The 230,686-nt window shown below is 46.0% G+C and carries 190 protein-coding genes and 2 riboswitches (1 of these 192 cut by a window edge); of the genes, 89 read left to right on the forward strand and 101 right to left on the reverse strand.

The window, feature by feature from the left end:
- Positions 1-515: 515 nt before the first annotated feature.
- Positions 516-1,652, reverse strand: coding sequence for a molecular chaperone DnaJ (dnaJ, locus tag L5M37_RS07465; RefSeq protein WP_263199971.1), 1,137 nt, complete (start codon positions 1,650-1,652; stop codon positions 516-518).
- A gap of 110 nt (positions 1,653-1,762) precedes the next feature.
- Positions 1,763-3,682: a molecular chaperone DnaK gene (gene dnaK / locus L5M37_RS07470; RefSeq protein ID WP_105251655.1), complete on the reverse strand. Its 1,920-nt coding sequence runs from the start codon at positions 3,680-3,682 to the stop codon at positions 1,763-1,765.
- A 288-nt stretch (positions 3,683-3,970) separates the two neighbouring features.
- Here dnaK and L5M37_RS07475 point away from each other — a divergent pair, with 288 nt between their 5' ends.
- The 3 genes from L5M37_RS07475 to L5M37_RS07485 all read left to right on the forward strand — a co-directional run bounded on the left by L5M37_RS07475 (position 3,971) and on the right by L5M37_RS07485 (position 6,009).
- Positions 3,971-4,891, forward strand: coding sequence for a DMT family transporter (locus L5M37_RS07475; RefSeq protein ID WP_263199972.1), 921 nt, complete (start codon positions 3,971-3,973; stop codon positions 4,889-4,891).
- A gap of 119 nt (positions 4,892-5,010) precedes the next feature.
- Complete coding sequence (gene ybaK / locus L5M37_RS07480; protein WP_028759489.1) at positions 5,011-5,487, forward strand: Cys-tRNA(Pro) deacylase; 477 nt, start codon at positions 5,011-5,013, stop codon at positions 5,485-5,487.
- Positions 5,488-5,700: 213 nt separating this feature from the next.
- Positions 5,701-6,009 carry a hypothetical protein gene (locus L5M37_RS07485; protein WP_263199974.1) on the forward strand — a complete coding sequence of 103 codons (309 nt, stop codon included), beginning with the start codon at positions 5,701-5,703 and terminating at the stop codon, positions 6,007-6,009.
- A 104-nt stretch (positions 6,010-6,113) separates the two neighbouring features.
- On the opposite strand, the gene L5M37_RS07490 is transcribed toward L5M37_RS07485, so the two are convergent.
- The 5 genes from L5M37_RS07490 to L5M37_RS07510 all read right to left on the reverse strand — a co-directional run bounded on the left by L5M37_RS07490 (position 6,114) and on the right by L5M37_RS07510 (position 10,946).
- The gene (locus L5M37_RS07490) at positions 6,114-7,391 is read right to left on the reverse strand and encodes a glutamate-5-semialdehyde dehydrogenase (RefSeq protein ID WP_263199976.1); all 1,278 of its coding nucleotides are present in this window, start codon (positions 7,389-7,391) and stop codon (positions 6,114-6,116) included.
- Between the two features lie 12 nt (positions 7,392-7,403).
- The gene (gene proB / locus L5M37_RS07495; RefSeq protein WP_105251651.1) at positions 7,404-8,522 is read right to left on the reverse strand and encodes a glutamate 5-kinase; all 1,119 of its coding nucleotides are present in this window, start codon (positions 8,520-8,522) and stop codon (positions 7,404-7,406) included.
- Positions 8,523-8,724: 202 nt separating this feature from the next.
- Complete coding sequence (locus L5M37_RS07500; protein ID WP_263199978.1) at positions 8,725-10,014, reverse strand: NCS2 family permease; 1,290 nt, start codon at positions 10,012-10,014, stop codon at positions 8,725-8,727.
- Between the two features lie 241 nt (positions 10,015-10,255).
- Positions 10,256-10,594, reverse strand: a complete 339-nt coding sequence (locus L5M37_RS07505) for a carbon starvation protein CstA (protein WP_198571788.1) — start codon at positions 10,592-10,594, stop codon at positions 10,256-10,258.
- 25 nt (positions 10,595-10,619) lie between these two features.
- Positions 10,620-10,946 carry a winged helix-turn-helix domain-containing protein gene (locus L5M37_RS07510; protein ID WP_113941178.1) on the reverse strand — a complete coding sequence of 109 codons (327 nt, stop codon included), beginning with the start codon at positions 10,944-10,946 and terminating at the stop codon, positions 10,620-10,622.
- Between the two features lie 207 nt (positions 10,947-11,153).
- Between L5M37_RS07510 and L5M37_RS07515 the strand changes: the two genes are divergently transcribed.
- Complete coding sequence (locus tag L5M37_RS07515; protein WP_198571790.1) at positions 11,154-11,705, forward strand: DUF924 family protein; 552 nt, start codon at positions 11,154-11,156, stop codon at positions 11,703-11,705.
- A gap of 151 nt (positions 11,706-11,856) precedes the next feature.
- Positions 11,857-12,714, forward strand: coding sequence for a substrate-binding periplasmic protein (locus L5M37_RS07520; protein ID WP_263199980.1), 858 nt, complete (start codon positions 11,857-11,859; stop codon positions 12,712-12,714).
- Positions 12,715-12,729: 15 nt separating this feature from the next.
- On the opposite strand, the gene L5M37_RS07525 is transcribed toward L5M37_RS07520, so the two are convergent.
- The 3 genes from L5M37_RS07525 to L5M37_RS07535 form a co-directional block, all read right to left on the reverse strand.
- Entirely contained in the window at positions 12,730-13,167 is a 438-nt protein-coding gene (locus tag L5M37_RS07525; protein WP_263199981.1) for a universal stress protein, read from the reverse strand.
- Between the two features lie 171 nt (positions 13,168-13,338).
- Positions 13,339-13,770, reverse strand: coding sequence for a universal stress protein (locus L5M37_RS07530; protein ID WP_028761700.1), 432 nt, complete (start codon positions 13,768-13,770; stop codon positions 13,339-13,341).
- Between the two features lie 108 nt (positions 13,771-13,878).
- Positions 13,879-14,262: an STAS/SEC14 domain-containing protein gene (locus L5M37_RS07535; RefSeq protein WP_028761699.1), complete on the reverse strand. Its 384-nt coding sequence runs from the start codon at positions 14,260-14,262 to the stop codon at positions 13,879-13,881.
- 226 nt (positions 14,263-14,488) lie between these two features.
- On the opposite strand from L5M37_RS07535, the gene L5M37_RS07540 reads away from it, so the two are divergent.
- Together L5M37_RS07540 and L5M37_RS07545 are read left to right on the forward strand one after the other, a co-directional pair.
- Entirely contained in the window at positions 14,489-15,913 is a 1,425-nt protein-coding gene (locus L5M37_RS07540) for a coniferyl aldehyde dehydrogenase (protein WP_263199982.1), read from the forward strand.
- A 17-nt stretch (positions 15,914-15,930) separates the two neighbouring features.
- A complete protein-coding gene (locus L5M37_RS07545) occupies positions 15,931-16,536 on the forward strand; it encodes a TetR/AcrR family transcriptional regulator (RefSeq protein WP_263199983.1) in 606 nt (201 codons plus the stop codon).
- Between the two features lie 147 nt (positions 16,537-16,683).
- Here L5M37_RS07545 and L5M37_RS07550 read toward each other — a convergent pair whose 3' ends face one another.
- The 10 genes from L5M37_RS07550 to L5M37_RS07595 form a co-directional block, all read right to left on the reverse strand.
- A complete protein-coding gene (locus tag L5M37_RS07550) occupies positions 16,684-17,490 on the reverse strand; it encodes a CsgG/HfaB family protein (RefSeq protein WP_105251644.1) in 807 nt (268 codons plus the stop codon).
- Positions 17,490-17,885 carry a curli assembly protein CsgF gene (locus L5M37_RS07555; protein ID WP_106649655.1) on the reverse strand — a complete coding sequence of 132 codons (396 nt, stop codon included), beginning with the start codon at positions 17,883-17,885 and terminating at the stop codon, positions 17,490-17,492. The genes L5M37_RS07550 and L5M37_RS07555 overlap by 1 nt, the downstream gene beginning before the upstream one ends.
- A gap of 10 nt (positions 17,886-17,895) precedes the next feature.
- Positions 17,896-18,306, reverse strand: a complete 411-nt coding sequence (locus tag L5M37_RS07560; protein WP_131523186.1) for a curli production assembly/transport protein CsgE — start codon at positions 18,304-18,306, stop codon at positions 17,896-17,898.
- 298 nt (positions 18,307-18,604) lie between these two features.
- Positions 18,605-20,293, reverse strand: a complete 1,689-nt coding sequence (locus L5M37_RS07565; protein ID WP_263199985.1) for a sensor histidine kinase — start codon at positions 20,291-20,293, stop codon at positions 18,605-18,607.
- A 71-nt stretch (positions 20,294-20,364) separates the two neighbouring features.
- Positions 20,365-21,843, reverse strand: a complete 1,479-nt coding sequence (locus tag L5M37_RS07570; RefSeq protein ID WP_263199986.1) for a sigma-54-dependent transcriptional regulator — start codon at positions 21,841-21,843, stop codon at positions 20,365-20,367.
- 123 nt (positions 21,844-21,966) lie between these two features.
- The gene (locus tag L5M37_RS07575; RefSeq protein WP_263199987.1) at positions 21,967-23,166 is read right to left on the reverse strand and encodes an FtsX-like permease family protein; all 1,200 of its coding nucleotides are present in this window, start codon (positions 23,164-23,166) and stop codon (positions 21,967-21,969) included.
- 10 nt (positions 23,167-23,176) lie between these two features.
- The gene (locus L5M37_RS07580; RefSeq protein ID WP_105251638.1) at positions 23,177-24,487 is read right to left on the reverse strand and encodes an ABC transporter permease; all 1,311 of its coding nucleotides are present in this window, start codon (positions 24,485-24,487) and stop codon (positions 23,177-23,179) included.
- A gap of 11 nt (positions 24,488-24,498) precedes the next feature.
- Positions 24,499-25,248 carry an ABC transporter ATP-binding protein gene (locus tag L5M37_RS07585; RefSeq protein ID WP_028761691.1) on the reverse strand — a complete coding sequence of 250 codons (750 nt, stop codon included), beginning with the start codon at positions 25,246-25,248 and terminating at the stop codon, positions 24,499-24,501.
- A 99-nt stretch (positions 25,249-25,347) separates the two neighbouring features.
- Positions 25,348-25,611, reverse strand: coding sequence for a hypothetical protein (locus L5M37_RS07590; protein ID WP_263199989.1), 264 nt, complete (start codon positions 25,609-25,611; stop codon positions 25,348-25,350).
- A 122-nt stretch (positions 25,612-25,733) separates the two neighbouring features.
- A complete protein-coding gene (locus L5M37_RS07595) occupies positions 25,734-26,996 on the reverse strand; it encodes an efflux RND transporter periplasmic adaptor subunit (protein ID WP_263200136.1) in 1,263 nt (420 codons plus the stop codon).
- A gap of 375 nt (positions 26,997-27,371) precedes the next feature.
- On the opposite strand from L5M37_RS07595, the gene pyrC reads away from it, so the two are divergent.
- The 5 genes from pyrC (at position 27,372) to L5M37_RS07620 (ending at position 34,522) form a co-directional block, all read left to right on the forward strand.
- Entirely contained in the window at positions 27,372-28,403 is a 1,032-nt protein-coding gene (gene pyrC, locus L5M37_RS07600) for a dihydroorotase (RefSeq protein ID WP_219251151.1), read from the forward strand.
- A 131-nt stretch (positions 28,404-28,534) separates the two neighbouring features.
- A complete protein-coding gene (locus L5M37_RS07605) occupies positions 28,535-29,581 on the forward strand; it encodes a hypothetical protein (protein WP_263199991.1) in 1,047 nt (348 codons plus the stop codon).
- Between the two features lie 300 nt (positions 29,582-29,881).
- Entirely contained in the window at positions 29,882-30,631 is a 750-nt protein-coding gene (locus tag L5M37_RS07610) for a toxin-antitoxin system YwqK family antitoxin (protein ID WP_263199993.1), read from the forward strand.
- A gap of 782 nt (positions 30,632-31,413) precedes the next feature.
- Positions 31,414-32,226, forward strand: coding sequence for a glutamate racemase (murI, locus tag L5M37_RS07615; RefSeq protein ID WP_263199995.1), 813 nt, complete (start codon positions 31,414-31,416; stop codon positions 32,224-32,226).
- Between the two features lie 241 nt (positions 32,227-32,467).
- Positions 32,468-34,522 (forward strand): toxin-antitoxin system YwqK family antitoxin, encoded by a 2,055-nt coding sequence (locus tag L5M37_RS07620; RefSeq protein ID WP_263199996.1) that lies wholly within the window; start codon positions 32,468-32,470, stop codon positions 34,520-34,522.
- Between the two features lie 203 nt (positions 34,523-34,725).
- Here the strand turns inward: L5M37_RS07620 and L5M37_RS07625 are convergent, their stop codons facing one another.
- The gene (locus L5M37_RS07625; RefSeq protein WP_263139952.1) at positions 34,726-35,868 is read right to left on the reverse strand and encodes a glucosaminidase domain-containing protein; all 1,143 of its coding nucleotides are present in this window, start codon (positions 35,866-35,868) and stop codon (positions 34,726-34,728) included.
- A gap of 263 nt (positions 35,869-36,131) precedes the next feature.
- Complete coding sequence (locus L5M37_RS07630; RefSeq protein WP_263139951.1) at positions 36,132-37,046, reverse strand: LysR family transcriptional regulator; 915 nt, start codon at positions 37,044-37,046, stop codon at positions 36,132-36,134.
- Positions 37,047-37,142: 96 nt separating this feature from the next.
- Between L5M37_RS07630 and L5M37_RS07635 the strand changes: the two genes are divergently transcribed.
- On the forward strand, positions 37,143-38,210 hold the full coding sequence (locus L5M37_RS07635) for a tartrate dehydrogenase (protein ID WP_219251145.1): 1,068 nt from the start codon (positions 37,143-37,145) through the stop codon (positions 38,208-38,210).
- A 128-nt stretch (positions 38,211-38,338) separates the two neighbouring features.
- Here the strand turns inward: L5M37_RS07635 and L5M37_RS07640 are convergent, their stop codons facing one another.
- Complete coding sequence (locus tag L5M37_RS07640) at positions 38,339-38,797, reverse strand: GNAT family N-acetyltransferase (protein WP_219251144.1); 459 nt, start codon at positions 38,795-38,797, stop codon at positions 38,339-38,341.
- 117 nt (positions 38,798-38,914) lie between these two features.
- Between L5M37_RS07640 and L5M37_RS07645 the strand changes: the two genes are divergently transcribed.
- Complete coding sequence (locus tag L5M37_RS07645) at positions 38,915-40,378, forward strand: PLP-dependent aminotransferase family protein (protein WP_263186617.1); 1,464 nt, start codon at positions 38,915-38,917, stop codon at positions 40,376-40,378.
- A gap of 9 nt (positions 40,379-40,387) precedes the next feature.
- Here L5M37_RS07645 and L5M37_RS07650 read toward each other — a convergent pair whose 3' ends face one another.
- The 3 genes from L5M37_RS07650 to L5M37_RS07660 form a co-directional block, all read right to left on the reverse strand.
- Positions 40,388-40,771, reverse strand: a complete 384-nt coding sequence (locus tag L5M37_RS07650) for an MAPEG family protein (RefSeq protein WP_105251622.1) — start codon at positions 40,769-40,771, stop codon at positions 40,388-40,390.
- 92 nt (positions 40,772-40,863) lie between these two features.
- On the reverse strand, positions 40,864-41,259 hold the full coding sequence (locus L5M37_RS07655) for a GNAT family N-acetyltransferase (protein ID WP_263186616.1): 396 nt from the start codon (positions 41,257-41,259) through the stop codon (positions 40,864-40,866).
- Between the two features lie 29 nt (positions 41,260-41,288).
- Positions 41,289-41,804 carry an AAA family ATPase gene (locus L5M37_RS07660; protein WP_105251620.1) on the reverse strand — a complete coding sequence of 172 codons (516 nt, stop codon included), beginning with the start codon at positions 41,802-41,804 and terminating at the stop codon, positions 41,289-41,291.
- A gap of 471 nt (positions 41,805-42,275) precedes the next feature.
- Between L5M37_RS07660 and L5M37_RS07665 the strand changes: the two genes are divergently transcribed.
- The gene (locus L5M37_RS07665; RefSeq protein ID WP_263199998.1) at positions 42,276-43,394 is read left to right on the forward strand and encodes a glycerol dehydrogenase; all 1,119 of its coding nucleotides are present in this window, start codon (positions 42,276-42,278) and stop codon (positions 43,392-43,394) included.
- A gap of 217 nt (positions 43,395-43,611) precedes the next feature.
- Positions 43,612-45,003 carry an NAD-dependent succinate-semialdehyde dehydrogenase gene (locus L5M37_RS07670; RefSeq protein WP_263182831.1) on the forward strand — a complete coding sequence of 464 codons (1,392 nt, stop codon included), beginning with the start codon at positions 43,612-43,614 and terminating at the stop codon, positions 45,001-45,003.
- Positions 45,004-45,065: 62 nt separating this feature from the next.
- Here L5M37_RS07670 and L5M37_RS07675 read toward each other — a convergent pair whose 3' ends face one another.
- The 10 genes from L5M37_RS07675 to L5M37_RS07720 all read right to left on the reverse strand — a co-directional run bounded on the left by L5M37_RS07675 (position 45,066) and on the right by L5M37_RS07720 (position 55,685).
- Positions 45,066-45,893: a cobalamin-binding protein gene (locus L5M37_RS07675; protein ID WP_173243092.1), complete on the reverse strand. Its 828-nt coding sequence runs from the start codon at positions 45,891-45,893 to the stop codon at positions 45,066-45,068.
- 76 nt (positions 45,894-45,969) lie between these two features.
- Positions 45,970-47,004 (reverse strand): DUF2235 domain-containing protein, encoded by a 1,035-nt coding sequence (locus L5M37_RS07680; protein ID WP_168822678.1) that lies wholly within the window; start codon positions 47,002-47,004, stop codon positions 45,970-45,972.
- A 214-nt stretch (positions 47,005-47,218) separates the two neighbouring features.
- On the reverse strand, positions 47,219-47,842 hold the full coding sequence (gene cobO, locus L5M37_RS07685; RefSeq protein ID WP_113941149.1) for a cob(I)yrinic acid a,c-diamide adenosyltransferase: 624 nt from the start codon (positions 47,840-47,842) through the stop codon (positions 47,219-47,221).
- Between the two features lie 59 nt (positions 47,843-47,901).
- Positions 47,902-49,521, reverse strand: coding sequence for a cobyric acid synthase (locus tag L5M37_RS07690; RefSeq protein WP_263200000.1), 1,620 nt, complete (start codon positions 49,519-49,521; stop codon positions 47,902-47,904).
- Positions 49,522-49,626: 105 nt separating this feature from the next.
- Positions 49,627-50,253: a bifunctional adenosylcobinamide kinase/adenosylcobinamide-phosphate guanylyltransferase gene (gene cobU / locus L5M37_RS07695; protein ID WP_173496806.1), complete on the reverse strand. Its 627-nt coding sequence runs from the start codon at positions 50,251-50,253 to the stop codon at positions 49,627-49,629.
- Entirely contained in the window at positions 50,250-51,038 is a 789-nt protein-coding gene (locus L5M37_RS07700; protein ID WP_028759425.1) for an adenosylcobinamide-GDP ribazoletransferase, read from the reverse strand. The genes cobU and L5M37_RS07700 overlap by 4 nt, the downstream gene beginning before the upstream one ends.
- Before the next feature lie 106 nt (positions 51,039-51,144).
- Entirely contained in the window at positions 51,145-52,227 is a 1,083-nt protein-coding gene (cobT, locus tag L5M37_RS07705; RefSeq protein ID WP_263200002.1) for a nicotinate-nucleotide--dimethylbenzimidazole phosphoribosyltransferase, read from the reverse strand.
- 208 nt (positions 52,228-52,435) lie between these two features.
- On the reverse strand, positions 52,436-53,566 hold the full coding sequence (locus L5M37_RS07710) for a FecCD family ABC transporter permease (protein WP_219251136.1): 1,131 nt from the start codon (positions 53,564-53,566) through the stop codon (positions 52,436-52,438).
- Positions 53,563-54,438, reverse strand: coding sequence for an ABC transporter ATP-binding protein (locus L5M37_RS07715; RefSeq protein ID WP_263200005.1), 876 nt, complete (start codon positions 54,436-54,438; stop codon positions 53,563-53,565). The genes L5M37_RS07710 and L5M37_RS07715 overlap by 4 nt, the downstream gene beginning before the upstream one ends.
- 99 nt (positions 54,439-54,537) lie before the next feature.
- Positions 54,538-54,738: riboswitch (cobalamin riboswitch) on the reverse strand.
- Positions 54,739-54,959: 221 nt separating this feature from the next.
- Positions 54,960-55,685 (reverse strand): histidine phosphatase family protein, encoded by a 726-nt coding sequence (locus L5M37_RS07720; RefSeq protein ID WP_263200006.1) that lies wholly within the window; start codon positions 55,683-55,685, stop codon positions 54,960-54,962.
- A 269-nt stretch (positions 55,686-55,954) separates the two neighbouring features.
- Between L5M37_RS07720 and metH the strand changes: the two genes are divergently transcribed.
- The gene (gene metH, locus L5M37_RS07725; RefSeq protein WP_263200007.1) at positions 55,955-59,689 is read left to right on the forward strand and encodes a methionine synthase; all 3,735 of its coding nucleotides are present in this window, start codon (positions 55,955-55,957) and stop codon (positions 59,687-59,689) included.
- A gap of 404 nt (positions 59,690-60,093) precedes the next feature.
- On the opposite strand, the gene L5M37_RS07730 is transcribed toward metH, so the two are convergent.
- Both L5M37_RS07730 and L5M37_RS07735 read right to left on the reverse strand, forming a co-directional pair.
- Complete coding sequence (locus L5M37_RS07730; RefSeq protein ID WP_263200009.1) at positions 60,094-61,038, reverse strand: retron St85 family RNA-directed DNA polymerase; 945 nt, start codon at positions 61,036-61,038, stop codon at positions 60,094-60,096.
- Complete coding sequence (locus tag L5M37_RS07735; protein WP_263200011.1) at positions 61,035-62,012, reverse strand: retron St85 family effector protein; 978 nt, start codon at positions 62,010-62,012, stop codon at positions 61,035-61,037. Before L5M37_RS07735 ends, L5M37_RS07730 begins: the two co-directional genes overlap by 4 nt.
- Positions 62,013-63,476: 1,464 nt before the next feature.
- Here L5M37_RS07735 and L5M37_RS07740 point away from each other — a divergent pair.
- Genes L5M37_RS07740 through L5M37_RS07750 form a run of 3 tightly spaced genes read left to right on the forward strand, consistent with a single transcriptional unit; the run spans position 63,477 to position 68,193 of the window.
- Complete coding sequence (locus tag L5M37_RS07740; RefSeq protein WP_263200012.1) at positions 63,477-66,374, forward strand: xanthine dehydrogenase family protein molybdopterin-binding subunit; 2,898 nt, start codon at positions 63,477-63,479, stop codon at positions 66,372-66,374.
- Positions 66,371-66,904 (forward strand): (2Fe-2S)-binding protein, encoded by a 534-nt coding sequence (locus tag L5M37_RS07745; RefSeq protein ID WP_006082848.1) that lies wholly within the window; start codon positions 66,371-66,373, stop codon positions 66,902-66,904. The genes L5M37_RS07740 and L5M37_RS07745 overlap by 4 nt, the downstream gene beginning before the upstream one ends.
- Positions 66,904-68,193 (forward strand): cytochrome c, encoded by a 1,290-nt coding sequence (locus L5M37_RS07750; RefSeq protein WP_263200013.1) that lies wholly within the window; start codon positions 66,904-66,906, stop codon positions 68,191-68,193. The genes L5M37_RS07745 and L5M37_RS07750 overlap by 1 nt, the downstream gene beginning before the upstream one ends.
- Positions 68,194-68,383: 190 nt before the next feature.
- Here the strand turns inward: L5M37_RS07750 and L5M37_RS07755 are convergent, their stop codons facing one another.
- A complete protein-coding gene (locus L5M37_RS07755) occupies positions 68,384-69,364 on the reverse strand; it encodes a dienelactone hydrolase family protein (RefSeq protein ID WP_263200015.1) in 981 nt (326 codons plus the stop codon).
- Between the two features lie 225 nt (positions 69,365-69,589).
- Here L5M37_RS07755 and L5M37_RS07760 point away from each other — a divergent pair, with 225 nt between their 5' ends.
- The 6 genes from L5M37_RS07760 (at position 69,590) to L5M37_RS07785 (ending at position 80,021) form a co-directional block, all read left to right on the forward strand.
- Positions 69,590-70,537 (forward strand): LysR family transcriptional regulator, encoded by a 948-nt coding sequence (locus tag L5M37_RS07760; protein WP_263200016.1) that lies wholly within the window; start codon positions 69,590-69,592, stop codon positions 70,535-70,537.
- 279 nt (positions 70,538-70,816) lie between these two features.
- Entirely contained in the window at positions 70,817-72,025 is a 1,209-nt protein-coding gene (locus tag L5M37_RS07765) for a NupC/NupG family nucleoside CNT transporter (RefSeq protein ID WP_263200017.1), read from the forward strand.
- A 217-nt stretch (positions 72,026-72,242) separates the two neighbouring features.
- Complete coding sequence (locus tag L5M37_RS07770; RefSeq protein WP_263200018.1) at positions 72,243-74,540, forward strand: hypothetical protein; 2,298 nt, start codon at positions 72,243-72,245, stop codon at positions 74,538-74,540.
- A gap of 9 nt (positions 74,541-74,549) precedes the next feature.
- Complete coding sequence (locus L5M37_RS07775; protein ID WP_263200019.1) at positions 74,550-76,280, forward strand: toxin-antitoxin system YwqK family antitoxin; 1,731 nt, start codon at positions 74,550-74,552, stop codon at positions 76,278-76,280.
- A gap of 187 nt (positions 76,281-76,467) precedes the next feature.
- Positions 76,468-78,780 carry a toxin-antitoxin system YwqK family antitoxin gene (locus L5M37_RS07780; RefSeq protein WP_263200020.1) on the forward strand — a complete coding sequence of 771 codons (2,313 nt, stop codon included), beginning with the start codon at positions 76,468-76,470 and terminating at the stop codon, positions 78,778-78,780.
- A 143-nt stretch (positions 78,781-78,923) separates the two neighbouring features.
- Entirely contained in the window at positions 78,924-80,021 is a 1,098-nt protein-coding gene (locus L5M37_RS07785; RefSeq protein WP_025008445.1) for a calcium:proton antiporter, read from the forward strand.
- 29 nt (positions 80,022-80,050) lie between these two features.
- Here the strand turns inward: L5M37_RS07785 and L5M37_RS07790 are convergent, their stop codons facing one another.
- From L5M37_RS07790 to L5M37_RS07810, 5 genes are all read right to left on the reverse strand, one after another.
- Positions 80,051-80,956 (reverse strand): hypothetical protein, encoded by a 906-nt coding sequence (locus L5M37_RS07790; RefSeq protein WP_263200021.1) that lies wholly within the window; start codon positions 80,954-80,956, stop codon positions 80,051-80,053.
- A gap of 165 nt (positions 80,957-81,121) precedes the next feature.
- Entirely contained in the window at positions 81,122-82,090 is a 969-nt protein-coding gene (gene pbpG / locus L5M37_RS07795) for a D-alanyl-D-alanine endopeptidase (protein ID WP_105251600.1), read from the reverse strand.
- A 396-nt stretch (positions 82,091-82,486) separates the two neighbouring features.
- A complete protein-coding gene (locus L5M37_RS07800) occupies positions 82,487-82,978 on the reverse strand; it encodes a GNAT family N-acetyltransferase (protein ID WP_198571830.1) in 492 nt (163 codons plus the stop codon).
- A gap of 175 nt (positions 82,979-83,153) precedes the next feature.
- Positions 83,154-83,873, reverse strand: coding sequence for an LrgB family protein (locus L5M37_RS07805; RefSeq protein ID WP_263142698.1), 720 nt, complete (start codon positions 83,871-83,873; stop codon positions 83,154-83,156).
- Positions 83,874-83,875: 2 nt separating this feature from the next.
- Complete coding sequence (locus L5M37_RS07810) at positions 83,876-84,310, reverse strand: CidA/LrgA family protein (RefSeq protein ID WP_028761649.1); 435 nt, start codon at positions 84,308-84,310, stop codon at positions 83,876-83,878.
- Between the two features lie 122 nt (positions 84,311-84,432).
- Between L5M37_RS07810 and L5M37_RS07815 the strand changes: the two genes are divergently transcribed.
- Positions 84,433-85,323 (forward strand): LysR family transcriptional regulator, encoded by an 891-nt coding sequence (locus L5M37_RS07815; protein ID WP_113938996.1) that lies wholly within the window; start codon positions 84,433-84,435, stop codon positions 85,321-85,323.
- 8 nt (positions 85,324-85,331) lie between these two features.
- Here L5M37_RS07815 and L5M37_RS07820 read toward each other — a convergent pair whose 3' ends face one another.
- A complete protein-coding gene (locus L5M37_RS07820; RefSeq protein WP_263192298.1) occupies positions 85,332-86,150 on the reverse strand; it encodes a hypothetical protein in 819 nt (272 codons plus the stop codon).
- Positions 86,151-86,583: 433 nt separating this feature from the next.
- On the opposite strand from L5M37_RS07820, the gene L5M37_RS07825 reads away from it, so the two are divergent.
- The 3 genes from L5M37_RS07825 to L5M37_RS07835 are packed head-to-tail and all read left to right on the forward strand — an operon-like array spanning position 86,584 to position 88,724.
- Entirely contained in the window at positions 86,584-87,318 is a 735-nt protein-coding gene (locus L5M37_RS07825; protein WP_011847627.1) for a basic amino acid ABC transporter substrate-binding protein, read from the forward strand.
- A gap of 7 nt (positions 87,319-87,325) precedes the next feature.
- On the forward strand, positions 87,326-88,006 hold the full coding sequence (locus tag L5M37_RS07830; protein ID WP_263146404.1) for an amino acid ABC transporter permease: 681 nt from the start codon (positions 87,326-87,328) through the stop codon (positions 88,004-88,006).
- Positions 87,999-88,724, forward strand: coding sequence for an amino acid ABC transporter ATP-binding protein (locus L5M37_RS07835; protein WP_106649618.1), 726 nt, complete (start codon positions 87,999-88,001; stop codon positions 88,722-88,724). Before L5M37_RS07830 ends, L5M37_RS07835 begins: the two co-directional genes overlap by 8 nt.
- 479 nt (positions 88,725-89,203) lie before the next feature.
- Here the strand turns inward: L5M37_RS07835 and L5M37_RS07840 are convergent, their stop codons facing one another.
- From L5M37_RS07840 to L5M37_RS07850, 3 genes are all read right to left on the reverse strand, one after another.
- Positions 89,204-89,941 carry a hypothetical protein gene (locus L5M37_RS07840; protein WP_168822632.1) on the reverse strand — a complete coding sequence of 246 codons (738 nt, stop codon included), beginning with the start codon at positions 89,939-89,941 and terminating at the stop codon, positions 89,204-89,206.
- 614 nt (positions 89,942-90,555) lie between these two features.
- Entirely contained in the window at positions 90,556-90,912 is a 357-nt protein-coding gene (locus tag L5M37_RS07845; RefSeq protein ID WP_014611206.1) for a DUF6547 family protein, read from the reverse strand.
- 77 nt (positions 90,913-90,989) lie between these two features.
- Positions 90,990-91,355 carry a VOC family protein gene (locus L5M37_RS07850; protein ID WP_263200022.1) on the reverse strand — a complete coding sequence of 122 codons (366 nt, stop codon included), beginning with the start codon at positions 91,353-91,355 and terminating at the stop codon, positions 90,990-90,992.
- A 162-nt stretch (positions 91,356-91,517) separates the two neighbouring features.
- Here L5M37_RS07850 and L5M37_RS07855 point away from each other — a divergent pair, with 162 nt between their 5' ends.
- The 3 genes from L5M37_RS07855 to L5M37_RS07865 all read left to right on the forward strand — a co-directional run bounded on the left by L5M37_RS07855 (position 91,518) and on the right by L5M37_RS07865 (position 94,217).
- The gene (locus L5M37_RS07855; RefSeq protein WP_028761757.1) at positions 91,518-92,171 is read left to right on the forward strand and encodes an oxygen-insensitive NAD(P)H-dependent nitroreductase NfsB; all 654 of its coding nucleotides are present in this window, start codon (positions 91,518-91,520) and stop codon (positions 92,169-92,171) included.
- A gap of 333 nt (positions 92,172-92,504) precedes the next feature.
- Positions 92,505-93,149 carry a DNA-J related domain-containing protein gene (locus L5M37_RS07860; protein WP_006082872.1) on the forward strand — a complete coding sequence of 215 codons (645 nt, stop codon included), beginning with the start codon at positions 92,505-92,507 and terminating at the stop codon, positions 93,147-93,149.
- Between the two features lie 312 nt (positions 93,150-93,461).
- Positions 93,462-94,217, forward strand: a complete 756-nt coding sequence (locus L5M37_RS07865) for a DsbA family protein (protein ID WP_105251591.1) — start codon at positions 93,462-93,464, stop codon at positions 94,215-94,217.
- A gap of 106 nt (positions 94,218-94,323) precedes the next feature.
- On the opposite strand, the gene L5M37_RS07870 is transcribed toward L5M37_RS07865, so the two are convergent.
- Positions 94,324-94,851, reverse strand: a complete 528-nt coding sequence (locus tag L5M37_RS07870; protein WP_263200138.1) for a cytochrome b/b6 domain-containing protein — start codon at positions 94,849-94,851, stop codon at positions 94,324-94,326.
- A 107-nt stretch (positions 94,852-94,958) separates the two neighbouring features.
- Positions 94,959-95,480, reverse strand: a complete 522-nt coding sequence (hemG, locus tag L5M37_RS07875) for a menaquinone-dependent protoporphyrinogen IX dehydrogenase (protein WP_263142638.1) — start codon at positions 95,478-95,480, stop codon at positions 94,959-94,961.
- A gap of 476 nt (positions 95,481-95,956) precedes the next feature.
- Between hemG and L5M37_RS07880 the strand changes: the two genes are divergently transcribed.
- On the forward strand, positions 95,957-97,165 hold the full coding sequence (locus tag L5M37_RS07880) for an MFS transporter (protein ID WP_263200023.1): 1,209 nt from the start codon (positions 95,957-95,959) through the stop codon (positions 97,163-97,165).
- 144 nt (positions 97,166-97,309) lie between these two features.
- The gene (locus L5M37_RS07885; protein WP_028761753.1) at positions 97,310-98,149 is read left to right on the forward strand and encodes a TIGR03899 family protein; all 840 of its coding nucleotides are present in this window, start codon (positions 97,310-97,312) and stop codon (positions 98,147-98,149) included.
- A 105-nt stretch (positions 98,150-98,254) separates the two neighbouring features.
- Here L5M37_RS07885 and cysC read toward each other — a convergent pair whose 3' ends face one another.
- The 5 genes from cysC to cobA form a co-directional block, all read right to left on the reverse strand.
- Positions 98,255-98,872 carry an adenylyl-sulfate kinase gene (cysC, locus tag L5M37_RS07890; protein ID WP_105251589.1) on the reverse strand — a complete coding sequence of 206 codons (618 nt, stop codon included), beginning with the start codon at positions 98,870-98,872 and terminating at the stop codon, positions 98,255-98,257.
- A gap of 64 nt (positions 98,873-98,936) precedes the next feature.
- Entirely contained in the window at positions 98,937-100,661 is a 1,725-nt protein-coding gene (locus L5M37_RS07895) for an SLC13 family permease (protein WP_263200024.1), read from the reverse strand.
- A gap of 3 nt (positions 100,662-100,664) precedes the next feature.
- Entirely contained in the window at positions 100,665-102,107 is a 1,443-nt protein-coding gene (gene cysN, locus L5M37_RS07900) for a sulfate adenylyltransferase subunit CysN (protein WP_219233805.1), read from the reverse strand.
- Positions 102,108-102,190: 83 nt separating this feature from the next.
- On the reverse strand, positions 102,191-103,099 hold the full coding sequence (gene cysD / locus L5M37_RS07905) for a sulfate adenylyltransferase subunit CysD (protein WP_105251586.1): 909 nt from the start codon (positions 103,097-103,099) through the stop codon (positions 102,191-102,193).
- 91 nt (positions 103,100-103,190) lie between these two features.
- Positions 103,191-104,036: a uroporphyrinogen-III C-methyltransferase gene (cobA, locus tag L5M37_RS07910; RefSeq protein ID WP_263142643.1), complete on the reverse strand. Its 846-nt coding sequence runs from the start codon at positions 104,034-104,036 to the stop codon at positions 103,191-103,193.
- 442 nt (positions 104,037-104,478) lie between these two features.
- Between cobA and L5M37_RS07915 the strand changes: the two genes are divergently transcribed.
- Positions 104,479-105,363 (forward strand): phospholipase A, encoded by an 885-nt coding sequence (locus L5M37_RS07915; RefSeq protein WP_113939007.1) that lies wholly within the window; start codon positions 104,479-104,481, stop codon positions 105,361-105,363.
- A gap of 233 nt (positions 105,364-105,596) precedes the next feature.
- Positions 105,597-107,153 carry a S41 family peptidase gene (locus tag L5M37_RS07920; protein WP_263200025.1) on the forward strand — a complete coding sequence of 519 codons (1,557 nt, stop codon included), beginning with the start codon at positions 105,597-105,599 and terminating at the stop codon, positions 107,151-107,153.
- A gap of 61 nt (positions 107,154-107,214) precedes the next feature.
- On the opposite strand, the gene L5M37_RS07925 is transcribed toward L5M37_RS07920, so the two are convergent.
- The 5 genes from L5M37_RS07925 to L5M37_RS07945 form a co-directional block, all read right to left on the reverse strand.
- On the reverse strand, positions 107,215-108,951 hold the full coding sequence (locus L5M37_RS07925) for a hypothetical protein (RefSeq protein ID WP_173496778.1): 1,737 nt from the start codon (positions 108,949-108,951) through the stop codon (positions 107,215-107,217).
- Between the two features lie 402 nt (positions 108,952-109,353).
- Positions 109,354-110,139 carry a monofunctional biosynthetic peptidoglycan transglycosylase gene (gene mtgA / locus L5M37_RS07930; RefSeq protein WP_105251581.1) on the reverse strand — a complete coding sequence of 262 codons (786 nt, stop codon included), beginning with the start codon at positions 110,137-110,139 and terminating at the stop codon, positions 109,354-109,356.
- Positions 110,140-110,896: 757 nt separating this feature from the next.
- Positions 110,897-111,679, reverse strand: a complete 783-nt coding sequence (locus L5M37_RS07935; RefSeq protein WP_263185870.1) for a phosphoadenylyl-sulfate reductase — start codon at positions 111,677-111,679, stop codon at positions 110,897-110,899.
- Positions 111,672-113,369, reverse strand: a complete 1,698-nt coding sequence (gene cysI, locus L5M37_RS07940; RefSeq protein WP_263185869.1) for an assimilatory sulfite reductase (NADPH) hemoprotein subunit — start codon at positions 113,367-113,369, stop codon at positions 111,672-111,674. The genes L5M37_RS07935 and cysI overlap by 8 nt, the downstream gene beginning before the upstream one ends.
- A 99-nt stretch (positions 113,370-113,468) precedes the next feature.
- Positions 113,469-115,268 (reverse strand): assimilatory sulfite reductase (NADPH) flavoprotein subunit, encoded by a 1,800-nt coding sequence (locus L5M37_RS07945; protein ID WP_263146439.1) that lies wholly within the window; start codon positions 115,266-115,268, stop codon positions 113,469-113,471.
- Between the two features lie 419 nt (positions 115,269-115,687).
- Here L5M37_RS07945 and L5M37_RS07950 point away from each other — a divergent pair, with 419 nt between their 5' ends.
- From L5M37_RS07950 to L5M37_RS07960, 3 genes are all read left to right on the forward strand, one after another.
- The gene (locus L5M37_RS07950) at positions 115,688-117,214 is read left to right on the forward strand and encodes a Re/Si-specific NAD(P)(+) transhydrogenase subunit alpha (protein WP_105251577.1); all 1,527 of its coding nucleotides are present in this window, start codon (positions 115,688-115,690) and stop codon (positions 117,212-117,214) included.
- A gap of 11 nt (positions 117,215-117,225) precedes the next feature.
- Positions 117,226-118,710 (forward strand): Re/Si-specific NAD(P)(+) transhydrogenase subunit beta, encoded by a 1,485-nt coding sequence (gene pntB, locus L5M37_RS07955; protein ID WP_105251576.1) that lies wholly within the window; start codon positions 117,226-117,228, stop codon positions 118,708-118,710.
- Positions 118,711-118,931: 221 nt separating this feature from the next.
- Positions 118,932-119,312 carry a hypothetical protein gene (locus tag L5M37_RS07960; protein WP_105251574.1) on the forward strand — a complete coding sequence of 127 codons (381 nt, stop codon included), beginning with the start codon at positions 118,932-118,934 and terminating at the stop codon, positions 119,310-119,312.
- A gap of 196 nt (positions 119,313-119,508) precedes the next feature.
- Here L5M37_RS07960 and L5M37_RS07965 read toward each other — a convergent pair whose 3' ends face one another.
- The 4 genes from L5M37_RS07965 to hldE all read right to left on the reverse strand — a co-directional run bounded on the left by L5M37_RS07965 (position 119,509) and on the right by hldE (position 123,147).
- Positions 119,509-120,093, reverse strand: coding sequence for a hypothetical protein (locus L5M37_RS07965; RefSeq protein ID WP_263200026.1), 585 nt, complete (start codon positions 120,091-120,093; stop codon positions 119,509-119,511).
- A gap of 168 nt (positions 120,094-120,261) precedes the next feature.
- Entirely contained in the window at positions 120,262-120,741 is a 480-nt protein-coding gene (locus tag L5M37_RS07970; RefSeq protein WP_006082899.1) for a TetR family transcriptional regulator, read from the reverse strand.
- Positions 120,742-120,892: 151 nt separating this feature from the next.
- Positions 120,893-121,720 carry a hypothetical protein gene (locus L5M37_RS07975; RefSeq protein ID WP_219251968.1) on the reverse strand — a complete coding sequence of 276 codons (828 nt, stop codon included), beginning with the start codon at positions 121,718-121,720 and terminating at the stop codon, positions 120,893-120,895.
- On the reverse strand, positions 121,717-123,147 hold the full coding sequence (gene hldE, locus L5M37_RS07980; RefSeq protein ID WP_028761811.1) for a bifunctional D-glycero-beta-D-manno-heptose-7-phosphate kinase/D-glycero-beta-D-manno-heptose 1-phosphate adenylyltransferase HldE: 1,431 nt from the start codon (positions 123,145-123,147) through the stop codon (positions 121,717-121,719). The genes L5M37_RS07975 and hldE overlap by 4 nt, the downstream gene beginning before the upstream one ends.
- Positions 123,148-123,250: 103 nt before the next feature.
- Here hldE and L5M37_RS07985 point away from each other — a divergent pair, with 103 nt between their 5' ends.
- Positions 123,251-124,177: an LpxL/LpxP family Kdo(2)-lipid IV(A) lauroyl/palmitoleoyl acyltransferase gene (locus tag L5M37_RS07985; protein ID WP_168822581.1), complete on the forward strand. Its 927-nt coding sequence runs from the start codon at positions 123,251-123,253 to the stop codon at positions 124,175-124,177.
- Positions 124,178-124,268: 91 nt separating this feature from the next.
- Here the strand turns inward: L5M37_RS07985 and L5M37_RS07990 are convergent, their stop codons facing one another.
- Positions 124,269-125,999, reverse strand: coding sequence for a potassium/proton antiporter (locus tag L5M37_RS07990; protein WP_105251569.1), 1,731 nt, complete (start codon positions 125,997-125,999; stop codon positions 124,269-124,271).
- Positions 126,000-126,884: 885 nt separating this feature from the next.
- Here L5M37_RS07990 and L5M37_RS07995 point away from each other — a divergent pair.
- Positions 126,885-127,799 carry a L,D-transpeptidase family protein gene (locus tag L5M37_RS07995; protein ID WP_105251568.1) on the forward strand — a complete coding sequence of 305 codons (915 nt, stop codon included), beginning with the start codon at positions 126,885-126,887 and terminating at the stop codon, positions 127,797-127,799.
- Between the two features lie 92 nt (positions 127,800-127,891).
- Here L5M37_RS07995 and L5M37_RS08000 read toward each other — a convergent pair whose 3' ends face one another.
- Positions 127,892-128,719 (reverse strand): M14 family metallocarboxypeptidase, encoded by an 828-nt coding sequence (locus L5M37_RS08000; protein ID WP_105251567.1) that lies wholly within the window; start codon positions 128,717-128,719, stop codon positions 127,892-127,894.
- Positions 128,720-128,935: 216 nt separating this feature from the next.
- On the opposite strand from L5M37_RS08000, the gene L5M37_RS08005 reads away from it, so the two are divergent.
- Positions 128,936-130,354 (forward strand): M16 family metallopeptidase, encoded by a 1,419-nt coding sequence (locus L5M37_RS08005; RefSeq protein WP_263200027.1) that lies wholly within the window; start codon positions 128,936-128,938, stop codon positions 130,352-130,354.
- Positions 130,351-131,916, forward strand: coding sequence for a M16 family metallopeptidase (locus L5M37_RS08010; protein ID WP_263200029.1), 1,566 nt, complete (start codon positions 130,351-130,353; stop codon positions 131,914-131,916). The genes L5M37_RS08005 and L5M37_RS08010 overlap by 4 nt, the downstream gene beginning before the upstream one ends.
- A gap of 44 nt (positions 131,917-131,960) precedes the next feature.
- On the opposite strand, the gene L5M37_RS08015 is transcribed toward L5M37_RS08010, so the two are convergent.
- Positions 131,961-132,758 (reverse strand): polymer-forming cytoskeletal protein, encoded by a 798-nt coding sequence (locus tag L5M37_RS08015; protein WP_263200031.1) that lies wholly within the window; start codon positions 132,756-132,758, stop codon positions 131,961-131,963.
- A gap of 281 nt (positions 132,759-133,039) precedes the next feature.
- Between L5M37_RS08015 and zapE the strand changes: the two genes are divergently transcribed.
- Together zapE and L5M37_RS08025 are read left to right on the forward strand one after the other, a co-directional pair.
- The gene (gene zapE / locus L5M37_RS08020; protein WP_263200033.1) at positions 133,040-134,326 is read left to right on the forward strand and encodes a cell division protein ZapE; all 1,287 of its coding nucleotides are present in this window, start codon (positions 133,040-133,042) and stop codon (positions 134,324-134,326) included.
- 581 nt (positions 134,327-134,907) lie between these two features.
- Positions 134,908-136,533: a methyl-accepting chemotaxis protein gene (locus L5M37_RS08025; protein WP_263200035.1), complete on the forward strand. Its 1,626-nt coding sequence runs from the start codon at positions 134,908-134,910 to the stop codon at positions 136,531-136,533.
- A gap of 123 nt (positions 136,534-136,656) precedes the next feature.
- Here the strand turns inward: L5M37_RS08025 and L5M37_RS08030 are convergent, their stop codons facing one another.
- Positions 136,657-137,655 (reverse strand): LysR family transcriptional regulator, encoded by a 999-nt coding sequence (locus L5M37_RS08030; RefSeq protein ID WP_173242949.1) that lies wholly within the window; start codon positions 137,653-137,655, stop codon positions 136,657-136,659.
- 138 nt (positions 137,656-137,793) lie between these two features.
- Here L5M37_RS08030 and L5M37_RS08035 point away from each other — a divergent pair, with 138 nt between their 5' ends.
- Positions 137,794-138,753, forward strand: a complete 960-nt coding sequence (locus L5M37_RS08035) for a sodium-dependent bicarbonate transport family permease (protein WP_263200037.1) — start codon at positions 137,794-137,796, stop codon at positions 138,751-138,753.
- 77 nt (positions 138,754-138,830) lie between these two features.
- Here L5M37_RS08035 and L5M37_RS08040 read toward each other — a convergent pair whose 3' ends face one another.
- On the reverse strand, positions 138,831-139,802 hold the full coding sequence (locus tag L5M37_RS08040) for a sensor domain-containing diguanylate cyclase (RefSeq protein ID WP_263200039.1): 972 nt from the start codon (positions 139,800-139,802) through the stop codon (positions 138,831-138,833).
- 104 nt (positions 139,803-139,906) lie between these two features.
- The gene (gene glnE, locus L5M37_RS08045; protein WP_263200040.1) at positions 139,907-142,762 is read right to left on the reverse strand and encodes a bifunctional [glutamate--ammonia ligase]-adenylyl-L-tyrosine phosphorylase/[glutamate--ammonia-ligase] adenylyltransferase; all 2,856 of its coding nucleotides are present in this window, start codon (positions 142,760-142,762) and stop codon (positions 139,907-139,909) included.
- Between the two features lie 238 nt (positions 142,763-143,000).
- Between glnE and L5M37_RS08050 the strand changes: the two genes are divergently transcribed.
- The 8 genes from L5M37_RS08050 to L5M37_RS08085 all read left to right on the forward strand — a co-directional run bounded on the left by L5M37_RS08050 (position 143,001) and on the right by L5M37_RS08085 (position 150,035).
- Positions 143,001-143,972 carry a hypothetical protein gene (locus L5M37_RS08050; RefSeq protein ID WP_105251557.1) on the forward strand — a complete coding sequence of 324 codons (972 nt, stop codon included), beginning with the start codon at positions 143,001-143,003 and terminating at the stop codon, positions 143,970-143,972.
- 13 nt (positions 143,973-143,985) lie between these two features.
- The gene (locus L5M37_RS08055; protein ID WP_113939026.1) at positions 143,986-144,885 is read left to right on the forward strand and encodes a DUF350 domain-containing protein; all 900 of its coding nucleotides are present in this window, start codon (positions 143,986-143,988) and stop codon (positions 144,883-144,885) included.
- 4 nt (positions 144,886-144,889) lie between these two features.
- Entirely contained in the window at positions 144,890-146,614 is a 1,725-nt protein-coding gene (locus L5M37_RS08060) for a polyamine aminopropyltransferase (protein WP_263200041.1), read from the forward strand.
- A 78-nt stretch (positions 146,615-146,692) separates the two neighbouring features.
- Entirely contained in the window at positions 146,693-147,106 is a 414-nt protein-coding gene (locus L5M37_RS08065) for a YjfI family protein (RefSeq protein ID WP_105251554.1), read from the forward strand.
- Positions 147,107-147,117: 11 nt separating this feature from the next.
- On the forward strand, positions 147,118-147,807 hold the full coding sequence (locus tag L5M37_RS08070; protein ID WP_028761835.1) for a PspA/IM30 family protein: 690 nt from the start codon (positions 147,118-147,120) through the stop codon (positions 147,805-147,807).
- A gap of 163 nt (positions 147,808-147,970) precedes the next feature.
- On the forward strand, positions 147,971-148,624 hold the full coding sequence (locus L5M37_RS08075; protein WP_028761836.1) for a hypothetical protein: 654 nt from the start codon (positions 147,971-147,973) through the stop codon (positions 148,622-148,624).
- A gap of 101 nt (positions 148,625-148,725) precedes the next feature.
- Complete coding sequence (locus L5M37_RS08080; RefSeq protein ID WP_028761837.1) at positions 148,726-149,055, forward strand: hypothetical protein; 330 nt, start codon at positions 148,726-148,728, stop codon at positions 149,053-149,055.
- A 155-nt stretch (positions 149,056-149,210) separates the two neighbouring features.
- The gene (locus L5M37_RS08085) at positions 149,211-150,035 is read left to right on the forward strand and encodes an ion transporter (protein WP_105253058.1); all 825 of its coding nucleotides are present in this window, start codon (positions 149,211-149,213) and stop codon (positions 150,033-150,035) included.
- An 83-nt stretch (positions 150,036-150,118) separates the two neighbouring features.
- On the opposite strand, the gene L5M37_RS08090 is transcribed toward L5M37_RS08085, so the two are convergent.
- A complete protein-coding gene (locus L5M37_RS08090) occupies positions 150,119-151,615 on the reverse strand; it encodes an inorganic triphosphatase (RefSeq protein ID WP_263200042.1) in 1,497 nt (498 codons plus the stop codon).
- A gap of 231 nt (positions 151,616-151,846) precedes the next feature.
- Between L5M37_RS08090 and L5M37_RS08095 the strand changes: the two genes are divergently transcribed.
- From L5M37_RS08095 to putA, 4 genes are all read left to right on the forward strand, one after another.
- A complete protein-coding gene (locus tag L5M37_RS08095) occupies positions 151,847-152,527 on the forward strand; it encodes a TIGR00153 family protein (protein WP_105251552.1) in 681 nt (226 codons plus the stop codon).
- Positions 152,528-152,553: 26 nt separating this feature from the next.
- Positions 152,554-153,843, forward strand: a complete 1,290-nt coding sequence (locus L5M37_RS08100; protein ID WP_113939029.1) for an inorganic phosphate transporter — start codon at positions 152,554-152,556, stop codon at positions 153,841-153,843.
- Positions 153,844-154,067: 224 nt separating this feature from the next.
- Complete coding sequence (locus L5M37_RS08105) at positions 154,068-154,619, forward strand: TIGR04211 family SH3 domain-containing protein (RefSeq protein WP_105251551.1); 552 nt, start codon at positions 154,068-154,070, stop codon at positions 154,617-154,619.
- Between the two features lie 257 nt (positions 154,620-154,876).
- Entirely contained in the window at positions 154,877-158,071 is a 3,195-nt protein-coding gene (putA, locus tag L5M37_RS08110) for a bifunctional proline dehydrogenase/L-glutamate gamma-semialdehyde dehydrogenase PutA (RefSeq protein WP_263200043.1), read from the forward strand.
- Between the two features lie 144 nt (positions 158,072-158,215).
- On the opposite strand, the gene L5M37_RS08115 is transcribed toward putA, so the two are convergent.
- The 3 genes from L5M37_RS08115 to L5M37_RS08125 are packed head-to-tail and all read right to left on the reverse strand — an operon-like array spanning position 158,216 to position 162,253.
- Entirely contained in the window at positions 158,216-159,070 is an 855-nt protein-coding gene (locus tag L5M37_RS08115; RefSeq protein ID WP_263200044.1) for a hypothetical protein, read from the reverse strand.
- Positions 159,067-160,677: a hypothetical protein gene (locus L5M37_RS08120; protein ID WP_168822546.1), complete on the reverse strand. Its 1,611-nt coding sequence runs from the start codon at positions 160,675-160,677 to the stop codon at positions 159,067-159,069. Before L5M37_RS08120 ends, L5M37_RS08115 begins: the two co-directional genes overlap by 4 nt.
- 22 nt (positions 160,678-160,699) lie before the next feature.
- Complete coding sequence (locus L5M37_RS08125) at positions 160,700-162,253, reverse strand: OmpA family protein (RefSeq protein WP_168822544.1); 1,554 nt, start codon at positions 162,251-162,253, stop codon at positions 160,700-160,702.
- Positions 162,254-162,601: 348 nt separating this feature from the next.
- Between L5M37_RS08125 and L5M37_RS08130 the strand changes: the two genes are divergently transcribed.
- Positions 162,602-163,345 carry a DUF599 domain-containing protein gene (locus tag L5M37_RS08130; protein ID WP_131524297.1) on the forward strand — a complete coding sequence of 248 codons (744 nt, stop codon included), beginning with the start codon at positions 162,602-162,604 and terminating at the stop codon, positions 163,343-163,345.
- A gap of 93 nt (positions 163,346-163,438) precedes the next feature.
- Positions 163,439-163,615: a helix-turn-helix domain-containing protein gene (locus L5M37_RS08135; RefSeq protein WP_006082937.1), complete on the forward strand. Its 177-nt coding sequence runs from the start codon at positions 163,439-163,441 to the stop codon at positions 163,613-163,615.
- Between the two features lie 318 nt (positions 163,616-163,933).
- Here the strand turns inward: L5M37_RS08135 and cyaB are convergent, their stop codons facing one another.
- The 3 genes from cyaB to cydD all read right to left on the reverse strand — a co-directional run bounded on the left by cyaB (position 163,934) and on the right by cydD (position 168,310).
- Entirely contained in the window at positions 163,934-164,521 is a 588-nt protein-coding gene (cyaB, locus tag L5M37_RS08140; protein ID WP_263200045.1) for a class IV adenylate cyclase, read from the reverse strand.
- Between the two features lie 91 nt (positions 164,522-164,612).
- On the reverse strand, positions 164,613-166,364 hold the full coding sequence (cydC, locus tag L5M37_RS08145) for a heme ABC transporter ATP-binding protein/permease CydC (RefSeq protein WP_263200047.1): 1,752 nt from the start codon (positions 166,362-166,364) through the stop codon (positions 164,613-164,615).
- Positions 166,361-168,310, reverse strand: a complete 1,950-nt coding sequence (gene cydD, locus L5M37_RS08150) for a heme ABC transporter permease/ATP-binding protein CydD (RefSeq protein ID WP_263200049.1) — start codon at positions 168,308-168,310, stop codon at positions 166,361-166,363. The genes cydC and cydD overlap by 4 nt, the downstream gene beginning before the upstream one ends.
- 279 nt (positions 168,311-168,589) lie before the next feature.
- Here cydD and L5M37_RS08155 point away from each other — a divergent pair, with 279 nt between their 5' ends.
- The gene (locus L5M37_RS08155; RefSeq protein WP_173496759.1) at positions 168,590-169,108 is read left to right on the forward strand and encodes a type II secretion system protein; all 519 of its coding nucleotides are present in this window, start codon (positions 168,590-168,592) and stop codon (positions 169,106-169,108) included.
- Between the two features lie 135 nt (positions 169,109-169,243).
- On the opposite strand, the gene L5M37_RS08160 is transcribed toward L5M37_RS08155, so the two are convergent.
- Complete coding sequence (locus L5M37_RS08160) at positions 169,244-170,290, reverse strand: DUF3626 domain-containing protein (protein WP_173496758.1); 1,047 nt, start codon at positions 170,288-170,290, stop codon at positions 169,244-169,246.
- Between the two features lie 653 nt (positions 170,291-170,943).
- On the opposite strand from L5M37_RS08160, the gene L5M37_RS08165 reads away from it, so the two are divergent.
- Complete coding sequence (locus tag L5M37_RS08165; protein ID WP_168822533.1) at positions 170,944-172,488, forward strand: DEAD/DEAH box helicase; 1,545 nt, start codon at positions 170,944-170,946, stop codon at positions 172,486-172,488.
- A 216-nt stretch (positions 172,489-172,704) separates the two neighbouring features.
- On the opposite strand, the gene L5M37_RS08170 is transcribed toward L5M37_RS08165, so the two are convergent.
- The 3 genes from L5M37_RS08170 to L5M37_RS08180 form a co-directional block, all read right to left on the reverse strand.
- Positions 172,705-173,802 (reverse strand): hypothetical protein, encoded by a 1,098-nt coding sequence (locus L5M37_RS08170; RefSeq protein ID WP_263200051.1) that lies wholly within the window; start codon positions 173,800-173,802, stop codon positions 172,705-172,707.
- Positions 173,803-174,108: 306 nt separating this feature from the next.
- Positions 174,109-175,485: an ATP-dependent RNA helicase DbpA gene (gene dbpA, locus L5M37_RS08175; RefSeq protein ID WP_263200140.1), complete on the reverse strand. Its 1,377-nt coding sequence runs from the start codon at positions 175,483-175,485 to the stop codon at positions 174,109-174,111.
- A gap of 337 nt (positions 175,486-175,822) precedes the next feature.
- Positions 175,823-176,680 carry a pirin family protein gene (locus L5M37_RS08180; protein WP_263200053.1) on the reverse strand — a complete coding sequence of 286 codons (858 nt, stop codon included), beginning with the start codon at positions 176,678-176,680 and terminating at the stop codon, positions 175,823-175,825.
- 651 nt (positions 176,681-177,331) lie between these two features.
- On the opposite strand from L5M37_RS08180, the gene L5M37_RS08185 reads away from it, so the two are divergent.
- The gene (locus L5M37_RS08185; protein ID WP_173242900.1) at positions 177,332-177,883 is read left to right on the forward strand and encodes an outer membrane beta-barrel protein; all 552 of its coding nucleotides are present in this window, start codon (positions 177,332-177,334) and stop codon (positions 177,881-177,883) included.
- Between the two features lie 361 nt (positions 177,884-178,244).
- On the opposite strand, the gene prmC is transcribed toward L5M37_RS08185, so the two are convergent.
- The 3 genes from prmC to hemA are packed head-to-tail and all read right to left on the reverse strand — an operon-like array spanning position 178,245 to position 181,452.
- The gene (gene prmC, locus L5M37_RS08190; protein ID WP_113939044.1) at positions 178,245-179,093 is read right to left on the reverse strand and encodes a peptide chain release factor N(5)-glutamine methyltransferase; all 849 of its coding nucleotides are present in this window, start codon (positions 179,091-179,093) and stop codon (positions 178,245-178,247) included.
- A gap of 2 nt (positions 179,094-179,095) precedes the next feature.
- Positions 179,096-180,187, reverse strand: a complete 1,092-nt coding sequence (prfA, locus tag L5M37_RS08195; RefSeq protein WP_131523734.1) for a peptide chain release factor 1 — start codon at positions 180,185-180,187, stop codon at positions 179,096-179,098.
- 14 nt (positions 180,188-180,201) lie between these two features.
- Positions 180,202-181,452, reverse strand: coding sequence for a glutamyl-tRNA reductase (hemA, locus tag L5M37_RS08200; RefSeq protein ID WP_012090153.1), 1,251 nt, complete (start codon positions 181,450-181,452; stop codon positions 180,202-180,204).
- A gap of 253 nt (positions 181,453-181,705) precedes the next feature.
- Here hemA and lolB point away from each other — a divergent pair, with 253 nt between their 5' ends.
- The 3 genes from lolB (at position 181,706) to L5M37_RS08215 (ending at position 184,266) form a co-directional block, all read left to right on the forward strand.
- Positions 181,706-182,350 carry a lipoprotein insertase outer membrane protein LolB gene (gene lolB / locus L5M37_RS08205; RefSeq protein WP_263200055.1) on the forward strand — a complete coding sequence of 215 codons (645 nt, stop codon included), beginning with the start codon at positions 181,706-181,708 and terminating at the stop codon, positions 182,348-182,350.
- A gap of 1 nt (position 182,351) precedes the next feature.
- Positions 182,352-183,206, forward strand: a complete 855-nt coding sequence (gene ispE, locus L5M37_RS08210; protein ID WP_198571871.1) for a 4-(cytidine 5'-diphospho)-2-C-methyl-D-erythritol kinase — start codon at positions 182,352-182,354, stop codon at positions 183,204-183,206.
- Between the two features lie 112 nt (positions 183,207-183,318).
- Entirely contained in the window at positions 183,319-184,266 is a 948-nt protein-coding gene (locus L5M37_RS08215) for a ribose-phosphate pyrophosphokinase (protein ID WP_006080255.1), read from the forward strand.
- A gap of 198 nt (positions 184,267-184,464) precedes the next feature.
- Here the strand turns inward: L5M37_RS08215 and L5M37_RS08220 are convergent, their stop codons facing one another.
- The gene (locus L5M37_RS08220; RefSeq protein ID WP_263161504.1) at positions 184,465-186,327 is read right to left on the reverse strand and encodes a methyl-accepting chemotaxis protein; all 1,863 of its coding nucleotides are present in this window, start codon (positions 186,325-186,327) and stop codon (positions 184,465-184,467) included.
- A 439-nt stretch (positions 186,328-186,766) separates the two neighbouring features.
- On the opposite strand from L5M37_RS08220, the gene L5M37_RS08225 reads away from it, so the two are divergent.
- The 3 genes from L5M37_RS08225 to L5M37_RS08235 are packed head-to-tail and all read left to right on the forward strand — an operon-like array spanning position 186,767 to position 188,837.
- On the forward strand, positions 186,767-187,300 hold the full coding sequence (locus L5M37_RS08225; RefSeq protein WP_219253939.1) for an RNA polymerase sigma factor: 534 nt from the start codon (positions 186,767-186,769) through the stop codon (positions 187,298-187,300).
- Positions 187,300-187,884: an anti-sigma factor gene (locus tag L5M37_RS08230; protein ID WP_219250392.1), complete on the forward strand. Its 585-nt coding sequence runs from the start codon at positions 187,300-187,302 to the stop codon at positions 187,882-187,884. Before L5M37_RS08225 ends, L5M37_RS08230 begins: the two co-directional genes overlap by 1 nt.
- Positions 187,881-188,837, forward strand: a complete 957-nt coding sequence (locus tag L5M37_RS08235) for a DUF4097 family beta strand repeat-containing protein (protein ID WP_263139596.1) — start codon at positions 187,881-187,883, stop codon at positions 188,835-188,837. Before L5M37_RS08230 ends, L5M37_RS08235 begins: the two co-directional genes overlap by 4 nt.
- Positions 188,838-188,911: 74 nt before the next feature.
- Here the strand turns inward: L5M37_RS08235 and rsuA are convergent, their stop codons facing one another.
- Positions 188,912-189,664, reverse strand: coding sequence for a 16S rRNA pseudouridine(516) synthase RsuA (rsuA, locus tag L5M37_RS08240; protein WP_263200057.1), 753 nt, complete (start codon positions 189,662-189,664; stop codon positions 188,912-188,914).
- Between the two features lie 77 nt (positions 189,665-189,741).
- Between rsuA and L5M37_RS08245 the strand changes: the two genes are divergently transcribed.
- The 5 genes from L5M37_RS08245 to L5M37_RS08265 all read left to right on the forward strand — a co-directional run bounded on the left by L5M37_RS08245 (position 189,742) and on the right by L5M37_RS08265 (position 194,745).
- On the forward strand, positions 189,742-190,296 hold the full coding sequence (locus tag L5M37_RS08245) for a sugar O-acetyltransferase (protein WP_263200059.1): 555 nt from the start codon (positions 189,742-189,744) through the stop codon (positions 190,294-190,296).
- Between the two features lie 261 nt (positions 190,297-190,557).
- On the forward strand, positions 190,558-192,642 hold the full coding sequence (locus L5M37_RS08250) for a M13 family metallopeptidase (protein ID WP_263200060.1): 2,085 nt from the start codon (positions 190,558-190,560) through the stop codon (positions 192,640-192,642).
- A 205-nt stretch (positions 192,643-192,847) separates the two neighbouring features.
- Entirely contained in the window at positions 192,848-193,633 is a 786-nt protein-coding gene (locus L5M37_RS08255; protein WP_131523742.1) for a RelA/SpoT domain-containing protein, read from the forward strand.
- Between the two features lie 173 nt (positions 193,634-193,806).
- On the forward strand, positions 193,807-194,214 hold the full coding sequence (locus L5M37_RS08260) for an SMI1/KNR4 family protein (protein WP_113939053.1): 408 nt from the start codon (positions 193,807-193,809) through the stop codon (positions 194,212-194,214).
- Positions 194,215-194,244: 30 nt separating this feature from the next.
- A complete protein-coding gene (locus tag L5M37_RS08265; RefSeq protein WP_198571879.1) occupies positions 194,245-194,745 on the forward strand; it encodes a DUF4447 family protein in 501 nt (166 codons plus the stop codon).
- A gap of 127 nt (positions 194,746-194,872) precedes the next feature.
- On the opposite strand, the gene L5M37_RS08270 is transcribed toward L5M37_RS08265, so the two are convergent.
- The gene (locus tag L5M37_RS08270; RefSeq protein WP_113939055.1) at positions 194,873-197,458 is read right to left on the reverse strand and encodes a TonB-dependent receptor; all 2,586 of its coding nucleotides are present in this window, start codon (positions 197,456-197,458) and stop codon (positions 194,873-194,875) included.
- 242 nt (positions 197,459-197,700) lie between these two features.
- Here L5M37_RS08270 and L5M37_RS08275 point away from each other — a divergent pair, with 242 nt between their 5' ends.
- The 4 genes from L5M37_RS08275 to L5M37_RS08290 all read left to right on the forward strand — a co-directional run bounded on the left by L5M37_RS08275 (position 197,701) and on the right by L5M37_RS08290 (position 202,230).
- Positions 197,701-198,240 (forward strand): PH domain-containing protein, encoded by a 540-nt coding sequence (locus tag L5M37_RS08275; protein WP_263200062.1) that lies wholly within the window; start codon positions 197,701-197,703, stop codon positions 198,238-198,240.
- 151 nt (positions 198,241-198,391) lie between these two features.
- Positions 198,392-199,666 (forward strand): Nramp family divalent metal transporter, encoded by a 1,275-nt coding sequence (locus tag L5M37_RS08280; protein ID WP_263200064.1) that lies wholly within the window; start codon positions 198,392-198,394, stop codon positions 199,664-199,666.
- Between the two features lie 141 nt (positions 199,667-199,807).
- Positions 199,808-200,272 carry a DUF1456 family protein gene (locus L5M37_RS08285; RefSeq protein ID WP_168824742.1) on the forward strand — a complete coding sequence of 155 codons (465 nt, stop codon included), beginning with the start codon at positions 199,808-199,810 and terminating at the stop codon, positions 200,270-200,272.
- 269 nt (positions 200,273-200,541) lie between these two features.
- Entirely contained in the window at positions 200,542-202,230 is a 1,689-nt protein-coding gene (locus L5M37_RS08290; RefSeq protein ID WP_105250164.1) for an NAD-dependent malic enzyme, read from the forward strand.
- 131 nt (positions 202,231-202,361) lie between these two features.
- On the opposite strand, the gene L5M37_RS08295 is transcribed toward L5M37_RS08290, so the two are convergent.
- Both L5M37_RS08295 and L5M37_RS08300 read right to left on the reverse strand, forming a co-directional pair.
- The gene (locus L5M37_RS08295) at positions 202,362-202,796 is read right to left on the reverse strand and encodes a DUF3069 domain-containing protein (RefSeq protein ID WP_263200065.1); all 435 of its coding nucleotides are present in this window, start codon (positions 202,794-202,796) and stop codon (positions 202,362-202,364) included.
- A gap of 31 nt (positions 202,797-202,827) precedes the next feature.
- On the reverse strand, positions 202,828-203,352 hold the full coding sequence (locus L5M37_RS08300; RefSeq protein ID WP_113939058.1) for a phosphatase PAP2 family protein: 525 nt from the start codon (positions 203,350-203,352) through the stop codon (positions 202,828-202,830).
- A gap of 220 nt (positions 203,353-203,572) precedes the next feature.
- On the opposite strand from L5M37_RS08300, the gene L5M37_RS08305 reads away from it, so the two are divergent.
- Positions 203,573-205,429: a diguanylate cyclase gene (locus tag L5M37_RS08305; RefSeq protein WP_411569066.1), complete on the forward strand. Its 1,857-nt coding sequence runs from the start codon at positions 203,573-203,575 to the stop codon at positions 205,427-205,429.
- Here L5M37_RS08305 and L5M37_RS08310 read toward each other — a convergent pair.
- Positions 205,426-206,223, reverse strand: coding sequence for a substrate-binding periplasmic protein (locus L5M37_RS08310; RefSeq protein ID WP_028761670.1), 798 nt, complete (start codon positions 206,221-206,223; stop codon positions 205,426-205,428). The genes L5M37_RS08305 and L5M37_RS08310 overlap by 4 nt on opposite strands.
- A 174-nt stretch (positions 206,224-206,397) precedes the next feature.
- On the opposite strand from L5M37_RS08310, the gene queG reads away from it, so the two are divergent.
- Positions 206,398-207,600, forward strand: a complete 1,203-nt coding sequence (gene queG / locus L5M37_RS08315) for a tRNA epoxyqueuosine(34) reductase QueG (protein WP_263200069.1) — start codon at positions 206,398-206,400, stop codon at positions 207,598-207,600.
- A 96-nt stretch (positions 207,601-207,696) separates the two neighbouring features.
- Here the strand turns inward: queG and metE are convergent, their stop codons facing one another.
- Positions 207,697-209,967 (reverse strand): 5-methyltetrahydropteroyltriglutamate--homocysteine S-methyltransferase, encoded by a 2,271-nt coding sequence (gene metE, locus L5M37_RS08320; protein WP_263200071.1) that lies wholly within the window; start codon positions 209,965-209,967, stop codon positions 207,697-207,699.
- A gap of 199 nt (positions 209,968-210,166) precedes the next feature.
- Here metE and L5M37_RS08325 point away from each other — a divergent pair, with 199 nt between their 5' ends.
- Positions 210,167-211,072, forward strand: a complete 906-nt coding sequence (locus L5M37_RS08325) for a LysR family transcriptional regulator (protein ID WP_028761667.1) — start codon at positions 210,167-210,169, stop codon at positions 211,070-211,072.
- A gap of 79 nt (positions 211,073-211,151) precedes the next feature.
- Here L5M37_RS08325 and L5M37_RS08330 read toward each other — a convergent pair whose 3' ends face one another.
- From L5M37_RS08330 to L5M37_RS08340, 3 genes are all read right to left on the reverse strand, one after another.
- The gene (locus tag L5M37_RS08330; RefSeq protein ID WP_105250172.1) at positions 211,152-211,880 is read right to left on the reverse strand and encodes an HDOD domain-containing protein; all 729 of its coding nucleotides are present in this window, start codon (positions 211,878-211,880) and stop codon (positions 211,152-211,154) included.
- A gap of 279 nt (positions 211,881-212,159) precedes the next feature.
- Positions 212,160-214,121, reverse strand: a complete 1,962-nt coding sequence (locus L5M37_RS08335) for a TonB-dependent receptor (RefSeq protein WP_263200073.1) — start codon at positions 214,119-214,121, stop codon at positions 212,160-212,162.
- A gap of 108 nt (positions 214,122-214,229) precedes the next feature.
- Positions 214,230-214,464, reverse strand: a riboswitch (cobalamin riboswitch).
- 134 nt (positions 214,465-214,598) lie between these two features.
- Positions 214,599-216,041 (reverse strand): hypothetical protein, encoded by a 1,443-nt coding sequence (locus tag L5M37_RS08340; RefSeq protein ID WP_263200075.1) that lies wholly within the window; start codon positions 216,039-216,041, stop codon positions 214,599-214,601.
- 234 nt (positions 216,042-216,275) lie between these two features.
- Here L5M37_RS08340 and rihA point away from each other — a divergent pair, with 234 nt between their 5' ends.
- The 3 genes from rihA (at position 216,276) to azu (ending at position 218,933) form a co-directional block, all read left to right on the forward strand.
- Positions 216,276-217,232, forward strand: a complete 957-nt coding sequence (gene rihA / locus L5M37_RS08345; protein ID WP_263200077.1) for a pyrimidine-specific ribonucleoside hydrolase RihA — start codon at positions 216,276-216,278, stop codon at positions 217,230-217,232.
- A 19-nt stretch (positions 217,233-217,251) separates the two neighbouring features.
- Positions 217,252-218,163 (forward strand): ribokinase, encoded by a 912-nt coding sequence (gene rbsK, locus L5M37_RS08350; protein WP_263200078.1) that lies wholly within the window; start codon positions 217,252-217,254, stop codon positions 218,161-218,163.
- A gap of 293 nt (positions 218,164-218,456) precedes the next feature.
- A complete protein-coding gene (gene azu, locus L5M37_RS08355; protein WP_006080224.1) occupies positions 218,457-218,933 on the forward strand; it encodes an azurin in 477 nt (158 codons plus the stop codon).
- A 99-nt stretch (positions 218,934-219,032) separates the two neighbouring features.
- On the opposite strand, the gene L5M37_RS08360 is transcribed toward azu, so the two are convergent.
- Positions 219,033-220,217, reverse strand: coding sequence for a DUF3103 domain-containing protein (locus L5M37_RS08360; protein WP_263200080.1), 1,185 nt, complete (start codon positions 220,215-220,217; stop codon positions 219,033-219,035).
- 380 nt (positions 220,218-220,597) lie between these two features.
- A complete protein-coding gene (locus L5M37_RS08365; RefSeq protein WP_105250177.1) occupies positions 220,598-220,900 on the reverse strand; it encodes a DUF3622 domain-containing protein in 303 nt (100 codons plus the stop codon).
- 370 nt (positions 220,901-221,270) lie between these two features.
- On the opposite strand from L5M37_RS08365, the gene L5M37_RS08370 reads away from it, so the two are divergent.
- Entirely contained in the window at positions 221,271-222,548 is a 1,278-nt protein-coding gene (locus tag L5M37_RS08370; protein ID WP_263200083.1) for a glycerophosphodiester phosphodiesterase family protein, read from the forward strand.
- A gap of 88 nt (positions 222,549-222,636) precedes the next feature.
- Here the strand turns inward: L5M37_RS08370 and L5M37_RS08375 are convergent, their stop codons facing one another.
- On the reverse strand, positions 222,637-223,203 hold the full coding sequence (locus L5M37_RS08375) for a phosphoribosyltransferase (protein ID WP_028759331.1): 567 nt from the start codon (positions 223,201-223,203) through the stop codon (positions 222,637-222,639).
- 290 nt (positions 223,204-223,493) lie between these two features.
- Positions 223,494-225,260: an alkaline phosphatase D family protein gene (locus tag L5M37_RS08380; protein WP_263200084.1), complete on the reverse strand. Its 1,767-nt coding sequence runs from the start codon at positions 225,258-225,260 to the stop codon at positions 223,494-223,496.
- 255 nt (positions 225,261-225,515) lie between these two features.
- On the opposite strand from L5M37_RS08380, the gene L5M37_RS08385 reads away from it, so the two are divergent.
- A complete protein-coding gene (locus L5M37_RS08385) occupies positions 225,516-225,941 on the forward strand; it encodes an HPP family protein (RefSeq protein ID WP_263161466.1) in 426 nt (141 codons plus the stop codon).
- Positions 225,942-226,040: 99 nt separating this feature from the next.
- A complete protein-coding gene (locus L5M37_RS08390; RefSeq protein ID WP_263200085.1) occupies positions 226,041-226,646 on the forward strand; it encodes a DUF4274 domain-containing protein in 606 nt (201 codons plus the stop codon).
- Between the two features lie 27 nt (positions 226,647-226,673).
- On the opposite strand, the gene L5M37_RS08395 is transcribed toward L5M37_RS08390, so the two are convergent.
- Positions 226,674-228,035, reverse strand: coding sequence for an MATE family efflux transporter (locus tag L5M37_RS08395; RefSeq protein ID WP_263200086.1), 1,362 nt, complete (start codon positions 228,033-228,035; stop codon positions 226,674-226,676).
- Positions 228,036-228,447: 412 nt separating this feature from the next.
- On the opposite strand from L5M37_RS08395, the gene L5M37_RS08400 reads away from it, so the two are divergent.
- Positions 228,448-229,365: an alpha/beta hydrolase gene (locus L5M37_RS08400; RefSeq protein WP_263200087.1), complete on the forward strand. Its 918-nt coding sequence runs from the start codon at positions 228,448-228,450 to the stop codon at positions 229,363-229,365.
- A gap of 79 nt (positions 229,366-229,444) precedes the next feature.
- Here L5M37_RS08400 and lgt read toward each other — a convergent pair whose 3' ends face one another.
- Together lgt and L5M37_RS08410 are read right to left on the reverse strand one after the other, a co-directional pair.
- Complete coding sequence (lgt, locus tag L5M37_RS08405; protein ID WP_131523760.1) at positions 229,445-230,224, reverse strand: prolipoprotein diacylglyceryl transferase; 780 nt, start codon at positions 230,222-230,224, stop codon at positions 229,445-229,447.
- A gap of 216 nt (positions 230,225-230,440) precedes the next feature.
- Positions 230,441-230,686: the 3' portion of a cupin domain-containing protein gene (locus tag L5M37_RS08410; protein ID WP_173242850.1), read on the reverse strand. Its footprint extends 225 nt past the window's final position; only the last 246 of its 471 coding nucleotides appear in the window; its start codon lies beyond the right edge, outside the window — the gene reads right to left on this strand; it ends in the stop codon at positions 230,441-230,443.

Genomic DNA, 230,686 nt, shown 5'->3' on the forward strand with positions numbered 1-230,686 from the left:
TGCTATGACAATTGATTTGATGATGAGACAGTCAGACTGATCTACTGAAAACCTTAGCTCGCCATAGGCTCATAATGAAGCCGCAAGGATGATAAGGACAGTAGAAGCAGATATCCATCAGGGCCAGAGGCATACCTCAATAACAGGCCGAATATATGGGTGCAATGAACTCTTCTCATAATCGCTATCGAATGTCTTGCAAACCGGATGGGTCCATATATGGCGAGCTAGCTTTCGCAGGTGCAGGGATGCATCCTTCGGAAGCGATAGCAAATTTGACAATGAGCACAAGGGGCTTTCAACTCCGTTAGGGGCGTCATGGAGCATCCAAGGAGGATAGGACGAGCAGTCCTCCTTGGTCGGGTGTGGGGTGAAGCCCCACGACTTTGACTTTTCTTTTAAAAAGAATCGAAATCTCAAACTAAATTTGTGACATAAAAAAGCCCTGCAAGGTTAACCATTGCAGGGCTTTATTCATCTAGCGCGCTACTAATATCATTAGCAGCGAAACCAAGTTAGCTATTCAGATCTTGAAAGAACTTCTTCACGCCATCGAAAAAGCCCTCAGCCTTTGGGCTGTGCTTCTTTGACTCACCGGTTAAGGTAGCTTCAAATTCGCGTAACAGTTCTTTTTGACGATCGTTTAAGTTAACTGGGGTTTCCATAACCACTTTGCAGAGCAAGTCGCCTACCGCATGGCTGCGAACCGACTTGACGCCTTTGCCACGTAAACGGAACATACGGCCCGTTTGCGTTTCGGCTGGGATCTTCAGGCTGACTTTACCATCCAGTGTTGGCACTTCAATCTCACCGCCTAGGGCCGCTTTACTGAAGGATATCGGCACTTCGCAGTAAAGGTTGTTGCCATCACGGACGAAAATCGCATGCTCACGCACGCTGACCTGAACGTATAAATCCCCTGGAGGCGCGCCAAACTCACCCGCTTCGCCTTCACCCGCTAAACGAATACGGTCGCCCGTATCGACGCCTGCTGGGATTTTAACCGATAAGGTTTTACTCTTTTCAACACGGCCATCGCCATGACACTTAGTGCAAGGATCTTTGATGATCTTGCCGCGGCCATGACAGGTTGGACAAGGCTGCTGCACCGCAAAGAAACCTTGGCGCATTTGGACTTGGCCTTGACCATGACAGGTGCCACAAGTGGTTGCAGAGGTGCCTTTTTTAGCGCCGCTGCCTTCACATAGATCGCAAGTCGCCAGTGTTGGGATACGCAGTTCTTTGGTTAAACCTTTAACGGCTTCTTCCAGTGATAACTCTAGGTTGTAACGTAAATCTGAGCCGCGGGCCGCTTGGCGTTGACCACCACCACGACGTCCAGCGCCGAAAATATCGCCAAAGACATCACCGAAAATATCACCGAAATCGCCTTGACCACCACCGTAACCACCGCCACCGCGATTAGGATCCACACCCGCATGACCAAATTGGTCATAGGCCGCTTTTTTGTCGGCGTCGGTTAGGATCTCGTAGGCTTCTTTAATTTCTTTAAAGTTAGCTTCTGCGGTTTTGTCGCCTGGGTTGCGATCTGGGTGAAATTTCATGGCCAGACGTTTGTAGGCCTTTTTAATTTCACGTTCGCTGGTGTCACGACTGACACCTAATACTTCGTAATAATCTCGCTTTGACATAATCTCATGCTTCTCAGCTGGTGTTGAACAAACGGGCGTTAGGGTTGCCCCGTAACGCCCGCCTAGAAATTAACGCTTTGAAATCAATCTATTTGATTGAAAACAAGTCATTATTTCTTGTCGTCTTTCACTTCTTCGAATTCAGCATCGACAACGTCATCGGCAGCAGCGTTAGCCTGTTTGCCCGCGTCGGCATTGTCGCCGCCTTGAGCTTGAGACTTAGCTTGAGCGATTTCCATCAGCTTAGCAGATGCTTCGATCAAGTTTTGAGTTGCCTTTTCAATGGCTTCTTTGTCATTGCCTTTGCTGGCAGTGTCAACAGCGGCCATAGCAGCTTGGATTTTCTCTTTATCTTCGCTTGGCAATGCATCACCCGCTTCTTCCACTTGTTTCTTAGTCGCGTGGACTAAGCCATCAGCTTGGTTGCGTGCTTGCACTAACTCTTCAAACTTCTTGTCTTCATCTGCGTGAGCTTCGGCATCACGTACCATTTGTGCCACTTCTTCTTCGCTTAAGCCAGAAGAGGCTTTAATGGTGATGTTTTGTTTCTTGCCGGTTTTCTTGTCTGTCGCAGACACATGCAGAATACCGTCGGCATCGATGTCGAACATCACTTCAATTTGTGGCTGGCCACGTGGAGCTGGCTCAATACCGTCTAAGTTGAACTGGCCTAATGACTTGTTCGCGCTCGCTTGCTTACGCTCACCTTGCAGTACGTGAATCGTCACTGCGTTTTGGTTGTCATCGGCTGTTGAGAACACTTGCTGCGCCTTAGTAGGAATAGTAGTGTTCTTTTCAATCAACTTAGTCATCACGCTGCCCATGGTTTCGATACCCAGAGACAGTGGTGTTACGTCTAACAGTAATACGTCTTTCACGTCGCCTGACAGTACGCCTGCTTGAATAGCAGCACCTACGGCTACCGCTTCGTCTGGGTTCACGTCTTTACGAGGTTCTTTGCCGAAGAAGTTTGTCACTGCTTCTTGAACCTTAGGCATACGTGTTTGACCACCCACTAGAATCACTTCGTTGATGTCTGTTACAGATAAATCTGCATCAGCCAAGGCAACTTTTAGTGGCTCTAATGTACGGATAATCAAGTCTTCAACCAGTGATTCCAATTTTGCACGAGTGATTTTAATCACTAAATGCTTAGGACCTGTTGCGTCTGCCGTGATGTATGGCAGGTTCACTTCAGTGTGGTTGGTGCTTGAAAGTTCAATTTTCGCTTTTTCTGCTGCTTCTTTCAGACGTTGCATTGCTAATGGATCTTTACGCAGATCTAAGCCTTGCTCTTTCTTGAATTCGTCAGCTAAGTAGTTGATCAAACGGTTGTCAAAGTCTTCACCACCTAAGTGGGTGTCACCGTTGGTTGCCAACACTTCAAATGTTTGGTCGCCATCGTTGCTGTCGATTTCGATGATAGAGATATCGAATGTACCACCACCTAAATCGTATACTGCAACAATGTTGTCGCCTTGTTTCTTATCGATACCGTAGGCTAATGCTGCAGCCGTTGGTTCGTTGATAATACGTTTAACATCAAGACCTGCGATACGACCCGCATCTTTAGTCGCTTGACGTTGTGAATCGTTAAAGTAAGCAGGAACAGTAATAACCGCTTCTGTTACTTCTTCACCTAAAAAGTCTTCTGCGGTTTTCTTCATCTTTTTCAAGATTTCTGCAGAAACTTGTGGTGGAGCCATCTTGTTGCCACGCGATTCAACCCATGCATCACCGTTGTCGGCTGCAATGATTTTGAATGGCATGATATTCACGTCACGTTGGACTTCGTCATCTTTAAAGCGACGACCAATCAAACGCTTAATCGCGAAGAATGTGTTAGTCGGGTTAGTCACAGCTTGACGTTTTGCTGGCGAACCGACAATGGTTTCATCATCTGTATAAGCGATGATTGACGGGGTTGTGCGATCGCCTTCAGCGTTTTCTAACACACGTGCTTTGCCACCATCGAGGACAGCTACACAAGAGTTTGTTGTGCCTAAGTCGATACCAATAATTTTACCCATGAGGTCCTCCGAAAAATTTCATTCAATCTAAATTTGTTTAGTTGGTTTTGATATGGGGCTAGACGGTTTAAATATCAAGTCCATCGTTGGCCACCTTCTCTGCCTTGATACCTATATTGGGACAGGGAATTTAATTACAAGGGCGAACAAAAAAATTTTCTGATTTATCTTTCTCGCATCTACAGCGGGATAAAATATCCAATCACATAAAATAGTCTTGCTTATCAACCAAAGCTGTTATTCAATCTGCCCACATTTGGCGGATGTTTATCCTAGTAAGGTAGCAGAGTGAAGTCTTCGAATTTAGCGTACGTGTATGGCATGGCGGCGGTCTTTCTCTGGTCGACAGTGGCCACGGCCTTTAAGATTGCCTTGAGTTACTACACACCGCTGCAACTGGTGTTTGTTGCCGTGCTCACGTCGATTGTTGCCCTTGGCGGTATCCTGGCTTGGCAAAAAAAGCTTTCCTTACTCAAGCAACAGTTTTTACGCCGCCCCATGTTTTATCTGGTGACTGGACTCATCAATCCCTTCCTTTACTATGTCGTGCTATTTAAAGCGTATTCCTTACTGCCAGCGCAGCAAGCGTTGTCACTTAATTACACTTGGGCGGTATTACTGCCGTTACTGGCCGCGCCTTTGTTAAAGCAACATTTGCGTAAGAGCGACATTGCTGCCGCGCTGATTGCCTACACTGGTGTGTTTATCATTGCCACCGGCGGCGATATCAGCGGCTTTAGTTTTGATAGCCCACTCGGTATCGGTCTTGCTCTCACCAGCACCTTACTCTGGTGCCTATATTGGATCGTCAACACTAAAGATCAAGGCGATCCTGTGGTTAGTTTATTATTGAGTTTTCTTATCGGCTTACCTTTTATTGCCATCACCTTAGTGCTGACAGATACCCTGCCTAGTTTTAGTCTTAAGGCGATATTTGCAGGTATGTATGTGGGCTTGTTTGAGATGGGCATTACCTTTGTGCTCTGGTTAATGGCGCTGAAAACCGCCACTCGCACTGCGAACATTAGCACTATGGTGTTTTTATCCCCTGTGATGTCGATTGGTTTTATCGCGTGGATTTTGCAAGAAACGATTGCGATGGCAACCTATCTCGGCCTAGCCTTTATTTTATCAGGGATGATGTTGCAGCAACTTCTGCCCCGTTATTTAGAGCGTAAAAACAAGATAAGCACAAAGCTAGCGGAATAATCGTTGAGTAGCAGCCTTAAATAATGTTAGCTCACGGCAATGAGCCAATTAAAAGAGCTGGCTAACATTTTAAGCCAAGATTAAGCGCTAATATCCCCCGTTTTGTGAAGGAGTATAAAATGACCCCGGCCGTCCGATTGGCTAAAAAAGCCAAGATCGCGTTTGATATCTTAGAGTACAGCCACGATCCACACTGCGCCGCCTACGGCGAAGAAGCCGCTAACACCTTAGGGCTCGAACCCGCACAAGTGTTTAAAACCCTTTTAGTTGCCATCGACAAAGCCCATGCGCCGATTGCCGTCGCGCTAGTGCCCGTCGATCATCAGCTTAATCTAAAAGCCGTAGCTAAATGCTTAAGACAAAAGAAACTACAAATGGCCGATGCCGACCTAGCACAAAAATCCTCAGGCTATCTGGTTGGCGGTATTAGTCCCTTAGCGCAGAAGAAACAATTGCCAACCTTGATTGATGCCAGCGCTCAAGGCTTCGACAGGATTTATGTCAGCGCGGGCAGACGCGGTTTAGAGATAAGCTTAGCGGCCACAGACTTAGCCCTGCTTTGCAAAGGCGAATTTGCCGATATAAAGACGCTTTAAGCTATCCAGGCCACATTAAGCACAAGTCATTCAACGTTAAGTAAACAATTCACTCCACTTTAAGTCGTACACACTCATGTTGGATAAATGGTGAACAAGGCTCAAACGACAACAAACTGCCAGCGTACTGAGTCTAAAGTGGAAAGCGTTTGATAAAGCCGAGATATCCGTCTATAAATTGTACTGAGGTACAAATCGACTAAGGATAGTCAGATGGAAAAATCAACCCAATGGAATCCAGAAAATAGCATCAGCCCTATCAGTTGGTGCGCCATGCTACTCTGCATCGCCTTATTTATTTATGAGCATTTCTGGGGAAACAGTTTTACCACTATGGTAGTCATGCTCTATTGCAGTTTTATGCTGCCTTCGGTTTTACTCACTCGCAGAGTACAAGAAAAGTACTTTATTTATACCTTGGAATACATCAAGGCCTTTCGTAAATTCACTGTCGTTATGTCAACGATATTTTTATGTATCTGGTTACTTGCCACTTATACCCCGCTCGCCATAAGCAGCTAAACTTGTTAGCCAAACACATTGATGTCGCTATTCAGTTGGATACCGCAAACAAAAAAGCCGTCAACGTAGTAAGTTAACGGCTTTGGGTTTATCGGTATTTACCGCTAAACACGACTAGTGTAATCACCCCAAGCTAACCACTTATATGTGGTTAATGCCTCAAGCCCCATTGGACCGCGGGCGTGCAGTTTTTGCGTGCTCACCGCCACTTCAGCGCCAAGACCAAACTGACCGCCATCGGTAAAACGAGTACTGGCATTCACATACACGGCGGCTGAGTTCACTTCATTCATAAAGTGTGCCGCTGCATTAATATCATCGGTCAAAATGGCCTCCGAATGGCCGCTAGAATACTGGCGAATATGGCTAACGGCGGCATCGATATCGCTCACGACTTTGATACCTAAGGTTAACGACAGCCATTCAATGCCAAAATCCTCAGACTTAGCAAGCGTCACATCGAACCCTAAACCATCCAGTAGACTAAAACTTGTATCACAAACTGAAAAGCGCACGCCTAGACGATGCAGATACTCGGCAATTTGCGGTACAAAGGTACTCGCCACGCGCTCATCCACCAGCAAGGTATCAAGCGCATTGCACACAGTTGGACGCTGCACTTTGGCATTAGCGATTACGCCTAATGCACGCTCAAGGTCGGCATTTTTATCGACATACAAGTGGCAAATACCAATGCCGCCTAAAATCACTGGAATCGTCGCTTGCTCGGCACATAAGCGCTGCAATGCTTGACCGCCGCGCGGCACTATCATGTCGACATATTGATCGAGCTTAAGTAAACCTGTCACTAGGGCTCTGTCTGAAGAATCAATAAATTGCACCACATCTATGGGCAAACCTTGGGCGACAATCGCGCCGCGGATCACTTCGCTGATAAGCTTATTCGATTCAAGGGTTTCTTTACCGCCACGGAGGATCACCGCATTACCCGTTTTAAGGGCAAGTACCGCGATATCGACAGTCACATTCGGGCGCGCCTCGTAGATAACCCCAATCACGCCCAGCGGTACGCGGCGACGAGTCAACCTTAAACCGTTATCTAATAACTTGCTGCCAAACTCTTCGCCCACGGGATCAGCAAGGCGGATCACATCGCTGATATCACCGATAATGCCCGCTAAACGCGCATCATCGAGCAACAGTCTGTCGATCATCGCCTCCGTTAATCCATCGTTCTTAGCGGCGGCAACGTCTTTAGCATTAGCCGCTAAAATGGCGGCGGAGTTTGCCGTCAGCGCATCGGCAATAGCTTCGAGTAAGTCAGCCTTTTGGCTCGCCGTTAAATTGGCTAAAGCATAACTGGCCTGTTTGGCATTTTGGCCAAGTTGCTGTAAATACTGATCTTGATTCATTTGACTCAAAACAGACCTCGCTTATAAGACAACCATGTCGTTGCGGTGCACTATTGCGTCACCATAATCGTAACCGAGTACAGACTCGATCTCGTCGGAATGCTTACCCGCAATCAAACTCAGGGCTTGGCCACAGTATCGTGTCATCCCTTTAGCAATCACTTTACCTTGTTGATCAACTAATTGTAGCGTCGCACCACGTTCAAACTGACCTTTAACGCCTACGATACCTTTAGACAATAGACTGCGGCCTTTGTCAGTCACGGCTTTGACCGCACCCGCATCAAGCACTAAAGAACCTTGAGTCGCAGGTCCCGCTAGAATCCACTGTTTGCGGCTTTCGAGCGGGTTTTCGATGGCACTAAAGTGAGTACCGACGGACTCTTTGGCGACCACTTTTTTGATCACATCAGGGTGATGGCCAGAGGCGATAACCACTTCGATGCCAGCACGGCGAGCAATATCCGCCGCTTCCAATTTAGTCGACATACCACCCGTGCCTAAACCCGATACAGAACCGCCCGCCAGCATACGCAGACTATCGTCAATCTTCACCACCTGTGAAATTAACTTAGCGTTCGGGTTAGTGCGTGGATCCGCATCGAATAAGCCCTTTTGATCCGTCAGTAAAATCAATAAGTCAGCATCGCATAAGAGTGCTGCGCGCGCCGATAAATTGTCGTTATCGCCCACTTTGATCTCATTGGTGGCAACGGCATCGTTTTCATTGATGATCGGCACAATATTATTGGCCAACAATGCATTGAGCGTGTCGCGGGCGTTAAGGTAACGCTCCCTATCCTGCAAATCGGCACGGGTCAGCAGCAATTGGCCCACATGCAGCCCATAAATACTAAAGAGTTGTGCCCAAGCGAGGATCAACTGACTTTGCCCGACAGCGGCTAACAATTGCTTATTGGCCATAGTGTCGGGCAGCGTCGGGTATTGGAGATGTTCACGCCCAGCGGCAATTGCCCCTGAGGTGCATAATACGACTTCGACCCCTGACTTCATCAGTGCGGCCATTTGACGAGCAAGCTCAACCATGTGGGCTTTATCTAGCTGTTTACTGCCAGAGGTCAGCACACTCGTCCCTAACTTCACTACCACGCGGCGATACGCAATCTCACTTAAGTTCATTATTCATTTGTAACAAAATAACCGAACAATCCTTATACCTAATCCGCTGAGTAATTGGTAGCAAGGAGTTATTAACTCGAGATAAATTTTCGTTTTTGCTTAGAATCGCGCATTAAAAAGGGCCATCGATTAGATGGCCCTCAAAAAATGTAAACAATCTACGCTGCGAGTTTTTACTGTGCAGGTGAATTAATCGACAGCATCAACCATAGACAAACTTAGCTACAAACAATGCGGCTAATACTAAAATGCCCACATTAAGATCGCTAAAGCGACCTGTGAGTAATTTGATTGCTGCATATGAGATTATCCCAAAGGCAATGCCCGTCGCGATAGAAAACGTTAGCGGCATTAATATACACACAACCACCACAGGCGCGGCTTCAGTCAAATCTTCCCATTCGACATGCACCAGTCCCGACATCATCAAAATCGCTACATAAAACAGTGTACCCGCAGTCGCATAAGCCGGGATCATCACCGCCAATGGCGATAAAAATAACGCAGCAATGAAGAGTAATCCCACCACAACGGCCGTTAAACCAGTACGACCACCTGCGCTCACACCCGCGGTGCTTTCGATATAACTTGTCGTGGTGGAAGTGCCAAAAGCCGCCCCCGCAATCGTTGCTAAACTGTCAGCGGTTAAGGCACGATTCAGACGTGGTAAACGGCCTTTATCATCGAGAAAACCACCGCGCTGTGCAACCGCCACTAAGGTGCCAGAGGTATCGAAGAGATCCACAAATAAGAAGGCAAAAACGACTGATAGCATAGTTACTTCAAATACTTGGGATAAATCCATCTTCATAAATGTAGGTGCGATTGAAGGGGGCATTGATACAATGCCCTGATACTGCACATCACCAAACACTAATCCTAGGCCAGTGATAATCAGAATGCTGGCAATCACCGCCGACTTCATTCCCCGCTGCACCATAGCAATAATGAGGAAAAAGCCCAGCACAGCCATAACCGCCGGAAATGCCGTGATATCGCCAAGTGTCACTAGCGTAGCAGGACTTGCCACCACAATACCGGCGCTCTTAAGGCCAATCAGTGCAAGGAACAAACCAATACCTGCAGCAATACCGATACGTAACGACATGGGAATACTATTTACAATCCATTCTCGAATACGCACTAAGGACAAGATTAAAAAGCAAATTCCCGACAGGAACACTGCGCCTAACGCAGTCTCCCAGCTGTAACCCATTTCACCCACGACTGTGTAGGTAAAAAAGGCATTAAGTCCCATACCTGGAGCAAGCGCAATGGGATAATTCGCCATCAGACCCATAACCAAACAGCCGACAGCCGCCGCCAAACAGGTCGCCACAAATACAGCACCATGGTCCATGCCCGCATCGGCTAACATCATTGGGTTCACAAAAATGATGTAGGCCATAGTCATAAATGTTGTCAAACCTGCGACCGCTTCCTGCTTGAGGCTCGTTTGATTTTGTTTCAGTTTGAACAGTTTTTCTAACATGGAACAAGGTTCCTTTTTATTTTAAGTATGTAGGGTATTTAGATGTGAACACTATGTAACGTGATGACATTTGCAGCCGATTATAGGGAGTTTAGGCTGGTCAGGCCAGAAAATTGGCAAAGGAGTAACGAAGAGAAAATGCTCAAATATCTATGCAAACGAATGCAATATCCTCGGGTGAGACTCGCGTTGAAGGTTAAGCATAAAAAATGAACATATTATGAACAAGATGATTCACTCGTTAGCGACCAATGCTGATTTGTAGCCATAAACAGCCCACATAAAGAGTAACAAGGATATATACAGCAGAAATAACTAAATTCAATTTCCACAGACTCAACCAAAAACTCCCTTTAAAATAGGTACGTAGCCTTACTTCTGATTTGCATAATGTTAAAGAAGAAGGTACCAACATTAACGCAGAACAGCCAAAGGTTGGTAATACCATAAAAATCATGCCTAAACCCGCAGCCCCAGCAGAAGCTTCAGATGTTTGACCGTCAATAGATGCTAGCGTTATATATCCCAAAATGACGCCTGCAATGGCAAGAATAAAACCTAATAGTTGAAGAGTTCTCAAATTCGTCCTTGGTAACAAACAGCGTTTAAATTGACTTATCGTAAAATCCTATCAGCTCAGCGATTTCGCTTAGATGGGTATCGACCCAAGCGCTGCTGATTGGCCCCCAGGTGACTATGCGGTAATAACCTGAATTGTTACGGCTGCCTTCCTGCACAAACTCGACTCGAATACCTATATCCTCAAAAGCTGCGATAGCATCCTGTAAAGTTCGGCGAGGCATTCCGGTTAACTTATTGAGTGATAATAGATTATGGCGGTCATCATCCATTAAATGCGCCAAATATAACTTACGCAGAAACGCCTTATTTTGCTTTGAAACCTGTTGGGATGCTGGCATTGAAAGTGACATAGGATGACCTGTCTAGAAACAAAAGTAATTATCATCAAAACTACTTTATATTCAGTCAATAAGGCAATAGCCAATACTAAATACTTACGGTTCGCGACAAGATCATCAGATAACAAATCTGCACTTAAATCAAACGAAACGACTTGTCATCCTCCCCCAACAACTGTTATTTCTAATATCACTCAACACCTATGAAGAAAGGCTAAAATGAGCCAGACAATCACAGCAGACCAAATACTGACATTTTGGTTTGAAGACATTGACCCAAAGCTCTGGTGGATTAAAGATGTTGAATTTGATACCCAGATCAAACAGCGCTTCGAAGGTGTACTACTTCAAGCTAAACGGGGAGAGCTTTCACATTGGCGAATCACGCCTCAAGGTCGATTAGCTGAGATCATAGTGCTCGATCAATTCTCCCGTAATATTTACCGCGATACGCCTGCCGCATTCGAAGCCGATGCGATAGCCCTAGTGCTCGCCCAAGAGGCCGTTGCCCAACGGGTCGATACAGCACTAAAATCCAAACAAGTCCCTTTTCTATTTATGCCCTATATGCACAGCGAATCGGCAACCATTCACCAAGTAGCAGTAAAACTGTTTAATCGCGAAGCTGCGATAACAAACCTAACGTTTGAACTGCGCCATAAAGCGATTATCGACAGGTTTGGCCGCTATCCACATAGAAATATTATCTTAGGCAGGGAGTCTACGGCGGAAGAAATTGCTTTTCTCACTGAACCGGGCTCATCCTTTTGAGCTTGTCATAGGTTAAAGCGTTAATGTGTATTTGATAAATAAAGCCGTGCTGAGTTCACAGACACACTACACTTACTCAAGAAAGTCATGGAATGACTTGGCGAGTATCAAACACAGTTGCAAGTGTATACCGCGGAGGTGTTGGTAACTTATGGCGCATAAACTCAATAAGCCAAATAGCTCAGTGGCTCGTCGTAACCGCTATAAATTGATGGGGTTACTCATCCTATGCGGCGCTCAGCTCGGCCAAGCGGCTGAAATTAAGATAGGCGTCAGCCTGTCTATCCCGCCCTATGTCATCCAAGCAACAAATAGCGGGATCGAACTAGAATTACTTAACCAAGCCCTCGCCGTTAAAGGCCATACAGCTTCTATCCACTACTTACCACTGGCGCGCACTTTCCATGAACTCAGGGAGGGTAAACTCGATGGCATCATCAACATCAAAGAAGGAATGATTAACAACGTTTTTTATTCCAACGTTGCGATAACCTACCAAAACTGCGCCATCAGCCTCGAAAGTAATCATTTTAACATCAATAGCATAAACGATTTAAACAACAAACAAGTCGTCGCCTTTCAACGTGCATCATCGTTACTGGGGGAAGAGTTTGCCAACATGGTTAAGACCAATAGCGGCTACCAAGAACAAGCGAGGCAAGTGCAGCAGGTTTATATGCTGATGAAGCGCAGGGCCGATGTCGTTGTGATGGATAAAAATATTTTCAAATACTACTTAAAGCAGGCCTATCTTGAGGGCAAACTCACTGAGAAAGACTTAAAACAACAGGCGATTTGCCACCAAATATTCCCACCTACAGAATACAAGTTCGCGTTTCTCAGTGAACAAATTCGGGATGATTTTAATGCGGGACTCAAACAAATTACCCAAGATGGTAGCTTAGTGGCTCTGCAGGAAAAGTATCGACGCCTGATGTCATTTGACAATGAAGCCGAGGCGTCGACTAAGTTAACAGAACCTAAAATGATCAAAAATGATTCCTACTAAACTTATCCCATAGTGTTATTTCACCACCAACACAGGGCACTTAGCATACTTAACAATATCCTGTGTAACGTGGGGTTTTAAAAAGTCAGCTAAACCGCTGCTACCATGACTAGCGATAACCACCATGCCCACATCAACGGCTTCCGCTAAAATCTCATCAATAGCATCACCATGGCGCACGACTAACTTAATATTGAGCCCTTCGGTAAGGTTCTGCTGCATTTCCTGCTGCAAACTGTGCATTTTTGCATCAACGAAAGCTTTAAGTTCATTTTCCAATGTAGCGGGAATATCGACCGCAATACCATAACAATGGGCGCCACGGGCAGGGCTAGTCACATGTAACAACCGAATATCGACGTGATAAACATTTGCCATTTCGACCGCATATTTTAACGCATGGGCCGCTGTGGATGAAAAATCCGTAGGGCATAACACTTCTTGAGTACGCATAAGCTTATCCATCATTTGAGTTTTTAATTAAGCTAATTATTAAGGCCAAAATACCACTATTTTATAGCAGTTTGCTATGCTTCTTGCGTACCCATTTCAATTAATTATTCTTTATCAATCAAAAAGAAAGGACGCTATAAGCGCCCTTTGGATTTATAGAGTCAAAGCCAGTTACTTAACCACAAGCACAGGACAAGCTGCACCATTCGCCACCGCTTCTGAGACATTGGTGTGTAAAAAATGCGAAATCCCAGTTCGGCCATGGCTAGCAATTACTACCATGCCAATGTCTTTACTGTTGGCCTCTTCTAAAATTTGATAGACAGGATCGCCACGGCGGATCAAGGTAGTGATAGGAAGCTCAGTATTCAATCCATCCAATAGTGCTCGCATTTTAGTTGCCGCCGCTTCCTCCATGCTTTTAGCAAGCTCTTCAGGGGTAATAGATAGAATCATAAAGTTTTCATCACCGATCGGCTGTTCAACCACATGTAAGATTTTTAGCCCTACATGGTATAGATTAGCCATTTCAATGGCATAACTCAGTGCATGGGCCGCAGTTTCCGAAAAATCTGTGGGCCAGAGTATTTGACCTGTACGCATAATTTGTACTCCTTCTATGGCGCGAATGGATTGCTGGGTGAATCTTTACGGTGCTGCTATAACGCCCAATTTAGCGCATTGGCAGACCACAAACTTCATCTCACAACCTTAGTCTCTCAGCCAAGCAACAGCATCGCCATTATCAACAAAAAACCTTACCTCAGCAGGCGTAAACCAATTTGCCAATTTAGCCAACACTTCCTGCAAAGTCGTCTTACCGACGATGGCTATTTTCTCGAAATGACGAATATGCTTCACCCCAAGTTTGAGATCGTCCCAAGCGGCCTGTAGTTCCAAGCCTTCCAACTCGGTGACATCTACCAAGGCGAAGATATCAGGATCTTTCACCCCAGCTAATGCAGACTCCAACACAGGCACCATCATTTCGTAGTCTTGATGAGTTAAGGTACCGATAGCTTTAAAGGTAACGAAAAAATCATCATCACCATAACGCTCAATACCAATCGAAATTCCGTGCTTTAACAATGCCATACATACTCCTTATGTAACAACCCTTGATTTAGTGTAAAAGCTAACGCCACAACAAGCCGTGATCTTGCTCAAAAATACACCAGATACCTTGCACCATCTCACTAAGCAAGCTAGGATAAACCGACTAATCAGTCGGTACTGATTTAATAAAAGGCTCAATCTAGACGATTACTTAAATAAAGTACCGAATAAGACTCAGCCTACCATTTCCCTTGGAGCAACCACTATGAATATGGCCACCGAACACCTTAATACTTCGCCACTGACTCAGTTGCTCCAACGCCAACGCAGCAGCTATTTAGCGGCACCGAATCCTAATTACGCTACGCGAGTGGAGCAATTAACTCGACTGAAGGCGGCCATACTGCAATTTCAAACACCCTTAGTCGAAGCCTTAAGCCAAGACTACGGTCATAGATCGATTGATGACAGCCTGATCTCAGACATTATGCCTGTCATCAACAATATCAATTACAGCTTGAAAAACCTGAAAAAATGGCTCAAGCCCAGCGCTCGCCATGCGGGCATTTTACTCGCACCCGCCAAAGTCACAGTGCATTATCAACCTTTGGGGGTGATCGGCATTATCGTGCCGTGGAATTTCCCCGTCATGCTGTCAATTGGCCCGCTAGTGACTGCCATTGCCGCAGGTAATCATGCCATGCTCAAAATGTCTGAATTTACCCCAGCGACCAACCAAGTGATCAAACAGTTATTGGCACAAGTCTTCGATGAATCCCACGTGGCGGTTGTTGAAGGTGAGGCGGATATTGCTGCCCAATTTTCTGCCCTGCCCTTCGATCATTTACTCTTTACAGGCTCGACCACAGTCGGCCGCCATGTGATGCGCGCCGCAGCGAATAACCTCACCCCTGTAACACTCGAATTGGGTGGTAAATCGCCTGTGATTATCGCCCCCGATATGCCGCTTGAGATAGCAGTAGAACGAATGATTTATGGTAAGTGTTTGAATGCAGGGCAAATCTGCGTCGCCCCTGATTATGTGCTTTGCCCTAAAGCCAAGGTGGATGACTTTATCGCCGCCTACCAAGCTAAGTTTAAATCCATGTACGGTGCAATTAATCACAATAAGGACTATGGCAGCATCATTAATACACGTCAGTTTGACCGCTTGATGACAGTGCTCGAAGACGCCAAAGCAAAAGGTGCCCGTGTTATTTCAGCAACTGACGAAGCCATAGATAGCCAACATCGTAAACTCGCAACTCAGTTGATAACTCACACCAGTGAAGACATGCTATTGATGCAAGAGGAAATTTTTGGCCCATTACTGCCGATCATTGGCTACGACTCCTTAGATGAAGCGATTCAGTACATCAACCACAGAGCCAGACCCTTAGCGCTTTATGTGATGAGTTTCGATGAGCCAACTCAGCAAAAGATCCTCCAGCAGACCCATTCTGGCGGTGTTTGTATCAATGAAACCGTGTTTCATGTCGCCGCCGACGATGCGCCCTTTGGCGGAATAGGCCCGTCGGGCATGGGGCATTACCATGGCAAGGAAGGCTTTTTGACCTTCAGCCACGCTAAAACGGTACTCAGCCGTGGCCGATTCAACACAGGCAAATTTGTTCACCCGCCCTACGGCACTTTTATCCAGCGCATCTTAATGAAGCTATTTTTGCGCTAGTCATTGGGGGATAAATCTTGAATAAACCATCAACAACACAACCCATTAAAACCATGACAGATAAACGCCAAGCTATTCTCGATACTGCCTTAGCGCTCTTTGTCAGCCAAGGATTTCATGGCACGTCTACCGCCTCGATTGCGAAACAAGCAGGTGTAGCAACGGGCACCTTGTTCCATCACTTCCCTTCTAAGGAAGCCTTGATGGAATCTTTGTTTCTTAACATAAAACAAGAATTTGCCGATGCCTTACTGTTAAACACCCATAAGGGCAGCGATCTTAAACACAATGCCCTACAACTATGGCAAAGTGCGATAGATTGGTCGCTGGATAACCCTGTCAAACAACTGTTTTTTCAGCAATATTCAATGTCGCCCATGATTGCTGCTAAGGTGCGCGATCAAGCGATGAATAGCATCTTAGGCTTTATTAGCGAACTCATTAAGCAGGGACAAATGATGGGGCTAATCGCCCATTATCCAGTGGAATTGATGCTAGAAAACTGCCACGGCCAATATCTAGCAGCAACGCGTTTCTTTATCGATAATCCGCACTTGGGGACAGATAGAACATACCGCGATGCCAGTTTTGAACTGTTTTGGAAGGCCATGCAAGCGGACTAAAATAGCCTAATATCAACTGACTGCTGCAATAACTGCAATAAAAAACCGAGTCAGCTTAACTGGCTCGGTTTTCTTTTACGCTATCGCGACTAAGTGCTAAAGCAGAAGCCTGCTTTGCTCTAGCATCTAATACCGGCTTTCAGACACCTAGCCCTGACTCAACTCCTGGGCTTTTTCTGCTGGCTGCGCCACTTGAGTTGGGCTCCAGTAACCTTGTTTGATACCCTTATCAATCAGCTCAGCGACCGCCAATTCAATGGCTTGTAACACGCAAAATTGCACTGGCTCATTGGTTGTAAAACCGACTTCAGCCTCAGCGAGTCGATTTAAACTCGTGTAACGGAACAAGCCCGCACGCATTTCTTGGGACAAGACTCGTTTGCTGGTTGAGACCGACATCATGACCTTACCTGTGTGTACATCCACGGCGCGTAGATAAATGGTCACCAGATCTTCACGGTACATTTCAGAGGCGCCAATGCCGTAGTATTCGACCCCGCTACCGCCTGTGCTAGTGTTGGTCTCATAACTAATCACCCCACCTTCGAGTAACAATCTGGCGGTGGATAATACGGGCACTTCATCGCCCTTAGTACCGCTCTGTTTGTTACTGATCTTACGCTCGGTAAGCAAATTTTGTAGCCCTTCACGCTCAACGGGTGTAAACCATTTAGAGTCGAGCAAAGTCTGCATCAACATCGATGTTGCGCCCTGAGTCACCGCGGTCGAAAACGAACTCACGTTAGCCTGCGGCTTATATTGGCCAGTTTGATCGCGAAAGGAATACACGGCCACAGGGATAGGAAACTTAGGTCCAGGCTGAGTTTGCAACCCACGCATCACCTCACTCAAGGGGTTAACCTCGGCAGCCGTGATATTTAAATCAGGTTTGGAGATCAGGCTACAGGCCGACACACTTAGCAGTAATAAACTCACTAACACTAGACGGGCCATTAGTTGACTCCTCCGAATGTCGGCATTTCAATCACAGTGACTTCACCGGTTTCAGTATTAGTAATAGTTAGCATCACGCCATTTCCCGTAGAAGCCACTTCAATCCGAAAATCACCGGTATCGTAAACACCATCGGTAATTTCACCATCAGCAACACCGCGGGTGATTGAGTTAATGATATTACGCTCTAGGGATTCTTTAAAACGGGTGACAAAGTCCTTCTCGGTCGAGGTAGATTTATTGTCATTCTGGGCTTGAGCTTTATTTAATAAGAAAGCCCCATTTTGTGGATTGCCGCCAAAGCTGGGATTCACTGGCGTATAAATCAATTCAGTGGCTTGGCCACTGCTTGCCACACATAGCGTGACAAGAGCAAGTAACGTCCTGTATGTCATTATTATTATCCTAAAAGTCGTCCGATGTTCCTGAAAAATCACCTGTTATTGCATTGGCTCTGACTTGCGCTAAATAATCAATCGTAAGCAAAATCGCCTGCTCTGCGCTCTCTTTAATCGGATTTGCACGACGACCAAAATGAGTGGTGTAAATCCGAGTCCCGTTTACCTCTAAGGTTAAAACGGTTCCAGCCTGTGGAAACACTGTCTCATATAGAGTGACGTTAAAGCCTTGAGTAAAGGGCAGTTCGCGCCAATAGCTTGAGTAGTAAAAGCCAAAGTCCTTACCAAACCGAGTCAAGGTTCTATCTATTACTAAGCCACTAATTTCAATGTCGTTATCGGCAATAGTGATAGGGGAAGCCAGCAGCAGGAATGGACATAAAACGTAAGTAAGCAGACGCTGTTTTAACTGTTTCACTTATCCCTCCTTAACCTTTTTAATCGAACCTTAAAAACCGCGCTAACCTCTGTTAGAACAAGGTGAGTTTTAACGCAAATTTTCGGTAAAACAGGTTAACAGGGTTAAAGATCTCCCGTCATTACGCTGGGGGGCAAATTAGCCCGAAGAGCTAAGGTAAAAAGGCAAAAATAGCCCATTTGGCTAATACGCCAAGAGGCAGTTGAGGATAGGAGTTATGCTTTAAACAAGCGGATAAGATAAGCAATAAAAATGCGACTTAAGAGTCGCATTACGGTGTTTATTCAAAACGCTAGCATTATTGTGGCAACCATAGTCGAACCAACAGGCCACCGTCACTGCGATTATGCATGCTAATACTGCCATCGTGGGCTTCGATAATTTCACGGCACAAAGGTAAACCTAAGCCTGTACCCGATTGTTTTGTTGAGTAAAACGGCAGTAGCGCCTGTTCTAATACTTCACCAGACATACCTGCGCCGCGATCCTCAATCACAATACTAAAACCTCCACCATCCACTAAGGTTTGATACCGAATCGATAGAGTGACATCCTCGGGGTTTGAGCCAGATTCATGGGCGTTTTTAAGTAAATTGAGGAGCACTTGCTCCATCTGTCCTTGATCGAAAAAACCATCAACCTCAGGTAACTCATGAATGAGTTTAAAGGGATAATGCTGAGTCAACTGGGCAGTAAATTGCGTCCAATTCACCTGACGCCGTTGCGGGAGCGGCAACTTAGCAAAACGGGCATAGTTAAAGATAAACTGGCTTAGATGACTGGTGCGATTCTCGATAGTATCGAAAATCAGCTTAAGTTTTGGATTATCCAGATCTTTAGTCAGTAACCGCCCCGAGTTCACCATAGAGGCGATGGGCGCCACTGAGTTATTGAGTTCATGGCTAATAATGCGGATCACTTTCTTCCACACTGCCACCTCTTGACGATTGAGCTCGCGGGTCATCTGCTTGAGCAAAATCAAGTTATGCTGTTGGTTATTCAATAAAAATTGGCCGCGACTTAAATACCAAGTTTCCACATCATCTTCACCCATGGCGAAGAGTCCGTTCTTTTCATGTTTAAGCGCCAAGGCCAATACTTCGGGCAAATCCACCAGCAATTCATCTAGGCTCAAGCCTTCCATTCTGCCCTTTTTATGGAATAGGTGACGCGCCGCATCATTGGCGTAAATGAGCCGCTGATGATCATCCAGTAACAACATCACATTGGGAGAACTTTGAATCACCTTATCCAGTAATAACTCCCGCTGGTAAATGTACTGCCTTTCTTGGCGTAATTTAGCAGCGCTATGGTTAAATAACTGCGCTAAGGTTTTGAGCTGACCTTCGCCATGTTCAGGAATACTCACACTAAAGTCATTATCACTAAAATTTAGCAAGCCGACTTCAAGGGAATCTAAACTGCGGCCGAGATGTCGAGTCAACCAAGCAATACCTAAACCACAGACAACACAAGCGAGAAATAACACGATCAAACCTTCACCTAAGGTCAAACGAGAGACACGCTCTCCCTTCGCTATCTCAGCGGATACCGCAGGAGATACAGGTGCTTTGGGCGGTAAAATGGATAGCGGTTCTACACGTAAAGGCTCAACCACATAAGGAATAGAATTAAACAGCCCTTCTTTAAGTTGTTCTAACTTGAAGAGTTTTATTTGTAACTGCTCTTGTTTAAGTTGTTCAAGCTTTTGCAGCTCGGCCTTAATCTGCTCGGCCCTCTGGTGCGCTTGCATCGCCGCAGCCTCCTGCAATTGCTCACTATTGTTAAGGGCGAGTTCGATGGAAGCGACCGTTTTCTCAAGCTCCGCAAAATCGAGTTGCACATTCACATCAGGGATTTCAATCGTGTTAGACGTAGCAACAGACGAAGCATAGGGCGAGATATACTTCACCAAGGCAAAACTCAGCAAGACGCCAAAGGCGCAGCAAGCCATTGAAAAAATGATAATTTTAGTTCGAATTAACACTCAGATTCCTTAATCAATAGCCTTTCTCTCGCCTAGAAGCTGGGACTTGGGACCTAGCATCTGCGCTTGGCCTATGACTTATCTAAACCAAACTTGTCCATCCGCCGATACAACGCTTGGCGACTGAGTCCAAGCGCTTTTGCCACCCGAGCAATTACGCCATGATGCTGTTTTAGCGCCGCTTCGATATCTTCTCGGCTCACATCTATCGCCTCATTGGCATCCGACACTTGGGCACGAACAGACTCATGATAAAACGCGGTATTTACGGGGATGGAAGCGGGCGAATAAACAGGCAGAGGATCAGACTGTCTCAAGCCAGATAGCCGCGACTCAGATACAGCCGAAACACTGGAAGCAGATTTTATAACACTCGCAACAGTCGCCAAACCAAAGTCAGCTTCAGTCAACACATGGCTTTGCGCCAACAATACGGCCCGCTTACAGGCGTTTTCAAGCTCGCGCACATTTCCCGGCCAGCGGTGCTGTAATAACGCCTGCAACGCAGGTTTACTCAAGCTAAAATCGCTGCCAATAAAATGCTGCACTAAAGGTAAAATATCGTCGATGCGTTGATTCAGCGGTGGCAATGCCAGTTCAATCACGTTTAAGCGGTAAAACAAATCCTCACGGAATCGCCCTTCGGCGATATCTTGGGCCAGATCCGCATTGGTCGCACTGATCACCCGCACTTTTACTTTCTGGGTTTTATGGCTTCCTAAGCGTTCAAATTCGCCGGTTTGTAGCACCCGCAATAATTTCACTTGGCCAGACAAAGGTAAATTGCCAATTTCATCTAAAAACAGCGTGCCGCCGTCGGCCGCTTCGAAACGGCCCATACGTGCTTTAGTCGCGCCAGTAAAAGCGCCCGCCTCGGCACCAAACAGCTCGGCCTCTAATAAATCCATCGGCAAGGCGCCGACATTAACCTTAATAAAAGGTTTGTTTTTTAAGGGAGAATTGGCATGGAGAATATCGGCAAGCTTGTCTTTTCCCGCGCCATTGGGGCCAGTGATCAAGACCGACACATCGGAGCGTGCCAGTTGCAAGGCTAAGTCAATACAACGCTGCATAGCACCGCTACCAAAGACAATACCGCAGAGATCCGCATCGGCGATCGCCACTTGGCGTTGATGATTCACCCGCTCCAAGCGGTGGTTAGCACGGGAGAGTTTATAAAGCGCAATCAGATTAGTGATGCTATTGAGTAGCTTAGCGTCATCCCAAGGTTTGCCCATATAATCGGCAGCGCCCGCTTTGACTAATTCAACTGCCGTTTCGAGCTGGGTCCACGCCGTCATCAAAATAATCGGCAAATCCCCTTGGCGTTCGCGCAGGGCGTAAAACAGCTGCCGACCTTCCTCACCCGAGGTGGTATCTCGGGTAAAGTTCATATCTTGGATCACTAAATCCACATCTTGAGTCGTCAATAACCCAAGGGCGTCCTCTGGGCTGTGGCAAATCAGCACCCGATAATCATTGAGTTCTAGCATCAAACCTAGGGCTTGGCAGATGGCATGATTGTCATCGACGATAAGGATAGTATCCATAAGTGAGAGTGTTGTCCTAAGTAAAACTGTTAACCGTAAAGTAACAAAAAGTGCAATAACATCCTATTGTTATCGCACTTTTGTCGAGCTTTTATCGTACCTTGAGTGACATCAAATATTCCGCTATACGCTGCGAGTTGCGGTTGCTGGCGAAATATTTGCCGCCTTACGCGCTGGCAAGTAAACCGCTAATGTGGTGACAATAAACAAACCTGCCACAGTAATGAGTGGGTAGCTTAAGTCCAACATAGGCAAGCTATAGATTTTCATTAACTGTTGGCCTAACTGTATCGCTAACAAGCCGCCCAGCACGCCTCCCGCTAAGCAAATCAAATAGTTCTCCACGAGGAAGTAACTGATAATATCGCGCTTTTTAGCACCCAATGCGCGGCGGGTACCTATCTGCTTAGTGCGGCGCTGGATATTAAACATCACCATGCCCGTTAAACCGAGCGAGGTGATAAGCAATAACAACACCACCATCATAGTTAACACAGTAATCATCAATTTATGATCTCGGTATGAACTATCTTTTAAGGCCTCGATTGACTTAAAGCCATCGAGTACTCGGTTTGGATTCTCCGCCAGCAGCGCTTTTTTTATCGCGTCTTTAAGCTCGGCGTGAAACTCATGCTTGGCCCGTACCATGTAAGAACTGCTGCCATAATCCACATTTTGAATCACGCTGTTTTCAAGGCTAGAACTGTCAATCCACGCGCCTTGTAGTTTTTCGACTACGCCAATCACAGTGATCTGTGCATCCTTACCCTCGTACAACACTTTGCCAAGTGCGGATTCATCAGGCCAAATGGCTTTGGCTAACACACTGGAGATGATCGCTAATCGGCTAGGGCTATCGAGGTTATCCTTAAGTTCATGGGGGTAAAAGTTACGCCCCTCAATCAGCTTAATTCCTAAGGTCTCAATGGTGTGATCTGTCCCTAAATACATGGCAAATTGCGGTGTCGATTTAGCGCTATCTGGGTCGGGGCCCAGATTTAACGTGCTCGACCAGCCGCCACCGCTTAACGGCAACATATTGGTTGAGGTCGCATCAATCACATTGGGTAGCCCCCGCAAAATTTGCTGATCAATTTTGTTTTGCGCGGTTTTATCAATCAATGGATCGAAGTTGAACAAGCTAAAGGTCAAGACTTCTGACTCTTTAATCCCTGAATCACGCTGCATCAGGGCTAAACGCTCTTGAATAATAAAGCTCGCGTTCGCCACAATTGCCACAGACAAGATAATCTGAATAAGCAGTAAGACTGGACCGCTTTTACTGCGCAATAAACTGCTGAGAATAGGTTTAATATGCAACATAATGAGTCCCTTACTGGCTTTTCAGATAAACACTAGGTTTAGTGCGACACACCACCCATGCGGGATACAAGCCAGCCAACAAGGCTGTGCCTACCGCAATACTTGGGGTGATAATCCACATACTCGCCGATAAATGGGTTAAATCCTTCGCGACCTCAAACTGGGCCGATAACCCATAAAGCGAAGCGTAGGCCCAAGCCAGTCCAAGCAAACCACCGAATAAGCCAATCATGCCCACTTCCACCATATATTGAGCGAAGATTTGACCACGGCTAGCACCAATAGCGCGGCGCACTCCTACCTCGGGAGCTCGCTTGAGGAACTTTGTCAGCATTAAACCTAATATATTGACTAAACAAACACTTAAAAACAGCGCACTCAAGCCAACCAAGATTTTATTGTCTTCGGGTACCACATGATTGTATTCAAGCCAAGTTGCCACATCGGATACTTTGACTGAGTCAGCGGCAGATTTATTATCCGTAAAACGGCCCAGGGCTTTTTGCTCCGCCACATAATTGCTGAGCCAAGAACGGTAACTGGCTACTGCGTCTTTATTTGGTAACTCAACCCAATACAGCAGCCACACTTTTTCAGAGTTAAGGCGATCACTGTAACTATTCATCGTCTCAAACTTCCAACCCGACGTGTTACCCCATACATCAAACTCTTCGATAGGTGTCAGCGAAAACGGTACAAAAATTTGTTCCGTGTCGTTAAAGGCACCGTTAGTGGGATCATAATATTTAGGCTTAGGATCCCAAGCATCAATCACCCCAACCACTTGATAAGGTTTACGATTAAGATAGATAACTTTGCCAACACTGTTTTGACCCGCAAATAACTTTTGATTGAGTTTATCGTTAATCACCACTTGATAAGCAGGTTCAGTGTCGACGGATTTATCCCACGCATTACCGTACAAAAATGGCACGTCAAACAGCTTAAAAAAGTCACTGTCCGTCACCCGAATGCTTTCTAAAATAGGCGCAAAATTGGCATCCTCCGTCTGCACTGCCATCCCAGTGCGAAACATCGCAGCTTGGCGTTTAGGTAAGGTATTGTTGCGCAGATTCATCGCGTCTTGGTAAGTCACTAACGAGTTTAACTCATCCCAAGAATCAGGGCCTTGGCTCCAAAGCTGTACCGCATTTAACTCATCAGAGCGTTCACCCGCAGGATTAAATGACATCATCTTGTACACGTTTAACGTAGTAATCGTGATACCAATACCAATCGAAATCGCCAACACCATCAACAGCGACAGCACTGGGGTTTTCTTAATGCTGCGCCAAGCTAAATCAACATAATAAAAGAACATAATGCATATCCTTAACGGTCGGCGTTGGCGACAAGTTTGTCGATATCAGTCGCAGCAGTGATGTCACTGACATGTCGATGACCTTGATGATACATAGTAAAGTCACACACTTGACCATCAACAATTTGAATGTTGCGTTGGGCGCGGCGAGCGAGTTCAGGATCGTGCGTCACCATGATAATGGTCGTGCCCGCTTGATTGATATTTTCGAGTAATTCCATAACTTGACGTGCCATTAGGCTGTCGAGGTTTCCCGTAGGTTCGTCGGCGAGTAGGAAGCGTGGCTCCCCCGCCAAAGCACGAGCAATCGCCACCCTTTGTTGTTGTCCACCCGACAACTGAGTAGGTAAATGTTTAAGCCGTGAAGCTAAGCCCACTTGCTCTAATGCCTCTTGTACACGACGTTGACGCTCCTTGGCATTAAAACCACGATAGCGCAGCGGCACTTCGATATTCTCTGCTAAGTTAAGATCGGGAATTAAGTTAAAACCTTGGAAAATAAAGCCAATTTTCTCATTTCGGATAGTGGCGCTCTTGTTATCGCTCAAGTTAGACACGTTAATCCCATCGAGAAAATAGTCGCCGTGGGTAAAACCTTCGAGTAAACCTGCAATATTTAAAAAGGTAGTTTTACCCGAGCCAGAAGGACCTGTGACTGCGACAAATTCGCCTTCGTTCACCTCGAGGTTAAAATCGCGCAGGGCGTGGGTTTCTACTAAATCCGTTTTAAAAACCTTGCTCACATTCTTCATTGATAACATGTTAATTTCCTTTAAATAATCAAATCTATTTTTGCGCCTAGACTCTGCGTCTACACCTTAGGCATCGACTCATGTACGACCGTAATCAGCACACCTTTATCAGCCAAAGAATGGCTCAACGACACACTCTAAAAACCACATAAAAGCGCCCAGCATAAGGTTGGCAGTTTCGGTTGAAACCTCACCCACTTGGCGAAACTCATCCAAAGGATTGCTCCATTCCAACAAATTGAGTCCGAGGAAAAACCAGCTATTGGCCTCACCGACACTTAGTTCCACCGCAACCACCAGTAATAATAAGGCTAGTACTCCAAACATTTTGGATGACATCAACACGCTGATATCAAATTGTTTATCACGCATATCCGGCTCCTATTCTTGCCTATGCCACCGAGTTTCTTGTTACTACAGCGAGTCCCTACCGTTAGCCACTGCGCTGTTAAATTCATCAGATTGGTTGTTTAATAATTTACGAATATCGGTCATCAATGAATTCTGACCTGTTCGGCGTGATTAAAGGGGTCGACACTTGAAATAACCCACTCATCTCCGGCTTTGCCACCATCAAGCACTTCGACTTGGCTCAGGCTAGTACTGCCGAGCTTAACCTCACGACGACTGGCTAAATCGCCCTCGATTTGATAAGCCACATTACCCCCACCGCTGGTCATAAAGGCGCCGCGTTTTACCATAAGAACATTGGGTCTGTGCTCTAATAACACTCGGGCCGAGATACGTTGGTTCTGGCGCAGTGTTAGGCTGTCGCTTTGCTCAAATTGCACCCTAGCGGTCACTTCACGGTTACGCACTTCAGGGGAAATCGACGATAACTTGCCCATTAACTTAATACTGCCAAAACTCAACTCGACTTCCATGCCTAAACCCAGATCGTCCGCATAGGATTCAGGTACGGCTAACTCAGCCTCATAGGCGCTTAAATCCACGACGGTTAAAATCGGTTGGTTAGCGCTAAGACGGGTTTTCTGCTCGGTAATCCAGTTACCGATAATACCGTTAACAGGTGCGACAATATTCAAGGCATCGACTTGGCGTTCTAATTCACGCACCGCGAGAGTTTGACGCTCAACTTCTAGGGCTTTATTTTTAATTTCAAAGGTTAACGTATCTTTCGTTAACGCCACTTCTTGCTCTGCATGCTTAAACTTCAGCTTGGCTTTGTGTAAATCATCTTTGCCCTTTTCATAATCAATCTGGCCAATAAGCTGACTTTGAATCAGCTCCTCTCCGCGTCGGCTTTCCCTATCCGCCGCTTCAAGATCGACCGTTGCGATATCTAAGGTTTGATAAGCTTGTAATTGATCGCGTCTTGCATCCAACTTAGCGCGCTCTAATGCACTCTCCATGCCCGCTAATAGGGACTTGGCTTGCTCTAGCTGATTAGTGAGTCTTGGACTATCGAGTTTGGCGACCACATCGCCCTTATTAACAGTATCGCCAGGATTGCTGAGCAGAGTCACTGTGCCTTCCTCTGTGCTATACAAAATAGGCGCATTGGCCGCCACGATTTTACCTGTGGTCGCCACATCGCGGGTTAACGTTCCAACGAAGAGTTTTGCGGTAGTGATGTCGCTGCGGCTAAGGGATTTGCTAACACTATCAGAGCCTAAACTTGCCCACACTAAGGCGCTGACTAATAAGGCGCAACCGCCAATGATCAGCGGTAACTTAAGACGTTTAGAGGTCGATGGCACAAGTACTGTATCTTGGCCGCTAGTATCTTTAATCATGGCTTTACTCGCTTCCCTGTTGTAATCATCAGTGCCGGAACGCATCAACGGACACTATTGGAAATCTCTACCCTAGAGTTAGCAAAGCCTATGCCAAACAAGTAAAATCATTTACTTTCATAACTTTAATAAAAAATCGCAGATAAAAGTGTCCGCGGACACTGGAGTTTAAATCGAAAAGTGTCCGCAGCAGATTAATCAAAAGTGTCCGATGCTAAAAACAGTGACATAGTACGGGCCATGCGGCTAAGCGCTTCAATTACATGTCCTAACAGATTTATTGGCCGAAACAGCCGAGTTTCCCTTTACAGTAAAATCCTTGCCACATAAGATCCCGCCACCCTCGCAGCAAAAACGATCAAAAGACCAAACCCTATGACTACAATAACAATCACTCGCCCAGACGACTGGCATATTCATTTAAGAGACGGCGCCCAGCTGAAAGATACAGTGCGCGACATCAGCCGCTATATGGGCCGCGCCATCGTGATGCCAAACTTAGTGCCCCCCGCTATCGATACTGAAACCGCACTGGCCTATTACGATCGCATTAAAGCGCAAGTACCCGCGGGCTCACAATTCGAACCTTTGATGGTGTTGTATTTAACCGACAAAACCAGCCCAGATGAAATCCGCAAGGCTAAAGCTTCGGGTAAAATTGTTGCCGCTAAACTCTACCCAGCGGGCGCGACGACTAACTCTGATTCCGGCGTAACCGATGTTAAAAACATCTATCCTGTACTCCAAGCCATGCAAGAAGTCGGTATGCTGTTTTTAGTCCACGGTGAAGTCACAGATTCAGCTATTGATATTTTCGACCGCGAGCGTGTCTTTATTGAAAATATCCTCAGTAAAATTGTCGCCGATTTCCCTGCACTTAAAATCGTGCTTGAACATATCACCACCAAAGATGCAGTCGATTTTGTCACTCAAGCCTCAGACAATGTGGCCGCGACTATCACAGCCCATCATTTACTGTATAACCGTAATCACATGCTGGCAGGCGGTATTCGTCCACATTTTTACTGCCTGCCAATTTTAAAACGCAACACCCACCAGCAGGCGTTGTTAGGTGCAGCGGCAAGCGGCAGCAAGAAGTTTTTCCTCGGTACAGATTCAGCGCCACACGCCAAGGATAAGAAAGAAGCGGCCTGTGGCTGCGCGGGTTCCTACACTGCTCATGCCGCCATTGAGCTGTATGCCGAAGCCTTCGAGTCGGTCAATGCGCTGGATAAACTCGAAGCGTTCGCAAGCTTTAACGGCCCAGACTTTTACCATCTACCACGTAATACCGATACCATCACGCTGGTCAAAAAGTCATGGGATGTCCCCGCCACTTACCCGCTTGGCGATACTAACGTAGTGCCTATTCGTGCTGGAGAAGCCATTGATTGGCAAGTTGAGTAAGCCTTAAGTCTTTAACATCAAGTCGCCTACGGGCGACTTTTTTATCAGATTTTGATTTTTAATCCACAATCGGTCAGTATCCTGCGCTTAGAATACGGCCCTTACTTATCGCCTTTTAAGAGAAAATCAGTATGCCTACAAGGATGTTATTCTCCGTTTTATCTTCAAGCCTGTTGCTGACCGCCACGATCTCTTTGCCGACCTTTGCGGCCAATGAACTCACAGGGATCTGGCAGGGACAGTTAGGTAAAAGCAAGGTCAGAATTTGTTTTAATCAATATGGAACAGGCAGTTATTACTATCAACGCTACTTAACGCCGATAAGACTCGAGCAGCAAGATGAACTGTGGAAAGAAGAAGGCAATACCGGAAATTGGCTGTTTGATAGTGTCACACCACAAAAACTGAGCGGCCATTGGTTTAAAGATACCGCGAGTAAATCGTTACCAGTGCAACTTGAGCGAGAAATCAGCCCAGATAAGGTCGAGGATTGTGGTGCCGATGCTTACAATCTACCGCTAGAAACCACGCCAAAACTCAGCCGAGGTAAATGGCAAAGCTACGAAAATATTGAGTATCGCCCGCTGACGTTTGGCACAGATGTGGGTATCGAATTTAAAGGCCCACAAACGGGTATCTTGGCAATTAATCAATGGCTTGAACATAAGCTCACCGATGAAGTCCAACTAGCACAAACCTTTGACACTCGCCGCAGAATGCTGGCACAAATGGGCAGTTTTGTAACTGACGAAACCTTTGCCGAACCGATTTTTATTAATCAGCATTGGCTCAGTGTGCGCCTATATCGCTGGGCGGCAGGTTATGGCGCCAATGGTATCAACCAAGAATTTGTGAGTTTCTCCCTTACCGACGGAAAACCTTTCCACCCGTGGCAATGGTTTCTCGCCGATACTCAACCACAAAGCATGCTAGAGGGTATGAGTCATCCTTTACCCCCAGCATTAAGGGACAAATTGTTTGCTGGCAAAGCACCGGACGCAGAATGCCCCACATCAGACGGCTCAGGATATTACCAGCTCACCCTTGAGCCAAAGGGCATCAAATTCTGGGAAACGCCCCGCGGCGATGGCTGTGAAAATGAGTTTATCCTCAGCCCGCAAGAAGCCATGCCCTATGCCACCCAATGGGGACAAACACAGCTTAAGCTATTGGAATAGTGTACTTAACTGAGAAAATATTAGAGGGAAAGAAAGCAGTCATGGCGATGATAGTAGTGCGATGATAGTAGCGCGACGACAAGCACTCTTTCCCTCCCGACACAGCAATCCATTTCGAGCTAATTCATTTCAGTAAGGAATCATCTTTGAGCAATTTAACCGCAAAAATAGCGACACCCGAGGCCTTAGTGCAAGCTCAGCTTGAAGCATAATATTTGAGCAAGGAGTGCCTACTACCTTGAAAAACACCGATGGTAGGTGTGAGAGCATTGAAAATTATAGATAAAAAAGGAGTTATCGATGAAGGAAATAGATTTTAATCAATTGCAAAATATAAATGGGATCTATTATGAAATAGATACACAAATACCTTTTACTGGGAAAAGTAAAAGGTATTATGAAAGTGATGATTGTGACGGATATAGGGAAATAACTTATAGAAATGGTCTAGAAGACGGTCCTTTTAAAACATATGATGAAGATGGTTTGCTATTGTTCGAAGGATCTTATAAAAATGGGTTGGAAGAAGGCCCTTACAAGATATTTTATAAAAATGGCGCTGTAAGGCTTGTAGGGAATTATAATAATGGATTAGAAGATGGTCCTTATAATAGATATTATGAAAGTGGGAGGATATTGAGAAAAGGAACTAAGAAAAATGGACTTCCAGAAGGAATTTGTGAATCATATTATGAAAATGGTCAATTGTGGAGAGTGGTTTTCTGTAAGGATGGTAAGCAGGAAGGTCTTTCTAGATATTATTATGAAAGTGGTCAGTTGTGGTGGGAGATGACGTATAAAAGTGGTTTGGAAAATGGCCACTCTATACATTATTATGAAAATGGAAAGGTCAATTGTGATGCAATTATTGAAAATAATCTAAAAGAAGGTCCATATAAGCGATATTATGAAAGTGGTCAATTGATGGAGGAAGGGACTTATAAAAATGACTTATTAGAAGGAGTCCTTAAAAGCTATTGTGACGATGGGCAATTAGCATCTGAAGAGATTTATAAAGATGGTCAATTAATCATGGTAAAAAATAAATAAAATTTAAATCTGCAATTCACTGAACCAGACTTATCTCGTCTGGTTCCCAGGGTAATCGCGTGAATGTTCATATTTCGTCCGCCTTGGCAAGCCCAGCCATTAATATCTTTTCAAGAAATGCGGTTTTCATCCAAGCTCGATTTCTTTTGGTCACTAGACTCGACTTGCTCGGCTAGGCATTGAGCATATAAGCGAAAGTCAGGACTCCCATAACTCTTTTTCTGCTTTATTATCAATATTATCAAGACATCCATTGTTCATAGCCTGTACCGGCAGTAAAAAAAGCGGACAGCCATGAATTTTTTAAGAATCAACCATCTGACATACACAGGGATTAACCCAAATTAAGCACCATCATGGAAGTGACCATCCGTGGCATGGTCGCTTATTCACATACATGTGATCGCGAGATTAGTATGTCCTATATAGCAGATGCCACGTTCGAGCATCCAGGGACGGGCTTGCTGCGTGTCACTGGAATGATAGTGCTTAATGGATATGGGAATTAAAGCTCCACCAATATTTACAAACGCACGAAGGATTAAGTTGGCATCCAAACTAAACTGCGGACAAAACTGAGTATTCATGATCTCACGCTGCGGTAGATTGCATTAACTCACTAAAAGATTTTTTGTTTACGAAAAAGTCTTAACCAAACATATCCTCATTGATCAAAATAAGCTGAAAGAGCAAAATGCGCCTCTGAAGCCGTATGCCAATTAGACTAACGCTCCTGTGTCTATGGCAAAATTAAATGTGTTGATTATGTGAAGGTAGGTGCAATGGATAGCTCAATATTAGTTTTTGATTCAGGTTCAGGTGGACTGACTGTCGCGGCCGAAATAAAAAAGAGAATCCCCAACATACGGCTGAGTTACGTCTCTGACGCTGGCTTTTTCCCTTACGGAAAAAAGCCGCACGATATACTAAAAAAGCGAATTTTAGACGTTATATCCAAAGCAAGCTCACTGACTCAACCCGATATCATCGTTATCGCCTGCAATACTGCGAGTACCATTGCGCTAGACTTACTTCGTGCTGAACTCAATATACCTATTGTCGGCGTTGTCCCTGCGATAAAACCTGCCGCTTCGTTATCAAAATCAAAGGTAGTGATGGTACTTGGCACTTACACCACGGTGAACTCAGCTTATGTGAAGATGCTGATCACGAATTTCGCCACAGAATGTAAGGTTTTAGTAGAAGACTCTGAAGTGCTGGTTCTCGCCTCAGAGCAAAAACTTCTCGGCAATGGGTTTGATCCCGACATTGTAACCCAGGAAATTCAGCGTATTTTTAGCAAACCCGATGCGTTTAATACCGATGTATTAGTGCTGGCTTGTACTCACTTTCCACTTATCAATGCAGAAATCAAAAATGCCCTTCCCCACCACGTTACCGTCATTGATTCTGGATTTGCCATTGCTAATCGAACGCACTTATTATTAAAAATCGAACACCAAACATGTAGCCCGATACTCGATCCAGAAATAACGTTTTACACCACTGGGAATGTAGATTCAGAACAAGCGAAACAAAGCAAAATTGAAGCACTGCTTCAGTGCTCCATTAAATTTAAGCAGCTGTTATTGTAATATTTTTAGCTCATTTTCTTTTAAAACCCGTTTTCAAAGAAATCTAAATGATTACCCTAAAAGACACCCGCGAAATAAATGCTATATCGCACCGCTGATTGTTAAATATTGGATCTTAACAGGCCGCTATTGCGGCCTTTTTTGTATCAGCTACTTCCTGAAGTGCTTGTCTTCGCATAAAATTCGGCCCGTTTACTGGTGCGCATGAGGCGCAAGTTATCGGTGTAAAAGGTGTAGTTAAATGGAACTTTCGATTCGCAGTTTATTCACTGCAGCGGGCATGGTGTTGTTATCCTCTTTAACGGTTATTCCTGCGGCAAACGCTGCGGTCAAAACAGTCCATCCCACTGTCGATTTACCGAATGGCCAATGGCTTAATTTTCACCAAAAAGACAATCAAGTGTGGAGCGAAATGTCCGACGGCGATGCGCCCGGCGTACATCTTGATGATTATGGTGCGGCTGAAATTGTGGCAGTTTTTTACTATGACTTTGATAAGGGTGGCGACAAAGAAGTCGTGGTCATGCTTAAAGATGCTGATGGTCAGCATTTACGGGGTTATGGTTTTGAGGATTCAAAGCTCACTAAGCTACCACGCCTTCAAGTTGTGCTGGATGAAGTCGCCCCGACGTTATCGTCATTTACCGTCAGCGACACCCGCAAAGTGTTAAACCAAATTCCGCCGCAGCAATATCGCATGACCTATGATGTTGAGGCGATAGAAGATCCCGCCATTAAAGCGATTATCGATGGCTCAACCAAGCTCAAACCAACCTTAATCGGCTATCGCAATGCTAAAGGTTTACCCGCCGATGTGAAAACCGCGCACGAATATAAATTACGTTATCCCCTCACCCGCAAAGATAAAGATGCCCAAGGCCGCGAGCATCAATACAGTTTAGTGACCCACTTTTATCGCAATGATTATCGCGAACAACAGGGCAGTTTTGTGTTGGTGAGCGTTGTCTTTGAAGCCGATGATGTGGACTGGCTAAACAGCGGTGAGGATGAGATCCCAAAAACGGGCCCAGCTTATGATTATATGAATCTCGGTGGTTCTTGGGCTGGACTTGCGCTTGAAAGTCATTATGCCCAAGGTGTGCTCGATGGCCCCTATATCGCCTACGATAACCGTAATGCCAATATCATGTTGAATGGTCAGTACAAACAAGGCAAAAAAGTCGGTAAATGGATGGAGGCTGACGGCCAAGCAAGCTATTGGGAAGGTGAATATCTTGACGGTAAAAAGCAAGGTAAATGGATTGCACAGTCCATGTTCGATGAGGCAGATAACTACGGTTTTGCCCATTACAATCAAGGAGTGCTCGATGGCCCCTATGAAATCTATGAGCCCGAATATGGCGGAGACACAGGAGATAAGCGATTGTCTGAAAAAGGCATTTATCGCAACGGCGTCAAAGACGGTGAATGGCTTGAGAGCAATGGCAATAAAGGTCACTATCAAAACGGCATTAAACAAGGCCCTTGGGTAGATAAAGTCTCGCTTGGCGAATACCGCAACTATGTGGGTAACGGGGCTTACCTTGATGGCAAGCGCACTGGCCCTTGGGTATTTAAAACTGACAAGAAATCACGGATCGAAGTGACTTATCTCAATGGATTACGCGAAGGTGAAGAAAAACTAATCAGCGATGAAAATGTGCTCTTTGCCAATAAGCATTATAAGCAGGGCCTGCTCGATGGTCAGAGTATTTGGTACTCAGCACAGGATGTAGTTAGCGGCATTAGGCACTATCGCAAAGGTGAGTACCATGGCATGCAGGCTATTTTTGATCCTAACCACAATCATAGGCTTATGGAGTTAAGTCATTATGAATATGACGAAACCCTGCCAGTCAAACCCTCTCAGGACGAGTGCATTATGCGAGAAAACCCCTATAGCAATGACTGTAAGGATATAGTGAATTCCTCCTATAGAAATACGCCATCAATTAAGCATGGGGAACAATATTATTATGATAGTAAAGGAAAATTATACAAATTTTCTGACTACCATCATGGCAACCTCATCAAAGAATATGAATTCGATGAAGAGGGACATGTCCAAAAGCTGCAAAATAATGAACAGGGGCAAGACAGTCAAATCAGCATCCGCTACAAGAAGGATGGCGGTTATTCACTGTCCAATTACAGCGACAATGAGCAACGTGGCTGGACATATGAAATCGATAACAAGGATCGATTACTGTCCCTGAAGTATTACCATGATGGTGACAAAAAGGGGTTTATCATCCGCTATAACACAGATGGAAGTTATGCGATTACAGAAAGGTAAACATTAATATCGAACATCAGGCACTGCTTATCCTTTTATCCTAATGGTTAACTCAAGACCTTGAAGACAATTACCAGCAAAAAGGCAAAGTTTAAAGTTGGGATATAGGGTAATGCGGATGCCCTTGATTAAATTGACCTATATAAGCCTAATTAAAGTGCGCTTTATTCAGGCTAAGTGAAAATGCTTATTTTACCAATCACTTAGTTTGTTCTTGTTAATAGATGTAATGGCGCGTCATCACTTAAATAAATATCATCCACCAGATATAGCTTATTGGTACGGATCATCTGACGAATCGCCTCAACATAGGCGTGCCCACGCTCCGAATATCGGTCTAACGTCCCTGCAAGTGCAGAGCCTGTCACGGCTTGATTAGCTTGTCTTGATTGGGCACGAAAATCTCGCATCTTCTGATAAGCATTGTGGGTATTCAAATTCAACAAATACCCTTCCACCGAAGCAAATGGTGTATCGAATCGTGCTAAACCATAATTGCCTAAACCTTGGCGCTTCTGCCTAGGTTCCATACCATTACCCTTGAAATCCCACTGCCCAAATAATGCATTACCTTCACGGGCAAATCGCGATGTGCCCCAACCGCTTTCTTTTGCCGCTTGAGCTAACACTAACGATGGTGGCAGGATATCCACCCTTTCAAGTAGCATTTGTCTTTGGGCTTCTAACAGCGGTTTATCTTCACTGCTTATTACTTTGTACTTTACCCCTAAGGCTAATAACGCAATATCATCAAGGGGGGCAGACATAATGACCTGTCTTTCTTGTAAAATTTTCTCATTCGCCAATAAGACTAAAGGGGCAATCATTCTAAGAAACACCATTTTCTTTTGCTTCACCGGGAGTTGGCTTGACACTGAACTCCAGCCCTCACCCACGGCATCAAAGGTCAATCTAGGGACCGATTTATTACCATCACGAAAGCTTTCTGGCGTGTAATTAAGCGAGTCAAACAAGCCCATGAGTTCATCGAGAGAACTGATATTCAGACTCAGTTGTTTAGACTCTGGATTGTCTAAGGATGACTGCTCAAGCATTTTTGGGGATGAGAAATGTTCAGCAACCGTTGGGTTTGCAACAGCACCTTGATTCGCTTGCACCAGGGAAGTCGTCATCAGTTTTGGCAAACTCTGCATATGATGTAGAGCACTCTGACTGGCAACTAAAGGATTGGAAGCCGTCAGTGACTGAAAACCAAGAGCATCAACTGGCAGCCTATTCGAAATCAGCTTAGTCGCTAGCGTTTCTTGCACATACACCGAAGAGCATAAAACAGACAAAGCAATGAGTGCGAGCATAGCAACGGGAAGCTTAAACTTTATAAACATGGTATCTCTTTAACTGAGGTAAAACGGTAGCAATGGGATTAGCCAATACATCGGGGGCGTAAGGTAACAGTAAAAACCTGACAGTTTGCTTAATAGATATACAAAATGACCTATTACGATCATTTTTTAAGGAGAATAGGACGAGCGCCTTCTTGGCCGCCTCTTGACCCAATGTCAGCAATTAAATCCAACACCTTGATTTATTTAAACTCAATATGAAAATAGCGAGCGTTCACTCGCCAATAGAGATTGGCGAAATAAAATCAACTTATTCCAGTGCCAGCAAAACGAGGTAATGCCTCTTCAAGATAGGCGACGCAGGTGCGAAGTTTGGCAGACGTTTCTAATCGTGATGCATAAATTACATGAATTTCAGCGGATTGATGATACTCGGGGAGTACTCTGACTAATCTGCCACTTAAGAAATCTTGCTGTAAATCCCAGATGGAGCGCAACATAATACCGTGGCCTTTAAGGCACCACTGCTTAGCGACTGTGCCATTATTGGTCATCAAGGAAGCCGCTAAATCAACCGAGGCTATGCCAGCCGCACTTTCCAATCGCCACACTCTATGGTTTTGATCGCGCTCGCGGATCCCTATGCACTTATGCTCGGCTAATGCCGCGAGATTGTTTGGCATGCCATGCGTGTCGATATAGGTCGGCGATGCAGCCAATACCCGATAATTACTCGCAAGACGCTTAGCAATCATTTGCGGTGGCAATTCGCCACCGACACGGACCTCTAGATCAAAACCTTCAGAGACCAGATCGACCGGGCGGTCGAGCAACTCTAAATCAACTTCTAATTCGGGATAGTGGAACACGAGGTCTGAAATAATCGGCGCAATACAGTGGCTGCCAAATCCTGTGCTAGTTGCGATACGTAATCGCCCCCGTGGCACTTGCTGCTCTAAGCTAATTTCAAGGCTCATTTGCTCCATGGTATCGAGCAAACGTTCGGACCATTCCAAGGCAATCTTGCCCTCTAAGGTGAGGCTGACACTTCTGGCAGAGCGCAGAAACAAGCGCACTCCGAGCGCTTTTTCTAATAGGCCAATGCGTTTACTCACATACGCTGGAGAAAAAGATAATTGCTCCGCAGCGGCTGTAAATCCCCCGCTTGTTGCGGCGATAACAAAGACCCGTAAATCTTCAAGTGGCGGCAGTTGACTCACGATTCGTAATCCTTAACAAAACATTTAGCCTATTCATACACGATACGAATATGGAATAACATACTAAAAACGCAGAATCCCCTATTGGAGTCAAAGATGTCTAAGGTAAAAATCGCCGTAATTGCCGGAGATGGCATAGGTACAGAAGTGATCCCCGAAGGGATACGCACACTCGAAGCCGCAGGAAAAATCTTAGGTGTGGCGTTTGAGTGGACCTACTTCGACTGGTCCTGTGAAACCTACCATAAAACCGGTCGCATGATGCCAGAGGATGGACTTAAGCAACTAAAATCCTTTGATGCCATCTACTTAGGCGCTGTTGGATTTCCAGGAGTTCCCGACCATATTTCACTCTGGGGATTGCTACTACCGATCCGCAGAGCCTTTGAGCAATACGTGAACCTTAGGCCTATTCGGTTATTTGAAGGCGTGCCCTGCCCACTCTCGGGTAAAAAGCCCGGCGATATCGATTTTTATGTAGTACGTGAAAACGTGGAAGGCGAATATTCCGCCGTCGGCGGCATTCAATATGAAGGCACTGAACATGAGATTGTCTCCCAGCAGAGCATTTTTACCCGTCGTGGCACAGATCGCATCTTAAAATATGCCTTCGATTTAGCCCAAAGCCGCGAGGCAAAGCACTTAACCTCGGCGACCAAATCCAATGGCATATTTCACTCTATGCCCTATTGGGATAGTCGCGTCGGGGAAATGGCAAAACAATATCCCAATGTTAAGGTCGACCAATATCATATCGATATTCTGACGGCAAATTTCGTGCTAAAACCCGAGCATTTTGACGTGGTTGTTGGCTCAAATTTGTTTGGCGATATCCTGTCTGATCTTGGCCCTGCGTGCACTGGCACTATCGCCATTGCCCCTTCGGCGAACATCAATCCAAGCAAGGAATTTCCGTCGATGTTTGAGCCGGTACATGGTTCGGCGCCGGATATTGCAGGCCAAGGTATTGCCAATCCTTTAGGCACAATTTGGGCGGGCGCTATGATGATGCAACATTTAGGTTATGGCGCAATGCACGACCTGATACTCAGCGCGATAGAAAACGTATTGAAAGATAAGCAGTCTTTAACCCGCGATATGGGCGGAACGGCGAATACTCGGGAGCTGACCGATGCGGTTATCGCTGCGATTAGTCGCAATTAAAACGTGCATTAAAACCTAATGCTAAAAGCCCTTTAGCATTAGGATTGAAAGAATTTGAAACTATCAAGAAACTGATAATAAACGCATTAATAAGCTAGCCAATTAATGCGTTAATTAAAGGCCCCTCCTTACAGCGGCATTCTGTACTCAATGACTCCCGGTTTTTCACCAATCCAGTTATAGAGTTTTTGCGCGGTTAAATTTGTTTCCTGTGTATGCCAGTACAGGCGCGCACACTTGTGTTCAATGGCCGCTTGCTTTACAAACTCAATCAATTGTTTTCCAACATGTTGACCCCTTGCCGTTGGGGCAACAAACAAGTCTTCAAGATAACAATAATCCGTTTCGGCCCAAGTAGAACGATGAAAAACATAGTGCACAAAACCGAGTAAGTTTTGGCCCTCTCTTGCAACTGCGCAATAAATGGGTTCTTGGTCATCGAAGAATCGGCGCCACGTGGCTTGGGTGGTCGCTTCTGATAACGCCACTTTGTAAAAAGTCTGATAATCACGCCAGTGTGGTAACCAGAGTAAATAGTCCGTTTCTTTAACCATATCAATGGTCACTGTTAGTGATTGGCTGGACATTAGCGCACTCCTTGAAATTAAGTAAATGGTCTCAGTTTTACTGAAGCAAGATTCTAGATTCAATTGTGGTACCGCATAAGGTACACTTTTTGTATTTTTTACAGTACCAGTTAGCAAATGAAAAAACCTCAATCCAATTTCCCTCACTTGCAACTCAAAGATGGCATCCTCAAAGATCAGCTTTATCATGCGTTTAGAGAGGCCATTCTTGATGGACGTTTACATCCTAGAATGAAGCTCCCATCCAGCAGAGCCTTGTCGGAAACCATGCAGATTTCACGTAACTCAGTACTGCAAGGGTTTGAGCGCCTGATTGATGAAGGCTATCTGCTGACTAAACCGGGCTCGGGTACTTATGTTTCAGATACCATTCCCGATGAACTGATCGATATACCAAACCGTGCCAGAGAAAGCGCTCAAGTTTTTGATTCCAAATTAGAAATTAATCCACAGTTAATAGAAATGACGCGACTGAAAGCGAAGGCGAATACGGACCACAGCCATAGCATGTTTAATATTGGCGTCGGATGCGTCGATCTTTTCCCGCACCAACTTTGGGGGCGGCTGTTAGGCCGAGTTTGGCGGCAATCGCGTAAAACCTTAGGTAAATCAAACCATAGCGCTGGGTATTTGCCGCTGCGTGAGGCGATAAGTGATTATGCGCGTTCGACACGCGGCCTCAATTGCACACCTGAGCAGATCATCATAGTCAATGGAACTCAGCAGGCCATTAACCTCACAGCGCAGGTACTACTCCAACAGGGAGATGAAGTCTGGCTTGATGAACCTGGATATGACGGGGCTTTAGGCGCTTTTCTCTCGCAAAATATGCGGGTTCGTCCTGTAAGTGTTGATGATGAGGGCACAAATATTGCCGATGCGATCCAGCGGTGGCCCTCAGTGAAACTGGCTTTTACCGCGCCCTCACACCAATTTCCCCTCGGCGGTATGCTAAGTCTGCCACGACGATTGGCCTTACTCGATTGGGCCGCTGAGCAGAGTAAATGGATTTTAGAAGATGACTATAATAGCGAGTTTCGTTATAGCGCCCGTCCGATACAGGCATTACAGGGGCTCGATAAACATCAAAGGGTGATCTACGCTGGCACCTTTTCCAAGATGCTGCTACCCGAATTACGACTCGGCTTTTTGGTGGTGCCCCCTAAACTGATACAGGCTTTCCAGTTGGCAAAATATTATGCCGATACGCACACGGCTCACCTAGAGCAAGCAACATTAGCGTTGTTTATCGCCGAAGGACATTACGCGCGGCATGTTCGCCGAGTGAGAAAAGCCTGCTTAGCACGCCAAACGGCGTTAATCGCGGCAATTGAGCAGTATCTGCCCGACAAATTGTCCGTTCAAACCTCTGACTCAGGTATTCACCTCGTATGTTGGCTAAAAGGCAACTTAACCGAAGAGGAAGTGATCAATAAATGCCGCCAACTCAGTTTAGGTGCACAGCCTTTGTCTCGATATTGCCAAGCGCCCTATCCAAGGCAAGCAATCTTACTGGGCTATGCCGCTCATACGCCTGATGAGCTGCGGGAAAGTATCAAAAAACTGGCGCAGATCCTTTAATATCCAAGCTTAAAAAGCCTGAAAGAAAATCCCGAAAGCACTGAAGATAGCAACAAACCATGTGAGGGATCTTAAGGTGCCTTTGTTGGCAAGATAGAGGATGTGATACACAAAGCGGGCGCCGACATGGACGATGGCGAGCCACTCAGTGGTGGGATTCACTTTGCCCGTGGCGATAACCACTAATACGGCTAGGCCAAACACCAGCAATGATTCAAAGGCATTTTGATGTCCTGCTAAAGCGCGAGCGCCAAAACCGGTTAGCTGTGCTTGCTGAGCACGGGGATGATTATTATCGTAACCACCCGTCTTTGCCATAGCCCAAGCCACTGGACCTTTCGCAAGATATGGCAATAACATGGCGACAAATAAGCAAATAAGTAAGGTATTCATGGGGTAATCTTCCTTTGATTGTTGTTTTGAGCTCTACTGTTTGAGTTCTACTGCTATAAGTGCCTAAGTTACAAGTGTATTGGTTAGCGCCGTTATTTCACCATATACATGCCTTCACTTGCGGGACGACTAAATTTAAAGCCAAACTTTTCATAAAGTTCAGGCACATCCGCCATCAGGGTAATATACGCGCCCTCAAAAGCCTCACGATCTAAATAAGCCATGATGTACTGCATAATAAGCCGCCCTAATCCCTTACCTTGATGCTCAGGATCCACTGCGATATCGACAATTTCGAAGTTGAGTGCGCCGTCACCAACCACACGCCCCATACCCACAGTCTGTTCGGCGAGCTTTATTTGCACGCCATATAAACTCCTTGGCAAGGCCTTGATGGCCCCCTCCAATGGTCTAGGGCTTAAGCCAGAAATCTGTCGTAGACGAACAAAATCATTGGCAGAAACAACGCCTTCAAGCACTTGGTACATGATATTTCCTATTGTTTTTATTCACGAACTTATCTTTCTATCACCTCAAGCTCAAAGCCTTCATCCAGAGTCGGCGGCTGAAAATAACCGCTCACATGCCAGAACATCGCCTCAGTATCGAACATGGCGCGCTCAGGGTGGCTTTGTCTGCGTTTATCGAGTTGACTCAAACAAAGCGCATCGCTGTGATTAAGATAAATAAGTTTATGGGCGGCGCAATCAGTAAAAATGCTTCGAAACCACAGGCGCTGATTGATAGTATTCGCGGGAAAATCCATGACCACAGAAACACCCGAACAGAGCAGTTCCTGCACATGCTTTTTAAGCAAAGGCTTAAGGCGAGCGGAATAGCTCAAGTAAGTATCAAAATCTTTAATTTCATCGGGGTATAGCGCCGCCAGCCATGCGTCTTCCGAGATTAAAATACAGTTTTCGGCCTCAGAAAGTTGTCGCGATAAGGTTGATTTACCTGAGCCCATTTTGCCACAAAAGAATATTAACGTACCTTTACTGACCAATTGTCCTAACGCATTCTGCTGTGTCATCTTCACTCCTTGATTACTGGTCTTTTATCTCAGCCGACGATTTCACTCGCTATGACACCAATGAACGACTGTACAGAGCATCACATAAAGCATGAACACCGAGCAAGACTTGGGACGAGTTTAAGGTAATAAAATTCCATTACATTAATGACTATGCAGTGTTTAGACAGCAGACGTTTACCGCTATTTACGCATTCCACCGTTAGCTTTTTTTGAGATATTACATCTCTTCGCCCGCTTAGATCGCCTCGCTCTCTCAGCCCTATCCTTGCCTTAAATCAGGGAGAAACCAAAGCATTTAACTCGAAGAATAAAACAATAAACCACATTATTAATCTAACAATTAAGCACTAAAGTAGTAATTTACGCTTAGCAATAAAAACATTGCCACCATTCATGCTATGACATTAATTTAGGCGTATGCTAGGGTAAGAATGAAAGGATAACCGTCATAAGTGCAAAGGAGGCTCTATGAGCACTGTCGTTCCACGTACCGTCACTTCCCCTAAAAAATTCATTATCGGCAAGGGCCTATTAGCTCAAATGCATGATTATATTAAGGACTTTGGTGACAATGCTTTTATCATCTGCGATGAATTTATCCTCAGCCGCGTGAAGAATGAAGCGGTCGCTGGGCTAGATCAAAATGGGATCAGCAGCCACCTCGAAAAATTCAACTATGAGTGCAGCGAAGCCGAGATAAAGCGCTTAGGCGCGCTAGCAGAACAGCATCATACCAACGTTATTGTTGGAGTTGGCGGTGGAAAAACCTTAGATGCCGCCAAAGCCGTCGCTTTCTATCAAAAACGGCCTGTCATCTTGTACCCCACAATTGCTTCAACCGATGCGCCTTGTACTGCACTTGCAGTGATCTACTCCGAAACAGGTGAGTTTGAACGCTATCTGTTTCTGCCACAGAACCCAGATGCTGTCGTTGCCGACACTGCTATTATCGCCGCGGCTCCGGCCCGATTTTTTGCGGCAGGCATAGGCGATGCACTGGCAACCTATTTTGAAGCTCGTGCCTGCTATCAATCAGATGGCGTCAACCTAGTCCTGAAAAAGCCTTCCCGCACAGGGCTGGGATTGGCCCAACTTTGTTATCAGTTACTAACTGAAAATGTTGAAGCTGCTATGGACGCCGTTAAAAACAAAATAGTCACACCTGCGCTAGAGCAAACCATTGAAGCCACCATCTATCTCAGTGGTGTTGGTGCAGAAGCGGGCGGGTTAGCCGCCGCCCATGCCGTAAACAATGGTATGTCAGCGGTGGCTGAGTTACATAAAGCTCAGCACGGCGAGAAAGTCGTCTTTGGGCTGCTAACTCAGCTCGTGCTCGAAAATGCCCCAAAAGCCGAAATCGATAACGTTATCCGCATCATCAAAACGGCAGGACTGCCGCTCACACTCGCAGATTTAGGGCTGAAAACCTTTATCGAGGCCGAGTGGCGCAAAGTGGCTGAGATAGCCTGTGCTGAGGGCGATACTATGGGCAATATGCCGATGAAATTAACCGCAGATGATGTCTATCAAGCCATGATAGCCGCCAATGCCATGGCTGAACGCTATAAAACAGCAGAAGCTTGTTAACCGTAACAATATGACGTGTACTCAGTAGGTATCAACTATCTGATTTTATTGATTAATACTACTGAAATAGTTCCTGCTACCACACGAGTTTACCGTTCATCCTAGGCTTCCTTGCCACATAATCAATGGCAAGGGAGTCCACAACAAACAAGACATTTCCACCCTCGATGCCAAAGCTGGCATTTACGCTCTATTTGTTAAACGCTTGGAGGCACATATGGCTTATGCAACAACCAATCCCTTTACGGGAAAGCTCATTAAAGAATTTCCAAATGCAACAGATACCGAAGTCACACAGGCGATAGAATCCGCCCATCAGGCATTTTTAAGCTGGCGAACCACTCCCTTTGCCGACAAGGCCGCAATACTGTCTAAGGCAGCGAAGATCCTCAGAGACAACAAGTCGAAATACGCCAATCTACTGACCTTAGAAATGGGCAAGGTCACAGCAGAAGCCGAAGCTGAAGTCGAACTATCGGCGCAAATTTTCGAATACTACGCCGAACATGCCGAGCGACTGCTGGCACCGCAAAAACTGCCGGTTGCCGATCCCGCCGAAGGTGAAGCAATACTGGTTAACGAACCGCTGGGCGTATTATTGGCTATCGAACCTTGGAACTTTCCCTACTACCAAATTGCGCGCATCTTAGCGCCGCAGCTTGCCGCCGGAAATACCTTACTACTCAAACATGCATCCAACGTGCCCCAGTGCGCTGCGGCATTTGAAGGCTTAATGCGCGATGCCGGACTGCCCTCTGGTGCATTCCAAAATCTGTATGCCACCCGAGAGCAGATAGAAAAGATCATCAATTCGCCCAAAGTGCATGGTGTTGCGCTCACGGGATCAGAAGATGCGGGATCGATCATTGCCGCTCTGGCGGGTAAGGCACTGAAAAAGTCCACCCTAGAACTGGGTGGCGCAGATGCCTTTATCGTACTTGAAGATGCCGATCTGCCTAAGACTATCGACTGGGCTGTGTTTGGCCGTCACTGGAACGCAGGACAGGTCTGTACATCATCTAAGCGGATGATCTTAGTTGAAGCCATTTACGATGAATTTATGAAGGGTTATATCAAGGGGATCGAAGCGCTAAAAGCAGGCGATCCTATGGACTCGGCCACTACGCTGGCACCGCTGTCTTCCCAAGGTGCAGCCGATGAGTTGAAGCAGAAGATCCGTGATGCCGTAAAACACGGCGCAACTGCGACCGAAGTGGGGCCAAAAGTGCCGCAGCAAGGCGCCTTTGTGCAGCCAACAATACTGACAAACCTGACGCCAGATAACCCAGCCTACTATTGGGAATTCTTTGGCCCAGTGTCCAGCATCCACAGAGTGAAGGATGAGCAAGCAGCGATTGCCATCGCCAATGACTCGCCCTTTGGATTGGGTGGCTCAGTGTTTACCGCCGACACCCAACGCGGGCTGGCGGTCGCTAAGCAGGTTTCCACAGGCATGATGTTTGTCAATCATCCAACTATGGTCAAGGCCGACTTACCCTTTGGTGGCGTGCGCCGCTCAGGTTATGGCCGCGAGTTGATTGATTTAGGATTGAAAGAGTTTGTAAACCACAAACTGATTAATGTGGTCGACATCAACGCGCCTTTCTAAACGCTTAGAAAATAGCAACATCTGACTAAACGCCTGACGGAATAATCTGTCAGGCGTTTTATTTAACGTGCTTTATCCAAGGCATCACATAAGGCTTGAACGCCAAGTAAAGCTCTGGGCGTCGCGCGATGTAATAAATCGGCATTGAGTTGATAAATATGCTGTTTCTTCACAGCAGGAATTTCTGGCCATTGGCGCCAATCAACCCCTTTCACATTACCTTCTTCTTCACTTTGCAAAATCACCTCGGGCAAGGTCAGCAAGACGTTTTCTAAACTGACTTGCGGATAATCACTGGCGGCATCGTAAAACACATTTTGGCCATGGCACACACTGATGATCTGTTGGATCCAACTGTTTTTAGAGACTGTCATCAAAGGTGTCGACCAGAGTTGATAAAACACTTTAGGCTCTGATTTTTTAGCATTTTCAACCCGCAATCGGATAAGCTCAGCGCGATAAGCGGCCGCAGCCTTGCTTGCTTCTTCAACATGCCCCGTAAGTTGGCCTAACTCTTCAAGCTCCTTGGCGACGCCTTCTAAGGTTTTAGGATCGCTACCATAAAGGTTAAATCCTAACGTCCTAAGCTGGTTGATATCTTCGGCTTTATTACCCGAATCCCACACCACAATCAGATCGGGATTAAGCTCCATCACCCGCTCCATTTGAATGCCGTAGTAACCCCCAATACGCGGGATATTTTTTGCCGCCTCGGGATAATCCGCATAATCGGTTGCGGCCACAATCGTATCGCCCGCACCTATGGCGTAAAGCATTTCCACCGCATGGGGCGAGAGCGCAATAATGCGTTTAGCGGGCTGCGCCAATACGCTATGAGGGAGAAACAGACTGAGCCCAAAAACGAGTCCAGCTAAGTGTCGCTTAATCATGATATGCCTTAGTATTTATCCCCAAACCGCCTGAAGATGCAGGCGTAGTAGCTTCAGGTCACTTGGGGTTATAGAGTTAAACTAGCTGCTCTGGCCAGCCATAGTGTTCGATATAAGTTTGTAGATTCTTCGGGCGATACTGAGGATCTTGATCCCAGCGGGTCTTCACCGAATGATGCAAAAGTACTGGGACTTGCTCAGGGTCGAGTGGTCGCAAATATTCCTGTTTTATCCGATAAAAACTGCGTCTCGAGTCATGTAAGGTCGCGAGCGGATTTGGATGCACACTCGCGGCTAAGTGTGGCTCTAGACTTAAATTAAATTTCTGCGCCTCGGATATCATCCACAACAGTGCAATATCCGACAACAATGAACCGTCTTTATCGGGTTTATAACTGCCGCCAATATTGCTATGGGCACCCGCAAACCACACTTGCTGCATGTCCATATTGTCGCGTAGTTGCCAAATGGTCGGCTCAAAATCACTACGGTGTTCATCTATGGCTAAGGCATGACGAGCAACGCGCACATTGCGGCCAATTTTAGTGTCGTAAAACTCGTCTTTATCTTCGAACAAGCCTAAAAACGAGATAGGGATCCCCATAGCACCCACGGTATCCCACACGCCAACAAACTTGATTTCCCGAGATTCATGACTGTATCTCGCTCTAAATTCGAGGGATTTTTCACCATCAGGCGCAAAGGGTGCACTGCTTTTTTTATAGTGGTCGAAAGCTTGTTGAATCAACGCCGCATCGGGACGTTTAAGTATGCCGCAGTTATTAATCAAGCCACACAAGCAACGCACAGTGTAAGCACCGCGGCTAAAGCCAAAGAGATAAATCTCATCGCCAGGGGAATAGTTTTGCACTATATAGCGATACCCATCCATGATGTTTTTATGTAAACCGCGCCCTGTCGCACCGCCAATGGCTTGATCGTAATAGGAACCCACGCCCCAATCATAAAATACCTGCTGGGGTTTACCATCAGCCGCTATCGGGCTGATAGCACGCGCGAGGCGCAGCACATTGGTTGGGAAATCGACCTTAAGATCTTTCTCGGGCCGATTCCAAGTCCCATCGGCACAAATCACGATACGCTTATTCATAGGATCATCCTTGAGAACGCTTTGAACACTGAACGGCTAGAGGCTAACCCATAGTCGCTAACAACAAATTGTCGCTAGTTGCTAGTCACTAATAGGCAGTTACTCGTCCTCAAACTTAGCGCATTTTATGCCTGTGCTAAAGCCATTCGCGCGTCTTACTTAACATTGCAACCAACAATGCTGCGTCACTTATGCGCCGACATTTAAGGTTCGATTAGTAATCAAAACCTTGCTGTGCCTTGATACCCGCTTCGAATGCGTGTTTAATCGGCTGCACTTCGCTGACCGTATCTGCAAGCTCGATGATGGCACGGTGGCAAGCGCGGCCCGTGATGATCACATGCTGCATGGGTGGACGATTTTTAAGTGCGCTGAGCACGCGTTCCACATCTAAATAGTGATAGCTCACCATATAGGTGAGTTCATCGAGCATCACGCAATCTATGCTCTCATCTTGCAGCAGCTTTTCGGCGGCTTCCCAAGCGAGTACAGCGGCGGCGGTATCTTTTTCTTTATCTTGGGTTTCCCAGGTAAAACCTGTGCCCATTACATGAAACTCAACCCCTGCACCTTCGAGTAAATTGCGCTCACCGCACTCCCAGGTGCCTTTGATAAATTGCACTACCGCGGCTTTTTTACCGTGACCGACGGCGCGGGCAACAGTGCCAAAACCTGAGGTCGATTTGCCTTTGCCGTTACCGGTTAATACCAGCAGAATACCCTTTTCTTCTTGGGCGGCGGCAATTTTAGCATCCACACCGGCTTTCACTTTCTGTTGGCGAGCCTTGTGGCGTTCGGCCTTGATTTGCGCTTGTTCGTTGTCGTTCTGTGCTGTCATGGTCTTCTCTTCACTCTGCTGCTAAAAATGTCTGCTTTTAAAACTTATGTTTCTAAAACTTATGCTTCTAAAATTGGCTGTAATTTTTGCATGTCTAAATGCTCGGCTAACACATCGGCTAAACGATCGAGTTGCTGCTCACGTATTTGATTGATATCTATCGCCTTAGCATCGTTTAATCCCGCCCAGCGCAAAATCAACTGACACGCATCTGGACTATCAAACAGCCCATGTAAATAAGTACCAAGGATTTGCCCGTCATCACTTTGCAGGCCATCGGCAAAGCTCACAGATGTGGATTCAGGGATTAACTGCAAGGGCGTATTCGTTTGTTCAAGCCTAGGGATAAGATAGCTTGATTCACCGCAGTGGATTTCATAGCCCTTCACAGCAACCTTTTGCCCAAGTAACGTTAGCTCACCGCTCACTCGTCGTAACTGTTTTTCGGCTTTGAGTTCTGTGCTCAGCGGCAGGTAGCCAAGTCCAGCGGTATCACCCGCACTGTCTTCAATGCCTAAGGGATCGGCAATGCTTTGGCCTAACATTTGATAGCCGCCGCAAATGCCGAGCACTTTGCCGCCGTAACGCAGGTGAGTGGCAATATCTTTATCCCAACCTTGCTGGCGTAAAAAGGCCAAATCGGCGCGCACATTCTTACTGCCGGGTAAGATCAATACATCGGCAGCGGGCAAATGAGTGGCGTGACTCGCGGCTTGAGTTTGTAATGATACATAGTCAAAATCGATATCGGGATTTAGCCGCAGCGGATCAAAATCCGTGTGATTACTGATCCTTGGGTACACTAATACCCGCACTTTTAAGCGGCTGTTAGCACCTTTAGTCGGCGAGCTTATCAGCGCATCTTCGGCATCGAGATGTAAATCATGCAGATAAGGCAACACGCCTAAAACAGGTTTTTGAGTATAAGCTTCAAGCCAATCGAGCCCTGATTGCAACAGGCTAATATCACCACGGAAACGGTTGATCACAAAGCCCTTTACCCGCGCCTGTTCGGATTCTGATAACAAGGCCAAGGTCCCGACCAAATGGGCAAATACGCCACCTTTATCGATATCGGCAATGATAATCACAGGGCAATCCACAGCTTCGGCAAATCCCATGTTGGCAATATCACCTTCACGCAGATTGATCTCCGCTGGACTACCCGCGCCTTCCACCACTATGGTTTGATACTGGGCCGTCAATCGCTCGAAGGATTCCAGCACAGCGCCAAGCGCCATTGCCTTATAATCCTTAGATTTAGGCCCAAAAAAGGCCGAGGCTTCGAGTGTTGTCAGGGCTTTGCCATGAACGATAATTTGCGCGCCCGTGTCCGAGCTTGGTTTAAGCAGTATGGGATTAAAATCGGTATGGGGCTCAAGATAACAGGCCACGGCTTGCAAGGCCTGTGCGCGGCCAATCTCGCCGCCATCAATAGTGACAGCGCTATTGAGCGCCATATTTTGCGGCTTAAAGGGCGCAACCTTAATCCCCTGACGAGCGAGCAAACGACAAATGCCTGCGACTAAGGTGCTCTTGCCCGCATCCGATGTAGTGCCCTGCACCATCAAGACTGCCGCGCGCCGAGGTGAATTAACCGCAAGCGTATTAACTACAGGTGTGTCAGCGGTATCGAGTGCATTAGCACAGGCTGTGTTGTCTGTGTTTGGAGAGGACATAGGTTTAAAAGGCTTATTCTAGTTTGCAGTCATTAACATAACAGCTCAGTCTAAAAATCACTTAAGTATGCAACTTAAGCTTAAAACGTGGACTGAGCCCAAAGTCTAAAGTGGTTTCAATGCTAAGGGTAAACCGGCGACCACTAAGGTGACATTGTCCGCTAAGGTCGCCACGGCTTGATTTAACCAGCCTGCTTCATCGACAAATTGTCGGCTCAACTCACCTAAGGGCACTATGCCAGAACCGACTTCGTTACTGATCAAAATCACCACTCCCTCAAGCTCGACAAGGGAATCCACAAAAGCGGTTTTCTCGGCCTGCCAACTCGCATAAGCTTTATCGTCAGAGGTTGAATTGCCAAAGGTGGAAACGGCAAAGTCAGTCGCATTCCACTCAGTCGGCGCGGGTTCATCATCGATGTTAACGTTCGATGCAAGTAATTGATTCGTTAGCCAAAGGGTTAAACAGTCTACTAAAATCACTCGCCCAGGTTTTGCTAACCGTTTTAGCAGTGCAGTGAGGGCGAGCGACTCTTCAAACAATTGCCATTCGATACCATCGTCCGATCGTCCCGCTTGATGCTTGGCGATACGTGTCGCCATTTCATCATCTAGCGCCTGCGCCGTCGCCACATAGCAGGCATCGAAGCCGAGCGCAGTGTACTGACGCACTAAGGCTTCGCCGTAGCGGCTCTTACCGCTACGGGCGCCGCCTAGGACGAGGTGGATCACAGTATGTTACCCACAACGAGCAATACAAAATAACACACGATTTCAGATATTTGCTGCGCCGCGCCTAAGGTATCACCCGTGTAACCGCCAATCTGGCGTCTAAAAATCACTATGATCAAACGGCGCAGTCCTATCATCACCAATAGCAATGACAATGCCGCTAACCCCTTGAGGAATAACAGCACTAATACGCCGCTGGCGATCAGGATAAGCAGCTCATTAATGCCTTGATGTTGCGATAGCGGCTTAGACTTACTGGTCTCGTCATCGCGGACATATTTTTCACTAAAGATGATACTGGCTGATACCACACGGCTCACAGTATGCGCGACGATAAGTGCTGAACCCGCCACGACAGGATCGTACAGGGCCAACTCGACTAGCAACTGCCATTTCAGCAGCAAGGCCAACATCAGCGCCAGTGCGCCATAACTGCCAAGGCGCGAGTCTTTCATGATCCGCAGCTTGTCTTCAGCCGTCCAACCCCCGCCAAAACCGTCGAAGGTATCGGCGAGGCCATCCTCATGGAATCCGCCCGTGAGCAAGACACCAACCAACATAGCTAAAAGAACAGAAACGCCGGCGGGGAGCCAGTTCTGCGTCAGCCAAAACACTATGGCGCTTAACAAGCCGACCAGAAGACCGACGAGACCGAAATAACGGCTGGCCTTATTCAACTTATCGCTATCGACTTCGACCCACTTAGGCATAGGAATGCGGGTAAAATAGCCCATGGCAACTAAAAATAAATCTATCTCTTTGTGCCAGCTTTCGCGTTCTGACATAAAGCATCCTTAGTGAATTCACACTTGCTGCAAGGTTTAAAATTAAAACGGTTGGCTAAAAAGCTATTATTTTAAATAAGTAAAATAAGCGACTTAGCAGAGCACATCATACAACAGCCTCAATCCCCGCATCACTAAAACTCGCCATTTGATTGTAAAAATTTACTGAGGCTTGAATAAGCGGCAATGCCAACGCCGCACCCGTACCTTCGCCTAATCTCAGCCCTAGGGATAATAAAGGTTTAGCCTGCAAAAATTCTAACATTCGCAGATGACCTTGCTCATCGGATTGATGGGCAAAAATCAAATAATCACGCACATTGGGGGCGATTTGCACCGCGACTAATGCCGCCGCTGTCGCGATAAAACCGTCCACGACCACCAGCATTTTACGTTCAGCGGCAGCTAACATAGCCCCCGTCATCTGCACAATTTCAAAGCCTCCTAGGCAAGCTAACACTGACTTAGGCCCAGTTAAGGCGCTTTGATGCAGCAATAACGCGAGCTCAATCAGCATCAATTTACGTTCTAAGGTTTCGCTATTAATGCCCGTACCACGGCCGACACAATCAATCACATCCAGCTGCATAATCGCCGCCATAATGGCCGCAGCAGAGGAGGTATTGCCTATGCCCATTTCGCCAAAGGCGACTAAGTTACAACCCGCTTGATGGTGACGTTCAATCAAATCGCGCGCCATAGCAAAGCCTTTATCGACGGTTTCAAGCGCCATTGCTGGCTCTAAATGGATTGCACCCGTTCCAGCACCAAGACGTTGTTCAATAATGCCTTCAACCCCTTCAACTGGCGTTAAAATACCGCAATCGATCACTTCGAGCTTAAAGCCCACCTGCCGACAAAAAACGTTAATCGCCGCGCCGCCATGGGCAAAGTTTTGCACCATTTGGTGAGTCACTTCGCTAGGGGCAATCGACACACCTTCTGCGGCAATGCCATGATCCCCCGCAAACACTAACATGGTTGGATGGACTATTTTGAGCACATCCGTTTGTGGCTGCTCCGTTTGTTGCAAATCAGTCGCTTGCACGCGGGCAATCTGCAAGGCTAAGGATTCGAGCTGACCTAAGGCACCGGGCGGCTTAGTCTTAAGATCAATTTTCTGCAGAATCACCAGATCCTGCGCTTTACTCACAGGGCTTATTTGAAAAGACACGGCTGACTGAGACATCCACACTCCACTTTGTAATCTACATTAAATAACCACAACGCATCCCGCGTCTATGACGAACATGTCCAATTGTGCATTTCCAATCGCGGGTGGGATATCAACAGAAATACTGATTATCCCGCCAGCCTGCACTTACGACATGACTCTAGGATGACGACTTAACTCTGGGTTTACGTCCTGACTAGGTGCCTACGGCATGACCTTGTATTTACGGCATGACCCTACGCTTACGCAAAATCAGCAAAAAGAACATACTACCTATGGCGGCCGTGATAATGCCCACGGGCAACTCTTGATTACCCAATAAACAGCGCGCTAATACATCAATCCACACCATAAATAAGCCGCCCACCAGCGCCGTTAATAAAATCGGCTGACGACCGGGAAACAGCATGCGTACTGTATGGGGGATCATTAACCCGACAAAACCGATACCGCCACAGGTAGCCACCAAAATAGCGGTAATCAAGGAGCAGAGCAGCAACATATTGAGCCGCAGCTTAGGCACATTCACCCCTAAGGTATGCGCCGTTTCATCCCCCGCCTGCAACGCCATGATCTGCCGTTTCATGCCTAAAATAATGAATAAACTCGCACCAATCACCAGTGTCGGCAGTACTAACAAGGACCAACTGGCCTTAGCGAAACTGCCTAAACTCCAAAACAGCACAGAGGCTGTCGCCTGCGGACTAGCGAAATACAGCAGCAGACTCGTTAATGCGCCGAACATAAAGGAGGTCGCCACACCAGAGAGCAACATGCGCTCCACTTGGCTATTAAGCCCAAGCCCAGACAAGGCAAGCACTATTAGCACCGACAAACTCGCGCCAATAAAAGCGCCCAAGGGCAAGCTAAACCAAAGTAATCCAGACAAGGCACCCGAACCGCTAAAAAGCCCAGAATGTGCCGCCATGCCCGCATTATCAAAAAATCCAGAGCCAGTGAATAAGGTCAACATCACCACAGCGCCAAAGGACGCGCCAGAGCTAATGCCAAACAAATAGGGATCGGCGAGCGGATTGCGAGTCACGGTTTGCAACACACTGCCCGCCAGTGACAAACCCGCTCCCGCCACAAAAGCCAGTAAAATGCGCGGCAACCTGAGCTCCATCACAATGCGCTCAGTCATGCCATTGGCTTGAGTGAGGTTCGTCGCTTTATTGATAAATACTTGAATAACATCCGTAAAACTGATGTTCGCCGCACCAAAACTCGTCGCGGCAATAGGCGTTATCAAAGTGATGATACCTAATACGAGCAGCATCAGTTGTTGTCTCGTCAACGGTGTCACGATACGCCCCAAATATGAGATGAAATATTTTTTACTCCCCAGAGTCATCCGCCCTCGCCTCGCTCATTCAGGCCATTATCTACATGGTGATAACCATAAAAATAGCTGATTAAGGGCTTTTTATGTTGTGGATGGGGCGATACCTGAGCACACACGCCAAACACATCGCCAATTCGCGCCTCGGTTAATACTTCGGTTGGCGTCCCCATAGCGCTGACTTCCCCGTTATGGATCAACAGCAAACTGTCGCACAGGGCACTGGCTAAATTAAGATCATGAATAGAGGCAATCACGCTGATGCCAAGGCTACGCACCAATTCGAGGATTTGAATTTGATAGCGCACATCGAGGTGGTTCGTTGGCTCATCGAGGATTAAAAGCTGCGGCTGCTGCACTATGGCGCGGGCAATCAAGGCGCGTTGCTTTTCACCGCCAGATAAGTGCTCATATTGTTGGTGCATCTTATGGCTCAAGCCGACTTTCTCTAAAGCCTTAGCAATACGCTCAATATCACAGCTCGAATTGGTATCGAACATACCCTTGTGGGGCGTTAAGCCCATGCTGACCAATTGCTCTGTGGTGAGGTCAAAATAGTGCGGTGTATCCTGCTGCACTACGGCAACGCGACAGGCAAACGCCTTGGGTGACAAGCGCTCAATATCTTGATCAAAAAGGGTAATTTTGCCCTGAGTCGGGCGAACAAACCGATACAAACAGCGCAACAAGCTAGACTTGCCCGCACCGTTAGGGCCAATCAGCCCCAGCATCTGCCCCGTTGGCAGCGTAAAGTTAATATCGGAAAGTATGGTTTTGCCATCGATACACCAGCTCAACTGGCTCACATTGAGCGCGACTGACGGGCTCAATGACGGGTTAGTGTCATTCACGGGGCTGTTAGTTTGGATTGCGGAAAGTTTCACCTAAGCGGCGCTCCTATCGAGTCCAAACCTGTATAAAAAAAGGTTGTGCACATTGTCATCTGCTCCCTCGAGTCACCCGCTCGAGAACTAAGGCTGCACGCAGCGATAACAGAAATAGGCAGGTCTCCTGACTTGTAGAAAAGAAGGAGCTAGGCTCTAGAATCTAGAATCTAGGTGCTTCTTTAAACTACTCACAGTTGCGGGCACAGTTCGGGCTGACTGACGAGCAGCTCCCCGATTCCCTATTATGTTTGGGTTGATATGCTCTTTGTTAACAACGCCACTGTGAATTAAAACAACGGAGCGATTCGAACAAAGAGAGTCTATTCCCAACACCTATTTCTGCGACGTTATCACTCATTGCGCATGTAATACGCTATCTCGTTCAAACGTCAGGGAAAAGCATTATCCTACATCTATCCCATTAGGCAATGCTGTTTAAATCAGAATATTTTCATGTCAGCTTATTCTCGCCAAACGATCACGCCTAAACCATAACTCCTAGGTCGTGAAATAAGGCCTCAACACCTGCGCCCACTCGGCCAATCTAAACGCCAATAGCAGGCACCCTGTTCATCTTGCAGCACATTAACGCTCACCACGGCCGCCACGGGTAAATCGAGTTGACTATAAAACCCCACCGCCCGTTCAACCCCTAAGGCACGCGACATTAAATGACGGATCACCCCGCCGTGGCTCACGACCCACACTTGAGTGGTTGGCATATTGTCAGCGGTTTCATTAATGGCACTGTTTTCATTACCCATTTTATGTGAGTCAAGGGTCAATCGTTCAAACTCGGCGGCGAGTATCTGGTCAATCGTCCCATTCACCCGCGACTCAAAACTTGCCATAGTTTCACCATTAGGCGGCGGAGTTTGCCAAGGATTTTGCCAATACGCCGCTAAGTGTTCGCCCTCTTGTTGATACAGTTCATCGAGCCGACAACCATCCCAATCACCAAAATCAATTTCCTGTAAACCCGACAAACACTGCGCCTGCAATGGCCTTGACTCAGATATCAGTGCTGCCGTCGAATGCAGCTCGGCGGCGAAAGCGTGGGCAAAATCGGCGCAGCGGCGTGAAGTCGAGCTATAAATCGCGCTACACACGCTGGCCTGTGACTCAACTGCTGCCGACATTTGTTGCCAACCCTTTTTACTCAAAGGCACATCCACACGGCCGCGTAAAATGGCGCCGCCTTCGCACTCACCGTGGCGTAACAATAACAATCGAACTTGTTTCATATATGCCTTTTTAGTTAGGGACTAGATGCTAGGAACTCAAGCCGAGGGCCTAAATTCTAGATTCTCGATTCTCGCTCCTAATGCCTTTGACTTTCATCTTGCCCTGACAATCATAAGTCGCGTATTATGGACGTCTATACGTTTAAATGTCCAAAACAAATTTTTAAGAACAAGTATTCAAAAAATGTCGGCAGACGACAATAAAATGCACTTAGCATAACAATGGCCGATTTTTGGACTTAACTTAGCTGTATTTAAGGTAATTATTTATGACGATACCCTCAACCAAAGCCAGCCAAATATTAGCAGACATTCGCAAACAGCTTGCAGAGCGCATTCTGATCTTAGACGGTGCCATGGGCACTATGATCCAAGGCTACAAGCTGGAAGAAGAGGACTATCGCGGCGAACGCTTTAAAGATTGGCACACTGACGTCAAAGGCAACAACGATTTATTGGTCTTGTCACAGCCTCACATCATCAAACAAATTCACACCGACTACTTAAACGCCGGTGCCGACATCATTGAAACCAACACTTTTAACGCTACTACTATCGCCATGGCCGACTACGACATGCAGTCGCTGTCCGCCGAAATTAACTTAGTCGGCGCGCGCCTCGCCCGTGAAGCCTGTGATGAAGCCTTTGCTGCCACAGGCATTCCACGCTACGTCGCCGGTGTGTTAGGCCCCACTAACCGTACGTGTTCGATTAGCCCTGATGTGAACGACCCTGGCTATCGCAACGTCAGCTTCGATGAGTTAGTGACTGCTTACAAAGAATCCACTAAGGCACTGATTGAAGGCGGCGCGGATATCATTATGGTCGAGACCATATTCGATACCTTAAACGCCAAAGCCGCGCTGTTTGCGATTGAATCGGTATTTGATGACTTATTCGGTCAGCATTCAAAAGACAGATTGCCGATCATGATTTCGGGCACCATTACCGATGCCTCTGGCCGCACACTGACAGGCCAAACGACCGAAGCCTTTTACAATTCCCTTCGCCATATCAAGCCCTTATCTATCGGTCTTAACTGTGCACTTGGGCCAAAAGAGCTGCGCCCGTACGTCGAAGAATTATCCCGCATCAGTGAGTGTTATGTGTCGGCGCATCCGAATGCTGGCCTGCCGAACGAGTTTGGCGGTTACGATGAAACCCCAGAAGACATGGCGAATGTGATCGAAGATTGGGCGCGCGAAGGCATGCTCAATATTATCGGTGGTTGCTGTGGTAGTACGCCTGAACATATCCGCGTGATCCGCGAAGCGGTGAGCCGTCACGATCCACGTATTTTGCCGGACATTCCCGTCGCTTGCCGCTTAGCCGGTTTGGAACCACTGACTATCGACGCCCAATCCCTGTTCGTTAACGTGGGTGAGCGCACCAACGTTACAGGTTCGGCCAAGTTTTTAAAGTTGATCAAAGAAGGCAAGTTTGAGCAAGCGCTCGATGTCGCCCGCGAGCAGGTCGAAAGCGGCGCGCAAATCATCGACATCAACATGGACGAAGGCATGCTCGATGGCGCCGAGATCATGCACAAGTTTTTAAATTTGATTGCCTCTGAGCCCGACATCAGCCGCGTACCTATTATGATCGACTCCTCTAAATGGGAAGTGATCGAAGCTGGCCTCAAATGTATTCAAGGCAAGGGCATAGTTAACTCTATTTCCCTCAAAGAAGGCGAAGCCAAGTTTATCGAGCAAGCCACCTTAGTGAAACGCTACGGCGCGGCGGCCATTATCATGGCATTCGATGAGCAAGGTCAGGCCGACACTAAGGCGCGTAAAATCGAAATCTGTACCCGCGCCTATCGGGTGCTGGTCGATAAGGTCGGCTTTCCGCCAGAAGACATCATCTTCGACCCGAATATTTTCGCCATCGCCACCGGTATCGATGAACACGACAACTATGCCGTCGATTTTATTGATGCCATTAAAGCGATTAAAGCCACCCTGCCCCACGCAATGATTTCGGGCGGCGTGTCGAACGTGTCGTTCTCGTTCCGCGGTAACAACCCAGTGCGCGAAGCGATTCACGCGGTATTCCTGTACCACGCCATCAAAGTCGGCATGGACATGGGCATTGTCAACGCGGGTCAGTTAGCCATTTACGACGATATCGATCCTGAGCTTAAAGTGCGGGTCGAAAACGTGGTGCTTAACTTGCCCTGCCCAGTTGAAGGCTCGAGCAATACCGAGCAGTTACTTGAAATCGCAGAGAAATTCCGCGGTGATGGCGCGCAGGTGGGTAAGAAAGAAGATTTAGAATGGCGCAGCTGGCCGGTGAGCCAACGCTTATCCCATGCGCTAGTCAAAGGCATTACCGAATTTATCGATGAAGATACCGAAGCCGCTCGCCAAGAAGCGAAACGTCCGCTGGATGTGATTGAAGGCGCCTTGATGGATGGCATGAACGTGGTCGGCGATTTATTCGGCTCGGGCAAGATGTTCCTGCCGCAGGTGGTGAAATCGGCGCGGGTGATGAAAAAAGCCGTGGCTTACTTAAACCCCTATATCGAGCTGGAAAAGGTCGAAGGCCAATCTAACGGCAAGATTTTGATGGTGACGGTAAAAGGCGACGTGCACGATATTGGCAAAAATATCGTCGGCGTGGTGCTCGCCTGTAACGGTTTTGAGGTATTCGATTTAGGTGTGATGGTGTCGGTGGAGCGAATTCTCGACGCAGTGAAAGAACACAATATCGATATCATCGGCATGTCGGGCCTCATCACTCCGAGTCTGGACGAGATGGTGCATAACGTGAAAACCTTCCACCGCGAAGGCTTAACCATTCCGGCGATTATCGGCGGCGCCACTTGCTCGAAAATCCACACAGCGGTGAAGATTGCGCCCCATTATCCCCATGGCGCCATTTACATCGCCGATGCGTCCCGCGCCGTGCCTATGGTGAGTAAGCTCATCAACAACGAGACACGCCAAGCGACCATAGACGAAACCTATGCCGAATACGACGACATGCGCACTAAACGTTTATCCCAAGCCAAGCGCAAAGAAATTGTGTCACTCGAAGCGGCCCGTGAAAACCGCTGCCAACACGATTGGGCCAACTACACCCCGTTCACGCCAAACGTGCTCGGTCGCCAAGTGTTTGATCATTATCCATTAGAAGACTTAGTCGAGCGTATCGACTGGACACCGTTTTTCCGCTCGTGGGAACTGCACGGCCATTACCCTGAAATCCTCACCGATAAAGTGGTCGGTGAAGAAGCGCAAAAGCTGTTCGCCGATGGTCAGGCCATGCTCAAACAAATCATCGAAGAAAAGTGGCTCACGGCAAAAGCGGTTATCGGCTTATTCCCTGCCAATACCGTCAATTACGACGACATTGAACTCTACACAGATGAGTCGCGCACCACAGTCGAAATGACCACACATCACCTGCGGATGCAGCTTGAACGTGTCGGTAATGACAACTTCTGCCTATCCGATTTTGTCGCGCCAAAAGACTCAGGCGTCGCCGATTACATGGGCGGCTTTGCGGTGACCACAGGCCATGGCATAGACGAACATGTGGCGCGTTTCGAAGCCAACCACGACGACTACAACGCCATCATGCTCAAATGCTTAGCCGACCGTTTGGCCGAAGCCTTTGCCGAGCGGATGCACGAACGGGTACGTAAAGAGTTTTGGGGTTATGCGGCCGATGAGCAGTTAAGCAACGAAGCCTTAATCCGCGAGAAATACAAAGGCATACGCCCCGCACCGGGCTACCCAGCATGCCCAGACCACACCGAAAAAGGCTTGTTATGGGACTTACTCAAGCCCGATGAAACCATCGACTTGAACATCACCGAAAGCTACGCCATGTTCCCGACAGCGGCAGTATCTGGCTGGTATTTCGCCCACCCGAAATCCCGCTACTTTGGCGTGAGTAACATAGGCCGCGATCAAGTGGAAGATTATGCGAAGCGTAAAGGGATGACTATCGCAGAGACGGAGAAGTGGCTGGCGCCAGTGTTGGATTATGATCCCGAGTGATTGGGATCTGCAATCACCCGCAGGGCTTAAACTTTCAAACTTCGTTTGAATTAAGCGTTAAAGTCGTGGGGCTTCACCCCACACCCGACCAAGGAGGACTGCTCGTCCTATCCTCCTTGGATTCTCCAAGACGCCCCTAGCGAAGTTACATGCATTAGTGACTGGCTTCGTGCTTATTCGAAAATAGCTAACACTTCCGATGGGGCGTCCCTTCCCCCCGAAAGCTACGCAGACGTCCTGTCTGCGTCACGCTATTTTCTTCAACGCCCTTCAGCAACTTCGCAGGGGATCAGTGAACTTCTGTGTCATTTAGAGTTAACTTTCACATTCAAAATGCTACGAATGTCCTATCTTTTTAGTCAACCACGAAGTCAAATTTATTAGAGGTATGTAAATATAAGTATTTAATTGCCTGTGAAAAATTTCTTTGGTGCTAAACTAGTCATCACATCAACACCATATTTATTTGATAGCCTACCAATAAGTAATGGTTCGATATTACTCGAATGAGATAATAACCCTTTAAGTTGTAGTATTTCCTCATCAGAAAGCAATCTAAGTGTATATTTATGAACAAGAGATGATATATATCTTTTCTTCGCTCGGCCAACTGATAACAAATTATTGTTGGTTAAAGTCACACCTGTAATATGTCGATTAAACTTCTTAGATGAAAAGACTGTCTTTTCTGTGTTAACTCTAATTCTAGAACCATAAATTTTTTTTAGCGTACTTTTAACTAACTTAGGTATTTCGAATAGAACATCTTTACTATTGGTGCTAAATACTAGGTCATCAGCGTATCTTGTATAGGTTACCCCCAGATCCTTACACTCTTTTTCTATAACACTATCAAAGTCATACATAACGACATTAGAAATAAATGGTGAACTTGGAGCACCAATACTTAATCTTAAAGGACTATTTCGCCTTAACTTCCAGAATAACATCCCCGATATGAACTCGATATTGTCAGTATCGAGTTCTATACCTAAAGATAACATTTGTGCTAATAAAATATCTGGTGTTATAGATAAGAAAAAGTTTTTGAAATCCATCTTCAATAAATATTGATTATTTTTATGAACTAAAGCGTTTGATTTTATACCTTTTTGTTTTACATATGCACTAGCACTATCATGAATAGGTAGCTTATCCTCCATATGTATGACTAGCAATCGCTGTAAAAATTTAACTTCTTTTGATGGATGGGCAATTAATCTTCTTTCATCGCTATTTCTTTTAGCAATAGTATATATTTTGTATCGTCTAGGGGCAGTTGAAGAAAAACTTAACAATTCTTTTTCTGGCATCAACAAAGCTTCACTAATAATTTCAATAATATTCATTGAGCTTCCTCTAGAGCCTGTTTGATAGAGTAAATTTGTTTTAGAGCAAGTCTTCTCTTCTTAGATGACTCATTATCATCAAGAACAAACGATTTTCTTATTGCTATTTTAATAGAGCTTTCATCTCGTTTTGAGTTATCTTTTGCCCTTCCAAATCGTATTCTTCTGTCTTCATCATTGCATGTGTAGTAATAGTTAACATTGCTATATGTTGTAAATTTAACTAAATTAATTTTTTCCAATAGGAATAGCAATCGATGAATTATTTTTTCATTGATGTTAACATCAATAGAAGCCAAAGCTAATTCAATTTCAGTGATTTTTATAGGACTTGAAATTTGAACTATGTCATGTATAAGAAATGCAATGTGGGCAGAGTTTTTAATATCAAACTTTGATGTCTTGTTAGTGTTTTTCAGTTTATTTTTTATATCACCAGCGATTAAATCAATATGTTCATATTCTTGATGTTCATTATCTGGCCATGGATAAATTAAAACTGAGGATGGGTCTCTAACGATTAAGCTACTTAACGGACCTAAATAAATAAAAGAGTCCTTTGCCTCAACTTCTGATTGAGGGGCAATTACCAAAAGGCGTTTAACTAGAGAGCTGTTATTGCAAAGTAAACCAAGTTCGACCAAGGAGCCGGGACTTTCTAGACAAATGATAATCAAGGTTGATACTTTTGCGATGTCATCCTCAAATTCCATTAAATCTGAATATGCTCCATCTTTGAAGTAGTCTTTGAAGTCTTCAGCCATCACGCAAGATTTTGATAATAAGCGAGATTCTTGATCGTCATCGTTTAACTCAAAATACTGAATTATACGATCTCTCATGCTAGCCGGAAGTAGCTTACCCGTATTGTACTCACCGCCACAAACAAAGACTCTAGGTGGGTGATACATTACGTGAAAATTAGAGAAGTCGAAACGCCCAAATTCTTCGATAAGTGTATCATCATAGTTCATTTGTTAGCGTTGTTCCTTACATTAAAAAACGGCCATGATGGCCGTTTTTGTTTCTCTTTACCTAGAGGATGCGCTGAAGACTTCTCTAACGCTCCTGAGGAACGAAGGATCTTTAGAGAAGTGCTTTAGCGCAACCCTAAATACCTTCAATAAGTTAGTGTCTGGCTAATCGCCCGACAAGGATAAACTGTTTTGTGTTATCCCACGCGTAAAGAGTAACGGGATTGTATATCAGCTAAAAAGCCTATTCAATGTTTTAGCTTGAAGATGTGACACATCACATAAATCTGTCCATCCATTATAAAACAAGAACATAACGCACTTTCGGTTAGCATTCAAGTAACAATAAGTCACTTGGAGACTAAAAAGCTCGCGAGATTGAGTTCAAAAAAGGATTGGACGGGCACATTTTTATCCCCAGACAATCGACCAATAACACCCGTTCTGAAGGAATACACCCTCCCCTCGGAGTTGCCGCAGGACATTTGTGTTCGTTGCGTGAGCGAGGCATGGATGCCGAGATAGCGTCAGTCGAATCAGGGACGAGCGTCTGACGCGATAGCATTAGAACGCTAAATGCCCAAGGGGCTTTCAACTCCGTTGGGGGGCGGCAAGGGAGATCCAAGAGGGAATTGCTGTTGATCCCCTCTTGGTCGGGTGTGGGTTGAAGACCCACGACCTTGATTCACCTCGGCCGTTAGGCCGCATTAACTCAACTAACTCAACGCGAAACGGTTAACCCATAACACTCAGTAAAGTGCTACAAACACAGAGCAACAAGAAAATAAGTGCCAAAGCATATTCACGAATTTGCAGGAGGAGTTGGGTATCTAAGAAAGAGAAAAGACACATCGTCCTGATGCAAGTGACTCGAATCGCGGGTACGCGATTAAAGCTCATCCTTGTTAAAAACCTAAGATAGCGACATAGCGTACACTTGTCTATAACTTTAGCATTACAAATCAGGTAATTAAGCAAGTACTGATTTAACAATGTTGATATGAATGCATGTGACTAAACCAATCGCCATCAAATAACACTATCTCTTGATCTTGCAGTGACATGAAGTCTCGCGGTGTCAGGCGGTTTGGTTTTGGCAAGCGAGCCAATTTCGACATGCAAATAAGCCCCAATTGAGCGCATTGCTCAAGGGCTCAGCGCAAAGAGTACTGAACAAAATTCAGGCATAACGTAACTGAGTTGAATCACAGTGCGAACATCACTGCAGAAGCCTGATAACACGGGTTTTACACTCTGATTTACCTTGGTCAAAACTACAACGATTAACCGCCTAAATTTGCATTTTCGGCCCTACATGCTAACGTGGCTAATGTAAATTTACATTCAGTGTTTATCAAAGCTATGTCGCAACAATCAATAAAAAGTCGATCGACAACAAGCTTATATCGGGCGATACCATGCAGCGCGGCTGATATTACACGGAAGCACAACTGAGGTTGAGATATGGAACCATCTAATACGTCACGCCGGACCTTTATCAAGCAATGTGTGATTGGCGGGGTTGCCGTATACTCGGCCCCTTTGTTGTGGGAAATGAGTCGCGCGAATGCGGCGATTGTCTCACCTGAACTGGCAGCCCAATGGCAAACTCAGGTTAATGGTCAATCCAAACCTAAGTTTCGTAATGACGGCATAGCTAAGGTCACAGGCCAAAAAGTCTATGGCCGTGATTACCGCGCTATGGACATGGAGGGCTGGCCCAAGCAGCAAGGTTACGCTTTTATACTTCGCGCCGCCGATGCCTCCCATGTTTATCAAGGCTTTTCCCTCGACCATCTGCCAGCGTCGGCTAAGCCCTATAAAGTGATCACTGCGGCCGATCTGGCCCGTGATAAAATCAAGCTGCCCGATTTTTACGGTGACAATATGTTACTGGCCGAGGGGCAAACCGCCGACTACTTAGGTCATGCGGTGGCGATATTGTTGTTCGACAGTTTCCCCGCCTTTAAGCAAGCTAAGTCCTTACTGCAATTTGACCAAACCTTACTGCGCTTTGGTGAGCAAACGCCGTTTATGTCGGACTCGAAAGACCCTTACGCCAGTTGGCGCCTTATACGAGTGGAAGGTGAAAATGGCGCACGGGAAGATTTATATAGCCCGCTCCACGATGGGCTGTTTTTCCCTAGCGTAAAAGATCGCAAGCCAGAATGGTTAGGCAATCCTAATGCCAAAGGGACTGTGTCTGAGCGCGGGCTTTATTATGCGGGCGAGATAGATAAGCAAATTGCTAGCGCCCAAGCCAATCAACAATGGCAAGTGTTAGAGCGGGAATATCGCACCCAGATCATCGATCCTATGATGATGGAACCCGAAGCCTTTAACGGCTGGTATGATGCGGCTAGCCAAACCTTTCATACTGTGATTACCTCGCAGTCGCCGCAGGACTTTCAAGAGATGGCAGTGCACATGCTGTTATCTAGCCCACTGGCAGGCAAGGTAAAACATCTTGTGGTGCACTCGCCTTATATCGGCGGTGGATTTGGCGCGAAAGACCATTCGATATTTCCTTATTACGGCGTGATCGCGGCCGTTTATGCCAAAGGGCCAATCCGACTCGCCAATGACAGATTCGAACAATTCCAGTCTGGCCTTAAGCGTCATCCGTTCATCATGAAAAGCCGCTTAGCTGTGGATAAATCGACCTTAAAAATCCAAGCCTTAACTTCACAGATGACAGTCGATGGCGGCGGACGAGTCAACTTTACCCCGTCTGTGACCTCGGTTGGTGCGACAGCAATGCAAAGCATTTATTACACGCCGCGCAACGATATTATCGCCACCGCCTATGCGTCACGTAACCCAGATGCGGGTTCGATGCGCGGTTATGGCACGCTGCAATCGATGACGGCGATGGAATGCATGATCCACGAGATAGCCGATGAGCTAAAGGTTGATCCCTTTAAACTGCGCGCCGCCAACGTGATGGAGTCTGGCCAGCGCAATACTCAAGGCGCAATTCCTAACGGCACTTTACGTTACCGCGAAATGCTCGAGATGGCCGAGCAAGCTCCCGTGTGGCAAAACCGCGCGGTGAATAAAAAGGACTATGAGGCCAAACATCCGGGGATGCGTTACGGCGTCGGTTTTGGTATCGCCACTAAAGATTATGGTACGGGCGCAGCGGCGCCAAGTGCGGCGGTTCGCCTAGCTAAAGACGGTAAAATCACCCTAGAAATCGGCTTTATCGAAATGGGCACAGGCACGCAAACCTCCCAAGCTGTGGTGGTCAGCGATGCTCTAGGCAACTTTGCCGATGAGGTAAAACTCGCCGAAGTGGATATTTGGGATGCGATGCAATTAGTGCAAACCGATAATCCTTATATTATTTCGCAGCAACGCCAAGATGAAATGGCGGCTAATCCACGCTGGACGCCCGTTAAAGCTATGGCATCGTCGGCGTCTATGTCGGCCTATTACCAAAGCCATGTCACCCGCATCGCCGCCGATATTATCTATCGCCACGGCCTGTGGCCTGCGGCGGTATCAATTTGGAACGAGTTGTATTTTAACACCCCGATGGGCTCGACTAATTTGCATAACTCACGGGATGGTCGCTGGGTCGATGGCAAGTTAACCGCCTTGGGCTTTCCGCCATTGTCGATCGATATTCTCGCTAAACGCGCCCACGATATGGGTTTAGTGGTCGGCGTGATGGGCCATGCCTTTAATCGCTGGGCTTGGGCCGAAGCCGATTTCGACATTCTTGGCACTAAAGAGCGTTTAGCACTCGATGCGCTGGCGCTGCAATACGGCGAAGGGAACGCGACGTTTGCGGCAACTTCCGACACATCTATGAGTATCAAAGCGCGCCAAGCCAGCATGAAATCTAATGGCTATCACTTGATCGATCGTCAAGCCATGAGTTATCCCAAGGCTGAACTGAACAATGCCATGGTGACCTACTACGCCCCCTGCGCCACTTTGGTTGAAGTGGCCATAAACGAGGGCAATGGCGAAGTCACGCTACTGAGTTCTCATACTTGGTTAGAGGCGGGCAAAGTGATTGTTAAAGAATTAGTCGAAGGGCAAATTCAAGGTGGTCTTGCTATGGGAATAGGCCATGCACTGCATGAAGGCTTACCGCCATTTGAAGCAGGCGCCGGCAATGGTACGTGGAACCTCAATCGCTATCAGGTGCCGTTAGCGCGGCATGTGGGCGTGTGGGATCAACGTCATACCATATTGCCGCAGTTATCTGATAACGATCCTAGCCGTGGTATCGCCGAAGTGGTGATGATCCCTGTGGTCGCGGCGCTGATTGAAGCCGTGTATCAAGCAACCCATGTCCGCTTTTACGATTTACCCATGACAGCGAAAAAAATTAAGGAGGCCATGGCATGAGCCAGTCTATTAAACTGACCATTAATAACCAAGCCGTAGGCCCGATTGAAGTCGCCGATGGTGTGATGATGATTGAGTTTCTACATGAATACTTGAACCTCACAGGCACTAAGTTTGGTTGTGGCGCAGGCGTATGCCACGCCTGTACAGTGATCGTCGACGACGAGCAAGGCATGAGTGAAGTGGTGCGTACCTGCATCAATGGTGTTGAGCGTTTTAATGGTAAACGCGTCCGCACTGTCGAAGGTCATGCCAGACAAAACTCCCTTGGCGAAATCACCGCCCTGAGCCCAGTACAAGAGGCTTTTTTGGAACATTTCTCGTTTCAATGTGGCTGGTGTACCTCGGGCTTTGTCAACGAATCGACTGCACTGCTTGAGCGATTAGAGCGACAACCTATCGCTAAAGATCAAGTTGAAAAAGTCGTTGAAGATGCCTTGAGTGAACACGTATGCCGCTGTACTGGCTACGTAAAATACTATGCGGCGGTCAAAGATCTGATCCTCAAAACTAAGGGGCTAACCCTGTGATGACATCAGCCAATCTGCGCCATTTCTCGCGCTATTTCCCGCACATTAGTAGGATAAAAAATCTGTTGAGCCACAATCTACTCCTGAGTTTAGGGCTAGGTTTGCTCGCCTGTTCCAGCAGCATTGCCGATGAAGGCGGCAATACAAATAACGACATCGCACGCGGCGCGTATCTGATGAAGATAGGCGACTGTGTGGCCTGCCATACTGCAGTGGGCGGGCGCGAACTCGCGGGCGGTTTACCGTTCGAAACCCCCTTTGGCGCTGTGTACTCAACCAATATCACCTCAGATAAAGAAACTGGGATTGGCAAATACAGTTACGAGGAGTTTTTTGATGCCATGCACCACGGTGTTGGCGTTAACGGCAACCTCTATCCTGCTATGCCTTACACTTCCTACAGTTTGCTCACGGACGCAGACACTCAGGCGATTTATGCCTATTTGATGAGTACTAAACCCATCAAACAAGCCAATCGCGACAATGATGTTTACTTTCCGTTTAACCTGCGTTTTGGCTTAAAAGCCTGGAACTTAGTCGCCCACGATGCCAAGGAATTTACCCCGAGCAAGGAAAAAAGCGAACATTGGAACCGCGGCAATTACTTAGTCAATGCCCTAGGGCACTGCGGTGAATGCCACACCCCAAGAGACACTATGTTTGCCATGGAGCAGGACAAGCACTTTGAGGGCGCGATTATCGAAGGGCTTGAAGCATCGGACATTCGCCCCGCTGAGCTTAACAGGCAGAACTGGACCCATGAGGATCTTAAGTCGCTGTTTACCGAAGGCTACTCCCGTAAAGGCACTGTCTTTGGCGGCATGTATCCCGTGGTGTATCACAGCTTTAGCCACTTGACCGATGATGATATGCGCGCGGTGAGCAGTTATCTGCTCGATAACGACGATGATCTTAAACCGGATCCGCTCACCTTTAACGGCCATAAACCTGAACTGCCAGGCTATACGCTCTACAAAGGTTACTGCGCCGGTTGTCATGGCCAAAATGGTGAAGGTCGTCCTAACGTCGCCCCTGCGATGGCAGGAAACGCCACCTTAGATAAAGCGAGTCCTCATAATATCGTCGCCGTGATACTCAAAGGTATTCAGAGCCAGCATTACAACGCCACCACCAGCTTTTATGCCATGCCGGGATATGCTGATGAGTTAAGCGACGAGCAGATTAAAGACTTAGCCAATTACCTAAGACTCACCTGGAGCACACAAGCTGGTAATCTCGATGTGAAAACCATCCAAAGCTTAAAAGAAGTGATCCTCGAGCACGACTAACCCACATAGGTATGTGGAATATTTAAGATAAAAGCCGCATAGGTATGTGGGAGATTTAAGATAAAAGCCGACTCTAGAGTCGGCTTTTGCTTGAATGATATAGAGCGCGAGAATCGGTCACTCATCGACTTAATCAAAGTAAGCGGAATTAGAATAAGCGGGATCAGAGTAATCGGAGCTTCACTCCCACTTAGCCACGCAATCGAGTATCGAAGAAGGCTAAGCTGCGCGCCCAAGCGAGTTCGGCGGTGGCTTTATCGTATCTGCCAGTGGAGTCGTTATGAAAACCGTGATTCACATTCGGGTAAAGATAAGCAACATAATCGGCTTTGTTAGCTTTTAGCTGAGTTTCGTACTCGGCCCAAGTGTCGTTTACCCGCTGATCGAGCCCAGCAAATTGCAACATAAGTGGCCCCTTTACTCGGCTACGCAGTTCCGCAGCGGCTGGCGTGCCATAGAAAGGTACACCAGCATTAAGCTCATCGGGAATCGTGGCGGCCAGCATATTGACGATATAGCCGCCAAAGCAAAAACCTACGGCACCGAGTTTGCCATTGCTTTGAGGATGGGATTTTAAAAACTGCGCAGCGGCAATAAAGTCTTGCTCGATTTTGGCTCTGTCTAAACTGCTTTGCATAGCGCGGCCCGCATCATCATTACCCGGATAACCACCGAGGGAATAAAGTGCATCGGGGGCGAAGGCGATATAACCCTGCGCGGCTAATCGGCGAGCCACATCTTCGATATAGGGATTAAGGCCACGATTTTCGTGCACCACTAATACCACAGCGGCTTTTGTACTGAGATCTAAGGTTTTCGGCTCACCTGCGGCACTGCCCGCGAGCAATAACTCATCGGGCATGACTAAGTAGCCGCGCCCTTCACCGTAACCATTTGGCGAGGGAAACTTAACATAGCTGGCTTGAATACTGGGATCGTTAAAGGAGACTTGCTCGGCGAGGGCATAGTTCGGCAAGAGTGCGCCCGTGAGCATCGTCATGGTGAAACCTAGCGCCACCAGCCCTGCGAGCCGCCCCATAAACTCACGGCGATCGATAATGCCATGGGCATATTCGTCATACCAGTCAAAGGCTTCCTGCGGTATCGGTTGTACTTTCTGGGCATGTATCTGACTTGTTTCTGCTAAGGCTTGCTTGTCTTGTTGTATCATCGTTATTCCTCCATTGAACAAGCTAACCACAGGTAACACGTCTTCCCTAGCTTGTGGGTGTTAAGATTTAACTCAAGAGTAAAGTAAGAATCGCACTTAGGGCAACTGACTTTAACGTGTGCCGTTTGGTAAGTTTGTTTTGAAATAGCACACGATCGGCACAAACGGCTGTCGGTTAGGGCAAGGCTAGCTTAAAATAGCGATTTAGATTCTAGAGGGCCTAGCGTGATACAACATAGAGCTAGCCAGATGGTGATATTCCACACTCTGGTGACCAGTGGTAGTTTTACCCAAGCGGCGGCCAAGTTAAAAACCTCGACTTCCTATGTCAGCAAGCAGCTTGGCGCACTGGAAGCAGAGCTGAACTTGCTGTTAGTCCAGCGGACCACTCGCACCTTAGTGCTAACCGACGCGGGCCAACAGTTTGCCCATTACTGTGAGCAAGTGTTTGAAGCGACGCAAAATGCCGATGCGATTATGCTGGATGCCCGCGATGACATTAGCGGCACTATTCGCCTCGGTTCCTCCCAATCCTTTGGCACCTTACACATCATCCCCGCGCTGGAAGTGTTGCAGCAAAAATACCCCGAATTGCGATTTGAGCTAAGCCTGTTCGACCATAAAGCCGACATGCTAGAAGAAGGCCTAGATCTGTGGATCACTAACCATGAACAGTTGAACGAAGGTTATATCGCCCAGCACCTTGCCGAGACTAACTTTGTGGTGGTCGCCTCTCCCGATTATTTACTCAAGCACGGCGTGCCACACCATCCACAGGAATTAGCGCAACACAATTGCGTTATCTATCAAAGCAAAAGCCGTAATTATGATCGCTGGAGTTTTGCTAAGGATGACCTAGAACAAACTGTGCATGTAGCGGGAAATTACCGTGTTGACTTAGCCGAAGCCGTGCGCAATGCGGTGATTGCCGGGCGCGGCATAGGCTATGTGGCCACGTATTTACTCAGTGATGAGTTTCAAAGCGGAAAACTGATCCAGCTCTTACCCGATTGGAAACCACTGCAACAGATGCCCGTCTATGTGGTTTACCCGAGGCGGCGCCATTTACCGACTAAGTACAAGGTGATAATCGAGTGTTTAAAGTCCCATATCGGCCACCCGCCCTACTGGGATAAAAAGCTCAAACCTTGGTTAGGTAAGACTGTCACTTAAACTGCAGTCACTTAAGCTGCATTTCAAACCAGCACTGACTACGACACCAGCCTAAAGTCGTCTGTGGCGTGATTTCGATTATTGCCACAGGCACAAATATTATTTCCTCTGGGCAACAGTAGCCGAAATCTTTTTTATTATCCTGCATAAACAGCAAGTTAAACTGTTGCTATTTTCGACTGTTTTATCGTAACAGCCCAGTAACGCCCTCGACTTGCCCTTACTGCGACTCGGCCTACAATGCGCGGCTTCTTCCTTAACTCAAAAGAATAACCCCTTATGACCGCGATATTAGGCATGATTAGTATCTTGTTTTTTGCTTGGTTACTGTCAGTGAACCGCAAGAACATTCCCTACCGCACTGTGATTTTAGCCCTAGGCTTACAAATTATATTTGCCCTGTTAGTGCTCTACGTCCCTGCGGGTAAGGCCGTATTGCAGTCTGTTACGGCGGGCGTGTCGAGCGTGATAGCCTATGGTAACGAAGGGATTGGCTTCCTGTTTGGCGATCTCGCCACGGGTAAAGTCGGCTTCGTATTTGCAATCAATGTGTTAGGTATCATCATCTTTTTCTCGGCGCTGATTTCAGCCCTGTATCATATTGGTCTAATGCCTAAGGTGATCAACATTATTGGTGGTGGTCTGCAGCGTTTACTGGGCACGGGCCGCGCCGAGTCTTTATCTGCCACGGCAAACATCTTCGTCGGCATGATTGAAGCGCCGCTGGTAATTAAACCCTACTTAAAGCACATGAGCGATTCGCAATTCTTCGCGGTCATGAGCTGTGGTTTAGCCTCAGTCGCGGGCGGTACTTTAGTCGGATATGCCGCTTTAGGTGTCGATCTTAACTATTTGATCGCCGCCGCCTTTATGTCGGCACCCGCGGGTCTGTTGATGGCTAAAATCCTCATGCCGCCTAGCGACAATGACAAAAATTGTGCCGATGAAATCACCTCTGTCGAATTGCCTCGCGCCACCAATGTGGTTGAAGCCTTAGCCGATGGCGCTATGTCTGGCATGCGGATTTCTGTCGGGATAGGTGCCACTCTACTGGCCTTTGTCAGTGTTATCGCCCTACTGAATGGCATGTTAGGTGCTGTGGGTGAATGGTTCGGTTACCAATTAAGCTTCGAATTTTTACTCGGTTATCTGTTCGCCCCTATGGCGTGGCTGCTGGGTATTCCTTGGCATGAGGCCATTACTGCAGGCTCACTCATTGGCCAAAAAATCGTAGTGAATGAATTTGTAGCCTTCATCCAGTTAATGAAAGTCGAAGACCAACTGAGCGCCCATTCTCAGGCCGTTGTGACTTTTGCCCTGTGTGGTTTTGCGAACATTTCAACCATGGCGATTTTGATCGGTGGGCTGGGTAGCATGGTGCCAGAGCGCCGCGAATTTATCGCCCGTAATGGTTTTCGCGCCATTGCCGCTGGCGTATTCGCTAACCTCATGAGTGCGGCAATTGCCAGCGTGATCCTCTCGCTGTAATCCATCAGCTTGGGCTTTTTTAGGCACTCATCTCACCATTGAGTTAACCACTAAGTTAGCCACTCGCGCGCAGCAAAACCGCGATCAACACAAACCCAAATCAAGCAAGCTTGGTTTGGGTTTTCTTTTATGCCTCAGATATTTTTTGTGTATAATGTCGCCAGAAAAAGATTAATGAGTTTACATTTCAATAACATGCGTAGCCAAAGGAGTACGAATGGCCATAGTGAAATACAAGGCAGTTAACACCGCAATCGGTATAACAGCACTAGGCATAGCCTTAGTGCTCGCCGGCTGCGATAACTCAACGTCCCCCTCCAATTCAGTTAATACCAACATACCCACAGAGCGTGAATATCAGATTATCTCCACCATAAACCTCAATGATGGCTTTGAAACCCGCAAAGTGCTGCAAGCACGACTGCTGCTGGATTACCAATTACAGAATGCAGAGGGTAAGGCGACCAGCTTAACAACGCCGTTAACCCATAACGCCCGTTTTTTTATCCAACCTAATATGCTGCAAATTAGCGATTATAGCATGCCGATTCCGGTGAGTAATATCGACCCTAAAGGTAACTCTAATGAAATCTTTCAGTTGGTTAAAGATGGCTTTAATGTGGAATTTAACAATGGTGAAGTCCGCCAACTGACTCCCATTGCCAAGATGGATCAAAAAGATATCAAGGAATTATTTGACCACTGGGTGAATCTTAATAGCTTGTTTAAACAAGCTCCAACCTTGCCTGTAGCACTTGAGCCTAGGGTCGGTTATAGCATCAGCGCCCCCATGGATGCACGCCTAACTTGGACGGTTGAGCAAGTGACCGAAGATAAGTTATTTGCAGTAGTACAAGGTGAGAAAGACAACTTTAAGGCCTATGGAAAGTTCGAGCTTAACCGCAAAACCGGTTGGTTAGAGAGCATGGCGTTTTTTCAACAAGAAGTGCAGCAAGGCAGTACTCTCACCCGCCGCATCGCCATGGCGCCCAAGGATAGCCCTTATATTATGAGCATGCTTTGGCATGCCGACGCTAACTACGATGCCGAGCGTGATATAGATGATCTGCAAAAAGAGCTGTACTCCATCAGCGATGTTCCGCGGGAATATAAAGCCCATGATAAGGACTTTATAAAATCCTTATTACCTGATCAGCAAGGTATTCTTGATAATATTGGCCCATGGGGCGCTGACACGCCAGAAGTGCTCCAATTGCGCTTTGTGCATAATATGAGCCCGCGATATGTGGTTGCTAATGTGAATTATGAAGACTTAGCCGCCTTTGATGCCAGCGGAAATCCGATAGACATTCACTTCTGGCAGCACAGCAGAGGTGTGGCGATGAATTTCAACCGCTCGATTGAGTCTTCGGTGGATCTTATCGCCACAGGCTGGGACAACACCGCCAATAAACTCAAACAGATAGACCATATCACCGCCAAGCTGACCCTTATCCCCGAAAGCAATAAGATAGTCGAAAAGTCGTGGGATGAACTGGTCGCGAATCCTTACGCCTTCGGCGATGCGAGCCTCACCATTCAGGTGCTCGACGCCGAGGCAAAGCTATTTAAAGTCGTAACAAAGCAGAGTAACACTCAAAACATTAACCTTCCTTTTCAGCAATTTAAAGGAAAGATGGCCGAAGCCCGTCGCGATGGTGATTATCCCCAATGGTTAACAGTGACGGATAAGGAACTACTGGGGGAATTAATCGGTGTCGATGATCCTCATCACCTTAGCACCCGCGCCCTGTTACTTAAGCTAGATGAAATCCCTAAAACCGTTGTAATCGTAGAGAACCAGCCACAGCCGGAGTTAAGCCAAACCAAGAACATCCGCTTTGTGACCTTTACCGACTACAACCAAAATCTGGCCAATCCCCTAAGCGAGTTTGGCAATTCGAGCCTCGATAGCTTCATCTATCAGGATCTTGAGCCATCAAACGCCGAAATCAGTGCGATCCAAGGGATAAAACCTGAGACTGAAAATGGCCATAATCTGTATATTCCTATGTCAGCCGCATTAGCGAGTGCCTGTAAACCTGAAATAGAACAAGGTTTTAAAGAGGGGAAACACGAAGTCACTTGGCTGTTTGAGCATAATGCCCCAAACGGACCAGCCTATACCCTGATGACGCCCGACCGCGAGCGGCAGTTTTTCTACGATAAACACATCCAAGGAAAAATCCATTGCCAAGGTGATATCAGTTGGCAACCCTTAGAGCAGGCAGCTAACCCACGTCCTTGGTTAATCGATTTACAAGCTTGGCTAACAAAAACCGGTTATGGTGACGAGCCGAGTAAAGATCTTAAGAACTACTTTAAAGTCGAGGATGCCCAAGGCAAATCCCTAACGATTCGACTGCCCGAAACCACCGAACTGCGGATTAAAGAGGCGCTGGTCGATGGCCGCTATTTGAGTGTGGAGGGCCCTGCAGCGAAGGTGAGTTATATGACGCTCTCTCAAAACCCCGTCGACATCCCCTATGAATTCACCTTTAAGCCTTTGCCATAAGGAGCGGTTATGCGTCTATTTACAGTAAAACTGCTCCTTGGAGCAATCGTACTTATCAGCACCCAGGCCAATGCACAAAAGGTGTTACTCGATGCCCATTGGAAGGTTGTCAAAGATGAAAAACAGGCTCAATACTATCTAAAAAAATCGACCGAAGTTATCGACGGAAATTATAAGGCTGAAGTTTATTACAAAAATAACGATATGCTTTTCTGCGCCAGTGCCCTCGCCGATAACAAAATTGGCAAAACCCTCACAAGCGAACAATTTCGCGGTGCTTATCAATGCTACTTTGAGGATGGCAAGCCCTACGAACAAGGCTTTCGCAACGAGCAAGGTCAACTTCATGGCCTGCTCAAAAAATATATCGCCACGGGTCAATTGTATGTTGAATCGCACTATGAAAATGGCGTTAAACAAGGCCTTGAAACGGGTTACTGGGAAGGTGGGAAGATCCGGTACAAAACGACCTATAAAGATGGCAAAGAGGTCGGTATAAGCGAGCTTTTTGATAGCGAGGGCAAGCTTAGGGGCAAAGTCTGTAATAGTGGTACTTGTGTTACCCAGTACTATGACAATGGCAACTTACACGTCGAAATCCCTATGGTGGATGGGCTTACACATGGCAACGAGACCAATTGGGGCTTTGGTAAAATCATTTCGACCCAAGCTTATGTCAAAGGTAAGAAACACGGGGATTACTTCGAATATTTTGACGATGGCAAGGTAAAGCGCCACTACCGCTACCACAATGATTATAAAGTCGGTGAACAACTGGATTACTTTAAAAATGGCCAGATAGCCCAAAAGGAAATCATAGAGGCGCCATGGAATGTGAAGTTATCAATTAAATACAATGAAAAGGGCGAAATGCTCAGTTCAACCGAAGAAAAACACCAAGACAACAACTGGGTTTACCGTAAGCATCAACGCTTTAGTGAAGGTCAACTTACCTCTAACATAGAAGAAGACAAGCTTAAAAAATGGGTCCTCAACGAAATATTTGAGCAAGGTGAGTTAATTAGCCGCAGCGAGCATATCGATAACCAATTGACCGGTTTATATCTGCAAACCCTAAACCGTAGTCAAACTGTAAAAGTGATTACCCGCGAGTATTTTAAAGAGGGTAAGCGCGAAGGCCCCTACGAGATGCTGAAAATTAACCATGAGACAGGGGAGCAGTGGGTGGCCGAGCGCGGCCAATATGCCAATGACAAGCCCGTTGGCGCTTGGAAGAAACAACAAGAAGATGCCACCCTCACCTTTAGCTATGATGCCCAAGGCGAGCTCGATGGTGAGTTCCGTAATGAGACAAGTTCTGGGCAATTGCTTGAATTAATCAACTTTAACCATGGCAACCCCGAAGGATTAGTACAACGCTACGCCACTGACGGCCAATTGTATGAAAAGGGCGAATACCGCAATGGGCAACAGGATGGCGACTGGGTGTACACCCATGGTGAGTTCGGTTTCAACCCAATGCCAAATCCTGAGAGACACTATTGGTACGGACGCTTCGACCAAGGTAAACAAGTCGGCCACTGGGAACTGCGTAATACCGAAGACTATGTGCTTGAAATAGCGAATTATGACGAGCAGGGCAGGCTTCATGGTAAACAATACGAATTTAGGGATAATGGCTGGATAGAAGTGATCAATAGCTTCCATCATGGCAAGTTTTTAAATCGGGAAATACCGCCGCCGGTGATTACCTCGGACCATGTTTTCCCTATTTTTTAGCCTAAGCATATTCGCTTAATCGATTAACTTAACCCTTGGCGCTGTGCACTGTGCACTGTGCACTGTGCACTGTGCACTGTATATAAGTGCACAGCCCGATAAATAAACTCAACAGCAAAAAATTAGGATTCTTGTATAGGCTGCAAACCGCGCGGCCTTAAGACCCAGAACAGAGCAAGGAATCAGCATGTTCAATACGCCATTTCGCTTTATCAGCCTCGCGATTGCGGGAGCCAGCTTAACCAGTGTCCATGTACAAGCAGCGCAAAATCTCTCCTCCATGATGGTCGAAATCCGCCAACAGGACGGAATTCCCAGCTATTACAATCTCGCCACTGGCATGCCCTTAAATGGCGATATCGCCATAGTGCGCGATAACCAAGGCTATACCTTAGGGCAGTTTTCCGAGGGGATCCCTAATGGTAAATGGCAAGTATTTCATACCAATAACAGCAAGCTAGTCGAAGGAAACTATCAGCAGGGTTATCAAAATGGCACTTGGCATATGTTCGATTTGAGCGGCGCCGTTACTGAGGAACAGCAATTTGCCAAAGGCGTGCCCACGGGCGAATTGAAGGAATACAACAGCAGCGGCCATCTCAGCCAAACGACGCGCTATAAAGACGGTAAAAAGGAGCAAGTAAAACGTTTCTATGCCAGTGGCAAACTGCAAGCCCAAGAAAGCTACCTCGATAACCTGCGCCACGGGAAATGGGAAAGTTTCTATGAAAACGGAACCTTGTCCCAAAGCCAGAGCTATGCGAACAACCAACTCTCAGGTTCTTATTTAGAACAAAATCCCAATGGACAAGCCACAGTGACGGGCCGCTTCGATGCAGAAGGCCGTCGCCAAGGAGCATGGGAAACCTTTTTCGATGACGGGACTAAATCGAGCAGCAGCCAGTTTAATCTCAATCTGCTCGAGGGTGAAGAACGGACATTTTACCCCAATGGTGAACTCGCCAGCCGCTGCCAATATAGCGCTGGGCAACGCCAAGGGAAATGCCAGCAATTTAATGATGCAGGTAAATTACAAGTTGAAGAACAGTATGTTAATGGTGCATTAGACGGGCCACAGCAATATTTTAATGCCGAGGGCATTCTCACCAGTGCTCTCAACTATAAACAGGATCAACTCGCCGGTACGCAAAAATATTTCCACAACAACGGCCAACTTAAAGAATTACGTAACTACCAAGACTCAAAGCAGGCTGACAATGGCCAATACCCGCTTCATGGACCATCGGAGCGTTATGATGCCGAAGGTCATCTGCTCGAAAAAAGCCACTACGACATAGGAATTAAGGATGGCCAATTTGAGCGCTATCACGCTGGCAAGCTGCAATCCTCCGAGCAATGGCGACAAGGGCAGCGTCACGGTGAATCACGCCGTTACCACAACAATGGCAAGCTGCGGACGCTAGATCAATACGTTGAAGGTAAACCAACAGGGAAATCAGAAACCTATTTTGACGACGGCACAGTGAGTGAGCGCGGCGAACGTATCGATGGCCAATGGGTCGGAAAATATGAGTCATTTTACGATAACGGTAAACCTCGGGAAGTATCTCACTACGCACGGGATAAAAAAGACAATGCCAGTCGTTACCCTCTTGATGGCCATTTCGCCCGCTGGTATGCCAATGGTGATCCCAATGAAGAAGGCACATATCAAAACGGCAATAAAGAAGGCCTATGGATACAGTACAGCGAAGGCCTGAAACAACGGGAGCAAACCTTCGCCAATGGCAAACTTAATGGTAACTATGCAGAGTATTACCACGGACGCCGCCGTGTGACAGGGGAGTATCTGGACGACCAAAAAACCGGTCTGTGGACGGATTATCGCTACGAAGAAAAAGACCCTACCTATGGCACAATCCCCGAGGGGAATATCCAGCAAAAAAGCCATTGGCAGGAAAACAAGCGCCACGGAATTCGAGAGTTTTACAGCTTTAAGCAAGTGGTTTACCGCTCAGAAACCTATGATAAAAATGATAAAACAGGCCCATATGCCGAGTACTATCCCAACAATGGCCAGCTAAAACTCAGCGGGGCTATGGATAAAGGTAATCAAACTGGATTGTGGGAAAGCTGGTTTGAGGACGGGATGCAAGCTGCTAGCACTGAGTTTTTAGACGGTCAAAGCCATGGCCAAACGAAAGAATATTACAGTAACGGCCAACTCAAATTAGAGGCAATTTATGCTAAGGGGTCGCTTGATGGTCAAGTGAAGCAATATCACCAGAACGGTAAGCCAGAACTCGTTGAAACTTGGGTGAAAGGCCAAAAAGAAGGCGATGCCAGCTATTACCACAACAATGGCAAGTTAGCCGAACAAGGCACTTATCTTAGGGATCGCAAGGAAGGTCTATGGCAAAGTTTTTGGCCTAATGGTGAAAAACGCACTGAAGGCAGTTATCTCAGCGATCGAGAATCAGGGGATTGGAATCATTATGATCAACTCGGCAAGCTGATTAAAACAGAACACCATGGCTAGCCTAAAAATGGGGTTTTAGATTAAAAAGCGATCTAGTTCAAACATTTATCCTTAACTCCAAATCTAAAGGAAGTTTCATGCAAAGTGTGCCATAACCAGTGTCTATACTAACGGCCTTTTTTTTCGTTTAGGACAAATTGCCTATGAAGACATTTATGAAAGACGAGTTAGCCCTGCTACTGGGAATACTGACCTTAGTATTCTTTAAAACCGGTGGCGATAGCTTACTCGCCGATGGCACCGCCCTCTCGACCTATATTCCCGTTTCACTCGCCCTATTGGGTGTAGTGACTTGGGCCATTTTCTCTGTGGTACGCCACTCAGATGCACTAGCGATTAAGCTTGGCGATCCCTATGGCACCTTAATCTTAACTTTATCGGTCATTTCACTCGAAGTGGTGATGATCTCCTCCGTGATGCTGACCGGAGAACCCAACCCTGTCATGGCGCGCGACACTATGTTCGCCGTCGTCATGTTGATCATCAATGGCTTAGTAGGCTTTACATTATTACTTGGCGGCTGGCGTTACCATACCCAGCATTTCAATTTAGATGGCGTAAAATCCTATCTCGTGGCGATTATTCCCCTCGCCCTACTCTGTTTAGTACTGCCCAATTTTACCGAAGGTGGCACTATTGGCGGCATGTCTAAAGCCATGTCTTGGATGCTGATCATTATTTCGATACTGCTCTATGGCGTCTTTTTAGTGGTACAGACGAAGAGCCACAGCCATTTCTTTGTCGATGCCGATCATGAAGACCATGAGGAACACCACGGCATACTGCGCAGTAATGCTTACCATACGATTCTATTAATTGGCTACTTACTCGTGGTCATTTTGCTGGCAAAAACCTTAGCTATGCCCATCAATTACAGCGTAGCAACCCTAGGCGCTCCACAGGCATTAGGGGGCTTTATTGTGGCCTGCTTGATTTTATCCCCCGAAGCTGTGGGAGGCTTTAAGGCCGCGTTAAACAATCAATTACAGCGGGCGATGAATCTGTATTTTGGCTCAGTGCTCGCGACGATTGCACTCACAGTCCCTGCGGTATTAATTATTGGCAGCGTGATAGATCAAGAAGTCCATTTAGGCCTGTCACCCGCCGACATGGTGCTGTTAATCACCAGTTTAATGGTCTGTAAGGTCAGCTTTAGTAGCGGTCGCACCAATGCATTGCATGGCGCGACTCATATAGTCTTGTTTATCGTTTACTTGTTCTTAATGTTTGAACATGCCTAAACTTTATTAAATCCAAGGCCGAGCGTGATTTATTTGCGTCTCGGCTTTACGCTTTTCTCATCCAGATTGACCCGCAATAAGAGTACAAACCAGACTAAAGCGCCAACAACAAACCAGATAAAAATCCACACTAACTTATGGCCATTACGAGCCTCAAATGGTTCAAATTTGGGCATAAAAATCGTTTGATGTTCAGCTTGATAAAGCGGACTTTTTTGTGCGGCGCTGAGCAACTCTGAACGAAGAGAGGATGGGGCTAATCGTTCAAGGTAAACAAAACTCTGGGGGTCCAACTCATTGAACTCATTTAGGGATTTAGCCAAAAATGCTTTGAATTGCGCTTCTTTCTCATTGGGTTCAAGTCGATTACTGATCTCCTGCTGATAAACTTTACCATACCAAGCGAGGGCCTTAGCATGCCAACTGTCTGCACGCTCTGCAAAAATCGGCATAGCGATATACAGCGCCATATTTAAGTGGCTACTATGTTTACCTGTAACCTCTAGGCTTCGCTGCAAACCAATTTGCGTCTTATCAATATAAGATTGCTGCAACTGATAATACTGAGTATTTTTATGGAGATACAATTCTTGTATCGATGCTAATTGCGTTAACTTCCCCGTGGTAGTCTTGAGATATTCCTGCGCAACGATGCAAGGAACAGCCATTAATTGCACCGCGATCAATAAATAGAAAAAGCGCGAATTATCTTTAACAAACTTGAGTCGTTTTAGCCTAGGTCGGATATAAATGATCGACAATAGCCAAGACAGTATCTGCGGCAGCCACAAATTAACGATATCTTCATCTAGGCTAAAAAACTCAAGGTTAACCAACAACAGCCAATGGACAAAACTGTAACCAGAAACAAATAACAGGCTGAGAAATAAGAAGGGAAAATAGATAAGTTGAATTTTTTTTAAAAATACATCCACACGAATGTCATCCTTGAGAACATAAAATAACGACTATGGTACGCTCAAATCCATCATAAATTTACCAAAATTGAGTAGCAACTCAAAGCGTTAAAACATAAAGGCCAGATTGATTGCTCATCTGGCCTGTTAAATTTGTACTTTTATAAAGCTGCAACCGAGAAACTAGGTCTCACTCAACTTAGCTAATTGCTGCTGGCTACGTTGTTTCTTGTATTGCTTAGCTTCAGCAGGAATAGGAGTGACTTTGCCAGTCTCTAGCCAGTTACGTAAACGGTTAGCATCCGCAATATGAGTATATTTGCCGTAAGCATCGAGCACGACAAATGCCACTTGGCGTTTTGCCATTTCAGTACGCATCACAAGGCAGTGCCCCGCAGCATTCGTAAAGCCTGTTTTGGTTAGATGAATATCCCAGTTATCTTTATAAACCAAACGATTGGTATTACGAAAATCTAAACTGTATCTTGGGTTGGCAAAGGTAACCGTCTTCTTCTCGGTCGAACTCAGCTGGCCTAGCATAGGATACTTTTCACTGGCCTTGAGTAAGACAATCAGATCACTGGCACTCGAAACGTTTTTATAGGATAAACCTGTAGGTTCAACATAGCGGGTATTTTTCATTCCCAGCGCTTTTGCTTTGGCATTCATCGCCTTAATAAAAGCTTTATGACCACCGGGATAATGATGTGCAAGACTTGCAGCTGCACGGTTTTCTGATGACATTAAGGTCAGCAATAACATTTCTTTACGGCTGATTTCACTGCCGATACGAACTCGAGAATAAACACCTTTCATTTCTTTGGTATCACGGATGTTTACCGCAAGCTTTTGCTCCATAGGTAACTTTGCATCCAGTACCACCATAGCTGTCATCAACTTAGTGACAGATGCAATTGACATTACTGCATTAGGATTATTGGAATAAAGCACTTCATTGGTTTTTAAGTCCACGACTATCGCACTACGTCCTGCAATTTCTTGCTTTAATGGTGCTTGCTTCGTTTTTGCTGTCGATTGAGTTTTGGTGCTTTTATATGCGACAGAGGCCGAATCGGCTGAATGCGCTGTCGTGGCAACGGTGAGACTGCTGCACGCAAGAATAAAACTACTGAGCAGAAAACGGATCTTCATATAGATTTCACTGAATAGATAAGGGATCGATTGTGCTATGGCACAGGTTTTGGCTAAGTATAGGAGTTCTACAGTGAAAGAAATAGAATGCAATTAGACTTTTATCAGTAAGATCAGCACTTTCTTCTCAATTTTTTTATATAAAACCAGCTTAACCTGTCACCAATTCAGAGCAATAAAGCATCTAGATCTAGGCTTTTCAATTACAGTAGAGACAAAATCTTAGAAAGAGGCTTTTTTCAGTAGAATAATTTAAAATGAAAATAATGGGCGACTTTTTGCACTTTTAACAAAAGTCCCTGTACAACAGTGGTTTCAAGCATCTAAATACGTCATTTTAGGCGAATGAAAGCGTTAACATACGCCCTAAAATGTCGCGTTATAGCATCTTATCCGCTAGCGTAAGACAAATTCGAGTAAAGCTTCAGTATCTTCACACTCTTGTATCAGTTGGTCTGTCAGCACAAAGCCGTGTCTGAGCAGCACTCGCTGTGAAGCTAAATTATGTTTAGCCACATGGGCAAAGAGGGGTCTTAAACTGACTAAAGGCAAAAATTGCGCTAAGGTCTGTGTCGCGATACCTTTGCCCCAATATTCACGGTCAATCCAATACCCTATAAGCGCTTGTCCATCACTTTGCCAATGCCCAATATTGCCCACAAACTTGCCATCGACCACTATCGCCCTTGGCAATACATTTACTTGTCCCAGAATATTTTGATGCCAATGTTTAAAAAATGCTTCTCGATCTCGAGGAGGAAATTGAGCAAGCTGGTTAGCAATGGGATCGCTTTGATGCACAAAAATAGCTTCAAGATCACTTTCAATAATCGGGCGTAAACTCACGCTGTATTGCGTGTTTGGTTGTTTGTCTGACTTACTAGACATAGGTATCACCATTAATACTATGTATTTCAACTTGGTACAGCATGCCACATTTTATGAAGGTAAGCTCAAAAAAAAAGCGCATAACCGAGAAGGAGTTAGCGCTCGAAGAGGCAAATTTGCCGAAATTGAGGTGTGTAAATTCAAGTCATAAAACTCACACGATAGCATTCAAAGCCTAGATAAAAATCAATGCAAAAACGGGTGCGCCTAACACCATAGCGATACCAATAAAAATCATAGTCAAACTGGCGATAACGCCCTCTTGCTTGCCGATTTCATTGGCTTTTGCGGCGCCTGCACCATGGGCAGATGCGCCTAGAGCAACACCTTTACCTAACGAAGTACGAATACGCATAAATTTAAATAGTGGCTCGCACACCAAGATGCCAATGACGCCTGTAATTAACACCATCATGGCCGTCAACTCAGGCACGCCGCCAAAGGCACTGGTCGCCTCCATCGCGAAGGGCGTCGACACCGAACGTACCAGCAAACTCTTAGACAATTCCACCGGCAAGGGCACAAACTTCACCAACAGCCAAGAAGACATCATCCCCAGAAACAATCCGGCCGTTACACCTAACCCTATCGTCAGCGGATACTGGCGGATCAAGTTACGCTCACGATAAATCGGCAAAGCAAAGGCGATAGTCGCGGGCGCTAACATGGCCATCAACCAATGGGTGTATTCAAAATAGGTTGGCAGCGGGATCTTAAGATTAAACACCAATAAGGTAATCACTATTGGCGCTAACACTATGGGCGCTAACCACCAGACTCTATGGTACTTATAGAGACGCTTGGCACCGAAGTAACAGAATATTGTCAGCAATAAGCTGAATAAGGCTAATCCGGTCTGCGACAACACAAAATCCACCACTTTTGAGTCAGTCATCATTAAGCCGCCTTAGCGTGGCGACGGGCTTGCTTTTTGATGTTCAGTTGGCGCTCAAAACGAAACACTCTATCGACCACAAAGCCTGTACCAAACATCACACACACACTGCCCATCACTAAAGTGAACAATATATTGGTGCCGTATTGCTCAAACAAACCTTCGTACTTAATAACGGATATCACTGGCGGGATGAAAAACAGCAATAACTCACCAATCAACCAAGCGGCGCCCAGTTGTACGGCATTTTCAGGAATGAGTTTAAAACCTAATAAAAATAAGAGTATGCCTAAGCCAATCACACTCCCTGGAATAGGAGAATGTGCCCAAGTGGCGAACCAGTGACATGCGAAGGACAGTAAACAGAAGAGGCCGATTTGGCTTAATAACAAAGCCCAATGTCGACACTGACGTATTGCGGCTTGTGGGAATGACATGATTTTCTCGGTTAGAACAAAGTTTTCTATAGGGCTATTCTAGGCTTGCCTATTTGATAAAAAAAATGAATATTAAGAATGTAATGCATGAATTTTAAGAATACATTTAAAGGTGAACCTTAATGGACCTCAAAGTTATCCGCTATTTTATCGAAATCGTCGATGCTGGAGGCTTCGGTAAAGCCAGCGAAAAAGTCCATCTCACCCAACCTGCACTATCAAAAGCCGTACGCCAATTGGAAGAGGAGCTAGACCTCATCTTACTCGAACGCGGTAAACGCGGCACCCAAGTCAAACTCACGCCCGCGGGCGAAGTTGTTTATCGACATGGCAAAGAGTTACTCGCTGGCCGACAACGCATGCTCGCTGAACTCACGGCCCAACGCAGTTTAACCGCGGGCGAACTCAATCTCGGATTGGCTCCTCTAGGGAGTGCCGAAATTTTTGCCCCGATTATTGCCAAATATCGCCAGCAATATCCGCAGATAGAGATGCACTTACTCGTCCGTGGCGGTGTAGAGCAAACCGCGGCAATCCAAAAGGGCGAAATTGAACTGGCCACTGGGATTATTGATTTTGATGAGGGTTATGACGGCATACGCGTGTTTAACGATCCTATGGTAGTAGTGCTGCCTAAGGAAAATCCGTTATCCACCCGACAGATATTATCGTTTAGCGATCTCAGTGCCGACCCTCAGGTGATGTTCGAAACCGAATACACTCTCTATCAATTAGTGCTCAATGCCTGCCGACACGCCGGATTTGTCCCTAAAAACATTACCCGCGTTAGCCAAGCCGATTTCGGGATTGCCTTAGTCGCCGCGGGCACAGGGGTTATGGTATTACCGCGCTCCATCGCGCGGCGCTACAGCGTGTCAGGCGTCGTAAATATCCCGCTGGCGAGTGACGAGCTGCGCTGGGAGTTATCCCTCTTTTGGCGCAAAGACCAAGTATTGTCCTTCGCGGCTCAAGCCATGATCGCCTTAGTCGAGAAGCACTTAACCCATAAATAACCCTATTCTTACCAAGGAACCACTAAGCTTAAACGCACTAGCGTATCGCTATCCCATGGCAGAATAGGCAAATACTCAGCCGAGTTAACATCGACTTTGGCATAGTGGTCTAAATTGTATTGCGTGTGCTCAGCGCTCAGCATTAACACGCTATTAGGCCGCCAAAAATCGGTTTGGTAACTCAGCTCAAAGCGATATTGATTCTCTAACCATTGGTCTTCGTCTTGCCAGGTTTGTGCGGCCACTTGCATATGTAGCTTAGGCGTCACATTAGCCCCTAAACTTCCCATAAAGGTATAAGCAAACGTACCATTGCCAAAATCGCCACGATCGTAACCTCGAGTTCTAGGCACATCGTCATCGATTTCGAGATAATAATAACCCGCACCCGCCTTGAACTGGGCTTGTAATGCTTGCCCATCAAAGTTAGCTGTCAGCCCAGGAAATACCTTAGCTTGTTTCTCAACCGAGCTAACTGTATTACGCTTTCCCTGTAAATCGAACTGCCAACCGAATGAAAACGCGGGATTAACACGATAAAGTTCTCCGCTCGCGGCATAGGCAGACTTAAACCACACAGGGATATGGTCAGGGTCGAGTTTATCGACATCTACGTCTATATAGGCATCCAGCGCCGCCGTCAGCAAAATATCGCTTTGGGTTTTATGTTCTAACAATAGACTCGCATTTACCCCTAAGGTGTGAGAATCCTCGACCACAAAATCATGGCTGCCTAAGCTGTAATGCCACTGAGTTTGCTCTTCGGCCTGCAGTGCACTCGATAAGCACAGGGCTAAACACACTAATGCTGAGTTGAGATAGTTCACTTTTGACTCCTGAAACATCGTTTCTAGCTTGATAATCAAATCAGCCAGAGGATTAAACTGCATAAAATAGGAATAATACCAACTAAGGTTGCCGTTAAAGAGCGGCTAAACTAGCCAATTTAATCAAAGAATAATAGGCGATAGTTCAAATTATGACACTCTCATTGAGAAGCCGCTAATAAACACCACAGAAGTATAGATAGCCAAAAACCTAACAGTAACAATAGTTATAGACCAAAGCACAATAATTCAACCCAGAAAAAACAACTTACACACAAATTTGTACAGGAAAGCAGCGGGCCTCAATCTTGCAACTGAAAACCGCAAAATAGAAATGAATTTTTAATCAATTTAACAGCATAATTATTGACACTTAATGCTCATCTGCCTATAGTCGCCACACTGATAGTGAAATCGAACAAGAGAGTCTTAAATGAAAAAGTCCATGTTATTAGGCGGCCTGACCTTAACTGCCACCTTGTTGTTAGCTGGATGCGGAAAAAGCGATGACGTGTTAGTCGTTGGCACCAATGCCGCCTTCCCTCCTTTTGAATATGTTGGCGGCCAAAGTGGCGATGAAATCAAAGGCTTTGATATCGATCTGGCCAAGCAAATCGCTAAAGATGCGGGCAAGACGCTGAAAGTCGAAAATATGAAGTTCGATTCACTGATCGTCGCACTCAACTCAGGCAAGATTGATTTTATCGCCTCAGGCATGACGATTACCGCTGAACGTCAAGCAAACGTCAACTTCTCTGAGCCTTACTACGAAGCGACTCAAGTCGTACTAGTCAACAAAGATAACGATAGTATTCATACGCTTGAAGATATTAAAGGCAAACACTTTGCGGTGCAGTTAGGCACCACCGCTGACATTATGTCGAAAAAATACACCCAAAATATCACCGCCTTTAATACGGGTTTCGAAGCCATTATGGAGCTTAAAAATTCAAAGGTAGATTTAGTGTTATTCGACAGCGAACCTGCCGCTAACTATCTGGCTAAAAATCCTGAATTAAAGATGATCAAACTGGATTTTCCTGCTGAGTTTTATGGTTTCGCCGTGTCGAAAGAGCAGCCTGAACTGTTGGCGAGCATCAATAAAACACTGGCTAACATGAAAGCTGACGGCCAATATCAGACGCTCGTTTCTGCCCATATAAAGTGATATCAGCATGATAGACGCAATTAATACCTCGCTGTTTAGCCCGATTGGCGAAGATGGCATGATAGGCATACTGCTGATATTAAATGGTTTGAAAGTGACATTAATCGTCACTTTCTTCGCCATGTTATTAGGCGCAGTGTTAGGCATTGGCACCACCTTTATGAAGATGTCGTCTAGGTGGTATATCCGCTTCCCCGCCAATCTTTATGTCGGTGTGATCCGTGGCACCCCAGTAGTTGTGCAATTAGTGATCCTTTACTTCATCGTGCTTTCAGCCTTAGATGTCGATAAGATCACCGCCGCTATTATCGCTTTTGGTCTCAATAGCGGCGCGTATATTTCTGAGATAATCCGCGCGGGGATTCAAGCCGTTGATAAAGGTCAAACCGAAGCGGCACGTTCACTTGGCTTGTCCCAAGCAATGACCATGAAGTCGATTATTCTGCCCCAAGCGATTAAGAATATTCTGCCCGCACTTGGTAATGAATTTATCGTGCTCCTCAAGGAAACCGCCGTCATTGGCTTTATCGGTGGTGTTGACCTTATGCGCGCCGGTGAAATCATCCGTAGCCGTACCTTCGAGGACAGTGTGCCCTTATTTACCTGCGCCCTTATTTACCTATTCCTGACCTACAGCTTCACATTTGTGCTGTCGAAATTTGAAAAGAGGTTGAAACAAAGTGATTAAAATAACCAACCTGCATAAAAACTTCGGCGATAACCAAGTGCTCAAGGGCATTAGCGAGCATATTCGTCAGGGTGAAGTGGTGAGCGTGATCGGCCCAAGTGGCAGTGGCAAGAGTACCTTTTTACGTTGTATTAATCTGTTAGAGCAGCCAAGCCAAGGCGATATCGAGATTGAAGGTCAATTGATCACAGCGCCAAACGCCTGCGTAGATAAACTGCGGCAAAAAGTGGGCATGGTGTTCCAAAACTTTAACTTGTTCCCCCATAAAACCGTCATCCAAAACATCACCTTAGCGCCCATCAGCCTAAAACTGATGACGCCAGCTCAAGCCGAGACCAAAGCCCTCGACCTACTGGCACAGGTTGGTTTAAGTGACAAAGCCAATGCCTACCCCGCCAGTTTATCAGGCGGCCAAAAGCAAAGGGTCGCCATTGCCCGCGCATTGGCCATGGAACCAGACTTGATGCTGTTCGATGAGCCAACATCGGCACTCGATCCCGAAATGGTCGGGGATGTATTAGACGTGATGAAAGACTTAGCGCTAAAGGGCATGACCATGGTCATTGTCACCCACGAAATGGGCTTTGCGCGTGATGTATCCGATCGGGTGATCTTTATGGACGGCGGTTATGTAGTCGAATCTAGTCCGCCAGATGAGCTATTCACCCATCCGAAAGAAGCCCGTACCCAAGCATTTTTAAGCAAAGTATTGCGTTAGCTTAAGCGGCTTAAGTCCTGTCCCTCATGCTCACTGTCATGACCTTTATAAGTACGTTCAGTGAGCAAAGGATTCAAATTAGGATCCCAACATTCAACGTTCATGACAAAGACTAAATTAGACAAGTCAGGATACAATCATCTTTCACAACACCATAAAAATTATGTCGTTGAATTAACAGGAGTTGAACTAAAGCTAAATAGCCGTTTATCTGTTCAGGGAGTTTATTGTCATTGTGTCTCCAGCGACACGCCATGAATATGTCCTTATAGGCTCGACGGCGACATCCATGTCGCCAACGCTCACTGGTGACCCAATGCCAATTTTAACTACCAGTTTTGCTATATATACGTAAAAAGCTAGTAGACATAAATAGGTTAGAATTCTTGCTCTAATCTATGATTTTCGAATTAAAATTGCTATGGATTAACACCGCGCTCTGGACAAAGCGCAGCGTAGGTTTGTCCCAGAGCGCCTTGTTATGCGCTTGCCGCTTCACTTAAATCAATCTCCATTGGAATCTGATATGAATTTGTGTAAAGGCTAGCTTTAAATGATGCCCTCGGCTTGATCAGGACTTTTCCATCTTTTACTGAAATTGTACCGACCAGAGGAAATATATCCGATGGTCCCTTAAGATCAACAAACCTTTTAGTGAAAGTAGCACCTGTTTTGTGGTTAATGTATTTTACAAGCCCATGAGATGCTTCGCCATTTGGGCGCAATTTATATGAAACCAGAACCGAATATGACTTAGTATGTTTTGCCTTAACCGGAAGCTCGACCGCAGAACCAAATCTTTCCACCTCGTTTGAAGCAAGCTTGATTTTTTCGGTTTTTTCTATGCTCAACTTACAAAGGTGCTCAAGACACTCAAAGGTACTGCGAATTACAAATTGTTCAAGTTCGGACTCATTTAATGATTTTAATTTCTCAAAATTTACACCACAGTCTATATACCTAAGCCACTTTTCTGGTGTTCTATCGGAAAAAACCATCGTGCCTTCTGGAATAGCATTTGTGTAGTTTACATATAGGTGATCGAATTCTCCGAGGGATAATCCATTTTCACCAAGTATTGTGGCTATACGAGCACCCCAGTAATGAAGCAGCTTAGGAAATTTGAAAAATCTAGAACAACTCGAAGGTAGACTCTTACCTGTCTCATATAGGGAGTCGCTAGCGTAATACCTAATATCTATTAATGCTTTTTCCATTTATATATCCGATCTCTCTTAACGCATAAGCTGCAAACAGCTGCTTTGTAGTGGATTGTTTTGCGGTAGCGTAGCAAAACAAGGAACGAAAAAGCCATCAGGCTGGTTTGCATTGTTATGTGTTACTCACAGAATGGACAAAATAAGTTGTTCATGAAGTCTAGTGGATCAATATTGCAGCTAGGTAGTAGAACCGTAACTCTACCGTGCTTTTGACATTCTATTTCTTGGAAGCCACCTTCTGCTTTTAAAGTACTTATTTCCAGATCGCTCCAGCCGCACCAAGGGCAACATTTTATCTCAGCTTCAGTGATAGCAGCTATTTCCTGCTCCCAGTTACACTCTCCGCAATGGACTTTGCGAATCGTTCTGGCTTCTGTGAGGTTTATTACTTTGGGTCTTTCGAGCATTAAGATTCCCTTACACATAACGTTGGGTATAAGCGGATCCGCGTTAGCGAATAATAAATCAAGCCAACCATTTTAAACCAACAACATAATGCACTTTTGGTTTGCCTTCAACCAGCGATTGCTTTGTTAAGTAACTGAAATCATTAAGCTGTGTGCTAGGCTATATGCAGGGTGAACACTGGAAGCGAGATATTTCGATAATACCTATTCTTGCTCCCAATTATCCCCTTCTCGGCGACAAACATAGTCATAGTAAAGGGTGGAACCAAAGGGCTGAAATTCCATCTCAATGCCGTTTTCGTAATACTGACCATTTTCGCAGTCCATTCTGTCATTAAGTCGTACTAAGGCATCATGAATACCACCACGTCTAGCATTAATAAGCATCTTGACGAGAATCTCTCTTTGCTGGACAGTTAGTGACTTTAAGAACTCATTTATTTCTGAATTTTCCTGCCTGTTTGGATAGCTCCCTTCTTGCAAGACCCATTTTTCAAATACTCCATCATGTAACTGAGCAAACTCGTCAACAAAGCTTTTCCACAATTCAACTGAACTCATTTTTTCTCCTGAGAGCATAACGCAGTGCCCATGCGCGTAAACTTGTAAATGCCGCGGGTCTCGAATGCCTCACTCTGTTATGTGTCTGCTGCTTCATTAAACAAAATCCTGTTTGAAAACGGATCTATTACAGTAAAGCAACGATCGCCCCAAGGCGCATCTTCAATACTAGGTTTGTTGTATTTATATGGCTTAGAAGTCACATGAGCAAATAATTGATCAAGTTCACTCACATTCACAAAAACCTTACAGCCAGGAGTACAGTCGCCTGAATGTTCGCTCAAGTGCAAAACAAAATTACCAAGTGAAACTTGTATATAAATCGGGTAGCCATCCTCAAAGCGATGTTCCCAATCTAATTCCATCCCCAGAAAGCCAAGGTAAAACTCTTTGGCTTTAACTTCATCAAAGATCCGCATAATTGGGATTGTCTGAAACTTCATGCCATCTACTCCATCACACATAAGCTTTGTCTAGTGCGCATAAGCACCCAGTTTCAAATTTTTTTTGAAACTAATACCTGCCTTGATCACATTGTTTTTTACTTAAACCTGCTTAAAATGCTGCCATTGAATTTGTATTCCTTAATGATTTGGAGCCGTTACATGAGTGATTTAAGTTTCTTCGCCAAAAAGCGCTACACCACTAAGGCCTTTGATCCAACTAAGACGATTCCTGCGGATAAAATAGCAGAAATCAAAACCTTATTGCAGTACAGCCCATCATCGACTAACTCACAGCCTTGGCATTTTGTGTTAGCGAGTACGGCGGAAGGTAAAGCGTTAGTTGCCCAAGCGACCGAAAACTATGCGTTTAATACCCAAAAAATTCTCGATGCTTCCCATGTACTCGTACTCTGTGCTCGTGCTCAACTAGATGAAGCACACTTACTGCAAGTGCTCGAGCAAGAAGCGAAGGATGGCCGCTTTGCTAATGAAGAAGCCAAGCAAGGCCAACATAATGGCCGTTCTTTCTTCGCGAATATGCATAAATTTGAGCTGAAAGATGCCCAGCATTGGATGGAAAAACAAGTCTACTTAGCGCTTGGCACTTTAATGCTCGGTGCAAGTGTATTAGATATTGATGCGTGTCCGATCGAAGGTTTTGATGCCACTAAAATGAATCAAGTCCTAGGCTTAAGAGAGCAAGGTCTATGTGCCTGCGTGGTTGTCGCCTTGGGTTATCACTCAGAAAATGATTTCAACGCTAAATTGCCTAAGTCTCGCTTAGATCAAGAAGTGATCTTCACCGAAATCTAGTCCTTCACTCTATGTAAAAATAAGCATGCCCTTGATTTTATGTGATATAAACAAGGGCATCATGTCTAAAGCTAGCCCTCTCTTAACTGCCTTCCCCTAAAACCTCACTGCTGTTAACGGCTTATTTACGCCGAGAAACCATCTAAAGTAGGAGTAAACCATCACGGTATTGCTCTAAAATTCATCTTTGCCTACACTTTGGCTCTGTGGCATAGTTTGCGGCTCAACTTAGTGAATGATCATTTATCGTCGCCTTTCGAGTCATCTTTGTTGCAGCACAGCGGTTTTATCAGCGCATTGGTAACACTCACAATTTAGGATGGGACAGTCAGTATGTTATTTGCCAAACCCTCACTCACTGAAGAACCTCAATCGATTCGAGTTGCAAACACTAAGGGCGATAACCCACTGATTTGGCCGTTGCTTACGGTTTTACAAGCCTCAAATCAAAGTTGGAAAATCCATCACTTAGCCACTGAATTACAAACCCAAGGGCTGATCCACCAGCTTGATGAAAATCCGGGTAACGATTTATTCAAACGTAACTTCCTGCTGATGAACGCCCTGTTTGAGCTACAGGAAATATTACTGCCCAAGCAATGGCTACAAGTCAAAGCCATGGAAATTCAAATCTTCCGCTTAGTACCATCAAACGTTAACCTGCTGATAATGCAAGATACTTCCCTGCGTGAGTATTACCTTGATTGGAATAACTACGACACCAGCGAAAACGTAGTACGAGAATTACTTGAGGCATTCTGGAGCAATTATAAGAGCTATATTGGCTTAAATATCAATCTGATGAACAAAGGTAACGCGCTGCGAGTTTTCGAATTAGACGAGAGTGCTACCGCCCGTGATATCCGCAAGCAATGGCGTCGTTTAGCGCTCAAATGGCACCCAGACAGACCCGATGGCGATGCGGCGCGTTTTCGCGAGGTGTGCGAAGCTTGGCAGTCGCTTAGGGATATTGCGTAAGAATTTAGCCAGTGGTGATGCAGAACAGGGCTTTAATCAACATGCACCGACTTAGCAATGCGATCCTGCCTACAGTCCTGCCAAATCTAAGGTAAAACTTCCATTTAGATCACAGATTTAGCCTACTAGCTTCATGCCAATTCAGTCATAATTAAGCCTTTCCATTTAACCTGAACCTATGTGTCAACGCTGCCATTTTGGCTAGCTTAAATCCTAGGTTGAAGCTCACTCTATCTCTTATGTTGACCGTTGAATACCAACGATAACAACGACTGACATTGTGAATTCAATCCCACCGAATTTGAGGAAACTATGATTAAACAATTAGCCTTGGCTGTAACCTTAGCGATTGCACCATTGAGCACCTTTGCCGCCAATTTTGTTGAAGGCACACATTACACTCAAATCTCGACCAAAGCGCCTAGCAGCGAACCAAAACTCACTGAATTCTATTCATTTTATTGCCATAACTGCTTCAATATGGAAACCAACTATTTGCCTGATATCAAGGCGAACCTCAACAAACAGATAAGTTTCGACAATAAGCATGTCGACTTTATGAATAGCGACATTGGCACCGAAGTGATGCGTTCATTAGCCGTGATCCAAAGCGTTGATAACAAAGACGCCTTAACCCATGCCATGTTTACCGCAATCCAAGGTGCTGAGGGCGCAAACGGCCACGATCACAGTGCACCTGGCCATCAGCATGAGCCGCAAATTAACAGCCGTGATGACATCAAAAAAGTCTTCGCCCAATTTGGTGTCGATGCTGCTAAATACGATGAATTAGCCGATAGCAAAAGCACTAATGAAAAGCTTTCCCTGTGGCGCACCCAGCAGAATGAATTCAAAATCGACAGCGTACCCGCCTTTATCGTGAACGATAAATATGCGGTAAATTTAAACAGCATCAAAACCTTAGATGAGTTAATTGGGTTAATTAACTACCTTGCTGTTGAGAAAGATGCCGCCCCCGCTAAAACCTCATCGGGTGGCAGTCTAGGCTGGTTATTTCTAGTCTTCGCCGCCGCAATTGGTGTGACCCGTCAGCAACGTCTTAGCTAATTTAAAACAATCGTTGAAATAAAAAATGGCCTCCAAATTAGGAGGCCATTTTTATGCGTGTTCAATCCAAGCTATCGATATAAGCGCTCAATATGGGTTCTGCAGTTTATTGCCGAATAAAATCAAGAATATGGCTCGCTGCCAAGACGAGATGTAGGATCAAGAAACCAATAAAAGCCTGCGCAAAGACTTGATGATAACCACGCCATGTCAGTGCCGTTGGCGTCCCTTGAACGATAAACCAAACGAGGCCCGTAACCCCTGTAGCCACTAGCAACAGCATGCCGATACCTTCTATGGCACTAAACAGCCCTTTGCCACCAGCGACGGGGAATTTGTTTTTAGCAAGTCCAACAATATCTTGCTTTAACTGTGCCCAATCGCCCGCCAACCAGCCAAAGTATTGGTGCCACTTGCCACGCAAGGTATTGCTGAGTAAAAAAAGAATCCCAAGCACAGTGCACGCTAAACCTAAATATACATGCAAATAATCCCAAAAACTGGCGTTATCGGGTATCCGTCGGCCCATAAAAATCCACGGACTGGAACACACGAGTAAAATAGTCGACACGACAATCCACACATGCAGTTGCGCCATAATGACTCGGGATAAGGAGCGAAGTTTAGTCATCATACTGATCATATTTAATGCTCCTTTGCCCTTGTGACTAAGGCATGCATACCGCTTTCAGGGCGCGAATAGAATAGGGCTAAATGAAGCACCGAAATTTGATATCAAGCTTAAGCGCTGTGGATCTGCTCACCAAACTCAGTCACTTTCTGCCAATCCGTATATTCAACATTAGTAACAGGGTCCGTAGGTCCTTTCGTTAACCACATGATGAAACGGATAATATTTCTATCTAAAGCGTTATAGCCTTGGTAATTCAAGTTACCCCCAAAAACGCGCAGCAATTGTGGCCGCCAAGTGGTTTTACTTAAAAATGCCTGCATGTAAGGATTGGTCTCTGGGGTGTTTTTCTCGGGTTTACGTGCCACTAAACTGACAGAGAAAAAACCACTGACCTTATCCGTCAATACGGCTTGATGCTTTTCAATAAACTCGTACAAACTTGGGTTATGTTTACCATGGCGAATACTGGCGCCTATGATGATTTTGTCGAACTCAGTGAGCACTGGAGCGGCCTTGATATCGGCAGTAACCACTTCATTACCTAAAGCCATTAACTGCTGTGCGAGCTTTTTAGCAATCTTTGAGGTCTGGCCGTGAACACTAGAGTAAATGATAAGAATTCTTTTCAATTTAGCCTCGATTAATCCCAAGCAAAATAACAATAAGCGGCCTAGAAAAGACGGTGCAGGCGACTTAATTTCGACTCTCTATGCCCGTTTGGCATATCAAATGACATCACAACGCTCAGACTAAATGCGCTAAAAGTAGCAATGGACACCCAGAGTCATTGGCATTCCAGTGGAATTTAACTTGGTATGCAAAAGTAAAATGACAATTATGATATTTCATACTAGGTGATTTACCCGCCAATTTACATGAAATAGATCACGGGCTTAGCGCCAAACACCCCAAGTATATGCGGTAGTTTTAACTGCCTCACAAAAATAACGCCTTAGGTATATTCTCGCTTTAGCGTCTTTGTAACCTAGGGAGTTAATTCGTCTAAACATTGTTACAAAATTGAAAGGGATAAGTCACACCTTATATAGCCAACCTAAGAAAAAAGCATTAGCATTTGAACACTTATCGCCTGAGTCCCTTATCCATGAAAGCTATTCAAGCAAAAGATCCTAAAGCACTCTTGCTGTGGATGACCTTTGTTATGTCACTCGTGTTTGCCGTTTGGCAGGCATTGCTCAACAACTTCGTGATTGAGAAAGCCCAATTCACTGGTGCTGAAATCGGCATGTTACAAAGCCTGCGCGAAATCCCCGGCTTCTTGGCTTTTACGGCGATTTTTGTGCTGCTGCTCATTCGAGAACAAGCCTTCGCCCTGCTCTCGCTCGCCATTTTATGTATCGGCGTAGCGGTAACAGGTTTCTTTCCTCAGGTCATAGGCCTATATCTAACGACTGTGTTGATGTCTGTCGGATTTCACTATTTTGAAACCATCAACCAATCGCTAACGCTGCAATGGGTCGATAAAAAAGACGCGGCGGGTTTTATGGGTAAAGCACTGGCGTGGCGTTCGGCGGCCGCTTTAGTCGGTTATGCCAGCATTTGGCTAGTAATGACTTGGTTGAAGCTAGACTACCTGCATATGTATTTGATTATAGGCGTATTAGGTCTCATCATTGTGCTAACCATAACATGGTATTACCCCAAGTTTGAGACAACGGAAATACAACACAAAAAAATCATACTACGTAAACGCTATTGGCTCTATTACCTGCTCACCTTTTTTTCAGGTGCAAGGCGGCAAATCTTTATGGTATTTGCGGGCTTTATGATGGTTGAAAAGTTTGGTTATAGCGTCAGTGAAATCACTGCGCTGTTCTTAATCAACTATGCCGTTAATCTACTTTTTGCGCCTGCTATTGGTCGTTTGATTGGACGTATTGGTGAGCGTAATGCGCTTACTGTGGAATATATCGGACTCATCTTAGTCTTTATCAGCTATGCCCTAGTCGAACAAGCCAATATGGCGGCAGCACTCTACGTTATCGATCATTTACTGTTTGCGATGGCAATTGCGATGAAAACCTATTTTCAAAAAATCGCCGACAGCAAAGACATTGCCGCCACTATGTCAGTCAGTTTCACCATAAACCACATAGCCGCAGTGATTATTCCTGTGCTTTTGGGCTTATTATGGTTAACCGATCCCGCCTTTGTATTTTACATAGGGGCGGGCTTTGCCGTATGTTCGTTACTGCTAGCGCTGAATGTTCCGCGCCATCCTGAACCGGGTAATGAAACCTTATGGTCTTGGCCAACTAAAAGTGCGAAATCAATCGCTAAAGTCGTTAAATAAAACGGCATAATAACGAACCAAAGAATTGGCTTAACGAGATGCTCAAACTAAAGAGATGATCATCTAAAGTAAGCTACAACCGAATGTAAGAGTTCACTAAGCCCACACCTCAACCACAGTGCAGGCTCAAGGATTAATAACGCGATGAAGGATTCAGATATTTTACTGTTGGCAGAAGAAGGCGAGTCAGCATCCGAGGTATCCGCTCGCAAGAAAGCCCTGCTACTTGGTCGCCAATTAGGGCTCGCCAGTGAGCAAGAATATCGCCCTGCGAACGCCTCAATAGCCGAGCGAGCTCAACATAGAGCACGCAAGTTATCGAGCGAATATCAGGCCAATGTGGAAACCATTTTTGCCTTAGCCCTCAGTTATACCCACTCAGATGTCACTGGGGTCGATCTTGATCCCGATTGGAGCCATCAATTTTTCTTGATGGCGGAACAAATCCATAACCGTAAGATGCAAGATTTGTGGGCTCGGATATTGTCGAGCGAGATAGTGAATCCGGGAAACTTCAGTCTACGTACCCTAGCGCTGCTCAAGCAACTGACTCACAGGGAAGCACAAATTCTAGAAAAAGCCCTTGGCATGGCGGCTAAGGTGAATAACGAGCAGCGCCTAAAACTCATCAGTGGCTACCGCTTGTCAGGTGGGATTGGCCAGTATTTCCGTAAAACCACCTCAGTCAATTTAGGCTTATCCCAGTTTGGGCTACCCTATTCCAGTATTCTGACCTTAGTCGATGCAGGAATACTTCACAGCAGTGAGTTCGAAACCGGTTTACTCAATAACAAAACACCGATTCAATTTGCCCTGCAAGGCATACAAATGAAGCTTACGCCCAAGAGCGGTAATCTGCTTTTTAGTTATTATCGCTTAACACCGATTGGCGATGAACTCGCCCAACTAGTACAGCCTAAGCCAGATCAAGAATACTTGAAGGCTCTACAGCTCTTATTTGCTAAAGACTTTAAAATAGAATAATTATCGCACTATAAAAATAAATTATGAATCAATGGTATAAGCAATAAAACCCAGAAATAATAAAGGAGCCTAAAGGCTCCTTTTAAGCAAGATAAGGGCTAAATGTTAAGCTAGCGCTTTTGCCTTATCGGCATTAATGACATTGATCGCCGTTAAATAATCGATTAATGCACGCACTTGAGTCACTAAATCGCCTTTGCTGGTATCTATGGTTAATTCGGCGGCTAATGGCGCTTCATAAGGTGATGAAATACCAGTGAAATTGCTAATTTCGCCACTGCGCGCTTTCACATACAACCCCTTAGGATCACGCTGCTCGCACACACTCAAAGGCGTAGCTACATGCACTTCAATAAACTGCCCTGCAGGAAAACGGGCACGAATACCATCACGTTCTTCACGGGTCGGGGAAATAAAGGCTGATAACACCACAAGCCCCGCATCCACCATCAATTTAGCCACTTCGCCCACACGACGCAGGTTCTCATCACGGTCTTCAACCGTAAACCCTAAATCTTTACACAGGCCATGGCGCACATTATCACCATCGAGCAAATAAGTGTGGAATCCCGCCTCAAATAACGCCCGCTCTAATGCACCCGCTAGTGTTGACTTGCCCGCGCCAGAAAGTCCGGTAAACCAAAGTAGTACTGGGTTTTGGCCTTTCTGCTCGGCTCTGGCCGCTTGGTCTACAGGATGTTGATGCCACACGATATTTGTCATAAAAACTCCTCAATCCCCATGTTGACTAACCGCTAACATAAGGGCAATAAACTCAAGCTAATCACTAAAATGGAAAGATGATCGGCACCATAAATATCACTATCAGGGAATACAGCACAGATAACGGCAATCCAAGGCGGACAAAGTCACTGAAGCGATAATTACCCGCATTAAATACCATCAAATTGGTCTGATAGCCGTAGGGTGAAATAAAGCTCGCGCTGGCACCAAAGACAACGGCCATAATAAAGGGCCTTGCATCGACACCGTAATTAAGCGCAATCGCGTAAGCGATAGGGAACGCCAGCGCCGCCGCTGCGTTATTGGTCACCAGTTCAGTCAGCAATAAGGTCATTAAATACACGCCGATAAAAGCGCCAAATACCCCATAACCGTTAATAACTGAGAGTAATCCTTGGGCTAAACTGTTCGCAAGGCCTGTACTCATCATCAAGTTGGCAAGCCCTAATGCACTCCCCACGATCACCACTAATTCCAATGGGAAACGGCGTTTAAGCTCAGCCAGCGTGACTGCGCCTATGGCAAAATAACTAAGCAGCAATATCACTAAACCTTTAGCCAAGGGTAATATGCCAGTGACACTCAGGATGATCGTTGCCGCAAAGCCCAGCAATACCCAACGACCACGACGACTGTCTAGACGCACATTCAAATCTAAGCCGCTAATCGCCGCAAACTCTGAACTCAGCTTTGCGCTATTGCTAAAACCATCACCTGGCGTCAATAACAACACATCACCGGGTTGCAGAATAATGTCACCGAGTCCGCCCTTCAGCGGATGATTTCCGCGGCGAATGGCCATCACAGCCGCATCAAACTGTTCACGAAAACGCGATGCTTTCAACGAACTGCCCACTAAACTGGATGACGGTGCGAGTACGGCTTCAACTAAATTTTGTCCTTTGGCTTGATGTTTACCAAACCAATCTAAACCATCGAATTGGTGCAATAACTCAACCGATTCCACCGCGCCACTAAAGCGCAGCACGTCGTCCGCTTGCAACACTAACTGGGGCGGCACAGGGCAAATACAAATGCCACTGCGTTCTAATTCAACCAGATATAACTTTTTCAGCGCCCTAAGTTTATTATCCACCACACTGCGACCGACCAAGGACGAACCTTTCGCCACATGGGCTTCGAGCAAATATGGCAGCGCTTCTTCACCTGATTCTTCCCGTCTGTCGGGCAGAATGTTCGCCAGTAGGGTCAGTAACAAGATGCCTGCGACAACGATCACCACTGCAACTGGCGTAAACTCGAAGAACCCTAAGGCGGGTAAGCCGGCGTTTTCTACAAAGGAGTTCACAATCAAGTTAGTCGAGGTACCAATCAGGGTCAGTGTGCCACCTAAAATTGCCGCATAATTTAACGGCAATAATAACTTAGCCGGCGCGTGAGCCTGATTGCGGCGCACAACACCAATCAGTGATGCCACGACCGCAGTGTTATTGGTAAATGACGACAGCAAAGCCGTCGAAAAACCGAGCTTTGCCATTGTCATAGGCAAAGAATTATTACCTATGACTTGACTCAACTTTCCCAGCAGGGACGTTTTTTCTAACGCTGTCGCGGCCAACACCAGCAGGACCAGCGTGACTAAGCCAATATTGGTAAAGCTTGTTAATGCGGTATCGAGCGCAACCATGCCAAGCAAATAACAGAGCAAAAATGCAAATAAAAACAATACCGCTGGATTGATACGGCCGCTAATTAAGCCAGCCACAAGCCCTATCAAAATAATCGCTAATAGCCACAAGTCACTCACAAATTAAGCTCCAAGCTTAGTGATATCTATCGCTTGCCAATGGGGGAAGTGTTTACGCACTAAGGCATTAAACTCGACTTCAAAGGCACTAAATTGTGACGCTGTTTGCTTGTTAACATGTTGACCCGACACCACCATAACCGCAGCAACCGTCGCATTACTCAGGCGGTCGATTAAGATCATTCCGCCGGTATCGCGTACTAACGAATATGCATCAAACACTATGTCTTCGGTCAGTTCTAAGGTCACACGCGCAATCGCGTTTAGCCCAAGCGTGTCCGTCGCACTGCGTGCTAAGGTGTTAACGTCAACCACATAATCGATAGCAGTCACAGAGGCTTGCGTCTTCTTACCGGCCACTTTGATGTCGTATAACTGACCGAGTTGTAATGGCTTTTCATCCATCCACACTATATCAGCGCTGATCACGTTAGCGACGGCTGGCGCAGAATCGGGTTTTGCCAGTAAATCGCCACGGGAAATATCAATTTCATCTTCCAGCGTGATAGTCACAGCTTGGCCAGCAACCGCTTCTTGTATGTCGCCATCGAAGGTCACAATACGTTCAACCTTGCTGCGTTTGCCCGATGGCAAAGCGACTAACTCGTCGCCGACATTAATGATGCCAGAGGCTAACGTGCCTGCAAAACCGCGAAAATCTAAGTGAGGGCGCGACACATATTGTACCGGAAAACGCACTGGCAATGAGCTGAGTTCACGTTGAGTATCAATGGTTTCTAGCAGTTCAAGCAGAGTACCGCCTTGATACCAAGGGCTTTGGGTGCTGCGCTCAACCACGTTGTCACCATTAAGCGCCGATAACGGCACAAAGTGGATATCGAGATTACCGAAATCTTTAACAAAATCCGTAAAATCGGCACGAATACGGTTGAATACTTGCTCGTCAAACCCGAGCAAATCCATCTTATTCACAGCAACAACAAAGTGACGAATACCGAGTAATGACGCGATAAACGCATGGCGCTTAGTCTGAGTCTGCACGCCGTAGCGGGCATCGACTAAAATCACTGCTAAATCACAGGTTGATGCACCCGTTGCCATGTTGCGAGTGTACTGCTCATGCCCTGGCGTATCGGCGATGATGAACTTGCGCTTATCACTTGAAAAATAACGATAAGCCACATCGATAGTGATGCCCTGCTCGCGCTCAGCTTGCAGGCCATCCACCAGCAAGGCTAAGTCAATGGCTTCACCTGTGGTGCCCATCTTGGCACTGTCGCTCTTGAGGCTCGCTAATTGATCTTCATAGATCTGGGCGCTGTCGTGTAACAGACGGCCGATTAAGGTACTTTTACCATCGTCGACACTGCCACAGGTTAAAAAGCGCAGTAAGCCTTTGTGCTGCTGCAGGGCTAGATATTCTTTCACACCATGGAGGGTAATTTCTGCCGCCATGAGATTGGTTTTATTGACCGCTTTGTCCATCTTATTCTCACTCTTGATCTGCTTGGCTGAAGGTCGCGCTTTACTTGCGCCACTTTCGCGAAATAGGGTTAACCCTGTAGAGATTAGAAGTAGCCTTGACGCTTCTTCTGCTCCATAGAGGCACTTTGATCTGAATCGATCAATCGGCCCTGACGTTCGCTCGAACGGGTTAACAGCATTTCTTCAATAATCTTTTCTAGACTGTCGGCCTCAGAATACATGGCGGCCGTGAGTGGGTAGCAACCTAAGGTTCTAAAACGCACCACTTCTTCTTTAATCTGCTCGCCCTCGGCTAACTTCATCCGCTCGTCATCGGCCATGATTAACTGACCACCGCGCTCAACCACTTTACGTTTAGCGGCAAAATACAAAGGCACTAACTCAATGTTTTCTTGATAAATATATTGCCAAATATCCAGTTCAGTCCAGTTAGATAGTGGGAACACGCGAATACTTTCGCCCTTGTTCACTGCGCCGTTATAGGTACGCCATAATTCTGGACGTTGGTTTTTAGGGTCCCATCTGTGGTGACGGTCGCGGAAGGAATACACGCGCTCTTTGGCGCGAGATTTTTCTTCATCGCGGCGAGCCCCACCGAAAGCCGCATCAAAACCGTATTGGTTAAGTGCTTGCTTTAAACCTTGGGTTTTCATTATGTCAGTGTGTTTTGCACTGCCATGGTCGAAGGGGTTAATTCCCTGCGCCAAACCTTCTGGGTTGATGTGCGTCAGTAACTCGAAGCCAAATTTCTTTGCCTGCGCATCACGGAACGCGATCATCTCTTTGAATTTCCACCCCGTGTCGACATGCAGCAACGGGAATGGGATCTTGCCCGGATAAAAGGCTTTACGCGCTAAGTGCAACATAACGGAAGAATCTTTCCCGATGGAATACAACATCACAGGATTATCGAATTCGGCTGCAACTTCACGAATGATCTGGATGCTCTCAGCTTCCAGTTGTTGTAAGTGGCTTAGTTCACGCCCGGCCATACTATTCTCCGTTACCTTAAATTCGCCGTGTTACCACAGCATGGATTAGCTTAATTTGTTTAACTGCTTAATAGCTTTAACTGTTTGCGGCTTAGCTTATCGACGCGACGGCCGAGACTCTAACCGATTGAGTCTGTTCATCGCTGACCGGAGTCGATTCAATCGCTTCAGGTTTGAACCAATGCAAGGTGTCACTCAGCGTGACGACTTCACCTATGATCATCAAAGCTGGCATTTGTAATTCTGGATCGGCGGCAAGCTGTTCAAGCTCACCTAAACGGCCGATAAAACGACGTTGCTCTTTAGTGGTCGCCTTTGACACTATCGCCACGGGTGTTTCAGGGCTTCGGCCCGCATCGACTAGACCTTGGCGAATAATGCCTGCGTTCAGAATCCCCATATACACGACTAAAGTATTGTTAGGATTAGCATAACCTTGCCAATCCATAGGGCGACTCTCTAACTGACAATGGCCAGTGATAAAAGTGACGCCTTGGGCATGGTCTCTGTGGGTTAGGGGAATTCCCGCATAGGCTGACGTGCCGCTGGCAGCGGTAATGCCGGGAACGACTTCAAACTCAACCCCAGCTTCGACTAAAGTTTGTAACTCTTCGCCCCCGCGGCCGAAAATAAAAGGATCGCCACCTTTAAGGCGCACCACATTTTTACGAGTGTAGGCTTTAGTGACAAGTAACTGATTAATCTCGTCCTGTGCGGCGCTATGCTTGCCCGCACGTTTACCTACGGCAATCTTCTCAGCGTCTTTGGGAATAAGATCGAGGATATCTTGGCTGACTAAAGCGTCGTATAGCACTGCATCAGCAGTTTTAAGGATGCGCCATGCCTTTAACGTCAATAGCTCAACGTCGCCGGGACCTGCACCCACCAGCCAGACTTTGCCTTTGGCCGCTTGGCCCGGTAAAGAGAAAATTTCCATCAGAATCCCCAAGATCACTTTAGTCTGTAGAAATATAGCGCGTCTTATATTCCATAATAAATAGATAATTATTAGTTTTTATATCATTTAGATATAAAAGAATAAGTGACCACTCACTTAAAGTGGGGAAAACCTTAGGTTTCAAAATCAAAAATGCCCTAAATCCAAGTTAACCCATTGAAATGAAAATGACTTAATAAGATTAAGCGAATTGCATCAAAATAATTTCTGTCCGCTAAGTGCATGATTTTGGCACTATGTTATTGCCAAAAATTCTACCTAAACATGTCTCTATGGGACTAAAAATGGCTGACTACAAGATTTGTCATTAAGTGACACAGGATTTTTCCATAACCATAAATTCACTTTCTAATGTTAAGCTGGAAATAACTATCTTTGTTGAGTACGACTGACAAATAAATAAACACATCAAGGAGGGCAGATGAAACCACTTTACTCAGGTATTGCATTGGCAGGGCTATTAGCCTGTACGGACATAAATGCCGAAGAATCATTAGTCAAAGGAAGAGTAAAAGATGAACTTGCCACGGCGGATCTACCTTTTGTGATTACGCCACATAAAGTGAATTACCTTTTACCAGTCACCTACAGCCCAGATCCCAACATGGCACCTTTCACCGAAGATGCAATACTCAACCCCTATTCTTTAGATGAGTTTGAGGCTAAGTTCCAAATCAGTTTTAAATTTCCTATTTGGTACAATGTGTTTGGTGATAATGGCCATTTATTTTTTGCTTACACCAATCAATCCTATTGGCAAGTTTATAACAAAGACACTTCGTCGCCTTTTAGGGAAACCAATCACGAACCTGAAGTCTTTATGCTGTTTAATAACGATTGGAAAATTGGCAGTGTGACCAATTCCTTTTGGGGGTTTGGTGCCGTACATCAATCGAATGGTAAAGCAGGGCCACTTTCCCGCAGTTGGAATCGCCTCTATGCCACTATGATTTTTGATGCAGGCCCACTCGCCTTCTCCACCAAAGTGTGGTGGCGTATTCCTGAAGATGAAAAAACAGATCCATATAAAGCCAGCGGCGACGATAACCCTAATATTGATGACTATATAGGTAAAGCAGAGTTTATTGGCGTTTATGGTATCGATGAACATAGATTCACTTTAACCGTTAAAACGAATCTAGAAGATATCGACAGAGGCTCAGCAGAACTGACTTGGAGTCATCCTATCGTCGGCAACTTACGCTTTTATACTCAATACTTTAATGGTTATGGCGAAAGCCTAATCGATTACAACTATCACAATCAACGTATTGGTATCGGAATTTCACTCAACGATATTCTTTAAGAAAGATATACCCACTTGATCCCGCGATTTAAGATTGTTTGGGTATATAAAGTGACTAAGTACAAAAATCGACCATAATTTGCTGCTAATCTACCAAGCCTGCTGCTAAATTGCTCAGATGGACCTGAGTTTAGGGCAGAGCAGGACGATTTACATTGATCCGAATGGCATTTAAGCCGATAGTCGCACACCTTTTTGTGCCCTGAAGCAGCGCCTTAACATCATGGAGGAATATGAGTTTTAGCTACCGCAGCATAGTCATGCTACTCAGTGTCATTATTTTCGCGAGCTTACTTAAGCTCGCGTTTTTCGCTGTGCCAAAAGATAGCGCTGCACCAGTGCTGAATGCACAAGAGGTACGCCAAGATCTCTATGCCTTATTGGATCAAATCGAGCAACACTCAGCGTTTTATGCCTTAACGGCCGACAAAGCCAACCCGCAGCTTAAATTTATGGCTAGCCTTATTGTTGAACAGTATCAAGATATTACTCCCAATGATCGCTTTGCTGCTGAAGTCACTAAATTACTCAATACCCTCAAAGATCCAGGCGCTCAAGTGCATAACTTCGACGATCAAAGCGGCGATCTCCCGTTAACGCTAAGGCCAGTCAACGACCAATGGTTAGCCTTGGATAACGGTAATAATCCAGTCAACAACGACTTCCCCTTTATCACTCATATCGATGGTTTACCTATGAGCAAATGGGTAGCGACCAGTCAAGCCTACTTACCTGAGCCGGCAAAACAAAGTCAAGAAATGCAGTTACCTTGGCTGAAAAAACTTAACCTACTGCGCGAAGACTTAGGACTCAGCATAAAGCCCTATGTAGTCATTACGCTAATTAATGATGATCTGCAAAGCCAGCAGGTGACTCTCGCCCTGCCAAGCCATAAACCGCAAGTTCAATTAGCAACTATCAGTGAAAAAGACGAGACTCAAGATATTAATGTGCTCGAGTTTATTAACCAATTATCTCAATTTGAGCGCACCGAATTTCAAGACATGCCAAATCAATTAGAGACGGTCAACAATACGACGGTCAAACTTAAGATCAGCGATCTCTACGCCTTTGAATTAGATAAAGAACAACAGCAAGAACTGCTCAAAGGCATGACACATCCCTTACTAATCATTGATTTACGTGATACCAGTGGCTTTAGTCCGAAATTATTGACTATGCTGTCGCGATATCAAGATGCGGATTTAAATAACACTTTAACACCTAACGTGATGGGATTTGCGCACTATCGCCGCTCACCAGAGCTGAGAAATGATTATCTACAGCCGCTCAATTTTATGCCGCTGGATGCGTTAGAGTACAGTCCTCCTAGGCTCAAATCTCTCACCCGTAACTTACCCTCTGTCGATAAAGAGAAATTCAGCCCTTGGTATGTTCGCACTAAGCCTGCGGTGGCTCCTGAAGGGCGAAATCGCTTAGCGCTACTCGTGAGTCCCCATTGTCGCCAAGAATGCGAGTGGATTGCCTATCGTACTAAATCTTGGTCTAGGGCAAATTTGATTGGTGAAAAAACCTCAGGCGACTTTGCACGTCAGTATCATTTCAAACTGCCAAACAGTGGATTAAACATAAGATTCAGCAGTTCGTTAACCTATGATGCACAGGGGAGACTCCTGTCCGGTATCGGGACTGAACCGGATATTTTGCTCCCTCAGAACAGTGATATTCAATGGCAAGGGCTCGTTAGTTTAATGCGCTCCGCCAAGCCCAAAGCGCAACTTGTTCTGCCAGCACAGCACACTAAGTTGGCTCAAGCTAAGCTAAATTAAGCCAAAAAAAGAGCCAGCAATCTGCTGGCTCATTTCAAACAAATATGAGTTTACTAACGCATTACTTCTTTTCAGTCGCTTTAGAATTGGCGACTGAACCTATGACCAAGCCTTGCTTATTCACATCAAAGCTCATTTGAACTCGCATGTTGTAATCTTTAAGCATTTGCATTTCTTCAGGGATCGGCTCACCGCTCATTTCTAACAGTGTAAGCACTGGCGTAAACATCTTGCCGTAATCAGCAGATAAGCTGTACATGCCATTCGCTGACAGTTTCTCGCCTGCTAATTTGTTGGCTAAAGCTAAGCCTTTATCACCGCTATACACCACTAAATGTTGACCTTTAATCGCCAGCATTGGCTTAACACCTAACTCTGGAGGCAACATCAATATTGGAGATAAATCAGTAGCATCACCGTTATCGGCTAATTGCACTTCAGCCAGCATAGGGGCGAAAGGTTTGACCATATTGAACAACATGGATGGGTTTTCGGCGCTAAGGCTGACTAAAGCATCTAAGCTTTCTAACTTAGGCTCTTGATCTTGTGTGCTCATTTTAAAATCGAGCAATGAAACGCTCATGCCTTTCACACCGTTAGCCATGCCAGTAAACATGCCTAGCATAGCAGGGCTCTGTTGGCTCAACTCAGCCTGCAACTCTGCCAATGGTGCACAGGTCAGTTGTGGCTTTTGCAGATCATCCCAAATAGCCGTTAATGAAGGGGTAATTTCATTGATATCTAGACCTATTCCCATGGAGAAGATAGTGCTGTCGATATCCGCCAGATGCGATGGAATAAAACCACGCATCTTTTGCATTGCCGCAAGAATAGGTTGATTCTTCGTTTCGACAACAAATGAAGCCGCCATATGGCTTTCTTTTTCAGTCACAGAAAACGCCGTTAAACCAGCAACGGTACGCGGCCAGTTAGCGGCAATCGCAGTCAGTTCGGTACGACATTCTGGTGTTCTGATTTGAGCTAATGGATCTTCACCCTCACTTTCATCAGCAAAAAATTGAGTCAGTTGCTTAGCTAGCATATTGCTATCTGCAGAGGTCAATGCCTTTACAATTTCCACATGGTTAATAAAGCTAATGCTGTCATCTTTAAAACCATGGGTCTTAATAATATCTTCTAATATGCCAGAAGCGGCTAATGACTGCGGCGCCTTCTTAATACCAAATGCCATTTCTAATAACTCAGGCTCGGTAATAGAGGTGCTGAAAGTCATCGTTAATATGCCATCTTTCTGGGCAAATAACAGTTCAGCTTTCTCTGCTGAGCTTTCATCCGATAGTGCATAAGCGCGATAATCAACATCGCCCACTTTACGCATTTCGTGGGTTACACCACTGTCTTTTTCGGCTTTATCTAATACAGCCCAAAATGCTTCAGCCTGATTAACATCAATCTTTAATACTGGCAAAGCACCTAAAGTATAAATATAAGGTTTAACTTCATCGGGGAAACCGAAGGTTTTTAACAGTAAGGCAGGATCTTTCATCCCATCCATATACTGCTGATAAATGCTAACGAAGAACTTGCCCATAGGGCTATCCTGCACACCGAGTTCATCAAGCGTATTACTTGGATATTGCTGATAATTTCCAGAAATAGACTGTAAATACGCTTTTAACGGGAAGGGTTTTAACTGGCCCGAAAATATCGGCGTATCGGCAGGCACATAGTCGAGCAAAGGATTGGCAGAGGCACTAGAACCCGCGCCATTCTGCATATACCAATAACCACCAGCACCTGCTGCAATAATTGCCGCGGCAATCACAATCTTTTTCATTTAAGAAACTCCATTTAATGACATTCAATTTTATGAAAACAATACCTAAAGAACTCACCTTAGGTATTTAAATATTTATCCGCTCTTACATATCCCTTACGCAGATAATGCAAAATCAGAAAACGCAACGACTCAGCCCTAGGCAATACAAACCCAGTTTAAAATGCTTAGGCTAAGCGAAACTAAGGTATAAAATTTTCCCGATAATTTAACATTAAACCGACACAGAAGCGAACAGGATAGGAGTTTGCAGCATTAAAAACGCATTAGAATTAACGTTTACTAAACATAACTCCAATCTTATTTCAATTCGGTAATAAAACATCTCAAAGTCATCGACGATTAAGCAAAGAACTCAATGACAAATTAAGCTCATCTCACTCAAACTACCTCACCAGAGCGTCATCGTGCTTCGTGGACTTTTTTAAGCGTGACGTCACCTAGCTGACGCATTTGCTTACGGATCCAAGCTGAGCGCTGCTGCACATAGGATGACGGTGGAGACACCTTATAGCGCCAAGGATTGGGTAAAATGGCTGCGAGTAATGAGGCCTCGTATTGGGTAAGTTTTGCCGCTGACTTTCCAAAATAATGCTTTGAAGCCGCTTCGGCGCCATAAATGCCTGGGCCAAATTCTACAATATTTAAATACACTTCAAGAATACGCGACTTATCCCAAGTCAACTCCATCAATAACGTAAACCAAGCTTCCAATCCCTTACGAAAGAAACTGCGACTCGACCACATAAAAAGGTTTTTCGCCGCCTGCTGACTTAAGGTACTTGCCCCGCGGACTTTGGTGCCTTTTTGGTTGTATTTCAGTGCCGAACTTATCGCGGCTAAATCGAATCCAGTATGCTCAACAAAACGTTGATCTTCCGCAGCAATCACAGCCAATTGTAATTCGGGAGAAATTTGCGCTAAATCGCGCCATTGATGCCTGATCTCACCGATAGGAGCAGGTGGAAATAAGGCACGTTCGATACGCCAAGTCCACATAGGAGGATCGACAAATCGTAGTAGGATCACTAATAAAATTGAGCAAATAAATGCCCAAACTAATCCCTTAAATAACCAAGACAATAAACGACGAAAACCACGCTTTCGTCTCTGAGGTGCTGGGTCACTCGACTTATTGACACTTGGACGCCTGACATGATCTCGCATCGCATATAAAGGGGCCGTCATTTATACCATCTCATCCACACACTCTCATTTCTTGTTTCTCATCTATCCAGTCAAGCCATCCCATTGCAAGGATTCTTTGGGGCAACCTAGGCTTACAGAAAATATTCTAAAGCTTTACGCGAGTTGCAAGCTGATCATGCTACGAGAGTAAAGGAAACACCAAGGATATCTTACTCGATAATCAAAGATAGGTTGAGAAATAACCATAACAAGAACAAATCACTATTGGAGATTGACTGGGGTCGACTTAACTTGACCTCGGCAGCTTTGACGACAGCTGACCGAGGTAATGATGGCTGATTAACGAGAGCTAGCAAGTCAATCAAACTGCTTGATACTCGCAGGTGCGAGTCAGGTTTTCAACGCTTTCACTGCATCCAATTAAGCCATATCGATACACAGCAAACCCAGCCCATAAATACCGATATACAACAACTTAACCTCATAAAAGACATGAATCATGTCAATTAACGCAGTAAAACGCTTCAAAACCATCTACGGGAACTTCAAAATATAGCGCAGGCTTAACCAATGTGCATAACTCTGTGAGTAAAAATGTACAACATTTTTAGCATTTAAAAATGAATGCAAACTAACTCTATGAATATCAATCTATCTTAGTTAAATGACGCTTAAATGACATCACTTAGCTTCCTCGACAGTCCAGAGTATTAAATTCAATCCCACTTATCTTAAAATGATAAAAAAACGCCCCAAACTAAGTTGAGGCGTTTAATATTTAAAATCAATAAAATGACTAGATTTCGTAGTGCAGACCACACTCACGTTGTAGGCCATTAAAGCGAGTTTCTTCCTCTGTCATACCTAATTCGAGTGGTTTACTCGAATGGGTATCCCCCACAGAAACATAGCCTTGGTCCCAAAGTGGATGGTACGGCAAGTCAAATTGCGTCAGATAGAGGTGAACATCTTTATTCGACCACTCGATAATTGGCAGTAGCTTAAAGCGCGTGCCATGAATCGCCAGTATCGGCAACGCCTCACGGGTACTGGCTTGGCTGCGTCGAAGCCCTGCAAACCAAGTGCCGACCTCAAGCTCGGCTAAAGCGCGTTGCATAGGCTCAACTTTGTTTAACCGGTTGTATTGCTCTAGTCCGTTTACCCCTTGCTCCCATAACTGGCCAAAGCGCGCCTCTTGCCATGCCGATGTCATCACTGCTTGGTACACTTTTAAATTCAGTGATAAACGCTCTGTCAGCTCGTCGATAAACTGATAAGTCTCAGAGAATAAATAACCCGTATCCGTGAGAATAACCGGAATATTCGCCTGTGCCTGACTCATCATATGTAGCATTACAGCGGCTTGGATCCCAAAGCTTGAGGACAGCGCATGATTACCGGGCAAATAAGTTAAGCCCCATAGCACTCGCTCTTGTGCGCTTAATCCACCTAAGAACTGATTAATACGTTCAAGCTCTATCGCTTGCTCTGCCTTAGGCGCACTCAATAATGCCTTGAGTTCGGCAGCGCTGACCACAGTCGGCACTTTATCACTGGTTTTTTGCTCAATATCAGCCATGAAAATCCTTAGCGGCATCGATCACCGCCTTCACTACACCCACGCGGACGGTGAAGTTACCAAAGGTTTCGCCTGCATCACGCTCTACGGCGTAGCGGCCAAACAAGGCATCCAATTCGGCGAGAATGTCCGCCTCTTGGATATTTTCTCTGTGCATCTTGTTCAGACGAGTCCCTTCAAAGCTTGCACCTAAGTACAAGTTATAACGACCCGGCGCCTTACCCACAAGCCCAATTTCAGCGGCAAATGGGCGGGCACAGCCGTTAGGACAACCCGTCATCCGCACCACAATCGCTTGCTCGCTGATGCCGTGTTTTGCCTGTAGCGCATCGATATGATCGATAAACTCAGGGAAATAACGCTCGGCTTCTGCCATCGCTAATGGACACGTCGGCAACGCCACACAGGCAATCGAGTGACCGCGGGTTTGCGTCAACACTTGGCCCAGCAGACCATGTTTACGGGCTAAACCTTCAATGGTAGCTTTATCTTCCGCTGCGACGCCTGCGATGATCATGTTTTGATTCGAGGTCATGCGGAAATCGCCTTTGTGGATCTTAGCAATTTCACGCAACCCCGTTTGCAGGGTTTGGCCCGGTAAATCTTTAATACGCCCGCTTTCGATAAATAAGGTTAAATGCCACTTACCGTCAACGCCTTCGACCCAACCATAACGATCGCCGCGATCGCCAATCACGACCTCACGCTTAGGTTCAAATTTTACTCCTGCACGCAGTTCAACTTCGGCTTTGAACTTTTCATAGCCGTGGTCGACGATAGTGTACTTAAGGCGCGAGCGCTTACGATTAGAGCGATTGCCCCAGTCGCGTTGCACTGTCATGACAGCTTCAGCAAACTTCATCACGTCTTCAGTTTTGATAAAACCAAAGTCGTCAGCCAGGCGTGGAAAGGTTTCTACTTCGCCATGGGTCGAGCCCATGCCGCCGCCCGCCGTTAAGTTAAAGCCAACTAGCTCGCCGTTTTCGGCAACAGCAATAAAGCCTAAATCGTTGGTGTAAACGTCAACATCGTTATCAGGAGGAACCGCAACCGCCATTTTGAACTTACGTGGCAGATAGGTTTTGCCATACACAGGTTCGACGGTTTCATCTTCGGTAGAAAGTAACTTTTCTTCATCTAACCAGATTTCGGCGTAGGCGCGAGTGTGGGGTAATAGATGATCAGACAGTTGTTTCGCCACCGCATAGGCCTGCTCGTGCAGTTTAGATTCCACCGGATTGGGGTTACACATCACGTTACGGTTAACGTCACCACAGGCAGCAATCGAATCCAGCGCTTCGCGATCTAAGTCTTGAATAATGGTCTTCAAGTTACGCTTAGGAATACCGTGGTATTGGAAGGTTTGACGGGTCGTCAAACGAATGCTGTTCGAGCTGGTGAGCGTCGAAGCAATTTTGTCTACGCCTAACCATTGCTGCGGAGAACAAATACCACCGGGTACACGGGCGCGCAACATAAAACTATATAAAGGTTCGAGTTTTTGCTCTTTACGTTCGTTACGTAAATCGCGGTCATCCTGCTGATAGAAGCCATGAAATTTGATCAGCTGCTGATCGCCGTCACTGAAACTGCCAGTCACAGAAGAATCTAAACCTTCTTTGATGGTCCCGCGCAGGTAATCACTGTCGGTCTTTAGGTATTCGTTTAACGCTAATTTTTGCTCACTCATGGCAACTGCCTCTTAAAATTGGGTTCGCTGGCTGCACAGGTCATCACGTGTGCAGCTTTGGCTATTCTTATGCATTTCTTATCTGCGCAACGGTTGATATTAATACACGTCTTTTTGGTAACGTTTATCGCTGCGCAGGGTTTCAAAATAGGCTTCGGCAGCTTCGGTATTCAAACCACCGACTTCGACTGCCACCTCAATCAAGGCTTGGTGAACATCTTTCGCCATACGTTCAGCATCACCACAAATATAAAGATGCGCGCCATTTTGCAACCATTGCCACAGGGCTTGGCCTTGCTCTTTAATACGGTGCTGCACATAGATTTTATGGGCTTGATCCCGCGAGAATGCCACGTCGATACGGCTGAGATCGCCATTTTTCAAATACTGTTGCCACTCAGTTTGATACAAGAAATCCTGCTCAAAGTGAGGATTGCCGAAGAATAACCAGCTATCACCTTGGATCCCTTGTGCTACGCGCTCCTGCATAAAGGCACGGAAGGGCGCAACACCTGTGCCAGGACCCACCATGATCACCGGTGTTTCTGGATTTTCAGGCAAACGGAAATGCTTGTTCGACTCAACATAAACCTTAACTTGCGTGCCTTCCTGCGCAGACGCTAAGAAGTGTGACGCGCCGCCAAAACGTGCTGAGCCGTGGCGCTCATCTTCCACTAAGGCCACAGTTAAGTGGACTTCTGTTTCGACTTCGCTTTGACTTGAGGCGATAGAGTAAAGTCTTGGCGTTAATGGACGCAGTAGCTCAAGCAGTTTTGCTGCATTTAAGGTTACTGAGTTATTTGATAATGGATACTGAGTGACTAAATCGGCAAATTGATGCTTAAGGATAAAGTGGCGCACTTGTTCTTTATCTTCGCTCAATGCCAGCAGTTCTGCGCTGCCGCTCAGTTCGGCCCAGGCTTTGACTAATCCAGGGTATAACTGGGTTAATTCTTTCTTATCGACCAAAGCCTGCTTAAGAGATAGGGATTCAGTACCAAGGGTCACTAACTCATCGGCGGCTAATGACAAACCCGCTAAGACTTCATCGACTAAGACTTCGTTATTACTAAACCACACACCAAGGGCATCGCCCGCTTGATAGGTTAACCCTGAGTCGCCTAAGTCGATTTCAACATGGCGCACATCTCGGTCTGATCCACGGCCGGTAATTTTTTGGCTCACAAGCACTTCGGCGCTATAGGGGTTTTGCTTAGTAAATTCACTTTCGCCAATCGCTTTAGCGGTGCCGATGGATACCACACTGGCGGACGAGGTTTCAATTAGCGGCTTAACGGCCTCTAATACATCGGCGTGCCACTGGCCCGCGGCAGCTTCATAATCCACATCACATTCAATTAAAGGTAACAGTGATTTAGCACCGAGTGCTGCTAGGCGGGCATCGAAGTCTTTACCGGTTTGGCAGAAAAATTCATAGCTAGAATCCCCCAGCGCAAGCACAGAGTAATGTAGATTGTCTAACTTGGGGGCACGTTTCGATGCTAAAAACTTGTGTAATTCAATCGCATCATCCGGCGCTTCACCTTCACCATGGGTGCTGACCACCAATAAAAGCACAGCTTCTTGCTTTAATTGGCGAACATTGTATTCGCCCATTGAAGCCAGATTGACCGCATAACCTTGCGCCTGCGCCTTATCGGCGAGCGCTTTGGCGACACCACGGCCATTACCCGTTTGGCTGCCATAGAGGATAGTCACAGTTTGAGCCGTTTGCGCCTGTGCGGCAGGCGCTAATTGGCCCGCATTGGCTGTGGCGGCAAGATAGCCACTCACCCAGGCCAATTGCACAGCACTTAACTCAGAAGTGAGTTGTTTTAGCTTCTCGACTTGTCCTTGAGACAATGGCGAAGCCAGCGATGAAAGTTCTTTTAACAACATGAGACGGCCCTATGACAGTGTAATGTCCACAAGCTTATCGCGGTTTAAGAAAAGCAAAAAAGAATAAAATAGGATTTTTAATTCCATTTTGGAATATACAAAGTGCAAAATTTAAGCTACAAAAGTGTGCACTGGTTAAAAGTTTTTGATCCGACCAGTGCAGAAACGGCCTGCTTGAGAAATATGCACTTGTGCCAAGCTAAAGTATTGCCACAATGGTCATGAGCCTGTCGAACAATAATTTCTGTTGCCCACAGAATAGTTTGTTTTAAAAACAAAAAGTGTCCATCCTAGATTGAATGCCCTAACTGACTCGAATCACCCGCCGAATAAACGCTGGTGACGACAGATTTTGCAGTTGAGTACGATGAAGGAAGAACAGCAGGCGGAACGATTATATAAACCATCAGGGAGTAGTCATGCAGATTGGAATACCGAGAGAAAGTCTCGCCGGTGAAACTAGGGTCGCCGCGACCCCAGCCACCGTTGAGCAGCTTAAAAAACTCGGCTTTGAAGTTGTTATTGAGGCCAATGCGGGTCAACTGTCAAGTTTCGATGATGCAGCTTTTGAAGCTGCGGGCGCGAAGGTGACAACAAACGTTTGGCAAGCCGATCTGATCTTTAAGGTCAATGCGCCAAGCGACGCCGAAATTGAACAAATCAAAGACGGGGCGACTATCGTCAGCTTTATTTGGCCCGCACAAAACCCTGAGCTGGTTGCGAAGTTATCTAAACGTAAGATCAACGTGATGGCAATGGACATGGTGCCACGCATCTCCCGCGCCCAGTCACTTGATGCCCTCTCCTCTATGGCAAACATTGGTGGATATCGCGCCGTTGTTGAAGCCGCACATCAATTTGGCCGTTTCTTTACTGGCCAAATTACCGCTGCTGGTAAAGTACCGCCCGCCAAAGTGTTAGTCATTGGTGCTGGTGTAGCTGGCCTTGCCGCCATTGGTACTGCTGGTTCGCTTGGCGCCATAGTGCGCGCCTTCGATACCCGCTTAGAAGTGGCCGAGCAAATCGAATCTATGGGCGGCCAATTCCTTAAACTGGATTTTGGTAACGAGGAAGGTGGTTCATCGGACGGTTATGCTAAAACCATGTCGGATGAATTTATTGCCGCCGAAATGGCACTGTTTGCCGAACAAGCCAAAGAAGTCGATATCATCATCACCACAGCGCTAATCCCTGGTCGTCCAGCGCCTAAGCTCATCACCAAAGCCATGGTCGATAGCATGAAGAGCGGCTCAGTGATCGTCGATTTAGCCGCTGCGACGGGTGGTAACTGCGAATACACGCAATCGGGTGAGCTGTTTGTTACTCCTAACGGCGTAAAAGTGATTGGTTATACCGACCTTCCCGGTCGTCTACCGGCGCAATCCTCACAGCTTTACGGCACTAACTTAGTCAACCTGATGAAGTTAATGTGTAAAGAAAAGGACGGCACAGCCAGCATCAACTTTGATGATGTAGTCATGCGCAATATGACAGTGATTAAAGAAGGTGAAGTGACCTTCCCGCCACCACCGATTTCTGTTTCTGCGGCGCCAGCAAAACCAGCGGCGAAAATCGAGCCGAAAAATACCACTCCGAAGGCACCATCTAAGCTCAAATACGTGCTCGCCGCCTTAGGCGTTGCAGGATTTGCTGCCGTGGCATCGGTAGCACCACCAGAGTTCCTGTCGCATTTCACAGTATTCTTGCTGTCCTGCGTTGTTGGCTATTACGTGGTATGGAACGTATCCCACTCACTGCATACGCCTTTAATGTCAGTCACTAACGCGATTTCGGGCATTATCGTGGTCGGCGCCCTACTGCAAATCGGTCAGGGTTCAACTTTGGTCACTGTACTGGCGTTTATCGCCGTGCTGATCGCCAGTATTAACATCTTCGGTGGCTTTACCGTCACTCAGCGCATGCTGAAGATGTTCCGTAAGGATTAAGGGGGTTTAACGTGTCTCAAGGACTGGTAACAGCAGCTTACATTATTGCCGCCATTCTCTTCATCTTCAGTCTCGCGGGACTGTCGAAGCAAGAGACGGCAAAACACGGCAATTTATTCGGTATCTTAGGTATGGCAATCGCCCTACTGGCTACCATTTTCAACCCCGATACTAACGGAATTGCGTGGATCTTAATCGCTATGGTGATTGGCGGCGCGATTGGTATCCGTTTAGCACTAAAAGTCGAAATGACTGAAATGCCTGAACTGGTTGCTATATTGCACAGCTTTGTGGGTATGGCCGCGGTATTAGTGGGTTTCAACAGCTTTATCGACTTACACCCACAGGAAGTATCACAAGTCGTGGTGGCTGTCGGTGGTGATATCAATACGACCCTCGCCGCAGTACAAGATGCGCTAAGTGAAGCGGTGAAGACCGCCAGCAAAGAGCACCTCACTGGCGCTATGCTTAACATTCACTTAGTCGAAGTCTTCCTCGGGATCTTCATCGGTGCGGTGACCTTTACGGGTTCTATCGTTGCCTTTTGTAAGTTACGCGGACTGATTTCATCTAAACCTCTGATGCTGCCACATCGCCACAAGCTAAACCTAGTCGCAGTGCTAGTGTCTTTCGCCCTGTTGGTATACTTCGTACAGACAGGCGGCACTATGCCAGCACTGCTGTTGATGACCTTGATTGCCTTCGCCTTTGGCTGGCATTTAGTTGCATCCATTGGCGGCGCGGATATGCCAGTGGTTGTGTCTATGCTGAACTCCTACTCAGGTTGGGCAGCGGCAGCAGCAGGCTTTATGTTGTCGAACGACCTCTTGATTGTGGTCGGCGCGTTAGTGGGTTCATCGGGTGCTATTCTGTCTTACATCATGTGTAAGGCCATGAATCGCTCATTTATTTCAGTTATCGCGGGCGGCTTTGGCACAGATGGTGTGGCCTCGACTGCCGATGAAGAAATGGGTGAATACCGTGAAACCAACGCCGAAGATGTGGCGGATATGCTGAAAAATGCCACTTCAGTCATCATCACTCCGGGTTACGGTATGGCAGTGGCGCAGGCGCAATATCCTGTTGCGGAAATCACTCAAAAACTACGTGATCGCGGCGTGAAAGTCCGTTTTGGTATCCATCCAGTTGCTGGTCGATTACCAGGCCATATGAACGTACTGCTCGCTGAAGCGAAAGTCCCCTACGATATCGTGCTCGAAATGGACGAAATCAACGAAGACTTTAAAGACACAGATGTCGTGCTAGTGATCGGCGCCAACGACACGGTTAACCCCGCGGCAATGGAAGATCCAGGCAGTCCAATCGCAGGTATGCCAGTGCTGGAAGTATGGAAAGCGCAAAACGTGATTGGCTTTAAACGTTCGATGAACACAGGTTATGCCGGCGTGCAAAACCCACTGTTCTTCAAAGAAAATACCCAAATGCTGTTTGGGGATGCTAAGGCCAGTGTTGAAGCCATTTTAAAGGCACTTTGAGCTTGATTTAATATCAACAGAGTAAAAATCGTTTAGGCGATAAACACTATTCTAAAGAAATGAAGGGAGCCAATGGCTCCCTTTCTTTTCACATTTTTTTAAGCCTATTAAGCTAGTCTCTGCGCCAATATGATGCGAGGCTTATCTGCCCACAATGCTGATATGCTTAATGTAAGCTAAAACAGTAAGTTAAATCTAAAGCTGGTTTAAGGAAATAATAAATGTTGCTTGGGCTGTTTATCCTGTCTGCCGTATTAATCAAAACCTCATTACTCGGGCTTGGCTGGATATCGATTACCATCGGCCTGAGTGGGTACCTGTTTTGTCGATGGTTTAATATCAATTTAGATATCAAACTGATTGATAAATTTAAACGACTCTTTATCACTGGCGCGGCTCTGCATCTTCTCGTCTATATCGGCTTAATCACTAAGCTTTTCCTTATCGATAGCTTTGAAGACTTGCCCACATTCCTGATAAGTCACTTAGTCTTCCACCACGCAATCAGTGCCGTGATTGCTGCCGCATTAACCTTCTTGGCGATTCGCATCTATCTACAACAGCAAAAATTAACTCAAGCCTATCGACAGGAATTAAGCTAACTCAACAAGGTTGTGATGACAAATACAGGCGAATAAAAGCTAGGTAAATTCATCATTAGCTTAAGTGCCATAAAATAATGGGGGACTAAAGCAGATCATGCAGAAGTGTTGTCAGCAACACTGAATTCATCAATTGATTCAAACATCAGGGATAAGAATGACCCCTGATGTTTGGGGGGAGCTAAGCCAAGATACGTTAGTCGACGGCAATATCGTTATCTTTAAGCTCTTTTAACAAGGTTTCATAATTCGTTTTGAGTTTTGGCAAAGTATCTTCTTTGATTTTACTCAATACATTTTGCAACTGATCCTTACCGTAAGAAACGCTATAGTGACGGGTTTCAATATTGCTAATGATCTTCTCAGACTCTAAATACAAACGACGAATATCAGACAATATATCACTCGGTGTTTCTAGCGCATTGGCAGAATAGCGCATGTTATCCCAGACAAATAATCCCATCTGCGGATGCATTTTCACTAAACTATTACTACTCACAGTCTCAACTGTGTCAGCGTAATGACTCAAGATTTCAACATTGTCACTCACTTCGTCATATAGGGCATGACGCAGATGATAGTTATTCTGCATATTGCTCAGGGCATCAAATTTAATTGCCTGTGACAACCCTTCTTGCGCGGCTAAATACACGCCAACAACAGTCGCAATGATTATAAAAATCTGACTCACCCAAAAACTGGTTTTGATAAGCTCAGTGTTATCAAGCTTAATGGTGCGTTTAGGCATATCTGCCTCATTAGAGATGGGGGTCATATCCATATGTTTTATCCTGTCAAATCAAGAGTACAAGGCAATATCACTAACTTAAATCATTATTGAGTGGTCATCCTACACTATTGGGGTATGACTTACCTCAGTACAAATCACGATTTTTACCCACAAAAAAGGAGCCATCTGGCTCCATTTTTATATTTATTGGTCAGTCTATTATGCTGCTTTTGCCACATCAAAATTGGATAACAACATCACAGCAGTGCGGCCTAATAGGTGGTTGATCGTGCGATCGCCCGCTAAGCCTAACTCAGCAATCGCTTGCTGACGCGCTGTACTCACCGCTCTAAAGAGGGTAATTTCATTATTCGCACCACCGCAAAGACTAAAGAACAGTCTCAATACTGCACGGTAATGTTCTTCCTGCATTGCCTGCATCCAGGATGTTTCCAATGCCTCTTGGCTAGAAAAATCCAGCGCAGCAACAAATAGATTGCCGATACGACTATCTAAACGAACAAGAAAATCGCTTTTGCGTGGAAAATGGTGACTAATACCTGTGCGACTAATACCCGTTGCTTCAGATAACGTAGTATAAGACATAGTCTCAAAGCCGATAGTCAAAATTTGTCTTAACGCTTCATCCATAATTTGATTTATGGTTTGCTCAGTTTGTACTCGCGAGCGCTTAGCCATAGTAATGTCTCCCCTCTTATTTTTAGGGGGAAAGCTTACCAAAGCCGCTCAGGGATTACTGCTGTTCACTGGGCCGTAACCAGCGTATTTCACTTTTGTTCAGCTAGGGTTCAGTTTAAAACAGGCTTCACCACTGATTTAATTAACACATTCATAACATTGAATTTTGTACCAACCAGTTATGTGCTTTTTCTTCGCCCATGAGTAAAACGAACGTCGGTTGGAGATAGTGTCCAAGATCGGCTTTTCGCCAAAATAGATATTCAGGAAGGGGTTGCAATACACTCGCGCCAAAAGTGCGTTGCATTAAGCTCGAATACTCACCTAATAATCTCGGCTCTAATTGCTCGGCTTTAGGGTAAAAATTCGTTAAAAAGTCCCGATATTCGGCAAATTTAGCCACTTGAGCAACATCGTATCGATGCAACACTTGTATCAACATTGGCGAACTCCAATGCGACAAATATTGCGGGCTTGTTAATGCATCAAGGTTACGTCTGTGGTATTGCTGCCACGCCAAGGCAAAATCATTTTTCTCCCGTGCGATACGCCAAACCAAATAAATGTCAGCTAGCCATTCATGTTGATATGCACTCAAGTGAGTAGGTAACACAGAGCCTTGCAGAGCAAGGTTCTCCAAATGACCGAGCTCATGCCATAGGGTTAATTGCGGCTGTTCAAGCAAAGGTAATTGATAGGTCACCATATCGACACTGGCTAACTGTACTTGTGGTGTCAGCTGCTCATTCACTAAGACTAGGCCCGCAATTTTATTGTCATCGACGGGCATGACCATGGCACTTCTGCGGCCTAAATCAAGCCTAAATTGTTCGAGTGTTGCAGGAAGCTGCACCAACACTTGCTCTGGCAATAATGCCAAGCAAGTGCCAAGCTCTGGTAAAGGGCAAATCAAAGCCTGCTTATCGGCAATGGGCGTCCAAGTCAGGCTAGATGCGAATGCCAGAGCGACTAAGCTCACTGATTCGCCATGATATTTTGTATAATCGCCGTGGTTGAAATACCATCCTCAAAGCCCAGCACTTGCACTTGACCACCGGCGGCAATCACTTCAGCGCCACCAGCAATATCCTCAAGCTTATAATCACCACCTTTGACCAGCAGATTTGGCAGCAATCGAGTAATGATGCGCTGCGGCGTATCTTCACTAAAAGGCACAACCCAATCGACAGAAGCTAAGCCAGCGAGCACAGCCATACGACGATCAACCTGATTAACTGGACGGCCTTCACCCTTGAGGCGTTTAACCGAGGCATCATCGTTTACCGCGACGATCAAACGATCGCCCAAAGCTTTCGCCTGTTTAAGATAGCTCACGTGGCCCGCATGTAAAATATCAAAGCAACCATTAGTCATCACCACACGCTCACCGCGCAGTTTGGCTTGCTCTAAGGCGTAGGCCAGTTGATCTTCACTCACCACCCCAAAACCCGATTCTCCATGGTGCAAAGCTAAGGCTTCGATAAGCTCAATGCGGCTCACGGTAGAAGTGCCAAGTTTACCGACCACAACGCCTGCGGCGGTGTTCGCAATCGCACAAGCTTGCGGTAAATCGGCGCCCGCGGCTAATGAGGTTGCTAAGGCTGAAATCACAGTATCGCCAGCACCCGTCACATCATAGACTTCACGGGCAACGGTAGGAATGTGCAACTCAGGCGCATTAGCGGTCACTAAGGTCATGCCCTTTTCAGAGCGGGTCACTAAAATGGCATCAAAATGATGTTGCTTGAGTAAGCCACGGGCTTTTTCCAGCAGGTCGGCTTCAGAGGTCACAGTGCCAACAACAGCTTCAAACTCGCTCATATTTGGGGTAATGAGTGACGCGCCATGATAACGACCAAAGTCACTGCCCTTAGGATCGACTAATACCATCACACCTTTCGAACGCGCTAAGGCAATAAAATCTCGCGGCTGATCGATAGCGCCCTTTGCATAGTCAGATAGCACCACGACATCGACAGAATCGAGTAAGGCCTCGGATTGTTTCAATAAACGCACGCTATCGGCCTTGTCGAAGGCTTCTTCGAAATCAAGGCGGATAAGCTGCTGATTACGTGATAACACCCGCAACTTAGTGATGGTTGGTTTATCAGCAATACTTAACCATTGGGGTTCAACCCCTAAAGTTTGCACACCGAGCGTTAGGGCATGGGCAGTATCGTCTTGACCGACGAGCCCGGCAAGTTGGACTTGCCCCCCTAAGGTCGCGATATTGAGCGCCACGTTGGCCGCGCCGCCGGGTCTGTCTTCGACTTGATTAATCTTCACCACAGGTACGGGGGCTTCAGGGGAGATACGTCCCGTAGGGCCAACCCAATAGCGGTCTAACATCACATCGCCGACGACTAACACTCTGGCTTTTTCAAATGCTGGCAGAGAAACCTTCATAGTGCTCTTATCTTTATGCAGAAATTAAACCGTGATTGTACCTAATTTTCAGCAAAAATTGAGTTAGAATGAGCAGTAATTTTCAAAAGTAGTGAGTATTTTTGTGGTCGAGAAAGCCGAGTTTTCATCTTCTTTATATCATCCTAAGCATTGGCCCATGTGGTTTGGCGTATTTTTGATGCGTTTAACTCAGCTTCTACCGCTTCCTTGGCAGATGACGCTGGGTAAGGGATTGGGTCGCTTAGTGATGAAATTCGCAGCTGGCCGCACCCACACAGCGCGCCGTAACTTGACCCTCTGTTTCCCTGAAATGACGGAAGCACAGCGAGAAGATTTACTCACGCGTAATTTTGAAGAAACGGGCAAAGCCATTTTCGATACCATCAATGCATGGTGGTGGCCCGATGAAAAAGTGCAGCAGCACATGAGTATCAAAGGCGAAGAACACGTACAAGACACGTTAAATGCTGGCCACGGCGTGATCCTCTTTGCCGTGCATTGTTTGCCGCTGGAAATGGGCGCACGTATCTTCGGCCAATTCCAACCCGGCGTGGGGGTTTATCGCCCACACAATAATCCTGTGATGGAATACCTGCAGGTCAAAGGCCGTTTACGCTCCAATAAAGGTCTCGTTTCTAAACGCGACTTGCGCCAAATGATACGCTGCCTCCGCAATCCCGATGTGATTTGGTACACGGCCGATCAAGACTTTGGCCGTTCCAGTGCGGTATTTATCCCATTTTATGCCATGCCAGATGCGGCAACGATTACCGGTGCCACCACGTTAGCTAAACTCGGCAAAGCCAAAGTCCTGCCTTTTTTTGTGGAACGTACTACAGATGATAAAGGCTATAGAATTGAAGTGATGCCACCGCTGGATAATTTCCCCGGCGAAGATGAATTAGCCGATGCCATTCGCGGTAACAAGATTATTGAATCCATCATAGATAAAAACCGCGCCCAATATATGTGGTTACATCGCCGCTTTAAGACCCGTCCCGACCCAACGGATAAATCTTTATATCAATAAGCTCAATTAGCTTTGAATACAAAAATGCCAGCAAATAAGCTGGCATTTTTTATGGTGACTTTCGATAGTAAGGACCATCTAGCACATAGGATTAGAGCGCATTCTCAGTCGGTAAACGAATACCTACGTTAGTGACTTTGCCTTCATATAGCCCCGCCACCACCCAATGCAACGATTGCCAGTGGAACTGATCCCCAAGTACAGGATTGGCGCCAAGCTGAGATACCACAAGGTCTGCGACTGTCATATCATCAGCGAGATTATCTAAACTCAAACCATAAATAGGCGCGAGATCCGCAAGCTTAACGTCTGTTTCAATAAAGAAATCACCGAAGAATCGTTGTACTTCTTTATTTTCTGGCGCTTGGCTAAAGAGGTTACTCAAGGCTTCTAAACTTTTCTCCTGACCCAGCACACAGAGTATATCGCCCGCCTCGAGACGAGTGCTACCCGATGGATGCAGCAAAGTGTCATCCCTAAATACCGCCGCAATCCGTGTCCCATCTGGCATAGCCAAGCGCTTTAGCGGCTCACCAATACACCACTTACTTTCACTCAAACGATAGACAAACACTTCCCATTCGCTGCTCGGGTAAATTTCAACTCCCGAGCGCGAAACGGGTAACGGCTTTGGGGGCAGTTCCACCTTAGCTAAACGCGCCGCAGTGGTCAAAGACGCACCTTGAACCAGTAACGACACTAATACGACGAAGAAGGCTAAGTTGAAGTACAACTGAGCACCCGGTAAGCCCGCCATCATAGGGAATACAGCTAAGATGATAGGCACAGCGCCGCGTAACCCCACCCAAGAAATAAACCAGCGGTCGCGACTGCTAAAGCTCTTAAACGGCAATAGACTGATCCATACGGCGACAGGGCGAGCAAATAAAATCATTCCGAATGCCAGAGCAAAACCTGGGATCATGATATCGACTAAATCTGAAGGGGTAAGCAATAACCCTAATACGAGGAACATGCCGATTTGACTGACCCAAGTCATACCATCCAGTACGTTCAAAATCGCATGACGGCCACGGGTTGGCTTATTGCCGAGGAACAGACCCACTAAGTAAATCGACAGAATACCACTACCACCCAGTTTGTTGGACGCAGCATAAATAATCAGACCACCGCTTAAAACTAAAATAGAGTACAGACCATCAGCTAACTTGCTTAAATTGACGAGCTTCCACAGCATCCAGCCGCCGCCTAAACCTAAACAGATCCCCAGACCAAATTGCTTAATAAAGCTAATAAGCATAAAGCTGAAGGACAACTCACTGTCGACATTGGCAAGAATGGCAATCAAGGTTACGGTTAAGAATACCGCCATGGGATCGTTACTGCCGGACTCAATTTCTAAGGTCGCACCAACCCGCTCGTTAAGGCTACGCCCTTTAAGCAGGGAAAATACCGCAGCGGCATCGGTCGAGCCCACAATCGCGCCCACCAGCAAACCTTGCAACCAATGCAAGTCGAACAACCATGCGGCCATCATGCCGGTGATACTGGTCGTAATGGCAACACCAAAGGTCGCCAACGATAATGCAGGCCATAGCGCCACCCTAAAACTGGCAACGCGGGTGCGCATACCGCCATCGAGTAAAATAATCGCTAAGGCTAAGTTACTGACTAAATAGGAAGTTGAATAATCATCAAACTGGATTCCACCAAGGCCATCTTCGCCAGCCAAAATACCCACAGCGAGGAAAATCAATAAAATAGGGATGCCCAAACGGGAAGACATAGGACTAAGTAAAACACTCACTGCTGTAAGCAAGGCGCCAATCAGAAAAAAACTATTGATGGAATCTGCATCCACAAACGCCTCCTTAATACAGGTTGTTTAGTTAAACGATAGACAAATCACCGAGGTTAAAAATGACTCAACTCACAATTTTATGATTTTATATTAGCACAAAAATATCGAATTATTGGAGCGTTAAATATTAAATTTCAATCATCTACATAAAAAATGTCATAAAACCAACTTTCTATTAACCTTTAGATAAAAGCTAACGTAAAACCTAAAGGATAGCAGAACATCACCACACGACTTAATAAGCATTAAAATAAATGAATATCAAATAGTTAAAAATAACAAACTGAACGTAAACTCAAATCATTCAAGCAAAACTCAGCTCACAAACCTGTATAAACTAACGGTATCATAGCCAATTTAGTGCCAGATAAAATAATGTCGTGTAAAGGGTGAATATTTGAACATTATCCTTAAGCTAATTGTTTTAACTCCATTTATTTGCCAATGAGATGATTTAAATTCACTTTATCCGATGAGCAATAGCCTTGTGAGAAAAGGACCACACACTGATTTCCAAAATAAATCAATTCAGTTCCAGTAACGCCATACATGCTCGCCATTCAAACAGACACGTTTTAAATTGGTTAACACTGCAAATATTTTTCATCAAGCAGGAAGGCATACACAAGACAATTGAGTACAGCAGGTTTTAACGACAAGACTAAATACTGACAATTGACGCCGCCAAGGAAAACCGTTAAAACAAAAAATTAAGCGATAAATACGCCGTACTGATCATATTTCAGTTGAAATAATGTCCAAAATAAGGAAGGATGCGAGCTTCGCGCGCCAGTGCATTTTGCTCGACAAATTGCCGCTCTCGTTTTAAGAGAGAAAGCTGCGTTAAACACGCTTTTTTATTAACAGGAATCGTAGTATCCGCTTATGAGTATGCTTCGCACCACAGCTTTATTATTGACTTTGGTTTTCCCTAGTCTGTCCGCTTTAGCAACGGAATATCCTTTACCAGCCGCCCAAAGCAGGCTAATTGGCGAGAACCAGTATTATACGGTTCCAGAGGGTAAACACACTCTCGAAGATATCGCAGCCAAATACCAGCTTGGTCTCAGTAACTTACTCGAAGCTAACCCAGGTGTGGATCCATTTCTGCCAAAACCAGGTAGCCAACTGATCATTCCATTGCAATTGATCCTGCCAAACGCTCCCCGTGAAGGCATAGTGATCAACGTGGCTGAAATGCGTTTGTATTACTATCCAAAAGGCAAAAAGACTGTTGAAGTGTTGCCTATTGGTATTGGCCAAATTGGTAAAGACACACCAGAAAACTGGGTGACCACTGTACAACGTAAGCGTGCGAATCCAACTTGGACACCCACACCGCGCATTCGTAAAGAATATGCTGCTAAAGGTGAAATCCTGCCTGCGGTATGGCCAGCCGGTCCAGATAACCCTATGGGACTGTATGCGCTGTATATCGGCAACTTGTATGCGATTCACGGTACTAACGCGAGTTTCGGTATTGGTTTGCGTGTCAGTCAAGGTTGTGTGCGTTTACGCCATGAAGATATCGAGCATCTATTCAAGACTGTACCAGTGGGAACTCGGGTACAATTTGTGAACCAGCCGATTAAAGCAACCGAAGAGCCAGACGGTAAACGCTACTTAGCCGTGCATCAACCATTGTCTCGCACTGTGGCGGAGTTTGAATCAAATGAGCCCGTTGCGATATCACTGCCAAAAGAGATCGCTAAGTTTATCGCTAAAGCTGACACTGATTCTTCTGTGATCAAGAAGCTACTCGATGAACGTACTGGTGTGCCAATGCGAATTAATCAATAATTCACTGGCGAATACCACCTAAAAAAATACCCGCAATCTGCGGGTATTTTTTTGTCATGTCAGGCTATTCACTAACGTAATAGACTAATATATCAATCACATAAAGGTGCACACAAGGCCAAGAAGTGAGTCATAGCAGCACTGTTTGCTAATACGCGTTGATCGAAGTTTTGCAACGCAGGCGTTTCAGTACAAGCACCGACACGAGCACCACTTCGTACTAAACAAGCTTCAAAAGACGTATCAAAATGATTGAAGATCAAACCATCCTTAACAGGACACCCATCAATCTCACCGTCTACCGCAATTGGGAAATAACCACCTAAAGTATCGCGCAGATCGAGACTAAAACGTCCTGGCACTTGGCTTGGCTCAAAAGAATACACATAGGCTTCACGACTCAAGACATCTTCATGGCAAGTTAAAATACCGTCTCGGCTCGCAGCAAGCAGTAACTGTGCGTGCTCTAACAATAGCTTACCTTCAACCGATGTATGTTCATTCGCTTTAGGTTTACCGTTCTCAAATACAAAACCACGATTTGGATTTTCGCCGTATTTATTAAATCTATGACCACGACTGAATCCAGTAGGATTGACGAGAGGCAATAAACTCAAGTTCACCCGTTCAAATAGGTCTGCTGAAGCTTCACTCAAAAAATGCAACAAACCCCATGGGCCTGCAGATTCTTCGCCATGAAATCCTGTGCTGATCAATAAAGAAGGTAAGCCTGACTTAGCGGCCGGTGACTGATACAAGCTAACATCGTATTTACCCACTTCACCCAATGTTTTCTCAACCATGCCCAAACGGGTCATTTCCTGCTCAAGCAGCAGATAGAAATTATCAATATCAGTGCTTTCACAGTTAAAAATATCGCTTTTCCACTGAAAGGATTCGAACGGAGATCTGCTTACCATATCTTGTACTTATGCCAGAAAAAGAACTGTGCCATCATAGCAGTTCTTTTCAAAAACTGAATGCTATTCAACTGATTTCGATGAAATCCGAGCAGTCGTCGACAGTGGTGCAATCTGTATCGATACCTGCGAATGTATCAATTGCCTGTCGTTAATGGTATCCAGCTTGAGTAAGACATTTAACGAATTAAAAAATAAGCTCGGCAGGACGCACTTATGAACACTCAAATCACCTTTTTTATCGCCATTTCGGCCAGTGTTTTCAGTCATACGCTACAGGCCCAATGCCGCGCCGAGCAAGATGCGCAAGCCTTATATGCGCTCGAAGCGAATATAGAGACCTATACGCTACAAAATGGCCTAACAGTGCGATTACTGCCCATGGCAGATAAACAGACAGTCACAGTCGCCAGCCAATTTAATTTAGGCGCCCGCAACGAAGCCCAAGGTCAGAGCGGTTACGCCCATCTGTTTGAGCACATGTTGTTTAAAGGGAGTGAAAATGCCCCCGGCGATACCTATGCTCAGCAGTTCAGTGCTTTAGGTGCACGTTTTAATGCCAGCACGCATTTTGACTACACCAACTACTATGTGACGCTGCCAAACCAAGCATTAGAACTGGGCTTATATCTCGAAGCCGAGCGCTTTATCCGCCCTAGCCTTAACGCCACTACGGTTAAAAATCAGCAGGAAACCGTACTGCAGGAAATGGCACAAACCATAGATAATCAGCCCTATATCCGCAGCGCGATGACGTTTTTACTCGAGCAAGTAAAAGGTACTCCTTACGGTCACGGTATTATTGGCAATCGCGAAGATATCTTGCAAGCCACACCAGAAAACCTAACGGCCTTTCACCGTGCTTATTATCGTCCCGATGCGATGCAGCTTTCCCTTGTCGGCAAACTGAGCCCACAAACCCGACAATGGATTGAGCAAAATTTTGCGGCTTGGTCTAGGCCAGCGATTGCTGAACCTGAATTTTCTGAGTTAACAATCCAGCCTAAACAAGTACATGCTGAGTTAGTTGATGAGCGCGGACCTTGGCCCGGATTACTGCTCGCTTGGCATACAGTAGGTAAAGATCACCCCGATGCTGCAGCAATTCGGCTGCTAGAAGGCTATTTATTTCAAAACACCACCAGTGCACTCGCTAAACTCAGTCTGCATAATCCCGAACAAATGCTCAGCTACTCCCTGCCCTTTGAGTTAGAAAATCATGGCATAGCGAATATCGTCTTGGTTCCACGGGCACGGACCTCACTCGATGCCTTAGTGCAAAAAGTGTTGGGACTTGTGGCACAAACGCAGCAAGATGCTCTGGATGAAGCAAGTCTTTGCACACTTAAACAAGTGTGGTTAAACAATCAATTACAACAACTGGATGACACGCAGGCCTTAGCCATCAAGCTTTCCGCAACGTCGGCTCAAGATAAAGACCATCCCTTTACCGCGCAGTGGCAACGGATCAACGCAGTCACGGCCGACGATATCCAAAGCGTCGCAAAACGGTATTTTAACCAAGATTATGTCCGAGTCGACCTACTGCCACCTTGGTATATTCGCTGGGGTAAAACGCTACTGGAATGGCTGCCTAACGATATGAGTGACAGTTTAGAGGATGCGGTATTATGACGACTCAGACAATGTCAAAGCAGCTACAAGGCTTAATGTTCTGCGCTGTGGCTTTATCACTAAACGCCTGCCAGCAGACGCAAATCGTCTTCACGCCGAGCGAACCGCCGAGTTTGGCCCATTTTGAAACGCCAAACTCTTTAGCCCATTCTTTGCCTAGCTCTTTGAACAATCATTTACCCAAAAGCAGCGTCATTATCCCCGTAACGGATGAAATTTTTACCGATGAAGTCCATACCGAATTGGATTTACCCTATCAGTTACATCACCTTGCCTCAGTTCAAATGAATAGCAGTGTGAGCAACAGGGTCAGTTTAGCGGCTGTGAACCCGCAAGTTCCCTTCAATAATCCTGATATTTTACAGATTACCTTTCAAGAAAAGGCCCGCGCACTTGCCATTAGCCGCGCAGATCCCTGTCTTGAGACTTTCAATATGCGTGTCAGCTTGCACAGCATTAATTTAAGCCTCACTTGCCCCGACGATGTTAACCATATCTACGGCTTACTACTGCAATTTTGGCAGCCAGATGCCTTTGTTGATGCGACAACCGCCCCCGTCGATGTCGACAATATTCGCCGTCAACTCAAGCTCAATAAACACTTAAACGCCTTTAGTGGCGCCGAGATAGATAAAGTGTGGCGCGATAAACTGCTCGGCCCTGAACATCCCTACAATAGAGTGATCAATAATAATGCATTGTTCGATTCACTCAGCCTAAGGCAACTACAACAAATCCAACAGCAGGCGGTAACACAAGCACAGTGGCATCTTTTTCTACCCAACTCTTTGGCAAATAAAGCTAAATTTGACCTTCAAGCTAGCCTTAAACTGTGGCCAATATTGCCTAATTCAGTGTGGAAAGCGGATAAAGCAGAGACAGTAAAGCCTCAGCAAATCAAGAGGATTTACCTTATTGATGCGCCGGGCAGCGTGCAAACCCAAGTCCGCCTAGGTTATGCCATAGATCATGTCCTAAGTGATGCATCAACTCAGCAGCAACTGAACCCACAGGAAGTCGCCTTAAGCTGTCGCAGTTTATCCGCACTCATGGGCCGCAGTTTTTCGGGCAGACTCTACTATGATTTACGGGAAAAACGCGGCCTCACCTATGGCATCTACGGCCAGTGCGCCAATGCACCGCTCTCCAGCAGCATCAAGTTTTATGGCAGTACAGCCATAGAACATACGGGCGCGTTTGTGGTGGGCATACTCGATCACCTCGCACTCGTTAAGACGCAAGGTGCTAGCCAAGGTGAAATCGATGCACTTAAAACCTATTTGATCGGTGAAGATTTGCTCAGCCAAGACAACAGCATTCAACGTGAAAATCAATATATCCACCAAGTCGCGACAGGATTAACTCGAATTGATGTGCAAAAGCTGAATGCAGAGTTGCAGGCTCTAACGCCCGAAAGGCTGCAGCAGTTAGCCAACGCGGCGTTTAGCGGTGAGCCATTGATTATCTTGCGGGGCGATGTTACTCGAATTCTTCCTGACTTAAAAACTAAGCTACCAGAGTGGCAGTTTGAAAGGGTCAAGGTTGGCCGAACTGACAACTAAAGCCAAATTATCCTTCTAAAAGATTCAAATGCGCGATCGACAGATTAAAGCTTATTGGTCGCATTGTCGCTGGCAGGCGGTGCGCCATTATCACCCTGCGTCATCTGTTCATGGCCTTGTTCCATTTGTTGTAAATCTTCCATCGCCGAATCCTGCTGCATGATCTGCGGATCAGGATCATCTGCCGGTAATACCGCCATATTGTCGGCATTCGCGCTATTTGGCGTAGCAGGTTGATCAGGAGCCATACCATTTACTGCCTTAAGCCCCTCGATTGCCGGAGACACCTCAGTTTTCAGCGGGCTGTCACTAAGATTCGGTAACCACTCACGCAATTGCTCGGGTCCAAAACTAAAACCTAACGCTATGACGACAGTTGCCACAGCAACATACAGCCAAGGGCGAATCGCCAGATGTTCACCTCTTAGTAAAGTGCTTTCACTGGCATATAAATGCGCATCCGAGCGTTGAGCTATTGGCGCGAGTGCTTGTAGTATGTCCGGCAAGGCATCAAGTTCAGGACCTTTAATACGCTGACCCATAAACTGCCCGCCTTCGTAAATCTCCATCTGATGACTGGCGACTTCACCGTCAACCACACCAGAACTGGTAATAATCAACTTATTACAACAGACTCTTCCGCGAAATACGCCACAAACCCGCAGCTCATAACAACTGACTTCACCAGAGATCTCGCCGCCAAGTTCGATCTTAATTTGTCCTGCCGATCTAATCTTGCCCTGCAATTTACCCGCAATGAATGCCGCGCTCTCTAACTGAATGTCGCCCTCAATCAAGGTTTGTGCACTGATAACCGTAATGCCATTGCCCTTACTCGCCATAGGATTCATTCCATATCATTATTTTTGTGACAAAGATGTTATGGTAAAAGTCCTCGAGAATAAAGCACTGGTTTCGCTTAGTATTTGACCTAAGCCCCAGAGCGGGACTTAAGTCACGTCAGCGACTATGTTACCCTGCGCATCTTGCCATATGGCTCCCGAGTACCTGAATATGAGTAACAGGATGCCTCAAAAAGGTGAGTACTGATATCGCGCTAAAACAAAGCTAAAGAACACACTAGCAGCAAACACCGAAAACAAACCGCCAACGAGACCCCGACATGGCACATTCAAACTCCGCTAGCTCGCAATCGATAGCCCCAATCGTGACACCACTTGAAGCGTATCGCGCCAAGGTGAGCATAGATCTCATTGACGATCCCGCGCAGCAACAGGCGGTGTTGGCGCTCGATGTGCTATTTAAGCAGTTGATGCTACAGCCACATTCAGCACACTTTCCCCTTATCAACAAACAAGCAATCAAAGGTCTGTATCTGTGGGGCGATGTGGGTCGGGGCAAAACGTTTCTGATGGATTTGTTTTTCGATTGTTTGCCGAGTGAAGGCAAGTTAAGACTACATTTTCACCGATTTATGGCGCGGATTCACCAAGCATTACGCGAACATTCGGGTAAACGAGATCCGTTAACTCTCATAGCTAAAAATCTCGCAAAAGAGTGCAAGGTGCTGTGTTTCGATGAGTTTTTTGTCTCGGACATTGGCGATGCCATGATACTCGCTGGGCTCTTTGAATGCCTATTCAAACAAGGTGTGGTGCTGGTCGCCACCTCAAATATTCCTATTGAGCGCTTATATGAGAACGGCCTAGCTAGGCACAGATTTTTACCTTGCATCCAACTGCTGCAAACACACACTCAAATGCTGCATCTCAATGGCAACCAAGACCATAGGATGCACGCCATCAATGCTTCATTAAACAACGAGATTGGCATTGATAGCGCTGAAGTGAACGCCTCGATTTCCCGCAATATCGGCATTACCGGAACACTCGATTTTGAGCAGATTTTTGATAAGCTAGTGAATAGGTTAACGCCAAATACACTCAGTATGAGCGCTATTGGCATTAGTGATAGCAGAATGAGTAATGCTAGCCTCACCATCTGCAACCGTGAAATTCCAGTGATCCGCGCCGCTATAGCACCAACAGGCAACTCAGTCGCTTGGTTCGACTTTCATGCCCTGTGTGACGGCCCGAGATCTCAACTCGATTATATCGAAATCGCCAGCCGATTTAAGATCTTAATGGTGAGCGGCGTTCCCAAATTAGGCGGCGAAGTAAAAAGCTGGATCCGTGCCCGCGGTACAGAGGACGGTACAGGTGATAACCAAGCTGCAGCCACGGGCGAGCGCAAACTCTCCTATGCGGCCAACGACGACCCAGCACGGCGCTTTATTAGCTTGATTGATGAGTTATACGATCAAAATGTCAGCTTATATCTCAGCTGCGACGTGCCACTGAGTGAACTCTATCAAGGTGGCGCACTCAGTTTTGAATTCCGCCGCACCTACAGTCGATTAATAGAAATGAGTCGAAGTGAATGGCCGTAAAACATTAGCGATTTATCGCTCTGTTGAGTTAGACCAAAAGACTAATATTGATAAGCGAGAAGTTAGCCATCACGATAAAAATTCGAGGAACAATTAGTGACAAGATAATTCATGCATTCAGAATATAACAAGCCAAATACGCTATTTGCAGATACAAGCCTAGAAAGATGAATAAGTACCTAAATTGAAAATCTGCAATCATAGACAAACTAGTACAGTAAAAACATTATAATAATTAAAAATCAAATACATAAAATAGAAAACCCATCTTCCATAATCGATTCAATCCACACAACTAAATGACTCATTACGTTCAATTTGCTTCTAGCTGTTGCTAACCTTGAGTTTTAAGGTACGGTGTAACTTAGTTTCAATTGTTCTAATTTACAGCCTATAGTTTTAAATCGATCAAATTTACAACCTGCAACATAAAAGCTCAAAAATATAATCTATAGTTTATGCAATCAACTAAAGACTCATGATTCTAACTAAGCGCCATGACACTTAGTTCGAAATATTCGCTAGAAAATATTAAGAACTGCCTTAAACGGAACTCTTTTAAATACAGGGACGATTAACTTATGTGGTTACGACAATTTAAGATTGGCTCACGATTAATTGCTGCGTTTGGATTACTTGCTCTTGTGTTGCTACTTCAAGGAATCATGTCATTACAGACAATGTCATCCATGCGATCCACTGCAGAAGAAATTGAAGATAATACCCTACCTACGCTAGTCAGTCTGTCGAGCATCAACCTCAATGTGATGCGCGCTAGGGTGTTTACATTTCGCCTGTTATTAGCAAATTCGACTGCTGAACTTAACAAAGGACTCGATACATTAAGGCAAATCCGCCAGAGTATTAAAACGGATCAAAAAAACTATGAGCCTTTAATTAGCCTGCCAGGTGAGCAGGAGCTCTATCAAGAATTTAGTGGCAGCCTTGATCTGTATTTAAAGCATCAAGATGAGATGATCAGCAAGCTACAGGCGAATGATGCAGCCGAAGCTAAACGGATCATGGATGATGTCATGATAGTGCAAGCCGAAAAAATGACAAAGACGCTCATTAGCATTGGCAGCTTGAATACTGAATATGCAAAGGAACAAGGTCAAATAACTGCACAAGCCTACGACGAGAGTAAATGGCTAAACAGCATTATGATAGTGGGCTCCTTAATCGCTGCATTTGTAGTGGCAATATTTTTAACTCGCAGTATCGTGCAGCCAATGAAGGAAGCTGTAGGCATTTCAGTGGCAGTCGCAAGGGGGGATTTAACGCAGAAGATCAGCACAGAGGGTAAAGATGAAACCAGTCAACTGATGCAATCATTAGCTGAAATGCAGCAAAACCTGCGCGACACTTTATCCCATATAGCAAACTCCTCTAGCCAGCTCGCCTCCGCCGCCGAAGAACTCAATTCCGTCACTGAAGATGCTTCCCGCGGCATACAGCAACAAAATGATGAAATACAGCAAGCGGCAACTGCGATTACCGAAATGAGTTCGGCAGTAGATGAAGTTGCCAATACGGCGGTGCTCGCTTCAGAAGCCTCTGAAGAAACCGCCCGCAGTACCGAATTAGGTAAAAAACAGGTAGATCAGACAGTCGCAGCCATTATCGACATGAATCAGGATGTGACGCAAAGTTCACAGGTTGTTCAAACCTTAGCGATTCAAGCGAGGGATATAGGTAAAGTTCTCGATGTGATCCGCGCCATTGCTGAGCAAACGAATTTACTGGCCCTAAACGCAGCCATTGAAGCGGCGCGAGCGGGCGATACAGGCCGTGGTTTTGCGGTTGTTGCTGATGAAGTTCGCGCCCTAGCCCATCGCACTCAGTCCTCGACCAGTGAAATTGAAGACATGATTAACAAAATCCAGCACGGTACCGAAACGGCTGTGCAATCAATGCAGCATAGCGGCCAAAAGGCTGAACAGGCACTCTCAGTCGCAAGATTGGCAGGGGATGCATTAAACACGATTAATCGCCAAATCAGTACGATGAATAACAGCAACATGGTCATCGCAAGCGCCGCCGAAGAGCAAGCGAAAGTCGCACGTGAGGTCGATAAAAACATTGTGAATATTAGTGATCTTGCCAGCCAAAGTGCTGCGGGGGCACAGCAAACCAGTGCCTCGGCACATGAACTCTCAAGACTCGCCGTTGAACTGAACAATCTACTGACGCGATTTAAAGTCTAGAGTATCGCTTTATAATGGAATCTGAGGGTAATGGCGCAAGATGTGTTCAACCGTTACCCTCAATGCATAACGCTATGATCTAGTTTAATAAAGCTTCCATAATACAAGCAAGACTCAAGAGTGCTAGGACCGAGTTTGCGGTGCATGATTAAAGTGCATAGCCAATTCACTGATATCAGTGGCAACCCATTCTGGCTCGATACACTCGACCAAATGCGCCGCCATAAAGTCCACCAGTTGCATGGCGGCATAGGGCAAACGGCGATCTTTACGGCCAACTAGATACCAGTTACTTTCGAGCGGAAACCCCGTAACAGTTAGAATTGCAGGTTTTTCGCGCCCTTCTTGCAAGGTATGCGCCGAAATCACCGACAAACCTAAGCCCGACGCGACGCTCAAGCGTATCGCCTCATTACTCTCGATTTGCATAGTATCACCGAGCGTGATGCCTTGTCCGCTGCACCAAGACTCGAACATTAAGCGGGTGGCTGACCCCGGTTCGCGCACGATAAAACGCTCATTCTTAAGCTCGTTAAAATTCACTTGTTCACGACCCACTGCCCAATGCTCCTTTGGTGCAATCAGTTGCAGCGGATTTTTAATGATGCGTGCAGATAACACGTTATCGCCACTTGGAGGATGACTGAACAGGTATAAATCATCTTCTTGACGTTCAAATCTGCCTAATACATGGGCACGGTTACCAATGTTTAAGGTCACTTTAACCTGTGGAAACTGCCGATAAAATGCCCCTAAAATCCGTGGTAACACGTATTTTGCGGTAGTGACAATACCGATATTAATGTGACCGACACTGCCACCTTTAGCCTGCTGCATAAAAGCATCGAAATCCTCAAAACGACTCAAGGTATCGCAGGCTGCGCGGTACAACTCATTACCAATCAAGGTCGGTAACATGCGGCCATCACGACTCTCGAGTAATGGCTCGCCCAACACATCGGCCAGTTTTTTAAGCTGTAATGACACTGTGGGTTGAGTTAAATGCAATGCCCTCGCCGCTGCGGAAATATTACCTAACCGCACCACTTGCACATACACCTGCAGTAACCGAAAACTCAAATGCCGCAATTTAAGCTGAGTCGATGACGAACGCTTATCCATAGATAATTATCTATACCTAGGTGGTAAACAATTTATTTTTCAATATAACTAATTAGGTCCAAAATCACCAGCCATCAGGATCACTCGACAAGCAAGCGCGTTTTGAACCGCTTAAAAGTCAAACTTAATGAGATACTTATGCCAGATATTGTCATTGCCTTTTTCGCCTTAGGCCTGTTAGCTGGCCTAGTGAAGTCAGATCTTAAAGTCCCACCCGCGATCTACGAAACCCTATCCATACTGTTAATGCTTACCTTAGGTTTAAAGGGCGGAATGGCGCTCCACGGTCACACTCAAAACTTAGTGTTCACTGAGCTGTTAACGGTTGTTGCCTTAGGTTTGATTATCCCCTTGGCCTTATACCCTGTACTAACCCGGCTGGTTCGCATTGGCCATACCGATGCCATTAGTATTGCCGCCCATTACGGCTCCGTCAGTGCGGGAACCTTTGCGGTGGTGATGGCTATGGTTGAAAAATCTGGGCTGATCTTAAGGCCAGAAACGACCCTGTATCTCGTTCTGCTGGAACTACCTGCTATTGTCGTAATGCTCTGGTTACACAGATACTTAAGTGCCAAAAAAGCAATTGAAACATCACCCAAAAATGAAACTCAATCAAGCGTGTTGCACGAAGCCTTAACCAGCCGCGGCGTTGTATTACTCCTTGGCGGTGTGGTGATAGGTTGGCTTTACGGCCCAACGGGACTTGCGCCACTCACACCTGTGTTATTAGGCGGATTCAAAACTTTACTGGCATTATTTTTACTGGAAATGGGCTTAGTAACGGCCAAAGTGTGTTTGCCGCTACCACTTAAGCAATGGCGCTTATTAGTGTTTGCCACCGTAGCACCCTTTGTATTGGCTTGGTGTGGTATTGGTGTAGGTGTTTGGCTGGACTTACCTTCAGGCAGCATTTTAGTGTTAGCGGCATTAAGTGCCAGCGCATCTTATATCGCAGCGCCAGCGGCCATTCGTGCCGCAATCCCCGAAGCCAATATAGGTCTGGCTATGCTAGCCTCACTCGGGATCACATTTCCGGTTAACGTGCTAATTGGCTTACCCTTATATCAACATTGGGTAACGCTCATTACAGCTTAGTACTTCTTCGCCGAATAAAGTCCAATGAAAAGGGAGACATTATTGTCTCCCTTTTCATTGGCATAAGCGTAAACAATTTAAGATGCATCACTGTGATGTGTGGCTTTATCCTGATACATGGCTTTATCGGCGGAATCTAACAGATCCTCTAAGCTCATATCTGAATCCGGTGTCCAATGGGCGATACCTATGCTGGTCGCCAATCTATGTTGCTTAGGATGCTGTTGATTATATTGCTCAAGTAACTGCTTAAAACGCTCGATGACCCGATTGACTGTATCTCTATGCACAAAACTTAGCAGCACCACAAACTCATCGCCGCCAAGCCTTGCGATCACATCCGACTCCCTAAAAGCGGTCATTAAGATATGGGCAAAATCATATAACACCTGATCGCCCTTTAGGTGACCAAAGCTGTCATTCACTTCCTTAAAAAAGTCGAGATCGAAGAATACTAAGGCCGCCTCAGATTCGGTACGTCGACAACTCGCCAGTGACTGATGGGCCAGTAATTCAAAACCACGTCGATTCGAAATAGCCGTCAAGGGATCTAAGGTATTTTGCGCGATAGAGAGTAATTCAGCCTCTACCATTTGTCCTAAATCCGTTAAGGTTTCAATGTCTTCAGCCGTAAAATCCCGCGGTTCAGTACCGATTAAACACAAAGTACCCACCCGATATTGCTCGTGAATGGTGAGGGGATAGCCGGCGTAAAAGCGAATATGCGGCTGCTCAGTCACCAGAGGATTGTCACTAAAACGGGGATCTTTGAGGGTGTCGTTCACGATGAAAATGCCGTCATGATTGATCGCATGTCCACAAAATGAAATTTCCCGAGGTGTTTCAGTCACCTCCAATCCTTGGCGTGATTTAAACCATTGCCGTTCGGCATCCACTAAAGTCACAACACAGATGGGCAAAGAGAAAATTCTGCGCGTAAGCCGAGTAATACGATCGAAACGTTCCTCGGCATCGGTATCGAGCACATTAAGTGCGCGTAACGTGGCCAAGCGTTGCAGCTCGTTTTCAGGAATTGTAGGTAATTGCATGGCACTCTCAGCTAACTGCTCTCATTAAACTCTAGCCTAAATGGTGTATTCTTGCGGTGTTAAGGCTGAAATTCGTATCAGCCTTAATCCCCTTAAAGACTGCACTATTCGAGCACAGCACGATAAATGTTTAACACCCGCTCAGCATGGTCTTCTACCTCTGACACTGGTAACTGCCCCGCCTTTTGTTGCAGAGTCAGTCGATGATTTTCATCCCGTAGTAAGCAATATGTCTGAGTTAAATGCTGGGCACTCATCATTGGCAAAAGTTCAAGCTCAGCTAACACACCAAAAATCCGCACATTGTCAGACCAAATCGTTAGCTCTGGATACTCGTGAGCATTAGCCAGCACTAAGTACTGGGCAATAAACTCAATATCGGCAATCCCGCCTGGACTCTGCTTTAAATCAAACATGCCATCACTGACTTTAAGCAAGTGATCGCGCATCTTCTGACGCATCTCACGTACCGCTTTTTGCAGCTCAGCTTTATCACGGGGCTTTTCCAATACTGAAGCGCGAATATGACTGAATTTAACCGCTAAGCTATTGTCACCAAAAACAAAACGCGAGCGAACTAAAGCTTGATGTTCCCAAGTCCACGCCTCATTAGCTTGGTATTCGCCAAAACGCTCAATCTCACTGACCATCAAACCCGAGGAGCCAGAAGGACGCAGGCGCATATCCACTTCATACAACTCCCCCGAAGTGGTGCGAGTCGAGAATAAATGCAGAATGCGCTGGGCGAGTTTGAGGTAAAAATGACCAACTTCAATCGGGCGATCACCATTGGTCAGGCCGTTTTCTGTTTTATTTTCACACAAGAAAACTAAATCGAGATCGGAGCCGTAACCCAATTCAATCCCGCCGAGCTTGCCATAACCGACAACGGCAAAGCCTGTGTCACTGCCCTCAAGGTATGCTGGCACGCCATGGCGCACTGAAACCTGTTGCCACGCCTGCATCACCACTTGTTCGATAATAGCTTCGGCTAAAAAAGTTAAGTGATCGCTCACTTGCATCACGGGTAAAACACCCGTGACATCGGCTGCGGCGATTTTAAGTTGTTGTGAAAGCTTAAATTGTCGCAGCGCTTCCATTTGCTGCTCCATATCATCCTCGGGCACGCGCATCATGTACTGACGCAGCTCGCTCGGATAATCGTCGATGGAGGTAGTGTCATAAAGCTGCGACGGATCGATAAGCTCATCGAGCAACATGGGAAATTTAGCCAACTGCGCGGCAATCCAAGGACTGGCGCAGCACAAGCTCACCAACTGCTGCCGCGCGCCGGGGTTTTCACACAAAAGCTCAAGGTAAGTGGTGCGAGTTAAAATCTGCTCCAGCACCTTAGACACGGGTTCAAAGGCTGACGATGGACTCTGTTGATTAATCAGTTCTTCCAATAATCTCGGCATTAATTTATCTAAGGTTTCCCGCCCGCGTGGACCAATGGAACGCTTAGTCACTGTTTCGCGCCAGCTGCTAAGCATAGGGCACAGCTTGTCATCATCAATTTGCTGTTCGGCCAACAACGCTATGCCATCATCAAGGTCTTGCATGTTCCACAGCTGCGCCGTCCAATGTTCGGCTTTTTCTTCGCCTTCTTCGCCCCCCACAGTGGCTTTAAAATGACGATGGATTTTGCTCATTGCCGCTTCAATATGAGTGCGTAAATCAACCTCATTGGCCATATCGAGCACATGGCACAATCGCGCCCAATCCAGTGGATTATTCGGTAAGGTTTGGGTTTGTTTATCGTCAATGGCTTGCAGCAGATTCTCAACCCGGCGCAGCAATAAATAGCTGTGTTTAAGCTCATCCACCGCCAAATATTCAAACTGCCCTAAGCTGTAAAGCGTATCGATAGCACCGAATAAACTCTGCTGACGCAACGCAGGCTCACGGCCGCCACGGATCAATTGAAAACTTTGCACCACGAACTCGACCTCACGAATACCGCCTGCACCGAGTTTAATATTGTCGGTCAAATGACGGCGCCGCACTTCTTGCGCGATGAGTTGCTTCATTTTTCGCAGGGATTCAATTGCCGAAAAGTCGATATAACGGCGATACACAAAGGGTCTGAGCAGGCTGTGTAATTCATCGGAGAAATGGTTCCAAGGCCCGAGCGCACGCGCCTTGACCATGGCATAACGCTCCCAGTCTCGCCCTTGTTCTTGGTAATAATCCTCAAGACCACTAAAACTCACCACCAAGGGGCCACTTTCACCGTAGGGGCGCAAACGCATATCCACGCGGAACACGAAACCATCGACTGTGACTTGATCGAGCAAGTTCACTAGCCTTTGCCCCATGCGGATAAAGAATTGTTGATTATCTAAACTGCGACGACCGCCGACGGTTTCGCCATGCTCAGGAAACGTGAAAATCAAATCGATATCGGAGGAGAAATTAAGCTCGCGGCCGCCTAACTTGCCCATGCCTAAAATCAGTAGCGGTTGCGGATTCCCTTCTTTGTCCATCGGCGTGCCATATTGAGCGCACATATCTTTATAGAGCCAATCGCGGGCGCAGATCACTAACGCTTCGGCGAGCACCGACAGATCAAGCAAGGATTCCTCTAAACTGGCATAGTCTAAAAAGTCACGCCAAGCTAAACGCACCATTTGATAGTTACGAAACCGTCGCAGGGTGGTTTTAGCCATCTCCTCAGTGGTCGTGCTAGCAAGTTCTTCATGTAAATCAACATCAAAGTTTTTACGATCAATCAGGCTTAACTCGCCCGCAAACAGCATAGCGATCCACTCGGGATGTCGGCATAGTTGAGCCGCCACATAATCACTGAGTCCCAAAACCGTTTTGAGTTCTTGCTGCTGAGCAGGCGTTAATTGCGCAAGTCCTTCGGACCATGCTTCCTCTAATCGCAGCCAATTGCGTTCAGCGGTTTGATTAATAAGAATAGACAATGACTTATTACTGTCTTTTTGCATGGTCATAATAATCCCTAACAAATTTAGCTATCGACATATTATGTCGTAAATGATATAGATTGACGCCACATCATGTTATGTTCGACGAGACTTGCAGCTACCTGATGTAACACACAAATAAAGGTTTACACTTTTATCTGTGGCATTTAAGGGTACTATAACCTGCGCGGCAGGCATATTGGGCAAGCGGATTATTATTGCCTGCAAGTATTTGAGTTTTATTTCATTACCTTTTGGAGAAAACATGGCAGGAATGCTAACCCGTGTTCTCACATCGATACTTTTTTTAGCCGTTTCGCTATCGCTGACGGGTTGTGGCGATGACAGACCGGATAAAATCGCGAAGTATCAACAACTCACACAGCAACGTCTCGCTACGCTCACGACGATGATCGATGACGGCCAGTTGCGTAACGCTAATCTCTTAAAACAATACACGACACTGCTAAAGCAACAGAAACCCGATTTAGCACCCTTACTCGATGAATTAGCAAAGGATTCTGGTACCCAAGGTCCCATGTATACCTCGCTAAAACGTCGTTTAGATGAATCGAAAGTGGCGAGTAACTTTGCTGATCTCGATCAACAGCTGGCCGAAGCAGAAAATCTTTATCAAGCCGCAGATCCCAGTCTGTTTAACGATATGTTGTCTGATCCCGTCAACGTGGTCGCCGATATGTCCGACGGCAAACTGGCTCGCGTAAATGCGATTAGCCGTGAGGCCGCAACATTAGCCAATGGCGGTGAAGATTTTGGTCCAGGCAGTCAATTAGTTGGTAATCCCTCTTACGGCAACTGGCAAACCGACTCAAGCGGCACTTCGTTTTGGGCTTGGTATGGCATGTATTCGATGTTTTCGAATGTCTTCAATCGCCCAGTTTCCTACGATCGTTGGTCGGGTAACCGAGGTTATAGCTATTACAATGACGTAGGTCGTTATCGCTATACCTCACCCAAACAAGCGGATGCGCAAAATAAGACTTTCGAACAAACGAAAAAACGTTTCGACTCACAAGGCAAGCGCTTTGACAGCCCTTATGCTAAGCCGCGAACTGGTGGCACGGCGTTATCCCGTGAAAGTACCAGCGCACCTAAGGCCAGCACGACAAGTGCGAGCAAGAGTTCGAACAGTAAGTTTCGATCTAACTATGCTAAAGACAGCAGTTTCCGCAATTCCAGCAATCGCACGACCCGCAGTGTGCGCCGGGGCAAGTAACTAAGGATTTCCAATGACATTATTTCAGGATTTCGGTATCACACCAGAGCTAGCCATCATTCTGGCTATCGATCTCACCATAGCCGTGATTTTGCTAACGCTAATGCGTTATTTGCAAGGTTGGAGTGTAAAGGTCAATAGCAGTAAGGAGCTGGCAGAGCGGGATAACTTTGCCTTTGGCATAAGTACCGCTGGCGCAGTTGCCGCCCTAGGCATAGTACTTACAGGCGCTATCACAGGCGCTGCGGCACACTCTTATCTTACCGAAGCGATTGGCATGAGCTGCTATGGTTTATTCGGTTTAGTACTGATTAAACTCGGCCGTTTTCTCCACGATAAAATAGCGCTAAATGAGTTTGATAAGAACGAGCAAATCATCAAAGGTAATGTGTCCGTCGCTATCGTCGATGCCAGCGTTGCTATTGCTACCGCCATTATCATTCGCTCCGTCTTGCTGTGGGCAGAAGATTTAACGGTCGATACCTTCATTGCCATCTTCAGCGCCTTTGCGATTTCTCAGTTGATGTTAGTGCTACTCACGCGCTGGCGTGAAAACCGTTTCGCAAGCCGCAACCAAGACTCGTCTATGCAGCAAGCCTTAGCCCAAGGTCATACAGCGTTAGCGCTACGCCATGCGGGTTACATGATTGCTATGGCACTGAGCTTTAATGCCGCCAGTCACTTTATTATTTATAATCCAACGGCTTATGTGACTAACGTGATCGGTTGGTTAGTGTTCTCAGTCATTATGCTGATCGCGCTCTCCTTACTGCTGTTCGTCGTGAAGAAACTGGTATTGGCCCGTATCGATTTAGCCGATGAAGTGGAAAGACAACACAATATCGGTATCGCCGCAGTAGAAATGGCGATCAGTATCGCTATCGCACTTATTCTTACGGCACTGATGGCTTAATCGAATGCAAGAAATTAGCTTAACTCCCTCGGCGGCTAAACCTAGCCGCCTAGGTTGGTTCGACGATGTTCTCTTATTGGGCATTATGGCCGTATTAGCAGGTTGCGGCCTGATCTACGAATATCTTTTATCCCACTATGCGGGCCGCATTTTAGGCGCATTAGAAGCCGCCATTTACACCATGATAGGCTTAATGATTGTCTCCATGGGGCTAGGTGCCTTCGCCGCGCGTAAGATCCGTGATGCCTTTACCGGTTTTGTGATTTTAGAACTTACAGTTGCACTCTGTGGCTCACTCGCCATTTTAATCACAGCAGCGGTGATTGGTTTTGGTCAACAACTGCCATTAATCATTGCTAATACCTTAGGTTTACCGCCAGATCAACTGCCCGAAGGTGGCATGATAAGCTCGCTGCAAAAACTCAGCGAATACTTACCCTATGTGTGGGGTGTGTTATTGGGCCTGATGATTGGTATGGAAATCCCGCTGATTGCTAGGGTTCGCCAATCCCTTTCCGACGAGCATTTACTGCATAACGCGGGCACCATTTACGGAGCTGATTACATAGGCGCAGGCATAGGTGCCGCCATTTGGGTTGGCTTTATGCTCGCCATCGATATCCAACTCGCCGCCGCCTTAACCGCCAGTTTCAATCTATTGGCAGGTTTTGTGTTTATCTGGCGATTCTGGCCTAAAATCCGCCGCGCTAAACTGCTTTTGAGTGGGCATTTTATCGTGACTGGCGTCTTACTCGTATTAGCAATCCACGGCCCACGCTGGGAGCAAGAATTCAATAATTTGCTCTATAAAGACAAAGTGGTTTACGCCAAGGCGACACGTTTCCAACAGCTGACCTTCACCGAGCGGTTGCGCGGTAACGGTCTGCCGCCCGTTTATGCTTTATACATCAATGGTCGCTTACAATTTTCTAGCATAGACGAGCACATCTACCATACGTTTCTCGTTCATCCTACGCTCGCGGCCAGTGCCCGTCACAACAAAGTGCTGATCATTGGCGGCGGTGATGGACTCGGTCTCAAACAAGTACTGCGCTGGGAGCCTGAACAAGTCACGCTGCTCGATCTCGATGTGGGCCTAGTGCAATTATTTAAATCGCCCGATACAGATATGCCCGATAGTCTCAGTCGCGCTATGTTGGCGCTCAATGGCAATGCACTGAACGATCCCCGTGTCACAGTGATCAACGACGATGCATTTAATGGTGTCGATAAACTGATTGCCACAGGCGTGAAATACGATGCGATTATCGTAGACTTGCCCGATCCGAGCCATCCCGATCTTAATAAGCTCTATTCGGACTATTTCTACCGTAAATTAAAGGAACTTATGAGCAGTGATGGCGCTCTGACTGTACAGTCAACATCGCCTTACCATGCCCCTAAGGCCTTTATTTCGGTAGCAAAAACCTTGGCATTGGCGGGATTTGACGTCAAGCAGTACCATCATAATGTGCCCAGTTTTGGCGAATGGGGCTGGAGTATTGCAACCTTAGGCGGGCTCGATGCACAACACAGATTAGCGAAGTTAACTGAGTTGCCCATCAAAGATGACTGGCTCACTTTAGGTTTAGTGGATGGCGCCTTTGAGTTTCCAGCCAATTTTTATCAAGATGCCGCCAACATAAAACCCAATGAATTGGGTTCATTGCAGCTGTATCACTACCATTTGCAAGATTGGTCCGAGAATCAAGGACTGGATCTTTTTTAATAGGATGAGATAGTACTTGACATATTATGTCTCGGTGCTATCTTTGAACACAGACATAATATGTCAATAAGGACAAATATGAATATCCATACCATTGCCAATCACCTCAACAGTCTTGGCAACAACAGCCAAACTGGCTTTCAATTTGATTGTTATCCAATCGATGGTGAAGTCGAAGTGTTGCAAGTGAATGTGGTCGGCCGTGAAGAAATCCCGGTATTTGTATCGGTAACGGACAACCAAGTACTTTGCATCAGCTACCTGTGGGGCGAGAACGAAGTAAATCAAGAACGTCGCAGTGAAATGTTTGAAACCATGCTAGAGCTCAACATTCCAATGCCCTTGTCAGCTTTTGCAAAAATTGATGACAAATACGTGGTTTACGGTGCGCTATCACTACAATCTAGCATGCTCGAAATCGAGCAAGAATTAGCAGTTTTATCTGATAACTGTTTAGAAGTTATTGATGAATTGGTCGACTATCTGAAATAAGGAGCCACAAAATGGGCATTCTGAATAAAATTTTAACAGCGTTTCGCGGTGGTGCCACCGAAGTTGGCCAAAGCATCGTTGACGCAAACTCAACCCGTATTTTCGAACAGGAAATCCGTGATGCAGAAAAGCATTTAACCAATGCTAAACGTGAACTGACCGATGTCATGGCAAAAGAAATGCAAGCCAGCCGTGAAATCGACCGTCTGAAACGTTCGATTGCAGAACACGAAGGTTATGCAACTCAAGCATTGGACAAAGGTAATGAAGCCTTAGCGATTGAAATTGCTGAAAAGATTGCTCAGTTAGACCAAGAGTTGTCTGAGCAACAAAGCGCCAACGACAGCTTTAGCGCCCATGCTGCACGCTTGAAAGACTTAGTGAAGAAAACCGAACGCCAACTGTCTGATTATCAACGTCAGTTGAGCATGGTTAAAACCACTGAAAGCGTGCAAAAAGCGACGGCAACCATTACTGACTCGTTCGCGTCTAGCAACTCTAAGCTGCTGAACGCTAAAGATTCACTAGAACGTATCAAGGCACGTCAGCAACAATTTGACGACCGTTTAAAAGCGGCTGAAACCTTAGCCGATGAAAACAGTGATAAGTCGTTGCAAGCCAAACTAGCCGAAGCGGGTATTGGTGAGCAAAAGTCAAACGCAAATGCAGTGCTAGATCGAATCAAAGCACGTAAAAGCTAAGCAATGATTGACCGAATGCCGAGTCTCAGTGGGATCATCACCCCCTACTGACCTCGGCATTTTTTGTTTCATCCTCATTAAATAAAAATGACCACTATTGCCCGTGAATATCCGCAGCCAATCAATATGAGGCCGCACGCGAGCATAGTCAGCAGGAGTCACTATGGGATTTTTCAATAGTATTTTTGGTAAGAAAGCCCCGCCACAGCGCGAGCTCAATCACCCGTCCCAGCTCAATGTCGGCGACATGATCTCAATCGATGATAGTTTTGCCCTGCCACCACAACTCCGTGGTCAACAATTAAGAGTCGAAGCCGTACATACTTACGAGTCTGAACGTAAACAACACTCCGAGTGGTTACTCAAGGGACATGGTAGTGATACTCTCTTTTTGAGCATTGAAGAAGACGACGAAACCTATCTCGCCTTTTCGATTAAGGTTTCCCGCGCCCAAGTGGAGCAATTATTCGATCTCGAGCAATTCAGCGCCCTGTTCGAGGAACCGGGTCATGCCGAGTTAACTACGCAAGTATTACCGGCCGACTTAGCTGAACAACTTGAACAATGGCTTGGAAAACAATACCACCAAGTGACTTTTGCCGCTTTTGGCTATTTCCATCGTCAGGATTATCGTGGCCAAAAGCCGCCACAGGATGCCAATGGCGCCACAGGTGAGCCCTTTGAGTACTATTTATTACTTGATGACAATGAAAGCTGCGCCGTCGAAGTGGAAGTCTACGAAGGGGGTGATACCGATGTTGTCTTGACCCTATATCGCCCGCTAACGGATATTCGGGAATACTGGCCGGCGAAATAACACGAAAATAAGATAAAGTGCGTGCTCGCACTTTATCAATAATCCCAATACAATCTCACAGATAAGCGCTAGAAACGGTTGATAGCAATAGGTAATACGCCATGAGTAAAACCAAACACCCTCTGCCCGAGCAATGGTTAAAGAACCAACAAGCCGCTAAGGCGACACAGGTTGCCTTCGATCTCGATGAAAAATTTCAATACTCTATTCGTAAAGCCGCGTTAGATGCAGGCGTTAGCCCTTCTGATCAAATTCGCACTATTTTAGGTCTTAGCGTATCGAAACGGCCAACGCGTCCGCGTCTTACCGTGTCACTCAATGCAGATGACTATGTGCAACTGGCAGAGAAATATGGTTTAAGTGCCGATTCACAGCTAGAAATTAAACGCCGCGTACTCGACGATTTAGTCCACTTTGTTGATGAAACCTAAAGCAACGCTGAACTCAAGCGCCAACCCTTCTTACCATTGGCTGGCGCGATTAATCGATATATAGCCCTTTTATTTACTCAGTCAATTTACTCACAGCCTAAAGTCTTTTACTTTAGTAGTGATATTCGCCGCACTTAACAGGGATCATGTTTGGCATGACAGATAAAACCCCATGGTCGCTTCGCACCCTTGGCACTCCTTCTCCATTCGAAATGGCGATGATGCTATTGTCCTTGCTGTCGGTGATCATAGTACTTGTCATGACCTTCGGCCGCCTAGATAGCGAAACCTACCGCTTGCTCTTCTTTGTCGATACCAGTATTTGTATGATTTTTATGATTAACTTTTTTGTTGGGTTGATCCGTGCTCGCGATAAACGCTTTTTCATTAAACACCATTGGATTGATTTTATTGCCAGTATTCCGGCGATTGAAGCCCTACGTATGGCACGGCTTTTTCAAATCCTACGGGTAATACGCCTGATCCGCATGAGTCGCTCACTGCTGCTCCCACTGGTAAAACAACGTAAACAAGCCACCTTAGCCAGTTTACTGGTTGCTATGGTGACGATTCTGACATTAGCTTCCGTCATTATGCTCATCGTCGAAAGCGGCACCGAAGGCGCCAATATCCAGACCGCTGAGCAAGCGATTTGGTGGGCATTAGTCACTATCTCTACCGTCGGCTACGGCGATTATTATCCTGTAAGCACAGCAGGCCACATCATAGGTGGCGTGGTCATTGTCAGCGGTGTGAGTTTTTTTGGTGTGATTTCAGGTTATATGGCATCGGTATTTGTCGCGCCGGATGAATCTGAACGCCAAGAACGCCAAGATGCGCATAAAGCCGAAATCAAATCAGAGCTTGAATTAGCCTTAGCGAGAATGGAAGAGAACCAACAAAAAATAGAACAAAATCAAGCGCAAATGCTGGCTCAAATTGCGGAACTTAAGCAGGCTATCGAAACAAAAAATAGCTGACTTTGTTGCGAAAACGGACTAATGAAAAGGCTCAATCTATATTAGATTGAGCCTTTTCCGTTTATCAGCGATAAAAAGTAATACTACCAGTAGACCTGCTGTTGCATCGCGTTACGGCGTGTCGATTCCATAGCAAACAACAAACTCTGCTGCTTGTCTTCCAGCCACTCAGCTAAATTGATATCTAACTCCCGACTCGCATCCTGTAAGGCGCGATAACAAGCCAAAGTTTTAATCCCAAGCGCGAGATCTTGCCAAGGTGCACGAAATGCGTCCCGTGATTTCGCCTCATATAAACTGCCGTAGGCATGACCCACAAGAATGCTCGCATCCAACACTGTGGCCACTTGTAGATAATTCGCCGCTGTCATGACGCTATTGAGTGGCATGACCTCAATTATCGCCACCCAAGAAGCTTGCTGAGCACGATCGGCATGCTGGCGTAAGCTAGGCTGATGGGTGATGTCCACTTCACCAGCACTGATCTTTAGCAACAGTTCAACAATAGCCAGCTGTAATTGACCATATTCGGTCTGTTGCCATAGGGAGAGTAAGCGTTCCGTCAGATTAATCTCTGTCAGTTGCGCCAGAAGTCGCGCCTTAACTTGGGCATGTTGGCCAAGTTTAGCAAATAAGCCTCTTTGGCTACCAAGCAAAGCGGTCAACACCTGTGCCTGCTCAATAAAATCGAGCTGCTTTTCAATCAGCATAAATTGGCTAGACAGTGTCACATTCAATAATTCGAACTGATTTAAGGTCATCCGCAGCAAACGAATACAGGCGCGCATCCGCCACCATAGTGCCACACAGGCTTCAGGGTCGCTTTCCTCTGCGATCATGCTCTCTAATAATTGCCAGCGCTCAAGGGCGGTTTCAAGCAGGATTTGGCAGTTTGCACTTAAATCCAGTAAAGAAGAATCGTGTGACTCGGCCAGTGGCAGAAATTCCAATGCTTTTAAATCGAGCGGCTTAGCCTTACCCGCCAATCGATAGCCCCGCTGCGCTTTACTGGCCTTACCTAAACGCACGGGCACAACGCTCGCCACTTGCATCGCCAGCTTAAGTAGCGCCTCAGTATCGCCACTGAGGAGTTCAAACTCGAGCTCACACAGGGCTTCTTGCTGGCCATTAGCGGTGATTTCACCTATGTCTAACGCAACTTCTACCACGCTGTTATCAATCTGAACATGCCAAGCGCGACGATGAAAATCGGTGTGAAATATACAAGTTAACTGAGCTTGAGTTGCCGCTAAATCGGCATCAGTGGGCCAAATGCTGGTAGGAAATAGACTTAAATCTGGGCTATCGGATTGGATAGTCACATTGTATTCGGGCCGCGAATGAATGCCGCCCACGACTTGTCCTGCGGTTTTTATGGTCTGCTCTCGGTGCGCATCGTAACCGCGCACCCGCAATCCCATGTCCCACTGACGTAATTGCAAGTCAGGGGTGTCGAAGTAACCATTCGCCAAACGACGTTGACCTTGAGGTACGGCATTATCGAGACTATCTAACTTATTTATCAGGGATTCTTGATATATCGGCAGGAAAAACAGTTTTAATTCAATCTCAGCATTCATTGCGTAACCGCTCACTTTGTCATCAAATATTCATCGATGCGTCATCTTTAGTTCATAATGTCACAAATGTGTCATAAAAATCCCGTAGGATTTGGTTTTGCAGTTGGTATATAACCCGTTAGAATAAACCTGTCGTTTTTTCTGAAAAAACACAGTTTCAATACGCGGACGCATAGGTTAACATGCGCCCGCTTTTTCCAATAATGGAACAATCTAAATAGGTAAACGGCAATGCCAGTAAACTCTATTTTGGGCGTGTTTGCAAAATCGCCAATTAAGCCTCTTCAAGAGCACATGGACAAAGTACACGATTGCGCATCGTTACTCGTCCCCTTTTTCGAAGCCACTATCACAGGTAACTGGGACAGTGCAGTTCAATTACGTAAGCAAATTAGTTTAGCCGAGAAGCAAGCAGATTCACTGAAGCGTGAAATCCGCCTTACTCTGCCAAGCGGTTTATTTATGCCAGTAGAACGTACAGATTTATTGGAACTTTTAACTCAACAAGACAAGATAGCCAACAAAGCCAAAGATATTTCCGGTCGTGTTATCGGCCGTCAGCTGTTAATCCCTCAGGTCATGCAAGTCCCATTTATTGCTTATCTACAACGCTGTATCGATGCGGTAGCACTAGCAAAACAAGTCATTAATGAACTCGAAGATCTGTTAGAAACAGGTTTCCGTGGCCGTGAAGTCGACTTAGTGGCAAAAATGATCAACGAACTCGATATCATCGAAGAAGATACTGACGATCTACAAATTCAGTTACGCCGTCAGTTATTCGCTATGGAATCTGAATTGAATCCTGTCGATGTGATGTTCCTCTACAAAACGATTGAATGGGTCGGTGGTCTTGCAGATCTTGCCGAACGCGTCGGTTCGCGTCTTGAGCTTATGCTGGCTCGCGTTTAACAAATTAAGGTTATCAAGGTATCAATATGGTTGATGCAGGTATTGAGGTGGCTAACGTCTTAGTCACCAATGGCCCGTGGCTTATTGCCATTGCGGCTGCATTTGGTTTTCTCATGGCATGGGGTATTGGGGCGAATGACGTTGCCAATGCGATGGGAACCTCTGTAGGTTCAAACGCAATTACAATTAAACAAGCGATTATTATCGCAATGATCTTTGAGTTTTCCGGTGCATTTTTAGCTGGGGGCGAAGTTACCAATACCATTCGTAGCGGTATTATTGATTCTAGCTATTTCACTGCGACTCCTGAATTGCTGGTTTACGGCATGATAGGATCATTGTTGGCAGCAGGTATTTGGCTTGTCGTCGCATCGGCCCTTGGCTGGCCGGTATCAACGACTCACTCCATCGTCGGTGCGATTATTGGTTTCGCCGCCGTGGGTGTTGGTGCAGATTCAGTCTCATGGGATAAAGTGGGCGGGATTGTAGGCTCTTGGATCGTAACCCCCGCTATTTCGGGCTTTATGGCATTCATCCTCTTCCAAAGCACTCAAAAACTCATTTTCAACACTGACGATCCATTGAGTAATGCTAAGCGTTTCGTACCTTTCTATATGGCATTTGCTGGTTTCATCATGTCATTAATGACGATTATGAAAGGCTTATCCCATGTTGGTCTGCATTTCTCAGTTACCGAGTCTTACCTACTCGCAGGTGCTATTGCTGCTGTAGTTGGTATCTTAGGTAAAATCGCCATTTCACGCTTACAAATGAGTGATAAAGCAGATCGTCAAACCCAGTTCAAAAACGTTGAAAAAGTGTTTGCGATCCTGATGGTTCTGACAGCTTGTTGTATGGCTTTTGCCCATGGTTCAAACGATGTAGCAAATGCGATTGGTCCATTAGCGGCGGTTGTTTCAGTCGTCAATAGCGGTGGTGAGATTGCAGCGAAATCACCTCTAGTCTGGTGGATTTTACCTTTGGGTGCCGTAGGTATTGTGATGGGTCTGGCGATTTTTGGTCAGCGCGTTATGCAAACTATCGGAAAAAACATCACTCACTTGACGCCAAGTCGTGGTTTTGCGGCAGAATTAGCCGCGGCAACAACTGTAGTTATTGCTTCTAGCACTGGTTTACCTATTTCTACCACACAAACCTTAGTGGGTGCGGTATTAGGTGTAGGTATGGCCCGTGGTATCGCAGCGATTAACATTGGTGTGGTACGTAATATCGTCGTATCTTGGGTTGTGACCCTACCAGCAGGTGCTGGCCTATCAATCATCTTCTTCTATATGATTAAAGGTATTTTTAATTAAGAAGTCTCGCTAAATGTGTTGCTGACATTAAGCAGTATTAGCGCCTAGGACTAGAAGGTCGTAGGAAAGATTGAATTAAATTGGAATGGTCATAGCATGGATGCCGTAAAGTTGAGGGAAGTCTATGACTTCCCTCTTGCATTACAGGCCTCAAATCCCTAGCATGTGCAGACTATTTCGTTGATGAGAATACAAAAGTGTTTAGACTCCTGACTCTGGTAGGAATGATCTTGCTGTCTTCCAACCTGCTGGCCGAAGGCCAATCCCGCTACATCTCGGATAACGTGTTTCTGTATCTTTTAGGTGGCCCTGGTACTGAGTTTCGAATTGTTGGATCAATTGAAGCGGGTCAACCTGTGACACTGCTCAACGAAACTCAAGGTGATTACTCCAAAATAATCGACCATAAAGGCCGTGAAGGTTGGGTACAAACCAACTTGATCAGTTCGACTCAAAGTTTCCGTGAGCAAGTCCCTGCGTTAACAACTGAACTCGCACAGGCCAAAGCTAAGTTAGCAGAAGTATCAAGTTCAACGGATAATCATGCCGGCGAACTGCTCGAATTAAAGGCTAAACTAAGCGAGTTAGAAACCAACCTAGCTAAAACGACTCAAGAACGTGATCAACTGAAAAATGCGGTAGATCGCACCGCTCAAGACGAGCGTTTTGAACTTTGGCGCCAAGGTGGATTGATCGCAGGCATGGGCTTAATCCTAGGCATTATTTTAGTGTATTTACCTAGACCACAACGTCGCAATAAAAAACGTTGGATGTGAGTCTGACACACAACAAGTCTTAATTTACCTTCCAAAAGCCAGTGTTTTCAAACACTGGCTTTTTTGTCAATCAAGCGTTACATCGACTTATTAACAAGCTAATCAAACAAGCTTCACAATCTTTCACGCTATAGTGTTGTCCGTCACATTTTGGTTGTATAATCTGCGCGCGCAAACCTTCATATTGTATACAAAATATCAAATGCGTTTGGCGCCTCCCAATTTGTTTCAACAATAGCGCCCCAATAACGGCCAAGATGGAAGCGATAACTATGTTCAAAGCGAGTGAAGTGCTGGCAGGCCGCTACGATTCTGCCAATCTCGACGAACTGTTCAAAGCAGTCAGCGACAACTACATTGTCGATGAAGAACAATACTTGTCAGAGCTGATCAAACTAGTTCCCTCAAGTGATGAAGCCATAGAGCGCGTCACTCGTCGTGCCCACGAACTGGTCAATAAGGTTCGTCAATTCGATAAAAAAGGCTTGATGGTCGGCATAGATGCCTTCCTGCAACAGTACAGCTTAGAAACACAGGAAGGCATTATCCTGATGTGTTTAGCCGAAGCTTTACTGCGAATTCCCGATGCGGCCACTGCCGATGCGCTAATTGAAGATAAGCTTTCAGGCGCTAAGTGGGATGAGCACATGAGCAAGAGTGACTCAGTGCTAGTTAACGCATCGACCTGGGGCTTAATGCTCACAGGTAAAATCGTTAAACTCGATAAAAAACTCGATGGCACCCCAAGCAACTTGCTGAGCCGCTTAGTGAATCGTCTGGGTGAGCCTGTGATCCGTCAAGCCATGATGGCAGCGATGAAGATCATGGGTAAGCAGTTCGTACTGGGCCGCAACATGAAAGAAGCCCTAAAGAACAGTGAAGACAAACGTAAGTTAGGTTATACCCATTCCTACGACATGCTGGGCGAAGCGGCGTTAACTCGCAAAGATGCCGAGAAATACTATACCGATTACGCCAATGCGATCACTGAGCTCGGTGCTCAAAGCTATAACGAAAATGAATCACCGCGCCCAACAATCTCCATCAAGCTGTCGGCATTGCACCCACGTTACGAAGTGGCCAATGAAGACCGCGTCTTGACTGAACTGTACGACACAGTGATTCGTCTGATTAAACTGGCACGTGGCTTAAATATCGGTATCTCTATCGATGCTGAAGAAGTCGATCGCCTCGAGTTATCACTAAAACTGTTCCAAAAACTGTTTAATGCTGAAGCAACTAAAGGCTGGGGATTACTCGGCATAGTCGTACAAGCCTACTCTAAGCGTGCCCTGCCCGTACTGGTTTGGTTAACGCGTCTAGCGAAAGATCAAGGGGATGAAATCCCAGTGCGTCTGGTAAAAGGTGCCTATTGGGATAGCGAACTTAAGTGGGCGCAACAAGCTGGCGAAGCCGCTTATCCACTCTACACTCGCAAAGCTGGTACTGACGTTTCTTACCTCGCCTGCGCCCGTTACTTATTATCGGATGCGACTCGCGGCGCTATCTACCCACAATTTGCTAGCCACAATGCGCAAACCGTTGCGGCAATTTCCGATATGGCGGGCGATCGTAACCATGAGTTCCAACGCTTACACGGCATGGGACAAGAGCTGTACGACACGATTCTGGCTGAAGCCGGTGCTAAAGCGGTACGTATTTATGCGCCCATCGGTGCCCATAAAGATCTACTGCCCTACTTAGTGCGTCGTCTGCTGGAAAACGGCGCGAATACTTCGTTCGTCCACAAACTGGTGGATCCTAAAACCCCCATCGAGTCATTAGTGGTACATCCGCTAACAACGCTGACGGGCTATAAAACCCTGGCTAACAACAGAATCGTTTTACCTGCCGATATTTTCGGTAGCGAGCGCAAAAATTCCAAGGGACTCAATATGAACATCATTTCCGAATCTGAGCCATTTTTCGCGGCACTAGAACAGTTTAAAAATACCCAATGGCAAGCGGGCCCTCTGGTTAACGGTAAAACCTTAACTGGCGAACATAAAACGATTGTTAGCCCATACGACACTACCCAAACCGTAGGTCAAGTCGCGTTCGCCGACAAAGCTGCAATCGAAGCAGCCGTCGCATCTGCTGAAGCAGCATTTGCCTCTTGGGCACGTACGCCAGTGGAAACCCGTGCCTCTGCACTGCAAAAGTTAGCCGATTTATTAGAAGAAAACCGCGAAGAATTGATCGCCCTGTGCACCCGTGAAGCGGGCAAGAGCATTCAAGACGGTATCGACGAAGTACGTGAAGCCGTTGATTTCTGTCGTTACTACGCAGTACAAGCCAAGAAGATGATGGCAAAACCTGAACTGCTCCCAGGCCCAACGGGTGAACTGAACGAACTCTTCCTCCAAGGCCGCGGCGTATTCGTGTGTATCAGCCCATGGAACTTCCCATTGGCGATTTTCTTAGGCCAAGTGTCTGCAGCATTAGCGGCGGGTAACACAGTTATTGCTAAACCTGCGGAGCAAACCTCGATTATTGGTTACCGCGCGGTGCAACTTGCTCACCAAGCAGGTATTCCAAGCGACGTGCTGCAATTCCTGCCCGGAACTGGCGCAACTGTCGGCGCTGCCATTACCGCCGATGAACGTATCGGTGGCGTGTGCTTTACCGGTTCGACTGGCACGGCAAAACTGATTAACCGCACGCTGGCCAACCGCGAAGGCGCGATTATTCCTTTGATTGCTGAAACCGGCGGTCAAAATGCCATGGTGGTGGACTCTACCTCGCAACCTGAGCAAGTCGTTAACGATGTGGTTTCATCGTCTTTCACCAGTGCGGGCCAGCGCTGCTCCGCACTGCGCGTACTCTTTCTCCAAGAAGATATCGCCGATCGCGTGATCGAAGTATTGCAAGGCGCTATGGATGAATTAGTCATTGGCAACCCGAGTTCAATCAAAACCGACGTAGGCCCAGTGATTGACGCCACCGCCAAAGCCAACTTAGATGCGCATATCGATCATATCAAGCAAGTCGGTAAGCTTATCAAGCAAATGCCGCTGCCTGCTGGCACTGAGAACGGTCACTTCGTGTCGCCAACTGCAGTGGAAATCGACTCAATCAAAGTGCTCGAAAAAGAACACTTTGGCCCAATCCTGCACGTGATCCGCTACAAGGCAGCCGAACTGAGCCAAGTGATCAACGAGATCAACAGCACAGGCTTTGGCTTAACCTTAGGTATCCACAGCCGTAACGAAGGCCATGCCCTTGAAGTTGCCGACAAAGTGAATGTGGGTAACGTCTACATTAACCGTAACCAAATCGGCGCTGTGGTGGGTGTACAGCCTTTCGGTGGTCAAGGCCTGTCAGGCACAGGTCCTAAAGCCGGTGGCCCACACTACTTAACCCGTTTTGTGACTGAAAAGACTCGCACCAACAACATCACCGCCATAGGTGGTAATGCGACATTGTTATCACTGGGTGATAGCGAAGAATAAGTACACTGAACTTGCTTTAGAATATCGCTATGCATCTTTAGCCATCGCGATAACAATAAAAAAGCCAGACTGAGTCTGGCTTTTTTATTAGAGTCTAAAACGGTACTTATCTATGACGTAACAATTTAATCAAAATCTCAGTCATTACATATCCGTCATTAATACGGGTTGGCCAAAACCTTTAAGTTCAGCATGGGAGGACTCAAAATACTGTTGCCAAAACTGTTTCAACGGCAACATTACTTGACCGCCTCTAAATCCTTTTGATGTAGCAGGAACCCAACCCGCACCTAATACGTAAATATCTGCCTGCTTAAAATCACTCAGCATGTTCGCTTTTTGTATTTTTAGCATTTCTTGCTCAGGTTCGATAACTTTTAAGGTATTTTTACTGTAAAAGCTGGTCACATCTGAATTTTCAACCATATCGGACACAAGTAACAATACTCGGCGTCCTTCGCTATCGGCAGCCACTTGCGGCGCAATAACCTGAGATAAATTACTGAGGATTTCAGTTTTAGGCAAATCCACATCATTAGGTTTAAAAGCATGTTTTATATGGGCATCAATTTTACTTCTAACGAACTGAGCTTGCTTGTTCATGCAATTATCAAAAGCCATTAGATTTTTCTTCGATACGTCATCCCTGTCAGCAATATCAGTATCCAGCCTGCCACTAAACAAAACATCGGTATAAAAATCTTTTACATAAGCACTAAAGCTAATGATAGTGATTTTATCTCCAGCTTGTAGGAAGAGATGCACTTTCTCATGAACTAACTGTTTAATATTTATGTCCGGAGAAAAAGTACCATCAATCGCCACAAATAAATGTCGGCCAGAAACTGTCTTTGCCGTTAGTGGATCAATTTTGGCAAACTCGTAGCAACTTTTAATATCATTTCTCTCAGCGGCCATCGCAGGCAAACACATAGAAATAGCTAAAGTGCAAAAAAAGCCAGTAACCACCAACTTAGCAAGCTTTGTCATTCCTGTCATGAACTTAACTCTCCAAGTATCTCTTTGCGTAAACGATCGCGCATCTGTTCTTCCGTTTCAACAACCTTTTTTTGCTGAGTTATTTCAGCAAGCAGCTCTTGTCGAATACGTTGTTCAGCTTGTTCTGGCGTTTCGGCCTCTACAGCCTTTTTAGCATTCGCTTCAGCAACAAACTCGGCTTTCAATCTTGCTTCCATCGCCTCTGGTGCTTCGGAAGTTTCTACCTCAACAACATGAGACGTTGCCACCACAGCGGCACTTTTCATCGCCTGATGGCTGGCTAATGTTTGATGCTCACGTAAACGTACCGATTGATCATATCGATTTTCGGCATTACCTAAATCTTCCATATACATCAGGAATGAACGCTCACCACAGGCCTCTAACACCTCTAGCACCTTAGGATCTTGGCAATTAGTTTCAGCTTTTTGATTCATTCTTTGCTGCAAGTTAGTTAGGCGCTTCTGGGCCACGCGCGCGACTTGCTGCTTTAAACGAGAATAATGCGTCTTAAACTCACGCTCACTTTTAAAGTTGCCAATTTCTTTGCGCGCATCTTTAGAATGTTTGCCAGCAAATCCGGTTTTAAAACCAATCAAAATACCGAAAATCTGTAATAGGATGAATAAGAAAGCAAGAAAAATAAAAGTTCCCCAACCGCCTTTCTGTTCACGATCCCACACGTCATCCTTTGCTTTATCACCTGCACTTTTAGACTCATCGAGTAAGAGTGCTGGAGGTGCTTCAGCATAGGGGTCTTGTTCTTGATACAATCCACTCGTTTGCTGAATATTGACTTCATCAATATGCATTTTTTCAAGCACTTGACCACGCACATAGGTTGCCAATACTGCAATCACTAGGATCGCAATAGCTGTAACCGTGGTGATAAAATAACGGGGCTTAACCTCTGCGTTAGTAGAGATCCGATTAATGAGTTGCTTATATTGAGGCTCATTATCATCCTCAAAGGTTTTATCTAAATTAATACGAGTATTAGGTGCCAGTTCTGGCGTCGATTTGTCGCGGTTTTTAGCATTTTTCCACCAGACCTTGGCCTTTTTAATGAGCGAGTTAGCATGCAGCTCATGTCCAGTAAAGTGAGTTAAACCTACCAGTAAAACCGAGATGATGAAGGCGATACCCACAGCACCTTGCTGCTGTAGTTTTTCCGATGCTCCGGGAATCGTGAAACCTGAAAGAACGTAACTAAATCCCATTGCTTCAACAAACACTAAGGCGGCAATCAATATCCACCCCAAAATATGTAAGTTGTTACGACCATTTTCAGTCACTTTACCTAAATAGTCTTGGCTTTTACTGAAAAGCTCCTCGTCCTTATTCACTTTCTCATAATGAGCCGCAAAATCAGTACATAGTGCGACTTCAGTATTCAACCAATCCTTATCGTAAATCTTAACTTGGGTTTCATAATCTTTCGCTAAGCGACTCTCCTTACCGATTACCGGAAAGGCATACCATGTATTAAGCCACCAGAAACTGACCTTATCCCACCAAACCGTAATAATGACCACTAATACCATCAACGAAAGTAACAGCGACACTAACGTGCGATACTCATTAAATAACATAGACACAAAATCCATTTACCGCTCCTAAGCACATTGCTTATAACAATTTGGGTTCAAAATCGGCTTCATAAACCGTTTTATTCTTCTCGTAGTACAACTTGCCAGCAATCGCGGTCGCTGAACGATCGATTGGCATCACCACATCTATACAGCGCACAGGAGAGTCTTTGTCCGTTGTAAAAACACGATATAACAAGCCTTTATCACCATAATAAGTCTCTACATGGCTCGTAAGCTGATAATTTGGATCATCTTTACTTGAACCTTTGTAATTCTTCCAAATATTCACTTTAGGCGCAGAAACAGCCGTGCCACTGTCCTTAATTACAGCAACAGGGGTCAAACCAATATAATGGCCATTCACTTTATAACCCCAAGCAGTACCATTCATACCCGGTAAATAATCTGCTGTGTTGTAATCCTTACGATTATAGCTCTCACCTGTGGCTAAACTCTTCACGTCCCCCGTGACTCTCGGTCCCTCAACAGCGCAATTTAGGCTAGAGACTTCAGATGCATACGCCTTGCTAAATAATGCAAAACCGCTCTCTTTTTTAGCACCCACTAACTGGGTAAAGTTTGTCGATGGGTCGAGCATTTTCTTACCGCCAAAATCTACCAAGGCTTTTTGCAGTTTCACTGGCTCAAGTAACTTGACGATTTCCGACTCCGTCATTTGTATTTGAGCTGGTGAAGTGCTCGGTTTATTTGGCTGAGTTGTAGGCTGCTTTTCCACTTGAGTCGTAGGCTTGGCTGCTGCCACTTTATCCTGCGATCGGCGGGATAAATAACTCAAATTTGCCTTCTGTTTGTATGAATAGGCCAGTAATTGATCCGGTTTACCGTCAATTTCAATAATTTCTACTCGACGATTTTTTGCTTTGCCAGCGTCATCACTATTAGCTGCAACAGGCTGTGACTCCCCTGCTCCTTGGAAGAATAATCGCTCAGTCGGAATGCCAGCTTGATTAAAGAGGGTTGCCACATAACGCGCTCTCGCTTCGCTAAGCTCTTGATTTAACGATTCAGCACCACTGGCATCTGTATGACCTGTAATCAAAATGTTTTGTTTAGAGTCTTTATAGATAGCGGCGAGTTTTTGAAATTTTTGTTTAGCTTGTGGCGTCGCCTCTGAAGCTCCAGAAGCAAACATCACTTCACTATTACTCGAAACTGTCGCAGCCATACCCACAACTTGATAATTAGCGTACTTTTCTGAATCTTCCTTCGACATGGTTTGTTCGGTTGAACTGATCAGTAAGCTACTTTGTTGTTCATCTGATGCTTTTGAAGCGCTGATTGAAGTAAATTGAATATCAAGATTTTCTGTTTTCGCTAACTGTTCTAATGCTTCGCGTTTTTGCTGAAAATCATAACCAACGGTACAACCAATCGCAGCACCAGCGGCACCGCCATAAAGCATACCTTCATTGCCACCTAAATAATTCCCAATCAATACACCTAAACCAGTACCAATAGCACAACCAATAACAGTTTCTTTATTATCTTCAACAGATTGAGTGATGGCACAACTGCTAAGCGCTAATACGCCAGCAACTGCGAGCGATATGGATTTCAAATTTGACTTCATAGTCATCCCTAACTTTTTAAAAATTCAAAATTGAATTTTAGATGCAATAAATTAAGTTAAGGATTAGAAGGAATTAGCCCTAAAAAGTCAATCTAAAGTTGATACTGATGTAACCAAAATATTAATTAAGGCTGAAATTTGTGAGCAACTTTATATCGAAGATATTTAAGCGACTGACACAGGAGTTGTCATAAAACAGTTTTATCCTAATGTGAAGTCACAATCACTATGCAAAAAAATCATTACTGGGAATCGTTTCTCAGTTGCACCAAATCTTTCATAGACCTCATAATCTGCACATGACTAATCTCTCTCTTTCTCCCCATATTACATTTTACTAAGGTGGCTATGACATTTTCGTTGTTAGATATTTCTGCATTGGTGTGGTTTATCGTTTCTTGGGCTGGCTACACCGCCTTTGCCCGTAGCAAGGCGAGAGATACAGACTGTATTGCCCGTGGTCTGCATAAGCATAGAATTTACTGGATGCTTGAGGTGATGACCCGCGGTGTGCGCGTGGGTGATGCGGCACTACTGGCCAACTTAGAACGCAATATTGCCTTTTTTGCATCGACCACGCTGTTTGTGCTTGCGGGTGTACTAACCTTATTTGCGCAAGTTGAACGACTAGAAAGTGTTATAGCAACCATTCCCTTCGCTACGCCACCGAATCATGCGCTGGTGCAAGTCAAGTTAGCTCTGCTAGTTGGCATTTTTGTGATGGCCTTCTTCCAGTTTACTTGGTCAATGCGCCAATACGGTTTTGTGAACGTGATGATAGGCGCGGGTCCTCTGGACACCGATGGCTCAAATGACAATCTCAAAGCCTATGCAAGACAAATGGCAACAGTGCAAGATCAAGCGGCACACTCCTATAACTATGGTTTACGCGCCTATTACTTTTCAATGGCGGTATTGTGCTGGTTTGTACACCCGATACTCTTTATCTCGGCCAGCTTATTTGTGGTCGCAACCTTATATCGCCGCGAATTCAAGTCCCGTGCCGTTCTGGCGATCACGGCAGCAAAAGGCCATCTCCAAATAGAGAGCCAAGTGCGGGAAACCGCCCGCAACCATAAAATAGAATCATAGCCTTGGCAGTTTAGGCCGCTGGCGTCATCTTGATTGGAATTATTGTTCTATACTCTTTGGGTTATGTTTCTATTGAATTACTGGGAGAGTGCCATGAGCGATAACTTATTAACCTTAGATGAAGTGTGCAAAATGCTAGATAAAACACCAGCGACCATTAAACGCTTCGCTCGGGAGAATTTACTCTCAAGTGTTCAAGATGGTGACGAATTAAAATTCCCTGAAGCGGAAGTTAAACGCTACCTCGCCTTTTCACAACGCTTAGGCTAAAACGCATCAAGTAACTCATGGCAAATAAAACTGAATAATCAGTATGTAAGCCGTTTGAATTTGAATTTGTAAAGGTGGCTTGAATTGAAATGTGATACTCGAATTTAAGTACACTGCTTAAGTTTAAGTCGTTGATAGCGAGTTCAAACAGACAGTGAATGCGATATGGACAGTGAAGCTCAAAGGGATTTGAACTGAGCCATAGCGGTTTGTTGCAGTGGATTGATTAGCCGAATTTAGCAGTGCAAACCATAAAACTTAAACTATGGAACTTTAAGCTATTAAGTCTCAACCTGCTAACCCAAAAGATTCAATCCATTACTTATTATTCAAAGCATGCTGCAAATGCCGATAAGATAACCACTCCCGCTGCGTTTCACTTAAACCCAAATCGGCGGCGAGTTGTTGCAATTGAACTTCATACTTAGGCAACAGGGTTTCATCATTGGTCATAATCGCGAGTTCAGCAAAATCCCCTAAACCTTCGATATGATCGATTGTTAGATGAAATTCACCCAGAAAATAGATACTGCGGCGCTTTTTAATTTCCAGTACGCACTCATAACCTAAGGTATGCAGCATACTTTTTGCTTTTGTTGCTTCAGTGATATTCACGGCTTCACAGCGGTCTTTTTCTGGCCCTTTCACTATCCACAGCATTATCCCCGATGGCTGCATCTCACGGATACACAAGCTCTTGTGCTCACCTTTAAGTGATTGTGATGGCAGATCAAAGTAACAGTCATGCTCAAGGTTATCTTCGAGCATGACCTCAGGATTTCTCATTTGTAAGGCAGCGAAAAAAGCGTGGCGATCCAATAAATGATATTTAAGCTCGACCTCAAACTTACCATTAAAATGAGCATTAATTTGTGGGGCTAATGCTTCTGGCATCGCAGGGTTCATAGATTCATATCCGCTTTTAATGGGTAAAATATATCGCTATTTATAATATTGAGCGCCAACGTCTTAATTCCAAAAGATTAAATCCAAAACCTTAAGCGAGTCTTTGGTACAAGGCCTGATACTCTACACTGTCTTCAATTAAGCTCTGATGAGTGCCAGACGCAATAATCTTCCCCTGACCGAGTAAATGAATTTGATCCATCTTCGCCATAGCGGTTAAACGATGGCTAATCATAAGTAAGGTTTTATCCTGAGCAAACTCAAACAGTAAACTTAAAATATCTCGCTCGGTGCGTTTATCTAGCCCTTCTGTTGGCTCATCAAGCAATAGCAGCGGCGCATCACGCAGCAGTGCTCTTGCTACACCAATACGGCGCTGCTCGCCACCCGAAAGCTGACGTCCACCTTCACCAATCCACATATCCAGCGGCTTATCACCCGTGAGTAAAGCGCCAAGTCCAACCAGCTGTAACACATCAATCAAGCGTCCGTCGTGGGCCGTGCGTTTCTCGCCTTCGATAACAGGTAGCGCTAATACTAAGTTTTCCCGCAAAGTACCTGCAAACAAATAGATGCGTTGACTAATCACAGTAATCGCATCCCTAAGACCACGCTCGCTGTACTCTGAAAGTGCATGACCATCGAGCTTGATGTGCCCTTGCTGCGCTTGCCATTCTCGGGTAATCAGCGTCAATAAGCTCGACTTACCGCAACCCGTTGGCCCAAGTAACGCGACTTTTTGCCCCGCTTTTATCTCAAGGGACAAACCTTGCAGCACGTTTTGATCGTCTCGATAACCAAAGTGGATATCTTCAATCTGTAATGCGCCAGACTTTGCCCTCAAGCCAGTATCGACAGCAAATTGAATATCGGCCTTTTGTTCAGTGATTTCATTAATTCGCGTTGCGGCCGATACGCAGCCTGACAAATGCTGAAACGCGCCCGCGATCGGCATCATCATCTCGACGCAGGCCATAGTCGCAAACACCATAAGTGCAAACATGGGCCCCGGCGGCACGGCATCACCCACACCTTGAGCGGCTAAATAAAGCATCATGATCAAGGCTGAGCCCGTGGAGAGGATCAACATGGCTTGGCTGAGAGCAGTGATATTGGCCATCGCGCTTTGGCTGCGAAAAAGTGCAATTTCAGCATCATTCAGTTTCTGCCTGAATCTGTCGTTCGCGCCAAATAGGCTAAGTTCGGCTTGGCCTTGCAACATATCGAGCAACTGCACCCGATAATGACGCTTGGTCTCGAGCATAGTTCGGCTTGGCGCGTGTCCAAGGCGATAAAATAGCAGTGGCATCACCAGCCAAACAGCGACTAAGAATAAGCAAAGACTGAGAGCAAGTTTGGCATCGAACCAAGCAAGAAACAGATACAAGAGCCCCGTCATCAGAAGGGATGCCGCCATAGGCGTGAGCAGTCGCAGATATAGATGATCTAGGGTATCGATATCGGCCACTAAGCGATTGAGCATGTCGCCACGGCGCAGCCCCTGCAGATTTTTAGCACTGAGCGGCAAGAGTTTACGCCACGCCCAAACACGAAGTTCAGTCAGCAACTTAAAGGTCGCCTCATGGGTCGCTAAACGCTCGCCATAACGACTAGCGGTTCGGGCAATTGATAAGAAACGCACGCCGCCCGCAGGAGTGAAAAAGTTAAAGGACTGCGCCGTAACTATCGTCAAACCCGCGACCGCGGTAGCGGAAAGAAACCAGCCCGAAAGTGACAGTAAACCTATGCCAGCCATCAAAGTAATAATGGTCAGCAGCAAGCCCACGGACATCATCAGCCATTGACGCGAGAACAATCGAATAAAGGGGATCAGCACTTTCATTGGGCATCTCCTTTAGTAGACTCGGCTGCACTGTCGAGTGGAGCGTCACTATCAAGCTGCGTCTCACTGGCGCTTGCCAATAACGGTACAAGTTCAATATCAGCCACGGACTCAACATTTTCACGCAGTAAAGTTTGGAATAAGCCGTTTGTGTCAGACAAAGTGGTGTAATCGCCCCGCTGCACTATCAAGCCTTTATCGAGCACAAGAATAGTATCCATTTGATCTAACTGATCTAATCTATGGGTCACCATAATGCACATCTTACCCGCCATGGCCCGATTCAGCGCAGAACTCACCGCCTGCTCACTCTGGCTATCTAAACTGGCCGTAGGCTCATCAAGGACAAACAAACTCGCCTTTTGCCCAAGCGCCCTTGCCAAAGCAATACGCTGGGCTTGGCCGACGGATAAACCGGAAGATTGCTCACCGACTGGCGCATCTAAGCCCAGTGGCTGCGCCTTAACGAAGTCGCTAATATTGGCCTCTGCCAGCAAGTGCCACAGCGTATCGTCGGGCATATTTGGGTCGGCTAAAGCTACGTTATCCCGCACTGTACCGTGGAATAACTGCGGTTCTTGGCCCAGCCAAGCTAAATGCTGTCGCCAATGGGCTAAATCTAATGCGGATAACTCATGGCCATTGATCAGCAAATGTCCCTTATAGGGTAAAAATCCCAATAAGGCATTGAGTAAACTGGTTTTCCCCGCACCGCTTGGGCCAACTAAGGCTAAACGTTGATTGTCTTTTAATTCAAAACTCAGCGGGCCGAGTAAACGCGTGCCATCAACACTGAACACTTCAAGATTATCGGCACTCAGGGTTTCTATGCTATTGATGTGCACTTGGCCGACAAACTCAGGTTCAGGATGTTCGAGCAAGGTAATCAAGGCTTCCGCGGCGCCGACGGCCTGCGCCTTAGCGTGGTAATGAGTGCCCATATCCCGCAGCGGTTGATAAAACTCAGGGGCTAAAATCAGAATAAACAGCCCAGTAAACAGGCTAAATGGAATACCGACTATTTGAGGATCTGTACTCGAGCTGATATTGGCATGGGCGCCATAATAGCCAAAATCCAAATGGCCTAAATAACTGAAACCAAAGTAAACCGCCAATACTGCAATCGATACCGCGGCAAAAAACTCTAAGACTGCTGAGCTTAAAAAGGCCATGCGTAGCACAGACATAGTGCGGCTACGAAACTCTTCTGAAGCACTCGCGATCACCTTAAGCTCGGCATCACCACGGTGAAAAAGTTTCAACGTGCTTAAGCCTTTTAATCTATCCATAAAATGGCCGCTCAATCTTGCAAGCGCACTGAAGTTTTTGCGATTAGCATCGGCAGCGCCCATGCCAACTAAGATCATAAACATAGGGATTAATGGCGCTGTGAGTAACAGGATTAAGCCTGCCGCCCAGTTAATCGGGAATACCGCCGCTAAAATGAGTACGGGAATAAAACCAGCAAGGCTGATTTGTGGGAGATATCTGGCATAAAAATCTTGTAAATCTTCGACTTGCTCTAAGACTATGCTGGCCCAACTCCCTGCGGGTTTACCTTTAATAAATGCCGGACCTAGCTTAGTCAGCTTGTCCATCACTGCCGCGCGAATATGGCCACGTAGACGCTTACCCGCCTCAAAACTGGCGCGCTCACGCCCATAAGCCAGCAAGGCACGCAGTAACATCAAGGCAATTAACGCAATAAAATGAGGAATATAGGTATCAATACTCACGTTGGAACTGATCGTTTGGGCATTGTCAGTTAGCGGTATAACTTGCCCTATGATCACGCCATCCAGAATCGTCGCGATAATATAAGCCTGCGCCACCATAGCGACGGCGCTTATCATCCCAAGCCATAACGACAATTTAAGGAACAGGCCACAGGCTTTTTTCTGGGCTTTAAGCCAAACAAGAAGGGATTTTTCTAACGACTTATCCATGGTGCTCCAACAAGAAAACAATTAAGCGACTCGTAGCGGGGATCGACTATCGATAACAACTCAGTTTAAGGGGCTTGCAACAGCTAAAAAGTTCCGATAGGGACGCAGTATCGCAGGCATCTACAACAGATGAAACCCTATCACAGACTTTTGCTAGCGGACTCACAAAAACGAGCTAAAGATAAATAAATCTAGGAGTTAACGGAACTTTACCTAGTACTAGCCTGATTTTAAAAACTTAGGTAGCATGAAGCTCTTTGTATTAAATGTCCTCTATCTATGCCAAATAAAAATGCTGGTTTCACCCTGATTGAACTCGTTGTGGTTATTATTATTCTTGGCGTATTAGCCGTAGTAGCTGCACCTAAATTCATTAATTTACAATCAGATGCCTATAAGAGTCAGCTCTCAGGTGCACTGGCTTCGATGAAATCCGCCGTCACTTTATTCAAATCAAAGTCGGAAATTGCTCACAGCGGCACCACGAATAGAGTCGTTTACGACGAAATCCGTGGCGAAAACTATCAGCCTTGGGCTGCCAGCACCAGCGGTATAACGCCAAGTACGGCTTACACGACTCCGCCAGAAATTTTTAAAGCGGCAGGGCTAAATGTGAATGAGTGGTCCTATCGAATTTACACCACCAACGGCACCTATGAAGTTATCGCCACACCAAAGCAAAAACTGAACCTTGCCACGCCCACAGAAGCGCAAGTCGAAGCGACAAATTGTTATATCGACTATAAATGGGAGACAACGGGCGTCCCCACTTATAAAAAAGTCGACACTGGTTGCTAGGCGACCTTAACGATAAAATATCTATAGAAAAACAGCGAGTTAACCTGATGTTATCTCGCTGTTTTATTTACGCCCTAAACTCATTTTGTTGTTAATGCTTACGTTTACAATTAAGCATTTTTAAAGAGTTCGCGCTTATTGCACTCCACCGTATTTCACTAGTACATGCCAGAGCAACTTAAGTTCATGGGCGACTTGCGCACGATTACCGCGCTCACGCCAATGCTGGGGGGAATGGTATAAATCCCGCGCCGCCACGCCTATGGCATGGGCATCAACTCTGTCTTCTATGGCAATCCGATTAGCCAGCGATGGCATAGTTGGCCCACGGAAATCACTGGGGATCTGCGCCGTATGCAGGCTAAAGCCACCATGATATTGCAGCTCAATATCATATTTATCGCAAATTTTACTTAAGCTTGCGCCAATATCAGTACCCTTAAAACTGGGATCCGCCACCAGCATGGCGATATCTTCATCGAGGGAAACATCGCCATGGATCTGCGCCTCTATATAATGGTCAAGATTATTCGATAGCGGCCGCTCGAAACGTGACAGCAAGGAAGCATTGAGCTGATGCCCCAAATAATGGATCACATTCAGCGGCTTAAAGTCGGATTTGCCTAAGGCATAGTGACGCTCAAAACTCTCAGTCAGCAGCGCCGCTAAAATATCATCGAAACATGACAGTGTGCCCTTCTCTTTCGGATTACGATACGAGTCGAGATAACTAAAGGTTGAGCGCGCCATCGCACTCGTATGAGTCAGAAAATAGCAGCTACCAAAGCGCGGGGCGGGACCGTCCTGCCACATCCCCAGATCGAGTGCACCGTATTTAGGCCGAGATTTAGTGCCCTTGTATACATCCCCAAAAAGCTGATTTTCCCAATGATCCCGTGGGCCACCTAACTCAGGTGACAACTGACCATTAGAAATATGGGTCTCAAACTGGCTGCGGTATTGACCATCGCGCAGTAAACCTTCGGCCACAGTCATACCACGGCTATCGATTCTATCGGGATGAAAATGCAGAGCAATTCGGCCACAGTTGAGCAATTGTTTAAGCGCGAGTTGCATCTCATGCATGGGGATATTTGACATCTGCTGCACATTTTTAATCACAGCGACGGCTTGTTCACTGCGTCCTCGTGCAAGGCGTTCAATATGCTGTATCGCTGTCATAATCCACCTATAAATGAGAGGCGTTTAACCGTTCCCACAATGCCTCATCCTAAAATAAACGTGAGATAAATCGCAAGCATGCAGAGAACTGCTCTTAAGCCACTCCATCTAAATAACTAAGTTAAACATGAATGACTCGGTTAAACATGAATGACTCAGTTAAACGTGACTGTGAAAACACTCAATAATTCTTTCGCTCGGTTCATTGTTAAAAATTCAGCAAATAACATCAATCACGAACTGAACAAATAGCTAAACCAATTGCGTCATTGATTAATTCTACTCCAATCGACTTTAGTTTATACCACTCTCATTATTGTAGCGTGATCTACCGCTAACTCATTCTAACTCTAGATAAAAAAATACCTATGACTTCAATTGATATGATGAAATAAGCCTAATAGTCATCTTGTTCCTTGAAATCAATTAACTTCCATAACCTCAAACTCTGCCATCTAAACTTGCGCCTAAAAGATAAGCGAGGCCGAGTGAAAGCCGCCGACAAGCGATTTATGTGCCAATATGAATGAAACCCAACCCAAAAACCTTTATTAGATGGCACTTAAAGCCCTGATCCTGTAAGCTGCACGCCCGCCAGCAGACCTGGCTATTGACCATAAATGCAGCACAGTGTTGCCACAAGAGACCAATCTATGAGTTTTACCTCCCTGGGCTTATCGGCCCCGATACTTAAAGCCGTTGCCGAACAAGGCTACGACACACCTTCGCCAATCCAAGCTCAAGCAATTCCCGCTGTGCTTCAAGGCAAAGATGTGATGGCGGCCGCCCAAACAGGAACAGGTAAAACAGCAGGTTTCACCCTACCTATGCTCGAACTCCTAAGTAAAGGTAACCGTGCCCAAGCAGGCCAAGTGCGCGCATTAGTGTTAACTCCGACACGCGAATTGGCAGCTCAGGTTGCAGAAAGTGTTGAAACCTATGGTAAGAATTTACCACTGCGCTCAGCGGTGATATTTGGTGGCGTGCCTATCAATCCACAAATCGCGAAATTGCGCCACGGTGTCGACGTATTAGTCGCGACGCCGGGTCGATTGATGGATCTATATAATCAAAAAGCGGTAAAATTCAGCCAGCTTGAGATCTTAGTGTTAGATGAAGCCGATCGCATGCTCGACATGGGCTTTATCCGCGACATCCGTAAGATCCTAGCCATTTTACCTAAGCAACGTCAAAACCTGATGTTCTCAGCCACCTTCTCCGATGAAATTCGTGAGCTGGCAAAAGGCCTAGTCAATGATCCAGTCGAAATTTCGGTCACGCCACGTAACGCGGCGGCGACCACAGTAAAACAATGGGTTTGCCCAGTTGATAAGAGCCAAAAATCGGCACTTTTGATCCAACTCATCAAGCAAAACGATTGGCAACAAGTGTTGGTATTCTCGCGCACTAAACATGGCGCTAACCGTCTGGCGAAAAGCCTTGAAGAGGCAGGTATCAAAGCCGCCGCTATCCACGGTAATAAGAGCCAAACCGCCCGTACTAAAGCCTTGGCCGACTTTAAAAATGGTCAAGCTCGCGTACTGGTTGCAACCGATATTGCTGCCCGCGGTTTAGACATAGACCAATTACCACAAGTGGTTAACTTCGACTTACCGAACGTGCCAGAAGATTATGTGCATCGTATCGGCCGTACTGGCCGCGCTGGCGCATCGGGTCAAGCCGTGTCACTGGTGAGCAACGAAGAAATCAAACTGCTGAACGATATCGAGCGTTTGATCAATCGCGTATTAGACCGAGAAATGGTTGAAGGCTTTAACCATGAATTGCCAGAATCACGTTTAGGTGGCGGCGGAAAAAGTAGCGGTAAATCAGTACCAAGCCGTAGAAATACCCGCAGCTCAAACCAACCTAGCTCACGCGATGGTGCTCCAAGAAGCGCCGAGCATAAAGACGGTCAACGCAGCGGTGACGTCGCGCGCGGCCACAAGCCAAACGACAAGAATCCAAGACACAGCGGTGAAGCCAGTAGCGCCCCCCGCAGTGATGCCAAACCTCGTCCACCACGTTCAAACGATGGCCGAGCCAATAGCGCAGGCGCTAGTCGTCCAACTGAAAGCCGTTCAGGTGCTGGCGAGAATCGTGGCCAAGCGGGTGAGAATCCTTACGCCAATGGCCCAAAGAAAAACACCCGTCGCCCAAATAATGGTGCGAGTCGTCCAAGACACTCACAGGATTAATGCAAAAGCTAAGCGAACTTGCTTAGCGATTTAGCCGTATTAAGTCCTAAACAGAAACGCCCAACTCCGTATGGAATTGGGCGTTTTTGTTTGTCTTAGTTTGTCTTAGTTTGTCTTAGTTTGTCTTTATCGATGCTTAGCTCGTTATCTACGCTTTGAACAATAATCGGCTTGAACAATCACTGCCTTAAAAACAGCCTAAAACGGCAACCTAAGTTAATTCGCCTTTGTATCTGGCAACTGCTGCAGGACTTCATCCGTAAAATAAGGTTCATCTTCAACCCAAAAAATGTAGTCTAAGCCTAGGTAATTTTGCGCAAAATCCAGCAGCTCAGGCACAGTATTCTTTTTACCCGTTTTAGGATTAATCTGCCGCAAATTACCGTCTTGCACCGCCATACCTTTCACCAGTGTCGCTGGGTACTCTTTAATAAAGGCATAACTTTGTGCCATATGACTTTTACGGTAAGGCATCAAATCTGGGCCACCCACACCCATGTTGAGCGATTTGGCTTGCGCAAATAAGCCTCGCATATAGCCTTTGTCATTCCATGGCAGCCATTCGTCTGGCAAAAAGTTCAAATACACCATAGCGGTTGAATGCTGAAATGACTCAGCTAATACCTGCATATTCTCGCCAATCGCATCGATATAGGCTTTAGGATTAAAATCACTGGGGAAGGTGGTCGTTCCATCGGCGTTTTCAGTCCCCACATCAATTGAGCTTTCACTAAAGTTAATGCCCGCAATTTTCCCATCAAACTCTTGGCCAAGCTGACACACCAATTGTTGATAACGCGCACGCACTGAGGGCTCCCACATTTTGGCTGACCAGCCATACTCATCATCCGTCACCGGTTTATTGGGATCACGCTCTGGCGCGCTCAACATGCTTTGCTTCAACACACCTCCTTGATAAATCGGATCATCGAGCAAATAACGCGGCACATTGACTCTGGGTGTAAAGGATTTCTCTTGCAGCTGGATCCACAATTTTTTGCCTATCGAATCGAGATACGCAATATCGGCCCTAATCGCACTGAAATCATATTCGCCCTGCTTAGGCTCTAAACTGCGCCAAGTATAAACAATCTGCGCACCGCCAAAACGGGGATCGTGCAGCGCCTTGTCGGCACGAATGTTTTCTCCGTTAGCCTCACGATGGTTAATGTAGATGAAATGCTGTAACGGTTGCGGCTCTGGCTTAGACTCTAATTGCCGCTCTGGTTGTGACTCTGGTTGCAACTCTGGTTGAATTGATGCAGCGCTCGCTGCGCTCAAAAAGATACTTAGTAAAATAGTCCTTCGAAACATAAATACTCCAAACCGATGCACGCCTTATCACCTGACAAAGCCGTTAATCTGCTCATTTATTTTTTACTCAGAATCACTTCTACCACAGGCAAGCTGAGGGGCATATTAATTAAGCAGGCGAATACAAAGTGTTACTTAACCTCCTGCCGGAATTAACATTTACAAAACAAAAAGACTCAGTCATTGCATTAATCACACCCAACAAAAAAGGGAATAAACCTGAGTTTATTCCCTTTAAAAGTGAAGTGAATTAAATCGAGGTACGATTAAACTCAAGCTAAGCCAAGCTTACTCCATTGGCCAAGCTTACTCCATTGGCCAAGCGCGGTAAGATTTACCTTTAATGCGGCCGCCAGTAATTTTGTTCAGCGCTTTCTTGGCAACCTTACGATTAACGGCCACATAGGCGCGGTAATCGGTCACTTGGATTTTACCCACCTGTGAGCCTTCGATACCGTTTTCGCCCGTCAGCGCGCCTAAGATATCCCCTGGACGCAGTTTCTCCTTCTTACCGCCATCGATCTGCAAAGTGATCATGGTTGGCGCTGCAGGCGTGTTGCCGAGCAGGCTTTCAGATGGCAGTGATTCGCTGGTAATTTCGCGCTCTAAATACTCTTCTAACAAGGCAATCTTGTAACCGTCTTGGTCGTTATAGAAGGTATAAGCGGCGCCTTTACTGCCCGCACGGCCAGTACGACCGATACGGTGAATGTGGACTTCGGTGTCGTAGGCAACGTGATAGTTAAACACGGCATCCAGCGCATCGATATCTAAACCACGGGCGGCAACGTCAGTCGCCACTAATACACAGGCACTCTTATTAGCAAATTGCAGCAGGGTTTCGTCCCTGTCTCTTTGCTCTAAATCACCGTGCAAAGCCAATACGCTAAAGCCTAAACCTTCGAGCTCATCGGCCACTTTTTGAGTTTCGCGTTTAGTGTTACAGAACACCACTGCGCTTTCAGGCTTATGTTCTAACAACAATAATTGCAGCGCTTGCATACGCGCCTTATCATCGTCTAAGTGATAAAAATGTTGGGCGATGCTCAAGCTGTCGTGATTACCTTCAACTTTAACCATGCTTGGGTCATACATGATTTGCTTAGCAATCGATTGAATTTGCTCAGGGAACGTCGCGCTGAATAGCAGCGTCTGACGCTCACGCGGGGCTTGTTCGATAATCGCATCGAGGGCGGGTTGGAAGCCCATTTCTAACATGCGATCGGCTTCATCGAGCACTAACATGTTGAGATTGCTTAAATCTAAGCGATTGCGATCTAAGTGATCGACGATACGGCCAGGCGTACCCACAATAATGTGCGCGCCGTGTTCCAGCGATCCAACCTGTGGCCCCATAGGCACACCGCCGCAAAGTGTCAGTACTTTAACGTTATGAATACCACGGGCAAGGGTGCGGATTTCCTGCGCCACTTGGTCGGCCAACTCGCGGGTTGGGCATAACACTAAGGTTTGAATGCGAAAGCGTTTAACGTCTAACTTGTTCAGTAATCCTAAGCCGAAGGCGGCCGTTTTACCCGAGCCAGTTTTACCCTGACCTATCACATCCTGCCCCGCTAAAATGGGTGGCAAACTTTGCGCCTGAATTGGCGTCATCTCGTTGTAGCCCATAGAAGAAAGGTTCTCAAGCAGTTCGGGTTTTAGCTTAAGAGTCGAAAAAGCCATTGATGGATTAGGCTTAGTATCAGAGTTGCTCAAGGTGAATATCCTGTGGTGGGTAACGAAGCGGCTGCTAGGTTACTGAAATTGCGTTACTTATCGATTTAACTGGTCTATCAAGATTCAGGTTAACTTTGGGCTAGCTTGAGTTTAGATTTAAGCGCTAGGCTCGCTCAACCCAAAAGCACGGCTATTGTAGCAACAAAGCGCGGCTTTTGCCTCAAGTCCTTAAGCAATAGACATAGCAGGCGTAAACAGCAACAAAAAAGCCCTGCAGGAATACAGGGCTTAAACTTAAATTGGCTTGGATTTAGAATTAGCTCAGCACGGCAGATTTAACAAATTACGCGATCTGGCCGAAACGCCCTTCTTGATAATCGCGAATCGCCTGCTGAATTTCCGCTTGGGTGTTCATTACAAATGGACCCATCTGGACGATTTTTTCACGGATAGGTTTACCCGCAAACAGTAACATCCCAGCGCCACGCTCATCGGCTTTAAGCTTAAGCACACTTTGGCTATCAAGCACTAAAAACTCGCCCTGATGATATGACCACTGTGAGTCTTCACCTTTACTTAAGTCACCTTGGTACAAGTACAAGGCGACAAACTCGTGTTGAGACAAATCAAACGTGGCCTCAGCATTTGGTGCTAGGCTCAGATCGGCAATGGCTGCTTCGCCCGCTAATCCTTGGATGGTCGCACTAATAAGCGGTTGATCTTTAAAGCCCCAATCACCCGCTAAGGCTTTTAAGCTAGCGCCAGTGTTATTGGTCACTTCAACGCTCGCACTACCCGCGGTATCTTGATACTTCGCTGGACGCAACTTGTCTTTGGCGGGCATATTGACCCAAATTTGGAATCCATGCAGACCATCGACAGCATCGGCAAGTGGCATTTCAGAATGCACTACCCCGAACCCGGTACTCATCCACTGCACATCGCCGGCACAAATCGCCTTCACATTACCCATTTGGTCACGGTGCTCAAAACCGCCCTTACGAATGTAAGTGAAGGTCTCCATCCCGCGATGGGGATGTGCGGGGAAGCCACCAATAAAATCTTGTTCATCATCGGATTTTATTTCGTCGATCATCAAGAAAGGATCAAATTTAGTCGTCACAAAATCGGCGACACGGCGAATATTGACCCCATCGCCATCCATCGCGGCTTTGGCGGAAAACTGACTTAATACTTTCATTGCTGCTCTCCTATCGGTTGAGCAAAGCGATACGTGAAACGCCAAGATCATACGGCTAACACAAGACGCAAACGCTTTGCTGATGGAGGCAGAATAACAAGGAAGTTTACAAAAGAATAACGCGAAATCACGACCTAAACATTCGAAAAAATAGAACAGTATGCAGGAAGGAGCGAGTAACCTAGTGTTATAACTGGATAATAAAATAGTGGTTTAGTTGCCAAATCTCGCACTTTGGATTTGAAATCGTGGCTATCAAAAATAGCGTTAACATAAAAACTTTAAATTATTATGGTACATAAAAATCAAACCTTAAATCTGAATGAAATAACTCCCATTCATTAAAAATGTATTTCCGCACACTGTATACGAATACAACCAACACAAAACATACTATAAAAATCTAATTTAGTTCATTCAGAAATAATGAGGATTTAACAATAATCACTCTTTACCAAGTAAAATATATAGCGAATTACTGAAGTCTAAGAAGAAATAATAAATTATTGCATTTGTCTCAATATAAACTTACTGACATCTGTCCACTTATCGGGAGACCATACGAAATAAATAAAAATCAAAACATTTACAATTAGCAACCAAATCTGTTACTTTTAGCGTTCATGGATTAATGTGATTACAGGAAGTACAATGAAACGCTTATTTATACTTTTAGCTTTACTCATTTCCACTACAGCATCTAGCGCAGACGAAACCCATGGTTTCTCTGCAGGCTTGGGTTTAGGCTCAACAGAAGACTATGGGGGGATTACCCATTATGACTTTGCCTATCGCTATCAATTCACCCCAGATTGGGGAGTAGAAGTAGGTTACACACCATTTCAAAGTGAGCCTTTTACCGCAGCAATACATGGTGTTTTTGACGATTACGTGTTGGAGAACTCTTATTCCTCTCGGCTTGCTGGCACATATACATACCAAATATCAGCAAGACATAATGCGATATTTAAGGCCGGATTATCTCAATCTAAAGCTAATTATCAATTGAATGACTACGGAAATAGTAGTGATGATGTTATAACTATAGAGGAGTATTCAGACGATGGCTATGGCTTATATGCCGCATTAGGTTGGCGTTGTCGTTTTTATAATGGCTTCGAAATTATGACAACATTAGCGTACCAGGATTCTGGAGTATTTGAAATGACGAGCTTCACTGTAGGAATAGGCTACAGCTTCTAAAACTATAAATTTAAAACCCATAATGCCAGTAAATGCTGGCATTATGTTGCGAAGCAAAAATTTAACTTAGAATTCTAGTAAAAATCCATTTTCATCATAATTAATTACGTTATTTCTATTAACGCTATATAAAATATATAGCAAATGCTGAAGAAAAATTTCCCATTCCACAGCTGATTAAACTATATCCCATAACTATATTTCCTAAGAATAGTCATCTTATATTCACTGAAGACACTATTTTAAGCAAATATCTATACATAAAAAACGCTATTGCAGATTGGCAATAGCGTTATATTTGAGATAATAAGTCTAAAGTCTCATCATTATTCTATGGGTCATCGAATTTATTTTTAGTAACTTACTCTGCCCATTTACCCATAGTGCATCTGTCATTACTGCCAAAGTCTCGCACTGTGGCGACATTCTCGTAGCCCAGTTCGATAAGCTTAGCCCTGAGTTTCACAGCCTGCTCAAAACCATGTTCGAGCAGGATATAGCCGTTAGGCTTTAAGTAATCTCGGGCAGTGTTGGCAATATAATAAAGATCGGCAAAGCCTTCCTCGGCGGCGGTTAACGCGCTTTGGGGCTCGAAACGCACGTCACCTTGGTGCAAGTGTTCGTCAGCTTCATCAATATAGGGCGGATTTGAGACGATTAAATCAAAGTCCCGCGACTTTACGGCACTGAACCAGTCACTCTGGAGAATTTCGACCTGTGGCAGCTTTAAGTTCTCGCGGTTCGCGATAGCCAAAGCCACGGCATCATCGACTTTATCGACCGCGGTGATTTGCCATGACTCACGCTCAGACGCCAACGCCAGCGCAATCGCCCCAGTGCCTGTGCCTAAATCGAGCACTTTGGCGTAGGTGGAAAGCGGCATGTTCAAGGCGGTTTCAACCAGAATTTCCGTATCAGGACGCGGGATCAAAGTGGTGTCGTTCACGATAAAAGGCAACGACCAAAATTCGCGCTCACCGACAATATGTGCCACAGGTACGCCTTTTTGGCGTTTCTGTACCATTTGCTGGAAGCGTTTCCACTGTTCAACCGTTAGGGATTTTTCAGGCCAAGTATACAAATAGCTGCGGCTTTTATTGAGGCAATATAACAACAAAACCTCTGCATCCAGATGAGCGGATTCAGAGGTTGATGCTAACTGCACATAAGCCCATTGCAGGGCTTCGGCTATGCTAGATTGATCTGACAAAATTACCCCTGCTCGTCAGCCAGTGCGGCTAACTGATCGGCTTGATGCTCTTGCATCAAAGGCAATAAAATCGCATCGAGATCGCCTTCCATCACTTCGTTCAAGCGATATAAGGTCAAGTTGATGCGGTGTTCGCTCACGCGGCCTTGCGGGAAGTTATAAGTACGTACACGTTCGGAGCGATCGCCACTGGCAACCAGACTACGACGGGTCGATTCTTCGGCGCTACGGCGTTTTTCGTCTTCAACAGCTTGAATACGTGCGGCCAGTACACTCATGGCTTGGGCACGGTTCTTGTGTTGCGAACGTTGATCTTGGCATTCCACCACGATCCCAGTAGGAATATGGGTGATTCGAATAGCTGAGTCAGTTTTGTTAACGTGCTGACCACCCGCGCCCGATGAACGGTAGGTATCAACTTTCAGATCGGCTGGATTGATTGAAATCGCTTCAGCTTCAGGTACTTCGTGGAGTACCACAACAGTAACCGCTGAAGTATGCACACGTCCTTGGGATTCGGTTTCTGGCACACGCTGTACACGGTGGCCGCCGGATTCAAACTTAAGTTTGCCGTATACGCCGTCACCGCTGACCTTCATGATCACTTCTTTAAAGCCACCATGTTCACCTTCGTTACAGCTCATGATTTCGATCTGCCAGCGATTCGCTTCAGCATAACGGCTGTACATGCGGAATAAATCACCGGCAAAAATAGCCGCTTCGTCACCGCCTGCACCAGCGCGGATCTCAACGAAGGCATTTTTATCGTCGTCAGGATCTTTTGGCAATAATAGAATTTGCAATTCGTCTTCGAGCTGCTCGAGTTTGGCCTTAGCGGCTTTCATCTCTTCCTGCGCCATTTCACGCATTTCAGCATCGTCTTCTTCCAGCATTTCTTTGGCAGAATCGAGATCGGCCTGCGCTTGCTGATAGGCTTTAAAGCCAGCAACAACGTCTTCTAACTGGGCGTATTCTTTCGATAACGCACGAAACCTGTCTTGATCCGAAATGACGCTAGCATCACCCAGCAAAGCCATGACTTCTTCATTGCGCTCGAGCAAGCCTTCCAGCTTGCGGATAACGGATTCCTTCATTTAACTCGCTAACCTTAGTGTTTATCTAATCCAAGCGCTGATCTTAACTGACCGAGAGTATTCAAATCGCCCTGACGACTCGCTGCCGTGAGGGCCTGTGTCGGTGCGTGGATAAGTTTATTGGTCAGGCGATTGGCTAGTTCAATCAATACCTGCTCAGTGTCTGAGCCCTGGGCTAATTTATTCAGGGCGCGTTCCACTAACTCATCTTTTACCGCCATGCTCTGGCTGCGATACTCGCGAATACTGTCGACCGACTCTAAAGAACGGATCCAATCCATAAATAGGAAAGATTGTTCTTCAGTAATTACTTCAGCTTGCTCGGCGGCTTCTTTTCGAGAAGCCATATTCTGTTCAATAATGCTATGCAGGTCGTCCACTGTATACAGAAACGCGTCATCCAAATCGGCGACTTCCGGCTCAATATCCCGGGGAACTGCTATATCAACCAATAACATAGGTTGATGGCGACGCTGCTTTAGCGCTTTTTCGACCATGCCTTTACCTAGGATAGGCAGAGGGCTGGCGGTAGAGGATATCACGATATCGGCTTTTGGGAGATAATCTGGTATCTGTGCCAGTGTAATTGCTGTTGCGCCAAACTCCTCACACATGCCTTGGGCGCGCTCTAACGTCCGGTTTGCTACGACCATAGACGCCACGCCGTTGTCTTTAAGATGTTTAGCAACCAACTCTATGGTTTCACCCGCGCCAATCAATAGCACTTTCGTGGTCGATATCGACGAGAAAATATGTTTCGCCATGCTAACCGCGGCAAATGCCACAGATACTGCGGCGGCGCCGATTTCAGTATCGGTACGGACTTTTTTGGCGACAGAAAAGGTATTTTGAAAGAGTCTGTCTATGGTTAAGGCAACCGTTCCAGCCTCTTTGGCCTTAACGAATGCTTGTTTTACTTGGCCGAGAATTTGCGGCTCACCCAAGATCAACGAATCGAGCCCAGAGGCCACACGCATCAAATGCCTGACGGCATCCTGACCGTGATAATTATAGAGACAAGGCGCGACGTCCTTATGATCAAGGCCGTGATATTCTTCAAGCCACGCAATAATGTCGGCCTCATCGCCGTTGTTGCAATACAACTCAGTGCGATTACAGGTCGAGACAATAACGGCTTCACCCGAGCGTGTACGACTGGCCAGACTCTTCATAGCGTCATGAATTTTGTCCGGAGAGAAGGCAACTTTCTCGCGCAGGTCTACCGTGGCTGTTTTATGGTTAATACCGATTGCTACAAGGCTCATCTGACTCTTTCTAGATTCTTGGCGACTCTCTTAATAAGGGCATTCTACTGAATCGGCCCAACTAAAAACAGAATACGCTTAACAAAACCGAATAAAGGTCTAACTTCTTACCTAAATTTTCTATCAATGATAGGTAAGGCTGGATTTGCCCCGAAGGAACAAATCTAAGTGACCGCCGATGGAAATTTTACGTTTGGCATTGGTATTCTTTCCAAGCCCTCGTATCATAAGGACTTTGGTATATCAGTCATAGATGAATAATTTGAAGCGCCTCACAAAAACCATTTTCTCTTGTTTTACCTTAAGCGCCCTACTCTTGCTGGCGGGGTGTGAAACCTTGCCGCCGATGACTGACCTAAGCCCAATCACAGTCACGGATGCGCGCCAAGCAACCGCTTGGGAATTACAGGGTAAACTGGCGATAAAAACTCCTGACGATAAGCTCAGCGCTAATATCTACTGGCGCCACAGTGAAGATCGCGACGAACTGACACTCACCACTATGCTAGGTACGACTGTGTTGACGCTTAACTCAACCCCGAACTCGGCCCATTTGCATATCGATGGCAAAGACTTTCGCGACGATAATGCCCAACGTTTACTCGAGCGTGTCAGCGGTTGGTCCATCCCCTTGGCCGATTTACCTTTGTGGATCACTGGCCAAGTTGGCCCCAATGATCAGGTCATCGCACGCGATAGCCAAGGCAAACCTAAACAGCTAACCAATACTCAAACTCCGCCACCTTGGCAGGTCGCATTTTTAAGTTGGCAATCCCAGAGCGGCGCCAGTGTGCCCCATCAATTAAAGCTTGAACGTGGTGATTTACAACTCAAACTACAACTGAATCAATGGCAAGCCCTCGGCAAGCCTGCAATCATACTCGAAGAGAAACCTTAGCATGCCCGCAGCAATTTCACGCCATTGGCCAGCACCAGCAAAGCTTAACTTATTCTTACACGTGAATGGTCGCCGCGCAGATGGTTATCATGAACTGCAAACCTTGTTTCAGTTTATTGATTACTGTGACATGCTCGATTTTAAGGTCACTGAAACCGCAGAACTGATTTTGCACTCCAATATCTCTAATGTTGTCGCCGATAGCGATAACTTAATTCTGCGAGCCGCAAAATCATTACAACAAACCACAGGCTTTAGTGGCGGCGCCGAAATCTGGTTGGATAAACGTCTACCCATGGGCGGAGGTTTAGGTGGCGGCTCGTCAGATGCTGCCACCACCTTAGTGGCACTGAACACATTATGGAACACCCAATTATCGACCGAAGAACTGGCTAAAATCGGCCTTAAACTTGGTGCCGATATTCCTGTTTTTATTCATGGTTTCGCCGCTTTTGCCGAAGGTGTAGGTGAACGCTTACAAGCGGTAAATCCGAGTGAGCCTTGGTACTTAATCATCGCACCCGATGCCCATGTATCCACCGCTGAAGTATTCCAAGATCCACTTTTACCACGTGATACCCCGAAACTGGCCATAGATACCTTAATGAACCAACCTTGGGCAAATGATTGTCAAAAACTAGTCGTTTCTAAATACCCTCAAGTTGCCAAGGCATTAGGCTGGCTGCTAGAATATGCGCCGTCGAGAATGACAGGAACAGGCGCATGCGTGTTCGGGGAATTCACACAAAAGCAACAAGCTCTCGCAGCCTTGGCGAAATTACCGTCTGAAATGCAAGGATTTGTTGCACAAGGGATGAATCTTTCGCCGCTCATCACGCGACTCAGTCACCCTTAAACTACTTTCTTCTAGAGTAACCACTTAACGATAACGCCTCGGGTTCCTCCCGTCCCTACATCGTCGTTACTCTAGCCACTAAAATATAAAGCAAACGCCTGAGGTTCATACAGTGCCCGACATCAAGCTCTTTGCTGGGAACGCCACCCCCAGTCTCGCTAAAAAGATAGCCGATCGTCTATTTTGCAAACTCGGAGACGCAGTGGTTGGTCGTTTCAGCGATGGTGAAATCAGTGTCCAAATTAACGAAAATGTACGTGGAGCCGATGTGTTCATCATCCAATCCACTTGTGCGCCGACAAACGACAACCTGATGGAACTCATCGTGATGGTTGACGCGCTGCGCCGTGCATCTGCTGGCCGTATCACAGCGGTTATTCCTTACTTTGGTTATGCTCGTCAAGACCGTCGCGTTCGTAGCGCCCGTGTACCTATTACTGCAAAAGTGGTTGCCGATTTCCTGTCTAGCGTGGGTGTTGACCGCGTTCTGACCTGTGACCTGCACGCTGAGCAAATCCAAGGTTTCTTCGACGTTCCTGTTGATAACGTATTTGGTAGCCCAGTGCTGCTAGAAGATATGTTAGCGAAGAACTTAGATAATCCAGTCGTTGTTTCTCCAGACATCGGTGGTGTTGTTCGCGCTCGCGCAGTAGCAAAACTGTTGGATGATTCTGATTTAGCGATCATTGATAAACGTCGCCCACAAGCGAACGTTGCGCAAGTTATGCACATCATTGGTGATGTTCAAGGTCGTGACTGCATTATCGTTGACGATATGATCGACACAGGCGGCACTCTGTGTAAAGCGGCTGAAGCCTTAAAAGAACATGGTGCGAACCGCGTATTTGCTTACGCAACTCACCCAGTCTTCTCTGGCAAAGCGGCTGAAAATATCGCTAACTCTGTGATTGATGAAGTGATTGTGACTGACACAGTTCCTTTAAGCCCAGAAATGTTGAAAGTGGCTAAAGTGACTCAGTTAACTATGTCTGCGGTACTGGCTGAGGCAATTCGTCGCGTAAGCAACGAAGAGTCTATTTCTGCCATGTTCCGTCACTAATAGTTCGGTCACTCATCATAGTCACTGAACGTTCTGACTAATCTGAGCGGTTCCAATGCACAGCTTACTGTTTTAACGAATCACTAAGCTTGCAGAGCTCATCACTCAGACATAAAAACGCACTCCTCGGAGTGCGTTTTTGTTAGTGTATTTTTTAAGCCAGCTTCTGATCATCAGATGTAAACTGGCTTCTACGCATTAGATTTTAAAATTACTCACCGCACGGAATAAGAATTCAGCCTGCGCTTTCAGCTCATCCGATGCCGACGCATTTGCATCTGCCGCATGGGATGACTCCTCAGCGATATCGCGGATCACCACCACGTTCTTGTTCACTTCAGCCGCCACCATACTTTGCTCTTCAATAGCCGCCGCAATTTGAGTGCTCATGTCCATAATATTACGCACGTCGTTATTGATAAGCTTCAATAAAGCGCCAGCACTTGCCGCTTGTTCAGCGCTTTCAACGCCTTGTTTTTGGCTAGATTCCATCAATTGCACAATCGATCGGGTACGCGTCTGCAGGGTTTGAATGATGTTAGCAATCTCTTGGGTTGACGATTGCGTCCGCATCGCTAAGTTACGTACTTCATCGGCAACCACAGCAAAACCACGGCCCTGCTCACCCGCACGCGCCGCTTCAATCGCGGCGTTCAAGGCTAAAAGATTGGTCTGCTCAGCAATGCCGCGGATCACATCTAACACGCTACCGATAGTCTCGCTGTCACGTTCCAATTCATTAACGACCGCTGCTGAGCTATTCAACTGCTCAGCAAGTGACTGGATTTTATGTATCGTTTGCTCAACCTCTAATTGACCACTTTGGGCATTATCGTGGGTCTGACCCGCTTTTGATGCCGCCAATTCGGTTGTTTTAGCGATTTCCTCAATCGTTGCGCCCATCTCAGTGATTGCTGTTGCGACCATGTCGGTCTCATTAAGTTGTTGGCCCACACCTTCGGAGGCGAGCATGGCATTTTCTGAAACACGTTTACAGGAAGTGTTAATCGTTGCGACCGACTCAATCACTTGCTCAATCAGCTGTTGGAAGCTACTCACCATGCTATTGAAATGCTGTGCAATTTCACCAAGTTCGTCTTGGGTGGAGGCATCGCACCTCAATGTCAGATCTTTACTCACCTCGATGCGAGAAATGATCTGCGTGATACGCTCAACAGGCGCGATAATACTGCGGATAATCAAGTAGGTAATGATTGATAGTAGTAACGCAATAAAGATAAACACAGTAATACCGACATTAACGCTACGACTCTCAGCATCATCAATCGCCTTAAGAGCCAAGTTTTTCAAGTCACTCGTACTGCTCTCAGTTTGCTGGTTTGCAGCTAAAACTCGCGCCATAGTGCCATCCTTCTCTGTCAAACCGAGTTGCTGCTCTTTATTAATTAAGCTTTTAAAATCTTTATGATACTGAGTAATAAGCTCTTCAATTTTTCGTTGAGTATCAATATCGATACTCGAGGCATGAAGCTTGTCATTAAACTTACCAATATTAATATCGAAGGTTTCGACATAACTTAGCTCACGACGCAGCATAAAATCCTTTTCGTTACGCCTAAGTTGCAGCATTGCGGCTTCGAGTGCGGGCTGATCAAATTCCTTGAGTAGCGTTTCAACGTTATGCACCGCAGCTCGTAACGTACCGTACAAACCTGTTTTAGGTGTTAAGCCAATCTCTTGTTGTAGCTGCACCACTTCAGAAAAAGCGGCTTGATACTGATTTAAATTACGGTCAAAACTTTCAAGTGAGGCAGTCGACACCCCATATTCTTTAAAGACTTTCTCTAACTCAGGGACAATACTGTCGATTGCCATGTGGCTTTGCTTATGCAGCTCGACATATTTCAAATCCTTGCGAGCGAAAAAGTCCTTTTCATTTTTACGCAAAATTAAGACGTCGCGCTCTAAATCAAGCACACTTTGAGCCGCGTTAGAAAGTTCCGATTTCACCGAATTTGAATAGAGTTGTAATCCAAACATGGCAATTAGTGCCGAAATAGACACTGCAGCACTGAGTAACAACTTTGAGCGGATAAACATAGAAAGTCCCCGAATATGTAATCTATCTTAAAAAGATAGCTGGAAATTAAGCCTTTAACAGCGCAAACATAGCAATACATTAAAAGTTCACATCAAATACTTTGATAGCTTGTCGATTTAAGCTCCCATACTGTGAGTAGCGCATTATTTTTAACTTAGTTCTTCAGGGTGATATCCTACCGTTACTACAAAGTATTTCGTTTTAATTACGTTAAATATACCGTCTCAAAGCAGATGTAAGTGTCATAATATCAATTGATATAAAATGAATTACTTCATTAGCTTAGCAGTACTTTTCCGGGCGGATTCTACTACAAATCACAAAAATGTTACGCTGGATAATTGATCTAAATAAAATATATTTTTTAAGGTTCCAAACCTTTTGTAGCGCCCACTGCGTCAAAACTACAACACTCAATCATTATGGCAGGAAATTACAGTGACAGCAGGGATCCTCCCACTCAATGGCTCAATGTCTGACTTTGAACTGGTCACCTTAGCGAGCCAAGGAGACAGAACTGCCTTCAAGTTGCTTTATCAAAGCCATTACAAACGTATTTACGCCCTATCACTGCGCCTTTGCGGCCATAGCGCTATGGCTGAAGAAATTACCCAAGAGTGTTTTATTTTAGTGTGGCAGAAGTTGCCACAATTTCGAGGTGAGAGTCAGTTTTCCACTTGGTTACACAGTATTTGTGTCAATCAGGCATTGAGCAGCATTCGTAAACAAAAGTCCTTTTGGTCACGATTTATTCCGCTGGAACATGAAACTGAACCCTTAAGCTCTGATAGCAGCTATAGCGGATTAGATAAGTTAATTTTCAAACTGCCAGAACGCGCTCGCATGGTTTTCGTACTCTGTGCAATCGAAGGTTATCAACATGATGAAATCGCTGACTTACTTGGCATTGCCGTCGGCACCAGTAAGACCCAATACCATAGAGCTAAGCAACTACTACAGGAGATGCTGTAATGACGTTAACGCCGCTTTCCCGTGAACAACAGCTTGAGCAATTGATTAATAGCGCGCCCAAAGAGATGTCGCCTACACATGATCTGTGGCAAGGCATTGAAAAACGCATGGATAAAACGCTGATACCCCAAACGTACAAATCCCAGAAGAGTCACGCTTGGGCGATAGCGGCTTCGTTTATTATTCTAGCGGCATTGGGATATACCCAATTGCCCTATTTCAACTCATTCATAATGCAGCAGACAGAGCTTGCCCAGAACCAAGCTATGCCAGAGCAACCAGAGGATGTGGCCTTACATTTATTACTCACCCAAATTGCAACATCACACCAAGCGCAAGTGGACAACCTAGAACAGGCGCCAAATGCGCTAATGTGGCAAACGAGCAGCTTCAGCGCACCCGTTGAGCAAGGTTTAACTGAGCTAAGGCTCGCGGCAACACAGATTTACCAAGCTTTACAAGCGAATCCAACCGATAAACAACTTTGGCAACTGTGGCTTTGGGTGCAGCAGCGTGAGCTCGACCTATTACAACAGGGCCAAAAATTACCCATTAGAAACTCGACACAAGGAAACACCCTATGAGTAACCTCAATCTCACTAAAGCTAGCCTATTGGTTTCGACACTCTGTTTAGGCTTAATGGGCAATGTGTTAGCAGCACAAAGCGTTGATAAACAGTTAAGTGTCAGCAGCGACACTCAACTGCAGATCAAAGTCCAACGCGGTGATGTGACCATTCAAACATGGGATAAGAGTGAAGTGAGTGTCACTGGCACATTAGATGAATTGAGCGAAGGCTTTGTGTTTGAGCAACAGGGAAATAGTCTCAATATCGAAGACAAAATGCCTCGCCACTATAATGGCAATAATGACAAAGGATCACAGCTCACCATTAAAGTCCCAAAAACGGTTAAACTCAGTGCAGATACCATATCTGCCAATCTGCAAGTTGCCGAAACTCAAGGTGAACTAGATTTGAATACGGTAAGCGGCAATATCAACGCCAACAACTTAAGTGGTAAACCTGAGTTACATACAGTCTCTGGTGATATCACGACCAAAGCTCTTGATGGAAAAATCAAATTAGAAACCGTATCCGGCACGATTCAGGACACTGACAGTAAAGGAGAAATGAATTATCGCCTCGTTAGCGGTGACTTAAAAAGCCACACTCAAGCAGAAAAAGTCACGATTGAACAAGTCTCAGGTGAAGTGAATGCTAACTTTAGTGTCACCAAGGAAATCGAGCTCAGAACCGTCAGCGGAGATTCACAAGTGTCACTCGCTAAAAACTTCAACAAAGCGAATTTAGAAAGTGTGAGTGGCGATATTACCGTGATCTTTAATGATGTTCCCGATGCAAGCTTCAACTTAGATGGTGGTCCTGGTGGAAAAATCAACAACGGTTTAACCCAAGATGTACCGCAAAAACAAAAATATGTACCAAGCACAGAGTTATCATTCCAAACAGGCTCTGGTGCAGCCAACGTGAAGATGAATACCATCAGCGGTAATCTGATTTTAAAGAAACAGTAATAATAAAAGCTATTTAGCACAAATAAAAATGCCGCCAAAGTAAAACTCGGGCGGCATTTTTTACATCAAACTCATCAGACTGAAGCTATCTCTTCAGCCGTCAAATATCGCCATTCACCCAGTGCTAAGGTGGGGTCTAATTCAATTTGCCCTACACTTTCACGATGCAACCCTTGCACATGATTGCCCACAGCGGCAAACATACGCTTCACTTGATGATACTTACCTTCGGTGATGGTTAATCGCACTAATTGTGGATCAATAATCTCCAGTAACGCCGGCTTAGTTAGACCATCTTCACCGCGCAATTCAACGCCAGCGGCAAATACCGCAATCAAACGATCATCCACAGGCTCAGCGAGTTTCACTAAATAGCGTTTGCCGCATTCTTTCTTCGGTGAGGTGATCTTATGCGACCATTGACCATCACTGGTAATCAACACGAGCCCTGTAGTATCGGCATCTAAACGACCAGCAATGTGCAAAGTTTCTGGCTTAGGCACATCCACTAAACTCAATACCGAAGGGTAGGTTTCATCTATCGTCGAGCAAATAGTGTCTACCGGTTTGTTAAGCATTAAATAACGCTCGCCCACTAAGACAATCGGCTCGCCTTCAAGGCAAACACACATACCTTCAGTCACTTTAAAACCCGAGTCTTTAACGACTAAGCCATCACAAGTAATATCACCGCGATGCAGGGCTTTTTTCGCTAATGAGCGAGTCAGTGAGGTACTCTCACAGATAAATTTGTCTAAACGCACGTTAATACTCAACTTCAATAAAGAAAACTGCCGTATTATGAAGCCGACCAGTTCAAAGGGCAAAGAATTGCTGCTCAATGCGAGCTGTGTTTCTATTTAGCCCTTACGCATTGACAGCAATCACCATAGGGAAAGATGCTATGACTGAATTCCAAAAGATGATCACAGGCCAAGAATATGATTGTCTTGACAGCGAACTCTTAAGTTTAAGAACACAACAGCAGCGACTGAATCGACAATTAAATCAAACGATTGCTCAAAATAGCACTGAGTACGCCCAACTCTGCCAACAACTTATGCCCCTTAAATCGCCAGCCGCAACTATCTCCACGCCGATTTTTATCAGTTATGGCATCAATCTCACTCTTGCTGACAGAGTGTTCATTAATGTGAATGTCACCTTGCAGGATAATGCGCCCATTTCTATTGGCGAGCAGACTATGATTGGCCCCAATGTACAGTTTTATACCTCAAGTCACCCACTTGATGCCGAGCTACGTTGCTCAGGTTTGGAAACCGCTAAAGCGATTCACATCGGTAAACGGGTATGGATTGGCGGCGGCGCAATCATAATGCCAGGAATCAATATTGGTGATGATGCCGTCATCGGTGCTGGTGCCGTAGTGACTAAAAATGTCGCGGCCAAAACAGTGGTTGCAGGCAACCCTGCAAAACTAATTAGGCAACTGAATTAATCCTATTTTAAAATCATAAATCGAAGCGTTCGCTTACCTGAAAAGGCCTGCATACGGTAACTTTGCAGCTACTGACTTAAATATACTCACTGGTAACCTTTAGTTACATATCACTCAAGATAAATCCACGATAAACAGTGTAATGACCTTGTTTCGATTCCTAGTAAGGCATTAACATAGTTCATTGCGCCTGAAGCAATCCCATTTTGCCAAAATAACAGCCCCAATAATGGGCACAATAATAAACTCGAAGGAAACAACATGAGAAAAGTACTCATTGGGGGACTGTGTGCCTCACTTATCGCAGGCCTGACTGCCTGTAATGACAAGGCTGCCGAAGTTAAAGCACCTGAAACTACTAAAACAGCCACCGCAGCGGCAGTGACTCAAGCACTAGGTTCTGGAATTGAATTTGCTAATTTTGATAAAGCGATTCGTCCACAAGACGATTTCTATAAATACGTTAACGGCACTTGGCTAAAAAACACTGAGATCCCATCCGATCGCACTAGCATTGGCGCTTTCTACGATTTACGTGAAAAATCACGTGACGACGTAAAAGCCATTATCGAAGAAGTGGCTGCAACGCCCAACCTCGCCGTTGGTACAGACGAGCAAAAAGTGGCCGATTTATATCGTTCATTTATGGATACTGAGACACTCAATAAACTGGGAGTCACACCAATCCAAGGCGAATTCGATGCTATTAATACCTTAAAAGATAAGAATGAATTAGTGAAGTACTTCGCCCACAGCCAAATCGCTGGCGCGGGTACCCCAATAGCATTTTATATCGATATCGATGCGAAAAACTCTAGCCGTTACGCAACACATCTCTATCAATATGGCCTAAGCCTGCCAGAAAAAGACTACTACTTTAACGAATCAGAACGCTTCGTTAATATCCGTAAGGCATATGTCGCCCATATCGAAAAAATGTTTACCCTTGCGGGTCTCGCTAACCCTAAAGCCAGTGCTGAAGCTATTTTAGCCTTAGAAACTGCGATTGCTGCCAAGCATTGGGATGTGGTTGAAAACCGCGACAGCACTAAGACCTACAATCTATATCAAGTCAAAGATCTGCCAACACTGGCACCGGATATCGATTGGGCAGGCTACTTAGCCGCTCTTGGCGCTGACAAGCAAACCGATATCATAGTTAACCAACCTAGCTATATCCAAGGGTTAAACGAAGTTTTAAAAACGACTGAGTTAGCCACTTGGAAAACCTATATGCAATGGCAAGTGCTGACGCACGCGGCGAGCAATCTGAGTGAAGCGTTAGACAATGAAAACTTCGCTTTCTTCTCTAAAACCTTGAATGGTCAAGAAGAACAAGAACCTCGTTGGAAGCGTGGCGTTGCAGCCGTCAATGGCGTTCTTGGTGAAGTTGTGGGTAAAGTGTATGTCAAACGTCACTTCACTCCAGAAGCCAAAGACCGTATGCAAGCACTGGTTGAAAACCTGCGTGGTGCTTACGGCGACAGCATCAAAGAATTAACTTGGATGAGCGACAGCACTAAAGTGGCTGCTGCGGATAAATTAGCAAAATTCAACCCGAAAATCGGTTACCCGAACAAATGGGAAGATTACAGTAAGCTGACCATCAAGGCAGACGACTTAGTCGGTAACGCTATGCGTGCCAGCGAAGTTGAACATGCTAAATCATTAGCCAAACTGGGCGCGCCAATCGATAAAGACGAATGGCACATGACGCCACAAACGGTTAACGCTTACTACAACCCAACCATGAATGAAATCGTGTTCCCTGCTGCCATTCTGCAACCACCCTTCTTCAATTTGGCGGCTGACGATGCAGTCAACTACGGTGGTATTGGTGCGGTAATCGGCCACGAAATGGGCCATGGTTTTGACGACCAAGGCGCTAAATTCGATGGCGAAGGCAACATGCGTGATTGGTGGACAGAGCAAGACTTGAAAGAGTTCTCTGCTCGCGGCAAAGCGCTAATCGCACAGTACGATGGTTACGCAGTGTTTGATGATCTGCATGTCAACGGCAGCTTAACCTTAGGCGAAAACATTGGTGACTTGTCAGGTGTGACTATCGCTTATCGTGCTTATAAGAAATCGCTTAACGGTAAAGATGCACCCGTTATCGATGGCTTAACGGGCGATCAACGTTTCTTCATCGGCTTCACGCAAATTTGGCGCGCAAAAGCCAAAGAAGAAGCCATGCGTAACCGCGTAGCGACCGATCCACACTCACCTGCGGAATTCCGCGCACTGGGTGCCCTATCTAACATGCCTGAGTTCTACACTACATATGATGTAAAACCTGGCGATGCTATGTATATCGCACCAGAGAAACGCGTAAAAATTTGGTAAGCCAAATTTAAATCACTGTTCAGCGGCATAAGCTGGCCAACAATGGCGCTCACTGTTACAGGTGGCGCCATTTTTATTTCCTTAAACCACTGAGCCCCATGCGCAAGATGAACAAGTCTTCATGGTTGGTTCAGCTTTAATTAAGCAATAGAAGCCTATGGTGGGTGCGTGACCTGAATAACTCACCCATAAGGAAGTAGGCCGCATGACTAAGTTATTTCGTACTTTTTTTATTTTTCTACTCTTATTATCGAGCCGCGCTGGTGTAGCAAATCCTCTCGACATCAGTGACAGTAAAGCAGAACGTGGTAATTACAGTGCAAGACAGGCATCAAGCCATGACCTACAAGGTCTATATGCACTCAGCAGTCAGACCTTCGATGCGCCTCATCAATCCTCGAATGACTTATCCGTGCTCCATCACCAAGCCTATGATGCACAAGCTGAGCTCGCTCAATTACTCACCAAGATTGCCCATTATTCACAGGCACAAGTGATTGTTCCGCCAGTAAAGAGTTACCAAAGAGCAGCCGATAAAGTGGCCACAAAATTTAACGGTGATGCCAGCCAAATTACCGACCTTGCAAGGGCAAGTATTGTGACCGACAGCATTCAAGATCTGATGCAGGCCTACCAAACTTTGAATGAGCACACCCAAGTTGTGAAACAAAAAAACCGCTTTGCTGAACCTAAAGCCTCCGGCTATCGCGATCTCAATCTACTGGTACGCTTACCCCAATCAGGCATGATTGCTGAAGTGCAATTACACCTACAGGATATCGCTGATATCAAAAATGGTCCTGAACACAAGGTATATGAAAAAGTACAGAGGATTGAGGCCAATGCTCGTAAACAACAACGTTCACTAAGTGAGTTTGAACTCGCGCAGATTGCCCAATTACGTCAAGAATCACATAAGTTGTACCACAAGGCATGGCTTAACTATAAACGGGTTGATGAAGCCAGTTTATTAAGAGCCTCAGTCGCTTAACTAAAAAGCTTCCACTCTTGCGCTGGTTATCTGTAAAGGTGCCAGCGCCTTTTTTTATATTTTACAGTGCCTGAAAAAACATATTAAAAATAAGCTGAAAAATGCACTCTCTCGCATCGAACGTCTTTTTAAGTATATAATCCCGCGCCATAGCCCTATCAGCAGGAAATGCCATGCACGACATTATTGAGCAACTCCAAGAACGCAGCGAAACTGTTCCTGTACCACTCGAATTACCCACATTTGAGCAGCTCGTCGAAGTCGAAGAGCAAATCCTGATTTCATTGCCAAGGGAGCTAAAAGAATACCTGTTGTATGCCAGTGATGTGATTTACGGCACGATAGAGCCAGTAACAGCATCGGATCCCTACTCGCACACCTACCTGCCCGAAGTGACTTGCTATGCGTGGTCCATCGGTATGCCAAGGGACATGATTGCCATTTGTCAGCAAGGTGATGCTTTTTACTGTATCGACCAAGATGGTCAAGTACATTTCTGGAAAAACGGCGACTTTACCGATATCTATTGGGAGTCGTTTTGGGAATGGGTTGAAGAAATCTGGTTAAAGATCAAATACTAATTTTACTTTTATTGCATTGAGAACACGATTATGTCTAAGAACATTGGCTTGAATGCCATCGAAATGAGCTACCTACGCCAGTCACTCAGCTTAAGCGCGGCTCAAGTTGGTGCTCTGACTAACCATAGCGAAGCCGATGTACTCGCCTGGGAAAGCGGTGAACAACTGGCACCTGAGCTGGCGCAAAAGAAACTGCTTGATATTGATGACATCATTGAGATGCAAGTGCTCAACACCTGCGATGGTATCGAAGAACTATTTAAGAAAGAACCTAAACGTCACTTAGCCTTCGTGGTCTACCCCACTCAAGCGGTTTACACACAATACAACCCCGAATTCTTAAGTTCACTGCCCTTTACTGAGCTGTACAACACGGCCGCTTGGCGCATCAAGAAAGAGTGCAAACTGGTCCTAGAAGTCGACGTCAGCCTAGTGGCTCTCGATGTGGAGGCCTACAAAGCCTTCCGTGAACCAACCAAAATGAGTGAAAGCCGCGAAAGTCGCGCAAAGTGGGCAGCGACTCAGTTATAAACTCAACCGTCACAAGTTTAACCCTATAAAAATAAAGGCCAATATCATTATTGGCCTTTTTTATTAGAGATCACGCCACCCATCATAAATGACGCGCCATTCCGAATGAAATGACGCTAAGCGGTAGTTAGAAGTTCATCGTGAATTTAGTGTAAATGTAGCGGCCCATAGGATTATGTACTGAAATAACATAGCCGTAGAGATCCGTATCACCGTCACCGATAGCAAATGGTGGCTCTTCATCAAATACGTTGTTCACGCCTAGTGTCAGCTTGAACATTTCATTGAAGCGATAAGTCCCAGACATGTCGACCAATAATTGAGAGTCGATCATACGAGACTTATTACTTTCAAAATCAAGTACACCATCGAAATTGATATCTGGAGTATCTTCAAATTCACCGATGTAACTCAAATTAATATTGGCGGCAAAATTATCCATAGTCCAGTTAGTGGTGAGTAACCAGCGATGTTGAGGGAACTTATACTCACCCGTGTAATCCAGACCATCTTTCTCAAAATTATGTAAGTAGCTGTACTCTAAGCCAAACTTCAAATCCCCATAGCTATCTAACTCAAAACCATAATGACTAGAGACATCCATCCCTTGTACATCTTGAGAGCTTAAGTTGATAAAGCTTGAATGGATAATACTGATCGGACCTAAAGTTTGACCTAGCTGTGGCGCTAAGCGCTCGCACACAGTGCTATTTTGATCGTTACAATTTGCAGTATAGATATCGCCTAATGGCTGTTTATCAATTTTGTTGTCTTGCGTGATGCTAAAGATATCAAAACCCACATCAAACGTCTGACTCGGCGCCCAGATCATACCGACGTTCCAAGTTTCGGATTCTTCAGCATCCAGCTCAGAGTTACCTTCAAATTCAGTGTTGTAATCTAAGGCTTCACAATCAACATTATCGGCAGCGCAACGGTAAGTATCGACAAAGAAACTACTTTCGCGAGATGGACCAAGACCTATCTGCGCTAACGAGGGGGCACGGAAGCCTGTTGACCAAGACGCTCGCGCCGTTAGCTCATCAGTCACTCCCCATTGAAAGGCGACTTTAGGGTTAGTCGTTGAACCAAAATCGCTGTAATGATCATATCGACCAGCGAGTTGCAACTCGAAGTTATCCGTGACTGGAATAGATAATTCCATATAAGCGGCATATTGCTCACGGGATGCCGCCGCAGAGACAGCTTCAGTACCAAAAATCAATCCACGTTGGAATTGCTCATCGGGCACATCACTGACATCTTCTTCGCGATATTCAGCTCCCGCCGCCATCATGATGTCGCGACCGGCCAAGGTAAATGCTTGACCAGATATGTTAGCCGCATAAGATGTCATGTTTGACAAACCTTGGCGTACTAAACTGGTGGTAATAGCGTCAATGACCTCTTGTGAGTTCATCGTGCCGCCGAAAGGATTGTAACGACCCGCATCAATTTCACGTTGTAAATAATCGGTTCTTACCCAGCCTTGGCTGCGATCACCCGTTTGAGTCGACTCACTGCGACCTTTTTGAACAGAAGCTTCCCAATCCCACTCTTTTACTACACCGCGTAAACCAGCAACTAAACGTAAACTATCGGATTCAATATCCCAACGTCGCGCCCCTGCATCAACCGTACGGAAGCGACCAATTTCAATATCTTTCCCCCAAGGATTATTCGGGTGAGATCCAGGTACAGTTAAACCAGCATCCTCGTCAAGTGGTGTCGGTGCTCCACCTGCGATTGAGGTATTGTGCTGCGCCGCTAACTCTAAAAATGCTGTTAAATCATCATTAAAATGATAGTCAAATTGGCCAATAGCCCCTACGCGCTCCGCAGCCGGCGCAACAAAATTGTATGAGCCGTACTCAAATAAACAACTTCCACTCGCGGTTGCACTATCAGCAGGACAAGCAGGGTCGATAGTTTTAACACCATCAACATAGAAATACCCAGGAAAACCACGGGAAGAACGAAAATCTTCACCACCATAAGGTGATTGATTTGAAACACCAAAACGTCCTAAATCAGTCGCAGCTAAAGTATCATTTTTGAAATAGTCGAGGATAACGGAAGCACTGCCCTTATCGGACTTCATCCCCCACACCATATTCGCTGTCGTTTCATCGTAGCCAGTGCCTGAAGCATCACCGTAGCCAAGATTGACCTCAATGCCTTCAATGTCTTTTTTCAGAACTATGTTAACCACACCCGCGATCGCATCAGAACCATAAATAGCCGATGCACCGTCCTTCAGTATGTCGATACGTTCAATAGCTGATACCGGAATATTATTGATATCAACAAAGGAATTAGTGATACCTTCGGCAAAAGCACTCGCCGCAACACGACGACCGTTAATTAACACTAAGGTCGCGTCTGGGCCTAAACCACGTAGGCTGATAGATGCGCCGCCGTTGGCGGTTGAATCTTGACTGTTTCCTCGGGTAGAAAACGCGCCAGCACCATTGGCAGGCATGCGTTCAAGTAATTGCTGCAGGTTATCAAATCCCATATTGGCAATATCGTCTTTACTGATCGATTGAATAGGGGAAGGGCCTTCAATATCGGTACGTTTAATACGGGAACCCGTTACTTCAATACGTTCAACTTTTTCTGCACCTTTATCGGCAGCATGGGCCACTGTTGGCGCATATGCCATAGCAATTGCGATTGCACAAGCACTGGGTAGAATCTGAGGTCTGTTCATACATTTCCCTTGTTTTATTTATCTAATTAAAATTATTTTAACAATAAGAAAACCATAAATTAACAACATATAAGGTAATGAGTTACAAACCAAAGTCAATGGCAGAGAAATAAAAGTTAAACTTTTGTTACATTTGAGGCAGTGTATTTTCCTCATACGAGAATCAAAGAACGTCTAGGCACTAAAAATTCAACCTACAAGACAAGTCGCAGTATTTGAATATCAGAATTTAAGGAAGAAAGATGGAAGACAAGATTATTTATCAAGCAGAGTTTGAAACCCATTTAGGTTGGTATTGGTTGCTTTCAGGCGCCGCCTATTTCAGCCTAAGCATAATAGGTATTCCCTTGTTATTACTTTGGTTTCCAATCGGGCTCTGGGGGACTCGCCGCTATATTCGCAATATGAGTGCCGAGCTCACCAGCAATAAACTTATTGTCAGGAGGGGCATATTAACTCGTACTGAAAACACAGTGCCTTTGGACAAGATTACCGATATGGCATTGATCCAAGGCCCAATTATGCGCCTATTTGGTCTGCATAAACTCACGGTAGAAACCGCAGGGCAATCGGGCGCAGGCGCATTGATAAGCTTAGTCGGCATAGTCGATGCGCCTCAATTTAGAACCCGCGTATTAGAACAAAAAGAACGGCTTACCCAACCCTTGCACCCAACAATCCCATCGGCACAGCCAGATAATACGCTATTACAAATCGTAGTCGAAATGGCTGCAAGCTTAAAACGCATTGAAACTTTACTCAGCCAAAAATTAAACAGATAAATTGAATAAAACGACTTTTAGTTCAATCACTTTACCTTTAATGTTGAGCCACTCACTTAGCGTTAGCGCAGCTTTAACATGAGCGCAGCCTTAGCATGAGGGAGTGTTCGATTCCCCAGATTAATTTTCAACAGGCATTTTTAATAACGACATGACAGAATCTTCAGTAACTTCTCCTTCATCCTCTTGGATGACACACCTAACTCTCGGCATTAAAGCCATGGGCCCAGGTGTTCTTATGGCCGCAGCGGCGATTGGCGCATCCCATTTAGTCGCCTCGACTCGGGCGGGCGCCGAATTTGGTTGGCAACTGGCTTGGGTTATTCTTGGGGTGAATTTACTTAAGTATCCCTTCTTTGCAGCTGGCGCACGCTACACAGCTGCCACAGGGGAGAGTCTACTGCACGGCTACCAAAAACAGGGCCGAGGTTACTTACTGCTGTTTACTGGGCTCAATGTTATCGCCGCCATTGCCAGTACAGCAGGGGTGTGCATGTTAACCGCCGCTATGTTGACCCAATTTATTCCGCTGCCCATCGATTGGTTAGCCCTGCTGGTATTGCTGAGTTCTTTGGCTTTACTGATTTTAGGCCATTATCAACTGCTTGATAGACTCACTAAGATCATCATGTTCGCCCTAACCTTAACCACCTTAATTGCCGTGGCCTTAGCTTGGGATCACGCTCAACCATTAGCGAGCAATTTTATCTCTCCTTCACCTTGGCAATGGGCCCATGTGGGATTTTTGGTCGCCATGATGGGTTGGATGCCAGCCCCGATTGAAGTCAGCGCTTGGAATTCTCTCTGGTTGCTCGAAAAACAAAAAAGCCAGACGGTCACGAAAGCGCAGGCACTGCTCGACTTTAACTTAGGCTACATCATCACTGCGATCCTCGCGATCGTGTTTTTGTCCTTGGGCGCTTTAGTGATGCACGGCAGTGGCGAACACTTTTCAGATTCCGGTGCGCAGTTTGCTAATCAATTGATTAATCTTTACAGCCAAGTGATGGGCGGCGAGAGTCGTTATCTTATTGGTATTGTGGCATTTCTGTGTATTTTCAGCACAACAGTAACAGTGATTGATGGCTATAGCCGTACCTTAGATATGGGCTGGCAGTTACTCACCTCAAAGGCCAGTTCAGATAAACGCCTCACAGGGATCATGCTCGCCATCAGTGCCTTTGGCTTATTACTGATCCTCTTCTTTAAAGGTGCACTCTTACCGTTACTCGAGTTTGTGATGATCTTGGCCTTCATGACCACAGTCATTTTTGCTTGGTTAAACTACCGCTTAATGACCAGCAAACAGCTCCCCGAGACAGACAGATATGGCGCTAAGATGAAACTACTCTCTTGGTTTGGCCTGATTTATCTACTGATTTTCGCAGCACTGTTTATCTATTGGTACAACATCATTAAAGGTTAATTACCCAGAATGTTTATGCCGGAGCAATAAATGGCCTTAACTAACTGCCATTAAATTCCCGCTGAATTCTGCAATTAAGGTGGTTTGGGTATATAATGCGGGCTCTTAAACCAGATAGCGCAGCCGCGCCAAGAGATGACCATGATTAATAATGATATTTTGCGCCGTTTGCGCTTCGTGTTTGATTTTAGCAATGCAAAAATGATTAAAATTTTTGCTAAAGCTGGAAGAGAAGTGCCTGTCGAAGAGATGATTGATCTTCTACGTAAAGAAGAGGAAGAAGGTTATAAAGCTTGTAACGACACGACCTTATGTCAGTTTTTAGATGGTCTTATCATAGAGAAGCGCGGTCTACGTGAAGGTGCAGAAATTCCAGCGCCCGTTTCACGTTTAAACAACAACCTCATCTTTAAAAAGCTGAGAGTTGCCCTCGAAATGCGTGAAGAAGACATAGTAGCAGCTTTGGCTTTAGCCGAAGTGCAAATGTCAAAATCAGAGCTAAGCGCCCTGTTCCGCAATCCAGACCACAAGAATTTTAAAGAGTGTGGCGATCAAATACTGCGTAACTTTATCCGCGGCTTATCACTTAAGTATCGCGGCGTATAACGCTAAACTTATGACATAAAACGCAGCTTAGGCTGCGTTTTTTTATATCCGTTTTTATCTACACCTGAGCTTGTTTGGATATAAACAAGACCTTAACAATTCCATCTCAACAACCTCAGAAATCCTGTTTAAAACAGCTGACTTTTTTACTGCTGCAAAAAAAACCACAAATACCTCGTTCCACGGACAACAAAGATCACATTTCATGATAACCTTACGTGACTTACAGCACGTATTGACCACTTAAACAATAACTCAAAAGGTTACCCATGGACGATAATAAACGCCCCCTCTATCTTCCGTTTGCAGGACCTGCCATTCTTGAAGCCCCACTGATTAACAAGGGCAGTGCATTTTCTGAAGAAGAGCGTATTTTCTTTAACCTCGAAGGCTTAGTCCCCTATGCCATTGAAACGATTGAGGAGCAGGCTTCTCGCGCCTACGATCAATTTAGAAGTTTCAATAACGACTTAGACAAGCATATTTACCTACGTAATATCCAAGACACAAACGAGACCTTATTTTATCGTTTAGTGCAAAATAACATCAGCGAGATGATGCCCATCATCTATACGCCGACGGTAGGTTTAGCTTGTGAACGTTTCTCGAAAAACTATCGCCGCAACCGTGGTTTGTTTATCTCCTATCCGAACAAAGATAGGATCGATGACATCCTCAATAACTCGACTCGTCAAAAAGTTAAAATTATCGTAGTCACTGATGGTGAACGTATTTTAGGCCTTGGCGATCAAGGTATTGGCGGCATGGGGATCCCTATCGGTAAGCTGTCACTCTACACTAGCTGTGGCGGTATCAGTCCGGCTTATACCCTGCCTATTACCTTAGATGTAGGCACAGATAATCCGCAGTTGTTAGAAGATCCTATGTATATGGGTTGGCGCCATCCACGCATCGGTGGCGAAGAATATGCCGAGTTTATCGAAGCCTTTATGCAAGCCGTCCACGTGCGTTGGCCGGATACTTTGATCCAGTTCGAAGACTTTGCCCAAAAGAATGCCATGCCGATCCTAGAGCGTTATAAGGATCGCTATTGCTGCTTTAACGATGATATTCAAGGCACTGCTGCGGTTGCTGTTGGTTGCTTGCTCGCCGCGTGTAAGGCTGCGGGCACTGAATTGAATCAACAGCGTATCGCCTTCCTCGGTGCTGGTAGTGCTGGTTGCGGTATTGCCGAAGCTATCGTGGCGCAAATGGTGTCAGAAGGGATCAGCGACGAGCAAGCTCGCACTCAAGTGTGTATGGTTGACCGTTGGGGCTTATTGCTGGACAACATGCCTAACCTGTTGCCATTCCAGCAAAAATTGGCGCAGAAATGCACCAACATCCAAAATTGGAGCAATTTCAGCGACAATATTTCACTGCTCGATGTGGTTAACAACGCCAAGCCGACAGTGCTGATTGGGGTATCTGGCGTTCCAGGACTCTTCACCGAAGAAATCATCCGTGCTATGCACAGCCATTGTGCTCGCCCGATTATTTTCCCTATGTCGAACCCCACCAGCCGCGTAGAAGCGACACCGAAGGACATTTTGCATTGGACCTCAGGTCAAGCACTCGTCGCTACGGGCAGCCCATTCGAGCCTGTGGTTGTCGATGGTGAAACCTATGAAATTGCCCAGTGCAACAACAGCTTTATCTTCCCAGGTATTGGCTTAGGCGTATTAGCTTCGGGCGCACGTCATGTATCCGATGCCATGCTGATGGCTTCAAGTCGCGCACTTGCCGAATGTTCGCCACTGGCAATCGATGGTACAGGTCCACTACTGCCTAAACTCGAAGATATCCATGCGGTGAGTAAGCATATTGCTTTCGCCGTAGGTAAAGTCGCAGTTGAACAAGGGTTAACGCTGCCAATGAGCGATGAGATCTTACAGCAGTCGATTGAAGGCAATTTCTGGAGTCCAGAATATCGCCGCTACAAACGCACTTCGTTCTAAGCATAGCGTTGCCGCGACCCAAGTCGCAGTAAAGCAGCTTAGTTGAGCGTTTGTGCTAGCCAGCAAAAAGCCCGTTACTTTGCAGTAACGGGCTTTTTAATTTTCTGACTCTGTGCTGCTTTCAATAAAAACTAAGGCGCCATCACCTGTTTAAAGCTATTAAGCAAAGCGCGATCAGTACGCGCTTTCTTCAACTTACGTAGGCTTTCTTTGAGCGATTCATCGGCTAAGCGCGTAAAAATGCCATTATATTCTTGCTCTTGGATTGCACTATCGGTATCGGCTTGCTCAGAAATTTCTTGGGCGACACGACTCAATTGCAACCAAGCATTCGCGATATAGAAACCGTGGAATGCGGGTTGTTCCATTAGATTACGTGCACTGGCAGGTAAAGATGTCCAAGCTTGGCTAAATTTACCTTCCCTGTCTTCCAACAGTTCGGCACACAAACCTTGGTACGCTGCTAATAAGTCACTCGGTAATTTAGCCATTGGTAACACTTTATTCGCAACATTGTAAGAAATCTGCTCGGCAGTTTCGCGGTAAACAGCTGATAATTCGCTCATAAAAATCTCGATTCGCATCCCAAAAATAGACTTAAAACTGGCCACTCACATATAAACCATAAACGCCGTTACCCGCAATCGGCGTAACTGTAATCCCCTCATAGGGTTGAGTAAAATACCACCCCGCCAGCGCTCCAATCGCCGCGCCAGCTAACACATCCTCGAGGTAATGCTGGTCGCTCGCCACTCGAGTGTAGCCCACATAAGATGCGGCAACATAGGCAGGTAAACCATATTGCCAACCATAGCGCTGCTGAATAAACGTCGCCGCCATAAAGCTGTCAGAGGTATGACCCGATGGAAACGAATCATCGCCACTATCGTCTGGCCTGTCTTTACTCACACCATACTTAAGACCTTCAACAATTAACCGACTCGACACCGCTGCCTGAATTAACTGCCAACTACCGTCATAACCCTCTTCATAAAACAAGGTCGCGCCCATCGCAGTAGCGGGTAATAATAAATGTAATACATCGCCAGAGGTTTCTAAATCTGAGCCTGCCCAACTAGTGCCACTCATCATGAATAATGCAGCACAGAGTAATTTCTTCAAGGGTGATTCCTTTGTGGGATAATAACCAAGGCGGAGTTTATACCTTGATCATTAACCGAATGCAAAATTGCTATACATCTATATTAAAAATGAGCAAACAAGTTATGCTAAGCTAATAATTAGCTATTGATTTTAATTCGAACAGGAATCTTTTTTGCTACATCAACTTAGGTATTTATCATTCTCCTTATTGCTGCTTCTACTGCCGCTCAGCAACGCTATGGCAGAAGAAAAGACTCAGGTTGATAAAATATTTGCAAGATTTGAAAGCGGCGTCCCTATGACCCGTGAAGAAATCGAAAGCAATCTAGTGTTATTAAGCAAACTAATTTCGACTGACGATGTCACCCGTCATGAAAAGCTGCAACTGCTTAAATGCTGGGATCAGAATACAGAAAACGACACCGCTATTGCACTGGCACTTAAAAATACTAACCAAGCACTGAGCAATATTCCGCCAACCGCCTCCCCCCATTTCATTACCGACCTCACGCTCTGCCGCTCTTGGTTTCTGCAATTAAGTGGTGATATGGATGGCGCGATGGAAGGCTATAATCTCAGTGTTAAACGTGCCTATGAGCATGAAGACCTTAAGCTAATCGCCGACTCGCGCAGCATTCGCGGCGCACTTTACTCTTATATTGGCGATTTTTCTGCGGCATTAGACGATCTCGTCACAGCGCAAGATCTCTATGAATCACTCAATTTAAGCGGTTGGGCTAACATTAACCTTGCCGATGTTGCGACCAGTTTTAGACGTTATGGCGATCCCCAAAGTGCAATCCGCTATTACACCAAACTCAAAGCTCTCTATCTAAAAAACAATAACCAAGAACAGGCAATGTATGTCAACTCGGACATTGGCCTTGCCTTAGATGAACTCGGTGAACATCAACAGGCCGTAGATAATTTCTTAGTAAGTTATCAATACTTCAAGGAACATCAGCAGGAAAAAGTGGCAGCAACTATGGCAACGAATATTGCCTACAGCTTAATCAAACTCAATCGTCTAAACGAAGCCGAAAAGTATTTAATCGAAGCCGATACTGTTATTAATGAAAAAGATCTGACCGATTACAGCTTCATGAAGCTATTTATGGCCGATATAAAGTTTCAACAAGCTCGCTATAAAGAGGCGCTTACCGAACTTGAGCAAGGGGAAAAAGCCTTTCGCACTCTGCAGAATAATCGGGGACTCACTCAACTGCTGCAGCTTAAAAGTAACATATATGTGGCGATGAATGATTTATCTGCCGCCTACGGAGCGCTGCAAGAATTTGTTACCCTAACAAAAAAAGTCGATGGCAATTCTCTCTCCCATCATACGACAGAATTAAAGGTCAAGTTTGATACCAGTCGGATTGAATCTGAAAATCAACGCTTGATTGAAAACCAAAACCTTAAAGAACAAGAGCTCGCGCTACTCGAAAAGAACAAATCACTGCAACACATTATCCTATTACTAGCGGGCTTTATCCTGACGATAGTGTCTATATTCGCTTATAAACAAGTACATAGAAATCGCCAACTGCAAGTTATTGCCCTCACGGATTATCTTACCAAACTCCCTAATCGTCGGCATATTTATGCCCAAGCCGCAAAATATTTTCAGCAAGCCTTAAAACATCAAAACCCTTTTTCAGTGATTATTTTTGATGCGGATCACTTCAAAAAAATCAATGATAACTTCGGCCATGAATTAGGCGATCACGCCCTTATGACCATTGCAAATGCAGGCCGAGCCTTATCAGGTAATAAAGACCTCGTTGGCCGCATCGGTGGTGAAGAGTTTTTAATCCTATTGCCTAACACTGATGCCACAGGTGCGTTAGCGCTGGCGCATCAATTGCAGAACCATATTAGCTGCCTTAGCGCACAGAATTTACCAGCAGAACTCAAATTGACCGTTAGCGCTGGTGTCGCCACTTTAGAACCACAAAATAATACTGAAGATGCATATCAAGATAAAGATTTTGCCACCTTGCTAAAGCGGGCCGACAATGCTCTTTATGAGGCTAAAAATGCGGGCAGAAATTGTGTGAAATCAGCCAAGAATGAGGCTTTAAGAGAGAATTAAACGGCCTTATGCCAAAACACTTGATGTTGTAATGGCGGTGGCAAAGTGCCAAACCATGTCTGATACAAACGACTAAATTCACCTGAGTCTTTCATTTTCTCAAGCTCTGTTTGCCAACTGATAACGGTTGCCGCCGATGTCCCTTTAGAAAAAGCTAAATAGAGATTAATCTCCGATACTACAAACACTTGGCGGATATCTGTCTCACTCGCACCCACTTCTTCGAGTATCTGCTTTACCGCAAGATCCGCCTGGCACCAAAAACGAATTCGAGAAAACAGCAACTGTTTCGCCGATTGCTGTGGAAAACTCGCCACCAGCAAATTATCCACGCCCGCTTGTTGTAGCAACTGCGCACCCGCCGATTCCCGATAAACCCCCACAATATCTGTCGATTGAAGTTCAGCAAGTTGATCGAGAGCAATTGGATCTGCCGCCCTTGCGTACAATGCAATTTTGCTGGTCGCAATAGGACCGATAAAATCAAACTGCTCAGCTCGTTCATCATTAATTGACGTAGCAAAAAGTAAAACGTTCGCTGAGGTATTGGCAATCGAATACGCCCGAGCCCAAGGTAACACATCGATTTTTTCACTCTGACCCAGTCTTGATTGCAAGGTATTGACTAAGTCCACCGCAAAACCTTGCGGCACACCATTTTGCTCGTAACTCATGGGAGGCCAAGCTTCGGTCACCAATTTCAACTTGTCAGGCGCCGCAAAAACAAGATTAGGCATCAGGCCTAATAAGCTCATCGCAAGAAAACACGCCCTAAGGGGAAACGCACTCAGCATACGAATACCAAACGATAAACATTAGACCTAATCATAGACTCAATCCCAACAGCAAATAAACAAATACCCCAAAGAAAATATCGCCTCATGCCCCCTTCTGAGTAAACTCGTCCTCAATAAGTGAAAACTGCTATCATATTGCCACCTAGCCAAGAGCCTCGCTGCAATCAATTCATGTCAACTTTAGCCAATCAAACCCCAAGCCAATCCTATGCCAGCATGCTGTCGCGGCTCGCTCTGCAAATTAAAACGTGGGGAAAAGCACTCGGATTTGCGCAGGTTGGCATTTGCGATACGGATTTAACCGCTGAAGAAGCCAAACTCCAAGCATGGCTAGACAAAGGTTTTCATGGCGAAATGGCCTATATGGCCACCCATGGCATGATGCGCGCTCGCCCGCAAGAACTGCATCCGGGCACAGTGCGGGTGATCTCCGTACGGATGGACTATTTGCCACCCGAAGCTGGCTTTGCAACGAATCTCACCGATCCCAACTTAGGTTATATTTCCCGTTATGCCGGAGGTCGCGACTATCACAAGTTGATCCGCGCTCGACTTAAAAAGCTCGGAGATCAAATCAGTGCAGAGTTAGTGTCTCTCGGTTTCGATGCCGCTGACTTTCGCCCCTTTGTTGACTCAGCCCCTGTACTTGAGCGCCCCTTAGCCGAAAAAGCCGGCATAGGCTGGACAGGTAAACACTCACTCATACTCAACCATGAGGCTGGCAGTTGGTTCTTTTTAGGTGAGCTACTGATCAATTTGCCTCTACCTGTGGATATTCCCATTCAAGAAGGCTGTAACACTTGTGTCGCCTGCATTACCTCCTGCCCAACGGGTGCAATCGTAGAACCTTATGTAGTCGATGGCAGACGCTGTATTTCCTATCTCACCATTGAACTGCAGGGCGCTATTCCCGAAGAATTTAGGCCACTCATGGGCAATCGCATCTATGGCTGCGATGATTGCCAACTCGCGTGTCCCATCAATCGCCAAGCGCCGCTGACTGAAGAAACTGACTTTCATATTCGTCCGCAGTTAAAGCAACCAGACCTTCTCAGCCTTTTTGCTTGGAGCGAGGCCGAGTTCCTTAAACAAACTGAAGGCAGCGCCATTCGCCGCATTGGACATAAACGTTGGCTACGTAATATTGCAGTAGCACTGGGTAACGCTCCCGCAAGCCCAAGCATTATTGTCGCACTTAACGCCCGCAATCACAGCGAAGATATCGATGAGATAGTGCGTGAGCATATTGAATGGGCGCTTAATGCCCAGCAATCGCGCCTTGCTGAAAGCACCGCAACTGAACAACAAAAAGCCCGCCGCAAAACTGAGCGCATGGTGCGCATTATCGAAAAAGGCTTACCGCGAGATGCTTAAGTTAGCCGGCAAGCAATAAACAACAACGGATGCATAAGCATCCGCTGTTACTAACTCAATAAACTCAGTAAAAAAATATTTCACTCAAGCATAATATTAACCAAGGCGGCGACGTAGTTCACGGGTAGCATCGACCATGTTTTTCAGTGCGGGTTCAACTTCATCCCAAGTACGGGTTTTTAGGCCACAATCTGGGTTGACCCACAGCTGACGTACGGGCACTTTTTGCGCCGCTTTCTCGATTAAGTGCACCATGGCCTCCACACTTGGGGTGTTTGGCGAATGAATGTCATACACTCCTGGGCCAATTTCATTTGGATATTCAAAATCTTCGAAGGCATTGAGTAACTCCATCCGTGAACGCGAAGTCTCGATAGTGATCACATCGGCATCCATGGCGGCAATCGCGGCAATCGTGTCGTTAAACTCGCTGTAACACATGTGAGTATGGATTTGAGTCTCATCAGCCACGCCAGCAGCGCTGAGTTTAAAGGCATTCACCGCCCAATCTAAATAGGTTTGCCACTCACTTTGTTTCAATGGCAGACCTTCACGGAAGGCGGGCTCATCAATTTGTATAATGCCAATACCTGCATTTTGTAAATCCACCACTTCATCACGGATCGCCAGCGCCAGCTGAGTCGCAATCACATCGCGGCCGATATCTTCACGGGCGAATGACCAATGCAGAATCGTCACTGGGCCAGTCAGCATGCCTTTTACAGGCTTGTCGGTGAGACTTTGGGCAAACTCGGCCCAATCGACCGTCATCGCCTTTGGACGACTGACATCACCATAGATCAACGGCGGCTTAACACAGCGTGAGCCATAACTTTGCACCCAACCATTTTTGGTAAAGCCAACGCCCGCAAGCTGCTCACCAAAGTATTCCACCATATCGTTGCGCTCGGCCTCACCATGAACCAGTACATCGATACCGAGTTTAAGCTGGCGGTCGATAGTATCGCGGGTGACTTGTTGTAATTGCTCTGTATATTGTGCATCACTCAGATCGCCCTTGCGCCAACGACTGCGTAGTCCACGGATTGCAGGTGTTTGTGGGAAGGAGCCAATGGTGGTGGTCGGCAACAGAGGTAAACGGTATTTCTGCTGCTGCACTGCTTGGCGTACGCTGAAATCACTGACGCGCTCATAATCGGCAGATGTCAACGCGGCAACGCGGGCAATCACTTGACTGTCGGCGGCCTGCGCTTTCGCCTCACGGCGTGCCAAACAGGTTTGCACAATCTCTTTTGCCGCGGCCGATTCAGGTGCCAGTAGCAATTGGCGCACATTGGCCAGTTCGAGTAATTTTTGCTTCGCAAACGCGAGTTGTTGACGCAGCGCGGGCTCAAGCGTGGCTTCCACCTCTAAATCCACAGGGCTATGCAGGAGTGAGCAAGAAGTACCGATCCACAAGCGATCTCCGAGATCACGGGCCACCGCGCCTATGCGTTCGGCAATCAAATCCGCCTCTGCCGCCCACACGTTGCGACCATTGACCACACCCGCCGACAGAATTTGATCTTGACCAAGCGCATTGGCAAAGACTGCCAATTGATCCGGCGCTGTGACTAAATCGACATGCAACCCCGCGACTGGCAAGGCCGATACCAGCGCTTGATGGTGTGCGATACCGCCGTAATAACTGGTAAGAAGGATCTTCACCTTCGCAGTGCTGAGGGCTTGATACGCCTCAGTGATCGCCGCTTGCCATTCGCCATCTAACTCCAATGCTAGAATGGGCTCATCGAGCTGTACCCATTGCACACCCTGAGCAGCAAAACGCGCCAAAATGTCAGCATAAGCAGTTAATAAATTGGGTAATAAGCTTAACTTATCAAACTCTTGGCCCACGGTTTTAGCTAGGTACAAGTAGCTAACAGGGCCGAGTAGCACAGGTTTTGCTTTATAACCTAAGGACTGCGCTTCGCTGACTTCATCAAAGAACTGCTCATAGGCAATCGAAAACTCTTGGTTTTGGCTGAGCTCAGGTACCAGGTAGTGATAGTTAGTATTGAAATACTTGGTCATTTCAGAGGCAGGCGCATCTTGGCCCGTTGGCGCTCTGCCGCGGGCAACACGGAATAAAGTATCGAGATCGATTGTCCCTTCACCACGATGACGCTCAGGAATGGCATTTAAAGTCGCGCTTAAGGTCAGCACTTGATCATAAAAGGCAAAATCACCTACGGGAACTTGCTCAATGCCCGCAGCAGCTTGCCACTGCCAATGGGTGCGGCGAAGTTCACTCGCCACTTCACGTAATTCCACCTGAGTGCTCTCACCACGCCAGTATTTTTCTAAGGCAAATTTCAATTCACGACGACGCCCAATACGGGGAAACCCAAGACTATTTAATTGCATACTCTATCTTCCTTTATTTGAGATAAGCCATATTCGGCACTTACACCCACCAGATTGTTTTCTCTTGGCACTTTTCAGCACTTCAGCCTGATAAATAACAATGGGCGTCTGGACGTCTAGAAGTTTATTGTGTTAGTCTCTATGCCAGCAACCGAATTGATTTCAAGCACAACATGAGCGAAATTCACTTGGAGTGAACATGATCGAACTAAGACACCTGCGAACCTTAATGGCCCTGAAAGAAAGCGGCAGTTTGGCGGGCGCAGCCAAAAAACGTTTTGTCACTCAATCCGCCCTCTCCCACCAGATTAAGGAGTTGGAGCAAAGGATTAACTCGCCCATTTTTGTGCGTAAGAGTAAGCCACTGTCATTCACCCAAGAAGGTGCACGCCTGTTGCATCTGGCCGAAGAGATTTTGCCTAAGGTGTTAGAAACCGAGACAGATTTGAAGAATGGGCTGGAAACCGAAACTAATCAGTTGCGAGTCGGCATTGAGTGCCATAGCTGTTTTCGCTGGTTAATGCCTGTAATGGAACAATTTAGGCAAGATCATCCAACTGCCGAGTTAGACTTGTCGAGCCGTCACCTGTTCGACTCGCTCAATGCCTTAGAAATGGGTGAACTGGATATTGTATTAACCTCAGATCCTGTGCCTGGGCATTCACTCGCCTACCAGCATTTGTTTGATTTTGAAGTGAAATTAGTGGTTGCAAAAGATCATCCCTTAGCAAAAGAAGCCTATGTCACCCCTAAGCAATTAGCACACTTGCCTATTATCAGTTATCCAGTGCCGTTGACGCGTTTAGATATTTATCGCCACTTTTTAGAGCCTGCGGGCATAGAGGCGGGCGAGCAAAAAACCTGTGATTTAACAATGATGTTATTGCAACGCATCGCCTGTAAAGACGGCATAGCCGCACTGCCAAGCTGGTCGATTAATGAAGGACATGGACTGAGTCTCGCTACGGTAAAACTCGGCCAAGAAGGTCTGAAACGACCGCTATTTGGTGCCTATCGCCGCCACAGTGCTAACTCTGCATTGATCCAAAATTGGTTACAACTGGTGGCGAGGGAAGGTTTATCCCGCCAGCAGAAGACGAATTAATGCGGGTGACATAGAGTAAAAAGCCTGCGAATGCAGGCTTGTTTATTGAGTCAAATGACTATTTCATAGCATCGACAAATTACAGCGGATTCATCAACAATCCACGCATAGACAAGACACGGCGCAGTATCAACCCTGATGAATTAGGATTACGGGTCTGACGCAAATTATGGGCGATCATAAATTCTTGACGCAGATCCTGATCGAGATCTAACGCCTCGAACGCTTCGATGGTTAAGGTCTGTTGTTGATTATCAATCAATGACTTAATCACACTTAAAGGAAATGACTGTTCGGCATTAGCATTTAAATAGGCAAATGCGGTCAGTGCGATAATTTGGCCGAACACACTGAACAGAGCTAAGGTTTGTACTTCGTCAGCATCAACCTCCACACCTTCCATATCCGCTAAGCTATCTACCGCATCCGTTGCAATATCTTCAGTCAGCTTCCAATAACCTTGGACCAACTTTTTATAGGGCTGTGGCAGTTCATCGAGGCGTTCTTTTAAATAGAACGTAAAGGCGTAGCGATAGATATTAACTTGACCTAAGCGGATCAAAGCTTCTTTCAACGAACGAGTTTTGTGATTTTCCACTACAGCAGCCTGTGCGGAATTACTGCGCATAAGCATGTGCGCTGCCAATGCGGGATCGCTCGAGATAATGTCAATCACATTACGAATGTCGCCTTCAGCAAGGATCGCTTTTTTGAGTGGAATTAGAATTCCTCGGCGGCCAATCACTTGCTCTTCGTTCGCTATGATAGCTCTAACTTGAGTAAAAACCTGTTGCTCAAGATCAGTCATAAGACACTTTACACCTGTTTATTAACAATAAGATGATTCGGTTACAGCTCACATCATACCTAAAATACTAAGAATTTCAGCCATAAACAGCAGAGTAAAATATAAATTACTCCTATTTAGTAATGACTGCCCGCTAACACTATAGATAACGACAATTAAACCACTCTACTAAAACGATATTCAAGACTATACCTATTTTAAGATTTATTCTTTGAACTCAGCGTAAAAAATAAAAAGCCAGACTGAGTCTGGCTTTGTTATTAAATAGCTCATTAATATTTAGAAGCGGTAGCCCACAGTGAAACGGATATCACGGCCTCGACCAGAATAGTAACTATCCCCCCAATCGCCACCGTAATAACCAGCACTGACATAATCTTTATCGAATACATTATCGATACGCAGACTGGCAAGCCAAGCATCACGATTATAATTCAAGGCTAAATTACCAAGCACGTAACTTGCTAGCTTATCACCTTGATTAGCGTTATCGCCTTCGATAAAACGATCACCCGTGTAGATAGCTTCGGCAAATACTTGGAAATGCTCAGCAAAATCCATGCTGACATAACCGCGTCCCGTGTGTTTTGCCACCCAAGACAGCTCTTTGCCATCGTTAGCACCATCGGTAAATTCGGCGTCGGTATAGTTATATTCCAGCCCTAGCTGCAGCGCTTTAGTGATCTGCCAATCCCAATCGGCACCCGCGCCATAACGACGAGAAGCGTCGGCATTGACGTTTGCACCGTTGAAATTACCACCTATGGGTTTAACTGCACTCGAGTCATAAACAATTTCATCCTCTAAATCGAGACGATATAGGCTGACTCGCAGGGTTTGACTAGCGACAGCCCAATCCCAACCCGCCTCATAGGAACGGCCAGTTTGCGGCTTTAAGCCAAATACGCCCGGCGATGTATAAGCTTGCTCATCCACTTTGGCAAAACGGAAGTTATCATCGGCGCGCACATAGAGTCTGTGCTCCGCAGTTGGGCGGTAATTTAAACCCAGTTCGAATGCGTGGGCATTTTCGTCTAAATCCATGCCATTAGGATAGACATTGCCATCGACTAACTCATCGGTCACCCGCGCATAACGGCCACCCACAACGTAACTTAAAGTATGGCTTAAAGGCACTGTAGCTTGTAGATAGGCGCTTTGCATTTGCTGCACATTACTGCGCGCCATAGTGTCAAAATCAGCCTTGCCACGGCTGATGTCTAAACCTGTGACTAGGTTTAGCTCGCCTTGACGCGTGCTGTAATTCGCTAACGCTTTAGGGCTAAACATTAACAGTGAGCGTGTGTTATGGCTGTTCGCCCCCCAATTAAGAGAAGACACTAAGGTATCGCTGTAATCTAAATCCGCCGCCAGCGCCCAGTTTTGATTAAGCTGATGCTGGTAACCCGTTCGCGCCGCAGTGGTCATCTCGTGGGCATACTCTACCTTATTTGATGAAGCACGAGGATCGTCTTTAAATTGCTTTTCAGTAAGCGAGCCCGGATTTTCACGATCGTTATCGTAGTAGCTGGTTTCAACAAAGAACGAGTCTGTGGCTGTTTTATATTGAATGCGGCCAAGAATAGAGCCGGTTTCGTTGGCATTATGCTGGCGATAGTTATCACCTTGGTTGTAACTACCGGTGAAAAAGTAACGCCAATCTTTGTTGATCGCGCCAGACACATCACCACGACCTTCATAAGTATCAAAGCTACCGCCAGATAACTGCACGCTGCCGCCAGTATTTTCAGGGGACTTAGTGACAATATTAATCACCCCGCCCACGGCTTGATCGCCATAAAGTACACCCGCACTACCCGATAAAATTTCAATACGATCCACTTGATTAAGCGGAATGGCATTAAGGCTAGGCGCGGCGATATCGATATTATTGAGACGACGACCATCAAGTAAAATCAGTGTGTTATTAACGGCAGTGCTGGCGCTAAAACCGCGCATCGCAAAGCTAGTTCCAATATTGTTATCCGAAATTTGAATACCGCTTTGACCACGTAAGATGTCGGTCAAATTAGTCGCGCCACTCATTTCAATAGCCGCAGCATCAATCACATTCACATTGGCAGCAATATTTAACGGGGTCTTATCAGAGCGGCCGATCACGACAAGATGCTCGTCGACTTTAGCTGTGCTGGTATCGTCAGCCGCCACAGCGGGCGCGATAATTGAAAAACTGCAAAGGCTGCCGATCAGCAGCGCGATTTTTGTTGGATTTGTTCCCATTTTACCTTTAACTCCTGCAAGGAAAACGGGGCATTGACGCCACGATACCGTTAATTCAGTCGTAAATACTGACGGTGATTATCGCATTTTGAGATCTGCCCACCGAAATCTCAAAAACACCTTTAGGGCCGGTCTCCGGACTTAGGCTATGTTAATCCCTTAAAAATTGGATTAACGCGAGACTGACCTTTGACATTCTGACTTTCGGGTTCAGTCTTGAACTCACCAATCAAACGCGGTCCTCTCTCACCTTTTACCGTTGCGGGGGCAGTGCCAGAATTTCACTGGCTTTCCGATTATCTCGCGGCTTTCGCACGCAAGCACCACAGAAGGTTGACTCAAAATTAGGTTCAAAGGGCGTACAACCTGTTAACGCCCAACAAGGCTCAGGACATATCAGACCTGAGCGCGCGCATTATAGACGTCTATACGGATGAAAGTCCATTAATCTCAAGTGAGCGAGAAAACTCACATAAGCTAGAAAACACCATCCCAGTTTTTTGCCGCAGGTTTTGGTCTGTCTTTGCTCAAAATCGCCTGACGCTGCTCAGGGGTTTCGCATTGGGCAGCGGGGGTCAAATCCAGCGGTTTAATCACTAACGAGTCAGCAGGTTGCACTGGCGACTTGTCGAACATGGGCAAATTCATCGACCAAGAGACCAACTCCCCCTTTTCGCTGATGCCAACATAACCGTCATTTGCACCATTTAACCAAGTGAGGCGCGGAATACGTGCCATTAACTTTTCCACATTATCACGGTTGGCGCGATAACCAACGGGCACCACTTTGCCATCGGGACGCGTAAACACAAAGGAGGCTGGCCCTTGAGTAATGATGCTGCCTTCCTGCCAATATTTATCAAGAATCTCTTGAGCATAGTGAAACCCAAACATATGAGCGTAATCAGTATCGTCGGCCACAATTTGCGGCACCGCCTTATCCCGCAGTAATAAAAACCCTAAGCCGACACTGATAATCTCTTTTACCCCTGTGATATTGGTTTTTTTAATCCAATCGACACCACAGTTAATCCCATCGCCCCAAAAATGCGCATCCCCCGTAGGACTTAAAATCGCAAAGGCACAATTGTTTGCCGTCATACTCGCCACATCCTTTAAGGCGCTGCGGATCGAGTAAGCATCACTGCGCCAACCCCAACTCACCACAGTGCCGTCCTTTTTCAAGGCGGCATAGGTGTGTTGAAAATATTCGATCTTCGCTACATCCGTAAGCTGCGGGAGTAACTTTTTCATATTGGTCGACTCTTCAACCTGCCCCCAAATCACAGCACTGCCCTCTTTTTTGAGGGCGACAAAACTGCGTCCTCTGGCAAAGATATCGACAACATCAACTAATTGATCCTGCACATGTAAGCTATTGCCGCCGTAGGGGCCATAACCCCAAGTGTGTACCTTGCCATTAGCATCAAGGGCCGCAATGGCCTCTTGATTAGCGAACAACTTGGTAATATTGGTCATGCGGTTTTGCAGGGCTTTGTCGAGGCTCAATTTCCCTACATTACCCCAGTAAACCACAGTGCCATCTTGACGTAGCGCGGCAAACCCGTCCTTGACTGGGACGATTTGCTTAACTTGCTTAAGCTGCTCCGTCACCTCCCGGCTATCACCGCCAGCATAACTGTCACCCCAAGTGATCACCTCACCGGATTTAGTTAACGCCGCAAAGGCCGAACTGTTGGTGACCACAGTCTCGACTGCGGGTAAATCACAGGGAATATGGCGATACTGTGGACTCGGATTTTCCTTAAGTTGGAGCAATTTGCCGTTATCAAACTGCAGCAATGACTCGTTATTACTTTCCACAACGGCCATAGGCTGAGGATCGCTACAGCCAGAGATCTGCATGGCAACCATGCCCGCGAGTAAAGCCTTAGGCCAAGTGATTCGATAAGTGAGCATTACTTATTTCCTTATATTTGCTTGGAGATGTCATTCAATGTTGTGCAGCGGACAGAGCGAGAATGGATTTACCTAACATCGCCTAATGTCAAAAATGGGCAGAATTCTAGCAGCTTGTTGATAAAAAGACGAAAATGCTCACAGTTTACTCTGCAAGTCCCCTACACAGGCTAGCGCCTAACTGATGGCATGCTATTCTAAGCCCCCATCACCGCTGTTTAAAGGAGTAACAGTATGACTCGCACTATTATTCTGGATTGCGATCCCGGCCATGACGACGCTATTGCGCTCATTTTAGCTCTCGCCCATCCAGAGCTGGTTCCACTGGCCGTCACCACCAGCGCCGGTAACCAAACGCCGGATAAAACGCTCAATAATGCCCTGCGGATCTTAACCTTATTAAATCGCAGTGATATTCCTGTCGCTGGCGGCGCAGTCAAGCCATTAGCTCGCGAATTAATCATTGCCGACAATGTCCATGGTGAAACCGGACTCGACGGCCCTGCATTGCCAGAGCCCAGCTTTGCGCCACAAACACTTAATGCCGTAGAACTGATGGCCAAGAAAATTCGCCAAAGCGATAAGCCTGTGACACTCGTCCCCACAGGACCACTCACCAATATCGCGCTTTTGCTCGCCACCCACCACGAATTACACGCCAAGATCGAACGCATAGTGCTAATGGGCGGCGCAGCTGGTGTCGGTAATTGGACCCCAGCCGCCGAATTTAATATTTTTGTCGACCCCGAAGCCGCCGATATTGTCTTTAAGTCAGGTATTCCCATCACTATGTGTGGGCTCGATGTGACTCATCAGGCGCAAATCATGGATGAAGACATAGAACGCATTCGCGCGATTCAAAATCCAATTGCTCAGTGCGTCGCCGAATTATTGGATTTCTTTATGATTTACCACAGAGATCCTAAATGGGGCTTTATTGGTGCGCCATTGCACGACCCCTGCACTATCGCTTGGTTGCTTAAACCTGAGCTATTTGAGGCGCAAGATTGCTGGGTAAGTATTGAAACCCAAAGTGAGTTGACCTTAGGCATGACAGTGGTCGATCGCTATCAGCTAACAGGTAAAGCCGCCAATGCGACTGTGCTGTTTGGGATCGATAGGCAAGGCTTTGTCGATTTACTGGTAGACAGTTTACGCGTCTATGATGCAACTTATCTCAATCGCAGATAAAAATAACAGTGAGTCTTCTATGAGCCAGATACTCGTTATCGGCAGTGCAAATGCCGACCATGTGATGAAATTTGAGTACCTGCCAGCTGCAGGGCAAACCTTAATGAGCCGAGATTATCGCCTCGAACTGGGCGGTAAGGGGGCCAATCAAGCCGTCGCCTGCGCGCGCTTAGCCAAATCAGGTTCACGCACTGATTTTATCTGCCATCTCGGCCAAGACAGTATCGGCGATAATATGCGTCAAAGCTGGATGAAAGATGGCATCAGCACGGAAGGGATCCGCCAAATAGCCGGACTGAGCACAGGCACTGCCATGATTTTTATCGGTGATAACGGTGAGAATACGATTGGCGTTGCCGCAGGTGCCAACGCCAGCCTTTCACCCGATGACTTAGAAGCTCATTACGCCCTGTTTGCTAATGCGGAGTACTTGTTAACACAATTGGAAACGCCCGCTGCCACAGTGGCAAAGGCGCTGCAAATAGCCAAGAATCTTGGCGTGACGACTGTACTAAATCCTGCTCCAGCGACGGCACTTGGCCAAGATGTACTCAAGTGGGTAGATATTATTACCCCCAATGAAACCGAAGCAGAAGCCTTAACGGGAGTTGAGATCAACCATATTGATGATGCACACATGGCAGCGCAACTTCTCCACCAGCAGGGAGTAAAGATTGTGGTCATTACCTTAGGTAGCCGTGGCGCATTTATCAGCAGCCCAGGTTTTAATGGGCTAATACCTGCGTTTGAAGTGCAGGCCATAGACACAGTCGCCGCAGGGGATACCTTCAATGGCGCCTTAGTTGTGGGCTTAAGCGAGGGCATGTCGATTGCTGCAGCCGTGGGATTTGCCAATGCAGCCAGTGCCATTACTGTCACTCGCCCAGGCGCACAACGTGCGATTCCCTATCGACAGGAGCTTTCGTACTAAAAACGTAAGACGTTCTGAAGTAGACGCCCTGCGTTAGAACAAAAAATTATAATTTATAAATCAAACACATAAATAATAGTTCCTGAGTACTAAGTTCACTCCAAATAAGTACTCACCTATGTTTACCGCTAACAATTTTGCCGCCAATAACGATGCAAGCTTTCAACCTAAAGTTGCATATACATAATTTACACGCTGATTTCATTCCCATTTAATGAAGATTGCTTATGCTAGCAGGTGCATGTCCGAGTCAAAACGGCTCGGCTACCCTTGTTCAAATAAGGAAGTACCAGATGAAAGCAAAAAGCACAGCTTTACGTAACGTGACCAGCACTAGCCTAATCGGCCTCGGATTATTATTCGCTAGCCAAGCGAGTGCCAACGAATGTGAACTGAAAATTGCCGCCACTGATGCAATGCAATTTGACACTAAAGAGCTGTCTGTACCTGCAAGCTGTAAAGAAGTGACCTTAACCTTAACCCACTCAGGCACTTTGCCAAAAGCAGCTATGGGCCACAACTGGGTATTAACTAAGGCAGCTGATATGTCAGCCGTAGCAACCGAAGGTATGAGTGCCGGTCCTGATGCAGCCTATGTCAAAGCGGGTGATACTCGCGTTATCGCTCACACGCCATTAGTGGGCGGCGGCGAATCAACGTCTATCACCTTTAGCACTGCTGGCATGAGCGCTACTGAAGCCTACCAATTCTTCTGTAGCTTCCCTGGCCACTGGGCGATTATGCAAGGTAGTTTCAAGCTAAAAGCTTAAGGTGAATGGCTTAGCCTAACGTTAAGTGATAAAAACAAAAAAGCGGATCTTAGGATCCGCTTTTACATTCCAGCCATTACATTTAGCCGCAATAATTCATCAGGGTCTTGGTTGGATGACTAATGGCGCAAAGCTCGTCATCGCATTACCGTTAGCGCCGTTCAAGTTAGGATATTCAACCCCTTCCTGTAAGGTGTAATACACGTCGACAAAGTCATCGTCATTGGTGAACCAAGCATCCGGCATCACACTTAAAATACCATTGGTGATTTGTGGGATCAGCGCATAACCCTGAGCTTCAGGATCGGGGATCGACTTTAAGATCTGCTCCGCCGCTTCCAACAACTTAGTGGCCAACACTTTATAGTTAGTGCCATCGTCATGCTCCATTAGGATCATGTCCGCAGCCGCCCAACGATAACGCTCCCAATGGATGATGATTTGATTCGGATAATAAGTCGTATCCGCATAATCTAAATAGGGCATTTCGACGATATCGAGCACAGGTTCTTCACGGCTCGGGTCAACCCCAGTCACTATGCCGTAAATCTCGGCTCGACCAGAAATCCACGGCTCATGGTCATCATTCAAGGATATTTGTTTGATCACTGTGGTTGAAATAGGCTTGTCTGCCACCGCCTGTGTTTGCGCACGGCTCAGTAGCACGCCATCTTTTTTCGCTGACTGCGCCTCGGCAAATGTCGCCCGCATCACCTCTAAGCCAGCCACAAAGGCTTTTTTACTGTCGATACCGACCACAAACACCGGCTGCTGCGGTAGGTTATACACGTCTAATTGATGCACTTGCCCATGAATATCAAAGGCTTCAATATAATCCCACTGACGCTCGTCACCATCGGGCTCATAGGCAAATAGAGGAGACTCACCTTGCTGCCATGGGGTTAACATGGTTTCATCCGCCAGACGCACTTGCACCAGAGAATCTGCTTTGGCACTTAAGCCCTTCACTCGGCGAATCGACGCATCGGCTTTGGTGATCACATTATCATTGAGCCTATGTTGGGACAGAATCTCATCGGCATTTACTGCCAACTGATACTGGTTTATTTCAGTCTGTAAGATAGGCGCGAGCTGCGCATATTGATGGCTTAAATCTAACGCCAATGCCCGTTTAGTATTGGTTAACTGCGCTTGTGCATCCAAAGTCGAATCCTTTAGCGACGCTTGTAGTAAGCGTAACGCCTCTCCATCTAAGGCTTGGCCATAACTCAGGGTTGCCGAAGCCGACAAACACAGCAATAAACTGGATTGAAGTAGTTTCATAGGAGTTCCCTTACCTTGATAAAGTTAAACGTGCGTTCGAATTCCTTACATATGAGCACAGAGCAGCATCTAAGTAAATCAAATGATAATAGTTATCGTTAATTATTAATGGTATAGAGTACGTAATCCCGGCTAAATACGATAAAAACAAGCTAATGACAGCATCAACAGATCAGTCCAGCCGAACAGAGTGTATGAAGATAAACGAGGAAATAGAATGAAATGAATTGATATGCACAGTTTCGCGAGCGACAAAAACACAAAAGGCAGATCTTAAGATCTGCCTTTTGCTGTTCATCGCCAGAGTGACGTTTCAGAACCCGTTATGCGCGCCCTAACAGTCACACTGGCTTGATAAGACAAGGTTAAACAAATGAGTGTTACTCTTCGTCGAAATCATCTTCATCAAGATCTTCGGCATCAGTAGCCGCTTCAGCCGCTAATGCTGCGGCTAATTTTGCTTTAGCTTGTTTCTCTGAACGACGTTTATTGCGCTCAGTTAACGTGCCTAAAAACACTTGTAATTCAGTTAAGCCCCAAGCTTGTGCTTCGGCTTCAGTCGCAAAGCCATCGTGGCTCTTAGACACAACTGTTTTAGTTGATGTCATGCGACGAGTGATTTCAGTTTTCCAACCGTTGTCGCCCTGTGTCACGCGAAAATCGTATTTTTTGCCCTTGCTCATTCTGCTCTATTTCCTAAATGATGCTTGTCACGTTTGTCTTATCAAGCGAACCAAACGCTCATCATAAAACAAAAGGAGCGCAGTGTACTTGATTTCGGCCCAGAAAGATCGCCCAGATGAAAATATTCATGCCAGTTTCATCGACTCGCTCAGTGGAGTCAATGCTCACATCTAAAGCAACACTGTGCATATATCCCGACCATCCTCTGTCGAAGGCAGTTTATCGCAAGCTAGCGTGCCTTAGATAATCGTCGTGCAAACGGTATATATTCTTGTTTATGTCATACAAATAGGCTTTTTCAGTCACATTAACACTTTAGAGTTTCTGATTAATATTAATAATTTACATCATTACTCATAGGTAAATCTGATGAAACTACGCCCTATTTCGTCGCTCTCACTCGGCCTGTTAATTGCCACGAGCGCTTTATTAGCCGGTTGCAATAATGACGATGATAACGCCGCAGTCACGCCCCCCACCAGCAAACCTGTTCCTGCTCAAGTGGGAGAAAGACCCTTATTCCTCGTACGTCAGATGCAAGACAGCACACTTAAAACCCGCTTAGAACAATGCACCACTGATAGTTTTTATCGCAGCGAATTTTCCATAGGTCACCGTGGCGCGCCAATGAAATTCCCTGAGCATACAAAGGAATCCTACCAAGCGGCTATCGATTCGGGCGCAGGCATAGTCGAGTGTGATGTCACATTCACCGCCGATAAAGCTTTAGTTTGCCGCCACTCACAGTGCGATCTTGCTAGCACGACCAACATTTTAGCCATACCCGAACTTGCCAATAAATGTTCGAGCCCATTCACTCCTGCTGATGCCGCCAATGGCGTCAGCGCATCGGCAACCTGTTGCACTAGCGATATCACCCTTGCCGAATTTAAATCTCTCAAGGGTAAGATGGAAGGCAACAATCCAAAAGCGACCACTGCGGCCGAATTCATCAATGGCACCCCAAGCTGGCGCACCGATCTTTATGCTGGCAATGGCACCTTGATGACCCACGCTGAAAGTATTGAAATGTTTAAAAAAGCCGGAGTGAAGATGACGCCTGAGCTAAAAGCGGTGAGCGTATCTATGCCCTTCGATGGTTTTACTCAGCAGGATTACGCGCAAAAAATGTTGGATGAATACACGGCGGCGGGCGTCGATGTTTCGCAAGTATTCCCCCAGTCATTTATTTTGGATGACATCAAATACTGGGTCGCCAACGCACCTGAATTTGCGAAGCAAGCTGTGTTTCTCGATGACAGATACGATTATAACAGCGCCTTTGATCCGCAGAACTCAGCCACTTGGTCACCATCAATGGCGGATTTAAAGACCCAAGGCGTCGAAATTATTGCACCGCCACTCTGGGTATTAGTCGCCTTAGATGCGGATAAGAAAATCATTCCTTCGGAATACGCTAAGGCCGCCAAAGGCGCTGGGCTTAAGATCATCACTTGGTCGCTGGAGCGATCTGGTTTATTAAAAAATGGCGGCGGCTTTTACTATCAAAGCATTACCGAAGCGATAGATAATGAAGGCGATACCTTTGAATTACTTGATGTACTTGCGAAAGATGTCGGCGTGATTGGAGTGTTCTCCGACTGGCCCGCCACAGTGACTTACTATGCTAACTGTATGGATTTATAAGTTTTAAAACAGAAAAAAAATGCGTTAACGATTCATCGTTAACGCGTTTTTTTATTGCGAAAATAGTCTTTATCTCGCCGCGAGCAAGCTATTTAAACAGGTGCTGGATATTCTTTAAATCGCCCTTACCTTCGGCAATTTCTTCAGGCGTTAACCCTGTGACTTCGTGCGGGAAAACTAACCAGTCTTCAGAGGCGTGAATGTAATAGTCGGGTTTTAAAGGCACTGCGGTATTTTTTGGCTTGTAATAAGGGCAAGCGATACGGATATCGGTTGGCATATTTAGGCGCATCAGTTGGCTGAGTTTTTCTTTTAATGCATGAATACTACGGCCAGAGTCAAACACGTCATCCACAATCAACAAACCGTCACTCGCGTTCGCATTTTCAACGATGTAATGCAGGCCATGAACTTTGATTTCTTTGCTTTGTTTGTCGGTGCCAATCCCATAATAAGAAGAGGTACGCACGGCAATGTGATCGGTTTCAACTTGTTTAAAATCGAAAAACTCCTGTACCGCGATCCCGATTGGAGCACCGCCACGCCAAATACCCACGATAAATTGCGGACGAAAGCCACTCTCATACACTTGCGAAGCTAATAAAAATGAATCTTCCAGCAATTGCTGCGCGGTAACAAAATACTTTTCTGACATGACACAGTCCCCATCACATTGATTTTATTCTTAGGTCGTTAAAGCAAAAGCTTATGACCCCTGTAAGGTCTGTTCGGCGGGTAAAGGTTCCCAAAACACTAGAACAGCTTTGCCTTAGCAAGTGTAGGCAGCCGCCGAATTTTGGGAGCGAATTTTATACCAAAAAAATGCGATGTGCTGCAGTAATAGTAAGAACTTGCGTGACAACAGACATTTATTTTGTCTTTTAAAGCCAAAAGCAACAAAAAGGCCACCCTAAGGTGGCCGATAAACAAGCGAACAATACCGCATTAAACGATAGGCGTAATCACATGCTCGCCTACTTTTGTCTTAGTGCTATAACCACGGGCCGTTGCGACTTGGAAATCCTTCGACAAAATGGTATCCACATAATGCCAGTCGCTGCGCACCTCATCAGCGGTAAAAGTGAGCGTCATAAAGCCTCGGTCTTTTAAGTTAGCGTACTTAAGATCTGGCACTAACTCGACGATTGCCGCCTCGGTCGCGGGGATCTGTTCCGCTGGCAGATTCAAGTAATATTCAAGGCCCGGCGATGATACTGAGCTAGTCGCAAACTCCACCCCAACGGTATCGCCATTCACGTCTTTAAGCTCGTTAGCCCATGCATTATGGGTGTCACCCGCGATCACAACTAGGTTGAGATTTTTCGATTTAGCCGTACCTAAAATCACTTCACGCTCATAGGCGTAACCGTCCCAAGCATCTAAGTTGTACGGGATTGCAGGTAATTGCAGCAGTCCGATAACTTCTGGCGTGAGTAAGGCTTGATTGGCTTGAAGATATTGCAGCTCTTGAGCAGTCAGCGTGGGATCATTTGCCGCCGCACGGGCCGCTAGCTTAGCTAAAGCCCCTAACATGGCAAATTGAGGAATGCTCATCTGCTGAGTGGCAATCGCAGCAGGCAATGACATCTTACCCATTAATACCTGCTGTCCCAGTACTTGCCACTTGCCTGTCGACTGTAGCAATGTGCCCTGCAGCCATAATAATTGCGTCAACCCCAGCATAGTGCGAGTGGTCGAAGTGACATCGGCAAGGAAACGCTCACCCGCAAACGAGCCAGTGGTAGGATCCATATAATCGGCATAATCGAGCTGTTTATCACGGGCTAATACACGAGTATCCAGCATATGCAGATCGACGAGATTGCCGTAACTGAAGCTGCGGTAAATCTCTTCATGGTTCCCTTCACGCCATGGGCGAATCGGCAACCACTCGAAATAAGCTTGTAGTGCTGCTTCTTTACGAACGGCAAAATCCCCTTCGCCTTCGTTGTGATTCTCGGCACTATCACGCCAAGTATCATTGGCCACTTCATGATCATCCCACACTGTGATAAAAGGCACTTTCGCGTGTAACTTTTGCAGACTCGCATCGGTATGGTACTGACCATGGCGAGTGCGGTAATCACTCAACGTCAGCAACTCATTGGCGGGTAACACTTCACGCCCCAATTCGGCAGCATGCTCACTGGCATAACCACCGCGGGCATATTCATAGATGTAATCGCCTAAATGCACCACAGCATCTAAATCATCCTGCGCCGCCGCTAACTCATAGACGTTAAAATAACCGGCAGGAAAGTTAGCACAGGACATCACGGCTAATTTGACTGAGCTAACGTCACCCTCAGGCAGAGTGCGGGTTTTACCCACAACTGAGGTTTTATCACCCGTCATAAAGCGATAAAAGTAGGTTTGCCCGGCACGTAAACCACGGGCATCAATCTTAACCGTGTAGTCACGGCTCGCATTAGTGACAGTCTCACCTGTAGTCACTAATTGACTAAAGGCCGCATCGCTTGCCACTTGCCAACTCACTTTTACATCGCCCTCAGACTCAGGCGTGACACGAGTCCATAGGATCACGGCATCGACTGCCGGATCGCCACTGGCAATCCCATGTAAAAATTGCGCGGGTACAGAATTATCATCATTACTATCACTACAGCCCATCAAGCCGTAAGAGATCACAGCAACACCAACACCTTTGGCCGACATAGCCAAAAAATCACGACGAGTTACGGTACGATTCATTATTATTATTCCTTGTTAGATAAGGCTTCACTGGTATGAGGTCTAATAAGACCACGATTGTGAGATATCACTGTTACATATTTGTGACATCTTTGTCAGCCTTTTATGATATCTATCAATTCAAACACTTATACTGGATAGCGTACTTTATTTGTGCAGGACTGGCGTAGGTTACAGAGAAGCTGCTAACATCGGTGCAGGCTAACGCAGCGTGTTAAATGCACGCCTAAGAATGGCAAGAAAAGGAATTTAACAATGAAAGTCAGCGATATTATGAGTGATCAAGTCATCTGCATCAGCGATGGCGCCAGTTTGAAAGATGCCCACCATCTGATGCAAACCCGTGGCGTACGCCACTTACCTGTGATTTCTGAAATTGATGGCACCCTCGTTGGCGTACTCACCCATAAAAAGATGATCGCCAGCGTGATGACTATGTTGAACAAGTACGGCCAAGGCGCGCTCGAGCGCAAGGAACGATACACGCCGATCACAACTGTGATGGATAAAGACTATCAGCATCTCACCGCCGACGAGCCCTTAACTGTGGTGGTTGAATATTTTATCGAGAACAAACTTGGTTGCCTGCCCGTCGTCGATGTCGATAAAAAGGTACTCGGTATCGTCACTTCATCGGACTTTATTAAGCTGTGCCGTACCCTGCTGCAAGAGCAAGCGTAACGTTTTACGCTCCTTTTCTTCTATGTCAGCCTTTTACTACGTAAAGGCTGACGCTGTCTTTTTTATAAACTGTGTTTTCTATAAAAAGAAAGGATTCCCTTGGCTAAATTACTCTCACAAGAACAATTTATTCGCGCCTATGAATGCGCAGAATTTGGCTGTTTTGCCAATCAACAACAACTCGCCAAATTACTCGCCGATCCCGATTACGACTTTTTACATCAAGACAGTACCTACTTTGGCAAAGCGGCGACACAAATCACCTGTATCAGTGACTTACAAAGTATGGAGGAATTGCATTTTGTCGCGGCCAACTTGAATTGGGATAACGATGATCCCGACATGGTCAGGGCGATTATCGAACATCCACTCTGCGACGCAGGTACCGCCTTATTACTCTACTGGTACGGACAAGGCTTTTATTACTCCACGCCAGAGACGCTCGATACACCTTTTGGACAGCTATTCAAAACCATAACCGATAGATTTGTTGAACGCGGCTATGCCAGTTATAAAATCCATTTTGACCCGATTAAAGAATGTTTCATGCCCTCATTAGAGGACGTTCTTACTAGAGGATGCCAAATTCCAGGGGCTATTTTTGCCCCTTATAGCACTATGGAAATCGAAACCGATGAAGGGCACCCAAGGTATCTACAATTTAAAAATGAACTACTGAAATCGGGCAAATGGGGCAACCAATAAGTGCTGACCTTTTGTTATCAGCGCGGTTTAAGCTGGGGTTACTGGCGGAATACGCGTAAAACGCTGCCAGCGACCCGAGCGCCAACGCTGCACCATAATCAATCCACGCACCCATTCATCTGCCGCGACGGCAAGCCAAGCAGCCAACACGCCATAACCTAAATGCAAGCCAAAGAACCAAGCAAAAAATACCCCAATACCCCACATACTAAAGAGGCCTACCCGCACAGGGAACGCCACATCACCCGCGCCTTTTAAGGCCGAAATAATCACCAGATTAAACACTCGCCCTGTTTCAAGCGCGATGGAACCCGCAAGCAATAACGCTGTTAATTGGATGACGTCTTCGTTTTCACTCAACCAGCCGACAATAACGAATCGCTGCAAGTAGAAGACTAATACTATGGTCAGTGAAGCCACAAAGCCCACCAAACAGTAACGCTGCACCCGAGTGGTGATTTCATCGAACCATTGTTTACCTACATAGTATCCAGTCTGAATTTGCGTCGCCTGCCCGAGTGCTACCGCAAAACAATAGATAAAACGGCTAATATTCAAGCCATAGGTGTAGGCCGTGAGCGATAAAGTGCCCATCTGGCTGATAAAGTAGATGATGGTCATCTGAGCCACATTGTAAGACAGCATCTCACCAGCATTGAGCAGGCCAATACGCATCACACTCCAATAAGTGCTGCGAGGTAAAAGATTAAGTCGTTGTATTGGCAGCGGAATTTGCTTATGCCGGATCACCATCAGCATGATAAACGCACCGATGATCTGGCTGGTCACTGTCGATATCGCCACCCCTGTTACCCCATAAACAGGTAAACCAAAGGGTGAATACAGGGCAATATAATTACCGATCACGTTCATTAAGCCCGTGCTTGAGGTAACTAACATGGCCGAGCGGGTAAAGCCGTAACTACGCAAAATAGCGGCGAAGGCAATGTTCATCACTAGCCCTATGCTCAAGCTGCCGCAAATAACTAAATAGTCATATCCAAAACCAGCCACATCGTGCTCAAGCGCAAATAAGCCGATAATACCCTTAGCACCAAAGAACATAGATGCGCCCATGACCAAGGCTAATACCAAACTCAATACGACACTCGCCACCCCGATATCGACAGCCTGCTGCGGTTGACCTGCCCCATTGCTTTGGCTAATCAAAATACTCGCGCCCGTACTCACCATCATGGACATGACCATCATGAAGAACATCAGTTGAGTCGTGAGTCCCACCGCGGCAACCGCATTATCGGAATAATGGCTCAGCATAAAGATATCGCTGATCCCAAGCAGAGATTGCAACAAGGTCTCGATAAAAATCGGCCACGTCAGGGCAACTATGCCCATGCGCTGTTGCAATGTTTTGGGTGCTTTTGCCACGAAAGATTCCTGCAAATAGAGAACGAATAACGAGTGTGGTCGCTGGCTCAATGTGTCGCTCAAACGGCATCTTGGCAACCTATATTTTAGCCAAGAAACTGAAACCCACTTTCACAAATCGACATCAAAGCGCTATCGAACGCACAATCAGGCGGACATTTAACCGCATTAAGCCTGACAGTCAATTAAGTTGGTAATTTTCTTACAAGACACCCTACAACTCAATCTGTAATAGTGAAAAAGATGCCGACTGCAACCGTATTCATTACTAAGTTAATACCAAAGTTAATTTCCGCAATCATGATAGAGCTCATGGCTAAGTGTGAATCTAGGCTACCAATTCAATTAAGCTGCCGATAAACTCAGCCCATTGCAGAACAGCCGAGCGCACTAAAAATTGAGGGAGTATTAAATGAGCCAACTCTATTTAGAAGAGGGAATTAAACAATTGGTTAGCGAGTTTATCGCGGCGGGCTGCCCATCGGTGCGAGAGCAAAGTATTGAGCAACGTAGACAAGGTTATATTGCCAGCACTGTACTCGCGGGTGAGCCTGAAGAGGTGTTCGAGGTTAGATCTATTTCCATCGATGGCGCAGAATTAACTCTGTTCAAACCCTCGGCGGCAAACAATTTACCTATCGTCATTTACTACCATGGTGGCTGTTTTGTCAGTGGCGGCGTTGAAACCCATAATCAACAACTGCGAAAACTCGCCAATGATTCTGGCGCACTGGTGATCGCCGTTCGCTATCGCCTCGCCCCAGAACATGTTTATCCCGCTGCCCACGACGATGCCTGCCATGCTGCAGAAGTCATCTATCAACATTGCCACCAATGGGGCGGTGATAGCACCAATATTACCCTAATGGGCGACAGCGCTGGCGGCCATTTAGCCCTAGTCACTTGCCTGCGTTTAAAAGCCAAAGGGCAATGGTTGCCACACAAACAAGTGCTTATCTATCCTATGCTCGATGCCACCGCGAAGAGCCAAAGCTATAGCGACAATGGTGAGAAATACATCATCACCCGCGACACCTTGCTAACAGGTTTCGATCTGTATTTAGATTGGCACCCCAGAACCGATGCCGAAGCCAGTCCACTACGCCGTGATGACTTAGCAGGCTTACCCGAAACCCATATCATCACCGCCGAATTCGATCCACTCGTCGATGAAGGTGAACAGCTATTTAGGAATCTATTAGAGGCTGGCGTAAATGCCCACTGCCGTCGTTATCTTGGCGTCATCCATGGCTTCTTCCAACTCTCAGGTGTGAGTCGTTCCGCTCGGGATGCCATGGTGCAGGTGACCAATATAGTGAAGACAGACTAACGTCATACTTGATGATTCATTCATAAAAAAGGCTTTCTATCTAGATAGAAAGCCTTTTTTAATCGTTTGATATTCAGATTTAAACGGTTTTCTTTCGATACGCCAAGAACAACAAGACTATACCTACGGCTAAAAACGGTAAGCTCAGAAGTTGTCCCGCACTTAAGAAAGTTTCAGAGTAAGCCGCTTGGCTAACTTTAATCGACTCAATCGCAATTCGCGCACTAAACACCGATACCAGAAACAGGCCGAAAATAGCCCCATGTCTTTGTTTAATCTGCGTGTATTGATACAAAGCATACAGACCAATAAAGATAGCTAAATAAGCGAAAGCCTCATAGAGCTGTGCTGGATGTCTTGGCAACATGTCGACACGGGCAAATATAATGCCCCAAGGTTGAGTCGTAGGATCGCCTAAAATTTCTGAGTTGGCGAAGTTTGCCATACGCACAAAAAAGCCAAAAATGGCAGTGGCGATAGCGAGTCTGTCCAACAAAAACAGGAAGGGTAGCTTCACTTTACGTTGGTAATAATACAAGGCCAGAATCGCGCCTAAACCACCACCGTGGCTGGCGAGTCCGCCTTCCCAAATCGCCAAGATCTTAAGCGGATGAGCAAAGTAATAAGTCGGATCGTAGAACATACAATGGGCCAAACGCGCGCCCACAATAATGCCAACCACACAATAAATCAGTAAATTATCAAGGGACTCAAGATCGAGATTTTCCTTGATATAAATCCGCTTCATCACCTGAAAACCAGCAGTAATAGCAACAGCAAACAGGACTCCATACCAATGTATTTTTAGTCCCATAAACGAGATTAATACAGGATCGAGCTCCCACACTAAGTGTTCCAAATTCAATTACTCCATAACACTTGGTACATAGAGGTACGCCAAAAAGCATGTTTTACGTGGTTAAACGCCAATAGACAAGCCTTGTCGCGGGGATATCTTACTATTGAGTCAAATTTAATGACTCAGAGCGACCTTAGTTTAGCCGAATGAGGCAATGTCAACCAAGTTACCATTTAACGAATCAACTGGCTAAATTTAACTGACTTTAGCGCCCCCCTAACGGCTCAGACGTTGGATGATGTCACTATGCTGTGGATATTGGGCTAACAAAGTTTGTTGGCTAAACAGCTCAAAATCATCAAAGGTAAAACCGGGCGATACCATGCAGCCCACTAATGAAAAACCATCTTGATTCATGGCAGAACCAAAGATACAGCCCTTAGGGACTAAAAACTGTGGCCGCTCGCCCGCAGCTAAATTAAGCCCTAATTGCGCCGTCGTTAGCACCCCATCAGGATCAAT

This window comes from Shewanella sp. SM69 (assembly GCF_025653985.1).
Taxonomy (GTDB): Bacteria; Pseudomonadota; Gammaproteobacteria; order Enterobacterales; family Shewanellaceae; genus Shewanella; species Shewanella oncorhynchi.

Coding starts and splice junctions, on each gene's coding strand:
- dnaJ (WP_263199971.1), bottom strand. CDS start 1,652: ATGTCAAAGCGAGATTATTACGAAGTATTAGGTGTCAGTCGTGACACC.
- dnaK (WP_105251655.1), bottom strand. CDS start 3,682: ATGGGTAAAATTATTGGTATCGACTTAGGCACAACAAACTCTTGTGTA.
- ybaK (WP_028759489.1), top strand. CDS start 5,011: ATGACCCCGGCCGTCCGATTGGCTAAAAAAGCCAAGATCGCGTTTGAT.
- L5M37_RS07485 (WP_263199974.1), top strand. CDS start 5,701: ATGGAAAAATCAACCCAATGGAATCCAGAAAATAGCATCAGCCCTATC.
- proB (WP_105251651.1), bottom strand. CDS start 8,522: ATGAACTTAAGTGAGATTGCGTATCGCCGCGTGGTAGTGAAGTTAGGG.
- L5M37_RS07500 (WP_263199978.1), bottom strand. CDS start 10,014: ATGTTAGAAAAACTGTTCAAACTGAAACAAAATCAAACGAGCCTCAAG.
- L5M37_RS07510 (WP_113941178.1), bottom strand. CDS start 10,946: ATGTCACTTTCAATGCCAGCATCCCAACAGGTTTCAAAGCAAAATAAG.
- L5M37_RS07515 (WP_198571790.1), top strand. CDS start 11,154: ATGAGCCAGACAATCACAGCAGACCAAATACTGACATTTTGGTTTGAA.
- L5M37_RS07520 (WP_263199980.1), top strand. CDS start 11,857: ATGGCGCATAAACTCAATAAGCCAAATAGCTCAGTGGCTCGTCGTAAC.
- L5M37_RS07525 (WP_263199981.1), bottom strand. CDS start 13,167: ATGCGTACTCAAGAAGTGTTATGCCCTACGGATTTTTCATCCACAGCG.
- L5M37_RS07530 (WP_028761700.1), bottom strand. CDS start 13,770: ATGCGTACAGGTCAAATACTCTGGCCCACAGATTTTTCGGAAACTGCG.
- L5M37_RS07535 (WP_028761699.1), bottom strand. CDS start 14,262: ATGGCATTGTTAAAGCACGGAATTTCGATTGGTATTGAGCGTTATGGT.
- L5M37_RS07540 (WP_263199982.1), top strand. CDS start 14,489: ATGAATATGGCCACCGAACACCTTAATACTTCGCCACTGACTCAGTTG.
- L5M37_RS07550 (WP_105251644.1), bottom strand. CDS start 17,490: ATGGCCCGTCTAGTGTTAGTGAGTTTATTACTGCTAAGTGTGTCGGCC.
- L5M37_RS07555 (WP_106649655.1), bottom strand. CDS start 17,885: ATGACATACAGGACGTTACTTGCTCTTGTCACGCTATGTGTGGCAAGC.
- L5M37_RS07570 (WP_263199986.1), bottom strand. CDS start 21,843: ATGGATACTATCCTTATCGTCGATGACAATCATGCCATCTGCCAAGCC.
- L5M37_RS07575 (WP_263199987.1), bottom strand. CDS start 23,166: ATGTTGCATATTAAACCTATTCTCAGCAGTTTATTGCGCAGTAAAAGC.
- L5M37_RS07580 (WP_105251638.1), bottom strand. CDS start 24,487: ATGTTCTTTTATTATGTTGATTTAGCTTGGCGCAGCATTAAGAAAACC.
- L5M37_RS07585 (WP_028761691.1), bottom strand. CDS start 25,248: ATGTTATCAATGAAGAATGTGAGCAAGGTTTTTAAAACGGATTTAGTA.
- L5M37_RS07590 (WP_263199989.1), bottom strand. CDS start 25,611: ATGCGTGATAAACAATTTGATATCAGCGTGTTGATGTCATCCAAAATG.
- L5M37_RS07595 (WP_263200136.1), bottom strand. CDS start 26,996: ATGATTAAAGATACTAGCGGCCAAGATACAGTACTTGTGCCATCGACC.
- pyrC (WP_219251151.1), top strand. CDS start 27,372: ATGACTACAATAACAATCACTCGCCCAGACGACTGGCATATTCATTTA.
- L5M37_RS07605 (WP_263199991.1), top strand. CDS start 28,535: ATGCCTACAAGGATGTTATTCTCCGTTTTATCTTCAAGCCTGTTGCTG.
- L5M37_RS07610 (WP_263199993.1), top strand. CDS start 29,882: ATGAAGGAAATAGATTTTAATCAATTGCAAAATATAAATGGGATCTAT.
- murI (WP_263199995.1), top strand. CDS start 31,414: ATGGATAGCTCAATATTAGTTTTTGATTCAGGTTCAGGTGGACTGACT.
- L5M37_RS07620 (WP_263199996.1), top strand. CDS start 32,468: ATGGAACTTTCGATTCGCAGTTTATTCACTGCAGCGGGCATGGTGTTG.
- L5M37_RS07625 (WP_263139952.1), bottom strand. CDS start 35,868: ATGTTTATAAAGTTTAAGCTTCCCGTTGCTATGCTCGCACTCATTGCT.
- L5M37_RS07635 (WP_219251145.1), top strand. CDS start 37,143: ATGTCTAAGGTAAAAATCGCCGTAATTGCCGGAGATGGCATAGGTACA.
- L5M37_RS07640 (WP_219251144.1), bottom strand. CDS start 38,797: ATGTCCAGCCAATCACTAACAGTGACCATTGATATGGTTAAAGAAACG.
- L5M37_RS07645 (WP_263186617.1), top strand. CDS start 38,915: ATGAAAAAACCTCAATCCAATTTCCCTCACTTGCAACTCAAAGATGGC.
- L5M37_RS07650 (WP_105251622.1), bottom strand. CDS start 40,771: ATGAATACCTTACTTATTTGCTTATTTGTCGCCATGTTATTGCCATAT.
- L5M37_RS07655 (WP_263186616.1), bottom strand. CDS start 41,259: ATGTACCAAGTGCTTGAAGGCGTTGTTTCTGCCAATGATTTTGTTCGT.
- L5M37_RS07660 (WP_105251620.1), bottom strand. CDS start 41,804: ATGACACAGCAGAATGCGTTAGGACAATTGGTCAGTAAAGGTACGTTA.
- L5M37_RS07665 (WP_263199998.1), top strand. CDS start 42,276: ATGAGCACTGTCGTTCCACGTACCGTCACTTCCCCTAAAAAATTCATT.
- L5M37_RS07670 (WP_263182831.1), top strand. CDS start 43,612: ATGGCTTATGCAACAACCAATCCCTTTACGGGAAAGCTCATTAAAGAA.
- L5M37_RS07675 (WP_173243092.1), bottom strand. CDS start 45,893: ATGATTAAGCGACACTTAGCTGGACTCGTTTTTGGGCTCAGTCTGTTT.
- L5M37_RS07680 (WP_168822678.1), bottom strand. CDS start 47,004: ATGAATAAGCGTATCGTGATTTGTGCCGATGGGACTTGGAATCGGCCC.
- cobO (WP_113941149.1), bottom strand. CDS start 47,842: ATGACAGCACAGAACGACAACGAACAAGCGCAAATCAAGGCCGAACGC.
- L5M37_RS07690 (WP_263200000.1), bottom strand. CDS start 49,521: ATGTCCTCTCCAAACACAGACAACACAGCCTGTGCTAATGCACTCGAT.
- L5M37_RS07700 (WP_028759425.1), bottom strand. CDS start 51,038: ATGTCAGAACGCGAAAGCTGGCACAAAGAGATAGATTTATTTTTAGTT.
- cobT (WP_263200002.1), bottom strand. CDS start 52,227: ATGTCTCAGTCAGCCGTGTCTTTTCAAATAAGCCCTGTGAGTAAAGCG.
- L5M37_RS07710 (WP_219251136.1), bottom strand. CDS start 53,566: ATGACTCTGGGGAGTAAAAAATATTTCATCTCATATTTGGGGCGTATC.
- L5M37_RS07720 (WP_263200006.1), bottom strand. CDS start 55,685: ATGAAACAAGTTCGATTGTTATTGTTACGCCACGGTGAGTGCGAAGGC.
- metH (WP_263200007.1), top strand. CDS start 55,955: ATGACGATACCCTCAACCAAAGCCAGCCAAATATTAGCAGACATTCGC.
- L5M37_RS07730 (WP_263200009.1), bottom strand. CDS start 61,038: ATGAATATTATTGAAATTATTAGTGAAGCTTTGTTGATGCCAGAAAAA.
- L5M37_RS07735 (WP_263200011.1), bottom strand. CDS start 62,012: ATGAACTATGATGATACACTTATCGAAGAATTTGGGCGTTTCGACTTC.
- L5M37_RS07740 (WP_263200012.1), top strand. CDS start 63,477: ATGGAACCATCTAATACGTCACGCCGGACCTTTATCAAGCAATGTGTG.
- L5M37_RS07745 (WP_006082848.1), top strand. CDS start 66,371: ATGAGCCAGTCTATTAAACTGACCATTAATAACCAAGCCGTAGGCCCG.
- L5M37_RS07750 (WP_263200013.1), top strand. CDS start 66,904: ATGACATCAGCCAATCTGCGCCATTTCTCGCGCTATTTCCCGCACATT.
- L5M37_RS07755 (WP_263200015.1), bottom strand. CDS start 69,364: ATGATACAACAAGACAAGCAAGCCTTAGCAGAAACAAGTCAGATACAT.
- L5M37_RS07765 (WP_263200017.1), top strand. CDS start 70,817: ATGACCGCGATATTAGGCATGATTAGTATCTTGTTTTTTGCTTGGTTA.
- L5M37_RS07770 (WP_263200018.1), top strand. CDS start 72,243: ATGGCCATAGTGAAATACAAGGCAGTTAACACCGCAATCGGTATAACA.
- L5M37_RS07775 (WP_263200019.1), top strand. CDS start 74,550: ATGCGTCTATTTACAGTAAAACTGCTCCTTGGAGCAATCGTACTTATC.
- L5M37_RS07780 (WP_263200020.1), top strand. CDS start 76,468: ATGTTCAATACGCCATTTCGCTTTATCAGCCTCGCGATTGCGGGAGCC.
- L5M37_RS07785 (WP_025008445.1), top strand. CDS start 78,924: ATGAAGACATTTATGAAAGACGAGTTAGCCCTGCTACTGGGAATACTG.
- pbpG (WP_105251600.1), bottom strand. CDS start 82,090: ATGAAGATCCGTTTTCTGCTCAGTAGTTTTATTCTTGCGTGCAGCAGT.
- L5M37_RS07800 (WP_198571830.1), bottom strand. CDS start 82,978: ATGTCTAGTAAGTCAGACAAACAACCAAACACGCAATACAGCGTGAGT.
- L5M37_RS07805 (WP_263142698.1), bottom strand. CDS start 83,873: ATGACTGACTCAAAAGTGGTGGATTTTGTGTTGTCGCAGACCGGATTA.
- L5M37_RS07810 (WP_028761649.1), bottom strand. CDS start 84,310: ATGTCATTCCCACAAGCCGCAATACGTCAGTGTCGACATTGGGCTTTG.
- L5M37_RS07815 (WP_113938996.1), top strand. CDS start 84,433: ATGGACCTCAAAGTTATCCGCTATTTTATCGAAATCGTCGATGCTGGA.
- L5M37_RS07825 (WP_011847627.1), top strand. CDS start 86,584: ATGAAAAAGTCCATGTTATTAGGCGGCCTGACCTTAACTGCCACCTTG.
- L5M37_RS07830 (WP_263146404.1), top strand. CDS start 87,326: ATGATAGACGCAATTAATACCTCGCTGTTTAGCCCGATTGGCGAAGAT.
- L5M37_RS07840 (WP_168822632.1), bottom strand. CDS start 89,941: ATGGAAAAAGCATTAATAGATATTAGGTATTACGCTAGCGACTCCCTA.
- L5M37_RS07845 (WP_014611206.1), bottom strand. CDS start 90,912: ATGAGTTCAGTTGAATTGTGGAAAAGCTTTGTTGACGAGTTTGCTCAG.
- L5M37_RS07850 (WP_263200022.1), bottom strand. CDS start 91,355: ATGAAGTTTCAGACAATCCCAATTATGCGGATCTTTGATGAAGTTAAA.
- L5M37_RS07855 (WP_028761757.1), top strand. CDS start 91,518: ATGAGTGATTTAAGTTTCTTCGCCAAAAAGCGCTACACCACTAAGGCC.
- L5M37_RS07860 (WP_006082872.1), top strand. CDS start 92,505: ATGTTATTTGCCAAACCCTCACTCACTGAAGAACCTCAATCGATTCGA.
- L5M37_RS07865 (WP_105251591.1), top strand. CDS start 93,462: ATGATTAAACAATTAGCCTTGGCTGTAACCTTAGCGATTGCACCATTG.
- L5M37_RS07870 (WP_263200138.1), bottom strand. CDS start 94,851: ATGATGACTAAACTTCGCTCCTTATCCCGAGTCATTATGGCGCAACTG.
- L5M37_RS07880 (WP_263200023.1), top strand. CDS start 95,957: ATGAAAGCTATTCAAGCAAAAGATCCTAAAGCACTCTTGCTGTGGATG.
- L5M37_RS07885 (WP_028761753.1), top strand. CDS start 97,310: ATGAAGGATTCAGATATTTTACTGTTGGCAGAAGAAGGCGAGTCAGCA.
- cysC (WP_105251589.1), bottom strand. CDS start 98,872: ATGACAAATATCGTGTGGCATCAACATCCTGTAGACCAAGCGGCCAGA.
- cysN (WP_219233805.1), bottom strand. CDS start 102,107: ATGGACAAAGCGGTCAATAAAACCAATCTCATGGCGGCAGAAATTACC.
- cysD (WP_105251586.1), bottom strand. CDS start 103,099: ATGGCCGGGCGTGAACTAAGCCACTTACAACAACTGGAAGCTGAGAGC.
- cobA (WP_263142643.1), bottom strand. CDS start 104,036: ATGGAAATTTTCTCTTTACCGGGCCAAGCGGCCAAAGGCAAAGTCTGG.
- L5M37_RS07915 (WP_113939007.1), top strand. CDS start 104,479: ATGAAACCACTTTACTCAGGTATTGCATTGGCAGGGCTATTAGCCTGT.
- L5M37_RS07920 (WP_263200025.1), top strand. CDS start 105,597: ATGAGTTTTAGCTACCGCAGCATAGTCATGCTACTCAGTGTCATTATT.
- L5M37_RS07925 (WP_173496778.1), bottom strand. CDS start 108,951: ATGAAAAAGATTGTGATTGCCGCGGCAATTATTGCAGCAGGTGCTGGT.
- mtgA (WP_105251581.1), bottom strand. CDS start 110,139: ATGACGGCCCCTTTATATGCGATGCGAGATCATGTCAGGCGTCCAAGT.
- L5M37_RS07935 (WP_263185870.1), bottom strand. CDS start 111,679: ATGGCTGATATTGAGCAAAAAACCAGTGATAAAGTGCCGACTGTGGTC.
- cysI (WP_263185869.1), bottom strand. CDS start 113,369: ATGAGTGAGCAAAAATTAGCGTTAAACGAATACCTAAAGACCGACAGT.
- L5M37_RS07945 (WP_263146439.1), bottom strand. CDS start 115,268: ATGTTGTTAAAAGAACTTTCATCGCTGGCTTCGCCATTGTCTCAAGGA.
- L5M37_RS07950 (WP_105251577.1), top strand. CDS start 115,688: ATGCAGATTGGAATACCGAGAGAAAGTCTCGCCGGTGAAACTAGGGTC.
- L5M37_RS07960 (WP_105251574.1), top strand. CDS start 118,932: ATGTTGCTTGGGCTGTTTATCCTGTCTGCCGTATTAATCAAAACCTCA.
- L5M37_RS07965 (WP_263200026.1), bottom strand. CDS start 120,093: ATGGATATGACCCCCATCTCTAATGAGGCAGATATGCCTAAACGCACC.
- L5M37_RS07970 (WP_006082899.1), bottom strand. CDS start 120,741: ATGGCTAAGCGCTCGCGAGTACAAACTGAGCAAACCATAAATCAAATT.
- hldE (WP_028761811.1), bottom strand. CDS start 123,147: ATGAAGGTTTCTCTGCCAGCATTTGAAAAAGCCAGAGTGTTAGTCGTC.
- L5M37_RS07995 (WP_105251568.1), top strand. CDS start 126,885: ATGAGTATGCTTCGCACCACAGCTTTATTATTGACTTTGGTTTTCCCT.
- L5M37_RS08000 (WP_105251567.1), bottom strand. CDS start 128,719: ATGGTAAGCAGATCTCCGTTCGAATCCTTTCAGTGGAAAAGCGATATT.
- L5M37_RS08005 (WP_263200027.1), top strand. CDS start 128,936: ATGAACACTCAAATCACCTTTTTTATCGCCATTTCGGCCAGTGTTTTC.
- L5M37_RS08010 (WP_263200029.1), top strand. CDS start 130,351: ATGACGACTCAGACAATGTCAAAGCAGCTACAAGGCTTAATGTTCTGC.
- L5M37_RS08015 (WP_263200031.1), bottom strand. CDS start 132,758: ATGGCGAGTAAGGGCAATGGCATTACGGTTATCAGTGCACAAACCTTG.
- zapE (WP_263200033.1), top strand. CDS start 133,040: ATGGCACATTCAAACTCCGCTAGCTCGCAATCGATAGCCCCAATCGTG.
- L5M37_RS08025 (WP_263200035.1), top strand. CDS start 134,908: ATGTGGTTACGACAATTTAAGATTGGCTCACGATTAATTGCTGCGTTT.
- L5M37_RS08030 (WP_173242949.1), bottom strand. CDS start 137,655: ATGGATAAGCGTTCGTCATCGACTCAGCTTAAATTGCGGCATTTGAGT.
- L5M37_RS08035 (WP_263200037.1), top strand. CDS start 137,794: ATGCCAGATATTGTCATTGCCTTTTTCGCCTTAGGCCTGTTAGCTGGC.
- L5M37_RS08040 (WP_263200039.1), bottom strand. CDS start 139,802: ATGCAATTACCTACAATTCCTGAAAACGAGCTGCAACGCTTGGCCACG.
- glnE (WP_263200040.1), bottom strand. CDS start 142,762: ATGACCATGCAAAAAGACAGTAATAAGTCATTGTCTATTCTTATTAAT.
- L5M37_RS08050 (WP_105251557.1), top strand. CDS start 143,001: ATGGCAGGAATGCTAACCCGTGTTCTCACATCGATACTTTTTTTAGCC.
- L5M37_RS08055 (WP_113939026.1), top strand. CDS start 143,986: ATGACATTATTTCAGGATTTCGGTATCACACCAGAGCTAGCCATCATT.
- L5M37_RS08060 (WP_263200041.1), top strand. CDS start 144,890: ATGCAAGAAATTAGCTTAACTCCCTCGGCGGCTAAACCTAGCCGCCTA.
- L5M37_RS08065 (WP_105251554.1), top strand. CDS start 146,693: ATGAATATCCATACCATTGCCAATCACCTCAACAGTCTTGGCAACAAC.
- L5M37_RS08070 (WP_028761835.1), top strand. CDS start 147,118: ATGGGCATTCTGAATAAAATTTTAACAGCGTTTCGCGGTGGTGCCACC.
- L5M37_RS08075 (WP_028761836.1), top strand. CDS start 147,971: ATGGGATTTTTCAATAGTATTTTTGGTAAGAAAGCCCCGCCACAGCGC.
- L5M37_RS08080 (WP_028761837.1), top strand. CDS start 148,726: ATGAGTAAAACCAAACACCCTCTGCCCGAGCAATGGTTAAAGAACCAA.
- L5M37_RS08085 (WP_105253058.1), top strand. CDS start 149,211: ATGACAGATAAAACCCCATGGTCGCTTCGCACCCTTGGCACTCCTTCT.
- L5M37_RS08090 (WP_263200042.1), bottom strand. CDS start 151,615: ATGAATGCTGAGATTGAATTAAAACTGTTTTTCCTGCCGATATATCAA.
- L5M37_RS08095 (WP_105251552.1), top strand. CDS start 151,847: ATGCCAGTAAACTCTATTTTGGGCGTGTTTGCAAAATCGCCAATTAAG.
- L5M37_RS08100 (WP_113939029.1), top strand. CDS start 152,554: ATGGTTGATGCAGGTATTGAGGTGGCTAACGTCTTAGTCACCAATGGC.
- L5M37_RS08105 (WP_105251551.1), top strand. CDS start 154,068: ATGATCTTGCTGTCTTCCAACCTGCTGGCCGAAGGCCAATCCCGCTAC.
- putA (WP_263200043.1), top strand. CDS start 154,877: ATGGAAGCGATAACTATGTTCAAAGCGAGTGAAGTGCTGGCAGGCCGC.
- L5M37_RS08115 (WP_263200044.1), bottom strand. CDS start 159,070: ATGACAGGAATGACAAAGCTTGCTAAGTTGGTGGTTACTGGCTTTTTT.
- L5M37_RS08120 (WP_168822546.1), bottom strand. CDS start 160,677: ATGGATTTTGTGTCTATGTTATTTAATGAGTATCGCACGTTAGTGTCG.
- L5M37_RS08125 (WP_168822544.1), bottom strand. CDS start 162,253: ATGAAGTCAAATTTGAAATCCATATCGCTCGCAGTTGCTGGCGTATTA.
- L5M37_RS08130 (WP_131524297.1), top strand. CDS start 162,602: ATGACATTTTCGTTGTTAGATATTTCTGCATTGGTGTGGTTTATCGTT.
- L5M37_RS08135 (WP_006082937.1), top strand. CDS start 163,439: ATGAGCGATAACTTATTAACCTTAGATGAAGTGTGCAAAATGCTAGAT.
- cyaB (WP_263200045.1), bottom strand. CDS start 164,521: ATGAACCCTGCGATGCCAGAAGCATTAGCCCCACAAATTAATGCTCAT.
- cydC (WP_263200047.1), bottom strand. CDS start 166,364: ATGAAAGTGCTGATCCCCTTTATTCGATTGTTCTCGCGTCAATGGCTG.
- cydD (WP_263200049.1), bottom strand. CDS start 168,310: ATGGATAAGTCGTTAGAAAAATCCCTTCTTGTTTGGCTTAAAGCCCAG.
- L5M37_RS08155 (WP_173496759.1), top strand. CDS start 168,590: ATGCCAAATAAAAATGCTGGTTTCACCCTGATTGAACTCGTTGTGGTT.
- L5M37_RS08160 (WP_173496758.1), bottom strand. CDS start 170,290: ATGACAGCGATACAGCATATTGAACGCCTTGCACGAGGACGCAGTGAA.
- L5M37_RS08165 (WP_168822533.1), top strand. CDS start 170,944: ATGAGTTTTACCTCCCTGGGCTTATCGGCCCCGATACTTAAAGCCGTT.
- L5M37_RS08170 (WP_263200051.1), bottom strand. CDS start 173,802: ATGTTTCGAAGGACTATTTTACTAAGTATCTTTTTGAGCGCAGCGAGC.
- dbpA (WP_263200140.1), bottom strand. CDS start 175,485: ATGGCTTTTTCGACTCTTAAGCTAAAACCCGAACTGCTTGAGAACCTT.
- L5M37_RS08180 (WP_263200053.1), bottom strand. CDS start 176,680: ATGAAAGTATTAAGTCAGTTTTCCGCCAAAGCCGCGATGGATGGCGAT.
- L5M37_RS08185 (WP_173242900.1), top strand. CDS start 177,332: ATGAAACGCTTATTTATACTTTTAGCTTTACTCATTTCCACTACAGCA.
- prfA (WP_131523734.1), bottom strand. CDS start 180,187: ATGAAGGAATCCGTTATCCGCAAGCTGGAAGGCTTGCTCGAGCGCAAT.
- hemA (WP_012090153.1), bottom strand. CDS start 181,452: ATGAGCCTTGTAGCAATCGGTATTAACCATAAAACAGCCACGGTAGAC.
- lolB (WP_263200055.1), top strand. CDS start 181,706: ATGAATAATTTGAAGCGCCTCACAAAAACCATTTTCTCTTGTTTTACC.
- ispE (WP_198571871.1), top strand. CDS start 182,352: ATGCCCGCAGCAATTTCACGCCATTGGCCAGCACCAGCAAAGCTTAAC.
- L5M37_RS08220 (WP_263161504.1), bottom strand. CDS start 186,327: ATGTTTATCCGCTCAAAGTTGTTACTCAGTGCTGCAGTGTCTATTTCG.
- L5M37_RS08230 (WP_219250392.1), top strand. CDS start 187,300: ATGACGTTAACGCCGCTTTCCCGTGAACAACAGCTTGAGCAATTGATT.
- L5M37_RS08235 (WP_263139596.1), top strand. CDS start 187,881: ATGAGTAACCTCAATCTCACTAAAGCTAGCCTATTGGTTTCGACACTC.
- L5M37_RS08245 (WP_263200059.1), top strand. CDS start 189,742: ATGACTGAATTCCAAAAGATGATCACAGGCCAAGAATATGATTGTCTT.
- L5M37_RS08250 (WP_263200060.1), top strand. CDS start 190,558: ATGAGAAAAGTACTCATTGGGGGACTGTGTGCCTCACTTATCGCAGGC.
- L5M37_RS08255 (WP_131523742.1), top strand. CDS start 192,848: ATGACTAAGTTATTTCGTACTTTTTTTATTTTTCTACTCTTATTATCG.
- L5M37_RS08260 (WP_113939053.1), top strand. CDS start 193,807: ATGCACGACATTATTGAGCAACTCCAAGAACGCAGCGAAACTGTTCCT.
- L5M37_RS08265 (WP_198571879.1), top strand. CDS start 194,245: ATGTCTAAGAACATTGGCTTGAATGCCATCGAAATGAGCTACCTACGC.
- L5M37_RS08270 (WP_113939055.1), bottom strand. CDS start 197,458: ATGAACAGACCTCAGATTCTACCCAGTGCTTGTGCAATCGCAATTGCT.
- L5M37_RS08275 (WP_263200062.1), top strand. CDS start 197,701: ATGGAAGACAAGATTATTTATCAAGCAGAGTTTGAAACCCATTTAGGT.
- L5M37_RS08280 (WP_263200064.1), top strand. CDS start 198,392: ATGACAGAATCTTCAGTAACTTCTCCTTCATCCTCTTGGATGACACAC.
- L5M37_RS08285 (WP_168824742.1), top strand. CDS start 199,808: ATGATTAATAATGATATTTTGCGCCGTTTGCGCTTCGTGTTTGATTTT.
- L5M37_RS08290 (WP_105250164.1), top strand. CDS start 200,542: ATGGACGATAATAAACGCCCCCTCTATCTTCCGTTTGCAGGACCTGCC.
- L5M37_RS08295 (WP_263200065.1), bottom strand. CDS start 202,796: ATGAGCGAATTATCAGCTGTTTACCGCGAAACTGCCGAGCAGATTTCT.
- L5M37_RS08305 (WP_411569066.1), top strand. CDS start 203,573: ATGGCAGAAGAAAAGACTCAGGTTGATAAAATATTTGCAAGATTTGAA.
- L5M37_RS08310 (WP_028761670.1), bottom strand. CDS start 206,223: ATGCTGAGTGCGTTTCCCCTTAGGGCGTGTTTTCTTGCGATGAGCTTA.
- queG (WP_263200069.1), top strand. CDS start 206,398: ATGTCAACTTTAGCCAATCAAACCCCAAGCCAATCCTATGCCAGCATG.
- metE (WP_263200071.1), bottom strand. CDS start 209,967: ATGCAATTAAATAGTCTTGGGTTTCCCCGTATTGGGCGTCGTCGTGAA.
- L5M37_RS08325 (WP_028761667.1), top strand. CDS start 210,167: ATGATCGAACTAAGACACCTGCGAACCTTAATGGCCCTGAAAGAAAGC.
- L5M37_RS08330 (WP_105250172.1), bottom strand. CDS start 211,880: ATGACTGATCTTGAGCAACAGGTTTTTACTCAAGTTAGAGCTATCATA.
- L5M37_RS08335 (WP_263200073.1), bottom strand. CDS start 214,121: ATGGGAACAAATCCAACAAAAATCGCGCTGCTGATCGGCAGCCTTTGC.
- L5M37_RS08340 (WP_263200075.1), bottom strand. CDS start 216,041: ATGCTCACTTATCGAATCACTTGGCCTAAGGCTTTACTCGCGGGCATG.
- rihA (WP_263200077.1), top strand. CDS start 216,276: ATGACTCGCACTATTATTCTGGATTGCGATCCCGGCCATGACGACGCT.
- rbsK (WP_263200078.1), top strand. CDS start 217,252: ATGAGCCAGATACTCGTTATCGGCAGTGCAAATGCCGACCATGTGATG.
- azu (WP_006080224.1), top strand. CDS start 218,457: ATGAAAGCAAAAAGCACAGCTTTACGTAACGTGACCAGCACTAGCCTA.
- L5M37_RS08360 (WP_263200080.1), bottom strand. CDS start 220,217: ATGAAACTACTTCAATCCAGTTTATTGCTGTGTTTGTCGGCTTCGGCA.
- L5M37_RS08365 (WP_105250177.1), bottom strand. CDS start 220,900: ATGAGCAAGGGCAAAAAATACGATTTTCGCGTGACACAGGGCGACAAC.
- L5M37_RS08370 (WP_263200083.1), top strand. CDS start 221,271: ATGAAACTACGCCCTATTTCGTCGCTCTCACTCGGCCTGTTAATTGCC.
- L5M37_RS08375 (WP_028759331.1), bottom strand. CDS start 223,203: ATGTCAGAAAAGTATTTTGTTACCGCGCAGCAATTGCTGGAAGATTCA.
- L5M37_RS08380 (WP_263200084.1), bottom strand. CDS start 225,260: ATGAATCGTACCGTAACTCGTCGTGATTTTTTGGCTATGTCGGCCAAA.
- L5M37_RS08385 (WP_263161466.1), top strand. CDS start 225,516: ATGAAAGTCAGCGATATTATGAGTGATCAAGTCATCTGCATCAGCGAT.
- L5M37_RS08400 (WP_263200087.1), top strand. CDS start 228,448: ATGAGCCAACTCTATTTAGAAGAGGGAATTAAACAATTGGTTAGCGAG.